Genomic DNA, 230,686 nt, shown 5'->3' with positions numbered 1-230,686 from the left:
ATATAAGAATGATTTCTAATGACGACATTGGTGCTATGAAACTTCACGCAATATTTCAAAGTGGAGAAAGATTAAAGGATTTCGTAGATATGTATTTTCTTCTTGAAGAAAAACCTCTACAGTCATATTTAAATAGCTACCAAGCGAAATACAACGGAAATTCAAATTTAGCAGCACACTCATTAGTTTATTTTGATGGGATTAGAAAAGAATACGATGTTTCAATGGTTCACGGAAAAGAGCACAAATGGAAAACAATGCAAGAAAGACTTAAGGAAGCTGTACTAAATCCTAATGTAAAATTTAGAAATTCAGCTGAAAAAAAAGTTGTTCTAAAAAACAAAGGAAAAGGATTTAGAAGGTGATTTTGTTGTAGTAACGAGATAAAATCGTTATATTTAAAGTATGGGATTAAAGAGAAAAGTCGTGCCAAAAATACATCCAAAATTCTTTTGGGATACCAATTTTAGGAAACTTGATTGGGAGAAAGCATATATCCCTATTATTTCTCGAATTATAGAAAGAGGAGGACAAAATGAGATTGATCAAATTATAGAATACTACGGTCGTGAAAAAGTTGTAAATACAATTAGAGGTGAAATTCATTTTCTCCCTAATTATGCAATCAGTAGAGCTGTAGAATTTTTTCCGGAAATGAAAAAAGAAGAGATGTACTGCTATCTAAACAGAAAAGATAAAACTTATCATTGGATTTAGTTAGATACTATTGATTTCGTACTAAAACTTTAACTCCTACAATATTGTGGAGAAATAAATTCTCAAAATAAAAATTGAAAAGCACTAGGTATTGGTCGGTTAAAATTAATTTCTTTTCCTGATAAAAAATGCAAGAAGTCCGCTTTTAGTGGACTTCTTGCATTTCTAATAATTGTATTAGAAATGGCAAACTACGAGTTAATTATAACTATCGAAAAACTCGTAGTGCGGATTCGCAATTTTGAAAAGTTATTCTTCCTAACAAATTTTCAAATCTTCTCTTAAATTCTACATGTAGCTATTAAAATTGTATGTATTTTAAATTGATTTTTAAGAAAATCTTTTATTATTGTACCTTGCTTGGTTTTTAGTAATTGCTTAGGTATGGCAGAAAACGAAGCTATCTACATACCAAAATTTTAGGTGTTCAACTGAAAGGCGAACTTCTAAAATTTTAAGATTTAGCTTTTATGTAGTTATTTAGATTTATAATGGTGGGCTATGTAAGAATATCACTTAAACTTTACATTTTAAAATTCTTATTGGTAATAGTTTTTTATTTCTCCAAATCAAGTCCAAGCTGTTTTCTGAACTCAAGAGTTAATTTATAATGTTCTTCGATTGGAACTTCTTTTCTGGATACTTTATTTATATCTTTACCTTGTTCAGACCATAAGTAAGGAAAAAAACTAAAAACTTTATCACCTTCAAGTTTTAATAGATCTAATTTCCAATTTGCCCATCTGTACCCTTCATAAAATTTATCAAGATTATTATTAAAACAAAAATTCAAAAAATCAGTGTATGAAAGATCAAGCGGTTCATATTCCAAATTATCAGGGCCTAAATAATAAACTTTTCCCAAATCGTTGCCAAGTCCGCCTCCATTAAGAATAAAAAAACCACCCATCGCATCATCAGCAATTAAAAGATAGGGGGTCGGATGCCCAAAATCCTTAAACCCTTTTCCTTTATTCCATTCCGGCAAGGACCTTCTCAACTTATCACTACCCGAACCAAGAATTCTAATCCATCCATTGTCAACTAAAAGTCCACCTGTCATGTATACAATTGCACCCATTGGAGAACGGGTTGTAACTTGAATTTTATATAGAGCATCCTTTGCTTTGCTTGTGTCGACTGGCAATATTTCCACTTTGTTTTTAGCAGAATCTATCCATCCTTTTACAAGTTGCCAACCGGGGTCTGTATTGTTTATTAATTCATCAATAGAACGCATTTTCGTTTGTCCATAAGTTGTTAATGAGAATAAGGAAAATATGATAATTGCCAAAATTTTTGTCATGTTGGACCGCTATTTGAGATTTATTCAGTTCTATTTTACTTTCTCGGTTATTACATCGAACTTTTCCATCAATAGTAGCTTATAAAGTTCATGGACTTCGTTCCAATCATTAGCTTGATATTGTGTTTGTTGTTTTTCAAAAATTACAAATAGTGATAAATCTTTATTTACTTCAATTACATTTTCATCATCGGTCATAACTGAAACCCAAAATGCTCCATGTTCGTCATCCATTAATTGAATGTCTGATATAGCTTGTACTATATCCTTTTCATCAATATTGTCTTTTTGATAGCCATCTGCATATTGAATGTAATTTTCTGTCATATTATCGTTTTTTGAGATTTTATTTTTATATCTGGGATGAAAACCATGTCTATTATAATTTCTATATTTTTCCTTCAGCACATAATTAGCCGGATGCAGCGAGAGTTTTGAAATATCAATATCCCATAGTGGATCACTTTCATTTACGACCATCAAATTTCTGTCTGATAAATCAAATTCTTCTACAAAACAACAATAGAGCAATTTACTCATTACAACCCGAACATATTTCCCTGCATTACTTAATGTACATGATAGAGAGTACGTTTTTTTACTATTAATAATCAATTTTTGAGATAATATTTTTTCCTGCAAAAACATAACCCTTCCTTTTGAAATCCATCTACTTAACCGTTTTACTCTACCTTTATTAGATATGACAAATCGAGATTCAAAACCGGAAATGGGAACCGGAACCCAGTACTCTCCAAGAATATCTTTAACTGACAAATTAAAACATGATGGTGGATTCTTTTTATCAATTTTGGGTTTACCCAGCTTCTCCCAAAGATACTTGTTAAATAAACCATTTGAGATATCTGAAGTTTTGACCATGTAAAAATCCTCTTTTTTCGGAGGATTATCTCGCAAAAACCATCGAAATGTTCCTGACGTTAAGTTGGTTTTATTTATAACGTCCATAATACTTTCGCAAGCAATACCCAATTTTTCTTCCACTTCATATATACTTTCAAAACTCGCAATAAATTCTCCTTCTACAGTATATTGACTGACAGGCTTCATGTAATCAACATGCAAGTTTCTTGATCGATCCTTGCGAAAGGTAGTAAGACGTTTCTCTTTGACTGAAATTTTATCTAAATTACTGCTATGCTTATTAAATACGTTATTATCTTTATACGAAATCACAAAAGAGCGATCCTCGACATCAAACTTTTCAACAAAATGATAATACACCAACCGAGCAACAGATCTTGTATACTTACGACCATCCAAAGATAATCCGCAGTGCACATTATAAACATCGGCTTTCAGATAATTATTATACTGTTTGGTAAAAAGCAACTTCCGGATCTTTTCGGTGACCCAATGTTCTTTTCCTAATGATACATGAGAAAGACGGCTCAGGCTTTTCACTCTTCCATAATTGGATATTTCATAATTCTCAAAACCTTCAATCGGCTTCCATTGTTCATCAGGAAGGTTTTCTAACGAATGGTTATAGAGAACATCTTTTACGTATTCATCCTCTAGTTCATGTGGCAGTTTCATAAAATAAAATTACAAAGTATCCCTTAATCTTTTACTTCATTGTTTTTTGAGATTTTGCTAATACATTCGTTGTAAAACTTGTAGATTTTCAATGTAAATAGTTTCTATTATTCCATTCGAACTATTATTAAATTTAAATGTTTCGTTTGCATTATCGTATTCTCCTTCATATACTCCAGAAAATCCTTCTCCTCTTTCATTTACTAAGTATATAAATTCGCCGCATTTTAGTTCTAGCTCTCTAAAAGTATATATGTTCATATTTTATTATTTAATTTAAATTTTCATACATCGTTTTTGGAGATTTATTTTATAATAAATTTAAAATTCGTCTAATGTAGAACGTTCTTCCGGAACTGCATCTCCAATTATTTCAATTTCTTCATTTTCTAAATTAACTTTATACTCAACCACTATATAATCTATATCATCTTCGTCAATGTCTTTACAGCCACTAAAAAAGTTTATGTTGTAGCTTATTTGGAGTTCATTAGAATTTCCAGTTAATTCAATTTGGTTGATAGATTCCGCTATCCACCCATCTTTTTGATATCTACAGAGAAATGTAACCAAATCATCTGAATCCTCTAGCTCTTTTATTAATTCTGAATATTTTGATTCATCATTCTCCCTCCAAAGGGAAATCACATCGCTTGATAGTTCAATATTTACTGTTTCGTTATTTTTTTGATTCATCGTTTTTTGAGATTTTTAGTTACATAATAATTTTGAAAAAATGTGGATGCTATAATACTTTCATAACTTAAAAAAATATATTCAGAACAAATAAGTAATAAAAAAAGCCTCAGATAGTATCTAAGGCTGTTTATTTTTTTTGAGTGCACCACGAATGCAAATGATTAATGGGACACTATTATAGCACAAATATACAACTATTTTTTAATTATATAACTATATCCCAACTTTTTTTCAATAATATCTTTTATAACAGGATTACCTTCAAACTTCTTAAATAATTCATCTAATTTATTTTCAAGTTCATTCTTTCGAGTATTCGAAATATTATTTAGTAGATAAAGTAATGCTTTTATTGCTGAATCTAGACTATGACTGTAATCATTGTTAAATGGTATATTTGGAATACCAGCTACACCTTCATCAATATGTAAATCATATATCACACCACTATGTGCACAACTATTGCGGACAAAAACTAAAGTATCTAAAAAATTTTGAAGCCTATCGGGTTTTTTCATTGAATATTGTAATGAGACTTTTTTCCTTACATCTTGATCGATAATATGCTCATATATTTTTACTATTGATCCAAATGTATAGTATTCGAAAGTTTTCCAACAGGGTGCATAACTATCTTCTGGATACTTTATGTGATGTTTACTAATTTGAATATTTTTTGTCTTAAAATTTTTGTTGTAGTGTGCTTTTATATCTTTCAAATATTCATTTGACATTATAGAAGGATCTGTGTACCAAATCGCATTATTATCATAATGCATAGAAACCCAATATATTAGATTAGTTCTGAAGTGTAATTCTAATCTATTTATATATTTGATTAGTAGGTATCTTAAATCTACATCTAAATAATATAGATCAATAACTGTAGAAAACTTAGTTCCTTTTACGAAGTTATGATTTTCATCAGCCTCAAAAGGATGCCAATAAAATCCTAATCGATAGTACCCGATATCTAATAAAATTTCCTTGATTTTTACTTCTCCTAAGTCTAAATCCATACCTCTTTCAAAAAGCTTTTTGATTTGGTCTTCTATACTGGTTGCTTTACCTGCCATTATATTAAAGCTAAATTATTATGTTTTTTTATATATGCTAGTTTTGTATGCATAAATACAAATTATTGCATAAATACTATGATTATAATATGGCTTTTTTATCGTTTTTTGAGATTATTATAAATAATTTTTACTGTAATTAGAATGAGATATTTGGTAATGATTGGTTTATCACTTCTCTAATTTTGTCAGCAGCAACACTGCTTGCGATACCTTTAATAGCATTAAATGCCGATTTTATAAGCTTAGGAGACTCGCCTTTCTCAAGTTGCAATTTTATTTTTGAAATTTCAAATGCGATATCATCCCTATCAACTTCTACATCTTTAGATAATTCTTCTACCTTTTCGGTAAGTTCTAAAATCTGTTTCTTAAAATCATCTGAAAAGCCAAAATGATTATTACTACCTCCTAGAATATTAGAATCTTTAATATTTGCAGTTGAGTTTTCGGTTATATATACTCCTGTATTTATAGTGTGGTTTACAATTTGAGATATTTCTTCTTTTTTTTCCATTATGTTAAAGTTTATTTCATTTTCGAATACTGTTTCATTTAATTCTAAAAACATATCTAAAAGCTTTGCATTAGCTTTGCTGATAATATTTAGAAAATACTCACGAGAGATAATTTTATTTATGTTACTAATTTCGCAATTCTGTAAAATTTTCTGCTGTATAAGTAGCTTCTCATATTGTGTTAAGCTCAGATGTATATTCCCTTTATTTTCAGTTAAAATCCGATCTATAGAAAACACAGTTTGCCTGACTGGAATATGTGCTATTTCTTTATAGTTTTCTATTCCGAGATTAATAATAGGAACTTCAAAATTCGAATATTGTAGAATTCTACCAAATCCTTGATGATGTAAGAAACTTGCAATAATACTTGACATTTTTACATTTCGATAATCTGGAATTTCGGATTCTTCAGCGTAACCATATATAAATTCATTATCAATCCAAATTTTAAATTCTTCATTTTTTAAAAGTTTTGAAATAACTTGAAGTTTTGGTACTATTGACGAAATCGGTTCATTATTTGCTAACTGATAAATTACACTTTCTATTAATTTTTTTATATTCATATTCTTTAGATTATCGTGTTTTTAGATTTTTATAAATATTCCCTTAATAAGGTTTTAGGCTAAGCAAAAATCTATTAATTTCTTTGGTATTGTTATCCTTCTATTCTTTTTGTTGCAATCCAGCCGTATACTCTACTTGATATTAAATTTGAAATTTCGATCATACCGATCACAGCTTCTATCTTAGATTGGTAAGAAACATTATTATCTATTTTGCCAATAAATGTTCTAAGTGTTCTTTCTTTTTCAGAAGATAAAGTTGTTGCATTCATTATATGTTTGTTACTGAAATGAACAAACCCTGATGTCTCATTATATACGTTTTCTATCCATGAAAATTCTGCTGTAGCTTTTTCCTTAAGATATGCATCGGTCATTTTTTTTCCATCTCTATCTCTAATATTTCTGACGGCAACTCCTTCCCAAACATCTTTGGCAAAATCATGTGGATTATCTACTAACCACGAAGCTGAAAGCCTTAAATAATTATCAAGATGTGGTCTGACCAAGTGCAGAGCACCAATAAAGTTTACAGATCTAAGTAAAGTATCAAAACCATAAATGAGAGAAAGGCTTCTATTTAAAATTCCTGCAATAAAGTAATCTAGTGGATATGTACCTTTACCACTTGTCATCATACATTCACTTAGTTTCTGAAATTTCTTTTCAAAATATTGAAGCTTTAACATATACTCCTGTAGGCAGTTTATAAGTATCTTTTCATCATCAGTATCTGGAATAGAAAGTGCCTTTTCATTTAAATATGCCCAATATGTTCTAGAAGATAATGTAATTACATGACAATCATTTCCTACAAACCATCCTACCTCCCCCGAATCTTCATGTACTATCAATGAACCAACTCTACAATTATTAATTAAGTCTTCAGTAGGTTCTTTAGCAAGTAAAACGGGTTCTTCGGCTTCAGGTCGAAGCCCATCATTTATACTGTTCCAATTAATCGACATTTTACAATTTACTTTTTAATATATTTAGTATTCAAAAATATATTCTTACTACGCAATCTATTGGCGTATCTTATTATTTTTTAATTGCCATTTTCTTAATTTCATTATCTGTATGATTGTCAAGAACTTTTGCATATCGGTAAAAGGTTGCCCTCGTTAGTCCAAGTGGTTTATAAATATCTTCAGGTGACTTTGTTGGATCTTTATAAACCAACCGCATAACTAATAATTTAGAAATTGTTTTATCTGTATATCCCTTTGGTCTCCCTCCGGTTCTTCCTCTTGCTCTTGCGGATTGCAAACCGGCATTAGTTCTTTCTCTTATTAATTCTCTTTCATATTCAGCCAAAGAAGCCATAATATTGAGAAAAAGCCTTCCACTCATAGTTGAAGTGTCTACACCGTCTGAAATGCCTTTTATAACAATTCCCTTACCACTTAAATCTAATACTAAATCAATAATATGTTTTAAGCTTCTACCCATTCTATCTAATCTCCAAACATAAACTTCATCGCCATTTCTTAAATGAGCTATCATACTTTCAAGTTCGGGGCGATTCTTTGTTGCACCTGAAATTTTCTCCTGATAAATTTTTTCGCAACCAGCTTTTTCTAAAGCTTCAATTTGTAAATCTAAATTTTGGTCTTTAGTTGAAACGCGTGCATATCCAATTTTCATATTTTGTTACATTAAACTCATACTTCGTAAATTTATGAAACTTTGATTGATGATACGAGATTTTGAGAAAATAAATTCAAAATTTAGATTAGAAAATTTACATCGTTTCAAATCTCAAAATACCACCGAATATAATGGCAAATCAGTTAGAATAATACTATAATTACGAATGTGTTTTTATGATGTAAGCTTTGATAGAACTATAAGGTCGTCAACTATTTGGTTCGACATTTGTTCGCTTTTGACTACAAACCATCCTTTTTAAGGATGGTTTTTGTTTTTATATATCTATAATTATATCTAGTCCTGATTTGAAATAGGAGATAATACCAGTTGTAAAGAATTAACATAATCGTTATCAAAATAAATGGCCCGTATTTCTTTATACAGAAAAGATTCTACTAACAACCAATTGGCCTTGGGACTCAGTAATCTTGCTTTGAATGAATGTTCTTTAACAAGATCAATTTTACCAATATAACATTTATCGGGATATTTAAGCTCAATTTGAATAAGCTCGACTTTAGATTTCATATCCGATAGTAATCTTATACTATCATCAATATTTAGTTCAATACTTTTTGCAGTAATCGCTCCTTTTAATCTCAATATATTTTCTTTAAAATTGTGATCATCCGATCTTTCAATGCTTTTAACATATCTCCGGCTGATCAGTACAAAACCATCCACCACATAATCTACAGGAATATATTTTATATAGCACCAATTATCTGATATATCAACCAATATACCATCAAATACCTTTTTATTTTTTAAGGTAATCAAAACAACCGTATTGATAAGTTCTTTTGTTTTCATCTCTTTTTTAACCTTTCTCATTAACGGTATTCAAATTTACAAACTCTATAAAGAATGGTCATTTATAAATATAATGATTAATACATTTGTGATAAAATATCTGTATTACCAATATTTCGATATACAAAAAAAGACAGCATTACTGCTGTCTTTTCCATTTTTCATTTTTATTTATTAAACCAGATCAAACCTATCCAGATTCATCACTTTCGTCCACGCTGTTACAAAGTCTTTTACAAATTTTCCTTGTGCATCGCTACTTCCATATACCTCAGCGATTGCTCTTAGCTCAGAATTGGATCCGAAAACAAGATCCGCACGGGTTGCTGTCCATTTTGGCTGGCCGGTTGAGCGATCAGTTCCCATATAAAGTTGTTTGTCATCTGACATTGCTTTCCATTGCGTTCCCATATCTAAAAGATTTACGAAGAAATCATTGGTAAGAACTCCCGGGCGGCTGGTAAATACACCATGTTTTGAACCGTCAAAGTTCGTATCCAAAGCACGCATTCCTCCTACTAATACTGTTAACTCAGGAGCTGTAAGACTCAACAATTGGGCTTTATCTATTAATAAAGATTCTGTAGACACTGTGAATCTTCTTTTCAGGTAATTACGGAATCCATCGGCAATAGGTTCAAGATATCCCATAGATTCTACATCCGTCTGTTCCTGAGAAGCATCCATTCTTCCCGGAGCAAAAGGAACTTTCACATCCTGTCCGGCATTTCTTGCGGCAGCTTCTACCGCGGCATTACCTGCCAAAACAATCAGGTCTGCTAAGGAGATTTTCTTACCTCCATTCTGAGAGTCATTGAATTCTTTTTGAATTCCTTCCAGTACGTTTAATACCTTATTCAATTGAGAAGGATTATTTACTTCCCAGCTTCTTTGAGGTTCCAGTCTGATTCTCGCTCCATTGGCACCACCACGCTTATCACTTCCTCTAAAAGTAGAAGCAGAAGCCCAGGCTGTAGATATTAGCTCAGCATTGCTTAATCCTGAATTTAAAACTTTTGATTTCAAAGTTTCCACATCATTTCCGTCAACCAATTCATGATTTACTTCCGGAATAGGATCCTGCCAAATTAATTCTTCCTGTGGAACATCAGATCCCAGATAACGGGCACGCGGTCCCATATCTCTATGGGTCAATTTAAACCATGCTCTTGCAAAAGCATCTGCAAAGGCATCAGGATTTTCGTAAAAATATCTTGAAATTTTTTCGTAAACAGGATCCAGCCTCAATGAAAGGTCTGTTGTAAGCATTGTTGGTTTATGCTTTTTGTCAGCATCAAATGCATCAGGAATAATATCTGCCCCATCTTTTGCTACCCATTGGTGAGCTCCGGCAGGGCTTTTTGTCAATTCCCATTCATTTTCAAAAAGGTTTTTAAAGAAGTAATTGCTCCATTGAGTCGGAGTTTCTGTCCAGGTCACTTCCAGACCACTGGAAATAGCATCTCTACCGCTTCCTGATTTATAACTGCTTGACCATCCTAATCCCTGTTGTTCAATTCCTGCTCCTTCAGGTTCTTTACCTACATGGTCTGCAGGACCTGCTCCGTGGGTTTTACCGAAAGTGTGTCCTCCTGCAATCAAAGCAACTGTTTCTTCATCGTTCATCGCCATACGGCCGAAAGTATCACGGATATCTTTAGCGGCAGCAATAGGATCTGGATTTCCGTCCGGACCTTCAGGGTTTACATAAATAAGTCCCATCTGTACAGCTGCCAATGGATTTTCTAGATTTCTTGAATGAATATCTCCGTCTGCATTATCATCGGTAGGAAGAACTGCTGACTGTCCTTCTGCTACTCCTTCCGAACCATGAGCATAACGTAAATCACCTCCCAGCCATGTTTTCTCAGATCCCCAATATATATCGGAATCCGGTTCCCAAACATCTGCACGGCCACCAGCAAATCCAAATGTTTTAAAGCCCATAGATTCAAGAGCAATATTTCCGGTAAGAATCAAAAGGTCTGCCCAGGAGATATTTCTTCCATATTTCTGCTTGATAGGCCATAGTAATCTTCTTGCTTTATCAAGACTTACGTTATCCGGCCAGCTGTTTAACGGTGCAAAACGCTGTTGCCCAGCTCCTGCTCCACCTCTACCATCTCCTACTCTATAGGTTCCGGCACTGTGCCAGGCCATACGGATAAATAAGGGTCCGTAATGACCGAAATCTGCCGGCCACCAGTCCTGGGAATCTGTCATCAATGCATGAAGGTCTTGTTTTACCGCTTCCAGATCCAGGCTTTCAAATGCTTTGGCATAGTCAAAATCCTTGTCCATAGGATCAGAAAGGGAAGAATGCTGGCGCAGAAGATCTACTCTAAGCTGATCCGGCCACCAATCAGAATTCTGGGTTCCGCCACCTGCTACACTCTTCTTCATTGTTCCATTATGAAACGGGCATTTGCTGATGTCATTCAAATCTTTTTCCATTTTCGTTTATTTTATATTGATTAATACAGTTTAAGTTCTCTGTTGTAAGAATATGACAAACCTACAACGTTTAAGTAATAAATACAATCTATTAATTTTTATTTCAACGATAGTTAAAAACTATAAACATGTATTTCCGACAGCATCAGAATTAAGACAAAATTGTGGTATTAAGGTAGTCATTTTTCAGATTAACTTAAATAAAAACAGAAGGATAGCGCTCAATTTAGAATTACTCAACGTAACAGGACTTCAAAAAAGGTGAAATTAGTAGTAAGATACAATTCGATAGTAAATGGAAAAATTTTAAACAATGGAACCATTTTCAAATTCAATTCTATGTAAAAAATAATTTAGTTAACTTTATCATTATCAAACATGAATACTATCTCTATGAAAAAAATAATCATTGTCGTGCTTGTTGCTTTTATCATCATTCAGTTTTTTCCAATTGATAAGACAAATCCTCCTCCTACTCCAGGCATGGATTTTCTAAAGATAAAAAACACTCCGGAGAAAATTGCCCATACCATCAAAACTTCATGTTACGACTGTCATTCCAATGAAACTGCATATCCTTGGTATACCAATATTTCCCCAGCTTCATGGTGGGTGAAAAATCATATAAATGAAGGCAGGAAACATCTTAATTTTTCTACCTTTGCAGTATATGAGCCTAAAAGACAGCTTCATAAACTTGAAGAATGTATAGAAATGGTGGAGAAAAAAGAAATGCCGCTTGAGTCTTATTATTTAGGACATCAGAATGCCAAATTATCAGATGAACAGCGAGCAGAACTTGTCCAATACTTCAAAAAGGTAAAAGAAGATACGGAGAGAGGGATCATGTTTAATAAATAATATCGTGGAAAACTGGGAAAATAAACATATTGTGTTTTTTGACGGAGATTGCGGAGTCTGTAATTTCTGGGTGCAGTGGATTTTGGAGCGGGATAAGAAGGATAAGTTTATGTTTGCTTCTCTTCAGTCTGAATTCGGACAGCAATTTTTATCCGAAAGAGGATTGGAAACAAATATCTTCAATACGATGTACCTATGGAAACCGGGACGATATTATCAGATCAAATCACGGGCTGTACTGGAAATCGCTAACTTATTGGGAGGAGTGTATAAACTTTCCTTTATTGGAAAAATCCTGCCTGCATTTTTAAGTGACAAGGTGTATGATGTCATTTCCCGAAACAGAATGAAACTGGCTAACCAGAAGTGTTATTTGCCGGATCAGCACCAGAAGAAAAAGTTTATTCAGGTGTAATCGTATCTTACAGAAAATTTCTTTCAGTTATTATAAAATATCATTCCGTAAGAATTTCTTGCAACACATTAAATTAATAGGTTGTGTAGATTCCTACGGAATGACAAGCTTAGTGGATAATAACAAGCTGGGATTGTTTATAAAAACTAATTTTCACCCTACTCATTACTCATTACCTATTATTCATTACTTATAAATTCAGCGACCACACAGAATAAGAATTTGGCGGACATTGGATTTTCACCCATTTATCTCCCTGAGTCGTCGGATACCAGCCTGAACTTCCGGTAAAGTCTTTGATCTGCTGGCTGCTCCAATTGGTTTCTACCCATCTTTCCTGCCAGCTTGATGATGTATTGATATAAACAACCAATCCTGGATTTCCATTGTACCCGTTTCGTCTTGCAATATATTCATCATTATCAGTGTAGAGAATAGAAGTTGTTCCGGTAGCTTTATTATTATGAATCCAGATCAGATTGTTCAGTCTTTCTTTGTTTAACCATTCTTCATAATCCCTGTAAAAAATGGTAGGATAGCCTTCGTGGGTCAAGATATAGGCATAGGCTGGCATTTTATTGTTAATGATATCCGTGTCGTGATTGGCTACAAAAGTGACTGCTTTGTATGGATTTCTTTTCCACATCATATCATCATTCAGAACGTTTAAATTCCCGTTATCAAAAGCCTCATCCATTTTATAATAAGCAGCAAAATCAAATACGGAACTGTTTGCATTATTTGCCCACCATTCCAGCGTATTTACGTTAGAATCCCATAATTCACCAACGGAGAATCCACCTACTTTAGAATTCCAGGTATTAACGACCCAAGGGCCAAAACCTTTAACATAATCGAACCTCCAGCCATCAAATTTCATTACATTTTTATAATATTTGGCGACAGAATCATCTCTTCCCCAAAGCCAGTCCTGAACATGAGGATTAGCATGAGAAAGATCTGGAAATCCACCAAAAGCCCCTTCATCATTATTTCCGTAGGCATTTTTATAAAAATCATTGTAGTTTCTCTGAAATTTTCCAGAAGCAACGCCTGAGAAATCAGTCCATGTATTGGTTCCGGTAAAAGGATTGGCTTCGGATTGTCCGCCGCTATTATGATTGATCACAATATCTGCGTATACCTGCATACTTTCAGCATGTGCTTTTGTAATCAGTGCTTCAAGCTCAGTTCGTGATCCAAAACGGGTTTCCACACTTCCATTCTGATTAAAATTTCCAAAATCATAATAATCTGTAGGATCATATCCCATAGAGTAAGCTCCGTTCTGCGCTTTTGAAGCGGGAGGCAGCCATACGGCACCAATTCCGGCATCAGACCAGGCTGTTAATTTATCTTTAACGGTATTCCACCAGTTGCCTCCTTCAGGAACATCCCAGTAAAAGCCTTGCATCAGAACTCCACCACCAGGACCCGCTATAAATTTACCCTGCATAGACGCGAATTCATTTCCTGTACTGAAAGGACGGCCATCATGATGAGTTACATTCACTGTTTTGTTGTGAACTTCTTCCTGCCTGGAAGGTTCCGTAATCAATTCATCTGTGTTCTGACAAGATCCGGCTAACGCTAAAGCCAATAGGGAAAGGAAAAAATATGTTTTTTTCATCGTAATAATTAATTATCAATCTATTAAACAAGGTACAATTTTATTGAAAACAAATTCAAATGAAAGGGAAATATTTTAATTTTCACTAATAAATCAAGAAGAAAGTAATTTAAAATTTTCATTAAAAAATCATAATTTTTTAAGATTCTGGAAGTCATTTTTCTTTTAATCCATATATTTGCATACTATGGAATACAATACCCAAAAAACTCAGCTTAATATGCCAGAATATGGCAGAATAATACAACAGTTGGTTGAGCGCTGCAAAGAACTTCCTACCAAAGAGGAAAGGAACGAAATGGCTATGGCAATCATCGATTTTATGGGTCAGAGAAACCCACAACTTCGCGACGAGGAAAATTATAAACATAAACTTTGGGACCATCTTTATATTCTTGCTAATCATGATCTGGATGTAGATTCTCCATATCCGTTCCCTACTCCAGAACAATTGGCAGAAAAACCTAAAAGAATGGAATATCCAAAACTTCAGGGTGACTTTAAGTTTTACGGAAAAAGTATTCTTCAATTGATAGAAAAAGCAATTGAACTGGAAGCGGGTGATGAAAAAGAAGCCCTTATCGAGGTAATTGCCAACAATATGAAGAAGTCTTATAATGTCTATAATAAAGAACATGTGACGGATGATGTTATCTTCCGCCACCTGAAAGAACTGTCTGAAAACAGGTTGGATCTTACGGGAATAGATTCTCTTGAAAAAAGTAAAATCTATTACACCAGCAATAACAACAACCGAAATAATAACAATAACAACAATAGAAACAGCAACAACAGCAATAATAAGAACAATAATAACAACAACCAGCCCAATAAAAGAAGGCATAATAACAATCATAAAAACAGAAAATAATGAGTGGAACATTTCAGATACGAGGAGGAAAAAGATTGCAGGGTGAAATAACTCCACAAGGAGCCAAGAATGAGGCTCTACAGATTTTATGTGCTGTTCTTCTGACTGACGAAGAAGTAAGAATCAAAAATATCCCGGATATTCATGATGTCAACAGGCTGATTGAAATTCTTGGGGATTTTGGAGTAAAAATTACTAAAAACGGACAGGGAGATTATACTTTCAAAGCTGATCAGGTAAATTTTGATTACGTAAAATCTAATGAGTTCAAAAAGGACGGAGCAAAATTACGTGGATCTATTATGCTGATGGGACCAATGCTGGCTCGTTATGGAGAAGCTTATATGCCAACTCCGGGAGGTGACAAAATCGGAAGAAGAAGACTGGATACTCACTTTCAGGGGCTTGTTGAACTGGGTGCTGAATTCCATTATGATGAAGAGGAATATTTCTATTCTTTAAAGGCTAAAGAATTAAGGGGAAAGTTCATCCTTTTGGAAGAGGCTTCTGTAACAGGAACGGCTAATATTGTAATGGCGGCTGCTTTAGCAAAAGGAAAAACAAGAATTTACAACGCTGCGTGTGAACCTTATCTTCAGCAATTATGTAAAATGCTGAACAGAATGGGAGCCAATATCTCAGGAATCGGGTCTAACCTTGTTACGATTGAAGGAGTAGATTATCTGAGAGGAACGGAGCATACTATGCTTCCGGATATGGTAGAAATCGGATCCTGGATTGGTCTTGCAGCCATGACAAAATCTGAAATTACCATTAAAAATGTAAACTGGAACCAGCTTGGTGTGATCCCGAATACCTTCAGAAAATTAGGAATTGAGCTTGAGCAAAGTGGTGATGACATCTATATTCCTGCTCAGGAACATTATAAAATCCAGAAATTTATTGACGGGTCTATCCTTACGATTTCGGATGCTCCATGGCCAGGATTTACACCGGATTTATTATCTATTATTTTGGTGGTAGCTACTCAGGCAAAAGGAAGTATTCTGGTTCATCAGAAAATGTTTGAATCCAGACTATTCTTCGTTGATAAATTAATTGACATGGGAGCTCAGATTATTTTATGTGATCCGCACAGAGCTACGGTAATCGGACTGAACCAGGAAGCTCCGTTAAGAGGAACAACGATGGTTTCCCCGGATATCAGAGCTGGAAATGCACTTCTTATTGCTGCACTTTCCGCAGAAGGAAAATCTATTATCCACAACATCGAGCAAATCGACAGAGGATACGAAAATATCGATGGAAGACTGAAAGCAATTGGTGCCGATATCGAAAGAATTTAAAATTATTTTATTTAATACGAAAGCGTTCAGAGTACTCTGAGCGCTTTTTTGTTTTACCACCCCGTCAAAAATTCTTTGAATTTTTGCCACCCCTCCAGAGAAAGGGAATTTTGTCCCGGCTAATGATTGTTCTTTAATCTACTTTTAGTGTAAAATAAAAAGTGCCCGATAAAAAACCGGACACTTTGAGTAATTAAAACTATATGAATCTCACTTAAAAATACTTTCTGCAGATATACTCCACCGTCGTATTCATAAGTTTATTTTTATTCAGATAGATCTCAAGCTGCTGAAAATCTTCTGAACTGACATTAATATATAACTGGACGGAACCAAAACTATATCCGTTCACATACTCCACATTAGCAGATAACACTCTATGACAGATGCCCAATTGATTGTAGATGGTATTCATTAAATGTTCAAATTTCATTTTGCCATTCAACTCTATTTCCAATAACAATTCTTTTTTAGGCAGGTTTATTTTATTTTGTAAAACCTGCAGGCCCGGATTAGGTGTAATCATCGCTAAACATTTTTTGGTTAAACTTCTCAGATCATATTGCTCTTTGCATGTAAATCTGTGACAAAAATATAAAAAAATATTAGTCCACCAAATTAGTAGACTAATATTTTTAAAACTTTAACATAAAAAAAAGAAGCCTCTTCAGCTTCTCTCTTATTTTAAAGTTTATTTATTCTTTCCAGTTTCTCAGAACCTGCCAGTCCATTGGGATTACAACCAGGCTCTCCTTCAGGAACTTTCAGATTTTTTTTGGTATAAAATTCTTCCCAGAATGCATTTGTTTTTCCTGTTTTGGGATCAATGAACGTCATGGGTTCCAATTTGAAAATATGTTCTTCCCGAAAAGCCCTTTCCACAAAATCTGAACAGTAATATGAGTTTTCGTCCAGGATATAATTGAAGTTGTAAGGTTTTCCAAGCATAGACTCTGCCTTTTTAACAGCTTCAGGAATAGTTTTCTGATATTCCGGTTTTAATCGGTAAACAATCACCTCCTGCCCTTCTTTTTTCTGATCTTTAATAAAATCGTTCAAATCCTGCTTTTGAGAACCCCCTTTAGGAGCAGCGTGCAGAACAAACATCCTGTTCCCTTCTTTTTCAAGAATCCCTATGTGATCAAATGAAGCTGTCTTTTGTTTTTGAGTAACATTATTGATCGCTCCGGAAAGCCCGGATTCTTTTGCGGTTACAAAAAGCAGATCTCCATTTTTGAGTTGCACATTACCGGTATAGGCAGGATTACACTGAACCAACAGCATCATGAAACAGGACAAAAGCCCTGCAACAATAATTTCTTTAATTTTTTTGCTAAAAAACATTTTAAATTCTGACATTCTATTCTACTTTCGGCACCAAAATTACAAAATAGAATTCATTACATTTGTGGGAATATTGATCTATTCTTCACACCAACCCAAACATTTCCAACATTCTTATGCCACATATTTTATTAGTTGAAGACGATGACAGGCTTTCAAAACTGATTGCAAAAGGATTTCAGGAAGCTGAATTTGAGGTTACCATGGCATATGACGGAACCACAGGTTTGAAACTGGCTTTGCAGACGAATTTCGATCTGGTAGTCACAGATATTGTCATGCCTAAAAAAAACGGTCTTGAATTTTGTAATGAGATCAAAGCATTAAAACCCAATCTTCCCGTGATTATGCTGACAGCATTGGGAACCACTGATGATAAACTGGAAGGATTTGATGCCGGAGCTGATGATTATCTTACCAAACCTTTTGAAATGCGGGAACTGGTAGCAAGAATCAAAGTACTTCTGAAGCGCTTTTCACAACAGAGACAGCAGAAAGTTTTCATTCTTAAATATGAAGGAATTGAAATAAATCTGGAACAGAAAACGGTGAGCAGAGACCATACCCCAATCAAACTGACTCCGAAAGAATTTAATCTTTTAAAATTCATGCTGGAAAACTCAGAAAGAGTGCTTTCACGAAGTGAAATTGCAGAGAAAGTATGGGAAACCCACTTTGATACGGGAACCAATTTCATTGATGTATACATTAATTATCTCCGAAAGAAAATTGATAAAGATTTTGAAGTCAAGCTAATTCACACCAAAGCCGGCATGGGATTTATTCTGAAAAAAGACTACGAATCCGGTCTTGTATAGAAATCATTGAGATGAACTAAAAATATCCGGATGAAAATAAGAACCCGACTTACGCTGCTTTTCACCTTAATTACTGCAATGCTTTTAAGTGTTTACAGCATCTCGATTTATTATTCATCCAAAGAAGCCAGAGAGAAATCTTATTACAGTGAACTTCAAAACGAAGCAATTGCCAAGGCTGATTTATTTTTCCGAAGCTCGCTGCCTGAGCAGGAAATGCACAAACTTTATAAAAACAATACCAGAACCCTCAATGAAGTTCAGGTAGCAATTTATGATAGTAGTAAGCAGCTTATTTATCATGACGATGCCAAGGTAGATTATGTAAAAGAGACTCCAAAAATGCTTTCTCAGATATTCCAGAAAAAGAGAATCAATTTCTTTTTAAACGATTTACAGGTTATTGGAATGGTGTATCATTATGAAGGAAAAACTTACGCTGTAACCGCTGCATCTTATGATAAATACGGGTATGACTATCTTACACACCTTCTTACCATCAGTATCATTTCGTTCTTTAGTATTTTAATATTGATTTATCTCGCTGGGATATTTCTTTCTAAAAAAGCATTGAGCCCGCTCAGTGAAATGGTCAATCAGATTAAAAAGATAACCGCCGGAAAACTACAGTTACGACTGAAAACAACGAAGGAAAAAGACGAACTTAATGAGTTAGCTCAAAACTTCAACGGAATGCTGGAAAGGCTTGAGAACTCATTTGATTCACAGAAACATTTTGTTTCCAATATTTCACATGAACTAAGGACACCGTTATCTGCAATTATTACCGAACTGGAACTGGCTTCAGAAAAGGATAAAACCAAAGAAGAATACCAGGAAACCATTCAATATGCATTGGAAGACGCACGCAATATGGTAAAACTTTCCAATAGCTTAATGGATCTTGCCAAAGCAAGCTACGATCCCAATGAAATCAGTTTTTCTGAAGTTCGCCTTGATGAAGTTCTTCTGGAATCTTATACCAAAACCATAAGAGAAAATTCAGGATACAAAGTTTCACTCAATATCGAAGATTCGGTAGAAGAGCCTCAGCTTATCATTCAGGGCAACGAATATCTTTTACAGGTTGCATTTAACAATCTTATTGATAATGCCAGTAAATATTCGCCAGAACATATTTGCTCAATAGATGTCAGAGTCCATTCCAAGATTCTTTTGATTAGTTTTACCAATACAGGAAATAGTATTAGGCAGGAAGATTTACAGCATATTTTTGAACCTTTTTACAGAAGCGAAACATCAAAACTGGAGAAAGGACATGGCATAGGCTTATTCCTCACCAAGAAAATTATTTCACTCCACAATGCAAAGATTACTGTGGCATCAGATAATAACGAGACTATTTTTACATTACTATTTGATATTAATTTAACACGGTAATAGTCCTTCATTCAAATTGATGTTATCCTTAACTTTTCTTAAAACCTTCATTAACTTAATGGTTTAAAAATTTCATTCCTCTACTCGTGAGAAAGAGATTTTTTATTGAAAACAGTAGTTCCTATACTCGCACCAATCACGCATGCAATAGAAATCCATTGCAGAAAAGATAATTCTTCTGAAAGAAAAACCAACCCCGAAAATGCTGCAAATGCTGGTTCCAGACTCATCAGAATACTGAAAGTCTTGGCAGAAAGTTCTTTCAATGCCATCATTTCCAACGAAAATGGCAAAGCACTTGAGAGAATAGCCACACCCAGCCCTTTTATAAAAATATTCGGGGTAAGATTGAAAACTGCTCCATCCCATATGGTAAAAGGAATAATCACAAGACTCGCGAAGATCATCCCGATAGTCACCTCATCTTTTCCATCCATTATTTTGGAAACTTTGCCACCCATTACAATATACACAGCCCAGAACATTCCCGCCAGAAAAGCAAGTCCAAGCCCTGTCAAATCAATATGATCACTCTGCCACGGAACAATCAGCAGGATTCCAACACAAGCCAGTAATGCCCAGATAACATCCAGCAATTTCCGGGACAACGCCAGTGCGAGAAATAAAGGTCCTGCAAATTCCACTGTGACTGCCAGTCCTAATGGAATTCTTTGAATCGCCATATAAAAAATAAGATTCACCGCAGCCAAACATATTCCGTATATCGCGCAGTACTTCCATTTTTGGCTGTCAAACTGTAAGAATTTCGGACGGTTAATCAACGTAAGCAGAACAGCTGAAAGTATAATCCGTAAGATTACAGTACCAATAGCCCCAATGGCAGGAAAAAGCTGTTTAGCAATCGAAGCTCCTCCCTGTACACATATGATTGCCAACAATGTAGCAGGTATCGCTATGTTTGATTTTTTCATTTCTACAATTTATAATTCAAAAGATTTTGGAAAGAAGTTTCCGGGATTAAATAAGCCGTTATTTTTATGATAAATCATAAAATTCATCATGTAAAATAGTCTGTCTCCAAAGGTATTGAAATTTTACTTTTTAATATGGATACAGTTTTCATTTATTAACAGACCCAATAAATGATGAGGTACGATTCTGAACAGGCATCACTTTTTTCTAATGATTTTCTAATAATATTCTAAAGCTTTTCTAACGGTAAAAGAAAGCGCTCATTTCTACTTTTGCACAGTAAAAAATAAAGCATATGGACTCAGATCCTTACAGTAATTATCAATCTTAAAAGCTTTAGTTGTACTCACTTTTCCCATACAGCTGAAAAGCTTCATAAAAAACAGGAAAAGTTATGAATACATTAGAATTTACACTCCGTCTCCTTACCGCATTTGCCCTGGGTGCCAGCATTGGTTTTGAAAGACAATGGCGCCAAAAAAGTGCAGGTCTCCGTACCAATACCCTTGTATGTCTTGGCTCTGCAGCATTTGTTCTTCTTTCCATCAGGATTGGAGGTGATGCTACAGGCAGAATAGCCTCTTATATTGTAAGCGGAATTGGCTTCTTGGGCGGAGGTGTCATTATGAAAGATGGTCTTACCGTGAGAGGACTCAATACAGCGGCTACTATTTGGTGTTCTGCCTCTGTAGGAGCTCTCAGTGCTATAGGACTTGCTTTTGAGGCTGCTATTACCAGCGGATTTATTATTCTCACTCATATCATTCTCCGTCCTTTAGGCGTAAAACTGGGTAACAATATCAACACCAGAAATCATTATACCGAATATCTTCTCAGCATCAAGTGCAAAAGTGAAGTGGAAAATCATATCCGTGTACAACTGATGCAGTCTTTAAGCGGGAATGATAAAGTATTACTGAAATCTCTCACCAGCGATGACAACAGCGTTCCGGAAAATGCCATCATTACAGCAGAAGTTCATGCTTCTACTTCACAGGACAGCTTTATGGAAAAAACAGCCAGCAGACTGACTATTGAAGACAAAGTCATCAAAGTAAGCTGGGAAATAATAGGTACCGAAAACGATTTATAACATGTAAAAACAACCCTTGAAGCGATGTTAAAAAAATCTTCCAACAAAAATCTCAATGCAGCCGCTCTTGTAAAATTGAAAGAAGCCGCTGCTGAGCATGAAAAAATGATTTATGCTCTACTGGAAACTTCAGAAGAAGGACTCAGCGAAAACACCGTAAAAGATCGTCTGAAAATTTATGGTAAGAATGAAATTGCCATCCAAAAAGCGCCATCATGGCTGAAACAGTTTGCCCATTCTTTTTTTAATCCGTTTAATTATATCCTGGCCTGTATTGCAGTCATTTCATTATTTATTGATGCTATTCTTGTGCCTGCAAGTGAAAAAGATTTTAGTACCGTCATTATTATTTCGGTCATGCTTCTGTTCAGTACAGTTTTAAGGTTTATTCAGGAATTCCGAAGCAATAAAGCGGCAGAAGCATTAAAGAAAATGGTAAAAACAAGCTGCCTTATCAAGAGAAAATTTAATGAAAGTGAAGAAATAGAAATTACTGAAGTTGTCCCTGGCGATCTTGTTATTTTATCTGCTGGTGATATGGTTCCAGCCGATTGCAGAATCCTTAAAAGTAAAGACCTTTTCATCAGCGAATCTATTCTCACCGGAGAAGCTCTTCCTGTTGAGAAAAATGCACTTCCCATCAAAGATACCAAAGACAGAAATCCTCTCAGCCTTCAAAACATTTGTTTTATGGGAACTAATGTGGTAAGTGGATCAGCAACAGTTGTCGTAGCCAACACAGGTATTTTCACCTATTTCGGAAGCATCAGCAGAAGTCTGACTTCTAAAAGACCTGAAACAGCATTTGATATAGGGGTAAATAAAGTGAGTTATTTATTGATCCGGTTTATGCTGATCATGACTCCGGTTATTTTCCTTATCAACGGACTGGTAAAAGGAGACTGGATGCAGGCATTATTGTTTGCCATTGCCGTAGCTGTAGGCCTTACTCCTGAGATGCTTCCCATGATTGTTACCGCTAATCTGGCCAAGGGAGCAGTGAACATGAGCAAAAAGAAAGTGATCGTTAAAAGACTGAATGCTATCCAGAATATAGGAGCTATGGATATTCTCTGTACCGATAAAACAGGAACGCTTACCCTTGATAAAATTGTATTGGAAACACACCTCAACGTTCGTGGTATTGAAGATGATGAAGTATTGAAATGGGGCTACCTCAACAGTTTTCACCAAACCGGTCTCAAGAATCTTTTGGATCAGGCCGTTTTGGATCATGCTGAAGTTCATAACCTCATGAAAGCTGATGAACTTTACCAGAAAGTAGACGAAATTCCTTTTGATTTTGAAAGAAGAAGAATGTCTGTGATCCTGAATACTTCCCAGGGAAAACATCTCATGATCTGCAAAGGTGCGGTGGAAGAAATGCTTCCTCTATGCCAATATGCTTTAGATCCGGGTGAAGACCATAGCCTGCATATAGAGAATGATAATATCGTTCCATTAAACGAGGCTATGAAACAGCAGATTATCAAAATGTCTGAAAAACTCAATGCCGAAGGACAGCGCGTCTTATTGATAGCCATCCGGGAATTTGAAGGTGACCACCCGCTGAATTATGCTGTTTCCGATGAAAATCAACTTACTCTTACAGGATTCATGGGATTTCTTGATCCGGCAAAACCATCTGCAGAACCCAGTATTAAAGCTTTGCACAAGCTGGGTGTAGAAGTAAAAGTAGTAACAGGAGACAACGATATTGTTGCTAAAAAAATATGTCATGATGTAGGAATTCCTATCACCACCATTATGCTTGGTGATGAACTGGACACTATGAGTGATGACGAACTCCGCGAGGATATGGATCTTTATTCTGTTTTCGCCAAAGTAAGTCCGCTACAGAAACAGCGCATTGTAAAAATATTAAGGTCTAAAGGCCACACCGTAGGGTTTATGGGTGATGGGATCAATGATGCTGCGGCAATCAAGGAAGCAGATGTCGGAATTTCGGTGGATACAGGAGCAGACATTGCCAAAGAAAGTGCTGATATCATTCTGCTGGAAAAAGATCTGATGGTATTGCGAAGCGGAGTGATCTATGGAAGAAGAACTTTCGGAAATATTGTCAAGTATATAAAAATGACGGCCAGCAGCAATTTTGGAAATATGTTCAGTATGATCGGAGCCAGTGCATTCCTTCCGTTTCTACCCATGCTTCCGTTGCAGATTTTAACCCAGAATTTACTGTATGATGTCTCACAGTCTTCCATTCCGTGGGATACAATGGATAAAGATTTTCTGGAAAAACCAAAAAAATGGGAAGCTGCAAGCATCAAAAAATTCATGCTGTATATAGGTCCTTTGAGTTCCATTTTCGATTATGTGACGTTTGCAGTAATGTTTTTCATTTTTAAAGCCAATACTCCGGAGCAGCAAGGATTATTTCAAACAGGCTGGTTTGTGGAAGGGTTATTATCTCAAACTTTGATTGTTCATATTATCAGAACGAAAAAGATTCCATTTATCCAAAGCTGGGCAGCTGCTCCCGTGGTTGCATTAACAAGTTTCATCATGCTGATCGGAATTCTGATCCCCTTCACTCCAATAGCAGTATATCTGAAAATGCAGCCTTTACCCCTAAGCTATTTCCCTTATTTAATAGGAATTCTTACCGGGTATTGTATCCTGACTCAGTTCGTCAAACAATGGTTTATCAAAAAATTCGGACAGTGGCTTTAAGGCAAAAAATCAGCACCGAAAGAGAAATAAAAATAATGGTTATAAATAACTTATATGAAAAAAACAGTCTTAACAATGGTCTTTTTGACATTGGTAACCTCTTGTAAAAACTCCAAAAGCGAAGCTCCTCAGGATCAGGATCTCCAGATAAAAGGTGATCAGGTCACTGTTCCGGAAAACAATCCCGTTTTCAAAAAAATTAAAACACAGGTTGTTACCGAACAGGAACACAGTGATGGTGTGGTGTCAGCGGGAACTATCCAGGCCATTCCCAATCATTATGCAGAAATTGCCAGCCCATTTTCCGGAAGAATTACCCAATCGTTTATTCAGCTTGGACAAAATATTTCTGCCGGAAGCCCTCTTTTTGAAATTCTTTCTTCAGATTATTTTTCGGTTCAAAAGGATTATACAGATGCCCTAAACGAGGTACAGCTTGCAGAAAAAAATTACAGACGCCAGCAGGATCTCGTAAAACATGGAGTAGGTATCCAGAAAGAACTGGACGAAGCGGAAACAGATTTTAAAAATAAAAAAACATCTCTTTCCAATGCTTCTTCTGCCTTGAAAGTATATAACAGCAAAGGAGGAGGAATTGGAAGCCCTTTAATCGTAAGGGCTCCCATCAATGGAGAAATCATTTCCAACAAAATTGTAAACGGGCAATATCTGAAAGGAGATTCCGACCCGGTCATGATTATCGCAGAATTATCCAAAGTCTGGATTTCCGGGGATGTAAAAGAAAAAGACATCCGCTTTGTGAATACCGGAGACCAGGTTTCCGTAAAAGTAAGTGCGTATCCTGACAGGAATATTACCGGGAAAGTATACCACATCAATGAAATTGTAGATGAAGACACCCGAAGTATAAAAGTCCTTATTGAATGTGATAATCCGGACCGAAAGCTAAAACCAGGCATGTATGCGACGGTAAACTTTGCCACTACTCCTGAAAAGACCGTGATGATTCCCGTTACCGCTCTAATGCAGCAGGACAGCTCCCAGTATGTGTGGATCAAAACAGGGAAGAACCAATTTACCAAACGTTCAGTAACCACGGGAGAAACTGACCAAAAAACAGTAAGAATTACATCAGGCTTAAAACCCGGAGAAACCATCATGACTGAAGGAGGAATTTATATGCTGGATGCGAAATAATGTACAATGATGCGAAATCAACAATTATGAAGAAATTACTAACAATCTCTATACAGAAGAGATGGCTGATGCTTGCCCTCTTCCTTTTATTAGGATTCTTTGGGTATTATTCCTGGACCAGATTATCCATAGAGGCTTATCCTGACATTGCCGATGTCACCTCACAGGTGGTAACACAGGTTCCAGGGCTGGCCGCTGAAGAAGTAGAACAGCAAATCACCATCCCTTTGGAAAGATCTCTGAACGGACTTCCGGGAATGCATGTGATGCGAAGCAAAAGTACCTTCGGACTCTCTATCATTACCATGGTTTTCGATGATGGGATAGACGATTACTGGGCAAGACAGCGTATTCAGGAAAGGCTGACGGATGTGGAGCTTCCTTATGGGGCAAAGCCAGGACTGGATCCCCTCACCTCTCCTATTGGCGAAGTCTACCGTTATATTATTGAAAGTAACAGCCACAGTTTGCGGGAATTGACGGATCTGCAGAATTTTGTAATCATTCCCCGGATCAAACAGGTTTCAGGAATTGCTGATGTCACTAATTTCGGAGGCATTACCACCCAGTTTCAGATCGAACTGGATCCTCATAAGCTTGAGCAGTACGGCCTTTCCTTATCGGAAGTTACCGAAACCATTTCCAAAAACAATATGAGTGCCGGAGGAAGCATGCTTCCCCGGGGAAACCTTGCATATGTAATCCGTGGAATTGGTCTTGTAAAAGATTTAAATGACCTTGGAAAAATTGTAGTGAAAACCCAAAATGGAGTTCCTGTTTTTTTAAATGATGTAGGAACATTGAAATACGGGAACCTGGAAAGAAAAGGAGTTCTTGGCTATACCGACAGAAACCGGAATTATTCTGAAAGCGTGGAAGGCATTGTACTTTTATTAAGAGGACAAAACCCTTCACAAGTACTGGACGGAGTTCATGAAGCTATTGAAGAGCTGAATAACGGGACTCTTCCTCCCGGTGTAAAAATTCATCCTTTTCTGGACAGAACAGACCTTGTAAAAACAACCCTTACTACCGTTTCCCATACACTTACTGAAGGAATTGTACTGGTTATTATTGTACTGATCATATTTCTCGGAAGCTGGCGGGGAGCATTATTAGTAGCGATTACCATTCCGCTTTCTTTATTATTTGCTTTTATACTAATGCATTTCACCAATATTCCGGCCAACCTTCTTTCACTTGGAGCGATTGATTTTGGGATTATTGTAGATGGAGCCATCGTCATGCTGGAAACCATTTTGAGGAAAAGAGAAGAAAATCCGGAAGAAGCACTTGAAGAAAAAACAATTACTCAGAGAGTGATTGAAGTAGCCAAGCCTATTTTCTTTTCAACCGTTATTATCATTATCGCCTATCTGCCATTGTTTGCGTTTGAAAGAGTAGAGAAAAAATTATTTACTCCCATGGCCTTTACTGTAGGATATGCCTTATTAGGCGCTCTCTCTGTAGCATTAGTCTTGATTCCGGGATTGGCTTATGTGATCTACCGCAAGCCACAAAAGATCTATCACAATAAATGGCTGGAAAAAATAAGTACAGTCTATGGAAAAAGAATCGAAAAAATACTGCAGACTCCCAAAAGAGTTATTTTACCCATCACAATTGTTTTAGTATCTGCCGGAATTCTGTCTTATACCGTAGGAAAAGATTTCCTTCCTGAACTGGATGAAGGTTCTATATGGCTGCAGGTACAGCTACCACCCGGAATTTCTTTAGCCAAATCAAAAGAAATGAGTGATACGCTGCGTGCCCGTACCCTGAAACATCCTGAAATTACTTATATGATGGTTCAGGCAGGGCGTAATGATGATGGTACAGATCCATGGACGGCTTCCCACTTTGAAGTTTCTGTTGGAATAAAACCTTACAGCGAATGGCCTTCAGGGAAAACAAAAGCAGACCTCATCAAAGAACTTGCTGCAGATTATAAAGATATGCCGGGATTCACTGTAGGCTTTTCACAGCCTATGATTGATGGGGTAATGGATAAAATCTCCGGCGCTCACAGTGAACTGGTGGTAAAAGTGTATGGCGAAGATTTTAAGGAAACCAGAAGAATTGCCGAAGACATACTGTCTACTTTAAACAAAATTCCAGGTTCGGCAGACCTTGCCATTGATCAGGAACCACCGCTACCGCAGCTGCAGATTATTGCTGACAGAGATAAGATTGCTCAATATGGTTTAAATGTAGCCGATGTAGCCGAACTTATTGAAGTGGCATTAGGAGGAAAAGCCATTTCCCAGATCTTTATTGGCAATAAAGTTTATGATATTTCCTGCCGTTATACTGAAGACAGCCGTGACACTCCCGACAAAATAGGAAACCTGATGCTGACTTCAGCTTCAGGAGCAAAAATTCCGCTGTCTCAGGTAGCAGAAGTAAAATTAAGTACCGGAGAAAGTACCATTACCAGAGAAATGAACAAACGCCATCTTACCGTAAAACTGAATCTGAGAGGTACCGATCTTTCGTCTTTCCTGAAAAAAGCACAGGATAAAATCGAAAAAGATATCAAATACGATCATGAGAAATACCAGATCAAATGGGGCGGACAGTTTGAAAATCAAAACAGAGCCTATTCCAGATTAGCATTTATTGTTCCGCTGGCATTGGCAATCATGTTCCTGTTATTGTATGGTGCGTTTGGTGATTTCAGACAGGCTTTGGTGCTGATGTCTATTGTTCCGCTGGCATTATTCGGAGGAATACTGGCCCTCAATATCCGTGCAATGTCACTGAATGTCTCTTCTGCAGTAGGATTCATCGCATTGTTCGGAGTTGCCATTCAGAATGGAGTGATTATGATTTCTCATATCAACGATCTGCGTAAGAAAGGATATGAGCTGAAACAGGCAGCCATCAAAGGTGCAAAAGACCGTTTCAGACCTGTATTGATGACCGCAACGGTGGCAGTTATCGGATTATTCCCGGCATCATTGGCTACAGGAATCGGTTCCGATGTACAGCGTCCATTGGCAACGGTAATTGTCTACGGGCTGATGTTCTCTACTATTTTAACCTTATTCGTACTGCCGGCTATTTATTTTATGACTGAACGCCACAGCGAAAAACAAAATTTAAAATCAGATGAAAATTAGAGTTCATGTTATTATATTATCCGTAGTGCTGCTCAGCATCACAGGGATGAAGGCACAGGAAAAAGAGCTTTTACTTTTTGAAGACTACCTGAGTCTTGTCGGAGATAAAAATTTGGGCTATGCTTCACAGAAATATAATGTAAGTATGTCTGAAGCGGCTATCCAGACCGCCAATATGTTTCCTGATCCTCAATTGGAAATGGAAACCACCAATAACGGAGTGCGTAAAGATATGGGGTACGTCTACGGAACATCAATTGGATGGACTCTTGAGCTTGGCGGCAAAAGAAAAGCCCGGGTTAATCTGGCCAGAAACCAATCTGAACTGAGCAAAATACAATTGCAGGATTTTTTCAGAAACCTCCGTGCAGATGCCAGTTTAGGATATATTGATGCTTTAAAATCCAAAGCTTTACATGAAGTACAACAGGATTCTTATCAAAATATGCAGCAACTGGCACAATCTGACAGTAACCGTTATCGCCTGGGGACTATATCATTGGTAACCTCAAAACAGACTAAACTGGAGGCTACGTCTCTGCTCAATGAAGTCTATCGGGCAGAAAGTGCAGAACAACAAGCCCTCACCGGTCTGTCGGTATTTCTTGGAGATAATAAAATAACAGGGAGAGATGTTGCCGGAGATTTTAATACCTTCAACCGAGATTTCAGCATTGACGATCTGATTCTTCAGGCTTTGAATGAAAGAGCAGATTTATTGGCTGCCAAACAAAATACGGAGGTTACAAAAAGTCAGATCAACCTTGAAAAAGCCAATCGTATCATAGATTTAGGTATCAGTGCCGGAGCAGAACGGCACACTGAAGCGACTAATGAAATTGCTCCTTCTCCCACTGTAAATGCTGTAAAAATGGGCATTAGCATTCCTTTAAAGTTTTCCAACAGAAGAAATGCAGGATTGAAAATAGCAGAAATGGCACATTCTCAGGCAGAAGTTGAATACAAACAAATCGAACAGGGAATAAGAGCGGAAGTGATGCAGGCTTATCAGCAATATGCAGCGACTCAGAAACAGCTCAGACAATTTCATAACGGAATGCTTTCAGAGGCTCAAAGTATCTTAGAAGGAATTACATACAGCTACAAAAGAGGGGAAAGTTCTATCCTGGAAGTACTGAATGCCCAAAGAACGTATAATAATGTGAGAAAAGATTATTATCAGGCTTTGGCAGATAATGCAGCTGCTTTAATTGAACTGGAAAGGAAAGCAGGAATCTGGGACATCCATTTTTAGAAGAAAAGAGGAAAGCTGGAGGAACGAAGTTGCTGATAAACTATGGATAGGTATATATCATTTCATTAAATTTTTAATTCTGAATATCTATTACCAAGCGGAAAATCAGTGATTACAAAAAACACAATATTATATAGGGCTTCTGACCTCCGGCTTCCAGCATAAAAAAGAGCGCTGAAATCAAATAGATTTCAGCGCTCTTTTTTATCTTTTATATTGAGATTCATAAATTCCGATCCAGTCATCAGGAGTCATTTTCTGACTCAGTTCGGTAATCAGTTCAAAAGGAATATCATCCATTTTTTTGAAACGGATACAGGATTTCCCCATATCGAGTTTCTTTTTGGAATGTTTTGGATATTCTCCTACAAACCAATCCAGAAGTTCCGGTTTTGAATACAGCCCCATATGATAGAGTGCAATAAAATTCTTCTGGGAAGCCAGATTGATGAAAGGCAGTGGTGTCCCGGGGGCACAGTGATATCCGGCAGGAAATGTAGCCAAAGGAACTACCCAACCTATCATCCCATAATTGGTAGCTTCTTCAAACCCTTTCGGAAGGTTGTCATTCACCGTATCAAAAAGTTTTTTAAAAGCTTCCTGTCTTTCTTCAGGAATCTTTGAGATATAATCTTCTATGGAAACTGACTGAATCTGCATATTGTAATTTTTTCTAAAATACGATTATTTTATAAAATTGTACACGCTGAACATCTGAACATCTTTGCTGTTCTTTTGAAGGAACATCATTTTGTTGACATTCGGAACGTACTGGATCATATTTCCATCTGTAAAACCGTAGTTCTGGAAGAAATTTCTTCCTTTATAATCAAGACTTACCTCCTGAGGTTTCAGATTAGTAAAATCAAAAACTTTCATAGAAAATCCTGTATTTCCAAATGCTCCTTTAGGATAGAACGCAGAAATATAAAGTTTCTCTCCGGCTTCAACAACGTTAATTCTTTTTCCTGTAGAAGTTCCTGCTGCAACAAATTGCTTTACTTCTCCTTCTTTATTAAATTTGATCAGCATTCCTGCATCTAATGAATATACAGGATCCGGGAAACGATTCATTGTTGTAGGCATCGGTCTTGTCACCGTTTCCTGTTGAACGGCCATTAAAACCTCATCTCCTTTCACAATGGTTTTGATGACTTTCACATCATTCATATCTTTGCTTCCTGCTAAATTGGTATTGCTGATAACCGCTTTTCCAGATTTCATATCATAGTACATTACCGTTCCGAAAGTGCTTGAACCAAGAGTAACTGTGGCATTTTTTCTTCCAAACGTTACCAGATAATCACTGTCATTTTTACTGAAAGCATATAACTTCTCAGGAATATACTTATCATCGAACGGAAGATCTTTATCCTCTGTATTGGAAACCAGTTCCAGCTTATAAGATTCTTTCCAGCCTGCAGCTTTACGCAATACAACGATTTTCGCTGAGTTAGTTAATGTCAGAGATTTTTCAACATAATCATTACTTAATGTAATTTCTTTGTTCCAAACCGGAGAAAGTGTTCTCAGGTCCATTACCAGAACATCATTCACATTATCCGTTTTTTTGTTGGCAAACCGGTCATTGAAGATGGCTGCATATTTCCCGTTTTCTGAGAAAAGCACATAAGTCGTTCCTGATCTATTGGTAGACTCAATACTATATTTTGCAATACTTTTTGTTGTAAAAGTACCTTCCTTTCTGCTGAAAACATGTTGAAAGACTTCTTTTCTGTTTTCTTTTCCGAAATACTCTTCCGTAAATGCTATAAATTTATCATCATCAATCTGCTGTGATCCAAGATAATTGTGAAGTACACCATTCGTTTTGTTGGCGTAATCTTTCACATAAGTATCCACAAGACTTCCGTTCTGATCCAGTTTTCTCATCAGTAATTTCTTGTGAGGGAAAACATTTCTCATCAATCCATCAATATTGATAGCGCTGAACATATAAGAATTGTAATCATCTGCCAAAACCAGTTTATCATCAGTTTCAAGATTGGCATCCACTGTGAATTTTGTTCCTTCGGTCACCTTCGTCTGTGCATAAGAGTACACGGAAGCTGTAATTAATGCCGAAGCAATAATCTGTTTAATCATATTGTTTTCTTTAGTTATTATAAATTTTTTCTTCTAATCTTTTCAGTTCAAGATTAGCATCGTAGGATAGTTTAATATCTACTAAATGTTCCTGTAATTCATTTAAATATTTCTCAGCATCCTGGTAGTTTCCTAAAGCAATATTCAATCTGATCAGGTTAAAATAAAGATACTCCCCGATCTTTTGGTTGTAAAGCGCTTTCTTATCGTTATAATTCACTTTTGTTAAAGCACTTTTCCATAGATCAATTCCTTTCTGCATATTTTCCATCGCTATTTTGTTCGGAGCATAATCTGACTTTGCCTGAAGTTTTTTCAAATTGGTAGTAACGTAGATATATGCTTTTTCCAAATCGTCATACTCTCCTTTGTTCTTTACAGTTGCCAAAGTCACTGTAGAATTGATGGTCTGATACCCGAAATTTTCATTGATAATATTTCTTGTGCGGTCAATAGTTCTTTGCAGAAATCTTTTTTCCTGAGCATTCAGATTGATTTCATTGGTCGGAACGCTTGCTATTTCTGCAAAATCAGAGAAATAGGTCTTATCCAGTTTTATAGTACCACCTTGCTTTGCTGTGATTTTTGTTGGCTGATTAGCAAAGGTTTTCCCTTGATTATCCTGAAAATTTGTTCTTTCCATTTCTATGACGATATCAAGATAATTTCCTCCTTTTGAAAAACCGATTACATCTATTTGAGAAGCCAGAATTTTGTTATCCACAATTAAGGCATCTCTAAGATCTGGCTGCTGATACACCGGAACCGGAGGAATATTAAGGATAGGTCTTGAAGGTAATCTCAGCGTAGGAGCGCCGTTGGTTGCAGCAATTTTTTCAACCGCTGATAGTTTGCTGTATTCTGCAGATTCAAGTTTATACTTTTCCTGAAGTTTTTTCACTTCAGCATCATAATCCTTCAATCTTTCTCCGTGTTCGTACTTGGCATTTTCAATGTTTGCCTGATAATTATCTACCTTTTTCTGATGATCTTCTTTTGACAATCTTACAACATCATCTTTTGTAATATTATAAGGAGATTTTACCGTAATCGTATAGTTTCTGCTGGAGAGGTCTGTAGGAAAAACAGGTTCTTTCAAAAGCTGAAAACTGATCGTTTCTTTATCAATTCGCTGGGCCTGTGAAAATTCGGAATAAAATAATGGTATTAAAAAAAGTAGTTTAAGTTTATTCATGGATGTTATAGTTTTCGGTGCAAATGTATAATAATTTCGTCAACATTTTTTAAGAATAATTTGTCCAGTTATTATGTAATGGATCATAAAAAAGGCAGTCACACGAATGCAACTGCCTACAGAAATTATTAACTCAAAAAATTTTATTTTTTAATGGCTTTTACTGTAGATTTTGAACCATCTTTAAAGTTCATTGTCACCAAGTATAAACCAGTATTTAATTCTCCTAACTGAAGTTCTGTAGTTGGATTATCAATAGTTTTCACTACTCTTCCTGCTACATCTGTAACCGTTACAGATTTAACATTTTTGATATCCGCAACATGCAGAACATCTTTGAAAGGATTAGGATATACATTCACTTCTTTTTTCTTCAGATTCGTTTCTGAAGTTGATAAAGAGGTAGCTACTTCAAAGGTAAAATCAATAAATTCTCCTCTTGAAATAGCAGTACAAGGATTTGAAGGTGCTGTACTGTTATAATCAGTTACCACTCTCATTCTATAACTTCCCAGAGGAGTTCCCGCAGGTACCGTAATAGTTCCGGAAGCATTGGTTATATAAGTATTAGTAACAAACATTCTTTCCGAAGCTTCAAAAGTTAAATTGTTATTCCAGTCTACCCAAACCGCTATTCCACATGTTGGACCTCCTGCAGTGAAAGACACTGAAGTGTCGGATCCTGGAGCATTTATGATCTTGTTATTGCTTGTTATTAAATTTTGATATCCACCTGCAACACTTGAACCGGCTGAATAAGCCATATTTATCAATCCTCCGGTAGAACTGAAGTCAGAAAGCCACGAGTTCTGAGAAGCAGATGAAGGCAGACAGTATCCTGTTCTGAATGCAATAACTTCACTCCAGATACTTTTATCACTGCCACTACATACAGATCTTACCCATGCATAGTAATTCGTGTCAGCAGATAGTGAACTTAATGGTGCTGAAGTTATGGTAGAAGTTACGGAATTGGTAGCATTCAATACAGTTGTAGCATCAGGTGCAGTATTGGTTGTACTGTAGTATACTTCGTATCCGTTTGCAGGAACTGAGGATGGTGCTGTCCAACCTATCGTTGCAGCATTCATTGTCACGTTTGATGAAGTAGTTGCTGTTGGCTCAAGACAAGAAGGAATATTCTGAACGGTAATATTATCAATATAAAGAGCACGAGCTGAACCTCCTAAACCATGTTTGAATGCTAATTGCAAATCAGAGCCCGCAGGAATATTAACAGTATATTGAGTGTGAGTAGTTGTCAAAGCAATAGGAGAACCTATTTGTGTAAAAGAAGCAGGATCAGTAGGATTTGATAAAGTACCTATTAATAATGTGTATCCATTTGATCCGGATCTTGCATAGAATCTCACTCGTTTAGTACCATCTGAAAGATTTACTGTTGGAGGTGAAACTAACATTTGGCTACCTGTAGTAGCACTTGAGTTATATAAATAATAAGCATTGGGTGCTGAATAGTTGTTGGATGTAGTTACATACCCATAGCCCGTAAATGATGCACTTTCTAAATATGCCCAACAGCTTGGTGCATTAGTGTTGGTACTGGACCCTGTGCTTGTAGTATCAAAGTTTTCTGTATATGGAACTGTAAAAGTAGAACAAGCTGTTTTAAATGTTCCTGCAAAAGACCATACACTTTGGCCTGTCGCCGTGTTACAATTGGATCTTACCCAATAATAATAAGTTGTATTGGGATTAAGACCTCCTATCGTTGTACTAGTACCTGTTACCCCCGGATACGTAGGTGTTACTGTACTTGCAGGTATTGTACTTGAAGTACTGTGGTATACATCATAACTGGCAGCACTGCCTGTCCATGAAACCAAAGCAGAGTTAGCAGTAATTCCTGAAACAGCCTGCAATACAGGAGGCATACAATCCGAATAGGCATCCGCTGAAAAAGCAAAGACATTAGGTAACCCTGAGCCACTTGCTTTAGTAACTGTTACACTTTGTATTAGCTTTGCCTGATTTGCTGCATCTATTGCCAGCTCAACCTGATATAATCTTGGGTTCGTTCCGCCCTCAGGAGAAGGAACATCATCACCAGCAGCAGGAGTTGCCCCCGGCTTTTTAATCCTTCCTATTCCCTGGATGGCAAAGTTGGATCCTCCATACCAGTCTGCAAGACTGATACTTGAAAACGTCTGTGAACTACCGTCTGTAAAGTTTACCACTGCATTTACCGTAGAAGTACCGCTTCCACTTACAGCAAGCATATACAGTTTGGTTGCTGCTTTTGGTGTTGTAAATGCCAAAGTTCCGTTATCACTGGTTGCAGCCAGTCTTAATGAATTGTTCGCATTCAAACTGGCTAACTGAAAGCTCAATCCCGGGGTGGTTCCCACTACAGAATTAATAACACCATCAACAGGAATACCGTACGTAATAGCAGTACTTGAAGATGTCAGCTGAAAATCTTTAGCTACAAAAGCATAAGAAACTCCGTCTACGTCATTATTTGTAGTAATTGTTGAAGAACCTACCCCATTAGCAATCACATCAGCTGTAAAGCCTGAAGCTACTGGCATAGTTTGATAATTTTGAGCCATGAGTACACTGGCAGAAAAGAGAGCGATAGCGGGTACCACTCTAGAAAATAAATTTATTACCATTTTAATCACATTTGAGGCGAAATTTATGAAAAATAACAATACAAAAATATTATTTTTAACAAAATGCTAATATTTATTTAAAATGTATAGAAAATCAATATTAAAAACTATTGAAATAGGCAGATTTTAAAGACAAAGTAAAACTTAATGAAACATCTTCTTATTGATTCTTAATTTTATTATTGAGAAATTAAATCCTATTTTTGTCATACAAATTTTTTGAACAATGCCGAATATTTCAAACAGAGCACTGCATATGCCGCCATCGCCGGTAAGAAAACTGGTTCCCTTTGCATTACAAGCAAAACAGAAAGGAATAAAAGTATATCATCTTAATATCGGGCAGCCTGATATTGAAACTCCGGAAACAGCTTTAAATGCTTTAAAAAACATCGATTTAAAAGTATTGGAATATGCGCTTTCTGAAGGGAATATAGAATACAGAAAGGCCCTTACAGAATATTATCATTCATTAGGTTTTTCAGATCTTACTCCTGATAATTTCATTGTTACCAATGGAGGTTCTGAAGCCCTGAACTTTGCCATCTCTACTTTATGTGATGAAGGTGACGAAGTGATTATTCCTGAGCCCTACTATGCCAACTACAATGGTTTTACCAGCACATTTGATGTGAATGTAGTAGCTGTATCTTCTACTATTGATAATGGTTTTGCTTTACCTCCCATTGAAGAATTCGAGAAAAAAATCACAGAAAAAACAAGAGCAATCATCATCTGTAACCCAGGAAACCCTACCGGATATCTGTATACCCGCGAGGAACTTCAGAAGCTTGCAGACATTGCTTTGAAATATGATATTGTAATCATTTCGGATGAAGTATACAGAGAATATGTATATGACGGAAAGCAGCAGATCTCAATGTTTGATTTCCCTGAATTAGCTGAAAACTGTATCATCATAGATTCAGAATCCAAGCGTTATTCTATGTGTGGGGTAAGAATCGGATGTCTGGTTACCCGTTCTAACAAAATCCGTAATGCTGCCATGCTTTTTGCACAGGCAAGATTGAGCCCGGTTCTTTTAGGACAGATTGCTGCAACAGCGGCACACCAGAATGATGGTGCTTATATCAGAGCGGTAAGAGAAGAATATACCCACAGAAGAAATGTATTGGTAGATCTTTTGAATGCTATTCCTGGTGTTATCTGCCCAAAACCTAGAGGAGCTTTCTACTGTGTTGCTGAACTTCCAGTAGATGATACTGAAAAATTTGCACAATGGCTGCTTGAAAAATATGCTCTTAACAACGAAACCATTATGGTAGCTCCTGCAGGAGGATTCTACAGTGATCCGGAATTAGGAAAGAAACAGGTAAGAATTGCCTACGTTCTGAAAGAAGAAGATTTAAAAAGAAGTGCTGAAATTCTGAAAGAAGCTTTAAAGAAGTATAGAGAAGAATTCAGTCTGTAAAATATATCCTATGCCGACAACAAAAAAATTACATCTGAAAATACTGTTTTCGATTCTTTTGCTGTCGGCATTTTTTTCCTGTGATTCCAAAAAAACGGAATCCTCTGCTTCCCATAAAAATCAATACGAGATCACCTATATCAGTGTATCTGATATTGGAGGCAGTCTTGGCAACTACAGGATCATAAAAGTCACAAAAGATTCCGTGTTTGCAGAAAAAGGAATGACGGCCAATCAAACCCATAAAAAATGGGCATCTGCCATCACTTCCAGCACCTGGAAACAGCTTATATCACCGGTCAGGATTGTAGACCTCGATTATATAAAAAGCTCTCCCAGCCAGCAATCGGTAGACGGTATAGACGAGACTTTCCAGATCTGGACTCCGAAAAAATCACACATCTATGTGAATGCTTATGTAGACACTTTACATTATAAGCAGCTACAACAACTTAAAGAACAACTAGACAAAATTCTTCCCAAAGAATACAAATAAAACATGCAGGAAAATTTTTCACTCAAACCTTATAACACATTCGGTGTTGAAGCCAAGGCCCGCTATTTTACTGAAGTCAATAGTATTGATGAATTAAAAGAGGCCCTTATTTTCTCGAAAGCTCAATCTCTTCAGCTTCTGTTTTTAGGAGGAGGAAGCAACATTCTTCTTACCAAAGATTTTGACGGTCTGGCTATCAGACTTAATTTAAAAGGAATTTCCGAAGAGAGCATCAATGAAAATGAAGTATTGGCAACAGCAAAAGCAGGTGAAAACTGGCATGAATTTGTAATGTACTGCCTGCAAAAAAATCTTGGAGGGCTGGAAAACCTCTCTTTAATTCCTGGAAATGTAGGCACCTCTCCAATGCAGAATATCGGGGCTTACGGAACGGAAATCAAGGATGTTTTTGTCAGCTGTCAGGTATTGGATTTAGAAAATCTTGAACTTTCAACTTTTAACCTTGAACAGTGCAGGTTCGGTTATAGAGATTCAATCTTCAAACAGGAAGGAAAGGGCAGATATGTTATTCTGGAAGTCACTTTTAAACTTACCCAGAAAGACCACCCTATCAAAACAGAATATGGTGCGATCAAATCTGAACTGGAAAATCTTGGCATTGAAAATCCTACTATTCAGGATATTTCCAAAGCGGTTATCAATATCAGACAAAGTAAACTGCCGGATCCTAAGCAAATTGGAAATGCCGGAAGCTTTTTCAAAAACCCGACTATTCCTTTAATTCAATTTGAAGATTTAAAGCAAAATTTTGAAAATATTCAGGGCTATCCTAATGGTGACAGGGTAAAAGTTCCTGCGGGATGGCTGATTGAGCAATGTGGATGGAAAGGAAAGCAGATTGGAAATGTAGCTTCACACAAATTACAGTCCTTAGTCATCATCAATGCTACTGGAAATGCTACTGGAAAAGAAATTTTTGATTTTTCTACTGAAATTATCAATTCTGTAAAAGAAAAGTTTGGGATAGAGCTTGAACGGGAAGTGAATATTATATAATCTAAAAAATATATTAGGGCTGATTCGATTGGAATACAGCCTTTTTTATACACTATTTCTAAAAATATTGGTAAACGCAAAGGCGCGAAGATTTTGACATACATTATGCTTTAAGACGCAAAGATTTTATCTGCTATAAAACTGAATACTGTATATCTTTATTTTACAGGATTTTATAATACTTCGTTTTATTAAAAATTTCAATTTTATTGCGCCTTAAAACAGCATGTTATTCAAAAAATTGCACCCTTGCGTTTTCCAACAATAACTCGTCACAAGTTATTCCCACATCCTAAAAAATCATTATTTTAGCTTAAAAATTACAATTCGTGATGAAAATAGCTATTCTTGGAGCCGGAAATATGGGACTTTCTTTTTCAAAATCATTTTTGAAATACGAACTGATCAAACCTGAACATCTGCATCTGATCATCAGAAGCGAATCCAAAATCTCCAAAATAGCGGAAGAATTCCCCAAATCTAAAATTTCCACCTTTGAAGAAGTGAAGGAACTCGATTCTGACTTGATTATCATTGCTGTAAAACCTCAGGATTTCCAATCGGTTGCCCAAAATATTCAATTTACTTTTAAGGAAAACCAGATGGTATTGTCCATTATGGCCGGAATCAATATTGAAAAAATTCAAAAATTACTGAACCATCCGCTTGTCGTAAGGGCAATGCCCAACTCTCCTACCCTTCTGGGAATGGGAATTACAGGATATACTGCTGCAGATGGTATTTCTTTCAGTCAATTAATAAGTATTGAAAGATTACTGAACAGCACCGGAAGATCAGTTTATCTGGAGGAAGAAGACCTTCTTGATGGTGTTACGGCACTTTCCGGAAGTGGTCCTGCTTATTTCTATTACATTATTGATGCGATGATTAAGGCCGGGATTGAAATGGGGATTGAAGAAAACCTTTCTAAGCTTTTTGTAAAGCAGACGATGCTGGGGGCTTATCACCTGATTAATAATTCAGAAAAAAATCTGGAAGAACTGATTCAAGATGTTGCTTCTAAGGGCGGAACTACGGAGGCTGCTTTAAAAACTTTTGAAGACAACAGTTTCAAAGAAATTCTGAAACAGGGAATTCTGAACGCTGAAAAACGCGCCAAGGAACTTAATAAGTAAATCTTTTTTCAATAATTCTGCAAAATACCCATCCCAGATACACCCCCAATGTATTCAGGATGATATCGTCTACCTCAAATATTCCCATTCTTGTAAAGTATTGTAGCGCTTCAACAATAACGATACACGAAACAAAACTAAAAATCAATGGCTTCAGTTTTTTCAGATCAGGCAAAACCCACCCCAAGAATCCAAAAGGAATAAACATAATAATATTTCCCAGGACAATCATCACAATATCTATTGTCTTATTCGGACCCTGAATAAATTTTATTGTAGAAAAAACAGGTTCTAATGTAAGGAGATTTTCTTCATACTGAAACCTGCCCATTCCTAAAAACATCAGGTAAAGCAGAAACAGAGTATACGGAACAATACTAATTTTATATATTTTCTTTAACATTGAACTGCTAATATATTCATTTCAAAAACATTAAATTTGTGTATTAAAATAATTTAATGAAATACGTTCTACTTACACTTATTTCAGCAATGCTGCTGTCGGTTTCATGGCCAACTTATGGAGTTCCGTTTTTTATATTTTTTGCCCTCGTTCCTCTTCTGATGATGGAACATGGAGTCTCAAAATTCTCAGATTATAAAAGGAAAAGCTGGGTAGTCTTCGGATTGTCTTATCTATGTTTTGTGATCTGGAATGTAGTCACTACAGGATGGCTGTATGGCTCAAAGAATCCTGACGGAAGTCATTCTCTGATGGCTGTAGTATTCCCGGTATTGGTCAATTCTCTTTTATATTCACTAGTATTCCAATGCTATCACTGGTACAAAAATGCTCAGGGAACGTATTGGGGATTGGGATTTCTGATTGCGATCTGGATGAGTTTTGAAAAATTCCATTTGGGATGGGAACTGACATGGCCATGGCTGAACCTTGGGAATGTATTTGCCGACTACCCAAAACTGATTCAATGGTATGACACTTTAGGAGCTACCGGAGGAAGTTTCTGGATCTTACTGATCAATGTTCTTATCTTCTATACCATAAGAACCTGGGAAGCCGGAAGAAAGAGAAAAGACCTGATTAAAAATTCGGCCATCGTTGGAGCTTTAATTGTTATTCCAATGATTATTTCAGTGATCAAATACAATAATTTTGATGAAAAGCCAGCTGGACAGGTGAGTGTTCTGATGCTGCAGCCGGATCTTGATCCTTATGCCGAAAAGTATTCAAAAGACAGCCTTACCATTGAGCAGGATTTACTGGCGCTGGCTGAAAAAAATTCTACGGGTAAAATTGATTATTATATCGCACCGGAAACGGCTCTTCCCGGCAGAGGATCTATTTCTGAAACAGCTTTTGAAAAAAGTTTACTTTTAAACAATATCAAAGGATTTTTATCCAATCATCCGGGATCTGTTTTTGCTACAGGAATCTCTTCGCACCGGTTTTTTTATAATCCTGCCGATTTACCTAAAGAAGCTTACCAGATCAACAGTGGTGTTTGGGTGAGCAGTTATAATACCGCGATTCAGTTGGTTCCTAATCAAAAAGTAGAGGCTTACCACAAAGGAAAGCTGGTACCGGGTGTTGAAATATTTCCGTATATGAATGTTTTAAAACCGCTTTTGGGAGATGCTATGATCAACCTTGGAGGTACAGTAGCCTCTTTGGGAACAGATAAAGAAAGAGTTGCTTTTTCAAACCCTTACAACAAAGGGAAACTGGCACCTATCATCTGCTATGAAAGTATTTACGGTGAGTTTGTAACAGACTATGTGAAAAAAGGAGCCAATTTCTTAGCTATTATGACCAACGACTCCTGGTGGGGCGTTACAGAAGGACACAAACAGCTTTTATCTTATGCTAAACTAAGAGCCATTGAAACCAGAAGAGAAATTGCCCGCGCTGCCAACAGTGGAATCTCCGCTCATATCAATGCTAAAGGTGAAGTAACTGCTGATACATTCTATGGAGACAAAACAGCCTTATTTGCAAAAGTGAACCTGTATGATACGATGACATTTTATGCAAGAGCAGGAGATCTTCTGTCAAGGTTTTCCATATTTGCACTGGGCTTTTTACTGTTTTATTATCTGATTGAGTGGTTTAAAAAGAAAACGAAGAAAGCATAATTTTTAAACACAAATTGCACAATTCTGCAACATTTTAAAATAAAAAAAGAGAAAAGCCAGCTGGACGTCTGGCTTTTCTCATTGATAGAAGATAGAATTGATTCAATTATTTAATCGTAAGCTTCCTTGTGGTTATTTCGGTTTTTATCTTCAGTTTTAATAAATATACTCCTTTAGGTAAATGGGAAACATCAATAGACTGATCTCCATTTACGCTGATATTCAGTTTTTTTCCATCCATTGAATACATTTCAGCTTCTGAAATTTTTTCTCCTTTGATATACACTTTATCTGACGTAGGATTCGGATAGATGACAAGCTGTTTATCAGATTTAATTTCCGCTGTTCCCAAGACACTTTGTACGGAAGCATCAGAATACACCTTTGAAGCATCAATAGATTTCACACTCCAATACACATTCTGAATGGCCGGATCAAGATCCAGAAACCATGATGGTGTCGTCACTACATATTTAGCAATATCATGAGCTCCTTGTGTAGATCCTACCGTAATTTCATAACGCAGTGCACTTACCGGGGTTTTGTCATCCGAAGCACCACTCCATGCAAAATTGAAACGGTTTCCATTTTTCGTCAGATTCAGTTGAGTTGGTGCTATAGGCTTTGCATTTGCGGCAGTAGAATTATTTTTAAAGACTTTAGTCAGTGAAGGCAGATCAGAAGCAGCCCAGTCAAATCCACCCAACAGGATATCCAGATGATGATCATTATTAAAATCAAACAGCTGTACCAGTCCCGGACCTCCAAGCTTAGTTATACCCGTTAATGTTCCTTCATTAAACTTATTATTAGAAACATCATAGATATATGTTTTCACAACAGCATTATAATTTTCATTCCCTGAAATGATAAAGTCATAATACCCATCATTATTAAGGTCACCAACGCTTAATGCAGCATCAGAAATATCATTTACAGCAATCACCTGAGGAGTCAATGTTCCCGTTCCGTCATTCATTAAAACAGCAAAATATCCATCATCATTTCCGTCTCTTCCAATTACTACAATATCCTGAAAACCATCCGCATTGAAATCTGCAAAATCTATTTTTCCAACAGCTACAGGAGCAAGATCCTGCGTAGGAGTCAAAACTCCAGCCTGATTCATATATACTTTAGAAACCGGATCACCATTGATATCTGACCCAATAATCACAAGATCCAGAAGCTTGTCGTTATTAAGGTCTACCACTTTAAAACTTCCGTTTTGAGTTCCGTCAACCCAGTTTTCTGTCAGATCAAAACCGGCACCTGTATTTTTATAATAATCCAATGTATTTCCGAATCCCCCTCCATGGCCATATTGAGTTCCATTGATCGCATAATCCGATTTTCCATCATGATTAAAATCAAAAACCTCTACAGATCCATAAATTTTTCCGGGAAGTTCAGCATCTTTTACAAAGCCTGTTCCTGTATTTTTGAAACGGTATTGTTTATAATTCACAACATCCATATAGCTGAGGCCTGTGGAAATAATATCCATCAGCCCGTCATTATTATAATCAATGAATTTAATATCTCCAAGATGGGTCACATCAGATCCCAATCCTGCATATGGTAATAATGTCGTTCCATTGTTCTGATATACTTCATTATAAGTACTGTCCACATTTCCATCACCATCAGAATCTATCGCTCCATTGAGCACGATATCCATTGTACCATTGTTGTCTATATCTGCAATATCTGCCGCAGAATAATAAAAATTATTCATGCTGGTCTGTATCTCCGTAAAGTTCTGAGCCATCAGACTGACAGGTAACATAGACAATAGAATATAAATCCTCTTCATACTTGTTTTTATTTAGATTAATTAAAAACAAAGATAGGATATTAAATTCTTAGCTTAAAAAAAAGCCTGTATGAATTATATCAGCACTGATTATCTGCTGTATCCCAAGGATTCTACTATTTGAAAAATTCATGATTATTAATCAGTCACTTATTTGCAAATATTTTCCAAAAGATTTGTCTATCTAAAAAATTCTTCGTTATTTTGCACTCTCAAATATTATACAAATAAGAACATCGAGATATGTCAAGAATTTGCCAAATAACAGGAAAGCGTGCAATGGTTGGTAACAACGTTTCTCACGCTAATAACAAAACGAAGCGTCGTTTTGAAATTAACTTATTAGAGAAGAAGTTTTACCTTCCAGAGCAAGATAAGCACGTAACACTGAAAGTATCAGCTCATGGATTGAGAGTGATTAACAAGATTGGAATCGAGGAAGCTATTGAAAGAGCTACTAGAAACGGATTGATTAAAAAGAATTAATAAATCATGGCAAAAAAAGGAAATAGAGTTCAAGTAATCCTTGAATGTACAGAGCACAAAGAAAGCGGTATGCCAGGAATGTCTAGATACATTTCTACAAAAAATAAAAAGAACACTACAGAGAGATTGGAATTGAAAAAATACAATCCTGTTCTTAAGAGATCTACCCTTCACAAAGAAATTAAGTAATTTATAAATAATAACTTACCATGGCAAAGAAAGTAGTAGCAACCCTACAAAGCGGTCAGTCTAAGAAAATGACAAAAGTGGTGAAAATGATTAAGTCTTCTAAATCTGGAGCTTACGTTTTCGAAGAAAAAGTAATGAATGCTGACGAAGTAGATGGTTATTTGAAAAAATAATCAGTACTTTGTTTACAATATAAAAAACTACTCATATTTTGGGTAGTTTTTTTGTTATCTTTGTTCACCAGATTATTAATCAGCAAAATATGAAAAAGATCCTGGTTCTGGTTTGCACCTTAGCTTTTCTATTTTCATTCAGTCAGAAAACAATGAATTCTATAGAATATAAAAATTCACCAAAAGTTTTCTCCATAAAAGGGCTATCACAGTCAGTAAGTATTGACTGCGGCAGTTCTAAAATGATTTTATTATCCGGGCAGGTACCTTTGGATTCCGAAGGTAATCTGGTGGGAAATTCTATAGAGGAACAGACCCAACAGGTTTTCAAAAATATTGAAAGTATCCTGAGAGAATATGGAGGAACAGGAAAAGATATTATCAAACTGGGAATCTTTACCACAGACATCAAAAAAACACCGGATTTCAGAAAAGTCAGGGATTTGTATGTCAATCTTCAGAATCCTCCTGTAAGCAGCCTTGTGGAAGTAAGCAGGCTTTTCAGAGATGATGTGCTTATAGAAGTAGAAGCCACAGCAGTGATTAAAAATAAATAAGAATAAACTAAAACTATGAGTTGGTTTAAAAATATTTTCAAAAAGGAAGAAAAAGAAACCTTAGACAAAGGGTTGGAAAAATCCAGCCAGGGATTCTTTGAAAAAATGACGAAAGCCGTAGTTGGCAAAAGCAAAGTAGATGATGAAGTACTGGATGATCTGGAAGAAATACTGATTGCATCTGATGTAGGCGCCTCTACCACCATCAAAATCATAGGAAGAATTGAAGAACGTGTTGCCAGAGACAAATATGTAAGTGTAAACGAACTGGATAAAATTCTTCGTGATGAAATTTCAGGACTACTGCTTGAAAATCCTCATGCCAGTACAGGAAATATTGACACCTCCAAAAAACCCTATGTCATTATGGTTGTAGGAGTGAATGGAGTCGGAAAAACAACCACTATAGGAAAACTGGCTCACCAGTTCAAATCAGAGGGTAAAAAAGTAGTTCTTGGAGCTGCTGACACCTTCAGAGCCGCTGCAGTAGATCAATTGGTGATCTGGAGCGAAAGAGTGGGTGTTCCTATCGTAAAACAGGAAATGGGATCTGACCCTGCCTCTGTAGCATTCGATACCGTACAAAGCGCTGTAGCACAAAATGCAGACGTTGTCATCATTGATACAGCAGGAAGACTTCACAACAAGATCAACCTGATGAACGAACTTTCCAAGATCAAAAGAGTCATGCAGAAAGTAATTCCTGACGCACCTCATGAGATCCTGCTGGTTCTGGACGGTTCTACCGGACAGAATGCTTTTGAACAAGCCAAACAGTTTACAGCCGCAACGGAAGTAAATGCATTAGCAGTTACAAAATTAGACGGAACAGCAAAAGGAGGTGTTGTCATTGGCATCTCTGATCAGTTTCAGATTCCGGTTAAATATATTGGTGTAGGCGAAAAAATGCAAGATTTGCAGCTTTTTAATGGTACGGAATTTGTAGATTCATTCTTCAAGAAAAGATGATTTATATCATGTTTTCCCTTATATTAGCAACAAATCAATTTTAAATATTAACAATTAAAAAAATTTGCAACTATGGGAATACTAACATGGATCTTATTCGGTCTTATTGCAGGTGCAATCGCTAAAATGATCATGCCCGGAACTCAGGGAGGAGGATGGCTAATCACTATCATACTGGGAATTTTGGGAGCATTTGTAGGAGGAGCTATAGGAGTCTACATTCTACACTGGGGAGATGTCTCTTCATTCTGGAATCCTAGAAGCTGGATTCTTTCAATCGGAGGAGCTTTAATTATCCTCTGGATTTATGGGATGGCTACCAAGAAAAGCTGATAATAACGCTGATAAAAAAAATAAAATCCCGGATCTGAAATTTCAGATCCGGGATTTTTGTATACAATATAAATTTAGTTAGTTGTTGATTCTGATCTGGTAAGGCATTTCCATCTTCACCTCAGACTGTAATTTTTTGTCTGTAATCTGCTGTAGAATCTCATAGTTGGATTTACCAATCTTATTCTTAATAATTCTGGCAGAAACATCCTCTTCATTCAGATCCTTGAAGATTTGCTCAAATGGTGACATTCTCTTAGGGAAAGCATCGATCTGGTAAGTCTTCAATCCTGCTTTCTGTGCAGCAAATTTCACAGCATCATTCAAAGTACCAAGCTCATCTACTAAACCGATCTCTTTGGCACGAACTCCGCTCCATACTCTACCGCCTCCTACATTATCAATCTGCTCAAAAGTTTTCTTCCTGTTCTGAGTCACAAAATGTACAAATCTCTTATAAGTACCTTCCACACTTCTCGTCATCATATTTACCCCATAAGGAGTAACTCCGTTTAATCCTGAATAATACATAGAATTAGCATTCGTAGAAACAATATCCGCACGAATTCCGTTTTTGTTTGCAATATCTTTATAATAAGGCATTACCCCAAATACTCCGATAGAACCGGTAAGTGTATTAGGCTCAGAATAAATTTTATCAGCTGCCATAGCAACATAATATCCTCCCGAAGCCGCATAATCACCAAAAGAAACCACCAACGGCTTTTTCTTTTTCAACTGCTGCAATTCAAATAGAATCTCATCAGAAGCATTAGCGCTTCCCCCCGGAGAATTGATTCTGAAAACTACTGCTTTCACCTTATCATCATCCTGAAGTTTTTTAATATACTTCACGTATTTCTCAGAATGAATATCATTATACTCATCTCCGTTGTTGATAGATCCTGAAGCATACAATATTGCAATCTTTTCACCGGATTTATCTTCATCAGCATAAGAACTGATATAACTTGTCAGAGAGATTTTGTTCAGCTTCTCTTCGTTATTTACATTCAGTTTTGTCTTAAGAAGATCTTCATATTCCGATTTCTGAATAAGTTTATCTGCAAGCTTATATTTCAAGCTCTGTTCAGGAATCATTCCATATAAACTGTCAGTAACCGTTCTGAACTGAGCCGTATCAATTTTTCTTGAAGCAGCCATTTTATTGGATGTATTTTTCCAAAGGTCATTCAGAAGAGTACTTAACTGTTCTTTATTTTCCGGAGAAATATCATTTCTTAAAAAAGGTTCAACCGCAGATTTAAATTTACCATGTCGAATAACTTCTATTCCAACACCATATTTATCTGCAAAATCTTTAAAGAAAGTAACTTCAGTAGAAAGACCTTTCAATTCAATACCTCCTGCAGGATGCAGATAATATTTATCCGCAACAGATCCTAAATAGTAAGCCGATTGTGAAACTCCGTTTCCGTAAGCATACACAAATTTTCCGCTCTTCTTAAAATCTTCAATCGCATTTCTAAGATCATCAATCTGAGTGAGACCTGCATTCAAATTATCAGCTTCAATACTGATTCCTTTAATATTATCATCGGTCTTAGCTTTATTAATAGCTTCCAATGCATCATATAAAAGGACACTTTTATTTTGGGCACCTATACCAAACAATCCCATCTCCTCTTCAGTAGGACTATCGATTATATTTGTCTTTAAATTAATCGTAAGAACCGAGTTCTTTTTCACCGCCACCGACTTATCATTTCCCATAGAACTGAACACGAGCATCATAATGAAAAAGATGAAAAATAAAGCGCAAAGTATGACAATTGCTACTATATTTGCCAAAACATTTTTGAAGAAACTTCTCATAAATCAATCAATTTTCCAATATGTCGCAGCATAAGGTCGTTTTGTTACTAGGAAGTAACTTAGGAGAGCAAAAAAAAAATGTAGAGCACGCATTAAATAAGATAAAAGATGCTGGAAATCAAATTTCACAAACCAGCGAATATTTAATGTCTGAACCCGTAGAGTTTGCCAGTTCCAATATTTTTTGTAATATTGCAGCAATAATATTCACTCCTCTTTCACCAATTCAACTGCTTGATTGTATTAAGAATATAGAAGTTGAGATGGGAAGAATTAATGATTCAAAAGTATCCGGAGGTTATACTGACAGGATAATAGACATTGATATCATTAAGTACAATGAATTAAATTTTAAATCAGAAAGATTAGAAATCCCTCATAAAAAACATCTTTTTGAAAGGGATTTTTCCAGAGTATTATTAAAAGATTTTATTTAAAACATAAAACATATTGTATGAAATTAGGTTTATTATTATTGGCTACAACATTGCCAATTGCAGCTTTCGCACAGAACAGCAGCACTACAGTAAACTCTTCCACAGAGTATCCTAATACATTCTCCTCAGGCTCCGCCAATGTACAAACTTTCGACAATAAAGCCAGACGTTTCAAAGACTGGTCTATTTCTGTCGGAGGAGGTCCGGCATTTATGGTTCACTCCGATTTAAAATCTATCCGCAAGGATAAGATCAATTGGGGGTACAATGCCTATGTAAGCGTAGACAAACAAATCACACATGCATTCGGTTTAAGCGTTATGTATATGAGAGGAGAAACAAAACAGACAGCACAGCTTCCCGGTGCTGCAGGTGTAAAATCAGGAATAGCTACTGCAACAACACAGTTTGACAACATCTCTTTATTAGGTGATATCAACTTCTCAAACTTATTCCGAAGAGTAGACAACCATTCCCCATACAGATGGGCATTCCATGGATATATGGGAATTGGAGTTCAGGGATTCAGAACATCATTACATGATAATGACGAATTCAGATGGAGCACTACTCCAAGAAGAGCCCCTTTATTCATTAAGCAAGACATTGATATCAACTCTATCTTCTATCAGGGAGGTGTAGGAATAAAATATAATGTTTCTAAGCTTATTGACGTTGAAGCAAGAACCATGTACATCATCAGTGGTGATGATGAATTCGATGGCGGCGGATGGGCTGATCCTAATGATTACGATCCTTCCACACCCGGTTCAAAATATAACATGCTAAACTCTAGAAGATCGGATAATGCCTGGACAGTAAGTTTAGGACTATCTTTCAAATTAGGAAAGCAGTTATCTCACCTTGCATGGCATGACCCACTTCAGGAAGCTTACTACAGAACCAGCGTTCTTGAAAATGCATCAACAGATCTTGTTGTTTGCGAAAAAGGAGATGCTGACAATGATGGAGTATGTGATGATTGGGATAGACAGCTTGACACTCCTGCTGGAGCAAGAGTAGATGGTGCTGGAGTTGCTTTAGACATGGATCTTGATGGAGTTATTGACCTTTATGATAAGTGTGTAACTGTTCCAGGGCCTGTTGAAAATAACGGATGTCCTATCAAATAATTAAAAAGTTTAAAAATTCTTTTTCAAAAGAAATCAAATAATAATACACGATGAAATTAAGTTTAGCAATTGTAGCATTTGCTTTGGCAATTCCTTCTGCCACTTATGCACAAGACTCAATGGCAGTTTCAAAAGGAGAATACCCTAATACGTTTTCTTCAGGATCTGCTAATGTTGCTCCATTTACCAATCAATCTAAAAGATTTAACGATTGGTCTATTTCAGTAGGAGCTGGAGTTCCGCTTCTTCAGTCGGCAGATTTAACCTCTATCAAAAATGGTAATGGTAAAAACCTATTCGGATATTCAGCCTATGTAAGTATTGATAAAGCAATTACACATGCTTTCGGAATCAATCTACAGTATGACAGAGGTGAAACAAGACAAGGATGGTTCAATACTAAAGATTCAGCACCAGATGCAACAGCAGTTGGAGCAAGAACTCAGTATGATGCTATCTCAATCTTAGGAGACATTAACTTTTCTAATTTATTAAGAAGAGTTGATAACCATTCTCCTTATAGATGGGCTCTTCATGGATATGCTGGTATTGGTACAATTGCGTACAGAACATACCAGAAAGACGGAAACAACAGACAGACATTGATGACAGAAATTAAACCTTTCCAATTAGGTTCTATGTTCTTTCAGGCTGGTACAGGTCTGAAGTTTAAAGTGAACAGAAGAATTGATATTGAAGGTAGATTAATGTATGTGGTAACCGGTGATGATGAATTTGATGGTGGTGGTGATGCTTACAGCGCTATCAACAAACGTTCTGAGCAGGTTTCTGACAACTTCTTCAATGCGACTTTAGGTCTTACATTCAAATTAGGAAAACATGAGTCTCATGTAATGTGGCATGACCCGCTTCAGGAAATCTATTACAAACTGGATGTACTGGCTAATAAAAACCAGGATATTGAAGTATGTAAAAAAGGAGATGCTGATAACGACGGGGTATGTGACGATTGGGACAGACAACTTGACACTCCTGCAGGAGCAAGAGTGGATGGTGCCGGAGTTGCTCTTGATGTTGATTTGGATGGTGTAATCGACCTTTACGACAAGTGTGTAACGGTTCCTGGACCTGTTGAAAACAACGGATGTCCTATCAAAAAAGACAACAAGGAAACTGCTGTAGAAGTAGAGAAAACCCTTAAAGATATTTACTTCAATTTTAATAAAGCGACTATCAGACCTGAATCTAATGAAAAATTGGATCTGGCTGCTTCAATTATTAAAGAAAACGGAGGTAACTATCTATTGACAGGACATACTGATATTAAAGGAAATGCAGCTTACAACTTAAGACTGTCAAAAGAAAGAGCAGCTGCTGTTGTAGGAGCTCTGGAAACCAGAGGTATCAATGAAAATGTACTGAAATCAAGAGGAGTAGGTTCTGCAGAAGCTACGATCCCTGCATCAGCTTCAGATGCTGAAAGAATGGCAGACAGAAAAGTTACAGTAAGATTTATAGAAACATCTGAATGGGATTCTATCAAAAAGAAAGACTATGAAGATGCACCTGTAAAGAAAGCAGTAAAAAAAGTACCTGCTAAGAAAAAGAAGAAATAATTTTCATAATACACCAAAACCGAAAAGAATTACTCTTTTCGGTTTATTTTTTTTCTACTACGAATTTTTTTACATACCTTTAACATTATTTTCAGGATAGCAGCATGAAACACATTAAAAATCAACTAGTTTGATTTGAAAAAAAATAACATAAGATCGCTTTTTGGCGTAAAAAATCATTTAAAATAACTTAACTTAAAAAAATAACACTATGAAATTAAGTTTAGCAATTGTAGCATTTGCTTTGGCAATTCCTTCTGCCACTTATGCACAAGACTCAACGGCAGTTTCAAAAGGAGAATATCCTAATACATTTTCTTCGGGATCTGCTAATGTTTCCCCATTCACCAATCAATCTAAAAGATTCAACGATTGGTCTATCTCTGCAGGGGTTGGAGTTCCACTTCTTCAGTCGGCAGATTTGACTTCAATCAAAAATGGTAATGGAAAGAACCTTTTTGGATATTCAGCCTATCTAAGTATAGACAAAGCTATTACTCATGCTTTCGGAATCAATCTACAATACGACAAAGGTGAAACCAGACAAGGATGGTTCAATACTAAAGATTCAGCACCTGATGCAACAGCAGTAGGAGCAAGAACTCAGTATGATGCTATCTCCATCTTAGGAGACATCAACTTCTCTAATTTATTAAGAAGAGTTGATAATCACTCACCTTACAGATGGGCTCTTCATGGATATGCAGGTATCGGTACTATCGCTTACAGAGCATACCAGAAGGACGGAAACAACAAACAGAGATTGATGACAGAAGTAAAACCTTTCCAATTAGGATCTATGTTCATGCAGGCTGGTACAGGTCTGAAGTTTAAAGTGAACAGAAGAATTGATATTGAAGGTAGACTAATGTATGTGGTAACCGGTGATGATGAATTTGATGGTGGCGGAGATGCTTATAGCGCTATCAATAAGCGTTCTGAGCAGGTTTCTGACAACTTCTTCAATGCGACTTTAGGTGTTTCCCTGAAATTAGGAAAACATGAGTCTCATGTAATGTGGCATGACCCACTTCAGGAAATTTATTACAAACTGGATGTACTGGCCAATAAAAACCAGGATATCGAAGTATGTAAAAAGGGAGATGCTGATAATGACGGAGTATGTGACGATTGGGACAGACAACTTGATACTCCTGCAGGAGCAAGAGTTGACGGTGCCGGAGTTGCTCTTGATACTGACCTTGATGGTGTAATTGACCTTTACGACAAATGTGTAACGGTTCCAGGACCTGTTGAAAATAACGGATGTCCTATAGCAACAACAGGACCTGTAGTAGAAACAGAAACTAAATTGGAAGGAATTGAATTTGATTTAAATTCTGACAGAATTTTACCATCAAACACTCCAATCTTAAATAATGCTGTAAACTATATTAATTCTTCAAATGGTTCTTATAGTGTAGTAGGAGCTACCGATACAAGAGGTACTGACGCTTACAACCAAAAACTATCTGAAAGAAGAGCAAACAACGTTAAGAACTATCTGATCAAAAACGGTGTTCAAACAGGTAAACTACAAGCAGTAGGAAAAGGTGAAAAAGACCTTAAATATCCTGAGTGCGAACCAGCAACAAAATGCCCTGAATGGAAAAACAGAGCCAACAGAAGAGTATACTTCGAAGCTAAATAATAAACTTATTTATATATTATATGAAAGTCACGCCTGGCGTGACTTTTTTATTGATACTTTCCTTATTTTTACAACATGATTTCTCCGCAGGATTTTCAAAAGCTCAAATATGATACTCTTAAGTATTTCTGGGGTTATACCGATTTCAGGGATGCTCAGGAAGAAATTATTAATGCTGTCATTAATGAAAAAGATACTCTAGTTTTGTTACCCACAGGAGCAGGGAAATCATTATGCTATCAACTGCCTGCTTTACTGAAAGAAGGAACATGCCTTGTCGTTTCTCCTTTGCTTGCACTGATGAAAGATCAGGTAAATCAGCTTAAATTCCGTGGTATAGAAGCAGAATACCTTTCATCTGAACTGGATGAATATGATGCTGAAACAATTTATAACCGCTGTAAGGAAGGCCTAACCAAACTACTCTATGTTTCTCCTGAAAGACTTACCAATAGTCAGTTTATTCAGAATATGCAGGAAATTCAGTTATCCTTTATTGCAGTTGATGAAGCCCACTGTATTTCAGAATGGGGTCAGGATTTCCGGCCAAGTTATCAGAATATTAAAGGATTCCGAAGTAATAATCCTGAGATCCCCTGCCTTGCCCTGACTGCCACTGCAACACCAAAAGTTTTGGAGGAAATCAAAAATAAACTGGAACTGAAGAACCCTTCTGTTTTCCAAAAAAGTTTCAAGAGAGAGAATATCAAAATATTTACAGATGAAGTATCTGATAAATTCCAACGTGTCTTTGATATTTTAAAATACAGTAACGATTCTGGGATTGTATATGTAAGAACCAGAAAAGAAGCTGAACTGCTGGCAGAATTTTTAAAGAAAAATCAATTGAAAAATGTAGATTATTTTCATGCAGGCTTAACAACCAAAGAAAAAAATGCCAGACAGAATCTTTGGAACAACAGTGACAATCATGTCCTTATTTCTACTAATGCCTTTGGAATGGGTATTGACAAAGACAATGTAAGATTTGTAATCCATTATTCTCCTGCCGCCTCTCTGGAAAACTATTATCAGGAAATTGGAAGGGCCGGAAGAGATGGAAAAGACAGTTTTGCCTTCATGCTTTGGAATAAGCAAGAACTTCTGAATTTTGATCAGATCTTAAAAAACCAAACTCCAAACAAAGCCGAATTTTTAAAGATCATCAGCTACCTCTACTCTATTTTTCAGGTAGCAGAATTTGAACTTCCTGAAAAAACATTTCAGCTGAATACCCTTGGCATACAGAATTTCACCAAACTGTCGAAAGCAAAAATCAACAACATACTTAATTTTCTGCATAACCAGGAAATCATCTACTACAATGAAAACAAGAGCCTTTCTTCGCTCGAACTTTTTATCAAAGCTGATGAGATTGATCAATTACCACAAAAAGACGCTTATTTCATGGAGCTTCTTTTCCGTACGGTATCCGGTATCACTACCCACAAAGTAATGTTCAGCGAACAGCAGGTAAGTAATAAAATCAATATCAGCGTCCCTTTGATTAAAGAACGTCTTAAGGAACTGCAGCAAAAAAATTACCTTGAATATATTGATGGTGCGCTTTCCAGTATTAAATTTCTGAAACCCCGTGATGAAAGAGCAGTAAATAGCGCTTACTGGAAGTTATTTGAACATATTCAGAGAAACAAAATCCAGAAATGGGAAGAAATGAAGTTTTACGTAGAAAATAACGAATACTGTAAAATGAAACTTATCTTAGCCTATTTTGGTGAAAAAAATTCAAAAAACTGTGGTCAGTGTTCTGTTTGCGAAAAAAATAAACAGTCTATGTTTGGTAAGAATATTTCTCAGCAAATCGTTAATTTATTAGCTAAAAAGCCGGCAACGATTGAGGAACTTTCCATACAACTGAGTTATCATTCTAAAGAAAATATCTTAGAAAACCTTATTTTCCTTTTGGATTCAGGGAAAGTGAGAATGCTAAACTTCAGAACGTATGAGCTTAATCATTAATAATGAGTAATAATAAGCATAGAATGATTTTTTAATTAAAAGATAAAATAGACTCATCTTATCTCTAAAACTCTCCCACCCTCAAACTCCAATATCTTCCGACTCTCAGATCAAAAACTTATCTTTGCGGTATGAAATCATTGAAAGTCGTTTTTTTAGGAACTCCTGAGTTTGCAAAAACTTCTTTGGAGGCAATCCATCAATCTCACCATCAGGTGGTAGGTGTTGTAACTGTAGCCGATAAAGCAAGTGGACGTGGACAGAAAATACACCAATCACCAGTAAAAGTATATGCGGAAGAAAACAATATTCCTGTTTTTCAGCCAGAAAAACTGCGAAACCCTGACTTTTTGGAAGAAGTTAGGAAACTGGATGCCGACGTTTTTATAGTGGTAGCTTTCAGAATGATGCCTAAAGTTCTTTTTGAGATGCCTAAAATGGGTACCTTCAATCTTCATGCCTCTTTACTACCGGATTACAGAGGAGCCGCTCCTATTAATTATGCAGTAATCAACGGTGAAGAAAAATCCGGAGCCACGACGTTCTTTATCAATGAAAAAATTGACGAAGGAAATATTCTTCTTCAGCAGGAAATGGAAATTTTACCTGACGAAAATGCTGGAAGCCTTCACGACAGACTGATGGAAATGGGTTCAGGACTCGTAGTTAAAACATTAGATGGCCTGGCTGAAAATGCTATTGAAGAAAAACCTCAGCCACAGGTAGAACATCCTAAAAATGCTTACAAAATCTTCAAGGAAGATACCAGAATCAAGTGGGATCAATCTTCAAAAACTATTCATCAGTTTATTCTGGGAATGTCTCCTTATCCCGCAGCTTTTACTACTTTAAAAATTGAAAACGAAGAAAAAGGATTAAAAATATTCGGAGGTAAATTTGGACTTTCTGATCACGGAAAACCGGCAGGAACTTTAGATATTTCAAAGAATGAATTTAAAATCTATACCCAGGACGGCGTATATTATCCACTGGAACTTCAGCTGGAAGGTAAAAAAAGAATGACTGTGAAAGATTTCTTAAATGGTTTCAGAAATTTTGATGGAATCACATTAAACTAAGAATTACATTCAGATCATTATCTTATACGCATAAAAGTATACCAATAAAAAAGGTTTAGGAAGTCCTAAACCTTTTTTTATATTGTAAACAGTAAAACTTACTGCTGACTATTCATTGATTATAACTGTACCAACTCAGTAACCTCTACATCATATCCTCCAACCTGAGGTCTGATATTAGGGTTTTGAGTAATTACTTTGAACTTATTAATTCCTAAATTCTTTAAGATCTGCGTTCCAATTCCATAATCTCTGTAATTGTATGCTAAAGTAGGATGCTGCTCCTGACCGTCCTGATAGTTTAGGAACTGCTGAAGTTTTCTTAATGTATTTTCAGAATTAGAAACATTATTGATAAAAATAATAGCTCCTTTTCCAGCTTCATTTACCATACCTGTTACTTTTTCCAGTAATGGCTTTTCACCATTGTTCAATCTTGTCAATACATCGAAATAAGAATCAGAAGACTGTACTCTCACCAAAACCGGCTCATCTACTGTCCATGCTCCTTTTGTCAATGCAAAGTGAATCTGGTCATTGGAAGTTTCTCTGAAAGCATAAAAATCAAACTCACCATAGTGCGTTTTTACTTTTTTCTCTTCAAGTCTTTCAACCAGGTTTCCTTTTTTAAGCTGATAATGAATCAGATCTTCAATAGAAACGATTTTCATATCGTGTTTCTGAGCGAATGCATGAAGTTCAGGCAGACGAGACATTGTTCCATCTTCATTCATGATCTCACAGATCACTCCACCTTCTTTCAAACCTGATAAATGGGTAAGATCAATGGCAGCTTCAGTATGTCCGGCTCTTTTCAATACTCCACCTTTTCTTGCACGAAGCGGGAAAATGTGGCCAGGTCTCATAAAATCTGTAGGTTTGGATTTTTCATCCATCAGTGCTAAAATTGTTTTTGCTCTGTCTCCTGCAGAAATTCCTGTAGATGTTCCGTTTCCTAAAAGGTCAACAGATACGGTGAAAGCAGTTTCTTTAGGATCACTGCTTCTGCTTACCATCACTTCAAGCCCAAGCTCATCACATCTTTTTTCAGGAAGCGGCATACAAATAAGCCCTCTTCCGTGAAGAGCCATAAAATTGATAATTTCCGGTGTTGTCAACTCTGCTGCACAAAGAAAATCACCTTCATTTTCTCTGTCTTCATCATCTACGACTATGATTATTTTACCATTTTTAAGGTCTTCAATAGCCTCTGGAATAGTATTTAATTTAATATCGGACATTTTTACTTTTTATTTTTGCAAAGATACTCATAAAAATAAGCATCTGCCAATTAATTATGAAGGGTTTATTACGCGTTGGATAAAGAGTTGGCCGCCTCTCTGAAAATTTCGTAAGATCTCAATCTTTTCTGATGGTCATAGATATGGGAGTTGATCATCAGTTCATCAACCTGAAATTTTTCCTGGAAATCTTTAAGCTTTTCCTGAACTTCAGCCGGATCTCCAATAAAAGTATACCTCAGTTTCTGTAGAACCATAGATTTTTCCATTGGTGACCAGATGTCGTCCATATCGTCAACAGGGGGAGCAAAAGGCTTTCTGTCATTTCTTACGATGTTGATGAAGGCCTGAAATAAAGTGGTAGAGATTTTATGAGCTTCCTCAGAAGTTTCTGCTGCCACACCGTTTACACAGGCAATGATATAAGGTTTATCCAGATATTTTGAAGGTTCAAAATGTTCTCTGTATATTTTAAAAGCCATTTCCATCTGCTCCGGAGCAAAATGTCCTGCAAATGCATAGGGTAAACCAAGTTCTGCAGCCAGCCATGCACTGTCTGTACTTGATCCCAGAATATAAATTGGAATATCCAGCCCTTCTCCGGGAATAGCACGAACCATAGCATCTGAATTTTCCTTAGAAAAATAACGCTGAAGCTCCAGAATCTGTCTTGGAAACTGTTCATTAATAATAGCAGGGTTTCTTCCTAAAGCCTGAGCCGTCAATCCGTCAGTTCCAGGTGCTCTTCCAACCCCAAGATCTATTCTTCCGGGAAAAAGAGATTCCAAAGTACCGAACTGTTCTGCAATGATCAGAGAACTGTGATTCGGAAGCATTATTCCACCGGAACCTACTCTGATTCTCTTGGTTCCGTTGGCAATAAAACCGATCAAAACTGAAGTGGCAGAACTGGCAATACTTTCCATATTGTGATGCTCGGCCAGCCAGAATCTTTTATAATTTAGATTTTCAGCATGATTCGCTAATGATAAGCTATCCTGAAAAGTATCGTGAATGCTTTTGCCTTGCTTTACCGGTGCAAGATCTAAAACAGAAATTTCAAAATTTTTCATATTGAGATGTTAATTTTTCTTTGGTCTCAAAAAACCATACAAATTTAAAATATAAAAACTGCATTAGTTACTTTTTGTAATTAATAAAACCGATCGGTTAATTCAGGGAAAAACTATTGGAATTCAAATTTTCTTTACCTGATTTTAGTTATATGATTTTTGAATAAACACTTTATTAAAATCTATACACTTTAACAATAATAATTCAATAAAAAGAGAAATATTCATTATATTCGTATACCAAATCATTAAAAAACTTTAATATGAACAAAAAATCCAATGGATTATTTTCTATGAAAATATTTCCAAAAAGAACTGTACTTATGAGCATTATTATGACTGCAGTTTTAGCATCGTGTAGTAAAAATAATGAAGAAATCACCTCGGAGGCCCAAACCAATGCTTTCAATGTTGAAAATATTAAAAAAGGACAATTGGGAGGTCAGGACATTACCTATGAAAGAAAAAACGGATTGAATTTTTTCCAGGGAGATATCGTCCTTTCTGACAAACAGCTGGCAGAAGGCAGTGAAGCCAATAAGGGAGGTGCAAGCTTTTCAAGATGGCCAAGCGGTAAAATTTACTACACTATTGCCAGCAACATGGGTTCTATCAACGTCAATAAAATCAATTCTGCAATCAGCGAGTATAACAACAAAACCAATACTCAATGGATTTATCGCAGCAATCAGAGCAATTATGTTGAATTTATTTTTGGAAGTTCATCAGGATCAGATGGCTGGGCTCATATCGGCTATCAAGGTGGGAAACAAACAGTTTCTCTGGACCAGTATATTTCTGTAGGATCGGTAATTCATGAAATGGGACATACAGTGGGACTTTATCATGAACATACCCGTAAAGACAGGGATCAATATGTAAAAATCCTGTGGAACAATATCCAAAGCGGACAGTCTTATAATTTCAATATCTATAATTCAGGAACGGACATTGGCCCTTTTAATATTAATTCTGTGATGATGTACTGGCCGACATCTTATTCTAAAAATGGACTGCCAACTATCACAAGAGCAGACAACTCAAATTTTACGTATAACAGAACAGGCTTTACAACCGGAGATATTAATACAATCAACACAATGTATCCTTAATTTTCAAGAACATATGTAAATAAAAAAAGAACTCTTATGAGTTCTTTTCTTTTTTATAATTATAATGATTGATCAGAATCCTGATCTCATTAAATTCAAAATGACTAGGCAGAGCATTCTTCCATTCACTCAATGTTTCGCGGGGATTTTTGTAGAATTCATCTTCAAAAGCTTTGATTTTATCTGAAGTAATCACTCTTGCAATATCCAGCAATCCCTGTTCTGCAAATTTGGCAAGATGGCCAATCACTGTTTCTTTTACCAAACCTCTTTCCAAAGCAATTTCTCCAATAGTTTTTCCTTGCTCAAACAACTGAAAGGTTAAAACCTGAGACGGAACTTTTGCGATTTTCAGATTGATTTCTTTATCATTCTTTTCATCTAAAAGTTTCGTTTCAAGAAGATAAATCTCTCTTAAGCTGTTCAGGTATTCTTCAATATCTTCCAGCCAGTTCTTGAATTCCTCGTTATATTGTTTTAAACCTTTTGCTCCTTTTATTTCTGCATAAAATTCTTTTAAAGGATCGAAAATTTTATTTCTGGTTTCTGTAAAGAAGAAATTAACGGCTCCTTTTGATTTACTTTCAATTTCGGACCAGTCTTCTTTTTGTTCAATAAAATTATTGACTTTCTGGAAAATGATGCGTTCCAGTTTTTCAAAGATTTTCCCCAGATTTACCGCTTCATGTTTTAACTGCAGATAAAGCTGCTTAGTCTTGGCATGATCAATATTCTTGGTTACAATCGAGAGGTTGTTCCACTCTTCCACTTCTTTTAAAAACCAGGTACAATCAAGGGTACGAAGTACTTTCCTGATGCTGTAGTCATATTTTTCCTGATTCAGAATAGCTTCCACATGGTCGTTGGCAATAGTATCGGTATGGAAATGCAAAATCCTGTTATCCTTGAAAATAACTTCAGGGGTAATTTTTGATTTTAAAACAATTCCTTCCAGTGTTCTGCAACGGGATAAAGCCACATATACCTGACCGGCCGTAAAACTTTTTCCGGCATCAATGATTACCTTATCAAACGTCAGTCCCTGACTTTTATGGATGGTCACAGCCCAGGCCAGTTTTATCGGAAATTGTTCAAAACTTCCCAATACTTCTTCCTGGATATTTTTATCGGTATCAAGGAAATATTTTTTCTGTTCCCAGGTTTCTCTTTTAACTGTAATTTCAGTTTCGCTTCCATCCAGAGCAACACGAATTTCATTTTCATCCAACCCGATGATCTCTCCTAACTTCCCATTGAAATATTTCTTTTCGCCGGAAATATCATTTCGGATAAACATGATCTGGGCTCCAATTTTCAATTCTAAAAACTGTTCGTTAGGAAACTGATTTTCTTTAAAATCACCTACAAGTTTAGCTTCATAAGTTTGAGGATCTACTTTTATCTCCGCCAGTTTCTCAAGGTTGATCTCATCAGCCATTCTGTTGTGAGAACATAGGTATACATAAGATTCTTTCCCCATATCAAAATCGGGATCATATCTTTCGTTGAGATGATTAAAATCTATATTGCCTACATCACCATCACGGATAGCATTCAGAATTGCCAGAAATTCCTGGTCTGTCTGCCTGTAAACTTTTGTCAGTTCTATAGTAACAATCGGGATTTCTTTAATAGCATGGCTGTCAAAAAAGAAAGGTGAATTGTAATACATTTTCAGAATATGCTCATCCCTTACCACAGGCGGAAGCTGAAACAAATCTCCAATAAAAAGCATCTGCACCCCACCAAATCTTTGATTATTTCTTCTGATGAATCTCAAAGAAAAATCCATCATATCAAGAACATCAGCTCTCAACATTGAAACCTCATCAATGATAATGATCTCAACCTCTCTCAGGAGTTTAAGTTTATCTTTACGGTATTTGAAATGGGGCATCAGATCGGCAATATTATTAGCCAAACTGGTATCTATTCTTTCTGTTGTAGGAAGAAAAGTTCTTAACGGCAGTCCAAACATGGAATGAATCGTAACTCCTCCCGCATTAATTGCAGCAATTCCCGTGGGTGCTACTACAATATGTTTTTTCTTTGTACGTCTTACAAAATCATTGAGAAACGTCGTTTTACCTGTTCCGGCTTTCCCGGTCAGAAAGACACTTCTGTTGGTATATTCTATTAAGTCAAAAAAATGATTGTTCATCGTCGTCAAAAATACGGAAATGAATTTGAATTTCTTACCTTGGCATAAGTTTTGAAAATTCTTAAAAAGAAAAAAGTTTATTGTGAAAAAATTATTCTTGTATTTCCCTGTGATAGTATTATGTACTGCATTAACTCTCGTTTCCTGTAATACATCAAAAAATACCAATGCCAATCTTCCTGTAGATATCGCAGACAGACCTGCTGACGAAGCCAGTCAGAAATATGAGCAGGCTCAGCTCGATAGATTAAAAGCCTCTATTGAATCTGAAGTATCAGGAGAAAAATGTACGGATGCCAGTGAGTGGGCATTTGCTCCTATGGGGGCAAAATCCTGTGGCGGACCTCAGCTGTATATCGCTTATCCAAAGAAAATAGAAACTGCTTTCTTACAGAGAGTAAATGATTATACAGATAAAGTAAAAACTTTTAATGAAAAGTATAATATTATGTCTGATTGTGTAATGATCACACCTCCTACATCTCTGAAATGTATTCAGGGAAAGATCAGACTGATTACGCCGGACAATAACTAACAATAAAGCAAAGGATCTATATCAAATCGAAAAAAGCTCTGTCTCAGGACGGAGCTTTTATATTTACAAGATCAATGGTGAATTGTGCTTCGCAAGTGAATAGTGAATTTTTTACTGCCAAAAATAATTGACAAGCTCAGCGGATTGACGATTCACTCTTCACTTGACAACCTAAAATTGATGATCTTTCACGTTTTCCTTATACCATGAAGAGTATTTAACATAGTTATTCGCAATTCTGTCCACTTCACCTTCCAATAACTGTGCATTGATATCTTTGATCTTTTTCGCAGGAACTCCGCCCCAGACTTCTCCGGATTTGATATGAGTGCCCTGAGTTACTACAGAACCTGCTCCTACAATAGAATTTTCTTCCACCAGGCAGTCATCCATTACAATAGCTCCCATCCCGATCAGTACATTATCTTTAATGGTACACCCATGAACAATTGCGTTATGTCCGATAGAAACATTATTTCCGATATTCAACGGATGTTTCTGATAGGTACAGTGCAGCATTGCATTATCCTGAACATTTACCTTGTCACCCATTTTTATATAGTGAACATCGCCTCTGATCACAGCATTATACCAAACGCTGCAGTCTCTTCCCATCGTAACATCACCAATAATAGTAGCCGTTTCCGCTAAAAAAGTGTTCTCTCCGATTTGTGGTGCTTTTCCTAAAAGTTCTTTTATAAGTGCCATAATATTAATTTGAAAATTTGAAAATATGCCAAATTGAAAATGATGATCTTTTGCCTTATAATCTATGGTATCTAACTTCTAAATTACAGTGATAGCAAAAATCTAACTCTCAATTTTCAGCTTCTAACTTCTAATGCGTATTTTTGTATCTCAAATTTAACGAAAAAATGCGTACCGTACTTATAGAACCTACCGAAAACCCGAAAGTAATGAAATTTGTTGCAGATTACAATCTCATTCCCGGGTCTTTAGAGTTGGACAGAAATTCAGATATTTCAGAAATTCCTATGGCACAGGAACTTTTCAATTATCCGTTTGTGGAAAGAGTTTTCATTACAGCTAATTTTGTAGCCGTAGCAAAACAGGATACCATAGAATGGGAACATGTAGCTGAAAGTCTGAAAAATGTAATTGAGGATGAATTATTGGCCAACCCAAGAATTTATCTTCAGAAGAAAAAAGAAATGTATCAGATCTATGCTGAAATGACTCCGAATCCTAATGTAATGAAATTTGTTTCGAACAAGTTACTGATGGACGGTTTTGTAGAAGTAAAATCGATGGAAGCAGCTGAGGAAGTTCCTTTGGCACAGGCAATCTTTAAAGAATTTGAATTTACAAAAGAAGTATTCATTTCTGATAATTTTGTAGCGGTTACCAGAGACAATTCTGTAGAATGGCACCAGGTGATGATGACTGTTCGTGCTCTTATTGCCGACTATCTTCAAAACGGAGGTGAGATCTCTAAAGTAGAACCTCAGAAACACGAAAATCCTGTTGAAAAGATCATCAACAGAGATTATACGGAAGATGAGCAGAAAATTTCTGACATTTTAAATGAATATGTGGCTCCTGCAGTAGAAAATGATGGTGGAAAGATTTCATTGATGGAATATGACCAGGAGAACAAAACTGCAAAAATGCTTCTACAGGGAGCTTGCTCAGGCTGCCCAAGCTCTACGGCTACTTTGAAAAACGGAATTGAAAGTATTTTAAAACAATTCGTTCCGGATTTAGTAGAAAAAGTAGAAGCTGTAAACGGATAATTCAGTTTGAAAATGCCTCCCGAAAAGAAAATTGTAGTCATTATTGGAAGTGCTTCAGAAAATTCCAGCAATCAGAAACTGATGGAACAGGTTCTGGAAAAGATGGGATATACAGATTTTCTGATGTATGATAATCTTTCTGTCCTTCCCCATTTTGATACTGCAATAACAGACGAGAATGTTCCGGATGAAGTCCTGAAGATCAGAGAGGATATTAAAAATTCAGCAGGTGTTATATTTTCCACTCCGGAATATATTTTCAGTATTCCGGGCAGATTAAAGAATCTGTTGGAATGGTGTGTTTCCACAACAGTTTTTTCAGAAAAGCCCGTTGCAGTGATCACCGCTTCAGCTAGTGGAGAAAAAGGCCATGAAGAGTTATTAATGATTTTAAAAACTCTTGGAGCAGCAACGGATGATAAACATCAGGCATTAATAAAGGGGATAAAAGGCAAATTTGAAAGCAATGGCTTACTTGAAAGTAATACCTTTGCCAGAGTATCAAAATTAGTAGCAGATTTTACAACGTCTGTTTCATAATTAAAAATTATAATATTGAATAATAAAGGAATTTTACTGGTCAACCTCGGATCACCGAGATCAACCTCTGTAAACGACGTAAAGGAATATCTTGATGAATTTTTGATGGATGAAAGAGTAATCGATTACCGTTGGATCTTTCGTGCGCTTCTTGTACAGGGAATTATCCTGAAAACAAGACCTGCAAAATCTGCCGAAGCTTATAAAACAGTTTGGACAGATGAAGGTTCTCCACTGATTGTCATCACGGAAAAAATTCAGAAAAAACTTCAAAAACTGGTTGATGTTCCTGTAGAAATAGGAATGAGATATGCAGAACCCAGTATTGAAACCGGTATCCAGAAACTGGTAGATCAGGGAGTCACTGAAATCGTTCTTTTTCCTTTATATCCTCAATATGCCATGAGTACAACGGAAACGGTCATTGAAAAGGCAGAAGAAGTAAGAAAAAAGAAGTTCCCAAAGGTAAAGATCAATTATATTCAGCCTTTCTACAATAGAGATATTTATATCAACTGCCTGGCAGAAAGTATTAAAGAAAAGCTTCCTGAAAATTTTGATGCCCTTCAGTTTTCTTACCACGGAGTTCCGGAAAGACATATTTATAAGACAGATCCTACCAAGACCTGTAATCTTAATGACTGCTGTTCAAGAGATGATAATCCGAGTCATCAATTCTGTTATCGTCATCAATGTTATAACACCACACAGCGTGTTATTGAGAAACTGAATTTACCTAAAGAAAAGACAATCGTTTCTTTCCAATCAAGATTAGGAAAAGATAAATGGATTGAACCTTATACTGATGAAACGCTGGAAACAATTGGTAAAAAAGGAATAAAAAATCTGGCCATTGTGTGCCCGGCATTCGTTTCTGACTGTCTTGAGACTTTGGAGGAAATTTCTGTAGAAGGAAAAGAGCAGTTTATGCATGGAGGTGGTGAAAATTTCCATTACATTCCCTGCCTGAATGATGAAGACCGCTGGATTGATGTAGTAAAAATACTTTGTGAAGAAAAACTGAATGATTTCTATTTGGTATAATTCGATTCACTCAAAATAGACAAAAGGCTACAAGAATTAACTTGTAGCCTTTTTGTTGAATATATTAAAAATTTTGGTGTCTATTTTTTAATAAGGTTTCCAGCTTTCTGCCCGTTTACTGTTACCACATATACTCCTGGAAGCATATTAGAAGGCAATTGGATATTCAGTTTATTTGAACCGTCTGTCATCTCAACTTTTTCAGAAATCTCTTTCTTCCCTGTCAGGCTTACCAGTTCTACAATTCCTTTTCCTGCTTTACCTTCAAAGTTTATAGTGAATCTGTCAGTGGCAGGATTCGGGCTGATGGTATAAGCTGAAATATTTGAAGTTGCTGCTACAAGTCCTGCCGCAGAAGTTCCTCCTCCTACACCTACTGCGTTCCATGCATTTTTAACCTGGGTTACTTCATTGCTGGTTGCGCCATACAAATCGGTAGCTGCCTGGATAGAATACGTTCTTGTGTTGGCATAATTGGATGATGAGGTCAGGTAGCTAGTTAATGTTCTGTAAGCAATAGCTCCTGCCTTATCCAGTCCGATTCCTGAAACATTATAAGCAAAACCGTTATCATTGGTACCTGAACCTCCTGTTACCAATAAATAGTACCAGAAATTAAGGACTCCTGAATTGGTATGAACTCCACAATAGTCATTGGTTGTCTGTCCCGGTACTGCACATCCTGTAGTCGTAGCATCTTTCCAGTAGGTACCTTTATAAGTATCCGGCTGACGATAGGCATTAGGGTTAGACATATCTCTGATGACATAATTGAAATCTTCTCCCAATGTCCAGCTTGCCTGTGTTGGTCTTGCCCAACGTTCTATTGAGTTTCCGAAAATATCAGAAAAACCTTCGTTCAATGCTCCCGGCTCTCTCTGATACACAAGATTAGCTGTTTTTGAAGTCATTCCGTGGGTAATTTCATGTCCACAGACATCAATAGCTGTTAATGGTTTTCCTCCGTTAGTTGTAGAACTTCCGTCACCATAGGTCATTCTGGAGCCATCCCAAAATGCATTAAAATAATTGGTAGAGTAATGAACATAAGATTTTATTGCAAAATTATTATTATCAATACTCTTTCTTCCAAATTTTGTATATAAGTAATCAACAGTCATTTCTGCTCCCCAATGGGCATCTGTAGCATATTGGTCTTTGTTGGTATTTACATTATTCCATACATTATCTGTATCTGTAAAATCTACTGCTGCTGAATAATTAGTCCCTTTTTTCAGGTTGTAAGTTTCTACAGCTGTACCTGCATTTCTTCCGGTCTCTCTTAATCTGTAACTTCCATTATAAGAATCAGCTACAATACTACGGCTTCCGCTATATCCTGTAGTTGCTGTTCCCGGAGTATTCACCTCGTGAATAATAGCATCCGTTCCCAAAACTTTTCCATTTTTTGCATCTACAAAAACATATTGTCTGCTTAATGGTTTTTCTGAGTAAATATCAAATTTATAAGCTAGTGTTAAATCATTCAGTTTTTCGTCTGTAGGATCTGAATAATATACCAATTCACCTTTAGGAGCAAAACTTGCTTTAGCATCATTGGATTCTTTTTTGATAAAATCTTCCTCTTCTTTATTCTGCCATTTATAGGATTCTGCCCCTACGAATGATAAAGCACTCTGCAGAGCGATATTTTCAGAAATATTGGTTTTCTTCTCAAGTCCTTTTGGAAGCTGAAGAACCCACTTTCCTGATTGTCCTACTATTTTGCCTCCTTTTGTTTGTACCGCCATCATTCCGTATTCTACAGGAATATCATTAACGGTCTGTTGGAATCTATGAGTTTCAAAACCCAGCGCATCTTTTTCCAGCCCCAGTTTAAGAGCTTGTCCTGGCGAAAGTCTCTGTGAAGTTTCATCAAATAAAACAGGACTTCCCTGAAAAGCAGGTGCATTTTTATCAAATCTCATAAAATCTGCATGTAATCCGCTTTTCCCCGGATTTAATTTTGATGGTGTGTTTTGTCCAAAAACAAAAGAGCAGGCGGCAACGCTTGCCACTAAGATAAATTTCGTTTTCATAATAATATTTGGTTGATTGTGGAAACGAATGTATAGATTTTTCACAATAAAACAATAAAAACAATGAATAAAATTCAATTGATTTTATAAATCAATAAATAAAACACAATAATGATTTTAAAAAAAAGAAAATTATTTAAATATAATTTTATTGCAATGAAGATTTTACATTAATATATTTAACAAAAATCAAAATTTTGTGAATTATTTTTTTTCACTATTCAGTGCATTATATTTTATAAATTAACAAAGATTAAAGCCAGGGGTAGACTTAATTCTTTTAATTTGGATAAAAAAATAGGACCATCTCAAAAGATAGTCCTATTGTATAAGAATATTTTAATATAATAATGATATCAAATCATTACCGTTTATTCGCTATTGGAGTCCTGAATTCACCATAACCCATCAGCCCGTCATAATTTCTTCCGAATGGTGCATAATAAAGAAATGCCTGATAAAGGTTTTCTGTCTGCCAGAAATTACCGTTTACCTCACCAAAATTCAATGCTCCATTTCCTTCTTTGGTTACCAAAACATAGTTATAAAAACCTTGTTTCAGGAATATTTTAGCCACATACTGCTTCGTAGCAGCATCATACTGCATCTGGTTTTCTTTGCTTGGTTTATAATTATTAAACCCTCCCAAAACATAAATTTCTTTCTCTACCGGATCTGATTCCAGATAGAAATGCACCCATGAATAGTCCGCTTCTCTTTCTGCATCTCTTTCTCTGCCTAAATCATTTCTTCTGTAATACCATGCTCCATTCACATCCGGCTGATATTGATAATTTAAAGGGAATGCCCATACCGGATGCAGATAGGTCTGGTTGACATCATCTTTTATTTCGGTTGTACGTACCATATCCGCCGCCATATTCATATTTTTATTATCGAAATAATAAAACTCGTTGTCTCCCGGAAATGTAAGATTCATCTGCTGAAAAAGCACCTGATTTCCTAAAACACTGCTTGGCTTCAGATTAGAAATCGTCGTATTCGGGTTGTTATTCTGCATCACATTCATAGTGATTGAATTGACATTGGAAGAAATATCTCCTCCTTTCGGAGAAACATTCACTTCTACCCTCTGGTTAAGATTGGGATTTCTTGCATCTGCAAATCTTGAAATATTTAACCCTACAGATGTTACATCTTCTACCAGGTAAAACCTTTTTTTGAAAAGAGGCTGATCTGCAGAATCTTTGTAAACAATCAGTTCATAATTCCCTGAAATTTTCAGCTGGATTTTATCATTTGGAAAAACAAGTTTATAGTGGGTATAAGCCTGTAATGTATTAAAAGAATACTGAAACTGATCCAGAAGCGCATTCATACTCCCGGTAGCAAATTCTGTAAAAAACAGATTATCCTCGTTCCAGTTTCTGTCATAATGTTTGAATGTATATCTATAGATCTGACTGCCGTTGGTAAGGTCATCAAAGCCCAGAACCAACTGTTCACCAATCTTGATTACCGGAGTTTCATCATTGGTCTGAGGATTGAACAGCTGAACACTTTGGATATTTTGTCCAAAAACCAGTCCGCTCAAAGTAAGTAAGAGTATTCGCAAAGTTTTCATTATGACGAAGATAACGAAAAATAGCCATTTTCTTAATAATATCGTATTTTTGAATAAAAAATATTCAGATATGCTTCAGATTCAAGGTTTCGTATTCAACTTTGCGAGCGAAAACACTTACATCATTTATAACGAGAATAAAAACGCTTGGTTAATTGATCCGGGAAATATGAAAGGGCAGGAAACTCAGGCTATTGAGAGTTTCATTTCGGAAAACGGACTGAAAATTCAGAAAATTCTTCTTACCCACGCACATATTGATCATGTATTGGGTCTTCAATGGGCTTTTGATACATTCAAAGTACCTGTAACGATGCATCAGGAAGATCAGGAAGTTTTGGATATGCTTCAGGCAAGCGGAATGAGATTCGGAATGCAGATAGATCCTGTAAAAGTAGAGGTGGAATATATAAAAGAAGGGGATGAATTGGATCTGGATGGTGAAAAATTTACAATTTATCATGTTCCGGGACATTCTCCGGGAAGTGTAGTCTATCATCACGAAAATCAGAAATTCATGATCTCAGGAGATGTTCTTTTTGAAGGCAGCATCGGAAGAACAGATTTATATAAAGGTAATTATGAACAGTTGATTGATGGCATTAAATCAAAACTTTTCATTTTAGATAATGATACTCAGGTTTTCTCAGGTCACGGAAATCCTACGTCAATTGGATTTGAAAAGCAGTATAATCCGTTTTTGAAGTAAACAATCTATTTAAATCTCACACAGATGCTTTATGATGAAATGGGAGATTAATTTTTAAATAAAAATATGAAACCACCGGAAAATTCCGGTGGTTTCATTATAATAAAGAAAGTAGAATTTAGAAATCCAAAGTGATTGATGCTCTGGCAGCAGCTCCCATAATAGGTCTGGCCATAATGATTCCATCTCCGTTTGGAGAACCCGCTCTTGGGTCACCTTCTGTGATACCGATTGTATTAAAGATATTTGTTCCATCCACAGCAAAACGTATTTTCCCTAATTGATAAGACATTCCCGCTCCAAATTCAGTAAAGGAAGGCAACGTCTGTACATTCTTCTCATCCTGGAAACGTTTTCCATAGTAATTCATGCTTACATATGTTCTCCATGCTTTTGTAATATTGACTGCCGGTGAAATATTGAAGAAAAATTTTGGCATTCTTCTTACCACATTTCCTTCAAGAACGCTTCCTGCCTCAAGGTTTTTATATTTTGGACTCTGAATGGTCCCGTTGAATGTTACTTCTAAAATATTATTGAATAAACGGGCAAAACCTTCCAGTTCAACTCCATAGTTTTCTGTATTCGCGAAGGTATTTTCAGATTTACCATCAGAGAAAACATCTGTAAATGAAAGGTTCTTCAAGGTAGAATAGAACGGAATGACCGCTATATCAAAGGTACGCGAGTAATATTTATATCCTACTTCCAGCTGATTGGTTGTTACTGATTTTAAAGGTTTATCAGGATTCGGATTGGAGAAATAATTGTAATATGCTTCTTCATTCGGCGATCTGAAACCATTGGAAAAACGGGCATATACTGCATTCTCTCTGTTGACCTTATAATTGGCAGCTAATGTGAAAGACACCTTATCTACATTATAATTCCAGTACGTGTATTTATTTCCTAAAACACTCATATTATCATCAGCAGTTGTAGTGTTGAAACCATGAGTTCCATCCGTTGTTAACCCGGAATTATTTAAATTGGATGAGGTAGTGTTCGCAAAATTCCCTTTATAATAATCATGGCTGTAGCGAAGACCTCCATTTACACTTAAGGCATCAGTGATATTATAATCCAGGTTTACATAAAGATCATTCAAACTTCCCTGAGTCTGAGTATCTCTCTGTAAGAACGTCATGTTGGTAACTCCGTTATACGTTTTTGAATATCCCGTATCTAAAGGGCTTAGAGAAGTATCTACCAGATTCAATAATTCCGGTCTGTCTGTAGCAGTAGTTAGAATATTACTCCAGTTCCAGTATTGGTGGGATTTCCAGTTGGATTTATAAAAACCTGCCGTAATATTTCCCTGATCAAATTTATAATTGAACTGTAAATCATTCACAAAGTTATTCATCTGTTTGTCAATCGCCCAGAATCCCAGTTTCTGTACATATTCAGGATTAACTACAGCTCCATTGCTCACCAATGAATACTGATAATTGTTTCCGCTGATTCCGCTGCTTTTAGCAAATTCTGCCATTGTCTGTGGACCTCCTGCCGGGAAAATCCCTGTATAGTTCATATTGATATTGGTGTATCTGGTCTTGTTTAAAACGCTGAAATTGTTTCCAAGATCATATTTAAACTCAGCTCCTAATACATCTACTTTCGGATGAATCCCGTCTTCTAGATTTCTGTTGAAAAAACCGCCTCCGGCCTGTGGAATATTCAGCTGGCTGATAGCTCTGTAACTGTATGTTCCATAATTAGGATCAAAATTCTGGAATCCTTTCAGCTTATTGCCGTTTTGTACCAAAGGAATAGGAAGGAAGAATGTATTTCTGTCATCCAGTTTTTTGTAATATACTTTTACATAACCTTTATCAAAAACATATTTCAGATTCATCCTGATTTGTCCGCCGTTATTGGCTTTGAAACCAGTTTTTCTGATCCCGTCATCTGTTCTGTAGAAACCTCCTACATTAAAGAATAATTTATCCTGAACCAAAGCTCCACCCACATTCACATCGGTACGCATCAATCCGTATGTACTTGTCTCCAATTTTGCGGTACCTCTGAAATCATTGGTTCCTTCTCTGGTAATAAAGTTGATCAAACCACCGGGAGAATTGGTTGCAAAAATAGACCCTGAACCTCCTCTCAAAGCTTCCATACGGTTTACCGAATTATCTACACGGAAAAAGTTATCTGCATTGGCAAACTGAAGAGCACCGTCTTCAAAAACCGGAAGACCATCTTCCTGTACCTGCACAAACTCGTAAGCTCCTGCGGAAGGAATCCCTCTTGCAAAAAGGTTATTTCCTACTTCCCCACCTGATGTTTCCACCGCAAATCCAGGAACTCGCTGTAATAAAGCAGCTGCACTGATTGGATTTTGCTTCTGAATTTCTTTGGAACTGAAGGTAGAAATCGCTGTACTGGATTCTATTTTTTTCTTTGGATTTGAATTTCCTGTGATGACAATCTGATCGATGGAAGAAACTTTTGCAGAATCCTGCGGAGTTTCCTGGGCATAAGCATTATTAAAATATAACGTAGCTGTTGCGGCGATTAAAAAGATTGATTTTTTTTTCATAGCCTTATTTTTATTGTTAGTTTCAGTTTTGTTGTAATTGTAAATACACTCCATTGGTCCAACCAAATCCATCCTGATTAGGGTATTCCCCGCCGCCTGCTATTGTTTCTGTGTCTAATGCATTGTATTTTTCCATTAGTTTTCCGGTATTCTTGTACACTCTTTCTACATTGGAACACCAATTATTTTTTATTTTCTCAGCCAGTTCATCAAAGCCATAATTTTTCATTGCTTTAAAGCCCAGCCATTGATAAGGAGCCCATGCATTGGGAAGATCCCACTGCTGCCCTGAGTTTTTAGTTGTAGTAACAAGCCCTCCCTGATAGAGAAACTTTTCAGCAATGGCTTTAGCAACTGCCTCCGCCTGTTCCTGATCTGCAATCCCAAGGAATAAAGGGTAAAGAGCAGCAATATGTTCAGACGGTGTTTTTGTGTTTTTTTTAGTGTGATAATCTTTATAATTGTTAGTATTTCCATCCCAGAAATATTTATTGATCATCTGTCTTCGGCTTGCTGCTCTTTCTGAAAAATAATTTTCTTTTTCACTCAAATTCTGAAGCGCTGAAGATTTTGCCAAAGTCATTTCCAAATGCCATAGAAGGCAGTTTAGATCTACTTGAGCAAGATTCAGTGTTTCTATCGTCTGTATATTTTCTCCGTCTGCAAACCATCTGCTGGAAAAATCCCAACCCGATTCACAGGCACTTCTTATATTTCTGTAAAATTCATCTCCCGAAGTTTTTTCATGATCTTCAATATCGATCAGATAACTCTCAGGACGTGGTGCATTTTCTGCATCGTAATAACGGTTTAGAATATCTCCTTCCGATGTTCTGACTACTCTTTTTATACTTGAATTATTTTCAAGTCCTTCTTCACCATTCATCCAGAAAGCATACTCCTTTTCTAGGGTATCATGATATTCTGTATAAATTCCTTCCTCATGTGTTGTTTCAAAAAGAAGGTCCAGCATTAATGAAAAATAAGGAGGCTGTGATCTGCTCAGGAAATGGGTTCTGCTCGCATTAGGAACAAATCCTACATTCTGGATCAGGTAAGAACAATTTTCAATAATATTTTTCATCATTTCTATTCTGCCCGAAGCTTTTAATCCTAGCATAATAAAATAGCTGTCCCAATAGAAAAACTCATTAAAGCGTCCTCCCGGAACGATATAAGGTTTCGGTAACTTTAAAAGGGTTCCCTTTTCTTCATAGGCTGTACGCGTCAGCTCATCCCATAATTTTTCAATATGTTCTGTGATGGGAAGATGGTCTTCTCTATGAATAGAAACTCTCACCCCTAAAAAGTCAAAATGGGTCATCACAAAATCTTTCAGATCAAAACCTTCTGTATTTTTTGATTTTTCATAATCTTCATTAATCTTTGCAACAGGAAACAGAGGAACTGCATCCGTCATCATTTTCTGATCTTCAAAAATTTCAGATCTCTGCACCTCATCAAACAGACTTTGAATTTCTTTTATGTAAAGCTGATTACTCATTGTTATTTTTTAGGATTAATTTTTAATTTATTCATGAAAACTGCTGAAATGATCAGTAATGAAAGCGGAATCAGAGAAAGGTAAAATGCCTGCTGACCGCTGAATTCCTGAAACACAAAACCGGTAATAATAGAACCAATAGTTCCTCCGATTGCTGAGAAAACGACAATCAAACCTGACATCGCGCTATGCAAATATTTTGGGATTGATGCCAGAATCACAGAATTAATACTTGGATAAATAGGTGCCAGCAAACCTCCCATCAAGGGAAATAAATACACCACCAAAGGTGCGTTCATCCAGCTTGTATTTGTATCAATGTGAATATTATGAGTAAGAGGTAAAACCAACAGTAAGCTGATGGCAAAACCTATCACACAAAAAGAAACCACATAAATCCAGTTGAATTTCTTAGAAAAGAATCCCGACAGAAATCTTCCCAAAGCAAAAGCTCCTGCCAAAACAGCTCCCGCCTGAATACTCATTGAGGTAGGCACTTTTAAAATTTCTTTATAAAAAGTAGGCGTCCATGTTTGAAAACTCTGTTCTACCAATACAAAAAGGAAAGCACATAATAAAAAGAACAATACTTTTTTGTAACTGAATAAACTGGCGCTGTTTCTTAAATCTCCCAATAGGTCTGTTTTCTCACTTTTCGCTTCCTGCTCATTCAGCTTTGAAAAGAATAAGAATAAAAAGGATAAAGTAGAAAGCCCTCCAAGAATCCAATACACATCCAGCCATCGGGTAGATTCCGGATTGTGATCATCAATGTATAAACTGAATAAAACATTTCCTGCCAATACTCCAATCATGAAAAATCCTTCCAGAAATCCCATGAAACTGGAATGTTCCTTGTCTGTTTCTGTCACCAATCCAATAGAAGTAAAAACCGATATCTTGATTAAAGCAAAGGAAACTCCTACGGTTGCAAATAATAATTTAAAAACCCAGAAGTCATTGGTAAACGGCATTACAAAACACATACAGCTTACCAGAAACAGTGCAATCAACATTGATTTTTTAATTCCTATTTTGGGAAGAAATGAAGCCAGAATGAATGAACAAATGGCAATGGGCAGATCTTTGAAACCTTCCAAAACACTGGCCGAAGATTTTGAAATCCCAAAATTCTGCTGCACCTGTAGAATGACTGTTCCTACAGAATTCAGAAGAATGGCGAAGACAAAATAATTTAAAAATAAAACGGCCTTGATGTTAATATTTTTCATTCAGGTTATTTCTTGTCGGCTAAGATAGAAGCATTTGTGTTAACGATAATTTAACACAGTAAATCAATATTTGAACTATATTAATATAATTAGTATTTTTAGTAATTAAATATGATTAATTAAATGAAAGTCACTTTTGAAAGGGTAATCCCTAATGACAAGAGCTCCTTCCGCACGATTCATAATAACTCCCCTATTTCAGAATTTAAATGGGAGTATCATTATCATCCGGAAATTGAACTGGTATGTGTCATTTCTGGAAGTGGAACCCGTCATGTAGGCTACCATAAAAGTAATTACACCAATGGAGATCTGGTATTAATTGGGTCCAATATCCCCCATTCCGGATTTGGATTGAATTCTATTGATCCGCATGAAGAAATTGTACTTCAGTTCAAGGAAGAAATTCTTCAATTTCCTCAGCAGGAAGTTGAAGCCAGATCTATTAAAAACCTACTGGAACTTTCAAAATACGGGATTCATTTTCATCATAAAGTAAAAAAAGTCATGCTTCCCAAACTGAAGCTTATGCTTGAATCGGAAGGTTACAGAAGATATTTGCTGCTGCTTGAGATTCTTTTCGAGCTTTCAAAATGTGAAGATTATGATCTTCTGAACAAAGAAATCATGCCTTACACCATTATTTCAAAAAATAAAACCCGCCTGGAAAATATCTTCACGTACGTAGAACATCATTATGATAAGGAAATTGAAATTGAACAAGTCGCCAAACTTGCCAATCTGACATTGCCGGCTTTCTGTAACTTCTTTAAAAAAGCAACCCAGATCACTTTTACAGAATTTGTCAATAGATACAGAATCAATAAGGCATGTCTGCTGATGGCACAAGATAAATCTATTTCAGAATGCAGCTATCATTGCGGGTTCAATAATGTGACATATTTTAACAGGATGTTTAAAAAATATACAGGAAAAACACCTTCAGAGTTTATCAAGAATTATTCTCACAATAAAGTCAATGTTGATTTGAAGGTTGAGAAAGAGACTAAAAGTAAGGTGAGTTTTTAATAGAAAAATTAAACTGAGACTCCTACGGAGTGACAAAAGGTGTGGATAAACTAAGCGCAGATGTTTCAATCAACAAAAAAGCCACTCTAAAAGAGCAGCTCTATATTATAATGAGTAAAAACCGGCAGCTAGATAATCAGTAACCGGCACAATTACTTATTTCCATTTAATATTACATCCCATGCTAGGTCTTTGAATTTCTTCCTGAGCTTCTCCAGCCAAAAGATTTTCAAAAGCAATGATCAAGTCTTCTCCGGTCACATCTTTATTATTTCCCGGTCTCGAATCATCCATCTGACCTCTGTATACAAGATCCAGTTTGTCATCAAAGAAATAAAAATCCGGTGTACAAGCCGCATCGTAAGCTTTAGCTACTGCCTGGCTTTCATCAAATAAATAAGGGAAATCAAAATTTCTTTCAATCTGAAATTCAATCATTTTTTCAGGAGAATCTGCCGGATATTTTTCAACATCATTAGCATTGATAGCGATGAATTCAATTCCTTGCTCGTTATAATCTTCATACAATTCGTTGATCTTGTCGATCACGTGAAGTACAAACGGGCAATGGTTGCACATAAAGATTACCAATGTTCCTTTTTCTCCTTTCAGGTCTTCCAAAGACTGAAGTTCATTCGTTTTTGACGGGTTAGGAAGTTCAAAAAACGGAGCTTTTGTTCCTAGTGCCAACATATTTGAGGGAGTATTCATATCCTTTTTTCTTTATGGGCAAAGATAGATATTTCTTTTATTATTAAAACGGGTTCTGAAAGAGACATTTTTATTTTTAACATCACAAGAAAGAGAGACGTTATGAAGCTTCCAAAATAGTCATAGTCAAATTCTATCAATCTCTTTATTTTAAAAAGTTTTTATCTAAAACCAGCTTGCTGAGCTTATTCTCACTTCTTTCATCCCCTTGATATAAAGTTTTTATACTCGTTTTTTACTGTTAAATGCAAAATATCTTTGGAAGTTATATTAAAAAGTTTGTAGTTTTGCTAACGCTGTTAGTAAAAGAAATATCAATATCATGGGTCTACATGAACGCCGTCAACGAGAAAAGGAATCCATCCGTGCAAATATTTTGCAGGCTGCATTTACTTTGGCTAAAACTGAAGGCTGGGCATCACTTTCTATGCGGAAGATAGCAGACGCTATTGAGTATAGTGCCCCGGTGGTATATGATTATTTTGAAAATAAAGAAGCCATTCTATTTGAAATTTCTTTAGATGGTTTTCACAATTTACATATAGAATTATTAAAAGCTCAGAAAAAACATAACACTCCGGAAGAGCAGCTTTCTGCTATTGTGGATGCCTACTGGAACTTCGCTTTTAAAAATAAGGAATATTACCAGCTTATGTTTGGTCTTGGGATGCAGTGCTGTGGAAAAGGGCAGATGAAAAAAGAATTTTCTTCATTTCAGGAACTGATCTATGAATGTACTTACGAGATTATTAAGAAAAATGGGTCTAATCCTGACAATGCCTGTCATATGTCTCATGCCCTATTTTCTGCCGTTCACGGAATGATCTCTATTATGATGATGCGTACTGCTGATATCCCTTCTACAATGAACAAGACAACATTGGACGAAACTGTTTCGGCTTTTATTAAGTCTTTGTAATTTTTTTTTGAATTAAAAATTAACACCGTTAGGAAACTTAACACTGAATTAACTTAGATTATTTTGTGATTCCTGATTAAAAACCAAACCATTTATGGAGCAATTCATATCATTCAGCTGTTAAAAGTAATCATTTTTTGTTTACGAATTAACACTGTTAGTAAAATTAACACACCTTACACCATCATTATATACTTAAATACATTAAAACAATTTTCAATTATGGAAACTATCGACCCAATTGCACATTAAAAATTCTGTAATTTTTTTTGAACTAATTATTAACACTGTTAGGAAAAAACACAGCATTTATTAAAACACATTACTTACCTCTAACACTTCATTAAAAAAATTAAACCACAATGAAAATACCTGGAAAAACAAGGTTTATTGTACTTATTGCAAGTATAATTCTTTTACAGAGCTGTACCAAAGCTGCAGAAGGAGCCAATGCCGCACCGCCAGCTCCAGAACTTCCGGTTTATACCGTTCTTACATCACCCGCTACTACATATCAGGAATTCCCTACTGCTTTAGAAGGGAAAAATAACGTAGAAATCAGATCTCAGGTAGACGGATATCTGGATAGAATCTATGTAGAAGAAGGTGCTTACGTAAGAGCCGGACAACCATTATTTAAAATAGATTCAAGAAGCTACGGCGAGCAAATGAATATGGCGCAGGCTAATCTGCAGGCTGCTAATGCCAATATACAGAAGGCAAAAGTGGAAGTAGATAGACTTCAGCCATTGGTAGCTGCCAAAGTAGTTTCTGATGTACAGCTTAAAACAGCAAAAGCCAATTATGAAGCCGCTGTTGCATCTGCTGCACAAGCAAAAGCTTCGGTAGGAAGCGCAAGAATCAATGTAGGATTTACAACCATTACAGCTCCTGTAAGCGGATATATCGGAAGAATCCCTTACAAAAAGGGAAGTCTGATTTCAAGAACAGATGTAAATCCATTGACATTGTTATCAGACATCAGTGAAATTTATGCTTATTTCTCTCTGAGTGAACTGGACTTTATTGCTTTTCAGAATAAATATCCCGGAGCTACTCTGGAAGAAAAGCTGAAAAATATGCCAATGGTAGAATTGGTAATTGCTGACAACAGTACTTATCCTGAAAAAGGAAAACTGAGCATCGTAGACGGACAGTTTGATAAAACTACCGGAGCCATCAGTGTACGTGCCGTTTTCCCTAATACAAACGGAGCTTTAAGAACCGGAAATACAGGAAGAGTACGTATGCCGCAACTGATCTCGAATGCCGTAGTGATTCCACAGGAGTCTACTTTCGAAATTCAGGATAAAACCTATGTATATGTAATGGGTAAAGATCAGAAGGTAACCGGAAGACCAATCAAAATATCAGGAAAAACGGATAGCTATTATTTTATTTCTGAAGGGCTTGCACCTGGAGAAAAAATAGTATACACAGGAATTGGAAGCTTAAAAGATGGTGCATCTATCAAGCCGAAAAATATTTCTTCTGACAGCTTATTAAAAGCGAAACCATTATAATCCTTTCCGAATACAGAAGACTTAAAAAAATAAACTTCTTATGTTAAAACAATTTATAGAAAGACCGGTCCTTTCAACGGTCATCTCCATAATACTCTTATTATTGGGAGCCCTGTCTCTCTTTAATTTACCAATAGCCCTCTTTCCGGATATCGCTCCACCGAGTGTACAGGTAACGGCATTCTATCCAGGAGCCAATGCGGAGGTTGTAGCACGTTCGGTAGCCACCCCGATTGAGGAAGCCGTGAACGGAGTTGAGAACATGACGTATATGACCTCAAATTCCAGTAATGACGGTACGATGACACTGAGTGTCTTCTTCAAACAGGGCGCTGACGCTGATAATGCAGCAGTAAACGTACAAAACCGTGTATCAAAAGCGATGAGCCAACTGCCTCAGGAGGTGGTACAGGCCGGGATTTCTACCCAGAAAGTACAGAACAGTATGATCATGTTCATGGGTTTGACCAGTGAAAATGAAAAACAATATGACGAATTATTCCTTCAAAACTACCTGAAAATTAATGTTATTCCTCAGATACAGCGTATTCCGGGGGTTGCACAGGCTCAGGTATTCGGAACAAGGGATTACTCCATGAGAATCTGGCTGAAACCGGACAGACTGGCAGCTAACAATCTTTCTCCTCAGGAAGTTCTGGGAGCTATTAAAGACCACAACCTTGAAGCAGCTCCGGGCCGTTTGGGACAGGGAAGTAAGGAAACTTACGAATATATCCTTAAATATAAAGGAAAACTGAATAAGAATGAAGACTACGAAAACATCGCTATCAAAGCGAACAGTGATGGTTCTTTCTTACGATTAAAAGATGTAGCAAGAGTAGAATTCGGTTCTTATACTTATACTGCAACAAACAGAGTTGACGGGAAACCGGTTGCCGGATTTGCCATCTTACAGACTGCAGGTTCTAATGCGAATGAAATCCTGACTGAAATTGAAAGTCAGGTGAAAGTAATGGAAACTACTCTTCCAAAAGGAGTAAAACCAATTATCATGTATAACTCTAAAGACTTCCTGGATGCATCTATTCATCAGGTTGTTGAAACGTTAATCATTGCCTTCATTCTGGTATTTATTGTAGTATATATTTTCCTTCAGGATTTCAGATCTACATTAATTCCGGCTATTGCAGTACCCGTTGCAATCATCGGAACATTCTTCTTCCTTCAGCTGTTTGGTTTCAGTATCAACATGCTTACGCTGTTTGCATTGGTTCTGGCCATCGGTATTGTGGTAGATGACGCCATTGTAGTGGTAGAAGCCGTCCATTCTAAAATGGAACAGACAGGAATGCCTGTAGAACAAGCTACCACGAATTCAATGAGTGAAATTTCAGGAGCTATTATTTCCATTACACTGGTAATGTGTGCCGTGTTTATTCCGGTTGGTTTCATGCAGGGACCTGCAGGAGTTTTCTACAGACAGTTTGCATTTACATTAGTCATTGCGATTTTAATTTCAGCAGTTAATGCATTGACATTAAGTCCTGCATTATGTGCGATGTTCTTAAATGATCCTCAGGGAGAGCATGGTGAGCACGGTCATAAAAAAGGATTTGGAGCTAGATTTTTCAACGCATTTAATGTGAGCTTCAACAATATGACCCGAAAGTATATTTACAGCCTTAAATTTTTAATTAAAAATAAATGGGTTGCTGTAGGAGGACTTGTCATTATTACAGCAGCAAGTGCATTCCTTATCAAGAAAGCTCCGTCAGGATTTATTCCTACAGAAGATCAGGGATTCGTATTGTATGCCGTGAATACTCCTCCGGGAAGTTCATTGGAAAGAACCCACAGAGCGACTGCTCAGATTGATAAAATTATCAATGGTGAAAAAGCAACCAATCACCTTTGGGTAGCAGATGGTATGAACTTTATCAGTAACGCCAATGCTTCTCCATATTCTGCAGGTTTCATTAAGCTTAAAGATTATGACAAACGCGGTGAAATGAAAGATCCTGACCAGATTGCAGCAACATTAACAGGAAAGGTAAGCCAGGTGAAAGATGCCAATGCATTCTTCTTCAACTTCCCTACTGTTCAGGGATTCGGTAACGTTTCCGGATTTGAATTTATGCTGCAGGACAAAACAAACGGTTCTTTTGAACAATTGGGAACAACTACCCAGCAGTTCATTGGGGAGCTGATGAAACGACCGGAAATTGCATTTGCCTTTACTACTTATGCTGCTGGAAACCCTCAGTATACGATTGATGTAGATACAGACAAAGCCAATCAGCTGGGTGTTTCCGTTACAGAATTGATGCAGACTATGCAGATTTATTTCGGAAGTAGCTTTGTATCAGATTTCAACAGGTTTGGAAAATACTACAGAGTAATGGCACAGGCAGATATTCCTTATCGTACCGATGTCAACTCTCTGGAAGGAATTTATGTAAAAAATAAATCAGGAGAAATGGTTCCTGCAAAAACACTGGTTACATTAAAAAGAACTTTCGGACCTGAAACGGTAACAAGAAATAACCTTTTCAACGCAGTAACTATCAATGGAACACCAAAACCGGGATACAGTACCGGAGATGCCATCAAAGCGGTAGAAGAAGTTGCTCAGCAATCACTACCAAGAGGATATGGATATGAGTGGACAGGGATTACCCGTGAAGAGATCAAAACAAGCGGACAAACATCATTCATTTTCTTCTTAAGTATCTTGTTTGTGTATTTCCTATTGGCAGCTCAGTATGAAAGTTATATCCTTCCATTTGCCGTTATTCTTACAATTCCAACGGGAATTTTCGGAGTATTTGCCTTCACAGGACTGGCAGGAATTGATAACAACATTTACGTTCAGGTAGGATTGATCATGCTGGTCGGGTTATTGGCGAAAAATGCCATCCTGATCGTAGAGTTTGCTGTACAAAGAAGAAAAGCTGGAAAAAGTTTGATAGAATCTGCGCTTCAGGCATCAAGATTACGTTTAAGACCAATCTTAATGACCTCTTTTGCCTTCATCGTGGGAATGCTTCCGCTGGTATGGACACAAGGAGCTTCTTCAAAAGGTAATCACTCTATTGGATACAGTACCGTAGGAGGAATGCTTACAGGAGTAATATTCGGGATCTTTATCATTCCGGTAATGTATGTGATCTTCCAGTATCTGCATGAAAAAATGCCAAGCAGAAAACAGAAAAGACTGAAGAAAAAACAAATGGAGGAAGAACTTTTAGCTTCAGCTCATTAATAAAAAATGAATGACAAAACTTAGAGAAAATTTTAAGACAAAGGATTAACTATTCTCCCGCTGTTCTTAATGGTTAAAAAATTCCAACAATTTTCTCCTACTAAAGACAATTTTTGCATCAATGAAACCTCTCTGAGTTTTGTATTCAATTAAAAGTTTAAAAACTATGAAAAGAGTAAAAAATATTATTCTAACTTTTGCGCTGGCTATAGGCTCTGTATCATGTGTGTCCAAACTGGCATACACGGAGCCTGAACTGCCATTGCCGGAAAAGTTTCAGTATACTGCAACTGCCGATACAGCCAGCATAGCGAATCTGGAGTGGAAGCAGTTCTTCAGCGATCCTATTTTACAGGGGCTGATTGAAAAAGGAATCAAAAATAACTATGACCTGCAGATTGCATTAAAGCAGGTTGCCTCTTCACAGGAAAAACTGAAACAGGCAAAATATATGCAATATCCGGATGTTGGTTTTGGAGTAAGCGGGCAAATTTCAAGGCCTTCCAAAAACAGCATGAATGGGCAAAGCTTAAATTTATTTTTAGGATCAAGCCATGTTGAGGATTACAATGCAGCCTTCAACCTTTCATGGGAAGCTGACATTTGGGGAAAAATTAAAAACCAGCAGGAAGTTTCAAGAATGCAGTATTTGCAGACTTATGAAGCTTCAAAAGCAGTTCAGACACAGGTAGTAGCTGCCATTGCTCAGGGATATTATAATCTTCTGATGCTTGACAGACAGCTGGGAATTGCAAAATCAAACCTGGAACTAAGCAGTAATACATTACTCATCACACAAAAAATGTGGGAAAGTGGTGATAACACCTCTTTAGGTGTACAGCAAGCCTCTGCTCAGAAACAAGCTACAGAACTTCTGATTACTCAATTGGAACAGAATATTGCCATTCAGGAAAATGCTTTAAGCATTCTTGTAGGGGAAATCCCTAATAAAGTAAACAGAACGATTGAAATGTCAGACACTTCCCTACCTCAGACTATCACTGCAGGACTTCCTGCAGCCATGGTAAGCAGAAGACCGGACGTTCGTCAGCAGGAACTTGTTTTGCTGGAGTCAAATGCTATCGTAGGAATTGCTCAGGCCAATATGTACCCGGCATTGAAGATTACAGCTAATGGAGGGGTAAATTCATTCAAGTTTGATAACTGGTTTCAGATTCCGGCTTCATTATTCGGGTCTGTTCTGGGAGGACTTACCCAGCCTATTTTCCAGAAAAGACAGTTGAAAACGGATCTTGCAGTAGCCAAAATTCAAAGAGAGAAAAATGTTCTGGCATTCCGTCAGTCGGTATTAAATGCTGTAGGTGAGGTTTCAGATGCTTTGGTATCTAATGAAAACCTAAAAGCTCAGGAACAAAAAGCTACCGAGCAGGCAACTACCTTGAAAGACGGAATTAAAAGTGCACAGCTTCTTTACAAAGGAGGTTCAGCCAATTACCTGGAAGTGATTACAGCACAGGGAAATTCCCTACAGGCAGAGTTGAATCTGGCTTCCATTAAAAGACAGAGATTAAGCAGCATTGTAGATCTATACAGAGCGCTGGGCGGCGGTTGGAAGTAGTAAATTAAATTATATTTGTTTTAAGATGCGGTTCTTTTCAGAGCCGCATTTTTTTGTATTGTTTCTATTTATTACAATATGAATTTAAACTTAGATTCCTACGGAATGACATAGTGTATGGGTAAACTAAGCGCCCAGTTTGTCATTCCGTAGGAATCTCTATTTTCAAAGCTTCTAAAGTCGTTTAATAATGTAAAAGTATTTACTTTTCAAACTCCTCCGCAATCCATTTCAACAAATCTTCATACTCTTTTTCAGAATATCCCAACTGCAAATAATGAATATCATCGGCTTTTCTATACCAGGTCAACTGACGTTTTGCATATCTCCGGCTGTTCTTTTTAATTTCTGAAATGGCAAAGTCAAGATCCCAGTCACCATCAAAATATTTGAATAACTCTGCATAGCCTACCGTATTCAAAGCAGTGAGTTCTTTGAATTTCTCAAGACCCTTCACTTCATCCAGCAGTCCTTTTTCCATCATGATATCCACTCTCCTGTTGATTCTGTCATACAGTTCTTCTCTGGGAGCTTCTATTCCGATTCGAATTAAATTAAAATCTCTTGAATCCTGGGACACAGCAATCAATTCAGAATATTTTGTATCAGTTTGCCAGATCACATCTATAGCACGCAAAAGCCTGCGGTGGTTGTGAATATCCACTACACTGAAATATTCGGGGTCGAGTTCCTTTAAAGTTTCCTGAAGTTTTTCTATTCCTTCCTGTTCCAGAATAATCTGAAGTTTTTCCTGGTTTTCAGTATTGGCTTCAGGCAGATCATGCAAACCTTCTATCACTGCTTTTTCATACATCATACTTCCGCCCACAAGAATAACGGTGTCATACGTTGCAAAAAGCTCATTGAGTTTTTGAAGGGCATCTTCTTCATACTGCCCGATAGAATAGTATTCTTCAACTGAAAGATTTCCGATAAAATGATGAGGTGCCCCCGCAAGTTCCTCTTCTGAAGGTGCCGCTGTACCTATTTTCATTTCTTTAAAAAACTGACGGGAATCACAGGAAATAATCTCCGTATTGAAATGCTGCGCCAAATCAATTGCCAATCTCGTCTTACCGATTCCGGTGGGGCCTACTACAGAAATCAAATTTTTCTTTTTCACAGCGCTAATTTACGAAAATGAGTTTATTTGAATTTTTATTTTTAAACATAAAATCTACAAAAAAGCTGCTGTTTATTTTGAACCATTAAGATTTTATGAAGAAGTTCAGAATATTAAGATGAGCTTCGCTTTTTAGTAGAACGCTTCTGAAAATCTATGAGATTTTTTCTTAATTAAACTTAACAGCTTAAATGTTCTTAATGGTTCAAAATAAATTTAAAACTTGAATAATTATATACTGTACGTTGAAGTTTCATGGTATTATAGTATAGACTTAAATGTTTATCTTTGTAGAACAATAAAAAACTATGATTTTATCAATGACCGGATTCGGTAGAGCCGAAGATGTTTTTGAAGGAAAAAAAATTACAATAGATATTAAATCACTGAACAGCAAGAGCTTTGATTTGAATATTAAAATTCCTTTACGTTATAAAGAAAAAGAATTTGAAATCAGAAAAATTCTTAACGATAGAATTATCCGTGGAAAAGTAGACTGCTACGTTAATATTGAGAACCTTGAAGAGTCCAATGATGTAAAAATTAATAAAAATTTAATTGAATCTTACATCAATGAGCTTAAAAACATAGCTTCTGACGGTCCTAATTTCGAATACCTTAAAATGGCAGTAAGACTTCCTGATGCTATCTCATCAAGACCTGATGAACTTACGGCAGGTGAATGGGAAGCGCTGGCTAAAATTGTCAATAATGCTATTAACAGATTTGAGGAATTCAGAAAAACTGAAGGCAGCATTTTACACGAAGAATTAAACAGAAATATTCAGAATATTGACAAATATCTTGGAGAAGTAATTCCTTTTGAGGAAGAAAGAATTGTCAGCGTGAAAGAACGTTACCAGAAATCTTTGAAAGAATTTGAAAACGTAGATGAAACGCGTTTCTACCAGGAAATGGCCTATTTCACTGAAAAGCTTGATATCTCTGAAGAAAAGGTAAGACTTACCCAGCACTTAAAATATTATAAAGAAGTAATGGACAATGAATCTTTCAACGGAAAAAAACTGGGCTTTATTTCTCAGGAAATCGGAAGAGAGATCAATACATTAGGTTCTAAAGCCAATCATGCAGAAATCCAGAAACTGGTTGTAATGATGAAAGATGATCTGGAAAAAATTAAAGAACAAACGTTAAACGTATTGTAATGATAGGTACGGGTTACGAGATGCGTGATGATCATTCCTAACAATGAACTCTGTAACTCGAAACCTGAAACCTGAAATCAAAAAAAATGGATAAAGTAATTATATTTTCAGCACCATCAGGGAGCGGAAAAACTACATTGGTAAAGCATTCACTGGAAACATTTCCTGAGCTGGAATTTTCAATCTCATGTACCACAAGACAGCCAAGAGGAAGTGAAATTCATCAGGTAGATTATCATTTTCTGACACCGGATGAATTCAGACAGAAAATTTCTGAAGATGCTTTTGTAGAATATGAAGAAGTATATACTGATAAATATTACGGTACTTTAAAATCTGAAGTAGAAAAAATCTGGAATCAGGGAAAAGTTGTTATTTTTGATGTAGATGTAAAAGGAGGTATTTCGTTAAAAAAATATTTCGGTGAAAAAGCCCTGTCTATTTTTATAGAACCGCCTTCCATTGAAGAATTGGAACGAAGATTGATCTCCAGAAATACAGATGATGCAGAAACCATACAAACCCGTGTAGCAAAGGCAGAAGAAGAAATGACCTACGCCGGCGAGTTTGACAAGATTGTTATTAATGAAGATCTTGATGCAGCTAAAAAAGAAATAGAAAGTTTAATAAAAAGTTTTATCAGTAATTAATGGCTGGAAGATAGAAGACGGAAGATGGAAGTAATCAAAATACTCTCAAAATCTAACTTTTAATTTCTCACCTCTAACTTCTGATCATAAAAAATTGAGGTTGATATGAGTACCGAAACATTAGAAAAAGCTAAATCTGCAATTCCTGTCAGAGGATTTCTGGATATAAAAGATATAGCCATTCCTCAGGGAGAAGAATTGGTAAAAGCCATTCTTAAACTTAAAGAGGAAAAAAATGCTGTTATTCTTGCCCATTACTACCAGCCTGGAGAAATTCAGGATATCGCTGATTTCCTTGGAGATTCTTTACAGCTGGCAAGACAGGCAAAAGATACCAATGCTGACATGATTGTATTCTGCGGCGTACATTTCATGGCAGAAGCGGCTAAAATTCTGAACCCAACTAAAAAAGTAGTTCTTCCTGATACTATGGCCGGATGCTCTCTGGCAGACGGTTGTTCCGGAGAAGGTTTAAGAAAAATGCGTGAACAGCACCCGAATGCTTTAATTGCCACTTACATCAACTGTAATGCAGAAACTAAAGCAGAAAGTGATATCATCGTAACAAGTTCAAATGCTGAAACCGTAATTGAAGCACTTCCAAAAGACAGACCTATTATTTTCGCACCAGACAAAAACCTGGGAAGATATTTATCTAAGAAAACAGGACGTGATATGATCCTTTGGGACGGAAGCTGTATCGTACACGAAGCTTTTTCAATGGAAAGAATTGCCCAGCAGCTGGCAGATAATCCGGATGCAAAACTGATTGCACACCCTGAAAGTGAAGAAACCGTTTTGAAACTGGCTCACTTTATCGGTTCCACTTCTGCCCTGTTGAATTATGTAGAACAAGACGACTGTCAGAAATTTATCATTGCAACAGAAGAAGGAATTCTTCACGAAATGAGAAAACGCGCTCCTCACAAGGAACTGATTCCTGCATTGGTTTTTGATGAAAGCTGTAACTGTTCGGAATGTTTCTATATGAAACGTAATACAATGGAGAAATTGTACTTATGTATGAAATATGAACTTCCTGAAATCCTTATCGACGAAGAATTAAGATTAAGAGCATTGAAACCTATTGAGGCTATGCTTGATCTTTCAAAAAGCATAAAATAATTGAAAAGCACTGTTTTTACACAGTGCTTTTTTATTTTAATCCGCAGTAATTGCAACAAAACAATCTATACTCACAACAACACACATTCTGCAATGTTCTGAGAGATTCCAATAGGCCTCACATGAAGGATCACTGGAAGAGCCTGGTCCAAAAACCAGATGAGTAGGGCAACCATCACATCTTGATACACCAGCGCCTTTCATCTGTTCCAAATCTCTTCTGTTTAGTTTTTTTAAATTTTTCATAAAGTCTGATTATCTTTTAAGAAACTCCTCCGTCCACACATTCCATACTTACCAACACACACATCTTGCAGTAGTCAGGAAGTCCCTGATAAGCAGAACATGGATACTGATATTCAGGTCCATCTCCGAATGTAGCGTGTTGTGGGCATCCTGCACATCTTGAAGGACCTGCGGCTCCATTTAATTGTTCAAGCTCTTTTCTGTTTAATTTCTTTAAATTTTTCATAGTAGTTTTAATTATGATTTTTATGTTTTTACAACAAATTGATGATTTTTAAATAATATTATCCTATTCCTCCAGAACGATACAACTGCCTGGTATTGATGGATCATAAGGGAAAAGGTAAAGACAAACCTTACGTCCTCTAAAATCTGTACATACCGCACAACCTTTTGGTCCGCAGTCAAGATCAACAGCACAGGTATCTCCTCCACCTCCAATAATCGCTCTTAAATTTTCTCTGTTTAATTTTTTTGAATTTTTCATGGTCGTTTTAATTTTCAAATTAAATTTTGATTTTCTAATGGAACAATATAATTAGGAATCACCTACAACATGGGTGCATAGCAGGTTCCTCCCGGCTTCAGCCAACAGCCCCATTTTCCACCTCCACGAAAACAGACGAACTGCTCCCCTCCACATGCTTCAATTTGGATATCCGTAAAGCCTCCGTTAATACTTTTCTTTTCTTCTCTTGATAATTTCTTGATTGTTTTCATAGTATAATAATTTTAGTATTCAGTAATAAAAAAACAACAGACTTTTGTCATTCAAAATTAATAAGGACCGAAGCATTCAAAACTCACCAGTACCCTTCCTTTACAACATTCCGGTAAAGCATCATAATCAGCACATGATCTAGGTTCACCTGGTCCATACGGTCCGGCAGGACAGTTTGCATTACAAGGGCCTATTCCACCGTTGACTGATTTTAAATCGTCTCGTTTGATTTTCTTTAGATTTTTCATGTTTATTTAGTTATTGGTTTAGATTATAAATGTAACATTTTTAATCAATTACAACAAATATATCTCCAAAAAAGGAAATATATTTTATTATGTTAAAAACTTGGCTGTTTCAAAATAAGTTGTACATTTGTTCTGTTACAATGAATTTATTAAGAAACATATCTGATATTTCTGCCCTGAAATCACCTATTTCAGGCATATCTTCTGTTTCTACATTCACAACTACAACAACTACCCCATAACGGGGTAAATTTTCACATATTATTTCCGGTACCTGTACTCTTTTTTCTAAAGAGTAGTCAATTCGTTATATCCAACTTCAAAAAAATAATTGATGAAAGTTTTAAAATTCGGCGGAACATCAGTCGCCCATTCACAGAATATCCTTCTGGTGGAAAAAATCATAAAAGATGAATCTTTAAAAAACAAAATAGTTGTAATTGTATCAGCACTTCATGGCGTAACAGACCAACTGATCAGAGCAGCAGAATACGCTTCCGTTCAAGATGAGAAATATATTCAGATGGTTCAGAATCTTGAAGAAAAACATATCAGCCTGGTCAAAGACCTTTTCCCTATCACAGAACAAAGTTCATGGCTGAGTTTTGTTAAAAAACATTTTAATGATATCGAAGATCTCTACAACGGAATTGCCGTGCTTGGGGAGCTTACCAACAGAATCAAAGATAAAATTGCTTCTTACGGAGAATTTTTGTCATCAAAAATTGTAGCAGCAAGACTTCAGCATGAAGGACTAGACTGTTTATGGATGAATTCTGCGGACCTCATCAGAACAGACAGCAATTTCACCAATGCGAAAGTAGATTTTAAATGCACTGAAAGTAATATTGTTGATTTTCTGAATGAAAATAAGAATCGTATCATCGTAGGTCCTGGGTTTGTAGCGCATGACGAAAAAAATAATGCAACAACATTAGGAAGAGGCGGTTCTGATTACACAGCTTCTATTATAGCAGCTTCCATTTATGCAGAAGAACTTCAGATCTGGACAGATGTAAGCGGAATGATGACTGCCGATCCCCGTTTGGCTTCCAATGCAAAACCTATTTCAGAAATATCTTATCATGAAGCAATGGAGCTGTCTCATTTCGGGGCAAAAGTACTTTATCCGCCTTCCATTCAGCCTGTCATGGAAAAAAACATTAATCTGATCATTAAGAATACTTTCGATCCAGATGCACCAGGAACTTTGATTTCTCACCAAGTGAAATCTTCAGGAAGTGAAAAGCAGATTGCAGTAGGAATTTCAAATATGAACAGTATTGCTCTTCTTACATTGGAAGGCAGCGGCATGGTAGGAATTCCGGGTATTTCAGCGAAATTGTTCCAGTGCCTAAGTCATGAAAAGATCAATGTAATTCTTATTACACAAGGGTCTTCCGAACATTCTATCACGATTGCAATTGAAGAAAAAGAAGCTTTACGTGCCGAAGATGCCATCAATTCATCTTTTGCGGATGATATCAATCTGAAAAGAGTATATGCTGTAAAAATTGAAACAGGGCTTTCCATTGTGGCTTTGGTTGGAGAAAGTATGAAAAGCAGAAGCGGTGTAAGCGCCAAAATGTTCGGATGTCTGGGAAATAACGGGATCAATATAAGAGCAATTGCTCAGGGCTCTTCAGAAAGAAATATCAGTATCGTTATTTCAGAAAAAGACAGTAAAAAAGCAGTGAATGTACTTCACGAGGAATTTTTTGAATCTGAAATTAAGCAAATCCACCTTTATATCTGTGGAACAGGAAACGTAGGGTCAAAGCTTATTCAGCAGATCTATGACCAGAATGCTTATCTAAAAGAAAACTTTTTAATCAATCTCAGAATTGCGGGAATTTCCAACAGCCGTCATATGATATTTTCAGACAAAGGAATATCACAGGAAGACTATTTTATATGGAATCAGAAAGGTGAAAAAGCTTCTCCACAGGAATTTGCCGAAAATATTATCTGCCGGAACTTAAGAAACTCTGTTTTCGTGGATGTAACAGCAAGTTCTGATATACCTGAAATTTATGAAAGTTTATTAAAAAGAAGCGTGAATATTGTGGCTTGTAATAAAATTGCAGCCTCTTCAGATTTTAAAAAGTATAAAACATTAAAAAATACAGCAAGAAACCACAACTGCAATTTTTATTTTGAAACTAATGTAGGAGCAGGACTTCCGGTAATAGGAACCATCAACGATTTGATCAAAAGCGGAGACAAAATCCAGTCTATTCAGGCAGTACTGAGTGGGACATTGAATTTCGTCTTTAATGAATATGATGGCAGCAGAACATTTTCTGAAGTCGTAGCCCAGGCCCAGCAGGAAGGTTATACAGAACCGGATCCAAGACTTGACCTGTCGGGAACTGATGTGGCTAGAAAAATTTTAATCCTTGCCAGAGAAGCCGGATATCCGCTTCAGTTTGATGAAATTGAAAACATTGGTTTTCTTCCTGAAGAATGTATGCAGGGAAGCGTTGGAGACTTTTATGAAAAGCTTACAGCATATGAAGACCACTTTAAAAACTTATTGAAGAATGCTAAAAATGAAGGTAAAATATTAAAATATGTCGCAGAATTTGAAGATGGAAAAGCCAAGGTAGGGTTACAGCACATTGCTCCGGCCAGTGATCTGTTTCATCTTTATGGTAAAGACAATATTGTCATTTTTAAAACTCTCAGATATTCCGAACAGCCCTTAGTCGTAAAAGGTGCCGGAGCCGGAGCTGATGTAACAGCAAGCGGAGTTTTTGCAGATATTATTCGTTCCATTTAAAATACAGTTATGAAAAAAGTAAAATTAAAAGTTCCCGCTACTGTTGCCAATCTGGTTTGCGGATTTGATATTCTCGGAATGGCAGTTCATGATCCATATGATGAAATGGAATTCAGGTTATTGGAAACTCCTGAAATTATTATAAAACATACTGATCCTTTTGGACTTTCTGAGGAACCTTCAAGAAATGTTGCAGGGGTTGTCCTGTTAAAAATCCAGGAATATTTTAATCTCAAAAACGGCTTTGAAGTGATTATCCATAAACATATAAAACCTGGTAGCGGGCTCGGCTCCAGTGCGGCAAGTGCCGCCGGAGCCGCCTTTGGAGCCAATATAGTATTAGGAAACAAACTATCTAAAGAGGAAATGGTCTATTTTGCCATGTTTGGAGAAGAACTCGCTTCAGGAGTACGTCATGCAGATAATATTGCACCGTGTATCTATGGTGGAATTACTCTGGTAAAATCTACCAATCCCATTGATATTATTCCGCTGAACAGTCCTGATTTATTTGTAACCGCAGTACATCCACAGGTGGAAGTCAAAACTTCAGATGCAAGACAGATTTTGAAAAAAAATATTACGTTGAAAAGCGCAGTAGAACAATGGGGAAATATAGCAGGTCTTGTAGCAGGAATTCAGAAAAATGACATTTCATTGATTGGTCGAAGTCTTAACGATGTCATTATAGAACCTATCCGTAGCATTCTGATTCCAAAATTTGACGAAATTAAAACCAAAAGCTTGCAATTGGGAGCTTTGGGTGGAGGAATTTCCGGATCAGGGCCTTCTATTTTCATGCTCTCTGAACAAAAAGAAACGGCAGAAAAAATAGCTCAAATGATGAAATCAGTCTACGATAAAATTGATGTAGAAAGCATTGTATATGTATCAAAAATAAATCCGACAGGTATTCAAATCGTTGAAGAAGCTTAACACAAAAAAAACAAAAATGAAATATTATAACTTAAAATATCCTCTGGAAAAAATTGATTTCAGAGAAGCAACAATAAAGGGTCAGGGAAAAGAAAAAGGATTATTCTTCCCTGAAAATATTCCTCAGTTTGACGCTGAATGGATTCAAAATATTCATCAGTATTCTAATGAAGAAATTGCTTACCAATGTATGAAAGATTTTGTGGGAGATGACATTCCCTCAGAAATCCTAAAAGAAATTGTGGCAGAAGCAGTCAGTTTTGAAATTCCTCTGGTAAAGATCAGTGAGCAGATCTCTATTCTGGAATTGTTTCATGGCCCTACCCTTGCCTTTAAAGATATTGGAGCGAGATTTATTAGCCGTTGTCTGTCTTATTTTCTAAAAAATCAGCAAAAGAAAGTTACTGTTCTTGTAGCGACTTCCGGAGATACGGGAGGTGCTGTGGCTCATGGATTTTACAAAATTCCACAAATCAATGTAGTCATTCTGTACCCTAAAAATAGGGTAAGTGTGGTTCAGGAGAAACAGTTGACGGCACTAGGAGAAAACATCTCAGCTTTGGAAGTAAATGGCAGTTTCGATGACTGTCAGAATCTCGTAAAACAGGCTTTTTCTGATGAAGAAATCAACAGTCAGTTATTTTTGACGTCTGCCAATTCTATTAACCTTGCCAGATGGCTTCCCCAGCAGATTTATTATTTAATAGCTTTAAAACAATGGATTCAGCATCATAAAGAAGAACCGGTAATCTGTGTTCCGAGTGGAAATTTCGGAAATATCTGTGCCGGAATTCTGGCTCATTTCAGAGGGCTCCCTGCCAGTCATTTTATTGCAGCCTGTAATGCTAATCAGGTAATTCCTGATTATTTTAAAACTCAGAACTATCAGCCACAAAAAGCGGTTGCCACATTATCCAATGCTATGGATGTGGGAAATCCAAGTAATTTTGTAAGGATTTTAGAACTTTTCGGCCATCAGTTTGAAGCGTTGAAAAATAAAATATCTGCGTATTCCATTGATGATGACAAAACAATGAATACCATCACAGAAGTCTATGAAAAATACGGATATATTCTGGAGCCTCACAGTGCCGTCGCATTTGCTGCAATGGAACAATATCTGCATGAAAATCCAGAGCAGAAAGGCTTTATCCTTGGTACTGCCCATCCCGTAAAATTCCCTCATGCTGTGGAAAAAGCAATCCATACTCAGATTGAAATTCCGGAATCATTGAACGAGCTGATGAAAAAGGAGAAAAAAACTGTAGAAATAAATTCAGATTTTGAAGAATTAAGACGATTTTTGCTTCATAAAATATGAGGCAATGAGCAAAATATATCTTGAAGATGTACGAATATATGCATACCATGGTGTACTCCCTGAGGAAAACATTATCGGGACGTATTATATTCTGAATGTAGAACTTCATACTGATCTGTGGAAAGCAGCAGAATCCGATGATTTGCATGACACCATAAGCTATGCAGACATTAATGATATTCTCCACAAGGAAATGAAAATAAAATCTAAATTACTGGAACATGTAGCTGGAAGAATAATCTCAACAATCCACGACAACTTTCCACAGATTGATTATATTAAGTTAAAAATCACCAAAACAGCTCCGCCTATGCAGGGAGAAATGACAGGTGCCAGCATTGAGCTGGAAAAGAGTTTTAAACCGGAAATTTAAAATTGTTACTTTCGTTCATTAAAAAAACATACACATTGAAATTCGTTAAAATATTATTTTTAGTAGCAGGTATCAGCGCTTTTGGTCAGACCGGTGTTGATAATCAGCTGGCAGCTTATAACTTTCCAAAGATAAAGTCCAGTATTACAATGCCAGTGACTATTCCTCTTTCGGAACTGAGCAATATGATCAATGCTTCTGTGAAAGAACTCGTTTATCAGGATGACTCTTATACAGACAATAACAATGATCAGTTTAAAGTAAAAGTTTGGAAAACCAGACCTATTCGTCTTGTTGGTGGAACGAGCCAGAATTTACTGATTGAAGTTCCGTTAAAAATATGGGCAGAAAAAGGAATTGGTACTTTGGGAGTATACACCTATCAGAATACCACTTTTGAAACGGTAATGTCATTCAATACAACGGTTACTTTTAAAAATAACTGGACTATTACCACCAATACCCAGCCCAATGGCTTCAGATGGGTAAGCAAACCCGTCCTTGATTATGGAAGAATCCAGATTCCTATTACCTCCATTGTTGAAAAAAGCTTAAAAGAACAGCAGGAAAAATTCTGTAAGACGATAGATCAACAAATGGCTACTCAACTGAATTTTCAGCAATATGCCTTAATGGCATGGAATACTTTTCTGCAGCCTTTCAATATCTCAGAAGAATATAATACATGGCTGAAGGTAAGCCCGGTGGGAGTCAATATTACTCCTTTGAAATTTTATGGAAACCAGATCAATGCTACGCTCGGTGTTGATATTTATTCCGAAACTTTCACAGGAAGTAAACCTGCAGCTTCTTTACCAGTAACCAGTGTTGCCAATTTCAACTCCACTCCTACTGTTGCTGATAAATTTATTTTACAGACTACGGCCAATATTCCTTTTACAGAGGCAAGCAATATGGCAAGAAAAACATTTCTGAATAAGGAGTTTGACATCCGTGACTCTAAAGTAAAAGTTACTGATATCAGAGTATACGGTGTTGACAACAGAGTGGTTATTGAAGCTCAAACCGATGGCTATATAAAAGGTATAGCTATTATTTCCGGGATCCCGGTGTATGATGATACAAAAAGAAAAATTGTTTTATCAGAGACCAAATTTAAACTGAAAACGACCAATATTCTTCAGAAAACAGCTTCTCTCCTATTTCAGGGGAAAATTGTAAAAATGATTGAAGAAGAGTATGGTATTCCAACCCAGGAAATGGAAGATGCCTCCAGAAAAAGTATTGAAGACGCCTTTAATAAAGAATATTATAAAGGTTTAAAGATGAACGGAAAAGTTTTCAATCTGAAACCCAGTAAAATTCTCCTCAACAATACAGGAATTACGGCTGTTATTGATACCAATGCTTCACTAAAACTGCTTGTCAACGGGTTCTAAAATTTTAAACTAAAAAACTAAACTAAAAACTAATAACCAACCATGAAAAAATATTTAGTCGTTGTAGACAGAAACAGAGCCCAAAAAGGGATAAGACTTGCTAATTTTATTATTGACAGAGCGATTATCACCGTTATCTTTATTACTTTTGGAGCTATTGCAGCCCTGATATACAATCTTACCAATAATGATTTCCTTCTCAAAATTGTGTATAAAATGTCAGAAATAAATAGATTTCTCGATATCATGATCACTTCCTTAGTCTACTTTCTGTATATTTTTCTTATAGAATACTTTACAAAAGGCAGGTCCGTTGGCAAGTATATTACCGGAAGTAAAGTCATTTGTATCGATGGTACCGAACCTACTTTCAATGATTACCTGATCCGCAATATTTCCAGAATTGTTCCTTTTGATAGCCTTTCTTTTTTGGGAGAAAATGGCTGGCATGACAAATGGAGTGAAACCAGAGTAATTAACATCAAAAATTATCAAGCTGAAATTCAAGCAAAAAGCGAAATAGACGCTCTTGGAAAGAAAGAAATTGCTTAAAAACTTTTGTTCATAAATAAATTTTACTATATTTGCACACCTCAAAAATGGTAAAAATGGTACTTTGGCCGAGCGGCTAGGCAGTGGTCTGCAACACCATCTACAGCGGTTCGAATCCGCTAGGTACCTCAAAAAAATCCTCTAATTTATTTAGAGGATTTTTTGTTTTATCTCACAAAAAATACTCCATTTATTTTTCCTTAAAGACATACATAAGTATATTTTTATATTTGTGAAAAATTTCCTCCATTTATTACCTGGAAAATTCAACCATGTTTTTATCCATATCATCTACACATATAATAATTTCAGTAATTGTATTGCTACTAATGGCTTTCTGCAGTATTTATGGCTTTTATCAATTAATAAAGCATGCAGTTAAAAAAGGGATTAGAGAATCCAAAGAGCAATAGCCTCAACCTATTTTTAAATAAGGCTTTAAAATAATTGTATATTAGTAAGACTAAAATCAATACTGATGATACAATTTACTCCTGAAGAAAAGAACCTGATATTGGCAGCAATACAGTACGAAAAAGAAATACAAGACAGAGCTGATGATGATGAAATAGAATATGTAGAAGAAATAGAAGATGAATTTCAAAAAGAGAATATTTTTATTTCAAGGAGAAATATAGATTCCATTATAATATACCTGGAACACTTACTTAACAAAGCAGACCAGTACAACACCATTGAAGTTCAGGCTTTAGAAAGCAAATTAGATAATTTATCAAACTTACCATAATAATTTCCCTGCTCTTCGGCGGGGATTTTTATTTTAAATCCATAAACAATTATCATCATTATTCTTTCATTGGATATTCTTAAACAATCATTCTATGTTAATCTATATAAAACAAGCTCATCTATTTCAAAGAAGAGCTTGATAAATAATGCAAAAAGATGATGGATATTAAATTATCTTATTCAAAAATAGATGATTAATCAATTTACATTTTATGAGCAGCGTCATATTAGGACAAAAAAAATCCCCGGAAATTCCGAGGATAAAAACTAATAACCATGAAAACTCAAATTAAACATGAGTTACATATCTATATCGAAAAATCGTGCCAAGAATGCCAATTTTGAGAAAAAAAACCAATTTGCACTGACAGCATCGATTTTACAATTTCAGCATTTTAAACCTATCTTATTGAAGCTTTAAAAACCACTTCATAATTATTTATAATTAATTAAAATAAATATAACACGTCGGCAAAAATGTTAAAAATAAAATAATTTACAATTTCATAAAATAAAATTCACATTCGGGAAATAAAAATTTTCATCTACTCCATCAGCCATCAAAAAAAAACCAAACCAACACCAAATTGGCATAATTTATTCTTCATATAAATTAATCCAATAAATTTTAATCATCATGGCACAAAGAATTTTTAGTAAAGAAGATTTCACGAAAAATAATGAAAGAGAATACCAGTTGGAGTATAATATAAGTGAAATAGGTGAAGGTTCTGACCTTATTGTAGAAAGACGAACCGAAAAAGGAGATTATGAAATCATTCAGCCTCCTTTGCGAAAATCAAACGATAAAGTATTTATTATCTGGGACACTCCCTTTGACGGCAGAATACTCTTTGATCTTTAAACATTTTTGAGAGCCATTTTATGAAAAAAAGCCCCCATAAAAATGGAGGCCTCAAAAAACACAAATGATGAAAAAAAATTTTATATCAGAGATAAAAATTATTTTATCTATTAATTCTTAACCAAAGATATACCAGTCTTTTTTTTTATTTTATGAGTAGAATCATAAAATTATTATTTCTTTTAAATAGAGAGCTATCCAGCCAGCAGACAATATTTCTCAAAAAAAGACAATAGACAGCATCGATATAATTTTTACCCTTTTTGCTGCTCTCAAATATTTTATAGCTTGTTCACTGATAAACAGAGTTTAAGACATAATTCACAACTGTACATTTTAAAATATAATAAAAAATATCAAATATGCTATGATTGAGGTTATGTTTTTCACATATCTTATGTTGTAATTTTACCTCATTAATTCAAAACAACGTGATAACTTTTTCTATACTTATAGCCAACTATAATAATGGAAAGTATTTCAAGGAATGCTACGATTCATTAATTCATCAAACCTATCAAAACTTGGAGGTAATTATTATTGACGATGCCTCTACAGATGATTCTGTTGAGATTATACAGTCGCTGATTAAAGATGATTCCCGCTTCAAACTCTATCATAATGCAACCAATAAAGGTTGTGGCTTTACAAAAGCTGCCTGTATGAAATATGCTCAGGGAGATTTGTGTGCCTATCTGGACCCGGATGATGCTCTTTATCCGGAAGCATTGGAAAAAACAGCTCAGGAATTTGTTGGCAGAGATGATCTGGCAGCCGTTTATTCCCAAATGATGCTTTGTGATGAAAACCTTATTCCTGAAAGAGTATATGCCGGCACTAAGCAGATTTACAATAACCGTCATTTCTTCAACTGCCCTATTCAGTTTGCTCATTTCTTTGCATTTAAAAAAGAAATTTACTTAAGAACAACAGGAATTAATCCAAATTTGAAAAATGCAGTAGATCAGGATTTATATTTAAAAATATTGGAACAGGGAGAAGCTAAATTTATCAAAGAGCCATTATATTTATACAGACTGCACTCTGATGGCATCTCCCAGAGTAAAGCAAAACAAAGCGCAAAAGAATCGTTTGCAAGAGTAATACATGATACGATGAAAAGACGGGGAATCAAAACAATCAACAACCAGACTGTTCCTGAAGTTTTCACCAGTTCGCAGGAAATTTATAACCTCCTTAGGTATCAAACCAAAAAAGTGCACCGCTTGATCAGTAAAATAAAAGTCACTTTAGATAATATATAAAACAAAAGACTCCTCAGTTTGAGGAGTCTTTTTGATAAAATATGGAATGAAAATGTTCTTTCTCAAAGATACTATCTCCCGTCCAGTTATTATATGAGTAGAATCATAAAGCTTTGATTAACTTAAAAATAGAAACGGCCTCCTGACGGAGGCCTAAAAAACACAAATGATGAAAAAAATCTATTTAGAAAACTCTAAACAGAATATCGTAGAATCATTCAACATGCCCATAATCATTATATTTCCTCAGGAGAAAAATATATACAATATCAGAACAAAGAATGCATACTTTCTATAAGAATCAAACCACATCTCGAAGATTGAATCAATAATAATTTAAACAGTTATAGCAATTCATTAGTTTTTAATCAATATAAAATTTATATAAACAAAATAAAAATTACTATTAATGAATTAATGATTGAAAAAATCCACTTTTCTGGAAAGTGTAAATGTAGTTAAATATTTTTTTGTTCACAAGGTCTACTCTTCCCAAATGATGGGAATATACACTGTAATATATCCATCCGAATCAACCTGAGCATCAGAAACTGTAGCAACTACCGTTCCATAACCTACCCAGCCGCCCTGTCCCTGCATTGCAGAAAATGCATAAGTTCCTGCAGGAAGACCATTATAATATTGTGGCACCGATTGAAATCCGCCACCATAATAAGTATCATACACTTCTCCGGTAACCATGTTTTCGGCAAGAAAACTTCCTACATCATAGCTTCCTGAAAGAATTTTTGTTCCGCTTTTTGAAAGAAGACCATAACGGATCTTATAAGTCTGAGCCTTGGGTGCAGTATCAGATATTTCTGAACAGGTTTTATTGTTCTCTATTATTTCCGTGGAGGAAAAGGATGTTGCAACAGCCAGCAGTCCAATACATGCTGATACCGTAAAAATTGATTTTTTCATATTAAAAGTAATTGGGTACTCAAAAGTAATCAACTTATATGAATTCAGTAAAAACTATGAATGAACTAAAATTTACAAATATTCCAAAGTCTTAAGAATAGTTCGAAATATCAGGTATACATTTTACTTAAAAAATCAAATTTTCTTTTCCTGAAGAATTATTTAACATAAAAACAAATTTCAATAGCAAACGCATAGAATCCCCATCAACAATACAAAATTGACCGATAATTAAAATTAATTCACTTTTCTTTCATTAATTTTAACACTCATTAACTAAAATTTGGCTTCATAATTGAAAATACATTTAAAATCAAAGTCATTTTGGCTTTACCTTATTAAAATTTGAATTATGAGAAAGATAGTATTAGCAGGTTTTTTATCCGTCCTCTTAATGACGGCCTGCAAGAAAGATGACAGCGTTGCTGAAAAGTCACTGGAAGTACAGAAGCTTGAATTTCAGGCCAAACAACTTGAAATAGAAAAACAAAAGCTGGCTATTGAAAAGGAAAAAATGGTCTATGAAGCCCAGAAAAAAGCAGACAGTATATCTGAAAACAAAAAAGCAAGAGCTGCTGCTGAAAATAATTCAAGACCTCAGGTAATCAGAGAAACACGAACAGTATATAGAGACAGAAACTCAAATTCAGGTTCATCAGGAAGCAGCAATGGAAATTATGCTGATAACGGAAGTGGTACTTCACAAGGAACAACTAAGAAAAAAGGATGGAGTAAAGCTGCCAAGGGAACCGTGATTGGTACTGTGGGTGGAGCTGCAGCCGGAGCCCTTATCGCTAAGAAAAACAGAGGACTTGGAGCTGTAATTGGTGGTGTTGTAGGAGGTGCAACAGGTTATACCATTGGTAGATCACAAGATAGAAAAGATGGAAGGGTACAACCCCGTTAATAAATATTTTCACAATAAATATAAAGATTGCTTATTTTTAAGCAATCTTTTTTTATGCTATTGATCCTGTTTTCTTCAATTTTCATCATTCCAGTCTTAATGGGCTGGGGAAAAATCATGGAAAATATATCTGGAATTTTATTTCAAGGAATCTCAGGAAAAATCTTATCCGGAATCCTGGGAATAAGTCTGGTATGGACATTCATTTCTTTTTTCTTTCCTTTAAATATTTATGTAGAAGCAGCTTCAATACTATCAGGACTGTTCTTTTTCTTTAAAAATAAACTCTATCAGGAATTCTATCAGTTTTCAAAAAAAGATTTTGGGTTAATTAGTGTTGCTGCTCTGATTATCATGCTCGCAGGTTCTTATTATCCTTATATATTAGATCATTTCGGATATTACATTCCAACTCTTCAGTGGCTTACAGAATATGGACTGGTAAAAGGAATTTCAAACGTAGATCTCACGCTGGGACAAATGTCTGTCTGGCATATTTTTCAGGCCGGATTTTCCAATTTTTCTGACCCTTTTCTAAGAATCAATGCTGTATTACTCATTATTTACAGCATTTATATCATCGAAAGAAAAGACTGGATACATCTTTGTTTTCTACCTATCTTATTACTGTTCTCACAATCTCCAAGTCCAGATCTTCCTGTCATTATTTTTTCACTGATTATCTTAAATGAACTCATAGACGGAAATAAAAATATAAATCTTCTTTTTGCCTTTTCAATTTTTGTTTTTACAATAAAACCTACCATGATATGGCTGCCTGTATTGGTATTTCTAAGTTCTGTTTTTATTTTCAAAAACAATTTCAAGCCATTATTTTTAGGAATTCTAATTCTCGTTTTATTCTTTATTAAAAATATATGGACATTCGGTTTTCCCGTTTTTCCTGTAGCAATAGGTGATTTGGGTGTATTCTGGAAACCTAATCCTGAGGTTTTAAAAACCTCGTCACAATTTGCAATCATGAAGACCTATGATATGCAGTATACCTATGAAGAAATTCAAAAATTTTCTACAGCAGATTATATTAAAAACTGGTTATCTCTCGATGGAATCAAGTCAAAAATCAATATTCTTTTCGTTCTGAGTTTAGCAATTTTCACTGCATTTACCTGGATCAAAAAAAGAAAACTCATCACTCTGATCTGCATTTCATTATTGATAAAAAGTATATTGACCCTTGCATTTTCTGCTCAATATAGATTTTTCATAGATGTTTTCTTCGTAGTATTTTTTGTTCTGTTTCGTGAATATTTTAATCAAAAAAAATCCATTATTGTTTTTTCAGTTCTCAGTTTATTTTTCATTTCAATGCTATCCTTTCCGGCATTGATACAAAAATATATTCCAAGTTTCAGAGTGGGAAGTTTTATGACAGGATTTGAAAAAGAACAGCTTTACAGACCCTCAACCTACGAATATCGTCAGTTTAATACATTTAAAATCGGGAATTTTAAATTTAATGTTTCTCGCAATTACCCTTACAGTTTTGACACTCCTCTTCCTGCGGTTACTCCATTCTATATTTTTGATGATGTAAAAGCAGGTATTTTCCCACAGCTTTCAGACAAAAATGACCTCAAAAAAGGATTTATCTGGAAAAAAATGACTCCAGAAGAAAAAAAAGAAGCCCAAAGGGTTATCAATATTATCAAAAACACTGATAAATAGAACAAATCCAGAAACTTTATTATCTGAAGAAAAAAAGGTAATTTTGTACTATGTTCAATACATTAGGTAATCTTCTTAGTCTTACAACATTTGGAGAAAGTCACGGAGTGGCTTACGGCGGTATCATCAATAATTTTCCGGCAGGTTTAACGGTAGATCTCGATAAGGTTCAATACGAACTGAACCGAAGAAAACCTGGCCAGTCAGCAATTGTTACTCAAAGAAAAGAAAGTGACACTGTAAAATTTCTTTCAGGAATCTTTGACGGAAAAACAACCGGTACCCCAATTGGTTTTATCATTGAAAACGAAAATCAGAAATCGAAAGATTATGACCATATCGCAGGAGCATATCGTCCGAGTCATGCTGATTTCACCTATGACCAGAAATTTGGTTTCAGGGATCATCGTGGTGGCGGGAAATCTTCTGCTAGAGAAACAATGAACTGGGTAGTAGCCGGAGCACTTGCCAAGCAGCTTTTATCAGACATTGAAATCAATGCTTACGTTTCTTCCGTGGGTGATATTTTTTGTGAAAAACCTTATCAGGCTTTAGATTTTTCTCAAACGGAAAGCAATGATGTTCGTTGTCCTGATGCTGAAACGGCTGAAAAGATGATTTCAAGAATCAAAGAGATCAAAAAAGAAGGCAATACCATTGGTGGAACGATCACTTGTGTGATTAAAAATGTCCCAGTGGGAATTGGCGAACCTATATTTTCAAAACTTCAGGCTGAACTGGCAAAAGCAATGCTGAACATCAATGCCTGCAAAGGTTTTGAATATGGAAGCGGTTTCTGCGGAGCTAAAATGACAGGAAAAGAGCACAATGATGCTTTCAATACAGATTTCACTACAAAGTCTAACCTTTCAGGAGGTATCCAGGGGGGAATTTCCAACGGAATGGATATCTATTTCCGTGTAGCCTTCAAGCCCGTGGCAACCATTCTGAGACCTCAGGACAGTATTGATAAAGAAGGAAATCCTGTGATCGTAGAAGGAAAAGGCCGTCACGACCCTTGTGTGGTTCCAAGAGCTGTTCCTGTAGTGGAAAGCCTGGCTGCATTTGTATTGGCAGACCTGTTTCTGATCAACAAAACAAGAAATATCAATAATTTTTAACATAAAATATTTTTGGTAATGAAAAATTACTGGGATAAAGGAATTTCTTTTGACGAATATCTTCAGATTGCAAAAGAAAGATTAGCAAATCCTGCCAACCAGCAGGAAGCTGAATATAAACAATATTATGAGCTGGGTCTTCAGAGAATGGACCGAACGGTAAAAAAATACATTCCGGATGAAGATCAGCTGAAAGAACTCGCTGCAAAGAACTTTGACGGAAAGATTTTAATTATTTCTGAGGCTTGGTGTGGTGATGCAAGTGCGACAGTTCCTGCATTATTCAGGTTTTTTGAAGGTCATAATGAAGTAAGAGTTTTTCTTAGAGACAGCGATAAAAGCTTAATCAACCAGTTTCTGACCAATGGTACGGAATCTATTCCTAAAGTACTTATTCTTGACAAAGACCTGAATGTAAAAAATTCATGGGGACCTCGTCCAAAATACGGGTATGAACTGTTGATGAAATATAAAGCTGATCCTGAAGCGTATCCAAAAGATATGTTCTATAATGATCTGCAGATATATTATGCCAAGAACAGAGGAAAAGATGCTGTTCAGGAAATTTTAGATCTTCTATAAAAAAGAGATATGAAAAAAAATGTCATTTATATTGTACTAATTGTTATTATCGGTGGTATTGCCTTCATACCGGGAATAAGGAATTTTCTAAAAGATACATTCCTCCCTGTTGCAACGATTGAAAATGCGGTACACATCAGTGAAGAAGATTACAATATAGAACTTAAAGGAATCAATGCACCGAGTACGAATCTTAAAAACTTTAAGGATAAAGGGATTTTCCTGAATTTCTGGGGAACCTGGTGTCCGCCATGCAGAAAAGAATGGCCCTCTATTCAGAAGCTGTACAATACCCGAAAAGATCATGTAGATTTTGTATTGATCGCTATGAATGACAAAGAAGAAGATGTAAGAAAATTTTTAAAGGAAAATAATTATACAGTTCCTGTTTATATTGCTCAAAGCCCTATTTCTGAGAAAATTCTTCCTAAAGTTTTTCCTACGACTTTCCTTTTGGATAAGCACGGAAGAATCCTTATCAAAGAAGATGCTACAAAAGATTGGGACACAGAGACTGTGCATCAGTTCATTGACAATATTATCAAATAAATTTTTAACTAAATTTTATAATTTGTTGGTACAGGATTTGTGAAATTTATAATGTTGAAAAATTTATTAAATCCAAACACAAAAATGAAATATTCAAAATTAAATCTTGCAAAAGAAGCTATCAATCACAAGGGCTTTGTAAAAAAGATCCCTGATATTTTCAGAATGGTCAAAATGTGGAAAAGAGGAACCTATCCGATGAGATCTATAGACATTATTCTTCCTTTACTGGGAATTTTATATGTCATCTCTCCTATTGACCTGCTTCCTGAATTTGCCATACCGGTACTTGGAGTCATGGATGATCTGGCAGTATTGTCGCTCACTATTCCTAAACTCATTAAAGAGGTTGACAAGTTTTTATTATGGGAAGCCGAACAAAAATACAGAGGCGCTCAAGTCATTGATGCTGAAATCGTAAAATAATAGTTTATTATATTTTTCACACCATCCTGGTAGATCCGGGGTGGTTTTTTATTTACAAATAGCTGATAAATTTTTAAGCCTTATTTCAATTCCTTAAATTTGCAATATCTAATAAAAAATAATGGAAAGTAAAAAAGAATTCTTCTTAGAGTGCTACAAACTAGGCATCATCAAATTTGGTAGGTTTACCCTAAAAAGTGGTATTGAAAGTCCTTTTTATGTAGACTTAAGACCTTTGGCTTCAGATCCTAAAATTTTAAAAAATCTTGCTAATTATTTATTGGAAATGCTTCCATTAGATAATTTTGATTTAATCTGTGGAGTTCCTTATGCTGCTCTTCCTATGGCGACTGCAATGTCTCTGGAAAGCTACATTCCATTAATTATTAAAAGAAAAGAGGCTAAAAGCTATGGTACGAAAAAACTGATTGAAGGAATTTATCAGAAAGGACAAAACTGTCTTTTGGTAGAGGATGTTATCACATCAGGAAAATCTTTGTTAGAAACCATTCCTGAAATAGAACAGGAAGACCTTAAAGTTTCTGATATTGTTGTGGTATTGGACAGAGAACAGGGTGGAAAACAACTTTTGGAAAGCAAAGGATACAGAGTACACACGCTTTTCAATATTTCGGAAGTATGCGACATTCTTCAGGAAACCGGTGAACTGTCTGATGAAGAAGTAAAAAGAATTCAGGACTTCCTTCTAGGGAACCATATTCAGTTTGAAGAAGAAACCAGATCTTCTTACGAGCAGAAACTTCAGACTACACAACATTCGGTATCAAAAAAATTACTGGAAACAGCTTTAGCAAAAAAATCAAACCTTATTGCTTCTGCAGATGTTACCACTACTCAGGAGTTATTGGAACTTGCTGAAAAAGTAGGACCACACATCATTGCTTTAAAAACGCATATTGATATTATTTCTGATTTCGATTATGAAAAAACAATCACTCCTTTAAAAGCGATCGCTGTAAAACACCAGTTCTTACTGATGGAAGACAGAAAGTTTGCCGACATTGGAAATACTCAGGAACTTCAGTTCACAAGCGGTGTTTTCAAAATTACCAATTGGGCAGATTTCGTAACGTCTCAGGTTATCGGAGGTTTTGAATCATTAGACTGTTTCCACAATGTAGGAGTGGTAGCTATTGTAGGAATGTCTTCTAAAGGAGCTCTTACTACTGCAAGCTATCGTGAAGAAGCTTTAAAAGTAGCTTTATCTCATCCTAATGTAATTGGTGGAGTATCTCAGAACAAAATTCCTGAAGACCTTTTATTATTCACTCCGGGAGTTAATCTTGCAGATTCAGGAGATGGTAAGGGACAGCAGTACAATACACCAGAACATGTTTTCAAAACGCTGCATACAGATTTTATCATTGTAGGAAGAGGAATTTACAAATCTGATAACCCTGAAGCATCTGCGATCACTTATAAAACAGAGGGATGGAATGCGTATATTAATTCTTTGGAAAAAAAAGCAATTCAGGGTTAAAATCCTATAAAGTATATCCAAAATAAGTTATATTTGACCTTTATCACGAATATTTGAAAAAGATCAGCATTTGTCTTATTTTGTTCTGGGGAGTCGCACAGGTTTCTGCACAGAAAGACAGTATATATATTGAAGCTAAACTGTCTCCTGACAAAAAGAACCTTGAGATCAGTCAGGAAATTGTTTATTACAATCATTCCGAAAAAGATCTGCAGACTGTAAAACTCCTGAATTGGGTTTCCGCTTACAACAGACGCGGAACTTCTTTAGTCTACAGAAAACTGGAAGACAGAAATACTGATTTGCATTTTGCGAAAAGCGATCAATTGGGAAAACTTCTTGAACTGAATGTTAAAAATTCTGACAATGAAGTTATTCCTGTCAATACAATCTCAGATGAAAATCTTTTTATTCCTCTGAAAAATGTATTAAAACCTGGCGAAAGCGTCACTTTACAGTTGCAATACCGGATGCAGCTTCCCGATAAAACTTTTACGGGATACGGAACATCCGCTCAGAATACGGTATTAAAATATTTCTTTATTGTTCCGGATCATTTTGATCCGGACAATATTTCCCAAAGAAACTATCATGATATTGAAGAACCGGTAAGTTTCAATACTTTCTGGACTGTCAATTTTGATATCCCTGCCAATAGCTTTGTGGAGGGTAATCTCCCACAGGTTCAAATGAACTCATTCAAAGGATATCTGGATTCAGATCCTGAGTTTTTGATTTCTCCTACAGCCTATCCTTCAATAAGAACCAATGTTGACGGGGCTGAAACTGAAATTAAATTTGGTTATAATCTGAAACCGGAAGAAAAACAAAATCTGGAATTTTACCTTCCTTTACAATTAAAGTTTCTGAAAGAGAGAATCGGTTTTCTTCCGAAAAGTATTTTTATTTCAGATAAATTCAGAGCTAAGGAAGACTTTTTCGGGAATAATGATATTACGTTCTGGAAATTCAAATTTCAGTTATTTACCAATGCTGAAAAGACAGATCTGGATTATTTTGGAATTATTGCCAAGAAAATCCTTGATGAAAATATTATTGCTGATAAAGAAAAAGACCATTGGTTCAAGAACGGTTTAAAATCCTACATGGAAATCCAGTATCTGAAAAAATTCTATGCTGACACAAAGCTTTTAGGAACACTTCCTGAGACCAGAATATTTGGAATGAAGCCTTTAAAATTTTTCCATGCATCCAAAGTAAAACTTCTGGACCGTTACGGACTTTCCTATCAGTATATCATGCTGCAAAATCTTGATCAGAAGGTTGATGAGCACTTCCCTGTCTTGAGTAACTTCAATGACATGGCTGTCAGCAGTTTTGAAACAGGAAGTCTCTTTAATTATTCAGCAGATAAAATGGGATATGACAATTTCAATGATATTGTAAAAGATTATATTTCTAACAATACAGGAAAAAAAATTACTCCTGAAGATTTTCTGACTTCCCTTTCTGCAAAAAATAAATCAACAGCCTATCTTTCAAACTTTTTGAAACAAAAAAACAGGGTTGACTTTAAATTAAAAAATATTAGAAAAAACACCGATTCGCTAGAGATAAAGATTACAAAAAACACCGATATCTCTATTCCTGTAAAGCTTGAAACAGAGACCAAAGAAGGAGAAAAAAAGGCGTACTGGATAGATACTGAAGAAAATGAACGCATTACCAGTCTGTCGCTTCCTGCTTCTGATAACATCTATAAAGTCACATTAAATAGCGGCTATACCTTCCCTGAATCGAATTACAGAGATAACTTTCTGTATGCAAAAGGAATATTTTCCAATGCAAAAAAAATCAAACTTAAATTAATAAAAGATATTCCAAATCCGGAATACAACGAAATTTATCTCAGCCCAAGAGTACGTTTCAACAATACGTATGATAAGTTTCTTTTGGGAATTAACTTAAAAAATCAATCTTTATTTGATCAGAAATTCCTGTATTCAGTTACGCCAACCTACAGTACTGGAACAGGAAAACTAACAGGTTCAGGAGCTGTTTCCTACTCTATTCTGCCTGCCGAAAGTATTATCAGAAGCTTAACCTTTGGAGTGTCGGGTTCTTATTTTCATTACGATTATGGATTAGCCTACAGAAAGAGTTCGTTAGCTACCTCTATCAATTTCAGAAAAAATCCAAGAAGTACCGTGAGCAGAAGCATCGGAGTTTCCTATAATTATTTTGAAAGAGATCTGAGTCCTGTAATGATTGCCAATAATGACTACAGCAAATACAATGTCTGGACAGTCGGGTATGGCTATAGTGACAGCCAGATGATCCATGAAAAAAGTTTTAGTCTGAGTACTCAGGGAATGGAGGATTTTAATAAAATAACAGCTGAAGGGTTCTACAGATGGGAATTTGCCCCTAAACAAAAGCTGAGCTTACGTTTATTTGCCGGATATTTCTTAAGAAACAACACAAGAAACAACCTTTTTGACTATGGAATTTCGAGGGTTTCTAATTACTCCTTCTCTTATAATCTTTTGGGAGAAAGTGCCAGCAGCGGTCTTCTTTCACAACAGTTTATATTAGCTGATGGTGGTTTTAAATCATTCCTGCCGGGAACGGTAAACCAATGGATCACTTCTGCCAATGTAGATTCAAGTGTATGGAAAATATTCCATGTGTATGCTGATGCCGGAGTTTATAAAAATAAGGACCTTCCTGCCAAATTCATATGGGATACCGGAGTAAAAGTAAGAATCATCCCGGATTTCCTGGAAGTTTATTTCCCGATACAGTCTTCGTTAGGATTTGAACCTTCATTTAAAGATTATGGAAAACGTATCCGATACACATTGATCCTTAATCTTGGTTCTATTATCAATGCCGCAAGAAGAGGATGGTATTAAGTTACTAAAGTAAAAAAACGATTGTGGATATCTTTTCAACAAATGATATCTTATATTAAAATAAAAGAACAGCCTGTATTTACAAGCTGTTCTTTTTATTAAAACTAATCTTTTATAATTTTCTGCGAAATCGGAATGTTGTTAATCGTTCCTGTCACAATATAAGTTCCTTTTGGAAGCTCAGCAATATCAAGACTTGAAGCCAGTTTAGTAGGAGATTTTTTCACAATCTGCCTGAATGTATCATAGATTTTTACATCTTTCACTTCAGTTCCGAAGACAATTTTACTGTCCTTGATAAATGGATTCTGTACAAAACCGGATTTCACACTACCCTCCAGGGAAAAATCAGTCATATTATCATTACTGTCAGCTGATGTTCTTTTTATAGCCGTAGTAGTGGTTGGAGAAGGAGCTGGCCCATCTCCTTTAAACTGATCGGCATTTGAACCATATCCTACAAAGTCCAGAACGTTAGATGCAGAAGGTCCGGTAACCTGTACTATGTTTCCAGCTAAAGCGATCTTTCCCGATACACTGGAAATTCTCAATCCGGAAGATTTGTTGGGCGTTCCATCAAAATTGGTAATTGCAGTTGCAATAAAATTCGGTGTCGGTAGATTTTCAACACCTCCATCAATGGCTGACTCCTGAATCAAATAAGTTTCTTCTGGTCCTAAAGTAAAGTCCGGCAGTGTATGGTATTCGGTAAATGCCCCTATTGCCGGAGCATATTGTATACTCGCTCCAGTCAAAGAAACCAATCCGGTTCCGATATTTTTGAGCACAATATAATTATTTTTCAATACGGCATCTGAGTTTGCATTACCGCCATAAATCTCATTGATCACAATCTGAGCATTCGAAAAGGCAGTTAATGATACAAGCCCCACAAGAGTAAAGATTTTTTTCATCGTAATAATTTTTAGAAATGGATTTGTAATAAAAATATCAAAAACAATACCACCAAATTAAGAAATAAACAGCATACAAAAATCTAAAGATCAGTAAATAATCATATAAAAAACAGCCGCTTCAATGATGAAGCGGCTGTTTGTATTTTTATCTCAAGAGATTAGTCTTTAAGAACTTTTTGAGAAACCGGCTGGTTGTTTACTGTACCTGTTACGATATAGTTTCCTTTTGCTAATTCAGCAACGCTTACAGTTCCGTTTTGTTTTACAGAACCTTCTTTTACAAGCTGTCCGAACATGTTGAAAACTTTCACGTCTTTTACATCAGATCCGAAAACGATCTCGTTGTTTTTAATGAAAGAGTTCTTTACGAAACTTCCTGATTTTATGTTTTTTGCATCGATAACAGCTAAAGAAGCAGTGGATGAAGTAACAATTAAAGAAATATCATCTATTCTCCAGTTAGCAGTACCAGCAGAAGGAGTACCTGTACCAGGACTATCACTTCCATAGATTCTTAATGTAACCGGAGCTGATTCTGCACCTACCAGATTAGCACCTGCAAATGTGATACTATTCAATGCCCATATACTATTGTTAATAACATTTGCACTACCTATGGCAGTAGTATAATTATCAATACTAGAGTATACTGTAATTTTTCCTGGTCCAGTAGATGTTCCTCTAGATCCAAAATTTAAAGAATTCAAAGTGACTTTATTACCAGCGACAGGAGTAACTGTTACACTAAAATAAGTACTTGTAGCAGCAGAAAGAGCTTCTTTATAAGCAGCAGCCCCAAAATTACTAGACCCACTGGCTCCCGTATAACCGCTAGATGCAGATGAAGTAGCAATTAAAGAAGTAGTACCATTATTATTTCCCTGAGTTGTTGCGAATGCTACACTTGAAATATTAGCATTTGTACCAGAAATAGGATTTACAGAAGTACAATCCCATGTGTAAGTTGTTTGTGCAAAGGCGAATGCGCTCACTACTACCGTAGCGAAAAGAGAATAAAGTTTTTTCATGATTTAATTTTTTTTCTTGTTAATAAATTTCTTTACATCACAAAACTACATCTAATTTTTTATTTGGGACAATAAACAAGTTAAGTTTTTGTTAATTATAGTTAACCCCTCAATGTTAACATTTTTTAATTATTTTTACGAATTATTTTTAAAAGGTGCGGAATTTTATCATTCTATTCGTTTTATTCTTCTTAGGCATATTTTCTGGAAATGCTCAGGTATTTTCGTGGAAAAATCCCAATGTTCCGGAAGACAGCATCAAGAGAGATAGTATTCTGGCTGCCAGGCTGGAACAGGACATTTTTGCAAAAGATACTCTGGATTTTATAAGAACGCACAATAAGATCATTATTGATGAGGCTGTACTGGCAAAAAATGACAAAAAAAGATTTTTAGGGGAGCTTAATTCGAAAGGTTCTATTATCCGTGGGATTACTTTTGGAAATAATCAGGGGCAGTCTGTACAAAGCTCCATGGACCTTCAGATCTCAGGACGATTATCAAAAGATGTTACGATTTTAGCCAGTATTTCAGATCATAACCTTCCCATTCAGGCTGATGGCTATACTCAGACTTTAGAAGAGTTTGATAAAATCTATATGCAGCTTAATATTAAGGAAAAATCTATCCTTAGGGCCGGACACCTTGATCTTGTAGAGTCTAAAAATTATTTTGCGAAATACCAGAGAAGGAGTATGGGACTTCAGTTCCAGACAGAATTTGGGAAAGAAAACAAAACATTGATCGATATTTCTGCCGGTGTTGCACGAAGTGAATTCCACAGAATCCGTTTTCAAGGGGTTGAAGGAAACCAGGGACCTTACCGTCTGACGGGTAAGAACGGCGAACAGTTTATTACACTGATCTCCGGTTCTGAACAGGTTTTCATTGATGGTATCTTAATGAAAAGAGGAGAAAATCAGGATTATATCATCAATTACAATACAGGTGAAGTTACCTTTACCAGTTTCCGTCCTATTTTCCAGCAGAACTTTATTACAATTTCTTATAACTACGCCAACAGAAATTATTCAAGATATTTATTTACCGGAAAACTTGAGCATCAAAGAGAAAAATTCAAAGTGGGGCTTAACTGGTTCATGGAAAATGATAACAAAAATGCTCCTCTTTCTTTAAATCTATCTAAGGAAGATGAACAAATCCTTGCTGAAGCTGGAAATGATCCCAATCTGATGTATGCTCCATCTGGTGTCATTACCGAATATGATGTCAATAAAATTTTATACAAATTAAACTCTGCCGGAAATTTCTATGAATTTTCCACTGATCCTAACCTAACGCTTTATCAGGTTTCTTTTACTTATTTTGGAGCTAATCTGGGAGATTATAAAATAGCACAGACCACCAATAACGGACGTGTTTTTGAATATGTAGGTCCTAATGCTGGAGATTACAGAGCAGTAAGAAAACTTCCTTCTCCGCAGAAATCACAGGTATATTCCCTGAATTCTGAATACTTATTAAATGAAGGAAAAATAGGAGCTGATATCTCCTTGAGTAATTATGATGTTAATTTATTTTCATCAAAGGATTCTGATCAGAATATGGGCTATGCGTGGCGTATCTTCGGAAATAAAAGCTTTACAAAGAATACATGGAAGGGAACTCCAAGTTTTGAATATCAGTATATAGACAGACAGTTTCATATTCTTGACCGTATCAATGATGTGGAATTCTCCAGAGATTTTAACCTTACCCAGGAATTTAACAAAAAGACTCAAAACAGGTTTATTTTCAGCTTCCTGAACAAATGGAACAACAAGTCTACTTTAAATTACCGTGTCAATTATTTAAATGAACAGGACTCTTACAAAGGGCTTAAAAACGATCTGGACTTCGGATGGATCACAGGAAAACTCTTTACCAAAGGGAATTTATCTTACCTGAATACCAACGCCACTCTTCAGGATACTAAATTTATCCGTGGAGGAATTTCAACTGAATTTACCGGTAAAAAAGGTAGCTGGGCCATTGGTGGAAGCATGGAACACAATGAGAAGAAATACAATGACACTAAACTTATGGATGTCACGAGCTTCAGCTGGAAAGAAATCTTTTTGCAAAAGAAAATTGGTGACAGTACAAGAACAAAGCTATTGGCGAAAGTATATATGAGAGATAATGACTCTGTGCGTGACAACAGGCTTCAGAATATGAACAATATTTTGGGTTTCATGGCAGAAAGTCAGATCATCAAAACGGAAAAAACTACGCTAAATGCTTTAATCCACTACCGAAAATTTTTCTACTCAGGTGCGGAAGGTGATGTTACCCGAAATAATGACTTCGTAGTTGGAAATATCTTATACAACCAACAGCTTTTCAGAAACGGAATGCGCCTTCAGGCTTTCTACGAACTTGGAAACGGACAGGAAGCCCAGAGAGAATTTCAGTATATTAAAGTAACGGATGGACAAGGGGTATATAAATGGACCGATTATAACGGAGACGGCATTCAGCAGCTGGACGAATTTGAAATTGCTGAATATTCTGATCTTGCTCAATACATCCGTGTGTACACCAACTCTGTAAGATATATTCCTTCCAATAAAAATAAATTACAGCTGGCATTATTTGTCAATCCGGCAATCATTTTCAATTCAGAAAACGGATTTTTAAAGCGTTGGAATTTCAATATTTCATTGAATTCCCAAAACTCATTCTATAAAAAAGATAAAGTTCTTGTTCTGAATCCTTTTGAAAAGAATAGTGATCAGATTCTTAAAAATCAAAATATACTCGCTTCTGTACAATTCAATCCGACCGAAAAATCAGGATGGAACGGAAACTACAGATTCATCACAAACGATAATCTCATCAATGCCAATTTCAGCAATGAAGAGCGTGAGCAAACGTCTCACTTCCTGAATGTAGGATATTGGTTCAATAAAGAATTCAGGGTCGATTGGGAAAACTCCGTTCACGATATCCAAAACTCTTCACAATTATTTAAAACAAGGGATTACCGTCTTAATAATTTTGAAACAAAGCCCAAGGCCACTTATAAATTCACAGATGCCATACAGGCTGAATTGTCTTCTGCCTTCCGCCAAAAACAAAGACTGGATGGTGAAGAGCTTCTTAAAGCTTTTGATGTTACGGGAACCATCCAATGGGAGCGTAGAAAAACGTCTATCCGTGGAAACTTCTCCTTCATCAGTAACAATTTTACCGGAAACAATTTCAGTATTGTAGGAAACCAGATGCTGGATGGTTTGAAGCCAGGGAAAAACCAGGTATGGAGTGTATTTATCCAACAGGCCATCAACTCATTTATCCAGCTGAATCTTAATTACGAAGGAAGAAACTCAGGTGACCGAACCATTCATATCGGAAGTATGCAGGTAAAGGCAAGTTTCTAAGTTGAACATTTTCTTTTTACAATAAATAAAAAATCCCCAATATCACTATTGGGGATTTATATTGGTTATTAGTTAATTCTTATTTTTTAATAACTTTAAGTGATTGTGAACCTCTTTCGGTATTCACTTTTAAGATGTAAACTCCTGCAGGAGCACGTCTCATATCTACAGAACCTTTTTCTGCGTTGATTGTTTCACTAAGAATTCTCTGTCCTGAAACATTATATACTTCAACATCTTTGATTCTACCGTCATTATTGATATAAAGGTAATCTACAACCGGATTCGGATAGAAATTCACTGTATTCTTTTTCGCTGCTTCATTTACAGCCAATACTGCTGCTGTAAATTCAAAACTTCCTAGATCCGGTGTTACAGCATTTCTTGTATTACCATCAGCATCCAATGTTACTTCAACAACTGAAGTTCCTTTATTATCAAGTGCAGCATTTCCGGTAGCAGACACATGGAAGTCTGTTGCTGATACAAATACCGGCAGAACATTCAACGAGTTTACATTACCTCCAAATCCAGACTGGATATCAGTAAGGGTAGCTTTGGCAGCTCCCCCGATATACCCAAGATTAGTTCCGGAAGAATAAAAATTATTATAATTAATGGTAGAGAAAACCGTACTGGCCGCTCCAGCATAAATAGCATATCTATCTCCTGCCTGAGTCTGGGTATTTACAAAAAGATTATTTCTTACATCAATACCTCCTGCACCCGTTACTCCACTAGTAATGTTTAAAGCAGATGGTCTTCCTGCAACAGTCTGGCTCACATCCATCACAACAGTATTATAATATACTTTATATCCTCCGCCTGCGGTAATGATCATACCGTTTCCGTTGTCATTCACTCCTCCTGTTGTTGCATATCCATAGCCTGCTACACCACTTACGATATTGTTCGCTATTAAGGTATTGGAGGTAAGATTTGTGGTCGCCAGATAAATCCCCTGTGCTCCGTATCCGGACACATTGGTATTTTTGATTCCTGTGATTTTATTATTAGTGATAGTCATTCCATTGGTCAATGTGCCTCCCGCATAAATTCCAGCAAACAAAGTTCCCGTTCCACTGGAGTTAAAGTTGGAAATCGTATTTCCTTTTACAATAATATTAGCGGCGGCAGATGCCCCTGTATTACCGGAAGTAACCGTAATCCCGGCAGCACCCCCAGCACCAGTTCCTGTGTAACCAAGATTGGTAATGGTATTTGAAATAATCGAAGAATTAACCGTTGCTGTTGCAAACCAGACTCCTCTTTTAATTTCTGCATTGGTAGTTTCAAAATTACCCAGCGTATTGTTACTTACAGTTACTCCATCTGCCCCTTGTACATAAACTCCTCCAAGACGGTTGGCATCTGCCCCTGAAGCACTTATATCGTTACCGGTAACCAATGTATTTCCTCCGTTTCCTGCTCCTATAGCTGCAAATAAATAAATTCCCATGTAGGCTTTCTTCACAGCATTATTCTGAATGGTAACATTATTAAAGAAACCTCCGGTAGGAGTTGTAGCTCCGTCATACATTACCAAAGCTGAAGAATTATTGATACCATTTATAATATTCAGGTTTTTAACCATAATATTGGTATTGGCCGCTGCCGCAGAAGCAGCAATAAATGTAAGTACCTGCGGTGCTGTAACAGAAGTATTGGTAAGAGTAAGATCTCTGGTAGTTCCTGAAGCAGCATTACTTCCATCTAAAGTAATATTACTGCCCTGTATTCTCACTAAAGGTGCACTGGCAACATCACCTGAAATAGTAGCCGTAACTCCTACTGCAGGCTTAATTGCAACGGAAGTATAGCTCGTTGCACCGCCACTGGCGTTCAGGCTGGCAGTTGCCGTTTCTGTTGTATTGGCTGTGATACTGATTGCAATTGCTCCCTGATGTGTTCCCGCATTAATAGCGTCAAATGCTCCCTTTAACGTAGTATAGGTTCCTGTAGCTGTACCTGCCGTAGCAGACACATTCACTTGTGAATAAAAATTTGATGCAGCAAATCCTGCGATCAAGCAAAATAGAATTTTTCTCATATTATTAATTTTTGTTAGTATTAAATATAAAAAATATTTTCTAATATAATATCAAAAACATTGAAAACCAAACATATAAATTCAATAAAAATTAAACAAAACATCATAAAATCCCTTAAATAAACAAAGATACGTGAAACACCAAATGTATTCTAAATAGTAAAATATTGTTTTTTCAGAATTTCGTAAATTTGCACCATGATAAAAATAGGCAACATAGAACTGCCGGAATTTCCACTTTTGCTGGCTCCGATGGAAGACGTAAGTGATCCTCCGTTCAGACGTTTGTGTAAAATGCATGGTGCAGACTTGATGTATTCGGAATTTATTTCTTCTGAAGGGTTGATTCGTGACGCTATCAAAAGCCGTAAAAAGCTTGATATCTTCGATTATGAAAGACCAGTGGGCATACAGATCTTTGGTGGAGACGAAGAAGCTATGGCCATGTCTGCAAGAATTGTTGAAACAGTAAATCCGGATTTGGTAGATATCAATTTTGGGTGTCCTGTAAAAAAAGTTGTCTGCAAGGGAGCAGGAGCAGGTGTTTTGAAAGACATTGACCTGATGGTTCGTCTTACAAAGGCTGTTGTAACTTCCACTCACCTGCCTGTAACGGTAAAAACCCGTTTAGGATGGGACAGCACCTGCATTAATATTGATGAAGTAGCAGAACGCCTGCAGGAAACAGGTATCAAGGCTCTTACTATACACGCCAGAACCCGTGCCCAAATGTACAAAGGTGAGGCAGACTGGGAACATATTTCCAGAATCAAACAAAACCCCAATATTGAAATTCCAATTTTTGGAAACGGAGATATTGATTCTGCTGAAAAAGCACTAGAATATAAACAAAAGTATGCATGCGACGGTATCATGATCGGGCGTGCTGCTATTGGCTATCCATGGATATTCAATGAAATCAAACATTTCTTTACAACAGGAGAGCATTTACCCGCCCCTACAATATCCGACAGGTTATTGGCCGTTCGCCAGCATGCGGAATGGAGTGTTGAATGGAAAGGAGAAAGATTAGGTTTGGTCGAAATGAGACAGCATTACAGCAATTATTTCAGAGGAATTCCTCACTTCAAGGACTTCAGAAAAAAATTCCTGGAAGTTTTCACATTGGAAGAAATGAATAGCTTAATCCAAGAAACCCAACAGTTCTACGAAGAATATCAGGCACAGATATAAAAGTAAAAACCATCAGCAAAACTGATGGTTTTTTATTATTTTGAACCTTAGATTAATATCCTTCTGATGGAGATTCATTTTTAATCAGACCTAAAGCTGAAGAGGTTCCTATTCTTTTCACACCCATATTGATCATTTTCTCAGCATCTTCAGGCGTTCTTACACCACCTGCTGCTTTTACGGGAAGCCTTCCTGCGTTTTTGAGCATAATTGCTATTCCTTCAAAGGTTGCTCCATTAGGTTTTCCTTCAGAAGTTTTATAGAATCCTGTTGAAGATTTAACAAAAATTCTTGACCAGTCATTTTCAGAGAAATTCTCTTCGGCCCATATAGAAATATTTTTGGTAAGATCTGCAATTTGTTCATCAGTTAAAGCGGCGATCTCAATAATCCATTTCGCTATTTTTTGATGTTCAAGAGATAATTTTGTACATTTTACAAATTCCTCTTTTACCAGTTCTGTATTTCCTTGTAGATAAGCTGTATAATTAATAACAAAATCCAATTCATCAGCACCGTCTTCAATCGCTTTTGAGGCTTCTGCAAGCTTCTCATCAACAGAATATGTACCTTCGTGAAAGCCTATTACAGTTCCTACTGCAACATTTGAATTTCTTTCCTGAATATATTTCTTGATCTCAGCTACATAATCCGGGCGAATCATTACGGCAAAAATGCCATTCTCAATAGCTTCCTGAGCAAGTTCTTTATCTTTTTGAAGTGTTTCTTCGTGAGAAATACCTGATTGCTCCGGTGTTTTCAGGTAAGTTGAATCCAAATATTTGGCTATGTTCATATCGTTATACTTTCAATTGTCTGTAAATACCTTGTTCTAAAGATATAAAGGTTTCTGTTCTTGTTACTCCTTTCAGCTTCTGAAGCTTGTTAAGGATTTGCATTAAATGATCATTATCTTTACAAAGAACTTTCAGGAATATGGTATAATTTCCTGTTGTGTAATGGGCTTCCACTACTTCGTTAATATCATGCAAAGATTTTACCACTTCTGGATAATGGCTTGGCTGATCCAGAAATACTCCAATGTAGGAAATCACTTTATATCCTATTTTTTTAGGATTAAGAAATGATATTGAATTTTCAATAACTCCTGCATGTTCGAGTTTTTTGATTCTTTGATGCACTGCTGTTGTGGAAATTCCAACATTTTTGGAAATGTGGGCTAAAGAAGTTTTAGCATTATCCATCAACATGTAGATAATTTCTTTGTCAATAGAATCTAAATGATAGCTTGTGTTGCTCGAATTTTTCATTTTCTACTTTTTTATTATTTATGTTTTTTACTGTAAATCTTTAAATTTTACAAAAACCGGAAAATGGTCGCTATATCCTCCTAAATACCGTGTACCGGCATAAGTTCGGAAAGGTCGTCCTTCAAAATTTCTGGTTCTGCTGCGGATTTTTTCAGAATTGAATATATGGGCATCCTGAAAAGCCAGCGTCTTATTATCAAGCAAAGATCTTGACATAATGATCTGATCATACAGCAATCCAGATTTATAATGAAAAGTAGAATAATTTCTTGTAGAAAACAATTGTTGAAAAGGGTTCATTAAAACCTTCTCATGCTCATTGTTATAGAGAATCTGTACTAAATTTTCATCATCCGGGTTTTCGTTAAAATCACCGCACAATATGACATGCTCTTTATCAGCATCTACAATTTTCATAATCCGTTCCCGGACTTCATTCAATATAAAGGCTCTTTTAGGTTTATTAATATCTTTTTCTCGCTTAGAGGGAAGATGGGCGATAAAGACATTAATAATTTCCCCTTTATATTTAATTTTTGAAAAAAGTACGTCTCTGGTTGTGTCGTAATTTCCTGTGTTTTTATTTACTATTTCAAAAAAGAAAGTAATGGTTTCCGAATCTATTACCTCTACTTTATTTTTGTCATACAACATGGCTACATCCACTTTTCTTTCGTCCATAGAATTGTAATGTACAATTCCATATTGCGAATAAAAGGGTTCCAACTCCACAAGATCTTCCAATACTTTCCTTCCGGAAACTTCAGACAATCCTATTACAAATGGCATTACGCCATTCTCCTCCTTCATCAACTGAAATACATGGGAGATTTTGAAAAGCTTATTATTATATCTTTTTTCATCCCAATTCCTTAAGCCTGACCGTGTAGGATCTAATTTGTGGACAGGTTTCGGATCGGGTAAAAATAAATTTTCAACATTATAAAAAGAGAACAGTTCCATCTACACTAATTTCTTTACTTTAATTTATTATGTTCTTTTTCCTTAAGATGTAAATTTATTATTTTTTTTCAAAATTCCTTGATTCACCTTAAGAAAAGCGAATCAATTTCCAATAAAAAACAATTCAAATATAACAAAAAATATCAATGAAATCAGCTATAATAAATTAATTTTTCAATTATCCGGGAGTTTTAACACATTAATCAAAATTGAGACAATACGTAAAAACCAGAATAATAGAAATAAATTCTCACTTTAAAAATAGAAATATTAATATTTTTCGTATTTATTTAATTTACAACAAATATTATTCCATTTATCTTCATAACAAATGGAATTAAAAACGAGTAAGAATTATATAAATTCCAACAATATTTGATTACAATAAATCGGGACGTTTTTCTTTGGTGATCCTCACAGCTTCATCATGACGCCATTCTTCGATTTTTCCGGAATTTCCACTCAGTAAAATTTTGGGAACATCCAACCCTTTATAACTTTCAGGTCTGGTATAAATTGGCGGGGAAAGAAGATCATCCTGAAAACTGTCTGTCAAAGCGCTCTGCTCATCATTTAAAACTCCTGGAAGTAATCTGATAATTGAATCTGCAAGAACGCAGGCCGCCAGCTCTCCTCCTGTAAGAACATAGTCTCCTATTGAAATTTCTTTTGTAATATGAAGATCTCTCACTCTTTGGTCAATTCCTTTATAGTGGCCGCAAAGAAAGATCAGGTTTTCTTTTATAGAAAGTGAATTGGCGATTTTCTGATTTAAAGTCACTCCATCTGGTGTCAGATAGATTACTTCATCATAATTTCTCTGAGACTTAAGCTCTGAGATACACTTATCCAGCGGCTCAATCATCATAACCATTCCTGCACCGCCTCCGTAAGGCTCATCATCAATCTGTCTGTGCTTATTGATAGCCCAGTCTCTCAGTTGATGAAAATGTACTTCTGCCAGTCCTTTATCCATCGCTCTTTTCAAAATAGAAGTTTTGAACGGACTTTCCATCAATTCCGGAAGTACGCTTATTATGTCAATTCTCATTGTAATGTTCCGTTTTTCTTAGTCGGTATAATAATTAATCTTAAAGAAGAATCTTTGTTGATATAGCTCCACATCCAGTTGAAGAATATGGCCAGCTTATTTCGAACGCTCAAAATTAGCATTAAATGGAGAAACATCCAGAAATACCACGCCAGAAATCCCTGGAATTTTATAAACGGGAGATCAACAACGGCTCTGTGCTTCCCAATGGTTGCTAATGAACCCTTATCATCATATTCATACTCTACCCACTCGTTCTGACTTTTCTTTAATAAATTTTTACCTAAATTTTTTGCCTGATTAATGGCTACATTTGCTACCTGCGGGTGTCCCTGTGGATATTTTGGTGTTTCCATATAGGCAATATCCCCGATGGCATAAATATTATCGTATCCTTTTATTGTATTATATCGATCTACAATATATCTGTTTCGTACTAATTTTTCTTCCGGAAAACCTCCTACCACATTTCCGGTAACTCCGGCTGCCCATATTACATTATTGGAAGGTATTTCTTTTCCGCTTTTAAGGTGTACTTTATCTCCATCATAATCTGTCACCACTTCTCCACTCATAAAAGTCACACCAAGGTCTTTGAGGTATTTTTCAGATTTCTCCTGCGCTTCACTGCTCATTACAGCCAATGGCTTTTCTGTGGAACTTACCAGAATAATCTTCAGATGATCAAAGTTCATGTAAGGATAATCTCTTGGAAGGATGTCTTTTTTCATTTCGGCAAAAGCTCCTGCCAGTTCTACTCCGGTAGGTCCGCTTCCAACAATAACGATATTCCAGTTTCCGTCATCACTTCGGCTTTTTTCAATAATCAGTTTTTCAAAGGTCATCAATATATGATTTCTGATACTGATGGCTTCCTGGGTATTTTTCATTCCGAAAGCCTTTCCTTCCAAATCTTTGTTCCCGAAAAAATTAGTTTTACAGCCCGTTGCAATGATGAGTTTATCATACGTAAATTCTGCTTCATCGGTAATGACTTTATTGGTGGAAGGGTCTATTTCTTTCACCTCAGTCATACGGAACTGTGTGTTTCTGGACTGCTGAAAAATTTTTCTGAAAGGGAAAGAAATATTGGAAGGTTCTATCCTTCCTGAGGCTACCTGATAAAAAAGCGGCTGAAACATATGGTGGTTCATCCGATCCAGAACAATGACCTTTTTGTTCTTGTTATTCAATGTTTTTGCAAGCTGCAGCCCCGCAAATCCTCCTCCTATAATGATGATTTTTTCGCGTGTTTCCATAATACACAAATTTACTGATTTTATTTTAGCATTTAGTAGTGAAAAAAGTTAGTTTTGCAAAACTTTATGACACCAAAAAAGTACACCAAAAAAACTGCCAAACAAGTCCATAAAACAAGACGGAAGAACTATTTTTTCCGCAGAAAGGTAATATTGGCTATTTTAATTGTAGCTCTTATTGGAACCGGCTTTTATTTAAAGCAATCTATCAGCTATTATTACGCCCTGTACTTTAACAAATTTACTCACAGGAAACTCCACAACAACGAAAAAGAAACGGCAAGAATTCAAAGAATTTTAACGAGCAACCTTGATAAGACCTATGGCTTTGATGTTTCTCATTATCAGAACAGAGAAGACATCAAGTGGGACAGCCTCAGCATTGGAAATAAAACCATTCCGCTGGAGTTTGTCGTTATGCGTGCTACCATGGGAAACAGAAGTGCCGACAAGCATTTTGAGGAGTTCTGGGAAATGGCTAAAAAACATGATCTTATCCGTGGTGCATACCATTTTTACAGAGCAGATGAAGATCCTGTTATCCAAGCCAATAATTTTTTAGCGAATGTAAAACTTGAAAGTGGAGACCTTCCTCCGATTCTTGATATTGAAAAAATCCCAAAGCGTAAAACGAACAAAAAACTGATTGAAGATCTGAAAGTATGGTGCAAAATTGTGGAAGAGGCTTATGGCGAAAAACCCATTATTTATACCTATTATCATTATTATAAAGATTTTCTGAAAGGTGAGTTTGAAGATTATCCTTTATGGCTGGCCAATTACAATGACGTTCCTTCTCCCTCCCCCGATGACCATTGGGATTTCTGGCAGTTTACGGAAAACGGAATTGTTCATGGCATCAATACCAAAGTGGATCTTGATATTTATAACGGTAATTCCTGGTCATTAAAAAGACTGACCCTGGATTAATCATAAAAACAGAAGCGGGAAAATATTTTCCCGCTTCTGTTTTTTAATTGCTTTTCCCTAAAAAATTCAGAATATCTGTATTAAGCTGATCCGCATTTTCAAAAGGAATCATATGGGTAGCATTGCTATAAATTTTGAGTTCCGCATTAGGAATTTCTTTGGCAATAAGCTCCGTGTGATCAGGCTTGATAACATCTTTATCTCCGGCGATCACCAATACTTTACTTCTAATTTTATTTAAATCTGCTCTGGTGATACGAGGCTGTGTCAGCATGATCTTCAGAAGTCTTTGTTCATTCAACTTTTTAGGATCCTTAAGTTCTTTCATGACCAGCATTTTATTTTCAAAATGATCGGTAAGCCTGTCGTCTACTCCATCAGGAAAAGCATTTGCTCCGATGGTTATCAGTTTATTAAGTCTTTCCGGATATTTCAGTGCGAATTCCAAACCTGTATTTCCACCATCACTCCAGCCTGCAATATTTACTTTATCGAGATTTAGCTTATCTGCAAGTACTTTTACATCCTCCGCAAACATTTTATAGGTAAAATCCTTTTTTGAAGAATCTATACTTTTTCCCTGTCCTCGGGTATCTATGGCAATCACTTTATATTGTTTTGACAAAATGGGGATCTGCTGATAGAAGTCTTTTATACTTCCTGAATTGCCATGAAGCAGAATCAATGGTTCCCCTTCACCATACGTTTCATAATAGAGGTCTGTATCCTGAAGTTTGAGATATCTACCCGCAGTTGCATTTTGTCCATACACGGCATGCTCAGATTCCTGAATATATTTTGAGACATCAGGCATCATTGCTTCAACGCTGTCGTCTGCAAACCCACCTTCGTTTTCGGGATTATTATCTCCGTTTTTATCCATTTTCACATCAATATTAATTGCTGGCGCAGCAAGAGTCATTTTCTGCCAATCACCATAAAATTCTCTTATAAATCCAGTTCTGAATAAAGCGGCACTTATTTTAATTCTGCCATCAAAATCTTTTAAAAACTGTATTCCGATAAAGAATTTTCCCTGAACCCAAATATTACGGTCATTCACATCTAATGTATAAGTGCCGTCTTTGATCATATTTTCAGTAAGTTCTACAGTAATCTCTTCTTCAAGAATATTTTTATCCGGAAATCCGTTTTTTTCACTGTAAATACTATATCTCATTAAAACCGGCTGGGTAGAAACATAGCTGGCTATATTCAGATTGATATTTTTAAGCTTGGATCTTTTCTTAGCATTGAATTCTAAGGCTGTTTCTCCAAGAAAACTTTTTTTGTCAAATTCCGGATTAACAGAATAAATAACACTTTTTGTTTTTGTATTTACTCCCCAGTTTTTATCTACAAGTTTCTTAGGTTTAATTGCAATTTCTTTAATATTTCTAGTTTTTTCTTTTAGAAATATTTTCTGCAGATCATGCTTTTTAAAATCCTGCACAGCCTCCGCGTATACTTCATAACCCGGCACCTCAATGATTATTTTCTTTTTTGGAGCTAAAGTGGATAGATCAATTGAAAAATTTCCCTTTTCATCAGAAACTACCCCAATATTTTCTTTATCAACTCCAATTTTCACATAAGGAATTGGTTGATTTTCATTTTTAGAAATAATGGTCCCGGAAACAACCTGAGCATAGAAGGCAGAAGCTGCCAAAAGAAAGAAGAAAGTATTATATTTTTTCATGTTAAAAGTTTGGTGCAAACTTATTTCTTTTCAACAGCCTGTTCTCATAACAGCTTATTAAATTTAATCTATCTTTAGTTAAAATTCATTTAAAGCTTTCCGCTATTTTTATAATTATTCTAAAAAATCATAAAATTCACCCTTTAAAGAATATTCATAACTTCTTCCCATGTATGAACTCTTTGATAGGTATCATTTTCTATCAGTTCATTATGAGGCTGTGTGAAAATCAATCTGTCTCCTGTAAAATGATCCAGATTTTTAGGATAATCATCAATCATAACGTCTCCTGAAACTACTTTTTTGCTTCCGCAAAGAACAATCTGCTCCCAGGTGATGAATGGAAAATGTTCTGCCAGCCAATCGTATTTTTCTCTTAAGCTGTTGGGAAATTCCATACCGGCAGATACAATATACAGATCGTATTTATTATTCAGATATTCCATTGCCTCCCGGCTTCCCTTCATTACAGGTAAGGTTCTGAAAAACCCTACTTCATTAACGTGCTTTTTTCCGTTCGGAAATGATTCTATTTCAGGTTTACCTGTCAAATCACTGATTTCAATTTCTCTCCCCGTATCTCTTTTTTCAAATTGTACCAGCTGATGATATACATCTGCCATTACCCCATCCATGTCGACAATTACTTTTTTCATTACTTCAATCAGATTTTTGTATTAATATTTTTACTGTGTTAATTAAGTTATAGGCTATCAAATTTACTGAATAGTTTTTTCAGACAATGGACACAGTCTATTAAAAAATTATAAATATTCATTTTATAAAAGAGGTTCAGGAAAATTTTAGGCTACATTTTCGTACTTTTGCGGTTCAATTCAAAATCAATATCAAACCATTACATTCCAATGAATTACGTTTCTGTAGAAAATCTTACTAAATCTTATGGCATCAAAGTTTTGTTCCAAAATATCTCTTTCCATGTCAATGAAGGTGACAAAATAGCCATCGTTGCCAAAAACGGAAGCGGAAAATCCACTCTTCTTAAAATATTAATGGGGAAAGAAATTGCAGACAGTGGCAATGTGATGATAAATAAGGATATTCAGGTAGTTTTATTTGACCAGGAAATTGATTTTGATTCTGATCTCACTATTGACGAATTTATGATGACACTTGATTCTGCGCCCATTCAGGCCTTAAAAAATTATCATAAGTCATTACTTTCTACAGATTATGATTTCATTGAAAAAGCTCTGGCTGAAATGGAAATTCATAAAGCCTGGGATCTGGAGAATGATATGAAGCAAATTCTCTCTCAGTTGAAAATCACAGATCTGGAAGCCAAAATGGGAACACTTTCCGGAGGGCAGATCAAACGTGTGGCTTTAGCAAAATTGTTAACTGAAACAAGAGCCGAGCACCGTCATACTCTCTTGATCATGGATGAGCCAACCAACCACCTTGATGTAGAAATGGTAGAATGGCTTGAAAGCTATCTAAGCAAAGCCAAAATAACATTAATTCTGGTCACTCACGACAGGTATTTCCTTGACAGCGTTTGTGATATTATCTGGGAAATGGAAGATAAAAATCTGTATTTCCACAATGGTTCGTATGCGACTTATCTTGAGAACAAAATGATTCGTGAGGACAATATGAATTCCACCATCGACAAGGCTAATAATCTTTACAGAAAAGAACTGGAATGGATGCGAAGACAGCCTAAGGCCAGAACTACAAAATCAAAGTCCAGACAAGATGACTTTTACGAAACTGAAAAAATAGCTAAAACCGATACCCGAAAAGAGTCTCTGGAACTCGATTTTGAAATGAAAAGACTCGGAAATAAAATTTTAGAACTTCGGGATATTTCTAAAAGTTATGACGAAAAATTATTAATAAAAGATTTCAGTTATCAGTTTCAAAGAGGTGAGAAAGTAGGAATTGTAGGAAAAAATGGTGCCGGAAAATCTACATTACTGAATATCATCCAAGGTCTTGAGCCAAAGGATTCCGGAGAAATTGAAACCGGAGAAACGATCAAATTCGGATATTTTTCACAAAAAGGCCTGAAATATAAAGAAGATGAAAGAGTAATTGACTTTATCAAAGAAATTTCCGAAAACTTCCCTTTAGCTAACGGAAAAACGATCTCTGCATCGCAATTTTTAAGGCTGTTCTTATTTGATGATCAAACGCAGTACTCCCCTATTTCCAAACTTTCGGGAGGTGAAAAAAGAAGGCTCCACCTGATGTATATTTTGTATCAGAATCCAAACTTTCTGATATTTGATGAACCTACCAATGATTTGGATCTTCCCACTTTAACTGTTCTGGAAAATTTCCTGCTAAACTTTCAAGGTAGTTTGATTATTGTTTCCCACGACAGATATTTCATGGACAGAATCGTAGGTCATGTTCTTGCATTTGAAGGAGATGGAAAAATAAGAAATTTTGTTGGAACTTTCTCAGAATACAGAGAAGCTAAAAGCCGTGAGGATGCATTAGAAAAAAATACAGTATCAAAGCCAGAACCTGTAAAAGAAATCGTGGCAGTAAAAGAGGTTTCTGAACCTGTTTCTAAAAAAAGAAAAATGTCTTTTAAGGAACAACGTGAACTGGAAACCATAGAAAAAGAAATGCCAGAACTTGAACAAAAGCGTGCTAAAATAATGGATCAGCTTAATAATGAAACGGAATATGAAAAAGTTGCAAAACTATCTACCGAGCTGGAAGCTATTTCTGAAAAGCTGGAAGAGTATGAAATGAAGTGGCTTGAATTTCAGGAAATCCTTTAATAGTGATGAATTAAAAATTATGAATTATGAGTTGGTGTAAAGTTGACAACCGCTATTACTCTCCAACTCATAATTCATAACTCATCATTTATAATTTAATTACTCTTTCTTCTTTTGCACTTTCCAGGGAAGCATCAATAATTTTCATATTCTGAATAACTTCTCTTCCCGGAGACGGCAAAGCGTATCCAAACACAATGTGCTCATAGATCTGCTGGTAATAATCCATATAATTTCCGGCATCACTGGAAGTGAAAATTCTTTCCGTTTCTGAGTGATCATTCAGGAAATTTAAAATTCCATCGGCTTCTTTCAATGGCTGAGTCCATTCTTTACCATATTCAGGAATAGCACCTGCTACCAATTCATTTTCCTGATTATCTGTTCGTTCCTGTAAAAAAGTTCCTCTGTCACCATGAATAGTATAGGCGTAGTGACCTTCTTTACTGAAAACCGAAGTTTTTAGTCTTACTCTCAGGTCATTTTTATAAAATAACAGGATCTCAAAATAATCATTCGCAAATTCTTTTCCTTTCATAGAAAATACATCTGCAAAAAGTTTTTCAGGATATCCAAAATACTGTACAGCCTGGTCTACAAGATGTGCTCCTAGATCATGAAGTGTTCCTGAACCTAGCTGATCCGGACTTTCTTTATGCTGTTTTCCACTGGGAGTTGTCCGGAATCTGTCAAAACGGATTTCGGCCTCTTTAATATTTCCTATTTCCTGGTCATTTAAAATCTTCTGAACCTGTAAAAAGTCCCGGTCGAATCTTCTATTTTGATAGACACTTAAGAACAATCCTTTTTCTTCAGCCAATTGCACCAGCTCTTCAGCTTCGGAAACATTTACGGTAAAAGGTTTTTCTACGATAATGTTTTTTCCGGCCTCCAATGCTTTTTTGGCATATTCATAATGAGTCTGAACCGGAGTGTTGATGATAACCAACTCTACGTCTGCATGCTGAAGCATTTCTTCTACGGAACGGTAAATGGTTGCTTCAGGATATTTCTCTTTAGATTCTTCCTTGCTTCTTTCTACGATAGCAGAAATAAAAAATCCAGGATGCTCCTTTAAAAAGGGCGCATGGAACACTTTTCCGCTCATTCCAAAGGCACAAAGCCCTGCTTTTACCAATTGCATATTATAATTTTTAACAAATATATTCATAAAAAATTCTCTATCGCCTCGTATAAAGAAGCTATAGAAATAATCCATGCCATTATGAACAGAATATGATTTAAATCATAAAATTATTTTTATCTATTCTAAACAAATACTTACATTTGCGCCTTATTTAAAACTGTTCTACATAAAAATAAAATGAAAAGACAACTACTTTCTTTAGGTCTTCTATTTATCGCTGTTTCAGCAAGTTCACAGATGAAAAATGCTGAAGCAGACACCATCAGAACTCAGACCATTGAAGATATTAATCTTCACAAAACAGGAAATCCTAACCAAGCAAGACCATTATCGACAAAATCAAGCCTGACGGTAATGGAAAATCCACAACCTATTGCTATTGTTACTCACGAAATCATTGAGCAGCAGCAGGCAAAACAGTTAAGTGATGTTCTTCAGAATGTAAACGGTCTGTATATTACTTCATCCAGAGGTAACTCTCAGGACAGCTTTGGTGGACGTGGTTTCATTTTAGGAAATGATAATATTTTTAAGAATGGCTCAAGAATAAACAGTGGTGTTTTCCCTGAAGTAAGTGGTCTGGAAAGAGTAGAAGTTTTAAAGGGAGCAAATGCCATGCTTTTTGGTAATACAGCAGCTGGTGGTGTTATCAATATGATTACAAAAAAACCTAAATTCAATTTTGGTGGAAGCGTAGGACTAAACGGCGGAAGCTGGAATTCCTATAAGCCAACAGTTGATATTTATGGACCTTTATCCAAAAATGTTGCATTCAGAATAAATGGTGCCTATGAGCATGCTGAAAGTTTCAGAGATGTTGTAGAATCAGAGAAATACTATTTCAATCCTTCATTTTTATTTAATTTAAGTGATAAATCTCAATTAATTGTTGAGGCAGATTATCTTAAAAATAATTTCACTCCGGATTTCGGAATTGGATCTATTACTGAAAAAGACCAAAGCTACAGATTGAATGATGCTGTTTCCAGAAACACGTTCTTCGGAACTGACTGGCAATATCAAAATGTACAGCAAGCTTCTACGAACGTAACCTTTAATCATCAATTTAACGAAAGATGGTCTTTGAACGCTACTGCTTCTTACCAAAACTACACTAAAGATTATTTTTCTTCTGAAAGAGTACAATGGATATATGACACTAAAGATATCACTGTAGATCCTAACAGATTATCTTGGAAAAGACCTTTTGGTAGAACTTACAACGAACAAAATTATACTTCTGCACAGGTAAACATTAATGGTGAATTCAATACAGGAAGAATCAACCATAAAGTTTTAATTGGTTCAGATGCTGATTACAGCCAGGCAGATGCTTATGCATATAATATTACAGCTCCAAAAAATCTTCTGTATTTAGATGATCCTTCAACATGGGGAAGTATTGATATGCCAAATTCTACTCTTAATACAAGAAACAGAATCAATACAAGAAGAATTGGGATCTATGCGCAGGATTTTATCAGCTTAACAAAACAACTAAAAGTAATTGCAGGGTTAAGATGGTCTTATATAGAAAATATGCCTACGCTGACAACCCGATTTACATCAAATGATAAAATTGAAGTAGCCAATTCTTCAACGTCTGACAATGCATTCTCTCCAAAAGTAGGTTTGGTCTATGCTCCAAATGAAAATCTTTCGGTGTTTGCAACGTATACTAATTCGTTTGCTTCAAATGCTGGATATACTTCAGATCAATTTGGTACAGTAAATACCAATCAATCTGCTTCGGATGTTCAAAATCAGTTAAATACTTTATCAAAACAAAGCATAAAACCATCAACAGTAGATCAATACGAAATTGGTATTAAAAAGAATTTCTGGAACAATGCTTTAGCGGTTAACTTAACAGCTTACCAGATTATGTACAATAATTATTACCAGACATATTGGTTCGCTTCTGCTCCAAACGGGGCACCAGTAAATGCAACAGATACCAATCTTAAAGAATTTGCAGGAAATATGAGAAGCCGTGGTGTAGAATTAGACATTACAGGAAATCCTACAGAAAACCTATCTATAATTGGAGGTTTCTCTTATAACAATTCCGTTTACCTGGACACTCCTGAAAAAGGATATGTTGAAAACCAAAGACTGGTAAGAACACCTGCTACAACAGCGAATGCTTCCGTTTTCTATAAATTTACAAACTATGTAAATGGTTTAAAAATTGGAGCTGGAATTTATTACATCGGAGACAGAATCGCTGGATGGAATGATTCAAAATCTACAAACACAAGCAGAAACAATGTGAGCAGAATGTTTGATCTAAAAGATTATACAACTGTTTCTGTATCTGTAGGCTACGAGTGGAAAAAATTCTCAATCCAGGGGAAAGTGGGGAACTTATTTGATGTCGTAAACTATAACGTTCACGAAAATTACTCAGTGAATCCTATCACTCCAAGAAACTACTATTTCACACTGACATACAAACTTTAGAATTCTTTTTATAATAATTCTTTCATTAAAAGTGGAAATTGCATTTTTGCAGTTTCCACTTTTGAAATTTAAAAACAAAACAATAAGATATGGATAAGATTAAAGACACAAGAAGTTTCATGAGAATTACACACCGTTATCTGGGATATTTTCTTGCCGGAATTATGGCTGTTTATTCATTAAGTGGAATCCTTCTCGTGTACAGAGACACTGATTTTCTGAAAAGCGAAAAGAAGTATGAAAAAAACATCGCTGCCAATCTTTCAGAGAAAGAACTGAAGAAAGAGCTGAAGATGAAAGGCCTTGAAGTGGAAAAAACAGAGGGAAGTGTTCTTTATTTTAAACAGGGAACTTACGACAGCGCAACCGGAAAAGCAAAATACACTAAGAAAGAATTGCCTTTCGTGCTAGACAAAATGGTTTCTCTTCACAAATCGCAGTCTAAGGATGCTATATCTCCTCTAAGCGTATTCTTCGGAGTTTCTCTTTTCTTTTTTGTGATTTCAAGTTTCTGGATGTTTAATCCTAAGACAAAGGCTTTCAAACGCGGAATTAAATTTACCATTGCAGGGCTGATTATATCTATTATTCTTTTATTTGTTTAATAATCAACACTGAACAAAAGAAAAAAAGCACTTAGCTATATTACTTTTTTTTATTATTTCCTTTTTAAAACCCGCCTTTTATTTTCTTTATCATTATGAAATCCTCAGCGAATATGTTAAAAAACTAAATTATATCTCTCTGATAATGTTAACGTTTATTTAGAAAAATTACCTAAAATTAAGAGTATGGCACATTTATTGTTTTTTCTTTAACTCGTGAATAATAAACATTTAATTATTAAAATAATAAATTATGAAAAAACTTATTTTAACAGGGATATTAGCCGTAGCAGGTTTAACAGCAACCGCAAACGCTCAGATTCAGAAAGGTAATTGGATGGTAGGGGGTAACCTTGCAGGGGCAAATTTTGGTTTAAATGAAGGAGCAGGATACGACTTTGCAATTCAGCCAAAAGGAGCTTATTTCATTGAAGATAATATCGCAGTTGGGGGATATGTAGATTTAGGTTTTAAAGGAGCTAAAGATGCACCGACAACTTTCACATATAATGTTGGAGCATTAGGGCGTTATTATCTTAACCCGGGAGAGCAAGGAGTAAATAACTTACTACACCACGGAAGATGGTTCTTCGAAGGAAACGTAGGTGTTGGAGGGATGTCAATCTCTAAAGGAGGTTCTTCTTCTAACGGTCTTAACTTTGGATTCGGACCTGGTTACTCTTACTTCATCACTCCAAACATTGGATTGGAAGGTTTAGTGAAATATGATGCAAATGCAGGATTCGGAAGCGGTGGATATACTAACAAAATTACTTTTGGTTTAGGATTCCAGATTTATCTTCCAACGTCTAAAGCAAAACAAATCATCAACGACGTTAAGTAATTACTGAAATACTTATAAAAAAATGAAATCGCCCCGGAATTTTATTCCGGGGCGATTTTCGTACAAATTAAAACTAAACTATAAAAAATCAAATAAAATCATGTATTGGGTTGCGGTGTATAACGTAAATAAGGTTTTATTTCCGTCACTCCTTTTGGGAATATCTTCCGCGCTTCTTCTGTAGAAATCGTTGGCGGAATAATGACATCTTCTCCATGCTTCCAGTTAACAGGAGTCGCCACGCGATAATTATCTACCAGCTGTAAAGAATCCAGCACTCTAAGGATTTCGTCAAAATTTCTTCCTGTAGAGGCCGGATAGGTAATAATCAGTCTTACTTTTTTGGAAGGATCAATAATCAAAAGAGAACGTACAGTAGCCGTCACCGAAGCATTAGGATGAATAAAATCATACAGCTCCGAAACCTTTCTGTCTTTATCAGCAATAATAGGAAACCTTACATTGGTATTCTGAGTCTCATTAATATCTTTTACCCAGTTTTGATGATCCTCTACTCCATCTACACTTAAAGCAATCACTTTTGTTCCTCTGGCATCAAATTCAGACTGCAATTTTGCAGTGTATCCCAGCTCCGTAGTGCATACCGGCGTATAATCTGCAGGATGCGAGAACAGAATTCCCCAGGAATCTCCAAGATAATTATAGAAATTGATATCACCTACAGATGATTCTGCCTGAAAGTTGGGTGCTGTATCTCCTAGTTTTATTGACATAATACGCTGCTTTTATAGTCTACAAATTTAGTGGACTTTTTGGAACTGGCAAATTTTTTGCTGAAAATTTATATCTTTAATTAAAATTTTATTCATGGAGAAGACCGGACTCAGGTATGTAGATCTTGTTTATAAAGTATTGGAAAGTTGGTATGTGACATTTGCCGAGCTTACCCCAAAATTAATTGTCGGAATTTTAGTATTTACATTTTTCCTGATCACCAGTAAATATTTAAGCCAGGCAGCTGTAAAACTGTTCCACAAATTTTTTCCCAAAAGCAGAAAAGAAAGTTCATTAGTCACTTTAATCAGTATATTCAGATTTCTGATCATGCTGATGGGAACTTTTATTGCGCTGGAAATAATGGGTTTCAGCGGTTTTCTCTGGAAGTTTATAGGAAGTCTGGGAGTAGCCGGGGTAATTGCCGGAGTTGCACTGAAAGACCTTGTATCCAGTATTTTTTCAGGAATGCTGATTGGTATTGATAAAGCATACAAAGTAGGCGATTATATTACCATTGGAGCTCATTCAGGAACCGTACAGGAAATCGGTTTTTTAACGACCAAAATCCTTACTGATGACGGAAAGAAGGCTTATATTCCTAATCAGGTAGTTTTCAACGCTCCGTTTTATAATATCACAGCTTCTCCACAGCGTAGGATTATTTTAAATTTTGAAATTCCGGCTGATGAAGATATCAGTAAAGCACAGAAAGGAATTCTGGATGTGATTAAAAACCTCGAAAATGTGGATAAGTTAGACACCATAGAGGTGATCTTTACAGATCTGAAACAAGGTGCATTTAATCTTCAGGTGAAGTTCTGGATAAAAGTAGGTGCTAACCTGGCACAGATAAAAAGCAAGGCTTATTTAGGCATTAAAGAACGTTTTGATGTGGATAAGGTTCAGCTGGTAACGCCTACAAGCATCAGTATTACGAGTGGAGATACTATTTTACCTGAAAGTCATCAGGATAAGTAAGGAATATTCAAATAGAAATAGAGGCCATTTTAACTTTTGAAGTGGTCTTCTTTTTTGTAATTTAAGCAAAGTTGGATATCGCAAAGGCGCAATTTTACTTCATTCTCTTTTAAAAAGACGCAAGGATTTTATCTTTGATAAAATTTAATGCTGTTAACAATTCATTCTATCCTAAAAATTTTACAACCAGCATGTATCAACAAAAAAACCGTTCCAAAGATGGAACGGTTTTCTATTTATTTGAAAATTTTAGAATTAAGCTAAAACTTCTTTTACTTTGTTTGCAGCTTCTTCTAAAGTAATTGCAGAGTGTACCGGAAGACCAGACTCGTCAATTAATTTTTTAGCTTCTACAGCGTTAGTTCCTTGTAATCTTACGATCAATGGAACCGGAAGACTACCCATTGCTTTGTAAGCATCTACAACCCCTTGAGCAACTCTGTCACATCTTACGATACCTCCGAAGATGTTGATCAAAATAGCTTTTACGTTTGGATCTCTTAAGATGATTCCGAAAGCAGTCTGTACTCTCTGAGCATCAGCAGTACCTCCTACGTCAAGGAAGTTAGCAGGGTTACCACCTGATAATTTGATGATATCCATAGTTGCCATTGCAAGACCAGCTCCGTTTACCATACAAGCAACGTTACCATCTAGTTTTACGAAGTTAAGACCAGCTTCACCAGCTTCAACATCGATAGGATCTTCTTCTCTTGTATCTCTAAGAGCTTCAAGATCTTTGTGACGGAACAATGAGTTACCATCTAAAGTTACTTTAGCATCTACAGCGATAATTTTGTTATCAGAAGTTTTTAAAACAGGGTTGATTTCGAAAAGAGAAGCATCAATTCCTATATAAGCATTATATAAAGAAGTGATGAATTTTGTAAATTCTTTGAAAGCATTTCCTTCAAGACCTAGGTTGAAAGCAATTTTTCTAGCCTGGAAACCTTGAAGACCCAAAGTAGGATCAATCAATTCATTGTGAATCAAATGAGGAGTTACTTCTGCAACGTGCTCAATATCCATACCACCTTCAGTAGAATATACGATTGTATTTTTACCTTCAGCTCTATCTAAAAGAATAGAAACATAAAATTCTTTAGTTTCAGTTTCTCCTGGATAATAAACATCTTCTGCAACCAAAACAGAGTGTACTTTTTTACCTTCAGCAGAAGTTTGAGGAGTTACCAACTGCATTCCGATGATATTCTGAGCGTTTTCTTTAAGTTTATCCATGTTTGGAGAAAACTTAACACCTCCACCTTTACCACGACCACCTGCGTGAATCTGCGCTTTTACAACCCAAGCCTGAGCTCCAGTTTCGGCAGTCAATTTTTCAGCAGCTGCTACAGCTTCTTCTACGTTGTTTGCAACGAAACCACGTTGGATAGCTACTCCATACTTTGATAAAATCTCTTTTGATTGATACTCGTGAAGATTCATATTATTTTTATTATTTTATTTTACTATTTAAAGGTTGACAAATTTACTAAAAAGACACGGAAGTTCAAGTTTATTGGCTTAAAATTTAGAGTCTGATTGACTTGATTTTTAACATACCATTCAAATTCCCTCTATTCTTCCACTAATTTCTCAGATTGTGATTCAATGAATGGAATTCTTGGAGCCAGAAAATATCCTGTAAGACTCGCAAATAATATCGGCACGAAATACGTAAACCCGGTAAGTGTTCCCAAGATAATAGTAGTACTCATTGGTGTTCTTGTCACACATGCATTGATCGCCGCCATACAGCTTACAATGGCCAATGTAGTATCTACACTCGGAAATAAATTATGGATAATTAATCCCAATGTTGTTCCCACGAAAAACAGGGGAATGATAAACCCTCCTCTCCATCCTGAAGTCACTGTAATGGCAATAGCCAGTATTTTAAAAACCAGAATCAGGATTAAGAAATTCAGTCCGAAATTACCGCCAATCAGCTGATTGATCTCGTTATGTCCAAAATATCTTGTAATAGGAAAATTATAGGCAATTATTCCTAAAATAATTCCTCCTACGAATGTTTTAATATATATCGGAAAGTGTTTGTATTCAAAAACTTTCTTGAAAAATTTAACTACAAAAATGAAGATCCACCCAAAAAATGTTCCTACAATTCCGAACAGCGCAGCATATAGAAAATCATATACTCCTGTATAATGATAGGCTTTCAGATCCCAGGTTGCCCCAATTCCTAAATGGATAATCAAAGCAAACATCAGATAGCTGAAACAGCTTGCTACCAATGCAGGAATAATGGCTTTATAATATTCTACAGCATGTTTATGATGCAGGATTTCAAGGGAAAAAAGACTTCCTCCAAGCGGTGCGCCAAATAATGCTGTAAAACCTGAAGCCATCCCGGCAATACTCAAAGAGCGCAGTTCTTCACCCTTCAGCCTGAAAATTTTCCCAAGCCAGGTTCCCGTAGAACCGGTTACCTGTACCAAAGGTGCCTCCGGTCCCAAACTTCCTCCTGAAGCTACACAAAACAGGGATGAAAGAATCATCGAAGGGTTGTTCTTCGGTTCCAGTTTTCCTTTATTGAACCTGATATTATTAACGATCAAATGAATTTCTCCCGGATCACCTATGAAATGAATCACCAGCCCAGCCAATAATCCACAGATTGCCATCGTAGGAATTACCTGCCAGCCTTGAAATTCGGCTAGAAATTCTGTGAAATGTTCCAATACAATCCAATATCCTCCGGCAATAATACCACCTACAAGACCGGTAACTGCCCACATAAAAAAGGTCCTACTAAACACAAACGGATTAAATCTGATGGGTTGATCCAAAAGATTAAATGTTTTGATAATTCGCCTTCTTCTATTGATTTTCATTTTAATTTATTTTTAAATAGTAAAAGAATATCATCATTTGTCTTTACTGATTATTACAGCTTTTGTAATACGTATTTTATTTAAATCTTAATATAATGGGCTGTCTAAAGGTTTGTACAATCGGTTTTTTGTTATAAATCAAAGGTTTCTCCAAACCTCCAACTGCATATAGGAACAGTGCGCTGATTATACCGAATTCTGTATCAGATGACTCACTATATTTTACTTTTTTAAATTTCCCATCCACATCAATTGTAAAATTCAATTTACACTGATAGATTTCTTCGTTAAGATCTTCTATTAAATAAACAGGGAAATCAACCGTCAACTGTTTCTTCAACTCGACAAGCTGTTGGTAATTTTCAACTTCAGCAATATCCACAGAATTATTTTTCGCTTCCTTCGAAGGCGTGGCCTCTGTTTGAGGTATATTATTTTCTATTTGTATTCCGGTTGTTGCTTTGAATGAAATATCAGGATCTGTCTTTCCGATGATCACATCTTTGTCATAGATGCTTTGATAAAGGTTTTTAAGATTCTTTAATTTTTCACTGTAGAAGCCTCTATACTTCTGACCATATAAAGCAGCATCTTTTTTATAATCATATCTCTTTACACTATCAGAAAAAAGATTTTGTATATTTTTCACTTTTGTTAAAATACCTCTATCCATTAATTTTTTCTTCTCCTGCGCGTTGATTTTCTCAACACTGAGAGACGAAATAATGACAGCAATAAAAAATAATAAAAAACGATGGGGCATGGTATAATTTTTCAGAAAACAATCTATACAAAATAATGCAGATCTGCTTTTTTGCATGAATTGCAATGATTAAATTCTGTTTTTAGCAAAATAAAAAATAAGCATTCCCCAGCTTAAGATCATCATCAAACCTCCAAGCGGAGTGATAGGTCCTAAGAATTTAAGATTCATGCCTAAATAATCCTGCATACTCAGAAAATAGATACTCACAGAGAACAACAATGTTCCTGCAATCATTAAAATGGAAGTCCATTTTTCTGCAGAAGTTTCAAATTTTAAGATATATCCAATGATCAGCAGGAAAAATGCTGCATACATCTGGTATCTTACTCCTGTTTCAAAACTTTCCAGTCTTTCCACAGCTAATATTTTCTTTAAAGCATGTGCTCCGAATGCACCCAGGATCACAGACACCATTCCGTAAACCGCTCCAAAAACTAAAGTAATTGTTTTCATTTTATAACTCTTCTAATTCTAGGGTTAAATATTTTTTTGTTTTATCATCCTGCCATGTCCCGGAGATTTTACTCCCATTCATATCTGCTTCTACAAAAGCTCTGGGAATCCATTTACTGGCAGCTTCATCATAATGATCATTTTCTGTAATAGAAATATGGTTTCCCTTCATTTTTCCATCCCATGCTATCAGTTTTTTATTTTTATCATACCAATAAAATGCATTAAAGGAACTTGTGTCTTTTCCACTTTCTCCTTTATATAATCGGGTAATAAAAACAGTAATAGGATATTTCCCATCTATTTTTCCTTTGTACAGTTTATTCTGAAAACTGGTTTTCTCTGTTCTTTCAGACCCGGAAATCAAATTTTTCGCATAAGAACTCCAATATTTCTCCAGCTCTTTATAGGAAAATTCTATTTCATGGCTTCCAAGATCATCCAGCGCTCTCATGGCATGATTGGAACATCTTCCTGCAACAAAGGTCAGCTTATCTTTTCCGAAGAAAAATCGGATATCTTCTAAGGTATGTTCTGTAAAACAGTCCTCATACATTGCAATTTGGTCTTTAGTTTCCTCAGAAGGATCTTTCTCAGCTTTCAGTTGGGTAAGAAAATCAGTGATTCTTTTCTTTACTTTTTTCTGAATGATACTTTCCACAGTTTTTATTGATCCTGATTGGAATAAATCTTCAGCATTGATATAATTTCCTGTTCTCAGGTCAAAATTCTTCCAGATTGAAAAACCTTCAGGATAAGCACCTGAAGCTTCACCATCCATTGCAATACTCAGAATATTCTTAGGCGTTTCAATCTTATCCCAACTATAAAAATACAGATAGTTGGAATAGGAATTGGTTGCTGTAGAAGCCAGTTTAAAAGAGTTTCCGTCAGATCCTGGAACATATTCCAGCTGATCTACCTGCAGAAATGTATTGATTTTATTTTCTACCCGGGGATTTTCAGAATAAGAAACAACCGGGAAAACAGTATCTTCAGTTTTTGGCTGCAGATTACTTATTTTCACTTTTTGTTGTTGTGAAAAACTTAAACCGGAAATCAGTAAGAAAAATACAATACTCTTTTTCACTATTTTGATTTTAGGTACATTAAAATAAACTTGGCCACCAATGTAGATATTCCCAGTATGATAAACATATTGGCAAATCTCTTGGAGCTTCTGAAACCTTCATGGTTTGTTTTCTTCAAAAAGAATCCAAAAAGAAGGAATACAATGGGCAAAATGATCTGTAACATTAGTTTTCTCTCATTCTGTTAAATTCATTGATCACCTCGTGGTGGCTCACTGTCTTATCTTTGAAGTAGGTTACAAAGTGTTGTTTTTCTTCTTCGGTAGCTCCCAATTGGTTCAGAATATTCAACAAATGCATTTTCATATGTCCTTTCTGAATTCCTGTAGTTACCAGAGAACGCAATGCACCAAAATTTTGTGCAAGACCTGAAACTGCCAGAATACTCATCAATTCCTGCGCAGAAGGCTTTCCAAGAAGTGCTAATGAGAATTTTACCAAAGGGTGAAGATTCGTAAGGCCTCCTACAACTCCTACAGAAATAGGAAGATCAATCCAGAATCTGAATACTCCATTATCTGTTGTACAATGAGTCAGAGATCTGTATTGTCCATCTCTTGCAGCATAAGCATGTGCGCAGGCTTCCGTAGCTCTGAAGTCATTTCCGGTAGCAATCACAACTGCATCTACCCCATTCATCACTCCTTTATTATGAGTAGTAGCACGGTAAGGCTCAATTTCAGCAATAGTAACGGCCTGTTTAAATTTATAAGCAAATTCTTCAGGAGAAATTCCACTGTCGTCTTTTAAATCTTCCATTTTACAGGAAACCTCAGCTCTTACGATACAATCAGGTGTAAAGTTGGAAAGGATATTCATGACGATCTGTAATGAATTCTTTTCTTCCTGAGTAAAATCTTCGCTGGTAGCCACTTCCTGTCTCAAGGTTTTCCCGAACTGCTCAAGACATGAATTGATAAAGTTGGCTCCCATGGAATCTACTGTATCAAAGCTTGCTTTCAGCTGGAAATAATTCGGCATTTCTGCGGTCTTATCAATCAGACTGATATTTAAAATACCACCACCACGTTTTCTCATGTTGGATGTAATATCTTCTGTCGCTTCAAAGAGTTTTTTCTTTAAATTGAAATTAAAGAAATGTAATAATTTATGAGATTCTACATTAAAAATAAAGTGGGTATGCCCCAATTTCTCAGTATTGATAATGGTTGTTTTGAAACCTCCTTTATCGATCCAGAATTTGGCAGCTTTAGAAGCAGCGGCAACTACTGAACTTTCTTCAACAGCCATTGGAAGTGCCACAAGTTTCCCATCAATCAAAAAGTTTGGAGCAATTCCGTAAGGCATATAAAAATTGGAGATGGTATTTTCAGAAAACTCTTCATGAAGCTTCTGAAGATCTGCATCATCATTCCAATATTGTTTTAATATATTTTGATATTCCTGATTTCCTTCAAGATATTCGTTTACGAGCCATTCGATTTTTCCCTGCTTTGGAAGCTTAGAAAAACCTTCGATTGGTTTATGATTCATAATATAAACTTTAATGAGCTGTAAATATAATGATTTTGAGACTCTTTTTTGTGGATAACTTCTATGAAAAAAGATTGACATTTATCAATTTTGGAACTAAATTTGAACAAAATTTAAATACATTTTAGATACAAAATATATCAAACATTTGAAAATATGAATTTTGACCGTCTTAAAGAAAAACTGGAAATCCTTGCCGATGCAGCGAAATATGATGTTTCGTGTTCGTCCAGCGGCGGCTCAAGAAAGAATAAAAAAGGAGCTTTAGGAGACAGTTCTGCAAGTGGTATTTGTCATACCTATACAGAAGATGGGAGATGTGTTTCTCTGCTTAAAATTCTATTGACAAATCATTGTATTTATGACTGTGCCTATTGTGTTTCCAGAAGTTCAAATGATATTAAAAGAGCCGGCTTTACGGTAGAAGAAGTGGTAGATCTTACCATCAATTTTTACCGCAGGAATTATATTGAAGGATTATTTCTGAGTTCCGGAATTTTCAAAAATGCAGACACAACAATGGAACGTCTGGTGAGAGTGGCCAAAAAGCTGCGCCTCGAAGAAAATTTCAACGGTTATATTCATCTGAAATCTATCCCGGGAGCAAGTGACGATCTGATGCAGGAAGCAGCTTTGTATGCAGACCGTTTATCTGTAAACATTGAAATTCCCACAGAAAGCGGATTAAAATTATTGGCTCCTGAAAAGAACAGACAGGATATGATCAGCCCAATGCGCTATATTCAAAAAGGAATTATCCAGTATCAGGATGAAAAGAAAATTCTGAAGAAAGTTCCAAAATTTGCTCCGGCGGGACAGTCTACACAGATGATTGTGGGTGCAACTAATGAAAATGATCTGCAGATCATTAAAGTTGCTGATCATTTTTATAAAAATTTTAATCTGAAAAGAGTCTATTATTCAGGATATGTTCCTGTTCTGGAAGATCAGAGATTACCTTCTTTAACAACTGAGGTTCCTATGCTTCGTGAAAACCGGTTGTATCAGTCGGATTGGCTGATGAGATTTTATGGTTTCAGGGCAGAAGAGATTCTGGATCCGAATGTTCCTTTTCTTGATCTGGAAATGGATCCGAAATTAAGCTGGGCATTGCGAAATCTGGATCAGTTTCCGGTGAATCTTCAGACTGCTGAGTATCGAACAATTTTAAGAATTCCTGGAATCGGAGTAAAAACAGCTCAAAAAATTATCAGTGCAAGACGTTTCCAGATTTTAACGATGGATCATTTAAAAAAACTGGGAGCAGCCGTCAACCGGGCAAAATATTTCATCGATTTCAATGCGGGGAATGCCTATCTGAAATATTTAACGGATAAAAATTTCAGAAAGCTGTTGATAGGTGGAAGTTCTTCAAAGTTTCACAATCAGTTTTCTCAACAACTAACTTTGTTTTAACACAAATTACACGAATATTTTCACAAATGATCACTAATTTATTGCTTTGATAAAACAGCACATTTGTCATTCTGACGCAGGAAAAATCTCAGAAACCAATCAGATTATTCCTTCGTCAGAATGACAGGCAGCACAACTAAATTTTCAAACTTATTATGACTACCCTACTCTACGATGGAAGTTTTGACGGTCTTTTTACTGCAGTATTTGAAGTTTTTGAATACCGTTATAAAGACGTAGATATAACAAGTAGAGAAAGGTTCCATCAGGAAAATATTTTTGCAGAGATCCATGAAGTTATTACGCAAACAGAAAAGTCTGAAAGAGTACTTAATAGATTGGAACAGAATATTGGAAAACAGGGAGTGTATAAGCTTTTAAAAGTTTTTTTATCCGAAGATCCTGGCCTAGAAAACCTCATCTTATCTGCTGTCCGTCAATCTATCAAACATCTGGGAGAAAATATTCTTGAAAACTTTGCAGACAATAATATCCTTCAAATTTCAAAAATCTGCAAATCAGTAGACAGGGAAAGGCATCGAATGACAGCTTTTGTCCGCTTTGAAAAAATGCAGGATGGTATTTTTTTCGCCAAAATAGATCCTGATTTCAATGTTCTTCCTCTGATCAGAAAACATTTTAATGACCGGTATCAGGACCAGAAATGGATGATCTATGATCTGCGGAGAAATTACGGTATTCTTTACGATCTGGAAAACTGTGAATTTTTCTACCCTGATGAAAAACTGGATTTTAGTCAGTATCAACAGAAGTTCCATGATGAAGAAAACAATTATCAAACCCTTTGGCAGCGTTATTTCACCAAAACGAATATTGTTGAAAGAAAAAACCTGAAACTGCATATTCAGCACGTTCCGAAAAGATACTGGAAATATCTGACTGAAAAATGGTAACACATCCTGAATAACGCAGATTTTTACAGCTAATTTCATCTTGAATTCTTGTAATATGAGCTTAAATTAAAGGCGATAATTCCATATTGTGGATAACTTTTTATTTTACCAAAAAATCATGCTCTTTCAACCCCTATTTTCTCTACATCACTTTAACCCATTCATTTCATGGTATATATAATTCACATTAATTGAAAACTCATATTGTGGATAACTTTTTCCTGTTAACATATGGTTAACATTGCAAATATCTCAATGTTCTTTTTCATGTAAAAATTAAGTAAATAAAGGTGCTTACAAGAAAAAAAGGAATATAAAAAGACCTTGTAAACCCATGTAAATCTGTGACCTATGTAACCAAAAATCAAATCAACATTTTTATTTTGTGGATAACTCTTACTTTTTGATGGTCCGCAAGGCTTTCTTTACGATATATCGCGTTTCTTTTGTTGGACTTTCCCGAAGCCATTCATCGCAGATTTCTATTACAAATTCAGGTTGAGATTTACTGGCATCATTCAGCCAATTGCCAACACTGTCCTGCACATATCGGGATGAATCTGATCGTAAAGGTTCTAAAATTTCCAGTCCCAGTCCCGGATTTTGTTTTAAAGCATCAATATGTTCACACCAAACCCCTCTCGGTCTTGTAGATTCGCTGGCAAAACGTCTCACATTTTCATTATCATACCGGGTCCATTCTGATAAAATAGATAAACTCTCGTCAAGATTTTTTGAAATATCCGGACGGACTGTCATCCAGCAGATCTCCCTCACTCCAAAATGGGAATCAGAAGCGAATACCTGAATTTTATCCAGTTTTTCTTTAAGATTTAATTCATTATTTCCTCCTATAGTATATGCAGCCCAGCAACGAATAAGATCTGATGTATGGGTTGAGAGTTTCCATAAAAATTCATCATCATTATTTTTAGCAGCCAGATGAAGCAAACCAATTCCGATGGTTTTATTAATGGTATTAACAGTTTGCTTTTTCAGCTGGTCTACATTCTCTAAAACAGGTTTCAAATATTCTATACGATTATTCTGTTGAAGCAAATTTTCCAGCAACAGTCTTTGATCTACTGCCAGCCATTCTGTAAGATTAGCAGTTTCAATTTCACCTCTGTTCAACTGCTCTAAAATATCCTGTGGAATATCTTTGATGGAACGGGCCCCTTTTCGTTTTTCTGTCATGCTGTTTTTAATGATTATCTTTACAAAAGTCTGAAACTAAGCAGACATAAGCAATACCGCATATTTTTCACCCATAGGGATAAAAAAGTCAATTTTATGGAAACAAAGGAAAGAGCTGAAGAAAATAAAATTTGCCCGTTGGAGGTCGCAGTCAATACCATTAGTGGAAAATGGAAAATTCCTATCGTTTGGCAGATCAATGAAGGAAAAAAACGTCCCAGTGAATTTCTGCGTGGTATTGCTAAAGTAGACCGAAGGGTTCTGAATCAACAGCTGACTGAAATGGTGGAAGATGGTATTCTAACAAAACAGTCTTTCAATGAACTTCCTCCAAGGGTAGAATATTCTTTAACAGAACTAGGTGAACAGCTGGTAAAAATTCTTTGGCAGCTGAATGATTGGGGCAAATTACTGATTCCGGAAAGGGAAAAAGCGTAAAGCAGAAGTTAAATATTGCAGATTTTCAGAACCTTATTTGTTGGTACGTGAAAAAAAATGATATTTGTGTTCACTAAAAACGCATGAAAAAAATTATCACGGGAATCATAACTGTTCTTATTCTCACAGGCTGTACGAAAGAAAAATTATCAGATCGTTTATTGGCTGAGCCCGATCATAACGAAAATTTAGCAACAAAAAGTTCTGCAAAGATTCATAAAGATAAAAATACGATCAGAGAAAGATTCTCTCCTCCTGAAGGATATGAGTGGATTGAAGAAAAACCAGATTCTTTTGGATATTTTATTGAAAATTTCAAGCTGAAACCTTACGACAGTCAGATTCTGAAATATGATGGTACTCCTATTTCTACACAGCATCTTCATGAAGCTGTTTTTGATATTGATACAGGAAATAAAGACTTACAGCAATGTGCTGATGCAGCAATCCGTATGAGAGCTGAGTATCTTTATAAGGCGAAAAAGTTTGACGAAATCAAGTTTCATTTTACCAGTGGTGATCTTCTCAGTTGGAATGACTATAAAAACGGAACGAGAGCTTTTGTCAGTGGAAATTCGGTCAACTTCAGAAAAACTGTGCCTTTTGATGATTCTTATCAGAGTTTCAGAAACTATCTGGATCTGATCTTTAATTACGCAGGAACTATTTCATTAAATAAAGAAACAAAACCAGTAACGAAAAATGCTGATCTGAAAACCGGAGATATTCTGATCACACCGGGAAGTCCGGGACATATTGTTTTTATTTCCGGTGTCTGTGGGAATAAAGAAGGGAAAAGATTGTTTTTATTGAGTGAGGGATTCACACCAGCACAGTCTATTCATGTACTCTCTAATCCTTTTAATCCCTATTTTACACCATGGTATGACCTGGATATTGATGCTCAGGAAACTAAAACCGCACGATATTTTTTTAAACCTACAAACTTCAGAAGCTTTTAATAATTTATATTCAAAACTATTGGAAAGTTACTACGATAATCTGAACTTGTTTTTGTAAATTTGTGTTCGAAATTTTTTTCTTGATGAAAGAGAGTGCTGTAAAAAAAATTGCAGTTCTTACTTCAGGAGGTGACTCTCCGGGTATGAATGCGGCGTTAAGAGCGGTAGTAAGAACCGCCAATTACTATAATATCGAATGCTACGGAGTGAGAGAAGGCTACAACGGTCTTATCAACAATGATTTCCTAAAAATGGGAGCCCGTTCCGTAAAAAATATAATCAACCAGGGTGGAACAATTCTAAAGTCTGCCAGATCCGCTGAATTCAGAACAAAAGAAGGCCGTCAGAAAGCTTATGACAATTGCATAAAGCTTGGAATAGACGGATTGGTTTGTATTGGTGGAGATGGAACTTTCACCGGTGCGAAAATCTTTAATGAAGAATTCGGAATCAGAGTAATCGGTATCCCGGGAACGATCGACAACGATATTTTCGGAACTGATAACACCATCGGATATGACACTGCATTGAATACTGCAATGGATGCCATTGATAAAATCCGTGACACGGCAACTTCTCACAACAGAGTTTTCTTTGTAGAGGTAATGGGTCGTGATGCTGGCTTTATTGCATTAAACAGTGGATTGGCAACAGGAGCTTTGGATATTTTAATTCCTGAGAAAAAAGACAGTATTGATGAGCTTTTCGCGAAATTCAGAGATGCTGAAAAAACAGGAAAGGCATCAAGCATTGTGGTGGTTGCAGAAGGTGAAAAACTAGCCAATGTGTATGAACTTGCCGAAAAAACAAAGCAGACATTCCCTGATTATGACATTCGTGTAGCCATTTTGGGACACATGCAGAGAGGAGGTTCTCCAAGCTGTGCAGACAGGGTTTTGGCAAGCAGATTAGGCTATGGTGCTGTAACAGGATTAATGGAAGGACAATCCAATGTAATGGCCGGAATGCGTTCCAATGATCTGACGTATACGCCAATTGAAGAAGCCATTAAAAAACATAATGAAATCAATGAAGATCTTTTACTGATTTCAAAAATTTTAGCAATCTAATTATTTTTATAATCTAATAAAAACAAACTATTATGTCAACAATTAAAGTAGGTATCAACGGTTTTGGTAGAATTGGACGTCTTGTTTTCAGAGCAATGACTGAAAGAGACAACATTGAAGTTGTAGGAATCAATGACCTTATTAATGCAGAATACATGGCTTACATGTTAAAATATGACTCTGTACATGGTATTTTCCCAGGTGAAGTTTCTGTAGAAGGAAATGATCTTGTAGTAAACGGGAAAAGAATCAGAGTAACTGCTGAAAGAGATCCTAACAACCTAAAGTGGAATGAAATTGGTGCTGACTATATCGTAGAATCTACAGGTCTTTTCTTATCTAAAGATACTGCTCAGGCTCACATCAATGCTGGTGCTAAGAAAGTAATCCTTTCTGCTCCTTCTAAAGATGATACTCCAATGTTCGTAATGGGTGTAAACCACAAGGAACTTACTGACGATATCAAAATTTTATCAAACGCTTCTTGTACTACAAACTGTTTAGCTCCTTTAGCTAAAGTGATCCACGATAACTTCGGAATCGTAGAAGGTTTAATGACAACTGTACACGCTACAACAGCTACTCAGAAAACTGTTGACGGTCCTTCAGTAAAAGACTGGAGAGGTGGTAGAGCTGCTCTAAACAATATTATTCCTTCTTCTACAGGTGCTGCTAAAGCAGTAGGAAAAGTAATTCCTTCTTTGAACGGAAAACTAACAGGTATGTCTTTCAGAGTACCAACTGTTGACGTTTCTGTAGTAGATTTAACAGTGAGAATTGACAAAGCTGCTTCTTATGAAGAAATCTGTTCAGTAATCAAAGCTGCTTCTGAAGGAGAATTGAAAGGTATCCTTGGATATACTGAAGATGCAGTAGTATCTCAGGACTTCGTAGGAGATAAGAGAACTTCTATCTTCGATAAAGATGCTGGTATCATGCTTTCTCCAAACTTCGTGAAACTTGTTTCTTGGTATGACAACGAAATGGGTTACTCTAACAAGTTAGTTGATATGCTTGTACACGCTGCTTCTTTGTAATAAGTAATGAGCGATAAGCAATAAGTAATAAAAAACCTTCCTGATGGGAAGGTTTTTTTGTTAATTCAAAATTTATATATATAACCCAACGAAATCGCAAAGGCTGATGAAAGCTTTGATACTGTTACACTCTCAGGTTTACTAGTATAAACTGTATTTGTATCATACACTTCGCTTTTACGATCAACAAATCCTCCAATATATAAACCGTTTATTGTCAGCATATTTTTGTACCCGATTGCAATTCCACCACCAACTGCAATACGAGGCTTCACAGTGTTTGTAAGAGATAATGCAGGCCCAGTAACTAAATTGAAAGCTAACCAATCATTTTTTTTACTACTATAAAATGGTCTCCAAAGAAAATGTATAAATGCAGCTAAACCTAGTTCTCCATTCTTATTTTTTTCATTGATAATTTTATACTCCGTTTTTTCATTATCAAGTGCTGTAGCAGAAACACTATACGCCTCATTCTTGAACCAAGCATAATAAAAAGACATTCCCCCGCCAACAAAAAAATCTTTTTTATTGGGAAATTGAACTTCTGTAGAATAGGAAGGACCTATTTCCATTTTTTTAGGAATAATACTTATAGAAAGTTTATTTATATCTCCATTGTATTGAAAAGGTAAAGAAGTATATGAACGTTCAGTATTATTTTCTAAATCAATAATTGAATTAAGATATTTAACAATTTTGACAGAATTTATTTTAGCAAATGCAGAGTCTATTACTTCCTTATTTATTTTATTTATATTATCAATTAATTGTTTATTATTTTTTTTGATATCTTCATCTTTATCAAATAAGGAAACAAAATTTTCATCCTTTTTATTTTCTATAAGAAAATTATTATAATCTGTTTCTATTTTTTGAATATTTTTTTGAATATTTAATATTATTACTTTTTCTTCTTTAGTCTTACTTAAAATTTTCTTTACAGGTTGTGGCTGAAAAGTCTCCAACATTGATTCTTTTACAGAAAGTTTATCATAAATCGACTCTTTATAAACAAGAGATGCTAATTCTAATTGAGCAATAATAGAATCATTAATAATATTAATATGAGTCTTTAGCTCTTTTGTCTGCTGTGTTAACAGATTATTACTTAATTCTATTTGATTCATTATTTTTTTTCGATTATCTAAAATCTTTTGCTCTTTTTTAAATAATAAATCATATTTATTCAATGCTGATTCAATTGAATCTTTTTTAAATACCAATTTTTCTAAGAATGGATAAGATGTTTTCTCATTTAATAAAATTTTATTGTCTATATCATTTAATTTTAAATTTGTATTAATAATTTTTCCAGCCAATGATTGATTTATTGTGCTTGATGTTATGCTATTTAGACTACCCAAAACCTCATTAATTGCACCTAATCCAATTACATCAAATGTTGGAAATTCAACAGAGGAGCTTACAATTGAATCTTTTTTGTTAATCAAAACATTATATAAATTCATATTGATATTATCTATTTGTAATTGATATAACTCTCCTTTTTTTAGTTTTTCAAGATGTTCCATTCCTTCGAATTTTTTAGTTTTAAAATCAAATTTCAAAACTTGTCCAAAAACAGAAATCGTTTGGCATGCAAAAAGAATTATAATAAAATATTTTGCAATTAAAGGACGATAGAAAAAGTTAGCTAATAGTAAAATTTTTGTTTTCATGGTTATTTATTTTTCAGATTAAAGTTTTTTTTTGAAATGGTCATTAGTTTTATTTAAAGCTACAATACTTACCTACCACACGAAATACCACAAAAGGGTGATTTTATTTAACATAATTTTGTTATTTTTAAGAAAACATTAACCAATGAAGAAAAAACACCTGACTCATGCAAAAAAACCACATCCCCTCACCAAGGTCTGGAATGACTATCCTGAAATTTTACAAAATGATAACAGAGTCCTACCCGTTCCCAACATTGAAAATATAATAGGAGAAGTTTTTGCTCCCGGAAAATTCTATTATTATGTCATCAACTTTGCAGACAGCACCATTATTTGTAATCACGATGAAGATATTTTAGCAATACATGGTCTCAATAAATATCCTGTACATCTGAAAGAAATTATAGACCTCATCCATCCCGATGACATTGAGTTTGTCATGGAAGCAGAAAGAATGTCAATAGAAAAAATAAAAGAAATTAATGGCTTTGATTATCAGCAGGAACTGAAAACCAGCTACTGTTTCAGAATGAGAACTTCAAAAGGTAATTATGAACTCTTCCATCATCAGGCCTTACACACCTATAAAGATGATAACGGCAGACTTTTACAGGCTGTTAATATCCACACGAATATTGAACACATCACGCATCAAAATTCTTATGTTATATTAGTGTCCGGAATCAATGGTCGGGAAGACTTTCATCAGATGCAATGGATGAAGCATTGTAAACCTCATGAATCTACTCCTGTCATTTTCACCAAAAGAGAAGTCGAGATCATCAACAGTATTGCAAAAGGCTATTCCACAGGAGAAATATCCGATCTGCTTAATATTTCAGAAGAAACCGTACGTACCCACAGAAAAAATATTTTAAGAAAATCCGATTGCAGAAACAGCTCCGAACTCATCAAAAAAACATTTGAATGGGGCTACCTATAAAATCTTCATCCTAGCCTGACAAATCTCACCAAAGAATTTCAGCATAAAACTTGTACTTTTATAGGTAAAGGAATGAACATGATACAACCACGATTTAAAGATGCTCCCCATTTCAGAGATTTCTGGGAGAGTGGAAACGGAAAACTGCTTATTGAATTTTCCGGAGCAGAAGTGAGTTTTGAAAAATTTGAAAAATTCGCTCCTTTTTTTCATCATGTGGATGAGATTGGTGATGAGGTGGTAAAAGATGTTTATTTTACTAAAAAATTTCATGAGGCATCCAGGGAAATTGAGCAGTACATCAGAAATGGAGTTTCGGAAACAGATTCAGTTCCTGAAAGTGTAAAAAAGCTTTTCTCTCAAACTCAAAAAGTTCCTGAGTGGCTTGATTATAATTTACTCAAAAGCGGTGCTGAACTCTGCATGAGAAGCAACCTAGACTCCCTGATCTCGTTGAGGGATTACTGTCTGATCGGTGGTTATGATTACGCCTACCTCAACAAGCCGCTTATCGTTACAGAAGCTTTAAAAAAGGGTGCGGTGAAACGTCTTTCGGAAACATTGGATTTCTGGGTGAATGCTACCCGATACAATGCACTGGAAGTTCACGCAAAAGGATATGAATTTGCTATCAAAACCCGTCTGATCCATTCTTACGCGAGACTTTCCATCAAAAAACATTATAAAGGCTGGGATACCGAAAACTGGGGTGAACCGATCAATTCATGGGATATGATGGCAACGTACATCGGTTTTAGTCTTGTCTTTCTTCACAGTCTTCAAAAACTGGAAAATAGTTTTTCCATTGAGGAAGAACAGGGAATTTTTCACCTGTGGAAATATGTAGGTTACCTTCTGGGAATTCCAGAACAGCTTCTCCCCGACAATAAAAAACAAGCTACGGAATATTTTTATTTATGGACTTCTGTTCAACCTCCTTCCGATAAAGATTCTGTTCTTCTTGCCCATTCTCTGCTGAATGAGTCTCTGGAAAATCCAATTTTAAAATTTGAATTCCAAAGGAAAAATTTAAAATATCTGCATGTCTGCTGTACCTGGTTTCTGCTGGATGATGAAGTTTGCAAAAGACTGCAGATCCCGGAAGTTCCCAACAAAAACCTGTTTCCAAAATCAAAAATACTTTTCAACAAAATATATGACAAACTCGTAAGCCGTGAAGCGAGAATAAAAAGAGGAAATAAGGACCAGATGAAAGTATTGAAAGACTATCTGAATATCACTAAAAATTCAAATTTTCATTAGGATAAGTTAGGAAACCAGAAGATGGAGACTGGAAGTAATTATTGTATGATTAATTTCTATCAGTAAAGCTTAAAAATAGTAATAAAATTAATTTTAAGACCTTTTACGAGCTTCAATAACTTTCTTTTTTCAGTTTCAAGCCCCCTTTCTAGTTAAGAGTTTTTATTTTTTTTCCACACTGATACCACATTATACATCTGCTTCGTTATGAATGAGATCAGTATGAAAATTTTATCATTTTTTAACTCTAAAAACAGTTTTCAGAGATAAATAATATTAGCTTTTGATATTTAAATTATGTATTTTTGAGAAATTATTTTAATAGCGATGAGTAACATAGATGATAAGAAAAAAGCACTCGCTTTAGTGCTTGAAAAATTAGATAAAACATACGGAAAAGGGACGGTAATGACTTTGGGAGATGATACCGTAGACACTACAATAGAAGTAATTCCTTCCGGTTCTTTAGGAGTAGATATTGCCTTAGGAGTAGGCGGATATCCAAAAGGAAGAATCATTGAAATATATGGTCCTGAATCTTCAGGTAAAACAACATTGACCCTTCACGCTATTGCTGAAGCTCAAAAAGCAGGTGGTATTGCTGCATTTATTGATGCCGAGCACGCTTTCGACAGAACTTATGCTGCAAAATTAGGAATAGATTTGGAGAACCTTATCATTTCTCAGCCAGACAACGGGGAACAGGCATTAGAAATTGCTGATAACCTTATCCGTTCAGGAGCTATTGATATCGTTGTGATTGACTCTGTTGCTGCTCTTACACCAAAAGCAGAAATTGAAGGGGAAATGGGAGATTCTAAAATGGGTCTTCATGCAAGATTGATGTCTCAGGCATTAAGAAAGCTTACAGCTACTATTTCCAGAACGAAATGTACAGTAATTTTCATCAACCAGTTGAGAGAAAAAATCGGGGTAATGTTCGGGAATCCTGAGACTACTACCGGAGGTAACGCTCTTAAATTCTACGCTTCTGTAAGAATTGATATCAGAAAAGCCAGCGCACCTATCAAACAAGGTGATGAAGCTATCGGTAGCCGTGTGAAAGTGAAGATTGTGAAAAACAAAGTAGCACCTCCTTTCAAACAGGCAGAATTCGATATCATGTATGGTGAAGGAGTTTCTAAAGTAGGAGAAATTCTTGATACAGCAGTAGACATGGGAATTGTAAAGAAAAGCGGTTCTTGGTTCAGCTACGAAGAGACTAAACTTGGTCAGGGACGTGATGCTGTAAAAGATGTTTTAAAAGACAATCCTGATCTTTCTGAGGAATTGGAAAACAAGATCAAGGAAGAAATGAAAAACAAATAATTTTTCAGAAAAATATAGAAAAGGCAGTCTTAGGATTGCCTTTTTTTGTTTTTTTACAGGGAGATATTTTTTAACGTAAAGGTTTCATCTGTATGCTGTAATATTTTTAAATCATTTATTCTTTGCGTTTAAATAAATGAAGGATCAGAAAATAAAAAAGAGGTCATTCCGTGGAACAACCTCTTTAGTTTTTATATTCTTTAAAACTATTCAGCCATTTTACCTTGCAGCTGAAGTGCTCCGGTAACTTTCATTCCTTTTGTTGGAGTTTCAAATCTCATGTTCTCCTTATTAACAAAAGCATCAATAGTGAAGAAATCTTCATTCTCTTCGTTTGTGATCAGTTTCAGTTTCAGGATATATCCTTTAACGCTTCTGTCTTCAAGCAATTCCGTTTCCTTACAATCTACAATCTGAGCAATGAAATCAAAACATGCATAGTTAGGAAGATCCTGGCTTGGCGCATAGGTTGTAAAGTCTTCACTCATTTTAGTACCATCCGGTAAATCTGTGTTGGTATGAACATCAAGAATTAGAACAATTCCACTAAGATTTACTTTCAGATGAGGCTGTGTTAAATATTTGTTTCTGTTTTCCGCATAATCTGTCGCAAAAAACCAAACTCCGAAAGTATCTCTGGCAGGACCAGCTACAATCGCTTGTAAGTTCAACGCATTTTCCCATTCTCTGATTGATCTTGTTTCAAAATCTAAAACATAATCAGTTTTCACCTCCGGAATGATGGTACTCAATTCATCTGTAACAATAGTTTTAAACCTTACATCTTCAAATTCTGTTTTGCTTTTTTCTTCACCAGACGGCTCTGCAACCGTAGACTGCATTAAAACAGTGGTAAGGTATTGACCGTAATCTTTAGTCTGGAAATTTTCATGACCAAAAATCCCGCTCCATGTATTCACAAGATTATGAACATTCGATTTTCTTATGATGATTCCTGCTTCATTGGTAGTTTCAGGAGCTGCAATTCCTTCTGTATTCGGGAAATAATCTTTACCATCCACCAACTGGTGATTCATGATCTCATTATTTTCTTCGTGAGAAAACTCTGCAAAACCTTTATAGGTCACATTCTGGTTTTCGAAAACATAAGGAAGTCCCGTTTTTGCCTTACCAGCTCCTTCAAAATGGTAAGAAAGTGAAATTGCTTTAAACTCTTCTTCTTTGGTTGCCGGATTATGATTATCGTTATTATCAAACTGAGAATGATACAAAATCATATAAGACTTGATCTTACCTTCCTGAAGTTCGTTTTCAAGCTTTTCTTCCATTTGCGCAATCGCCTGTTGTGGAGCAAGTGCATAAGCATCTTCTGTCACCATATAAGCAAAACCTTCTACCTCACCATTTTCTTTTTCAAAAGCAGAAATAGGAGTATATTCACCTCTTAGCTGAAGTGCTATAGAATACACTATATAATCGTTATAAATTCTGATTTTTTCGTACTCACCATTTACCTTTGGCGCTTCCATTTGTGGTGAAGAGATTTCCGGTATTGTTTCCACAACCTCTTCTACGACTTCCTCCACTATCATTTCCTCAGGTATTTCCATTTCCTGAACCAAAGTACTTACATTTTCCTGACTGTTATTTTTCTTCTTAAAAAAATCAAAGATTCCCATACTGTTATTTATAATTGGCGGTAAATATAATAAAAAGCGATCAACAGATCCATCATAAAAAAATGCCATTGTGTCAGTTTATCCTTCGTCGTATTTTTTAAAGGATATTTTAAACAGAATCGGCGGAGCCTTTGGCTCCGCCGATTCTGTTAATTAGGCTTATCATCTGTTAACTCAAAGCCCCAATCTTTTCCTTTTTGGGTGGCTGGAATACCTTTCGTCATCCAGACCGGAGCTTTAGCACCCTTGAGATAATAATCAAAAAACTGCTGTTCACGGATTTGGATATCTTTTCTGTTCTGGCGCTTTACCAGATTGTGATCATCACCATTATAATTCAGAAGCCACACTGGTTTTCCGAGACGGCGTAATGCGGTAAACATTTCAATTCCCTGATACCAAGGCACTGCTCCATCTTTATCATTACTCATAATCACTACAGGAGTTTTTACTTTATCAATGGTAAAAAGCGGTGAATTTTTAATATAAAGATCCGGCGCTTCCCATAGATTTTTTCCTAATCTGCTTTGTGATTTTTCATACTGGAATTGTCTGTTCATCCCAGAAGTCCATCGGATTCCTCCATATGCGGAAGTCATGTTGACAACAGGAGCACCACTCCACGCAGCTGCATACATATTGGTATGAGCAATAAGGTAGGCTACCTGATAACCACCCCAGCTTTGTCCCTGAATTCCGATTTTAGCACCATCTACCCATGAATTTTGCTTTAACTTTTCAACTCCGGAATTAATATATTCCATCGCAGATTCTCCGGGAAAACCATCTGTATACGAAATATCAGGAGTGAAAACCAGATATCCGTTGCTCACAAAATAAGAAATATTTAATCTTGAAGGTGTTGGAGCTGGTGCTACATAACGGTTCAGATTATCCGAAAGCTTTTCATAGAAATAGACGATCATTGGATATTTTTTATTAGGATCGAAATTTTCCGGTTTGTATAAAACTCCTGTAGAAGTATGCCCTTTAGGTGTTGTCCAGTTTACCAATTCATCTGTACCCCAATTATAATGGCTTTGCTGCGGATTGGTATCACTCAGTTTTTGTTGTTTTGAGAAATCTGATATGGCAAAAATATTTGGAGAATCTGTGAATGATTCCTTTACCACAATATATTCTTCTGCATTTTTCGCTTTTTGAAGACTTCTGTATCCCCACACATTTTCCATTTGGATTTTTACCGGATCAGAATTCGACTGAATAGATGTTTTAAAAATACCATTCGCTTTGGATGTATTATCAAACGCTGATAAATAAATGGCAGATTTTCGGTTTAAACTTTTAATATCTTTATCTAAATCATAGGTATCAAACGTTATTCTATTTTTACGGCCAAATCCATTAGTGATATTTCTTGGCTTTTTTGATCCGTTCAGGAAAAATTCCCAAAGATCGAAACGGTCTTTGATAATAACAGACTCATCATTATCTGTCCAGGATGCAATTCCATAAGAACTTGGAAAATCAGGCATATCAAACTCTTCATCCACAAAAGAGACCGGCAATCCGTTACTCAATGAAACTGTTTGCTTTGTTTTAATATTATAGCTTTGCCAATTTCCTTTTTCTCTGTCAAAAATCACAACGAACTTCCCAAGTGGAGAAACAGCAACCGAGCCATTAAGGTTTTTAATAATTTCTGTTCTTTCTCCTGTTTTATTATCAATCAGGAAATATGTTTTCTTTGTTGCCCCTTCCCACTGTGAAGAAACACGGTTATTCATACTTGTAATACCAAGCGCAAATTCAGCATTTCCTTCGTTGACTAATCGTAAAGTATCCAGATCTTCACCGTCAATATTTCTAAAAAAATCCGGTTTTTCCGTCTGCATTACGGCAGCATAAGATTTTTTCAGGTCATTTTTCAATTCTTTTAGCTGTACTGTTTGCAGATAATCATCTTTATAATTCCAAACATCTACAACCGCATGGTCATTCGCTATCATCGCTGTGTCTTTTGCAATAGGTTTCGGTGCAACACCAAAATACAGCTGCTTTCCGTTTTTGCTGAATAAGGGTAAACGGTTTTCAGAAATTACCCAGTTCTTTTTCATCTGTGCATTTTCATTGGTGACAGTTTCCTTTTTATTTCCTTTAAAATTAAAGTAATACAACTGATACAATTTCACCAAATCATTTTGTGCAGAAGAAGTTCCCACATATGCCAGCTGATTTCCTTCTTCATCAAAAGACAATTGTGAAAAATCGCCTTCCATTTCTGAAATCTTAGTTACAGTTCCTTTCTGCAGATCTATAACCTGTACGGTTTGAAGTGCATATTTCTTTGGCTTTGATTTATCTGTATTTTTTTTGTCCGCAGATTTTTCATCTGTTGAATCCTTTCCTTCTTTTTTATCTTTCTTTTCGTCCGGTTTTTTAGTGACAAAAACAAGCTGCTTTCCATTTTTACTGAACTCATAACGGACTACATTATCATACTCCGTAGTTTTTCCATCCAAAAGATTTCGTACAACCAGCTGCAAAGGCTTTACATTTTTATCTTCATCTTTATTTTCGTCTCCATCTTCTTTATCAGAAGCATCATCTGAAGATTTATCTTTTGTATTTTCCAGGAGATAAGCAACATAAGAGCCTGTTTTTTCAGGAATTTTAAATGATTTCACATTTGGAATTTTCTCTGTTTTGTTATTTAAAAAATCAACAATTGCAAGACTGTCTTTTGTTAATTTATTTTTTTTAAGCTTTTTATCTTTTACCGCTTTTATATCTTTATACTGTGGACGGATTTGAAAAACAGCAAACCTGGAATCATTCGTAAAATCTACTTTTGTTCCTCTTGCAAATTTTTTTGATGTTTTATTTTTAACGGAATATAAAGAAAGGTTAGGATTTCCTTCCTGAGCATCCACAGAATAGGCAATCCATTTTCCATCATTGGAGATTTTTCTTGCCCCAATATTTTGCCAACTGTCATAGACAGAATGGTCTAAAGGTTTTTTCTGTCCATACACCCAGCAGGTCATGATGAGCAGAATAAAAACTGTACATTTCAACTTCATCTTTAAAAAATTTTTAATAATTAAAAATAAGATATTTCTTTGACAAATTCATAGCATAAGACTGTTTCACATTGAAAAAATGCCATTCTGTCACTTTCTTCTACATGGTATTTTTTTTGAGAAGTATGTTGAACAATTAAAATATAAAATATGATGACTAAAGGGAATATTAATGTATCTGTGGAAAATATTTTTCCGCTTATTAAAAAATTTCTTTACAGTGACCACGAAATATTCTTAAGAGAATTAATCTCCAATGCCACTGATGCTACTTTAAAATTAAAACATTTAACAAGCATCGGAGAAGCAAAAGTGGAATACGGAAACCCAAAACTCGAAGTTAAAATTGATAAAGACCAGAAAACTTTACGTATTATAGACCAGGGTATTGGGATGACAAGTGAAGAGGTTGAAAAATACATCAACCAGGTTGCTTTTTCAGGCGCTGAAGAGTTTTTGGAGAAATATAAAGATTCTGCGAAAGATTCAGGGATTATCGGACATTTTGGTCTTGGATTCTACTCTGCATTTATGGTAGCTGAAAAGGTAGAAATTCTTACAAAGTCTTACAAAGATGAGCCGGCAGTACGTTGGATCTGCGACGGAAGCCCGGAGTTTACGCTTGAAGAAACTACTGAAAAAACGGATAGAGGAACGGAGATCATCCTTCATATTGCTGAAGATTCTGTAGAATTTTTGGAAGAAGGAAAAATCCGTGAGCTGTTATTAAAGTATAACAAATTCATGCCTGTCCCAATCAAATTCGGAACAAAAACACATACACTTCCATTACCGGAAGATGCTCCTGAAGATGCTGTAGCTGAAACGGAAGAGGTAGACAATATCATCAATAATCCGGTTCCAGCATGGACGATTGCTCCAAGCGAACTGACTAACGAAGACTATATGAAGTTCTACCACGAACTATATCCAATGCAGTTTGAGGAACCTTTATTCAATATTCACCTTAATGTTGATTATCCATTCAACCTTACCGGAGTTCTTTTCTTCCCGAAACTGAGCAATAATTTGAATATTGACAAGGATAAAATTCAATTATATCAAAACCAGGTATTCGTAACGGATGAAGTAAAAGGAATCGTTCCAGACTTCCTGATGCTTCTGAGAGGAGTCATTGATTCTCCGGATATCCCATTGAACGTTTCCCGTTCTTATCTTCAGGCAGACGGTGCGGTAAAGAAGATCTCATCTTACATCACGAAAAAAGTTGCCGACAAAATGGCTTCTTTGATCAATGAAAACCGTGAAGATTATGAGCAAAAATGGAATGACATTAAGATCGTAATTGAGTACGGAATCATTACAGAAGAGAAATTTGCTGAAAAAGCAGACAAATTCACACTGTATCCTACAACAGACGGAAAATATTTCCTTTGGGATGAATTGATTGAAAAAATCAAACCGATACAAACGGATAAAGACAACAAACTGGTTGTACTATATGCTACCAATGCTGATGAACAGCACAGCTACATCCAATCTGCAAAGGATAAAGGATATGAAGTTCTGTTACTAGATTCTCCTATCACTCCACACGTTATCCAGAAGTTGGAAACGTCAAAAGAAAATATTTCTTTTGCAAGAGTAGATGCGGATCACGTGAACAACCTGATTAAAAAAGATGAGCCAACAATCTCAAAACTGAATGACACTGACAAAGAATCTTTAAAAAAGAACGTGGAAGAAGCTATCCAGGATACTAAGTTCACCGTTCAGCTTGAAGATCTGGACAGCAATGATGCTCCGTTTACCATTACCCAGCCAGAATTTATGAGAAGAATGAAGGAAATGCAGACTACAGGCGGTGGCGGTATGTTCGGAATGGGAGGTTTCCCGGAGATGTACAATCTTGTGGTGAACTCCAACAGTGAGCTTTCTAATCAGATTTTAAAGACTGAAAATACGGAAGAGAAAGAAAGTTTGATCAAATATGCTTTGGATCTTGCCAAGCTTTCACAAAACTTACTGAAAGGAAAAGACCTGACAGATTTTATACAGAGAAGCTATAAGCAACTTGAAAAATAATATACACGAGACTGTTTCATTTTGAAGCAGTCTTTTTTTTGTTTGAGAACAATATTGGAAAACATAAAGGGGCAATTTTTTGATATTATTCATTTTAAGGTGCAAAGATTTTTTCTGTAATAAAATTTTATATTCCTATAAGAATTGATCCTTGCTGAAAATCGTTGATTTTCTTGCGCCCCAAAATCTTCATAACGCATGAAACTCTTTGCACCTTTGCGTTTTTCCAACAAAACAAACTAAAAATCATTAACAGTTACTCCAAATAAGATTCATATTATAAAGCCTTTCTGTATTTTCTATTCGTTTTCACGGCTTTCCTCTATATTTTTTCTGTTTCCTATTGTATAGATTATGCTTTTTCGCCATTTTTGTATAAAATGTCGGTCATGCAAAAAGAAAAATTACGCGTCATCAGAAAGCAAAAAGGCTATACTCAGCAGCAGGTAGCTGACTTTATCGCAACAGATGTATCTAATTACAGCAGAAAAGAAAGCGGTGATGTAAAGATTGTAAGAGATGAGTGGGACAAACTTGCCCGTTTTCTGGATGTACCAATTGAGGACATTTATGAAGAAGAGGAAGCTACAGTAGTAATTAATAATAACCATCCTGTATTTAATGACAGATCTTCTTCTGCAGGAGTTATTAATAGTCTGAATAACTATGATAATATTCCGGGAGCTATTATTGAAAATCTACAAAACTATATTACTTTATTAAAAGAAGAAAATACAAGACTTAAAGAGGAATTAAAAGGTCTCCCAAGCGGAAAAAAATAATAAGGTTTAAAACTTTAAAAATATTGATGTCACTCATATTAAGTTATGGAGTGACATTTTTTTATCCTATTATTTTTGACGCAAAGTACTTAATGATTCGAATGTTTTTATTTCAGGAGGCGAAGAGTTGCGACTCTATCGCTGATGAAGCTTTGGGGTTATACGTTCGCTTAAAAAAATCAATGAAATTTATTCCCTTCTTTGCTCCCTTAAAAATAGTACAGCATACAAATGAAACCTTTGCGTTAAAAAGAATTCAAATACCTTTAATCTATAATTCAGCCAACGGATCCCAGAACAGTTTTTTGAAATTTTTTATCCTAAGATTTTCCACGGTGATTCCTTCGGCTTCCAGCTTAGGTTGAAATTCAGGAACAGATAATACTCCTGAACTGGAAATAACACGGTGGGCCGGAACATTTTTCGGGCATCCTCCCATCGCTTTTCCTACATGACGAGAGTGATTGGGATAGCCAACTGCTTTTGCAATGGCACCATAAGTAGATACTCTCCCTTTAGGAATAAGTCTTGCCACTTCGTATACCTGTTGTTTGAAAATTTCGTCCATATTCCTTTATTATTTTTAGCTGGCGATCTTTTTTGCATCATTTTTGAACTCTCTTAGACTCAATGATGTTTCATTAAAAGATAAAGATATGAAAAAATCATTTTTCAGGCTGTTGAATGCAGTCAATAAAAAGATTCTCCCGAAGCTGAGTAAAAAGGATCCTAATCATTTGACGAAGGTTGAGAAAGGTATTCTGGCGTATCGCTATTTTGTGCTGGTGAATTCTTTGGACTAATATTTTCCTACAGATAAAACAGATTTTCATAGATGTCTCTGGAGAGTTTTGAAACCGCAAAGGCGCTAGTCTTTCTGACATGATTCATGCTTTAAGGCGCAAGGATTTTATCTTCGATAAAATGGTATATCATTATTTATTTGAACCGTTAAGGCCATTTAAGTTTTTAAAAGTATTAAGAGAATAGCTAAAGCTATTTTTTTAGCTGTGTGCTTTATTTTCATCAAAGATGAAACTTCATTTTCTTATTCTCTCCATTTTTCTTAATGGTTTAAATAGTTTGAGTTTTTAAAACAAATCTATTTCTAAATGCTAAAATGAAAAAGCGCTCCAAATAAATTGAAACGCTGTATGGTAATCTCTGATGAGAATTTTGTTCTTAGTTTTCTAAGATGTAAGAGAACATTAATGGTGCACAGATTGTTGCATCACTTTCAACGATAAACTTCGGTGTAGTGATATCGAGTTTACCCCAAGTGATTTTCTCATTTGGAACTGCTCCTGAATAAGAACCATAAGAGGTTGTAGAATCAGAAATCTGGCAGAAATAAGACCAGAAAGGAATGTCATGCATTTCCATATCCTGATACAACATTGGCACTACACAGATAGGGAAATCTCCTGCGATACCTCCACCAATCTGGAAGAACCCAACTCCTTTTCCTGCTGAGTTTTTAGTATACCAGTCAGCAAGGTAAGTCATATATTCGATTCCTGATTTCATTGTAGTCGCTGTAAGCTCTCCTTTGATACAGTAAGAAGCGAAGATGTTACCCATTGTAGAATCTTCCCATCCCGGAACTACAATTGGCAGGTTTGCTTCTGCTGCAGCAATCATCCAAGAGTTTTCTCTAGGAATTTCATAATACTGCTCCAATACTCCAGAAAGGATCATTTTGTACATGAATTCGTGAGGGAAATATCTTTCTCCTTTAGCTTCTGCATCTTTCCAGATCTCCACAATATGTTTTTGTAATCTTCTGAATGCTTCTTCTTCAGGAATACATGTATCTGTAACTCTATTTAAACCTCTTTCTAAAAGATCCCACTCATCCTGAGCTGTCAGATCTCTATAATGAGGAACTCTTTCATAGTGAGAGTGAGCCACAAGGTTCATTAAATCTTCTTCAAGGTTAGCCCCTGTACAAGAGATAAAATCTACTTTCCCCTGGCGGATCATTTCTGCAAGAATTTTACCCAATTCAGCAGTAGACATTGCTCCAGCTAAAGTGATCATCATTTTCCCGCCATCTTTAAGATGTGCAACATATCCTTTAGAAGCATCCACCAATGCAGCTGCGTTGAAGTGCAGGTAATACTTTTCTATGAATTCAGTTATCGGTTTGCTCATTTTTTAAATTTTTGCAAAGATAAAACTTAAAAACGGAATGCAGTCAAAGCACTTCAAGAAAGTACCATAGAGAGATCTTTTTTTATCATTTGTTAAATTACATTTGTTGGAAACACAAAGGCGCAAAGAGTTTCATGCGTTATGAATATTTTAAGGCGCAAGAATATCTAAGATTTTCAGCAAGGGAAACATTAAATTTTCGTGCAAATCATACAGATTGTGCATATATTTTATGTAAATATGCAAAATCAGCGTGAGATTAAATAAAATATACAGTACACAATTTTATCAAAGATAAAATCTTTACATCTTACAGGATTTAAAACAATTTGCGTCTTTACGTTTTCCAAAATTAAGTCTATAAAAAAGCGCAACTCATACGAGCCACGCTTTCATTGTAATTCAACCTAATAGCATTCAACAGGAATTTACCCTTCCCAGGTTTCTACTTTCAGGATTTCAATTTTTCTTTCGCCATCTCTGAACGGCCAGCTGATAATATCCCCCACTTTATATCCTACTACTGCAAGAGCAATATCCGAAAGTATGGAATGTTTATTCTTTTTAAGTTTTGCTTTAGTAGATGGCACAAAAATATATTCATGCTCAAAATCCAAGGTATGGTCTTTTAAAGTTACTTTTCTTTCAACTGTTACAATATCAGCAGGCAGATCTCTTCTCAATACCTGTTTCGCTTTTCTAAGTTCTTCAGTTAATCTTTTTTCTTCTCCGATGCTCACTTTTTTTCTTCTGAGTGTATCTTTTATAGCATCATAAATCCCGGTAGTTACAATAATATGATTGGACATTTTCTTCAATTTTTTTAATTAAAATGCAGTTATCCCAAAAAATCCAATGTAGAATCCAGGCATACAACAGCCTTCTTCTATAGAAAACCGCAAAAAAGCAATAAATAAAATCCGGAAAAATCCCCTGTCTTGGATCCTGACAGGGCTTAATTGATAAAGTCCTTAGAACTTTTCAGAAAAGAATCTGTATGTAGATAAAGTAATGACAGCAACAATCCTGATTGTCTGCGTTCTGCTGATAAAGAGATTGTTGCTGCCATTATTATAAAATTCTTTGTAATCCTTACAAAGATAGTAATTTAAAAACGGAATGTAGCTGCTGCGCTTAAGGAAACTCTTGTCAGACCTTCTTTCTGGTCATCACCAAGATCAACGGTTTGTCCATTAACTTTTATTTTGCTCAATGTTCCTGCCGTAATTCCCAACTTAGGACCTATCATAAAGTTTTTCGAAACTGCATATTGATAGGCTGCCCCCAGTTCCAGACCAAGGTTGGAACCTGTTCCTTTTACAGCTTCTGTTTTTGTAGTGTAGGTAATCACTCCAAGAGATACATCAGCAACAATTTTATGGTTTGTAGGTTTGGTATAATTGGAAAACATAACGGACGGTCCAAAGAATGTAATATTATCTTTAGTACTTATAGAAGCTGTAACAACCTGTCCATTCATATTGTATCCGCTCAATACAGCACTGCTGGAAGCGTTATAATTGGAAAATTTAGCACCAATCCCAATATTTTTCACATTATAATAAGCAGCAATTTCAAAATGAACTCCGTTTTTCAACCCTTTAACGTAATTTTTTTCTGCCATGGAAAGTCCAGGTGCTGTTTTAGCTACTCTCCACGCATATCCTACAGCCGGTATGATGGTTATTTTTTCCTGTGCAAAAGAAAGTAAAGAACTCGAAATAGTTCCCAATAGAATTAGTTTTTTTATCATGGTTTTAAAGTTTCCGGCAAAATTAAAATTTTCTCCGGGAGAAACAAGCTAAAATTTAAAGCGTCTGTTCTCTTTTTTATCAGAAAGTTTTTTCTTGCCATCAAGTCTTTTTTGTTTCTGAGCTCTTGAAGGTTTTGTTGCCGTTCTTTTCTTTGGAACTATGAGGGCTTTATTTACAATTTCAATTATTTTTTCAATGGCTTTATTTTTATTCATCAGCTGAGTTCTGCTTTCAGAAACTGTAAGGAATAAAAGGCCATCTGCATTGATCCTGTTTTTCACTTTATCCTGAATCAATATTTTTTCATCATCACTGAAAAATTCTGAGGAATCTACTTTCCAAAGTACAGTAACAGCGGTTTCCACTTTGTTGACATTCTGCCCTCCTGCCCCGCTGCTTCGGGACGTTTTGAAACTGAGTTCTTTTGAAAAGTCTTTCATGTTTTTGACTAAATATTTATATTTTTATGCAATTCCATTCTGTTTACTTTTCCGTTGGGTGTCCGCGGAATTTCACTGATGAAAATAATTTCTTTGGGTTTGTGAAAACTCTTCTCAAAAGGGATTTCTGAGATTTTCTTTATGACCTCATCAGATTGATTTCCTTCTATAATCAGTATCAATTTCTGCCCCAAACTTTCATCCGGAAAACCGATAAATACGGCTTCATTTGGAATTTCTTTTTTCACCAATGTTTCAAGAGTTTCTGGAAAAATTTTCGCTCCTCCTGAATTGATCACATTATCAATTCTTCCCAGGAATTTAAACCTTTTTTCGTTTCTAATATCAACTAAATCATTAGTTTGCAATTCTTCAGCATTCACATTAGGGGCAAAAATTTTCAGACACCCCCGATCATCCAAAGAGATGGACACATTTTCAAAAACCGTAAAATAATCTTCCTGTTCCGGCATCAGTTGTTTTAAACCAATATGAGAAAGCGTTTCTGACATTCCATAGGTTTCAAAGATATGGTTTGAAGCACTGAGGTTCATCTGTAGGATTTTATTTTTCAGACTTTCTGAAACTGCTGCACCACCAATAATCAGGTTTTTAATCAGATGAATTTTTTCCAGTGAGTTTTCTACCTGAAGCGGTGTCATGGCACAAAAATCTATTTTTTCTTCTAAATCCTCAACAGGTTTCAAAGAAGGTTCTGCAATTCTTAACTTCAACTCTCTTTCTATAGAACGGACTATCATCATTTTTCCTGAAATATATTCTACAGGAAGGCAGAGTAACGCAGTATCTCCTTTTTTTAATCCCAAAAAGTTACAGGTCATCACTGCAGAGTTGATCATTTTCTTTTTTTCGATCTCAAAGATTTTTGGTACTCCTGTAGAGCCTGAAGTCTGTACATTCACTCCCACTTTTTCTGAAAACCACTCTTCAAGAAAAATTTTCACTTTTTTTTCAAATTCCGTATGGAACGATAATTTATTAATATTGAGATTATTGAAGTCTATCAGCATATTTTCCGTAAATAAAATCCACAGTAAATTTAAAAAAAAAATCAAAAATCCTTGTATATAAATAAAAAAGATGTAAATTTGCACCACCAAAATAAAACAGACCTATAGTGTAACGGTAACACTCCGGTTTTTGGTACCGTCATTCGGGGTTCGAATCCCTGTGGGTCTACAAACCATCCTTTTTAAGGATGGTTTTTGTTTTATATTTAATATCATATTTTTCATTAAAATTTCATCTTTCCCGGATTTAATTTACTGACAAAACAGTTTTATCCTACTTTTAATTGGTGTAGAATAAAAAAACAAATACTATTTTTTGATGTAGACAGTAGAAAATTGAAAGAAGATATTTGTAAATAAGAAAAAAATACATAAATTTGCATCACCAAAATAAAGCAGACCTATAGTGTAACGGTAGCACTCCGGTTTTTGGTACCGTCAGTCGGGGTTCGAATCCCTGTGGGTCTACAAACCATCCTTTTTAAGGATGGTTTTTTTATTCCTGCTTTTATTTCTGATTAAATCTTTATAAAAAACTATAACCTATGAAAAAACATTATTTCTTTTTATTTTCAATTATCAGCATTTTTTTGAACGCCCAAAGTTTTAGTTTTGATTCTACATTCGGAAATGGTGGTTATTGCATGTATGATGATTTTTATGAAACATCGGATGCCGTCATGCTTCCAGATGGTCAATTCATTACTGCCACATCTACAGGTTCTATCACAATAAGAAAGGTAAACCAAAGTGGAATTCTTGATACAGCTTTTGGCACAAAGAATTATGATATGGGCAGCAATTCATCAGATAAGAGTGAATCTATAAAAAAATTGTTTTAAATAACAATAAGATATTAATCTATGGAAGGGTAAATGCCACTCCTACCCACAGCTTATATGATTGGTTTCTAACCAGAATTAATCTGGACGGATCTTTGGACACCAGTTTTGGTACTAATGGATTTACCACTCAATCTGTGAGTCAAAATGGTACAGCAGATGATATTGCGGTAGATCAGAATGGCAACAGCTACCTTCTTGTTTCCAACATGGGTTCTTATATGGTAAAAGTAAACCAGAATGGAATGATTGATAATAATTTCGGTACCAATGGAAAGTTATCACTTAGTACATTTTATCCCAAAAAGTTTTATATCCAGAATGACGGAAAGCTGGTAATGGCAGGTACTAAAACTAATACCCTAACCTATACTGAGGATTCTTATATCGAAAGAAGACTGCCCGATGGTACTTATGATACTACATTTGGTAATAATGGATCTGTTTTTATTCCTAATACGGATGGTTCTGTAGCCAGAAATTTTGAATATGATTATACTAATAATTCGATCTTAGTGCTACATAGTAAAAATACGACCTTTGGAGGTACTTTCTTTTTGTCTAAAATTCAAATTTCAGACGGCTCTTCTGTTACTGGGTTTTCCAATAACGGAAGAACACCAGATTACAGCTTTAACACTGCACAGCAACTGACATTGGGACAAATTACCGTATTACCAAATTCAAAAATAGTAGTAATGGGGGCTTTAATGAATATGTATAATGGTACTCCAAACCTTATTCAGCAACTATTTGTAACAAGATTAAATGCTAATGGCAGTGTGGATTACACTACTTCAAGTACTGGTTTTCAGTATTTCATGGCTGCTCCTCCTGCTGCATCAATAAGAGCTGATTATGTTAAAAAGTTATTTAACCTTAATGATGGCTCACTTGTTCTTGCATATTCCGGTGGTAGTGTAACGTATGGCTCTAAGTCTTTTTTGACTAAGTTTAACAGTGGTTTCTTAGGACTGAATGATATCTCTGATAAAGATCAGAATACTACTTTTACCCTTTACCCTAACCCGGCGGGTGATAACATTACGATACAAAATAAGAAATACAGCAGCGAAAGTTTTGGGTACAATATTTTTGATATGTCCGGGAAAAAAATTCAAAATGGTTCTTCAAAATTCAATGAACAAATAAATGTTCAGAGACTGGAAAAAGGAAATTATATGATTCTGTTTGACACTAAAAAAGGAGATAGACAGTCTTTGAAATTATTGAAGAAATAAAAGTAGATATTGATCCTTTATAAATAGAAACCATTCTTTCAAGGATGGTTTCTATTTATTTACTGATACACATTTAAATTGAGATTAAAATTTTATTTTTTGAAATTATTAGAGTAAGTATTATACTTACCTATAAGGCTTCCCTTTACAATACCAATCATGTCTGATAATGGTATCTTTTTTATGAACAACAAGTTCTAGATTTCCTGCTCTCTTAATTATTGTATCTCCCGCTTCCACTTCATTATAATCGTCAATCCAGTTATTGTGTACCATAATATTTGACTTCTCATAGGTTATGGGATGATAACCTGTAATTTTGATCCAGGAATTATCTATACTAGCTTCTCCGACAATCATATTATATTCATCAGGATAGAAAGCTTTTTTTACATCATTACAATCAGGTTCTCCACATGAAGTCACCAAGATTAAAAAGCTAAAAAAAACAAATATTTTCATACTTTAATCAAATATTAGGGTAAACATTTAACTTATTTATAAGCTTTTCCTTTACAATACCAATCATGCCTGATAATGGTATCTTTTTTATGAATAGCAAGCATTAACTCTCCCCTTTTCTTAACTATTGTATCTCCTTCCTTAACTTCATCGAAGTCTACCATCCAATTATTATGCACCATAATACTAGATTTTTTTTCAGTTACTGGAACAGAACCTCTAATTTTTATCCATACTTCATTTATATTTGATTCTTCCACGATTATATTATATTCATCAGGATAGAATCCTTGTTTCACAGTATTACAATCAATTTCTCCACAAGAAAATAAACCTAATAAAAAAACACAAAAAACAAATATTTTCATAATTTAATCTAATTGAGATCTATGCCCAATTTTTTTTTCAAACCAATTTCTATTGGACCTCGTTATCTGATTTCTATTTTACTTTGAGCACAAGAAAATATAATAAAAATTAACCATTAAAGGTATCAAAATATTTTTCATCAATACAAAATGCCTAGTTATTTTTCCAGCAATGTATTTCATTTTCCCTAAAAATAATAAAGACCTTTTTACAAGGTCTTTATATTTAGAAGTAATTTACTTATTATTTTTTCAGATCATCAATCTCCTCCTGTATAGATTTGATTCTGTCTCTTAATTCCTGACTTACTTTTCCTGGGATTTTTTTAATTTTCCTTAAATCCAGAGCGAGCATAATGGAAGCAATTCCCATGAAAATGAAAGAAACACCTGTAAGGGTAACTAATGAAATTCCTGTAAACACCGGATTAAATATCAGCAATAGAGAAAAGATAATTCCTCCGACGCTGGCAAGGGCTACATTTCCCCAACTCATTATTCTCATACTTCTCAGATCAAATGCGAATCCTAATAATTGAAAGGAACGGAACAGTAAAGTAAATCCTATGACAAACGGAAGCACAGTCATTGAAATCTGAGGATTTGCGATGAGATATACTCCTATTGCGGTAGTTAATAATCCGCTTACCAAAAACCACCCCCAGCCCTGCAAGGATTTACTGTTTTGTAAGGAAAAAAATATTTCCGTAATTCCTGAAAACAGAAATGAGACACTGAAAAAAATAGAAAGTGTAACATATGTTGCAAGCGGCACACTGAATACATAAAAACCACAGATCAGAAATATAATTCCGAAGATTAATGGGATGTACCAATGTTTTACGGTGTTGGTAAGAGTTTGAAATAAATTAGCCATAGGTGTTTTTTTTGGTCCTGCCTACTTTTTTGTAACGGTTTTCGGCTTATCCGCAGGTATTTCAACAGATTAAAATTTCACCTAAATTTGAAATATAACCTCTTACTAATATACAAAAAATAACCCAGGAACGTGTCCGATTAGGTGAATTGTTTCCACAAAAAAGCATCAAATGAAGCCAATTTGTTTCATTGAATTCATCTGATGCAGAAGTATCACTTCATTATTTGAATTTATTTTGCCAGATTTCCTGCTGGCTGCTGCTGCGTAACACAATGCACCATTCCTCCGTTTTCGTATAGATTTCTTACGTCTATTCCTATTATTTTTCTATCCGGATACTGTTCCTGAATAATTTTATTGGCAATTTTATCATTAGGATCTCCATAATTAGGAACGAGTACTACTGTATTAGCAACATAATAATTGACATAAGACCCTTTTTCATCCAACTGTTTTCCATACGCTGTTGTTACTTTATTCTTGGTTGCAGGCACGTATACTTTTTTGTATTCTTTTCCATTTACACTGGTTGCTGTATAAAGTGTATTGACATCTTTTTCAGAAAGGCCCAGGTCAAGAAGATCATCATCTTTCATGGTAATCATGGTATTATGATTAGCAAATTTCATAAAACCGTCAATATGCATATCCGTAACGTCCAATCCGGTTACCCCATCAAGCCAAATTACTTTGGATACTCCATAGTACGTTTCAAACATTTCTTCGGCTTCTTCCTGAGTAATGTCTTTGTTTCTGGTAGCCCCTTTTTTCTGGCTGATTACTGAACTTTTACAAGCCATCAGCACACCATTTCCATCAGTTTCTACAGAACCCCCTTCGTTGATCATTTCTTCATTCAGATCGATTACTTTTATTCCAAGATCATTACCCAGCTTTTGTGGGATTGCATCACAGTTTTCAAAATCAAATTTCTCACCCCATCCGTTAAACCCCCAATCTTCAATGAGAACATTCCCTTTGTTGTCTTTTACGAAAATAGGCCCGTTATCTCTGATCCATACATCATCTGTAGGATAGATTCTGAAATCAACATTCTTCATGGGAACTTTATTTTCTTCCAGAAGGTTGATAATTCTATTTTTTTCCTCAGCATTATAAGCAATAATGTGAACTTTCTCCCCCGGCTGAAGGGCTTTTGTCATATCTACCCATGTCTGCTCTACCCTTTTGCGGTACGTCATTCCATGCTGATAGTGATGCGGCCATTGCAGCCAAGTTCCTTCATGCCGCGAAGATTCTTCGGGAAAATGATAATCTGTCTGTGCCATACTTACTATAAAACTCAATACTAAAGTGAGTGTGAATAACTTTTTCATATCATTAAAATTTCTTTCCAATAAATACACCGAAATTGACATCGGTTTCAAAACCACTCCCTGTCTGGGATATATTACTTCCTATTCCCAACTGCATCTTTCTCTTATTTTCTATTCCTATACGGATCACCTGGCTGCTTGCCTGATGTTCTTTAAAACTAAAATCAGATTCTACGATCAACATACTGTAAAGGTTAAGCTTCTCATTAATTTTCGGAGTATATTCCAGTAAAGTATAGAGCCCAAGCCCAAATTCTTTTGCATCCGTAGAATAGGTAAATGCAGGAAATATATTGATTCCAAAAACGTCATTTTCTTTACCATATGCCAATCCTACAGAGGGCATGATATCTTTATCTGAAATATGAACTCCGGCAGAAACTCCCAGATTCTTTACAATTCCATAATTAATATTCTGATAGAGCTCAGGGCTTACTTTTGCTGATGTATAGTTGTAGCTAATAGTTCCTGAAGCAAAATAATTCCATTTGCCATTGAAATCTTTATTATAAATCCCCAGAAGCTCAGTCTCTTTATTTCCGCCATACGCCTGAACAGAAATTTGTGACTTCGCACAAAAAGGAAGTAATAAGATGAGAAGAAATATATTTTTCATTCTATTTGTTTTTTGAGATTTTACATTGCAAATTCATCACAGTGATGATTTACAGGTGCAAAATTACGTCTCTCAAAAAAACAAATCTTGTCCTAAATTGACATTCTTTCCAAGCAGCTTAAAATATCCAGCAAGCCAAAACGATAGAAAAAAAAGATATATTTTCAAGATATACCCTACTACCAATTTACAGAAATAAAAACAAAAAAGGTGAAAATCATTTAATTTTCACCTTTTCAAAACATATTTAAATCTGTTTTATATTTTTATTTTGGTTTGTACAACTTGTACATAACGAACAAAAAGCCAATCCATACCGGAATCAGAATCACCTGAATTTCCATTCCTGTAATACTCATCAATCCTAATATCAGAACCAAGAAGGCAATACAGATATAATTGGATATTGGATAAAATATGGAGGGGAATTTTGAATGAATTCCTGATGCATTTATAGATTTTTTAAACTTCAAGTGGGTATAGCATATCATCAGCCAGTTGATGATCAAAGTAGATACTACTAAAGCCATTAAGTATTCAAAAGCTTTTTCCGGCACTAGTTTGTTAATGATAATACATATCCCAGCAAAGCACGATGAAATAAGAATAGCGTTGATAGGAACAGAATTTTTATTCAGTTTCTTCAGGAATTTTGGGGCATTCCCCTGCTGAGACAATCCGAAAAGCATTCTGCTGTTGCTGTAAACGCTGCTGTTATATACTGATAAAGCTGCCGTTAAAACAATCAGGTTCAGAACATTCGCAATCAATGTATTGAACTGAACTACTTTACCAAAAACACTGAATTCAAGGCCGTTCAAATTTTGGAACACCATTACAAACGGGCTGGATCCTTCTGTAATATCTCTCCAAGGACTTAATGAGAATAAGATTACCAAAGCTCCTACATAGAAAATAAGGATTCTATAGATCACCTGGTTGGTAGCCTGTGGAATGGTTTTCTCCGGATTTTTAGCTTCTGCTGCAGTAATTCCGATAAGTTCCAACCCTCCGAAAGAGAACATGATCATGGCCATTGCTGAAAACAATCCTGAATATCCGCTTTCTGTTTTATTAAATAAGCCTTTCGGGAAGAATCCGCCATCATTCCATAAATTGGAAATGGTTGCTTTTTCTCCTCCTGTACCACTTATCAAAAGATATACCCCGAAGATAATCATAGCAATAATAGCGACTACTTTGATGATAGAAAACCAGAACTCTGTTTCTCCGTACACCTTTACGGAAGCAAGATTAAGCGCATTAATTACAATAAAAAAGAATAAACTGGAAACCCAAAGCGGTATATCCGGCCACCAAAAGTGAATATAATGTCCAATTGCCGTGAGTTCCGCCATACTTACCAGGATATAGAGAATCCAATAGTTCCATCCGGAAGCAAATCCCGGGAAATTTCCCCAATATTTGTAGGCAAAGTGACTAAAACTTCCTGATACGGGTTCCTGAACAACCATTTCACCAAGCTGACGCATAATAAAAAAGGCAATAATTCCTGCTAAAGCATAGCCTAAAATTACTGATGGTCCTGCCAGTACTGCAGCCGGCCCAATTCCCAGAAACAACCCGGTTCCTATGGCACCTCCAAGGGCTATTAATTGTATGTGTCGATTTGTTAATCCTCTAACTAAAGTATCCTTTTCTCCTGTTTTATTTTCGTTGCTCATTGAATGAATTATTCGGTCGCTAAATATATAAAAACTTTTCAGAGAAATTCACATTCCATGGGGTAAATTCGGGTTCCCATAACAGAAGAGACCTCTTTTCTTTTTATAGTATTGATAAAGCTTACGAGTTGCTGTCAATTTTTCAGCACAAAAAAAGATCTCCCTCAACAGCTGAAGGAGATTATTATTTTATGATGACTTATATTAATGTAAAGCGCAAAAATTAAAGCTTACAAAAACTCCTTCGGAATCGAAATATTATTCTTTTTCATATACTCCAAAAGATCCTGGTATTTGTCTTCATAGGCATCTATTCCACATTTATGCGAAATGCTGCAGATATCGGATGGTTTGATGTCTAAGATCGTTGATATTTTAGTCAGTATCTCCAGATTGATCTTTACCTTGGAATTCTCAATATCGGAATAAGCCTTCTGGGAAATTCCCATTTCAAAAGCCATATATTCCTGCGTAAGATCTTTATTCCTACGGATTTTCCTGATATTTTGTCCACATACTTTCATCGTTTTTGTTTTAGTAGTTTTCGGTATATTTTAGAAGATTATCTAATAGCCTCTAACAAAGTTAATAAATACCTTTGGCAAAACATTATACACGTTACATGATATTTATTTTCAACATAGAAAAGAGTCAAAAATAAGCCTTTTTTCAGAGAAAATATCACTTCGGTAAACACTATTGGAATTTATGGAGACGCAAAAATTTAATTATGACAATAATATTGTCAGAGCATTCCTCTATGCAACTATTGCATTTGGACTTGTAGGATTTCTGCTGGGGCTTACAGCTGCATTGATGCTTTTTTATCCTGAATTACCTGAATTTTTATTCGGTACGGATGATACAACTATTAAAAGCTTAGCTTCAGGCAATATTCAGGGACTGATCAATACTCAGGGAGCAATGGGTTTCGGAAGAATCAGAATGCTTCATACCAGTGCTGTAATTTTTGCTTTCGTTTGTAATTCCTTTTTCTGTGGTGCTTACTACAGTATGCAAAGACTTCTTAAAACAAGAATGTATAGTGATACGCTTTCATGGATCCATTTCTGGTCATGGCAGTTAATGATTGTTAGTGTGGTTATTACATTCCTTATGGGAATCAATACTTCTAAAGAATATGCTGAACATGAATGGCCTATTGACATTTTAATTGCATTTTCATGGATCGTTTTCGGAATCAATATGTTCGGAACTATTGCCAAGAGAAGAGTGAGACATTTATATGTAGCCATTTGGTTCTATCTTGCAACCTGGATAGCTGTAGCAATGCTTCATATCTTCAATAATCTGGAAGTTCCTTTATCTTTCACAAGCTGGAAATCTTATTCTGTATATGCAGGTGTAAAAGATGCATTAGTACAATGGTGGTACGGACACAATGCGGTAGCATTTGTATTAACTACCCCTGTATTAGGTCTGATGTATTACTTTATGCCAAAAGCAGCACAGCGACCTGTATTCTCATACAAACTATCCATCATTCACTTCTGGTCGCTGATCTTTGTATACCTTTGGGCCGGGCCTCACCACCTGCAATATACAGCTTTACCTGCCTGGGCTCAGGCCGTAGGAACGGGATTCTCTATCATGCTTATTGCACCGTCATGGGGAGGAATGCTGAATGGTCTTTTAACCTTAAGAGGAGCATGGGATAAAGTAAGAGAAAATCCAATTCTGAAATTCTTTGTAGTTGCTATTACCTGTTATGGTATGGCCACTTTTGAAGGACCTTTATTGGCAACAAAATCATTAAATAAAATTGGTCACTATACCGACTGGGTTATTGGTCACGTACACTTAGGAGCTCTTGGATGGAATGGTTTCATGGCATTCGGAGTGGTATATTATCTGGTTCCGATCATGTGGAGAACACCTCTTTGGTCTAAAAAACTGGCCAACTGGCACTTCTGGCTGGGAACATTAGGAATTATCTTCTATGCCGTTCCTATGTATATTTCAGGATTCACACAGGGATTGATGTGGAAACAATTCAACCCGGACGGAACCTTATTATGGAAAAACTGGCTGGATACCGTTACGGCAATCATTCCTTACTTTAAAATGAGATTCTTAGGAGGTATTCTTTATCTGTCCGGAGCAATTTTAATGGTCATCAACGTTATCAAAACTGTTAAAGCCGGTTCATTCCAGAAAGAAGTTCCTGCGGAAGCTCCTGCATTAGCCAACATCGGTACTTCAAGAAAAGAAGGCGAAGGGGTACACCTGTGGTTGGAAAGAACGCCTACTCTCCTTTCTATATTAGCTTTTATCACAATAGCAATTGGTGGATTGGTGGAGATTGTTCCTACACTCTCACTGAAGCAAAGTGTTCCGACGATCACGGCAGTAAAACCTTATACACCGCTGGAACTGGAAGGAAGAGATCTTTATATCCGCGAAGGCTGTAATTCATGCCACTCTCAGATGATCAGACCTTTCCGTGATGAAGTGGTAAGATTTGAAGGAAAAAACGGACAGTATTCTAAAGCTGGAGAATTTATTTACGACAGACCCTTCTTATGGGGATCTAAAAGAACAGGACCGGATCTTCACAGAGAAGGAGGAAGAAACCCGGATTCATGGCACTTCAAACATATGTACAACCCAAGAATTACGTCTGCCGGTTCTATCATGCCTCGTTTTCCATGGCTGATTACCAATAAACTGGACCGCGATCAGATGGTGGATAAGATGAAACTGATGAAAAACGTTTTCGATGTTCCTTATACAAAAGCTCAGATAGATTCTGCCAACCAATGGGCAGACAACCAGTCAAAAGCAATTGTACAGAGAATCTACTCTGAAGCAACAGATGTGAAAGATCAAATGGTAAAAGAGAAAACAGCAAAAGGATCTGCGTATATACCACTTGAACAGAGAGAAATTGTAGCGATGATCGCTTACCTGCAAAGATTAGGCACCGACATTAAAACAACACAGGTACAAACAGCAAGTGTAGAGTAACATTTAAAATTGAATTGCAATGAAAACGAGAACCCCAATTTCAATATATATCGCAGCAACGATAGGTTTAACGATCATGGCCTTTGAAATGTTCGCCAGTGATTCAGGATATTTTTCTTCTCCTTTTTTCTGGGCGCTGATATTAATCGCCATTATCCTCCTGCTGATCATGAATTCGATTGGAGATCTGGTGGAAAATGAAAATTTCAACAGATTATCAGAAGAAGAGAAAAAACAATATCTGGCAGACAAAAAGGTTCCTTATTATCAGAAATTATGGAACTCTGCCTTCAAAAAACAATCCGTTACAGAAGAAAAGGATATCCTTATCGACCACGGTTTTGACGGAATTACAGAGCTTGACAACTCACTTCCGAAATGGTGGATTGGCCTGTTCTGGTTCGGATGTATCTTCTGTGTAGTCTATCTGGTAGCCTTTTTTTTCACAGATTACGCCCATCCTGAGGTAGAATATACCAAAGAAGTAAAAACCATGTTGGCCTCTATTGAAGAATATGAAAAAACTGCTCCTCAGATCAACCTGGAATCCGCAAAATACAGTGCTGATAATATCGCAGAAGGTCAGGAACTTTTCAAAACGAATTGTGTTACCTGCCATGGAGACGGAGGAAAAGGAGGAATAGGCCCGAACCTTACTGATACACACTGGATCAACATTAAAGAAAAAAGTTTATTTAAAAATGTATTCTGGATGCTTGAAAACGGTTCTCCAAACAATCCTACCATGAGACCTTTCATCAAGGAAGGAACCATCACAGGAAGAGATGCTGAAAAGATTGCTGCTTACATTTACCATATCAACCAGGAAACCGCTCCTATTACAGCTGCACAAGGCGGTGCCGCTCCGCAGGGAGAGGAAGTGAAATGGGAAAACGGAAACAACTAAAAAATTATTATCTATCATATAAACCATGCCAAGCCCCCTTTTCTACACTAACATTTGAATTTCATTTTTGCTAACTAACCTTTTCAACATTAAAAATGATATAAAGGGGGCTTTTTTACAATAAATATCCATGCCTTGGTTCGTCTTACTCAACTATTCACTTGACAACTACAAACTAAAAATTCCATAATAAGACAGCCAAGGCAGGATTTTTGCATTTGCAAAGGATACCACAACAAAGACTAAGTAAAATAGTATTATTATCTTTGTTAGAAACCACCTCGCATTTGAAACTGAAAATCAACACCACAAAAATTTTAAGGCGTATTGCAATAACCTTTATTTCAATATTGGTTTTTCTTACCCTGTTGATATTAAGCTTAAGACTTCCTGCCGTTCAAAACTTCATTAAAGACAAGCTTATTGTTTACCTTGAGAAAAAAATTAAAACCAAGGTAAGTCTTGAAAAAGTATACATTGGATTTCCCAACAGCCTGGTGATGGAAAATCTTTATCTTAAAGGGCAAGATGTAGATACGCTCCTGGCAGTCAGGAAACTGGATGTAGGTTTACATATGATGAAACTCCTCAATTCTACAGCAGACATTACTTCAGTCAGCATGGAAGGAGCCCGCGCTAATGTTGTACGGAAACCGGATGGCAAATTCAATTTCGATTATATCATTGATGCTTTTGCAACCAGCGACAAAGAAGAAAGTTCTTCCAAACCATTCATTATTTCTCTTGATAAAATCAATTTAAAAGATATTGGCGTTACTTTCAATGACCAACAATCAAAGAATGATATTAAACTCTATTTTAAGTCTTTCGATACGAGAGTAAAAACTTTTGATCTTAACAAAAACAATTACGCTGTTAATGATATTAATCTTGACGGATTAAAATTAAAGTTAAAACAGGGACTTGTAGAGGAAGTTGCCCAAAAAGTTGAGAAAAAAGTAGATTCTCTCAATGAAAAGAAGCCGATGAATATTGGATTGAGAGGCATTAAGCTTACTCATTTCGACATTGACTACGGTGATGAAAATACCAAAACATTTGCAAAAGTTATCTTCAAAGAGCTGAGTACAAAGGTCAATAAGCTTGATCTTGAAAACAATGCCTACAACGTTTCAAATGTATTTCTTTCCGGAGCGGATATTAATGCCAATCTTTATCTTCCCGCTCAGAATGCCAATCCAAAAAAGACAAAAGAACCTGAAGTTTCCAAAGTTTCTGATCAGGATAAGGCCATGAAATTGCTGTTAGGAAAACTTGTTTTGAACGATGTAAAAGTTAATTATAACAATACAGCTATCGCTCCGACAAAACAGGGAATGGACTTCAACCACCTTAATTTTTCAAAAATGAATGTTGAGGTGAGAAGCTTCAAAATGGAGAATAATACTTTTGCCGGAACTGTGAACACAGCAGAAATTAAAGAAGGCAGAGGTCTGGATATCCAGAAATTCAATACTGATTTTGTCTACGCAGAAAAAGAAGCTTACCTGAAAGACCTTTATCTTCAAACGCCGAAAACGATATTGCGTGATGAGGTTATTTTAAACTATAACTCCATAGATCAGCTCAGTTCAAACTTAGGTGCTGTAAAAATCTCAGCCAACATCAAAGATTCAAAAATAGGATTCTCTGATATTCTGAACCTGGTTCCAACTTTAAGAAATACAGTTCCATTTAATAAATATCCTAACGCTATTCTCAATGTAAACGCTAATGTAAAAGGAAGCGTGAATGATCTTTTAATTCAGGATCTGAAAGTTTCAGGACTGGATGAGCTAAGGGTAATGGCATCAGGAAAAATCAAAAATGCAATGAACCCGGATCAGCTATATTATGATCTGCGAATCGGGGAATTTTCTTCCAGTGCCAAAACGATATTCAATCTTGTACCGAAAAATACTATTCCTTCCAATATTTCACTTCCCTCCCATTTCAGTGTCAAAGGAGCTGCAAAAGGAACAACCAAAGTGGTAGACGCAGATCTGAACCTCTACTCCACACTAGGAAATGCCGCCGTCATCGCACAAGTAGATATGCGCAGGAAAAATCATGAATTGTATGATGTAAAAGCAAATCTTCAGGGAATACAGGTTGGAAAAATCATTCAGAATAAAGATATTGGCCCTGTCACAGCACAGATTGCCGCGAAAGGTGAAAGTTTTGATTTTAAAAATGCCAATGCAGATTTAAAAGGACATGTTGCTTCCGCAGTCTACAAAGGATACCGTTATCAAAACATGAATCTTACCGGAAAGATCAACAAAGGTGCTTATCATGTGATTTTAGATTCAAAAGACCCAAATGCCAGTTTACAGCTGACCGCTTCCGGAGTGTATGATGAAAAAAATCCTACGGTAAAAGTGAATGGAGAAGTCATCAAACTGGATGTCAACAAACTTGGTTTCTATGAAAAACCGATGATCATTGCCGGAAAAATTGATGGTGATTTCACAAGTCTTGATCCGAATAATCTGAACGGATATTTAAACCTTAAAGATTTTGCATTTTCAGATACAAAAGAAGTGTATCCTGTACAGGAAGTCAATCTGAAAGCTTCTTCTACTCAGGATTCTACCCAAATTGTTTTCAACTCTCAGGTAGCAGATGTAGAACTGAAAGGTAAATATAAACTGACTCAGATTTTTGGAGCGTTAACACAAACGGTCAATCAGTATTATCAGTTTCAGAAGCCGGATAAAAAACAGAAAATAGATCCGGGGCAGCATTTTACTTTTACAGCTAAAATAAAAAATGATGACCTGATCAGAAAATTTGTTCCGGATCTGAAAGATTTTGAAACCATCAATCTGACAGGAAACTATGATGCCGATTCTCAAAAAATTGAGATCGACGGACAGGTTCCCCGATTACTTTATGGTGAAAACACCATTGAAAAAGGAACTTTAAAAGTTACGAATGAAAATCAGGCATTACAGTACAGTCTGAATGTTGCAGCATTAAAAAGCTCAAGTTTTTCTTTAAACAAAATCAATATTGACGGTGATGTTGCTGACAATACGATCCGTTACAATGTCACTACAAAAGATGAGAAAGATGCTACCCAATTCCTGATTGCAGGAAATGCAAAATCACTGAATGACATTACCGAAATATCTTTAAACCCGAACGGATTAAAACTTAATTACACAGATTGGAACATTGCAGAAAACAATAAAATCCAGATCAGCAATAAAGGAATTCTTGCTGATAATTTCATCCTATCCAATGGAAACAGTGAAATTGCTGTTCAATCTGAAAGCAATAGCCCAAACAGTCCTTTGAACATTTCGTTGAAAGATTTCAAGATTGAAACCATTACGGAACTTATCAAAAAAGATACGGTTCTGGCAAGAGGAACCATCAACGGAACCGCACAGCTTCGTGATGTTACTAAAAATATGACCTTCACTTCGGACCTGAATATTTCCGACTTAATTGTCTATGGAAGCCCTGTCGGAAACCTTGCCGTAAAAGTGAACAATGCTTCACCGAATGTTTTAAATGCAGATATTGCACTTTCCGGAAATAACAATGATGTGAAAATTCTGGGAGATTATAACACTTCTTCCAGTACTTTTGATCTGAATATGGCAATCAACCAGCTTCAGATGAAGAGTATTCAAGGCTTTTCTATGAATGCCATTACCAATACGGAAGGTTATCTTTCAGGAAATTTAAAGATCACCGGAACTACTGATAAACCCAATATTTTAGGAAAAGTAAAATTCAATGATGCCGGACTGGAAATTGCCAAAATAGGAAGTGATTTCAGAGATCTGAGTGATGAAATAGACTTTACAAGCCAGGGAATAGAGTTTGATAAATTTAAAATCAAAGATAAAGACGGAAATGCTCTTGTTGTGGACGGGCAGGTTCTGACGCAGACGTACAGAGATTTTGCCTTTAACCTGAATGTGAATGCGAAAAACTTCAAAGTTGTCAATTCGGAAAAGTCAAATGATGCGATGATGTACGGTGTTCTTGCCATTGATGCCGGACTTCATATCCGCGGTAACCTGGATCTTCCCAAGGTAGACGGAAAACTGAATATAGCAGACAATACTGATTTTACTTTTGTTCTCCCTCAATCTACACCATCTTTACAGGAAAGAGATGGTATAGTAGAGTTTGTGGATCAGGATCAGGTAGTTTTAAACAAAACAATCAAAGCAGATTCTCTTAATGCACAGAGCCGTATCAAAGGGATGGACGTAAGTGTTAATATTGAAGTAAGCAAGGAAGCAAAAATTTCATTGATTATTGACAAAGCCAACGGTGATTTTGTACAACTTCAGGGTGAGGCTGAATTAACAGGAGGAATAGACCCGTCAGGAAAAACCACATTGGTGGGGGTATATGAAGTAGAAAAAGGCAGCTATGATCTTTCTGTAAGCTTCCTGAAGCGTAAGTTTGATATCCAGAAAGGAAGTACGATAACCTGGACCGGTGAACCTACCACGGCTATCATGGATATCACAGCTGTTTATAAAACAGAAGCAGCACCTATTGATCTTGTGGAGCAGCAGGTAGGAACCGAAAACGGCGGCGCATCACTGATCAATCAGTTTAAACAAAGAATTCCATTCAATGCATTATTGAAAATGAAAGGTGAGCTGTTGAAACCTCAGCTTACTTTTGACATTACTACGGAAGAAAAAAATAATTCGGTCTCTACCAATGTAAAAGACGTTGTTGATCAAAAACTTGCCCAACTCAGAACTCAGGAATCTGAACTGAACAAACAGGTTTTTGCATTACTGCTTCTGAACCGCTTTATCGGAGAAAATCCGTTTGAAAGCGGAGCGGGAATGTCTGCGGAGACCATGGCAAGACAGAGCGTGAGTAAAATTCTTTCTCAGCAGTTAAATAATCTTGCTGCAGGTCTCATCAAAGGGGTAGATCTTAATTTTGGACTCGATTCTTCGGAAGATTATTCCAGCGGGCAAAAAAATACCAGAACCGACCTGAATGTGGATATCAGCAAAAAACTATTGAATGACCGACTGAAAGTAACAGTAGGAAGTAATTTCGGATTGGAAGGTCAGGCTCGTGAGAACGAAAATATGACCAATATCGCAGGTAATGTCTCCGTAGATTACAGTCTTTCTAAAGATGGAAGGTACATGTTACGCGCTTACCGTAAAGATGAATATCAGGTGGCTCTTCAGGGGCAGATCATAGAAACCGGAGTAGGATTTATTATTACTTTGGATTATGACAAATTCCGGGAGATTTTCCAGAAATCTAAAGAGAAAAAGCCGAAAAAAAATCAAAATAACCAAGTGGTAGAATTTAAATAATGAGTAATAAGTTCCAAATATATTGTAAGTATCTGTTGGTTTCCGGAATGGCATCAACTGTGATTTCATGCAGCAATACAAGGTTTTTGAAAGAAGGCCAGATGCTTTACACGGGAGCCAAAGTAAAGATTGAAAACGATACGATTTCAAAGAGCGAAAAAAAAGACCTTCAAACTGCACTGGAAGCGAACCTCACTCCAAAACCCAATTCTACATTTTTGGGAATGCGTCCCAAGCTGTATTTTTATAATATCGCCAAAGAGCCGAAAAAGGATAAAGGTTTTAATTACTGGCTTAAATATAAAATGGGTGAAAAACCTGTGTTATTAGGCGATGTAGACCGTGAGTTCAATAAGGATATTATTGAAAACTATTCTGAAAACAAAGGGTATTTCAATGCTAAGGCTTCATATGATACCGTTTCGAAGAATAAAAAAGCGCAGGTCATTTATACGGTAAGACCGGGTTCCAGGTATATGATTGATGGAGTAAAATTCCAGAAGGATTCTACGCTGGTCAATCAGGAAATCCAAGGTTTAGCAAATAAAACGTTTCTTAAAAATGGCAGACCATTTGATCTGGATGTCATCAAGGCGGAAAGAGACAGAATTGATAATGGTTTAAAGGAAAGAGGTTTTTACTATTTCCATCCTGACAACATCATTGTACAGGCAGACAGTACGGTAAGCAAAAATCATAAGGTTGAACTTAACGTAAAACTCAAAGATAACACTCCGGATTTAGCGACTCAGCAATTCGGGATAGATAAAGTTATTGTATTTCCCAATTACAACATTCAGGATGTAAAGGATGGCAAATACAGTATTCCAATGAATAAAGATTCTCTTTCAAAATATAGTTTTGATGATATTTACGTCATTGACCCACAGCATAAATTCAAACCGAAAATTTTTGACAGAGCTTTATATTTTAAAAAGGGAGACCTTTATAACCGCTCCAATCATAATCTCACCCTGAACCGATTGATCAGCCTGGGTGTTTTCAAATTTGTAAAAAATGAGTTTGTTGTTTCTGATTCACTGAGTCATAAATTTGATGCTTATTATTTATTAACTCCAAGACAAATTCAGTCGCTTCGTCTGGAAGCCTTGGGAAGAACAAATTCTGCCAACTACGCAGGTAGCGAGCTAAACCTCAACTGGACGCATAGAAATTTCTTCAGGGGTGCAGAACAATTTAAAGCAGCCATCTATGGAGCTTTTGATTTCCAGATGGGAGGCGCTCAAAATGCGAATAATATTTTCCGTGCGGGAACGAATGTGCAGCTTTCCATTCCGAGAATTGTTGCTCCTTTCCGTTTTCATTCTTCCAGTGAATTTGTTCCGAGAACGAATATCACATTGGGATATGAATTCCAAAACAGAACACAATATTATACGCTTAATAATTTCACAGGATCATTTGGATATCTGTGGAAAGAAAATGCAAGGAAAGAACATGATCTGAAGGTCATTGATATTACGTTGGTATCTCCAGCAAATGTTACAGAAGAATATCGTGCTAAATCTGCCACCAATCCTGCTATGCAACGGATTGTTGATAAACAGCTTATTTTTGGTCCTACCTATTCTTTCACGTACACCAATACCATGCTGCCGAGAACCAATACGGTTTATTATAAAGGTACCCTTGATCTGGCAGGAAATATTACAGGGTTGGCCACAGGGGCAGATGTAAAGAAAGATAAGGAAAAGAAAATATTTGGAATTCCTTTCAGCCAATATGTAAAGATTGAAAATGATTTCAGATTCTATCATAAGTTCACTGAAAAGTCTTCATTGGCAACGAGATTTATCGGAGGAATTGCCTATCCATATGGAAATTCAGAGTTTATTCCTTTTTCCAAGCAGTTTTTCTCAGGAGGTAGCAACAGTATCAGAGCATTCCGTGCGAGAACATTGGGACCGGGGAGCTTTGATCCGAGAACCCTTGATGAAGGTACTTATTTTGATCAGTCCGGGGATGTCAAACTGGAGTTAAATGCTGAGTACAGAGCCAATCTTTATAAGTTTTTAAACGCAGCTGTTTTTGTGGATGCCGGAAATATCTGGCTGCTTCATGATGATGATAAGAGGCCGGGAGCTAAATTTTCAAAAGACTTTTTAAACGAAATTGCGGTGGGTGCCGGAGTAGGTCTGAGACTGGATTTTTCTATCCTGATTCTAAGACTTGATCTTGCGATGCCACTGAGAGTTCCTTACTATCAAAAAGGGGACAGATGGGCCTTCGATAAAATTAATTTCGGAGATTCTAACTGGAGAAAAGATAATCTTGTTTTAAATATTGCTATCGGATATCCTTTTTAATATGATTAAAAGTGCTAAATTTTTCTGGGAGGTTCTGAAAGATACATTTACAGAATGGAACAATTCTACTGCATCAAAAGATTCAGCAAGTCTGGCCTATTATGCCATCTTTTCAATTCCGGGATTATTGATCATTATTATATGGGTACTCGGAAATTTCTTTGGCGAAGAAGCCATCCGTGGACAAATAAGCACGCAGATCAGTGGTATTATGGGCCCTGATGTTGCTAAAAGTATTGAAGGTATGCTGGCAGGTGCTCTGATTGACAAAAAGAATATTTTCATGAAAGCCGTAGGAGTTGGATCTTTGGTTTTCGGTTCTACAACACTCTTTTTTCAGCTTCAGCATTCATTAAATTCACTTTGGGAAGTAGAAGCTGCTCCCAAAAAAGCATTAATTAAATTTCTCCTGGACAGAGCCAATTCTTTGGGAATGATTCTTATTATGGGATTTCTTTTGATGATCACTATGGTTTTATCTTCTCTGATCAGTCTGTTCAATAAAATAATCACTCAGTATTTTGGTTTTGAAACCTATATGCTGGTAGAGTTTGTGAATTTTGCGGTAGGTTTTGGAATTGTCATGTTCTTATTTGCTTTGATGTTTAAAGTACTGCCTGATGTTCTGATCAGCTGGAAACCGGTATGGAAAGGAGCATTTCTGACAACTGTTTTATTTACCCTCGGAAAGTTTTTATTAAGTCTTTATTTCAACCAGATAAAACCTACTTCAGCCTTTGGAGCTGCGGGAACGGTCATCCTGATTATGATGTGGATCAACTATTCCTGTATGCTGATATTTTTTGGCGCCGTATTTACCAAAGTTTATACTTATAAAAAAGGATATAAAGCTATTCTTTCCAAGCATGCAAGATGGACTCCAGCCAAATTGTATGCAGATAGTCTGAAGCAGATGAGCAGTGGGGAAAGTAATAAATTGTAAGATTCTGGTTTTGTGATGTCTTTGTTTATGTATTATTCTAAACTAATTAATACGTCAAAAACTTTTACATACAAAAAAGCCTCCTGAAAATTCAGGAGGCTTTCTATTTTTACATTCTGTTTACGGTTCCTATTCCCAGTAGTTCCAACGATTTTTTGATCGTCTTCGCTGTGATATCTGAAATATTCAAACGGAATTGTTTTACATTTTCATCTTCATGATTCAGAATTGGGTTATTCTGATAGAAAGAGTTGTATGCCTTAACAAGATCATAAACATAGTTTGCTACTAAAGCCGGACTTAAGGTTTCCGCAGATTTCGCCACTACAGTTTTAAAGTTTGTCAACTGCATAATCAATTCTTTTTCAGATTGATTTAATTCAATATCAGCTGTTTCCGGTTGTAAAGTACCTGCTTTAGACAATAATGATTGAATACGAGCGTAAGTATATTGAATAAACGGCCCTGTATTTCCATTAAAATCAATACTTTCTGCAGGATTGAAAAGCATTTTTTTCTTAGGATCTACTTTAAGCATAAAGTATTTCAATGCACCCAACCCTACTGTTTCATAAGATATTTCTTTATCTTCTTCAGAAAGTGTCTCTAATTTCCCTAATTCCTGAGCCTTAGATTTTGCTGTTTCATACATTTCCTGCATCAGGTCATCTGCATCTACCACGGTTCCTTCACGGGATTTCATTTTACCTTCAGGCAATTCTACCATTCCATAAGAAAGGTGGAACAACTGATCAGCCCATTCATATCCTAACTTCTTAAGAATTTTAAATAAAACCTGGAAGTGATAATCTTGTTCGTTTCCTACTGTATAGATCAGCTTTTGAATATTGTTTTGCTTAAAACGCTCAACTGCTGTTCCAAGATCCTGTGTCATATAAACTGATGTACCGTCAGAACGTAATAATAATTTCTGATCAAGACCTTCATCAGTAAGATCACACCAAACAGAACCATCTTCTTTCTGGTACAGAACTCCTTTATCCAACCCTGCCTGAATAAGATCTTTTCCTAAAATATAAGTATTGCTTTCGTACTGAACCTGATCAAAGTCAACACCAAGCCTTTTATACGTTTCATTGAATCCTTTGTAAACCCATGAATTCATTTCTTCCCAAAGCGCTCTTACCGTTGCATCTCCATTTTCCCAATCCAAGAGCATTTTCTGTGCTTCTTTCATCACCGGAGCATCCTTTTTAGCCTGTTCCTCTCCTACTCCCTGTTCTACAAGATCTGCAATTCCTTTTTTATAGTTTTTGTCAAATTCTACATAGTAGTTTCCTACAAATTTGTCTCCTTTGGTATTTGTTGTTTCAGGAGTTTCTCCATTCCCGAATTTCTCCCACGCCAGCATAGATTTACAGATATGAATGCCTCTGTCGTTAATGATCTGAGTTTTGATCACATCATATCCAGCTTCTTTTAAAATCTGAGCAACCGAGAATCCTAATAAATTATTTCTGATGTGCCCTAAGTGTAATGGCTTATTCGTATTCGGTGAAGAATATTCTACCATTACTGTAGAATTTTTCTTTTCTATTGTAGAGAAATTTTTGCTTACAGATCTGAAGTTATCTACAAACAATTGGTTTTTAACCTTAACATTAAGGAACCCTTTTACAACATTAAAGCTTTCGAAAATTTCCGTCTGCTCTGTCAAAGCTTCACCTAATTCAACCCCGATACTTTCAGGATTTTTTTTCAACTGTTTTACCAACGGGAAAGTGACAATGGTAAAATCACCCTCAAATTCCGTTTTATTTTCCTGAACTTCCAGCTTGATGTCTTTTAACTGATATACGTTTAAAATGACTTCTGAAAGTTTTTCTTCTATAATATCTTTAATATTCATGTTTCTAATTCTCTTTTAATGCCTATAGCTGAAACATTTTCACAGTATGTTTCTGCCTGAAATTTAAGCTACAAATATACGGAAATAAAAAAACCGCCCGAAGGCGGTTTTATAGGTAAATGAGAATATTTATTCTTTTCTGAAAACTAAGACACCTTCGTCATTTCCAGGTGTGTTATCCAAGTTTTTACTGTTGTCATTAATTTTGAGTTCAGTATTGGAATAGGAATCTATTTCCTTTTTCAGTGTTTTAGTAACACCTGCTTCTGTGTAGGTAAGAGTTAATGTCTGATACATTTTATCAAAAGTCCATTTTCCTCCAAAAGAATCAAACAAATTACAATTTCCCGAAGAAGAAGATACATCATACCTTTCATAAGATCCAGAGAAATCCGGATTTATAAATATGATTCCTTTCTTTTCACAATCAGTCAGCATGATATCTTTACCTTTGAATTCATACTTATATGGTTTCCAACTTCCATTAATACTTACATCTTCATTTACAACTGCACGATCATCATCATTGGAACATGATGCAATACTCATTAAAAGAAGAGTTCCTATAAAAAATCTCATATAAAAGTTTTTATATTCTTCAAGCCTGTTCATGGCTTGAAGAATTATTATTTAAATTAAAATTTATCCCAAAATAATTTTGTTGATACTTTATCACCTCCAATTTTTGAAGCTGCAGCATTCACATTTTTAGCATTTAGAAGATATTCCTGATCAGAATATTTCATTCTTACCGGCACTGATTCTACTACAGAACCTCCTGGGTTTACAAACACAGGGAAGTCTAATCTTCTTGCAAAATTCCATGCCTGGAATCCTTTATTGAACATTGCAATCCATGCTTGCTCTCCTACAGATTTTTTCCAGTTGGCCGCATTATATGGATTAGCTGCGATAAATGCATTTGCAGTTGGTGCGTCAATACCATATTCAGTCATTGAAGCTGTAATAGCATCTTTATATAAATTAGCAGCAGTACCTCCAACACTAAAGCCTCTCGCAGCGGCTTCAGTTCTTAAGAATTGAATTTCAGAATAATCCAATAAGAAGCCTTGTGCATTTTCTCCTGAAATAGCGTTCGTAAAGTGAGAGTAATCCTTGAAAATATTCTGATCTCCATAAACTCCACCAACATAAGCACCAGCAACCTTTGTAAACCATGTTGCTCTTCTTGGATCTGAAGTGGTATTCATAAAATCAACAAGAACATCAGAAGGAATAAAGTCATTTCTACCAGATTGAATTACATCCTGATAAACAGGGTTTGACAATAATCCTGATGGGAAAGTCTGCAATCCGAAATTATCTGCTTTTTCAGTTAATAATCCAGCGGTATAAGCAGCTTCTGCATAAGTTTTAGCCAAAGCCGGATCAGAATCTGCCAAAGTTACTGCCATTCTGAACTTCAATGAATTACCCATTTTTTTCCATTTGTTCATATCTCCTTTGTAGATCAAATCATTGGTATATCCATTACCAGAAGTATTAATCATGGCAAGCGCAGCATCAATTCTCTTAATAAGATCCAGATATACTGTTTTGGCATCATCATAAGGAATCTCAGCACTTCCAGGGTTCTCCGCCGTAGCTTTTAATGCTCCAAAATAAGGAATATCACCATAGGTATCCACTAAATTAGCCCATGCATAAACATTTACCAATTCAATCATGGCAATATTATTGTTTTTGGTAACAGCATCTACTCCTTCGGTTTCAAGAAATCGTCTTGCATCTCTCAATGCAGACAACACTCCAGGAGAATTGATTGTTGCAGAAGCTGATGCCATTATGCGGTTATAGTGATTTCTCGGGATTGGCCTTGTCACCATATCATAATTGGTCTCATCAGTATAGGTGGTTTCTGACCATTGCTGTGTGAAAAATCTCGTAATATTACGGTTTACATTGGCAGATAGTAACTGATCAAGAAGTGCATGTTCAGCACTGGCAAAAAGGACTCCTGAAGGAACCTCAGTCGGGTGTTTGGTATCTTCATTTAGTGAAGTGATATCTCTTTCACACGATGTAAAAGTTAACGCTAATGAAGCTAAACCTATAATTAAAAATAATTTTTTCATTTTCTAGAATTTTAAAGTTATATCTATTCCAATATCACGAGTAGTAGGTAACACTCCAATAGAATTACCTTTAGCCGCTAAACCGTTCCCTGTTCCTGCTTCTGGATCTGCGTAAGGTAGATTTTTGTGGATAATCCAAAGGTTTCTCCCTACAAGTGAAATTTTCGCGTCACGAATAGAAGTGTTGGCAAGAACTGATTTTGGAAGGTTGTATCCTATACTTGCTTCTCTCAACTTCACGTAAGATGCATCATAAATGAATCTTTTATTCGGCATTCTTCTATATCCGTCTACGTTACCAAAAGATCCAGGATTGATTGTAGGAGTCGTATTAACATTTCCATTTGGATTAACTCCTGGATGTACCAGCCCACTTTCTCTATAATCTGCAGTTTCTGCATATAGACCTGTTGCCAATCCGTAATACATATCGGTAGAGAATACATCTCCTCCTTTTTTCACATCAATCAGGAAACTTACTGAGAAATCTTTATAACGGAAACTGTTTCTAACACCACCTACCCAATCTGGTGTGATATTTCCTATAACTTGATTATTATTTCTTAAATAACGACCTGTAGCTGGATCAATTACTTTATCTCCATTCTCATTATATACATAATCTGATCCTACCAAAGCTCCAAAAGATTCTCCTACACGTGCGTTAAGAGATACTCCGCCCTGATAACTAGCCATCAGGTAATTCTGTGAATCACCATTTAATGCAATAACTTTATTTTCGTTTTTAGACCAATTCACATTAACATCCCAGGTAAAGTTATTAGTTTTAAATGGTGTACCATTTAACTGTACTTCGATACCTTTATTATCAATTTGGCCCGCATTAACAAGGAATGTTCTATATCCTGTCGCAGAAGAAACTGGTAAATTGATAATCTGATCAAACGTTCTGGTTTTATAAATAGCGATATCAAAACCTAATCTATTTTTAAAGAACTGTGCTTCCATACCAAATTCCGTTTCCTTAGACCTCTGAGGTTTTAAGTTTGGATTTGCAAGAAAATACGGTTGATCAAATAACCCCTCACCTCTCGCTTTGAAAGTATTTACCAATCGGAAGTTATTAGTAGAAGAACCCACCTCAGCATAGTTTGCTCTCAATTTCCAGAAGCTTAGCCAAGGTTGTTTTACAAATTCTGATAGGATAACCGCACCAGTAACGGAAGGGTATCCATAGCTATTATTTCCTTTTGGTAAGTTGGAAGATTGGTCTACACGATAAGTACCATCAACGAATAAGAAGTTTTTATATCCGAAAGATGCTGTAGCATATAAACTGGAAGTAACCCATTTTGCATAATTTTCATCAGGCGGAAGGATTGTTCTTATTGAGTTTGATATAGCAAACAGCCCAGGTTTAGATAAACCTCCTTCTGTACTCATAAAAATATTGTCAACAAGGTTTCGTCTAACGTTCCCTCCTGCGATACCACTAACGCTTAAGTCAGAAGTAATATCAAACTTGTAATTAGCAAATAAATCAAAGTTGATCTCAGTATTTTTCACATTGGTTCTTGCATATCCTGAACTTACATTAAGCTGTGAAGCACCAAATGCCTGAGGAAGAGATCCATTCATCAATCTTTCTTCTACAACCATTTGTAAATCATCATAAGACAATTTTCCTGTTACCCCAAAGTTCTTAGAAACATCATATTTCAACTGAGCATAACTGAATATTCTGGTTCTGTCATCAGACTGATAATTCTGATATCTTTGGAAATAGGGATTATTCCAATATTGAGGAGTTCCATCAGCTGATGTAGATCTGTTCCAGGAAAAATTACTGTTTCCGTTGTTAGCATAAGCATCTCTTAATGCCAATACATCTACATTAGTCTGCCACCACTGTCTGAAACCGGTCACAACGTTATCAGAATATCCTGTTTCGTTACGACCTTTGGTATCTTGTAAAGTTAAAGTAGTGAAAACTGAAGCATGTAGCTTATCTGTAAAATCATGATTAAATTTAGCCGAAATCGTATTTTTCCTTAGCTCTGAATTAGGCATCAGACCATTGGAAAGCATATTGGAATATGATAAGGAAAGGTTTGAAGTTTTATTTCCTTTTTCAATCGTGATTGTATTAACATAAGTAACTGGTGTTTCAAAGAATTTAATGGGTCCGTTTTTCGCAGCAACCCAAGGTGTAGCTTTTCCATAGTTTGGAGAAGAAGGATCAAATGAATCCCATTGATAAACCAATTGATTAGGATTAAATGCCGGCCCATAAGAGGCGTCATCTACAAAGTTAGCATAATTGTAACCTCCAGGTCCTGGATCTTCGTTCCATGCTTGTCCGCCATAACCTGCTCCATATTTTTTCTGATAGGTAGGGAAAGTTGATTTATCAATAAATCCGGCTGTAATTCCTGAGCTTAAAGTAACTCCCCAGCTTCCATCATTATTTCCTCTTCCACTTTTAGTTACAATCAGGATTACCCCATCACTTCCTCTTTCACCATACAACGCAGATGCAGCGGCACCTTTTAATACGTTTACGGATTCAATATCTTCCTGATTGACATCTGAAAGAAAGTTACCATAATCGAATGTAGACCCGGTTACAGTGTTATTATTAACTGGCGAACCATCAATTACAATAAGTGGAGAGCCTCCTGACAAAGATTTATACCCTCTGATCAAAAGGTTTGCTGATCCGCCAAAGTTGTTATTTGTATTTACCTGTAGCCCGGCCACCTTTCCTGAAAGAAGAGATGCTACGTTACCAGTATTGGTGGTCCCACCAGTTAACTCTGCAGCTTTTACTTCTTCAGAAGCATAACCAAGAGATTTTTTCTCTCTTTTAATCCCGAGTGCGGTTACAACCACCCCCTCAATTTCTTTTGTTTTAATAGTATCATTCTTTTGCTGGGCATTAGCGACAGCTATAGAAGAAGACAGTACTAAAACAAGAAGACTTGCTGTTAGTTTCTTCATATCAAATTAATTTTTGTGACTTTACAAATTTGTAAAACTTTCTTAATACCACAAAGCAAAATGTAAAAAAATTACAATTTGTTTAATATTTTCAAACAAAAACAATGAATTAAGTATTAAAATAAGTTAAAAACAAAACATTTAACAAAAACAAATTACTTTTTTATTATATTTTTTTAAGAAATAATAACAATCGTTTAAATTGATATTATCTATATTTTATTTATCACAAAAACAGTAAAACAAATTGAATATCAACAAATTGAATATTAAAAAAGAATAAAAACTAAAGGTAGATAGGGGAAACATTATGCTTAACATATTTTAATATTCAAAAATACTTCTCTCTATTAAACAAAAAAAACCGCCCGAAGGCGGTAAAATATATTAAAATTGTATTGTAAGAATTAATTCTGATTCCAGAAAGGAGTCGTTTGGTTCTTAGTAAAACATTGAGCATTTGAAATCTGAGGAACGTTTGCTGAGTTGGCTACGTATTCAGATGACGGATACATCAATCTGTATGGCTTATTCGGTTTTGCCGAAGTTGTTGCCATTGGAGTAACTGGGTATCCCGTTCTATTATAATCAATGAAAGATTCCGTAGGGTTGATTCCTGCAGTTCCTAACCATTTTTGAGTCATGATAGCCTCAATTTTATTTTCATTACTTCCAGTCCATCCTAAACCTACTTTACTTTGGATATCAGCAATATATGTAGCAGACATACCAGCTGTTGCATATAAGTAATCAAAAGATGCTTTGATTCCATTTTCGAACTTACCCTGACCATTAGAGAAAATAGATGGATATCTAACAGCTGCTTCAGCCTGAAGAAAATCACTCTCTGAACGAGTCATTAAAACTCCTGCTTTTGCAGATCCTACAGATGTCAACTGGGCAGTAGTACTAGGACTACCCTGACCAAAAATCCATCCATTTCCAAATCTAGAAACTGTCGTAAGATCAGTTGGAGCACCAGGTTGACCTGGTGTAGCACCTTGTCTAACACCTTTAACAACTGAAAGCCCATTATAAGTAACCAATGAGAACATTCTACTTCTTCTTCCATCTATGATACCGTTAAATTTCTGATATACATTATCAGCCATATTGTAAGGGTTACCATTAAGACAAGTTGCAATATGCTCAGAAGCTGTAAACAATGTATTGTTTTGTAACTGAGAGTTTGAACTGTTTCTTACATAATATCCATAAAACGGATTCTGCTGATCGTCATTAGCAGCACTATATCCAGGGTTTACTAAAACATCACTTTCTACAAAACCAGCTCCTGCTAAAGTCTGAAGTTGCTGATCTCTAAAGGTAGCCATAGCTCCAGTCACTTTAGACATTCTCATCAACATTCTTAATTTAACAGTATTTGCCAAACTCTTCCAGTTACTCATCGATCCCTGGAAAACAATATCTGTAGCACCTAGCTCAAGTGCAGCTGCATTACCATTATCAATAAGAGTGATTGCATCATTCAAACCAAGAATTAATGATCTGTAGATTTCCTCATCATTATCATATTTTGGAGTAGCATTTGCTTGTCCCATAAATGCTTGAGAATAAGGAGCATCACCATACAAGTCTACAATAGTCTGCATGTAGAATGCCTTCATCACCTTCGCAGCAGCTACATAATTATCATACTTATGAGTAGAGTTATCATATTTTTCAATAGCTACAAAATTACTTACGTTTCTATATAGCCCATCCCAAATTTGTGGATAAAAAGAACTGTCTACATTTAATGTATAATCATTACCAAATGGAGCTCCGAAAGAATAAGAGTTACCAGCATAAGAATTCATCATAAGCCCTCCAAATCTATTCATCCATGTAGCCTGGGTTCTGTAAGTCTGAGCAACAGCACCAGGAAATAGTAAAGTTGGTGTAATAGCTTCCGCGTGGATATTATTTGGATTTTCATTAATATCCAGATAATGATCACATGAAGTCAACGTCATTGAGGCAACGATTAAACCAAGTATTGTATATTTAAATTTTTTCATTTTTAAGTAATAATTAATTAAAGTTTAGAAAGATGCTTTAAGGTTTACCCCAAAGCTTCTAGTTGATGGATACTGCGTCGTATTAGCAAAACCAGCTGCATTTCCTGTATTACTTGCTGTTTCCGGATCTGCATAGTTTCTGTTATTATCTGCATACTTAAAGAACGGGTTTCTTGAGTAAACACCAACTGTCAATGAATTCAAGAAAGTTGAGCTTAAGACTGATTTTGGTATATCATAACTTAATGCAATTTCTCTAATCTTTAATGCTGTTGCATCCACTACTAAGTTTTCACCAACACCTCTGTAAGCACTACTTGAGAAGTAGTTGGTAACGTTAGTATAAGTTCCTGCTCCACCAACTGGAGTGTTGTTAGGAGTATACACCGGATTTGCAGTTGTACCCGTATTCTGTACTGAATTAGGAACAATATATCCTTGTGTTCTGTCAAACTCAGCTGATTCTTCTAAACCTCCTGTAAAGGCAAGTAGGTTTTTCGTAAAGGATACAAATTGACCACCTTTTCTAAAATCTCCCATTGCGGATAAAGTAAATCCTTTATACTTAATGTTTGTGGAAAATCCAAGAATATAATCAGGGGTAGCTCTTCCTAGAACTTGAAGATTACTTGTTGTCAAAGGATTCCCCTTAGAGTCAACAATAATTCTTCCCTGATCATCTCTTTGGAAGGCACTTCCTTTAATAACCGGGAAGTCAGATCCTTTTACAGCAAAGATACCTACAGCTGCTTGAGTACTGCTCAATAAAGAAACTTCATCAGCTCCATCAGCCAATTCTAAAACTTTAGATCTATATGTAGAGTAGGACACCTTCATATCCCAAGTAAAATCACTTGTCTTGATTGGTGTAATTCCTAAATCAAGTTCAAGTCCTCTTAGTCTCATTTTACCAACATTGTCAAGAATACTTGTTAATCCAGATGCACTTGATGCAGTTCTTGCAGTAATCAAGTCATCTGTTGTAGATTGATAAACAGATGCATCTAATCTAATTCTATCTTTCAGGAATCCTAGAGACAATCCAAAATCCAAGGTATTAACAAATTCAGGTTTAATGTCTACTGATGTAGGAGTTTGATTATTAATATATGAACTTAATCCATTGAATGGGAAACCTGTTGGAAATACTCCGATTTCATCTGTTCTATAAGGATCTACAGCGGTTGTATTACCTACTCTTGTATATGAACCAGTAATTTTTGCATAATTAAGAATATCTCCTTTTAAATTAGCAAATGCTTTAGTTGGTATAAAAGATAAACCTACTGAATAATAAGGATAAACAGGGTTTGTTCTTTTTCCTGTACTAAAAGGTCTTGTTGATAACACTGAAGATTGCTCAATTCTAAATGTAGAGTTTAAGAATAAATAATCATTATAGCTTAAATCCATGTTAGCAAATCCAGCAATAATTCTACTGTTTGTCTGATAGTTATCTAAATTAGCGCTTGAATAAGGATCTGGATTAAGAACATTCTTAATGTGGTACCAACCTGGGATATCCAGATTATTTCCACCTACAGATGTTACATTATAAGTTCTGTCCTGAATGTTATTACCAATGTTAAGCTTTAAGTTGATTTTATCTGTTAAATCATAATTAAAGTTAATCATTAAGTCACCATAATAATTTCTTTCTTTTGATGTACTCTCATAGAACCAAGAAGTAATATCACCATTTCCTAAATCACCAAAAGTAATTCCATCAATAGAAGTTCCAGGAAGATTATATGTTTTACTGAAAATTGCACCATCATTATGTCTGGTATACGTCATCCCTCTTGTTGTAACGTTTCCATTATACGTAATGTTGATGTTCTTATTCAGCTCATAATCTAAACCAAGGATAGCACTAAAATAATCACTACGTCTGTCATATCTTTCATGATCAATAGTCCAATATGGATTTACTGCATATCCAGTATAATATCCTTCAATTCCGCTATTTCTATAAAGCTTAATATTGTTATTAGTTGGAGTCTGAAGAATATCATCATATAAAGATGAATTAGTATTGGAAACAATTCTGTTGATATAGTTGATGTTACCATCAATTTTCAATTTTCCAATTTTCTTACCAGCTTTAAAGATAAAACTGTTTTGTCTCAATTTATCTCCCTCAACAACGAAATTATTTTCTGTTCTGTTAGCAGAGAAAGAAACATATGAATCAGATCCACCAGCTGTTGCTGTAATTCCCGTTTGAGTTAATATTCCTGTTGAAAAGAACTTTTTCATATGATCTTTCACCGGAGAATATTTTTCATAAATAAATGATCCATCAGCCTGTGGAAGACCCGAAGGCATCATAGTTCCTCCGATAACCGGATTGTCATATGCAGCTCCCCAAGACATGTTTTCCCATGGCACATAGTTTGTACCACCATAACTTACATCACTCCATCCTTCATCCTGAACTCCTTTACCATACTTCTGCTGAACTTTTGGCAGCATAAAAGCATTCGAAATATCAATAGATGAGTTGAATGTCATCTGAAGTTTCTCAGATTTCGTACCTCTTTTTGTAGTTACAATAATTACTCCATTTACCCCTTGCTGACCATAAAGGGCTGCTCCTTGTAAACCTTTAATTACGTTAATGTTTTCAATTGCTTCTGGTGGTATCTGCTGTAAGATGTCAGCAGATGAAATAACATTATCAATTACAATTAATGCTTGATTGTTACCCGTGATAGATTTAGCACCTCTTAAGACAACTCTATAGCTAGGATCCACACCATTATTTGTCAAATTGATTTGCAAACCTGAAACCTTCCCCGTCAGCGCCTGTACAGCGGTTGGTGCGGACGCTTGATTCAGTTCTTTTGTCGTTACAACTTGCTGTGTATTTGTTACCGCATCAGCCTTTCTTTTGATACCTAAGGCTCCGGTAACAACTATCTCCTCTATATTTTTGGTTTTTAGAGTATCCTTCGTGTTTTGTGCCGATACCATCATAAATGATGATGATAGTACCACCGCAAATACACTCGCAGTTAATTTCTTCATATCAAATTCAATTATTTTTTACAGGCTACAAATTTGTAAAACTTTCTTAAAAATACAAAACAATTTCTTAAAAAAATATAAATTTTTAAATTATTACTAACAAAAACAAAAAATAAAATATTAATATTTGTTAAAAAATATCTTTTTAACAAATATTTTAAATAAAACCAATAAATAATTTCACAATATTTCAATATTATTTATTTAATATTTTTTTACAAAAAAAACAAGTAAAAAACCAACAAAACAATTAAAAAAAAATAATATAATTAATAAAATAAAATAAAAAACAAAAAAACCTTAAAAAAAACTATGTAATCTAAATTATTTTTTCTTCACAAAACGGAGAAAAAAGCAGAAATATCAAATACAATAATAATATCATTAATTAAAACTATCATAAAAAAGTAATTTCACAATCCGTTTAATTATGAAAAAATCATGAATCATATAATTAATACATTGCTTTTTCATAATTTTACATTTCTTTTTTAATAAAATATGGAGCTAATAAAAAACTGGTCGAATCTTTACATCGAAGCCGGATGTGATGAAGTGGGAAGAGGATGTTTAAGTGGTCCGGTAGTGGCAGCTGCGGTAATTTTAGATGATAATTTCAAACAAAATCTGGTGAATGATTCAAAAAAATTAACGTTTAAAACCCGGATGGAACTGGATAGCTACATCAAGGATAATGTAAAAGACTATGCCATATCAGAGCTTCCTCCCTCATTTATTGATGAACACAATATTCTTAACGCAAGCATTCACGCCATGCATCGTGCACTGGATAAGCTGACAATAATTCCGGAACTTATTTTGGTGGATGGCAACAAATTCCACCCCTATAATTACATTCCTCACCAATGCATTATTAAAGGAGATTCTAAGGTTTTATCTATTGCTGCAGCGTCAATTCTGGCCAAAAACTACAGGGATAAATTAATGATTCAGCTTCATGAAGAACATCCGGAGTATGGATGGGACACCAATTTTGGATATGCAACAAAAAAACACCAGGAAGCCCTGATAAAGCACGGTCCGACACCTCATCACAGACAATCTTTCAGACTTAAATATGATTGAAAACACCTGATTATCAATTATTAAATTCTTATATACTGGTCGGAAATTTAAAATCATTCTAAATAAAAACCCAAATAAAAAAAAGAGAAGCAATAGATAATTGCTTCTCTTTTTTTTATTTATAATTAAGAATTATTTCTTCTTATTTTTTTGCTGTCCTTGAACTTGTTGCTGTTCCTGAGCCTTCTCCATCATTTCTCTCATTCTCTTCTGGAACTTACCTTCTGCTTTCGGTTTTTCTTTATTAGACTGAATCTGGGCGTGAATTTTCTTTTCATCCAGAATCACATATTTAATAACAAGGATAATTAAGATGTTAATCGCATTCGATACAAAATAATACCAAGAAAGACCTGACGCTGAAGTATTAAGGAAGAATAAGAATGTAATCGGGAAGATATACATTAACACCTTCATATTTGGCATTCCTTCCTGCTGAGGCTGCTGCATATTCCCAGAAGTCATTACTGTATATATTAAGATAACAATTGTACAAGCTAATGCAAAAATACTCAAGTGATCTCCTAGGAAAGGAACTTTAAATGGAAGTTTGATCAAATCATCATAAGCGGTCAAATCCTTTGCAAACCAGAATCCCTGTCCTCTAAGATCAATAAAGTTCGGGAAGAAACGGAATAAGGCATAGAAAATAGGAATCTGAACCAATGCCGGTAAACAACCTGCCATCTGATTTACTCCCGCTTTTCTATAGATCTCCATTGTAGCCTGCTGCTTCTTCATTGGATCTGCATCCTTGAATTTAGCATTTGCTTCATCAATTTCCGGACGGATTACCTTCATCATCGCACTCAATTTATGCTGCTTATACATAATTGGTGATAAAATCAACTTAACAATGATTGTCATTACAAAAATTACCCAACCTGCTGATAATCCCCAGCCAGCGATAACACTATACAACCACATAAAGAAGTAACGGTTCATCCAACCAATAAAAGACCATCCTAATGGTAAGATCTCATCAAAGTTTTTATCATAAGATTTCAACAATGGCAGATCCAATGGCATAAAGTACCAGGTAAAATCCTGATTCAACTCGCTTCCGGTCATCTGAACGAAACCTTCATAATTTAGTTTCTTCAAATATTCTCCTTCTTCAACAGACTCCTGGTTACCTTTACTATGTGTGAAACCATTTTTAGCTTCAATCACTGAAGAAAAGAACTGCTGCTTTACTCCAATCCAGTTAAGTGTTTCTTTTTCCTCATCCATTGTCGTTCTTCCATCATAATCATAATCTTTATAATTATTGAAAGCATAAGAGAATTCTGAGTGAGACTGCTCCTGAGCTCTACCTTTTTCCAGGTTTCTTACATTGTAATCCCAGATAAAATCTGCTTTATTGTCAGATGTGATAGTGGCTAAACCTTGAGTTCTTACTTTAAAATCAAGAGCGTACTGATCTTTTAGTTCTGCTTTAGGATTGTTATTTAAAGTATAAATAAACTGGATAACAGCACCATTATAGTTAGCCGTCATCGTTGCCGAATTCCCATTAATAACAGGTGAAAAAACTAAATCTTTAGTATTGATTACTTTTCCTGTTTTATCTTTAAATTGGAAGCCGTAGTTAGAATTATTTTTATTGATCAGGTAAAGAGGTAGATCCGCTTTATCTGTTTTATGATCGTATGCTTTATATTTGGAAAGCTGAACTTTAGAAACCTGTCCTCCTAAGCTTGAGAATTCAATATTTAATTCTTTGTTTGACAAACTGGCGGTCTGAATTGCGCCCGGAGTTACATTTGGATTGATATTGTTTGCCTGAGTTTGTTTTACGGCATTTTTCACCTGTTCCGTTTTCTGCTCCTGAGCTTTCAACTCCGCTTCTTTCGTTTGTTTGTTCTGGAAATAGAACATAAAACCGAAGAGAACAAGGCATAAAACCGCGAAACTAATCATTTGCTTCTTATCGATTCCGTTGTTTTGTTGCATTTTATTTTTGTTATAATTAAAATTCCTATTCTTGGCTTACTACAGAACTATAAGAAAACTAATAAATCTGCAGCAAATTTGAGCTGACAAAAATACTGTTTTTTTATCAAAACTCTATACTATAATACATTACTATATAATAAACTCAAGCTGAGAATAATCAGCCTGAGTTTATGTGTAGACGTTTATGATAAAATATTACCTTATTTCTTTTCGCAAGCCTTAATGAAAGCTCTGAATAAAGGATGCGGTGTTGCTACCGTACTCTTATATTCTGGGTGATACTGAACTCCCACATAGAACGGGTGATCAGGAAGTTCAAGTGCTTCTACCAAGCCTGTTTCAGGATTGGTACCTGTAGCAAGGAAACCATTTTTCTCAAATTCCTGAAGATAATCACTGTTGAATTCATAACGGTGACGGTGTCTTTCAGAAATATTTTTACTTCCATAGGTATCATATAGCTTAGAACCGTTTTTCAGAGAACATTTCCAAGCTCCAAGACGCATTGTTCCTCCTTTATCGATTACATTTTTCTGTTCTTCCATTAATGAGATCACAGGATCAGGAGTTGCTGTATCAAATTCTACTGAATTCGCTTTTGTATATCCTAACACATTTCTTGCAAATTCAATCGTCATGATCTGCATTCCTAAACAGATTCCCAACATTGGAATTTTGTTTTCTCTTGCATATTTTGCTGTAAGAACTTTTCCTTCAATTCCTCTGTCACCGAAACCGGGAGCAACAAGGATACCATTAACCCCTTTCAGAGTTTCTTTGATATTTTCCTCTGTAATATCTCCACTATATACCCATCTTACTTTTACTTCAGTTTCAAGGTCAGCTCCTGCATGTTTGAATGCTTCAGCAATAGAAATATAAGAATCCTGAAGAGAAATATATTTTCCTACCAATGCAATCTCAACTGTTTTCTTCGGGTTCTGGAATTTCTTAAGGAAGTTCTTCCAGTCTTTAAGATCAGCTGTTTTATCACTTTTCAGATCCAGTTCTTTCAATACTACATCATCAAAGTTTTGTTTCTGAAGATACATTGGAACTTCATAGATTGTTTCCAAATCTTTACATTCAATAACGTTTTCTAAAGCAACGTTACAGAATTGAGCCAGTTTAGCTCTTTGATCTTTAGGAATTTTATGTTCGGTTCTGCACACTAAAACATCTGCCATAATTCCGCTTTCCATTAGCTGGCGAACGGAGTGCTGGGATGGTTTTGTTTTTAACTCTCCACTTGAAGCCAGATAAGGCAGTAAAGTAAGGTGAATCACCATAGAATTGTTATCTCCCAATTCCCATTTCAACTGACGAACAGTTTCAATGTATGGTAAAGATTCAATATCTCCTACAGTTCCTCCGATCTCCGTAATGATGATATCGTAGTTCTGTTTTGAAAGGATTTTAATTCTACGTTTGATTTCGTTAGTAATATGAGGAATTACCTGAACTGTCTTTCCAAGGAAATCTCCTTTTCTTTCTTTTTCAATTACAGTCTGGTAAATTTTTCCTGTAGTAACGTTGTTATTTTGGGATGTAGGAGCATCAAGATAACGCTCGTAGTGGCCTAAATCCAGATCCGTCTCTGCACCATCTTCGGTTACATAACACTCTCCGTGCTCATAAGGATTCAAAGTTCCTGGGTCGATATTGATATAAGGATCTAATTTTTGGATCGTTACATTAAAGCCGCGTGATTTTAGTAGAAGTCCCAGAGAAGCAGAAACGATTCCCTTTCCCAAAGATGAAGTTACACCTCCTGTCACAAAGATGTACTTTGTATTCTTTTTACTCATTAGATTAGGTTTGTGCAAAGTTATGGGAAAAAGAGATACAAAGCAATTATTTAAGTTTTTAAAATACAAAAACACGGCTCAAACAATTATAAAACCTGATTAAAAATTTTATCTATATTTGATAAAGGCAAATGAAACAAAGCTACAACCACCATGATTTCCGTATATAAACTAAAACCAAAATTTCAGCAGCTCCTCACTCCTGTTTTATTATTTTTACATAAGAATAAAATCACAGCCAACCAGATTACCATCAGCTCTGTTCTGCTGTCTGCTATTATTGGGATACTGTTCTGGAATGCGGATATTTCAAAATGGTTTTTTCTAAGCCTTCCCATTGGACTCCTTGTAAGAATGGCTTTAAATGCTTTGGACGGAATGATGGCAAGGAAATTCAATCAGACAAGTAAACTTGGAGAGATTTTAAATGAGGTAGGAGATATTGTTTCTGATGTGATTATATTTTTTCCTCTTCTTAAGTTCCAGCCGGAAAGCCTATATCTTATTGTTGTTTTTATAGTTCTTAGCATCATTAATGAATTTGCTGGATTAATGGGGAAAATCGTTGAAAAAGATCGCCGTTATGATGGCCCTATGGGAAAAAGTGACCGCGCACTTATCTTAGGGCTTTATGGTTTACTGATATTTTTCGGAGTAAGTATTACTAATATTTCTCAGTATATTTTTGGAATTATCATTGCCCTGCTCCTGATCAGTACGTATACACGACTTAAGAAATCTTTGAATGAAGCCTGAAGAAAATAAATTTGCAGATGTTCCTTTAAGGGTAAAAACATGGATCTATATCATTATTGTTTTTGCACTGGGAATATCACATCCTTTTGCCATGGCTCTTTTTGTTTCATGGATAGGATTACAATCCTTCTTTGAATTTTCCAGAATGTATAAGCTTCCTGCAAACCCTGTTATTTCATCTATATTGTTAGGAATTGCACAATTTTATCTGTTGTTTTATTTTAATATTGAGCATTATCTTTTGTATGGCAGTCTTTTGGGAATATCTGTTCTACTTTACTTTTTAGTATTAAAATCTTCTGCAAAACAGTTATATGGATTATCAATAGCCTTACTGGTATGTCTTCTTTCCTTCCCTCATTTATTATGGATAAGAAATAGTAACAACGGCATCAGCGCCATCATATTCATTGTGGTAGTAACAGAGCTGAATGACGTATTTCAATATTTGATGGGGAAAGTCTTTGGGAAAAACAAAATAACCCCTCAAATCAGTCCCAACAAAACATTGGAAGGTCTTATCGGCGGGGTTTTCCTCACTATTATTTTGAGTAATATTTTAGGTTATTTTTTGCTTAAAACCAATATTTTAACCAACAGCATTTTAGGACTTATTCTAGGCATTTCAGGATTTTTTGGAGATATTTTCATGTCTTATTTAAAACGAAAAACGGGAGTAAAAGACACAGGCCATCTTCTTCCCGGACATGGAGGGCTTCTGGACAGAATGGACAGTCTTATTTTCAATGCTCCATTATTCTTTTGGGCACTTCTCTTACTGATCAAAAATTAAAGCGATGAATGAAAAATATAAAAGAGCCGTTATTTTTTCAGGAGGCGGAACCAGGCTGATGATCTACCTCGGGATTTTTGCAGCTCTGGAAGAGATGGATCTCAAACCGGATATTCTCATTGCTTCCTGTGGCGGATCATTTGCGGCGACAATCATTAATGCTTTTCCTGATCATCACTCCCGAAAAGAATACCTGAAGTCAGAAGAATATTTTCAATTTGTTGCCGGTACGGTATTAACAAAACATAAAAAGCTTTCAGAAATAGGATTTTTCTCATTGAAGAAAATCTTCGATAAAAGAAATGCACCTTTCATTGAAGATGTTTTCAACCGTTATCTTGTAGAATTGTCTCAGAATTTATCCGAATATTTTCCATCTATCAAAGATGTTCAGTTTTCAAAAGAAATCCCAACTGTAATTATTGGCTCTGAGCTTCTTTTTACCCCAAACGGAACAGAACAATCCAGAAACGGAAAAAAATTATATCAAAAAACAATCTTCACTGACACGGAAACCGCAAAGAGAATCAAACCTGAACAAATCATCAGCAATTCTGAAAATTATAGAAACAGTGCTGTTGAAGAATCCCCCAACATCATCACAGATTTTTCTATGCTTGAGAGCACCCGTGCTTCTGTTTCTGATATGTTTTATGTGCATCCGGCATTTCATCATGGAAAATATTTTGCAGGCGGAGCGATAGATCTTGTTCCCGCTGAGCTGGCCCAACATCTGGCTCAGGAAACGATCACCGAAAAAAAACAATCCTATAATCCGGTAGAAGAATCTCTTGTTCGTTCTGTTCTTGGATTTAGTGGAAATAAAAGACTTGCAGAAACAGAAAAACTCCTATCAGGTCTGCAGATTGATACTACCCAAATAAAACAGGAATTAAAAGGTCATTATCTGAAAAAAGGCATCAACTGGAGAAAATTTGAAATCGATTTTTCTTTTCCAAAAAGTTATCCACAATTTGTAAAAGATATGGAAATACAATGGCAGTACGGGTTTAATCAAACCATAAAGAGTATAAAAAGCAGATCATAAATATTTCAATTGAAAACGGAATGTTTTTAAGTCTTGGCTAAAGCTATTGGTATGATGACCTATTGTGATCACGGGCTAAAGCCCGTGTATATTGAATAGTTAAGATAAATTCTGCTGATTTTTAAGCTTAAAAACAAAGCTGATCTTAATGTTTCAAAAAAATAAAAGTTTAATCAGCTTCATTAAAAACATTATTCCAATTTTTCACTTTTAAAATTTATTTTTACATAAAATTGAAAACCACAAAACACGCATGAACGTTTTTATTGCAGGCGGAACTTCAGGCATAGGCTATGCACTGGCCAGGCATTATCTTTCCAAAGGATATTGTGTGGGAATCTGCGGAAGAGATTTAGCCAAAATACCGGAAAATAATTCTAAAGATTTAAAAGCTTTTCAGGCAGATGTCTGTGATATGAATGCAGTGTTATCCACATTACAGTCTTTTCTTTTGGATAAAAATGAACTTGATATTTTCATTAACTGTGCCGGAAGCTATGCGGAAGATGTTGCCGGAAGAATTTCCTATGAAGAAGCCGAAGAAATGCTTCAAACCAATATTCTGGGAACAGTAAACTGTTTCGAAGCAGCGAGAAAAGTAATGAAAAGTCAAAAAAAAGGAAATATTGCTGTAATTGCTTCTGTTTCAGGAATACTGGAATACGAAAACTCCAGTCTTTATACGAAAACAAAACGTTCCGTGTTACAGATTGCTGATGCGTACCGCCGGGCATTGAAGCCTTTTGGAATTTCAGTCACTGCAATTGCACCGGGATATATTGATACTGAAAAACTAAGGCAGCTTAACCAGAATGATTTAAGCAAAAAACCATTTCTCACTGATGTAGAAACAGCAGTCTCCATCATCTCCGAAGCAATAGAAAAACAAAAAAAACTCGTTATTTTTCCTGCAAAAATGAAGTGGATGATGAAATCGTTATCCCTGCTTCCTTCTTCATTATTAAACATCATTATGTTCAGAAAAGCTAAATGGATGAAAAACGACTGACAGTGCAACGGAAAGCATATGCCCTGATTCTTTGCGCCATTGTATTTATGATGGTATACAATTTTGCAGCATGGTATCTTTCAACATTAGATGAAATCCTGTCTTTTGTTTTTGGATTTGAAAAATATATTCCCTTCATTCCATGGAGCATTATTCCTTATATGACGAGCGGTATCTTTTTCTGCGCCGTGTTTTTCTTCTGTCAAAATAAAGAACAGCTTAAGATTTTAACACAGCGAGTACTTTTTGTAACCATTGCAGCAGGACTTTGCTTTCTATTATTTCCCTTAAAATTTTCATTGCCTAAACCTCAAGTCAGCAGTTCTTTACTGGGGTATTCTTTTCAATTCTTAAAAACATTTGATTCTCCTTTTAATCAGTCTCCTTCATTGCATATTGCTTATGCTTTTATTTTCTGGTCTGTTTTCAGGAATTTAAAAAGAGGAAGAACATTATTACTATGTTGGCTCATTTTGTTGGGAATTTCTACATTGACGACGTATCAGCATCATTGTATTGACATCCTCACCGGAAGCATTCTTGCACACTTTAGCTTTATTATCTTTCCTTATAGAAAAAATGATTTTCTGTACAGAAATTTTCAGGTAGCTAACATGTATTTTTTATTGGGATGGATCATCATTTTAACAGCACTACTAATGAATCAATTCTCTGGAAATATAGGATTGTTTTTATTGTGGCCGGGCACAATGACTATTCTGATTGGCTATCATTATCAGAAAAACAATATTTACTTTTTGAAAGATAAAGAAGGCAATATTCCATGGATTAAAAAAGCCTTTTACTCTCCCTATTTACTGCTATATCAGATATTCTGGAAGTTTTTCCGAAAAAATAAAATGCCTGTAGAAATCCTGCCGGATTTGTATATTTCATCAAGACCCGATCGGGAAACACTGAACAATTTCGGGATTACCCAAAAGACATTAGTCTATGATCTATCAGCCGAAATGGAAGAACTTTCTACCATAAAAGATACAGCAGTCTATCACTCTGTTCCATTTCTGGACATTGGAACACTTGATATAGACGAAACCCAAAAGCTAGTTACGGAAATCACAGAAAACTATGCACAACGTTCTCCGGATGGAAAGATTCTGATTCATTGCACCATGGGATTCACCAGAAGTTCAGTGATCGGAATTTTAGTAATGAAAAATATTTTATCTTTACCTTTAACAGAAGCAATAACCTTAATGAAAACCCATAATAAGCATGCAGTCATTCATACTTACCTGGAGGATTTTCTGAAAAAATTTTAACCTATGAACAGCGGACATTTTAAAAGTTTTGACCACAGTGAAATTTTTTATCGTGAGTGGAATTACCAGCCTCATCAGAAAAGCATCATCATGATTCACCGTGGACATGAGCATTCTGAAAGGCTGAATGATATTGCACAATCTCCTCAGTTTTCGAAGTACAGCATCTTTGCATTTGATCTTCGGGGACATGGCCATACAAAAACCCAAACCTCATCCGTGTTTATGGATTATGTAAGAGATCTTGATGCGTTTTCTAAATTTATCCATGCTCAATACAATGTAAAAATTTCAGATATTTTCGTTGTCGCCAACAGTATAGGCGGTGTTGTAGCATCTGCCTGGGCACATGATTTTGCACCTTCTATCGCTGGAATGGCACTTTTAGCTCCTGCTTTTAAAATCAATCTTATTGTTCCTCTGGCTAATGAAATGATTACTTTAGGAACGAAACTGAAGAAAGGTCTGATCATTAAAAGTTATGTAAAATCCAAAATGCTGACTCATGATCCTGAACAGCAAAAAGCATATGACACAGATCCACTGATCTCAAGATCTATTGATGCGGAACTTCTTATTGATCTTGCAAAAGCAGGAAAACGTCTGGTAGAAGATGCTGAAGCTGTAGATACTCCAACCTTAATTCTGGCTGCTGAAAAAGATCATGTGGTTTTCAATAAAGAACAGAAAATATTCCATGAAAAGCTGGATACAAATTTAAAACAATATGAAGTTCTTCCTGATTTTTTCCATGGTATTTTATTCGATACCGGAAAGGAAAAAGTATATGATAAAATTGTAGAGTTTGCTGAAAAATGTTTCAGCAGAAATGTAAAACAATCATCTCTTTCTCCTGATCAGTTTTCTGTGAAAGAATATAAAGACCTGCAAAATAATATCGGGAATAACCTGAATTTTAAAATGCAGAAATTATCTCTGGGAACAATCGGAAAAATAAGCAATGGGATGGCTATTGGTCTGAAATACGGCTTTGATTCCGGAGCTTCATTGGATTATGTGTATCAGAATCAACCGAAAGGAAAGTTTGGTTTAGGGAAAATGATGGATAAAAATTACCTCAACGCAATAGGCTGGAAAGGAATCCGTATCAGAAAACAGCATTTGCTCCAGCTTTTAGAACATAATATACAAGCTCTGAAACAACAGGGAAGAGCGATTAAAATACTGGATATTGCTGGCGGAACAGGAAATTATTTATTCGATATCAAAGAAAAGTATCCCGAGGCTGAAATTGTGATCAATGAATTTGTAAAATCCAATATTGAAATCGGGGAAAAGGTTATTAAGGAAAAGATGTATCAGAATATCCGTTTTACGAATTTTGACTGTTTTGATCCGCAGACCTACCAAAAACTAAATTTTGAACCTAATATAACCATTGTATCTGGAATTCTTGAGCTTTTCGGGGATAATGAAATGGCCAGTAAAGCCATTCAGGGAGTGAATTCTGTTTCAGAAAAGAATGCCCACATCGTTTATACCGGACAGCCATGGCATCCACAACTGAAAATGATTGCTTATGTTCTGAACAATCATCAGAATAAAGACTGGATTATGAGAAGACGCTCACAGAAAGAGCTGGACAGAATGATGGCTTTTAATACTATTCAGAAAGAAAATATGTTGATTGATGACTTTGGAATTTTCACAGTTTCTTCAGGAAAAGTGAATGTTTCAAACTAAACACCTAATCTCTCACGAATTTTAATCAGCTTTAAACTTTGATATTGATTATTTTCAACCACAAAAGTCACAAAAGACTTAAACACTTAAGTTTTTTACAACCAAGCTTTAGGAATAAGTACACTAAGTTTTGTGAAAATCTTTGATTTTCATCTTATGTGGACTTTTCTGCAGAATTATTTTAAACTTACATTGGAATAACGTGTTTTAAAATAAAAGCTTTTGTGACTTTTGTTGTTTTATAGAGTTTAAACAACTTTCATAAAAAAAAGGTTTTCCATTGAGTGGAAAACCTTTTTTTTATGTTTTAAAATATTACTGCTTAACCAATTCAAAATAAGCAGTTACCTCAACATCTTTCGCAATCCCTGCTCCTGTAGGATCATATTTGATTCCGTAGTCCAAACGGTTGACTGTAAACTTCGTCTGAATTCCCATCACTTCCTTTCCGTCTTTATTTTTCGTAATTCCACCAAATGTAACTGGAGCACTGATGTCTTTTTCCACTCCTTTCATTGTCAGTTTCCCTTTTACGATATAATTGTTGTTTTTATCTTTTGTAACGGAAGAACTTTTAAATTCGATAGTTGGATATTTGGCAACATCAAAAAATTCTTCGCTTATAAGATGTCTGTCTCTCATATCCACTCCGGTATTAATGCTGGAAACACTTACAGAAAAGTTTAAATCGGCATTATCCAGGTTAGCACCACTGCTAGCCATTCTACCGTCAAATTTATCGAACCTTCCCTGTACAAAGCTAATTCCCATATGCTTAATATTGAAGTTAACAGAAGAATGCATATGATCTACTCCCCAGGTACCTTGTGCAAATGCCACAACACTTAAAAGCGCAAATACGAAAGATAAAAATACTTTTTTCATTGTAATTATATTTTACATTACTATTTAATTGAACAAAGCTAAGATATGAAAGATATTTCTACCGTGGATGGATTAGTTTTTAATATTAAATCCATTTAGATTCTGAAAGAAAAATGCTTTTTTATAACTTCGCAGTATGGCAAAACTGAAAACAGCATATTTCTGTCAAAACTGCGGAACTCAATATCCACAATGGCTTGGACAATGTAAAAACTGTGGAGAATGGAACACTCTGGTGGAAGAAGTGGTTGAAAAACCGTCTCATAAAACTCCTCCTTTCTCGAAAACCAAACAAAATGTAATCAATATCGTTGAAGTGGTAACGAGCGAAGAGCCGAGAATAAAAACTCCTTCGGATGAATTGAACCGTGTTTTAGGAGGTGGAATTGTTTTAGGTTCCGTTACTTTGATTGGTGGTGAGCCGGGAATTGGAAAGTCTACCCTTCTGCTTCAGCTTGCTTTGAAAATGAAGAAAAAAATCTTCTATGTTTCGGGGGAAGAAAGTGCTTCTCAAATTAAAATGAGAGCAGACAGACTTACGGATATTCAAAATCCAAACTGCTTCCTTTTCACTGAAACATCATTGGAAAAAATCCTTCACGAGGCCAAAAAACTGGAGCCGGATTTCATGATCATTGATTCTATTCAGACTCTGCAGTCTCAATTGATAGAAAGTTCTCCGGGAACGGTTTCCCAAATCCGGGAATGTTCCAATGAGATCATCAAATATGCCAAAGAAAATAATACTCCGGTATTTCTTGTAGGACACATCACCAAAGATGGTCAGATTGCCGGACCAAAGGTGCTGGAGCACATGGTGGATGTTGTTTTGAACTTTGATGGAGACCGAAATCATCTTTTCAGATTGCTGAGAGCCAATAAAAACCGTTTTGGATCTACTTCCGAGATTGGGATTTATGAAATGGTTTCCCAAGGATTGAAAGAAATTAAAAATCCTTCTGAAATCCTGATTACCAAGAAATTCGAAGAACTTTCCGGGAATTCCGTTGCAGTAACCCTGGAAGGAAACCGACCTATGCTTCTGGAAATTCAGGCATTGGTAAGTACTGCCGTTTATGGTACACCTCAAAGAAGTTCTACCGGTTTTGATTCCAAAAGACTGAATATGCTTTTGGCCGTACTGGAAAAAAGAGCAGGCTTCCAATTGGGAGCTAAAGACGTTTTCCTGAATATTACCGGAGGGATAAAAACAGATGATCCGGCATTGGATCTGGCGGTGATAGCTTCTGTTCTTTCATCCAATGAAGATATTGCCATCTCGGAGCATTACTGTTTTGCCGGAGAAATCGGGTTAAGTGGTGAAATACGCCCTGTAGCACAGGTAGAACAAAGAATTACTGAAGCTGAAAAGCTGGGTTATGAAAAAATATTTGTCTCCAATCTTAATAAAATTCCGAAAAGAAAATTTGGGATAAAGATCGAGGAAGTGAGTAAGATTGAGGATTTCCATGAGAGGCTTTTTTAATGTAAATGGTCAATTTTGCTTCGCAAGTCAATCGTCAATTGGGACATAGATAAAAAATTCACGAGCGAAGCGGATTCACTATTCACTATTCACTATTCATCATTATCAAACATTCACTTTTAATTCATACCTTTAAGTTATGAATTATCTGGCTCATTCTTTTCTTTCTTTTACCGACGGGCAGATCGTGGGTCAATTTCTCGAAGATTTTATCCGCAACAGGGATCGTTTTTCTTTCCCGAAAAATATTCAGGACGGCATTACCCTGCACAGAGCTATTGATACGTATACAGATTCCCATCCCGCCATTCATGAAGCAAAAAAAGTATTTTCTCCTTTGGTAAGGCTGTATGCCGGAGCATTTGTAGATGTTTCTATGGATCACTTTGTGGCCAGGGATCTTTCCCTGCACTCTTTGGCGGAATGGAAAGCTCATTCTCTTAAGGTTTACAGCGTTTTGAATGCCAACGAACAATGGCTGCCAGAAAATTTCAAAAAAATGCTGGTCAAAATGGAACACGACGACTGGCTTTATAATTACCGTGAAGACTGGGGAATTAAATTCAGTATTCAGAATGTGCTCAATAAAGCGAAATACCTGGATAAAGATATTCCTGTTTTTGAAGCTTTTTTAAAGAATAAAGATCACCTTCAGCAATGTTATGATGATTTTTTTCCTGACCTTCTTGCCCATGCAAAAGGGATTAACACATTACTCGAACTGGAAAATTAATATATATTAGAACTGTTTATAGAGATATCGGTTAGGATAAGTAAGTTTTTCGCTGCTCCTTTGTCCGTTGACAATAATGTGGACAATATTAATCTGATCATCAAAAAGGTTATACAGAAAACTTACAGCAGTTTCCACTTTTTTAGGAGTGGCTATAGGTTCAGACTCCAGGAAAACGTTGACCGATTCGTGGTCTTCTTCATAGCCTATATAGTTTACTTTCAAAAATTTGCCGTCCGCTTTTAATTTGAAATATTCTGAACAGTATTTTTGCAGGGCATCATTCAATTTTGCTTTATATTTTTCATCATTAAAATGAAAAGATCCTCCATATTTTTTCCCTAATCCATTTTCCATATCGTCAAGGAAGAATCTTCCTGTCACTTCAAAGGTTCTGGATTTTGAATTATAATTCATTTCCACAGAGCCCACATGGTAAGGATGAAAAGCTTCATCGCTCACAAAACTCTGACATACCATGGTTACGAATAAAAAAAATCCAAAAAAAAGCTTACCCGACATGAATTCTATTTTTACAGCAAATATAAAAAAAGCAGCAGTTATAAAACTGCTGCTTCTGATTATAATTGATTGATGAAGATTTATTGTTTAATCACTTTCTTCGTGATTTTTGTACTATCTTCAAGTACAAGGGTAAACAGATAAGTTCCTCTTACCAATTCTGAAACATCAATTTTACTGGAATTGGCATTCACATTTACGGTTTTAATCAGTTTTCCTGACGCATCATAAATGGTTACTGCTGCTTTAGAATGTCTTCCTAGGACTACATTCACAAAATCTTTCGCAGGATTCGGAGTGATATTCACTCCTGAATTCATTTTAACATCCGCTGTTCCTAATGTAGTTCCTGTTTTCACAAAATATCCGCCAAAACCTGTTGTCTGGAAACTCGCTTCCCAGTATTGGTAGGTATCATTCCAGATAATATCAGCGATATCAGGGGTAATAACTGTAGCAGCTCCTCCAAAAGAAGCTACTGTACCTGTAGTACTTGTTCCTGTATATTTTTCAATAAGAAGATTCGCTTTATTAGCAACATCAGCAGGTGAAGTAGGAAGTTTGACACCATTGGTTAGATTATAAGCATCAAAATCACTCTGTTTAAAGTATAAAGTTACTTTCCCGGTTGCTGTGGCTGCATTCGTGTCCGGATTTATTTCATATCTTCTTGCAACATAGTTGGGCTGTGCATTATCTACCCATACCTTTGATGTTGTATTTCCTGTTACAGTACTCGCAGTTTCTTTTTCAACTCTTGAAATCAACTGGCAGGCATTGGTAAAATAGTTATATCCATTTGCTACTGTGCTTGCTTTCGTTTGATTGGATGTTGCAAGATTCTTCACTTCGGCAACATTTTCATAGACCACAGCTCTCATTTTAAGATCGAATGTTCTAGAAGTCCATGTTGTACCATCTGTAGACGTCTTGGATCTGTTGTTGACCACTGCATTCTCAGCTTTTACAGCAATTCTTCCTCCTAAACCATTGACCACAATATAAAATTCTTTTCCGGTTACCATCTGTACATTCAGATCGGAAAGACTCACGTAATTCCAGGTAAATCTCTGCATATTATTAAGCCATGAAGTAATGGTCTTAGTGGCTATAATATCTCCGGGATTTCCATTCGCATCCACTTTTCTGATTTGAATATCTACCGGAATATCTGAAGGAAGTGAAGTTCCTGTTAATAATGAGAATCCACCCAGCTTTCCTGTAAGGGTTGGTGTATATCTGACAGCAAGAGCTATATTATCAAAATAATAATTAGATTCTGTATTGGCAATGATATAAGGTTCATCATACCCTACCGTCTCAAAATTAGATTTTACGCATCCTAATTCATCGGTAACCGCCTTGTAAATATCCAGTTTACCATATCCCCATCTCATGTTGGGCACAGTTCCGGTTGCTCCATCCATTCTTGCATTAGAAGTAAGACGTGCTTTTACCTGAGCTGCAGTCAATGCCGGATTGGCCTGCAGTAATAACCCTACAGCTCCTGCTACACCCGGCGAAGACATACTTGTTCCCTGGTTTTTCACATAATAATTGGTTCCTGCAATAATATCTGTAGCACCTGGAGCAGAATCACCTGATCTGGATGAAATCACATTCTGCCCTGAACCTGCAATATCTGGTTTTTGAAAACCATCTGTTCTTGGTCCCTGTCCGCTGAATGAAGATATAGATTCCTGTGGAGTCAATGTAAAATAGCCGCTTGTTCCGCTATACCAACTTGCTCTTCCCATATAGGAAGCAACAGTAATCGCATTAGAAGCATTCCCCGGAGACCCTACAATATATTCATTATCACCATTTTGCAAGGTAGTCCCCACTCCCTGGCTATACAGCCAGCCGTGTGTGGTGATCTGCTGTGCTCCGTCATTGGTGATTTCTAATGTATAATTCCCCTGAACATTGGTAGTTCCCGAAGTTCTGGTTACAACTAATTGTACATATCTTTTGTTGTTGTCATTTCCCCAATAATTATACATCGTTGCTGTAAGGCCACCTCCCAATATAGTGTGAGCCGTAGTCGTACTTATATTCTGCGTATACTGCTGTCCATCAGGAGTAGTCAGTTTTGCTGTCACAGCAGTATTATCATTGGCATACATTATGAATGAAAATACTGAAGTAGCGGAGGTATTGCTTGCTACTGTAAAATTATATGTCTGTGCTGCACCAGCTGCAATATCCACTTTTCTGTGAAGGTTAGCTCCGTAATCATTTCCGGCAGAAATAACCACAACTCTACCCGGTCCTGACGCCGTAAAATTATTAACAGCCACTTCATGGCTGGATGTTCCGTCATGAGCCGTTCCCTGACCGCCAATACTCATATTGACAACGATAGGTTTATTAAGTGCTGTAGCTACATTTTTAAAATAGGTTAACGCATTAATCGTATTTGTTGTTGGAAAAGAACCATTTCCTCCTTTTACGAATACAATATCTGCATCGGATGAAAATCCTTTATGCCTTTTATCGGTAAAAGCTGCACCATTTCCGGCAGCTGTACCTGAAACGTGAGTTCCATGTCCGTTTGTATCATTTTCACGAACAAATCCTACGGGTGTACCATCCAATTCATCTTCAATCTGCGCTCTCGTATATTCTACACCTGTTGAAAATCCTGTAGGAGTAGTTTCTCCACCTTGTGCAGTTAAGGTCTGATCCCAGATAGAAACAATTCTGCTCTTTGTCTGGTCATTAGCTTTTCTGAAGTCCGGGTGTTTCCAGTCTATTCCACTGTCATAAATTCCTACCAAAACACCGGTACCGTTATAAGCCGTATTATTGAAAACTCCATCCTGCAAAAGACTTGCTCCGGACTGAGCTCTGCTCACATCATTATGAAGCTCATCAAATGCTGGTCCCATTACAGATGTTACATACGGAAGCTGCACAAGTCTTTCAATATCTTCAATGGTAACCAAAGCTGTGGAAAAAGCTGGCAGCTGACTCTGAATAATGAAGCCGTCTGCTTTCAGTTTTTCCGGTTCTTTGGTATAAATAATACATGAATACATTGTTTGTGCTCCCTTGGAAGTCACTACCAGATGCTGATCAAGTTTCATATCCGGGCGTTCCAATTCTTTCACTACTCTTCCGTTGGCTATACTTTCTTTATTTTTCAATAAAACATCAAATCGAGAGTCCAGTTTCTGTACCTGCCCGTAAAAAGCATAGGAATATAATCCTAAAAAGGCTGCTGTTGCATTTCTCAGAAGCTTCGCTCCTCCGTGTGAAATGTTTACTTTTGTAAAAAATAATTTTTTAATATCCATATTTCATTTTTAAGCAATACAATTATACAATATTTATTCAAAATATAAATAATACAAATAATTAACAAATAACAAGCGTAAAAATTAAATCAAATAATAAAATTAACAACATTTTAACAAAATATTTAAAATATAAAATTTTTCAACCAAAATGCAGGATTTTCTTTTTTATTTAAACCTTGGATGGGAACATATTATTTCTTTGGATGCTTTAGATCATCAGTTGTTTGTTCTGGCATTGATCGCTGTTTATTCTTACAGTGACTGGAAAAAAATTCTGATCCTTGTCACCGCGTTTACGATCGGGCATTCCATTACACTAGCTTTAAGTATTCTGGATGTCTTCAGAGTTTCGTCTGACTGGGTTGAATTTTTAATTCCCTTGACGATTGTACTGACATCATTGGATAATATCATCATGAAAAATCAGAAGCAGACCTTGATGCGGGCCAACTACTATCTTGCCCTGATCTTCGGTCTTGTACATGGAATGGGATTCGCCAATACTGCAAGAGTAATGATTGCAAAAAGTCAAAGTATTGCCTTACCTCTACTTGGATTCAATATTGGTTTGGAACTTGGACAAATTGTAATTGTTGCTGCGATTTTAATCATTCTATTTATTTCACTCAATCTTTTCAAAGTGAATAAAAAAGACTGGATACTCTTTGTTTCTTCTGGGGTATTTGCCCTATCCTTGAAAATGACTTTGGAAAGAATTCCTTTCTAAAAGTTAAATATTTTCATTATTTCAAGAGCTTATCACTATCTTTGATCATTAATAAATCATTTCGGTTATGAAACTAAAAGTTGTTATACTTTCACTTTCTGTATTTGCATATACAGGTTTCACCGCACAGAATATTCAGAATAACCCGGGCAGCAATCATGGCAACAAGTTTGAGCAGCTGGGAACTATTCTACCAACACCCAATATTTACAGAACGGCTTCAGGAGCTCCGGGACACGGATACTGGCAAAACAGAGCCGACTATAACATTACGGCGTATCTGGATGAGGATAAAAGAAATCTGAAAGGCTCGGAAACGGTGACTTACTACAACAATTCTCCTGATGATCTGGATTATATCTGGCTGCAGCTTGATGAAAATGAACATTCAAGCATCAGAAATGCCGGGTATGACGCTTCATCTGTTCTTCGCCCTTCAACGACTGATCAGCAGCTTAAGGCCACTGAGCTTCCTGTAAAAGATAATGGTTACGGTGTGAGTCTTGAGAAAGTAACAGATGCTTCAGGCAATACCTTAAAGTATACCGTCAACAAAACCATGATGCGTATAGATCTTCCTAAAGCATTGAAAAAGGGTGAAAAATTCGTTTTCAAAGTGGACTGGAACTATAATATCTCCAACAGAATGAAGATGGGAGGCCGTGGCGGTTATGAAAATTTCCCGGAAGACGGCAATGATCTCTATACTATGGCACAATGGTATCCAAGAATGTGCGTATACAGTGATTTCCAGGGATGGCAGAACCATCAGTTTACCGGAAGAGGTGAATTTGCTTTGGTTTTTGGAGACTTTAAAGTTTCAATGAACGTTCCTGCCGATCATATTGTAGGCGGAACCGGAGAGTGTAAAAACTATGATCAGGTGTTGACCTCTGACCAGTTATCAAGATACAAAAAAGCTGAAACCGCTGCTGAACCTATCGAAATTGTAACCTTGGATGAGGCTAAAAAAGCAGAGAAAAATCATTCAAAACAAAGAAAAACTTGGGTTTTTGAAGCGAAGGATGTTCGTGATTTTGCATGGACTTCTTCCCGCAAATTTGTCTGGGATGGAATGCGTGTAACGATTCCTGAAAACAATAATAAAGTAATGGCAATGAGTTTCTATCCAAAAGAATCTTATGGCCTTTACAGAAAGTTTTCCACAAAAGCGGTTGCCCATACCATTAAAACCTATTCAGAATTTACCATTCCTTATCCATATCCTGTAGCACAATCTGTAGAAGCTGCCAACGGAATGGAATATCCTATGATCTGTTTTAATTTCGGAAGAACTGAAAAAGACGGAACCTATTCTGAGGGAACTAAAAACGGAATGCTTGGAGTAATCATCCACGAAGTGGGGCACAATTTCTTCCCAATGATCATCAATTCTGATGAAAGACAATGGGCATGGATGGATGAAGGTTTGAATACATTTACAGAATATCTTACAGAAGAAAAATGGGATAATAAATTCCCTTCCAAAAGAGGACCAGCATGGACGATCGTAGATTATATGAAACTGCCGAAAGATCAGCTGGAACCTATCATGAGCAACTCTGAAAATATTGTTCAGTATGGTCCGAACGCGTATTCAAAACCTGCAACGGGATTGAATATTCTTCGTGAAACAATCATGGGAAGAGAACTTTTCGACAAAGCTTTTAAAACCTATGCTAAAAGATGGGCTTTCAAGCATCCTGAACCTGCAGATTTGTTCCGTACTATGGAAGATGCCAGCGGTGAAGACCTTGACTGGTTCTGGAGAGGCTGGTTCTACGGTACAGATCCTGTAGATATTGCGATTGATAAAGTAACGGTAGCCGTTCCAAACCTGGATACCGATCCTAAAGCTGCTGCTGAAGTGAAATATCAGGTTGAAAAACCTTTAGTAAACAGTTTTGAAGATCTTTCAAAAATCAGAAACAGAGAAGATAAGAATATTAAATTCTATGTAGAGACTGATAAAGCTGCTCAGGATTTCTATTATAAATATGACAGAGGTCAGGAAAAGGTGGATAATAACAAGGAATACACCATCAAAACAGAAGCTGGTCTTCCTTTAGATGCCAAGGATAAAGAGAAATTCAAAAATATTACAGGATATCAGATTGATTTTGTAAACAAAGGCGGATTAGTAATGCCGATCATCCTTGAATTCACATTTGAAGACGGATCAAAGTTGTATGATAAATCTGCAGCACAGATCTGGAGACTGAATGAGCAAAAGGTTTCCAAGACTTATTATTTTGAAAAGAAAGTAAAATCTATTCAGCTAGACCCAATGAGAGAAACTGCTGATATTGATACTACCAATAATATCTGGAGCAGTGCCGGATCAGGGACTGAAACTTCAAAATTCCAACTCTTTAAACAAAAACAGGAAGGAGGTTCTGTAAGAGGAGGCTCTACCGGAAAGGTGAATCCAATGCAGGCCGCAGGAAAGAGTTAAAAACCAAAAAGTTGTAAGTTGTAACTTTTAACAAATACAGCACTACTTATTATTAAAAAGATCATGAGAACTATTCTTTTCCTTTTAATACTAAGTAGTGCTAATTTTTTTGCCCAAAATCTGCTTAGTCCGGAAAACTCCGGGATCAATTCAAAACTAATAAAGGATGAAACTACTGAAGCGGTATGGTATGCTGAAAAAGCAGACACAAAAATAGAAATCGGAACCATCATTACAGAAATCAAAAGATTGAACAAAACTGATCTTCTCATCAAAACAATGGTAAAAATGAAACAGACACCTGATGCAAAATGGACTGATTCTACCCTTGTGAAGACATCAAATTTTGCACCTATTTATCATTCTTCTTACAACATAAACAGAGATATGGCACTCAAATCCGGGAAAGACAAGGTGACCGGATATTATCTGGATAAAAAATCTCAGAAAAAAGACATCATTGAAATTCCTGCAGCCCATTATTTTGACAGCAGCAGTTATGCAATGCTTATAAGATATCTTCCTTTAAAAGAAAATTACACTGCCGAAATTTCGATTTTTGATTATAATCCTAAATCTGAGAAAAAAGGAATGATGAAAGCTTACATTCTGGATACCCAAAAAACAGAATACAAAGGAAAACCAGTCTGGATCGTAAAAACAAATGATGACATCAGCGGTAAAACTTCTACCACCACCTACTATATTGATACCACTACAAGAAAGATCATAAAACAGGATATGGATATGGCAGGGAGAAAAATGTCTTTGGAAATGATTCAATAAATTACTGAAGATCCTTATTTTTGTCTACAAAAAAATATAACAACCTGACTTAAAAAGTTTTATATTTGAATTATCATAAAACACCAAATGTCAAAAACCTGATTGACTTTAAATGCTCAGGATTAAAAAAAAACAAAATATTACTTATGAAAAATGCCAAATTACTAAGCAGAGATGCTCAGAAAACGATCAATGGCGGAATTGCTGCCAGACTGGTATGCTGCGAACGCGATGATAACGGAAAATGTACTTTATGGATCGGACCGGGACAGAATTGCCCATAGTTCAATCTGATAACAATTTAAAATAAAGCCGGACATTTCCGGCTTTCTCTTTTTATATTCTCAACCACATTCAAAATCACTAATAACTGATAATCAAAATTTTATTTTAAAAAAATAGTAATAAATATATCACATCATAAGGAAAAATAGTATCTTTGATCCACTTCTTTTACACCAAATGTCAAAATCCTGATTGACTTTAAATGCTCAGGATGTACAAATCAAAATATTACTAACTATGAAAAACGCTAAATTATTAAGCAGAGATGCTCAGAAATCAATCAATGGCGGAGCAGCAGGACGTTTTTGCTGTGAGTACAATTACAAAGGACAATGTATCCTTTGGATCGGACCTGGACAATATTGCCCATAGTTCTGTCATCAGATAACAATTTTAAATAAAGCCGGAAATTTCCGGCTTTATTTTTTAGCCTAAATGGACTTTTAAATTCTTTTTATAGGTTCTTCCCAATGGAAGTTCATCCCCATTTTTCAGGAAAACATAGTTGGAATTGTAAGAATTGATATGATCCGATAATACAATATAAGACTTATGGATTCTAATAAATCCGAAATGCTGAAATTTCTCTTCAAAATTTGACATCCTTTCCAGAATCATATACTTTTTCAATGGTGTCATCAATACAATATATTCCCCAAATCCCTGTATCCAAAGAATATCTTTTAGAAAAACCTTGTTCATCACATAATTGGATTTGAACATAATAAAATCTTCCTGCTGTTTACTGCCAGCCGAACTTTTAAACTGAACAAAATCCCTTGCTTTATTGACTGCTTTTTTAAAGGTATCAAAATCCACAGGTTTTATAAGATAATGAACCACATCCAGCTCAAATGCTTTCACCGCATATTTTGTTTCCAGAGTAAGAAAAATACACAACGGCGGATCGGAGAGCTGCTGCAAAAGTTCTACTCCATTCATGCCAGGCATATTGATATCGAAAACAACCAGATCTACTTTGTTTGCTTTCAAAAACGCCAATGCTTCTTCCGGTTTCTGAAATGAAGCCAGCAGTTCAACACCTTCAAGCTGATTGCAATATTGTTTTACAAGTTGCAATGCAGGATACTCATCATCTACATTAACGATAGTCAGGTTAGCCATTGATAGTAATTGTTAAAGCAATTTTATATTGATCATTTTCTTTCGGTCCGGAATAAAATTCATACCGATCAGGATAAAATTTGTCCAATATATGAATAATTGCTTCATTACCCAATCCGTGATAATTAGATTCAGCTGCATGAATTCTATCTTTGCCTACAGAATTTATAATTTCAAAATACAGCTCAAAGCGTTCAATATTACAGAATAATTTTATAAAACCATGAGCATCCTCTCCTATTGCTGAGTGTTTTAAAGCATTTTCAAATAAAGTAAGAAGTATAGCAGACGGAATTTCAGCAATGTCAAATTCTTCCTGCTCTTCAATATCCATAACAATATCAAGCTGGTTATTATATTTAAGCTGATATAAAGCCGCAAGTGCTTTCAGGGAAGAAAATTCTTGGGAAACTGTCACTTTTTCTTTACCGCTATCATAAATAATATACTTCAGAAGTTTACTCAACTGTAAAATAGAATCCGACGTCTTTTCCGAATGGGTAAAACTGTTCGCATAGATATTATTAAGGGTATTCAGCAAAAAATGAGGATTCAGTTTAGACTTCAGCAAATCAAGATAAAGCTGGTCTTTCTCTTCTCCAAGACTGATCACATCCTGTTCTATTAAAAATTTGTCTTTGGTAATTCCCAGAAACGATCCCACCAGAATGATGATCCCCTGCGAGATGTACACATTATACAAAAAACCTACATGGTATTCTTTTTCACTGAAATCCATCTGAAAAACCGCAGGCTCCCACAAAATTCTGAAAAGACTGGACACCAAAAAGCAGATCAAAGCATAGAGGATAAACTCAGGATACTTATTGGATAAATAAAACCGGGGAACAAGATAATAGTACACCAGATAATAAATTCCCACATTGAAAATTGTATTCAAAATAATGCTTATCACCAGTTGAGTGGAATCCAGGAAGTAGTTTTCGGTGAAATAAGTCATCAAAATGAAGATAAAAAGGAAAAAAATGTGCTGAAACCTCAACAAAAATTTCCAACGGTACTTCATAAGGCTTTCCAGAATCTTACCACTAAATAAAATTCTGATAATCAGTAACATAATAACAAAATTAATGATTAAAAACATAGTCCATACCTTATTTTGAAACGCATCAAATATAATATCTTTTTGTCTCAAAATGCAGTTCGTTGAGAAAAACTGTCATTGATTGAAAAAATCCAGGCCCGCTCTTTTGAATAAATATATTTGAGAAACCGCAATATTAATCAAATATTACATGAAACTTAATATACAATTAACGCTTATTTTATCATTTTGTTTGATAAATGGCCTTTTACACAGTCAGAGCAAAGACAATTATAATATGTGGTTTCAGTACCTGCTGTCAGCAAAGCTTACTGATAAAAGCACTTTAACTGCCCTTACTCAATACCGTTCCTTCGATCTGGCTTATGATACAAGACTTTTTCTTGTGAATGCTTATGTAGACTATGAAGTGGTAGAAAACATAAGACCTGCTGCAGGAGCTATGTTTTTGATCCTTGAATCTTATAATGCTGACGATTCTAAAAAAATAAGATATGAAAAAAGACCTTTTCAACAGGTTACCGCTGATTATTACATCGGAAGAACATCAATTTCCAACCGCCTTAGAGTAGAAGAACGTTTTATCAGCAATCCTGATGAATTTGAGGTAAGAATCCGTTATCTGATCTCTGTCCGGATTCCTTTCAATAAAAAAGGCGAAAAGGAAAAACTCTATGGCATTCTAAAAAATGAAATAAGAATGAATGTTGATAAGCTAGAACCTTTCGACAGCAATCGTATTACGGCAGGCCTCGGAATAAAATTAGGAAAAAATTCTGCGTTGGAGCTTGCCTTTATCAATCAGCTGGAAACCAAAAAAACGAGTAATTACGGATTTGTTGGTTTCAGAAACAATTTTGACTGGAGAAAAAAGAAACAATAACCTCATTAATATTTACAATATACTATGCTTACATTTCTTGGTTTTTTAATGATTTTCATCTTCATGATTCTCATCATGAACAAAAAGATGACTCCGCTTACTGCTTTAGTGCTTGTACCTGTATTGATCGCTGTAGTAGCAGGATTCGGGCCTGACCTGGGGAAAATGATGAAAGATGGAGTAAAAGAAATAGCGCTTACGGGGGTTATGCTGATTTTTGCCATTCTGTACTTCAGTCTGATGATTGATACAGGACTTTTTGAACCTCTTGTGAATGCCATATTAAAGGCTGTAGGAGATAATCCAGTAAAAACAACCATCGGAACCGCCCTTCTCACCACTTTAGTTTCTTTAGACGGAGATGGCTCTTCCACTTATATTATTGTGGTGGCAGCATTACTACCTCTTTATAAAAAACAGGGGATGAATCCTTTAGTTCTTACCTGTATTATCATGCTGGCCGGAGGTATTATGAATATTTTGCCATGGGGCGGACCTACTGCAAGAGTAATGAGTTCGCTTAAACTGGGACATACAGAAATATTCGTTCCTATGATTCCGGTAATGCTGATAGGGTTGGTATGGGTATTTTTCGTTGCCTATATTTTAGGAGTCAGAGAGAAAAAAAGAATAAGTAAGCATGGAAAATATACCAAATACAGCGGACAGGATATTGCTGGGGAAAATGATCCTGCATTAAGACGTCCGAAGCTTATCATTATCAATCTGATCCTGACTATTGTCCTGCTTTGCGTGATGATTCTTGATATTATTCCTTTGGGAATTGCCTTTATGATTGCCTTTTGTATCGCTTCCCTGATTAATTATCCTAAACTGAAAGACCAGCAGAAAATCATTTCAAAACATGCAGGAAATGCTTTATCTGTAGCAGGAATGATCTTCGGTGCAGGAATTTTTACAGGAATATTAAATGGTACAGGAATTATGAGTGCTATGGGAAACAGTATTATCAGCATCGTCCCTAAAACCTGGGGCGGCTATCTGAATGTAATCACCGCTATATTCAGTGTCCCACTTACTTTTTTCCTGACCAATGATGCGTATTACTTCGGAATATTACCAGTGATTACAGCAACAGGCAGCCAGCTGAATATTCCTCCGGATATTCTGGGACGTGCCAGTCTTGTGGGTCAGGCTTCCCATTTATTAAGTCCATTGGTTCCGTCCACTTATCTGCTGGTTTCACTGGCAGGTGTTGAATTCTCCGATCACTTAAAATTTACCTTAAAATGGGCCATAGGATCATCAATCGTAATGTTGCTGAGTGCATTGGTTCTTGGTATTATATAAGGTTATATCTTTGAATTTTGTAATCTTATCATATAAAAAAGTGGATGATGAAACCTTTTAAACAAAAAACATTTACAGACTCCTATTTAAGAAACCTTACTTTGTATGTATTCACGGCTATTATCTGTGGAGCATTAACGGGTTATTATTTTCCGGAAGTCAGTAAACATCTGGAAACGGTAAGCAGTTACTTTTTTATGCTTCTGGAGATTTTGATTATCCCGGTTATTTTCATTGCCGTAACGTATGGAGTAAGCTATATTTTCAGCACTAAAAATGCATTTAAAATTGTAAGCCAGATGGTGATCTATTTCTTAATCATCACTTCCATCAGTATTTTATTGGGAATCGGCTCCGGGCTTCTTTTAAAACCGGGGGCCAATACGGGAATTATAATTTCTTCTCATAAAGCACTACCTGAAAGGTTCTTAGCAAAAACCACCAACCCTTTACATATCAGCAATTATATACTTTTTCTTTTAATATCTATATCGGCAGGAGTCCTGATTGGTCTTTCAAAGAGAAAGAATAACATTCTTAAAGTTATAGACTCAGGAAGAAACCTGTTTTTTAAACTCATTAAGTATGTTTATATATTTCTTCCGATAGTCATTTTCTGTAATATCGCGTATGGAATTTCAGTATATGGTATTAATACTTTATTGCCGTTAAGTAAAATTGTTGCCACGGTATACCTTACGAGCGTATTTTTCATTTTCGGAATATTAGGGGTTATTACAGCTTACTTTAAAATTAACCTATGGGATTTTTTGATCAGCATCAAAGAAGAAATTATTCTGGTGGTAGCCACTTCTTCTTCCAAGATGGCATTCCCCATGATTTTTGATAAAATGGAATCACAGGGCTATGACCGAAAAATTCTGCGTCTTATTATTCCTCTCGGATATAGCTTTAATCTGGCAGGGGCTTGTATTTACCTTTCTATTTCATGTATTTTCCTGATCCAGTTTTATAATATTCCTCTTACGTTAAAAGATTATTTCTGGCTTTTTATAACCATTTCAATTGCTTCAAAAACCGCTTCGGGAGTTCCCGGCTCAGGCTTTCTTGCCCTGATGTTTACCTTAAGCCGTTTCGGAAAAATTCCCACCACAGATCTTGCCCTGTTATACAGTGTAGACCGCTTTATGAATGAAGCCAGATCTGTTACCAATTTCATAGGCATTTCAGTTTCTGCTGCCATTATTTCAAAACTTAACCAAAATAGTATTTCTTTAAAAAATGATATTTCCTGATTTCACCCACCTTTTCAATGACATTTTACAAAACCCTGCAAAATCTATAGCCATTATTGGCAATCTTATCCTTATAGAAAGTCTCCTTTCCGTAGACAATGCTGCAGTATTAGCAACCATCGTAATGGATCTTCCAGAGCATCAAAGAAAAAGAGCTCTGAAATACGGCATCCTTGGTGCTTATGTATTTCGCGGACTGGCCCTTATTTTTGCATCCGTACTGATTTCCGTATGGTGGCTGAAACCATTGGGAGGATTATACCTGCTCTATATTTCTATTGACTGGTTTATCAAAAAAATAAAAAACACAAATGATGAAGAAAATCCAGAGGAAAGCCCTAACAAAGAATCCAGCTGGCTGTATAAAAATTCAATTGGACTGCTGGGACAATTCTGGGCTACGGTTGCCATTGTAGAAGTAATGGATCTTGCTTTTTCTATCGATAATGTCTTTGCTGCCGTAGCATTTTCAGACAATCTGCTTTTGATTACGCTTGGTGTTTTTATAGGAATTTTAGCGATGAGATTTATTGCACAGTGGTTTGTCCGTCTCATGCAGGTATTTCCTTTTCTGGAAACAGCTGCTTTTATTGTGATTGCTATTTTAGGAGTTAAACTAAGTTTGTCATTATACGAACACTTCTACCCTGCTACCGCCTTTGCTCAGTTTTTAGCCAGCCATACAATGGAAATTCTGGTTTCCGCCATTACTGTTCTCTTGTTTGTAGTACCAGTAGTTACCAGTTATCTCTTCGGATTTCCCGAACGCAAAAAATAATTTTTCTGCCAAATTTTCACATTCGGAAACAAAAGTCTGCCATTTCATCCATCAGGATCTCATGGCATACATTTAGAGAATTATTACGCAGAAATAATTAATAAATAAACATATTATGTCAGTAAACTTTAAACCATTAGCAGACAGAGTTCTAGTAGAACCTATCGCTGCAGAAACTAAAACAGCTTCAGGTATTATCATCCCGGATACTGCAAAGGAAAAGCCGCAAGAAGGTACTGTAGTGGCAGTAGGTCCTGGTAAAAAAGATGAGCCTACAACTGTTCAGGTAGGTGACAAAGTTCTTTATGGAAAATATTCAGGTGCAGAATTGAAGCTTGAAGGAAAAGATTATTTAATCGTAAGAGAAGCTGATTTATTAGGAATTATTGGGTAAGTTTCTCGCTATGGGCTTCTGGCAAATAGCTTTTTTCTACATGGAAATTAACTTATGAGAGATTTTAAAAAATTTGAAGTATGGCAAATAAGTCACCAATTGACTTTAAAGATTTATACTTCAACCAAAAGTTTTCCGAAAGAAGAAATTTTTGGACTTACCTCTCAAATCAGAAGATCATTTGCATCTATTGGATATAATATTTCAGAAGGAAGTGGTAGAAATTCAGATAAAGAATTTGCCAACTTCATCAATATTGCTCTGGGATCATCCAATGAAGCTGAAAACCAATTAATTCTTGCCAAAGACTTAGGATACATTCATGAAAATGATTATCAAAATCTTTTGGAAGAGTTAACAACACTAAAAAAGAAGCTTGTAACCCTGTGGAACAGGCTCAAGGGAAATTAAAAAAATAAAATTAAACTAACGGATTGCCAGAGCTAAAAGCAAAAAGCAATTCGCCAAAAGCTAAACAATATGGCAAAAGAAATAAAATTCGATATTGAATCAAGAGACGCTCTAAAGAGAGGAGTTGATGCATTGGCTAATGCAGTAAAAGTAACTTTAGGTCCTAAAGGAAGAAACGTAGTAATCGAAAAATCTTTCGGTGCACCTCACGTTACTAAGGACGGTGTTTCTGTTGCAAAAGAAATCGAACTTGAAGACAGAGTAGAAAATATGGGAGCGCAAATGGTAAAAGAAGTGGCTTCCAAAACTAATGATATCGCAGGAGACGGTACTACTACCGCTACTGTATTGGCACAGGCTATCGTAAGAGAAGGTCTTAAGAATGTAGCTGCTGGTGCTAACCCAATGGATCTTAAAAGAGGAATCGACAAAGCAGTAACTGCTGTTGTTGAAAACCTTAAAACTCAGTCTCAGACTGTTGGAGATTCTACAGAAATGGTAAAGCAGGTTGCTTCTGTTTCTGCTAACAATGACGAAACTATCGGTACTTTAATTGCTGAAGCTTTCGGAAAAGTTGGAAAAGAAGGAGTAATCACTGTAGAAGAAGCTAAAGGTATTGATACAACAGTAGATGTTGTAGAAGGTATGCAATTTGACAGAGGATACCAGTCACCTTACTTCGTGACTAACCCTGAGAAAATGTTAGCTGAACTAGAAAACCCATATATCCTTTTGGTAGAGAAGAAAATCTCTTCAATGAAAGAATTACTTCCGGTTCTTGAGCCAATTGCACAAGGTGGTAAGTCTCTATTGATTATCTCTGAAGAAGTTGAAGGTGAAGCTTTAGCTACTTTGGTAGTAAACAAACTAAGAGGTTCTCTTAAAATTGCTGCTGTAAAAGCTCCAGGATTCGGAGACAGAAGAAAAGCAATGTTAGAAGATATCGCTATCCTTACAGGTGGACAGGTGATCTCTGAAGAGCAAGGTTTCACTATGGAAAACATCTCTTTGGATATGCTTGGAACTGCTGAGAAAGTAACAATCGACAAAGACAACACAACTGTTGTAAACGGTGGTGGTGACGAAGCAAAAATCAAAGG

193 protein-coding genes and 3 tRNA genes (2 of these 196 running past the window's edge) are annotated in these 230,686 nt (G+C 35.8%); 112 read left to right on the top strand and 84 right to left on the bottom strand.

All coding sequences use genetic code 11. From position 1 onward, the window contains the following. On the top strand, window positions 1-365 hold the 3' portion of the coding sequence (locus GFU89_RS08105; protein WP_318846651.1) for a nucleotidyl transferase AbiEii/AbiGii toxin family protein. It extends 319 nt beyond the left edge of the window; 365 of the gene's 684 nt are visible here — the last part of the coding sequence; its start codon lies off the left edge, out of view; its stop codon occupies window positions 363-365. Between the two features lie 40 nt (window positions 366-405). Further along, entirely contained in the window at window positions 406-717 is a 312-nt protein-coding gene (locus tag GFU89_RS08100; RefSeq protein ID WP_318846650.1) for a DUF6922 domain-containing protein, read from the top strand. Between the two features lie 556 nt (window positions 718-1,273). Here the strand turns inward: GFU89_RS08100 and GFU89_RS08095 are convergent. From GFU89_RS08095 to katG, 9 genes are all read right to left on the bottom strand, one after another. Beyond that, window positions 1,274-2,023, bottom strand: a complete 750-nt coding sequence (locus GFU89_RS08095) for a DUF2625 domain-containing protein (protein ID WP_318846649.1) — start codon at window positions 2,021-2,023, stop codon at window positions 1,274-1,276. Between the two features lie 30 nt (window positions 2,024-2,053). After that, the gene (locus GFU89_RS08090; RefSeq protein ID WP_318846648.1) at window positions 2,054-3,583 is read right to left on the bottom strand and encodes an NUMOD4 domain-containing protein; all 1,530 of its coding nucleotides are present in this window, start codon (window positions 3,581-3,583) and stop codon (window positions 2,054-2,056) included. A 321-nt stretch (window positions 3,584-3,904) separates the two neighbouring features. After that, window positions 3,905-4,279 (bottom strand): hypothetical protein, encoded by a 375-nt coding sequence (locus GFU89_RS08085; protein ID WP_318846647.1) that lies wholly within the window; start codon window positions 4,277-4,279, stop codon window positions 3,905-3,907. Window positions 4,280-4,476: 197 nt separating this feature from the next. Then, on the bottom strand, window positions 4,477-5,358 hold the full coding sequence (locus GFU89_RS08080; protein WP_318846646.1) for an Abi family protein: 882 nt from the start codon (window positions 5,356-5,358) through the stop codon (window positions 4,477-4,479). 139 nt (window positions 5,359-5,497) lie between these two features. Continuing rightward, the gene (locus GFU89_RS08075) at window positions 5,498-6,445 is read right to left on the bottom strand and encodes a hypothetical protein (protein ID WP_318846645.1); all 948 of its coding nucleotides are present in this window, start codon (window positions 6,443-6,445) and stop codon (window positions 5,498-5,500) included. Between the two features lie 92 nt (window positions 6,446-6,537). Beyond that, a complete protein-coding gene (locus tag GFU89_RS08070) occupies window positions 6,538-7,413 on the bottom strand; it encodes a hypothetical protein (protein ID WP_318846644.1) in 876 nt (291 codons plus the stop codon). 73 nt (window positions 7,414-7,486) lie between these two features. Beyond that, a complete protein-coding gene (locus tag GFU89_RS08065; RefSeq protein ID WP_318846643.1) occupies window positions 7,487-8,092 on the bottom strand; it encodes a recombinase family protein in 606 nt (201 codons plus the stop codon). 300 nt (window positions 8,093-8,392) lie between these two features. Continuing rightward, entirely contained in the window at window positions 8,393-8,911 is a 519-nt protein-coding gene (locus GFU89_RS08060; protein WP_318846642.1) for a hypothetical protein, read from the bottom strand. A gap of 174 nt (window positions 8,912-9,085) precedes the next feature. Beyond that, window positions 9,086-11,365 (bottom strand): catalase/peroxidase HPI, encoded by a 2,280-nt coding sequence (gene katG / locus GFU89_RS08055; protein ID WP_318846641.1) that lies wholly within the window; start codon window positions 11,363-11,365, stop codon window positions 9,086-9,088. A 393-nt stretch (window positions 11,366-11,758) separates the two neighbouring features. On the opposite strand from katG, the gene GFU89_RS08050 reads away from it, so the two are divergent. Both GFU89_RS08050 and GFU89_RS08045 read left to right on the top strand, forming a co-directional pair. Next, complete coding sequence (locus GFU89_RS08050; protein ID WP_318846640.1) at window positions 11,759-12,226, top strand: heme-binding domain-containing protein; 468 nt, start codon at window positions 11,759-11,761, stop codon at window positions 12,224-12,226. Between the two features lie 4 nt (window positions 12,227-12,230). After that, complete coding sequence (locus GFU89_RS08045) at window positions 12,231-12,641, top strand: thiol-disulfide oxidoreductase DCC family protein (protein ID WP_318846639.1); 411 nt, start codon at window positions 12,231-12,233, stop codon at window positions 12,639-12,641. Window positions 12,642-12,831: 190 nt separating this feature from the next. On the opposite strand, the gene GFU89_RS08040 is transcribed toward GFU89_RS08045, so the two are convergent. Then, complete coding sequence (locus GFU89_RS08040; protein ID WP_318846638.1) at window positions 12,832-14,271, bottom strand: alpha-amylase; 1,440 nt, start codon at window positions 14,269-14,271, stop codon at window positions 12,832-12,834. A gap of 187 nt (window positions 14,272-14,458) precedes the next feature. On the opposite strand from GFU89_RS08040, the gene GFU89_RS08035 reads away from it, so the two are divergent. Together GFU89_RS08035 and murA are read left to right on the top strand one after the other, a co-directional pair. After that, window positions 14,459-15,142, top strand: a complete 684-nt coding sequence (locus tag GFU89_RS08035) for a DUF4290 domain-containing protein (RefSeq protein WP_318846637.1) — start codon at window positions 14,459-14,461, stop codon at window positions 15,140-15,142. Continuing rightward, window positions 15,142-16,449, top strand: a complete 1,308-nt coding sequence (gene murA / locus GFU89_RS08030) for a UDP-N-acetylglucosamine 1-carboxyvinyltransferase (protein ID WP_318846636.1) — start codon at window positions 15,142-15,144, stop codon at window positions 16,447-16,449. Before GFU89_RS08035 ends, murA begins: the two co-directional genes overlap by 1 nt. 214 nt (window positions 16,450-16,663) lie before the next feature. Here the strand turns inward: murA and GFU89_RS08025 are convergent, their stop codons facing one another. Further along, window positions 16,664-16,975, bottom strand: a complete 312-nt coding sequence (locus tag GFU89_RS08025) for an NIL domain-containing protein (RefSeq protein ID WP_047378941.1) — start codon at window positions 16,973-16,975, stop codon at window positions 16,664-16,666. A 158-nt stretch (window positions 16,976-17,133) separates the two neighbouring features. Then, on the bottom strand, window positions 17,134-17,808 hold the full coding sequence (locus tag GFU89_RS08020; protein WP_318846635.1) for a YiiX/YebB-like N1pC/P60 family cysteine hydrolase: 675 nt from the start codon (window positions 17,806-17,808) through the stop codon (window positions 17,134-17,136). 101 nt (window positions 17,809-17,909) lie between these two features. Between GFU89_RS08020 and GFU89_RS08015 the strand changes: the two genes are divergently transcribed. Both GFU89_RS08015 and GFU89_RS08010 read left to right on the top strand, forming a co-directional pair. Continuing rightward, entirely contained in the window at window positions 17,910-18,611 is a 702-nt protein-coding gene (locus GFU89_RS08015; protein ID WP_318846634.1) for a response regulator transcription factor, read from the top strand. A gap of 30 nt (window positions 18,612-18,641) precedes the next feature. Further along, window positions 18,642-20,012 (top strand): ATP-binding protein, encoded by a 1,371-nt coding sequence (locus GFU89_RS08010; RefSeq protein ID WP_318846633.1) that lies wholly within the window; start codon window positions 18,642-18,644, stop codon window positions 20,010-20,012. 80 nt (window positions 20,013-20,092) lie between these two features. Here GFU89_RS08010 and GFU89_RS08005 read toward each other — a convergent pair whose 3' ends face one another. Beyond that, a complete protein-coding gene (locus tag GFU89_RS08005) occupies window positions 20,093-20,944 on the bottom strand; it encodes a DMT family transporter (RefSeq protein ID WP_318846632.1) in 852 nt (283 codons plus the stop codon). A 395-nt stretch (window positions 20,945-21,339) separates the two neighbouring features. Between GFU89_RS08005 and GFU89_RS08000 the strand changes: the two genes are divergently transcribed. Genes GFU89_RS08000 through GFU89_RS07980 form a run of 5 tightly spaced genes read left to right on the top strand, consistent with a single transcriptional unit; the run spans window position 21,340 to window position 30,270 of the window. Beyond that, the gene (locus GFU89_RS08000) at window positions 21,340-22,038 is read left to right on the top strand and encodes an MgtC/SapB family protein (RefSeq protein WP_318846631.1); all 699 of its coding nucleotides are present in this window, start codon (window positions 21,340-21,342) and stop codon (window positions 22,036-22,038) included. Window positions 22,039-22,062: 24 nt separating this feature from the next. After that, entirely contained in the window at window positions 22,063-24,735 is a 2,673-nt protein-coding gene (gene mgtA, locus GFU89_RS07995; protein ID WP_318846630.1) for a magnesium-translocating P-type ATPase, read from the top strand. A gap of 54 nt (window positions 24,736-24,789) precedes the next feature. After that, window positions 24,790-25,893: an efflux RND transporter periplasmic adaptor subunit gene (locus GFU89_RS07990; RefSeq protein ID WP_318846629.1), complete on the top strand. Its 1,104-nt coding sequence runs from the start codon at window positions 24,790-24,792 to the stop codon at window positions 25,891-25,893. 26 nt (window positions 25,894-25,919) lie between these two features. Beyond that, entirely contained in the window at window positions 25,920-29,015 is a 3,096-nt protein-coding gene (locus GFU89_RS07985) for a CusA/CzcA family heavy metal efflux RND transporter (protein ID WP_318846628.1), read from the top strand. Further along, a complete protein-coding gene (locus GFU89_RS07980) occupies window positions 29,005-30,270 on the top strand; it encodes a TolC family protein (protein WP_318846627.1) in 1,266 nt (421 codons plus the stop codon). Before GFU89_RS07985 ends, GFU89_RS07980 begins: the two co-directional genes overlap by 11 nt. Before the next feature lie 204 nt (window positions 30,271-30,474). On the opposite strand, the gene GFU89_RS07975 is transcribed toward GFU89_RS07980, so the two are convergent. The 4 genes from GFU89_RS07975 to GFU89_RS07960 form a co-directional block, all read right to left on the bottom strand. Next, complete coding sequence (locus tag GFU89_RS07975) at window positions 30,475-30,930, bottom strand: DUF1801 domain-containing protein (RefSeq protein WP_318846626.1); 456 nt, start codon at window positions 30,928-30,930, stop codon at window positions 30,475-30,477. 24 nt (window positions 30,931-30,954) lie between these two features. Beyond that, window positions 30,955-32,376: a hypothetical protein gene (locus tag GFU89_RS07970; protein ID WP_318846625.1), complete on the bottom strand. Its 1,422-nt coding sequence runs from the start codon at window positions 32,374-32,376 to the stop codon at window positions 30,955-30,957. Window positions 32,377-32,386: 10 nt separating this feature from the next. Continuing rightward, window positions 32,387-33,571: a hypothetical protein gene (locus GFU89_RS07965; RefSeq protein ID WP_318846624.1), complete on the bottom strand. Its 1,185-nt coding sequence runs from the start codon at window positions 33,569-33,571 to the stop codon at window positions 32,387-32,389. A 143-nt stretch (window positions 33,572-33,714) separates the two neighbouring features. Continuing rightward, window positions 33,715-36,123: a GEVED domain-containing protein gene (locus GFU89_RS07960; protein ID WP_318846623.1), complete on the bottom strand. Its 2,409-nt coding sequence runs from the start codon at window positions 36,121-36,123 to the stop codon at window positions 33,715-33,717. A 310-nt stretch (window positions 36,124-36,433) separates the two neighbouring features. Between GFU89_RS07960 and GFU89_RS07955 the strand changes: the two genes are divergently transcribed. The 4 genes from GFU89_RS07955 to proC all read left to right on the top strand — a co-directional run bounded on the left by GFU89_RS07955 (window position 36,434) and on the right by proC (window position 40,288). Further along, a complete protein-coding gene (locus tag GFU89_RS07955) occupies window positions 36,434-37,639 on the top strand; it encodes a pyridoxal phosphate-dependent aminotransferase (protein WP_318846622.1) in 1,206 nt (401 codons plus the stop codon). 10 nt (window positions 37,640-37,649) lie between these two features. Then, entirely contained in the window at window positions 37,650-38,135 is a 486-nt protein-coding gene (locus GFU89_RS07950; protein ID WP_318846621.1) for a hypothetical protein, read from the top strand. 3 nt (window positions 38,136-38,138) lie between these two features. Continuing rightward, window positions 38,139-39,152, top strand: a complete 1,014-nt coding sequence (gene murB / locus GFU89_RS07945) for a UDP-N-acetylmuramate dehydrogenase (RefSeq protein ID WP_318846620.1) — start codon at window positions 38,139-38,141, stop codon at window positions 39,150-39,152. A 332-nt stretch (window positions 39,153-39,484) separates the two neighbouring features. After that, on the top strand, window positions 39,485-40,288 hold the full coding sequence (proC, locus tag GFU89_RS07940; protein ID WP_318846619.1) for a pyrroline-5-carboxylate reductase: 804 nt from the start codon (window positions 39,485-39,487) through the stop codon (window positions 40,286-40,288). Here the strand turns inward: proC and GFU89_RS07935 are convergent. After that, window positions 40,278-40,691, bottom strand: a complete 414-nt coding sequence (locus tag GFU89_RS07935) for a VanZ family protein (protein ID WP_318846618.1) — start codon at window positions 40,689-40,691, stop codon at window positions 40,278-40,280. The genes proC and GFU89_RS07935 overlap by 11 nt on opposite strands. Before the next feature lie 56 nt (window positions 40,692-40,747). On the opposite strand from GFU89_RS07935, the gene lnt reads away from it, so the two are divergent. Then, complete coding sequence (lnt, locus tag GFU89_RS07930; protein WP_318846617.1) at window positions 40,748-42,382, top strand: apolipoprotein N-acyltransferase; 1,635 nt, start codon at window positions 40,748-40,750, stop codon at window positions 42,380-42,382. 106 nt (window positions 42,383-42,488) lie between these two features. Here lnt and GFU89_RS07925 read toward each other — a convergent pair whose 3' ends face one another. Next, complete coding sequence (locus GFU89_RS07925; protein ID WP_318846616.1) at window positions 42,489-44,198, bottom strand: T9SS type A sorting domain-containing protein; 1,710 nt, start codon at window positions 44,196-44,198, stop codon at window positions 42,489-42,491. 243 nt (window positions 44,199-44,441) lie between these two features. Here GFU89_RS07925 and rpmB point away from each other — a divergent pair, with 243 nt between their 5' ends. The 6 genes from rpmB (at window position 44,442) to GFU89_RS07895 (ending at window position 46,905) form a co-directional block, all read left to right on the top strand. Next, window positions 44,442-44,684, top strand: a complete 243-nt coding sequence (gene rpmB / locus GFU89_RS07920; protein WP_002976757.1) for a 50S ribosomal protein L28 — start codon at window positions 44,442-44,444, stop codon at window positions 44,682-44,684. A gap of 6 nt (window positions 44,685-44,690) precedes the next feature. Beyond that, window positions 44,691-44,873 (top strand): 50S ribosomal protein L33, encoded by a 183-nt coding sequence (gene rpmG, locus GFU89_RS07915; RefSeq protein ID WP_027373683.1) that lies wholly within the window; start codon window positions 44,691-44,693, stop codon window positions 44,871-44,873. A 20-nt stretch (window positions 44,874-44,893) separates the two neighbouring features. Continuing rightward, window positions 44,894-45,046: a DUF4295 domain-containing protein gene (locus tag GFU89_RS07910; protein ID WP_073175385.1), complete on the top strand. Its 153-nt coding sequence runs from the start codon at window positions 44,894-44,896 to the stop codon at window positions 45,044-45,046. A gap of 89 nt (window positions 45,047-45,135) precedes the next feature. Next, the gene (locus tag GFU89_RS07905; RefSeq protein WP_318846615.1) at window positions 45,136-45,603 is read left to right on the top strand and encodes a RidA family protein; all 468 of its coding nucleotides are present in this window, start codon (window positions 45,136-45,138) and stop codon (window positions 45,601-45,603) included. Window positions 45,604-45,618: 15 nt separating this feature from the next. Then, complete coding sequence (ftsY, locus tag GFU89_RS07900) at window positions 45,619-46,572, top strand: signal recognition particle-docking protein FtsY (RefSeq protein ID WP_047386493.1); 954 nt, start codon at window positions 45,619-45,621, stop codon at window positions 46,570-46,572. Window positions 46,573-46,644: 72 nt separating this feature from the next. Next, window positions 46,645-46,905, top strand: coding sequence for a GlsB/YeaQ/YmgE family stress response membrane protein (locus GFU89_RS07895; protein ID WP_318846614.1), 261 nt, complete (start codon window positions 46,645-46,647; stop codon window positions 46,903-46,905). 78 nt (window positions 46,906-46,983) lie between these two features. On the opposite strand, the gene sppA is transcribed toward GFU89_RS07895, so the two are convergent. Further along, complete coding sequence (gene sppA, locus GFU89_RS07890; RefSeq protein ID WP_318846613.1) at window positions 46,984-48,741, bottom strand: signal peptide peptidase SppA; 1,758 nt, start codon at window positions 48,739-48,741, stop codon at window positions 46,984-46,986. Window positions 48,742-48,761: 20 nt separating this feature from the next. Between sppA and folK the strand changes: the two genes are divergently transcribed. The 6 genes from folK (at window position 48,762) to fmt (ending at window position 56,598) form a co-directional block, all read left to right on the top strand. After that, window positions 48,762-49,178 (top strand): 2-amino-4-hydroxy-6-hydroxymethyldihydropteridine diphosphokinase, encoded by a 417-nt coding sequence (folK, locus tag GFU89_RS07885; protein WP_318846612.1) that lies wholly within the window; start codon window positions 48,762-48,764, stop codon window positions 49,176-49,178. 17 nt (window positions 49,179-49,195) lie between these two features. Beyond that, window positions 49,196-50,311 carry an OmpA family protein gene (locus GFU89_RS07880; protein WP_318846611.1) on the top strand — a complete coding sequence of 372 codons (1,116 nt, stop codon included), beginning with the start codon at window positions 49,196-49,198 and terminating at the stop codon, window positions 50,309-50,311. A gap of 50 nt (window positions 50,312-50,361) precedes the next feature. Continuing rightward, window positions 50,362-51,888 (top strand): OmpA family protein, encoded by a 1,527-nt coding sequence (locus GFU89_RS07875; protein ID WP_318846610.1) that lies wholly within the window; start codon window positions 50,362-50,364, stop codon window positions 51,886-51,888. 211 nt (window positions 51,889-52,099) lie between these two features. Beyond that, on the top strand, window positions 52,100-53,539 hold the full coding sequence (locus GFU89_RS07870; protein WP_318846609.1) for an OmpA family protein: 1,440 nt from the start codon (window positions 52,100-52,102) through the stop codon (window positions 53,537-53,539). A 75-nt stretch (window positions 53,540-53,614) separates the two neighbouring features. Then, a complete protein-coding gene (locus tag GFU89_RS07865) occupies window positions 53,615-55,519 on the top strand; it encodes an ATP-dependent DNA helicase RecQ (RefSeq protein ID WP_318846608.1) in 1,905 nt (634 codons plus the stop codon). A gap of 131 nt (window positions 55,520-55,650) precedes the next feature. After that, complete coding sequence (gene fmt, locus GFU89_RS07860) at window positions 55,651-56,598, top strand: methionyl-tRNA formyltransferase (RefSeq protein WP_318846607.1); 948 nt, start codon at window positions 55,651-55,653, stop codon at window positions 56,596-56,598. Window positions 56,599-56,717: 119 nt separating this feature from the next. Here the strand turns inward: fmt and ribB are convergent, their stop codons facing one another. Next, window positions 56,718-57,839: a 3,4-dihydroxy-2-butanone-4-phosphate synthase gene (gene ribB / locus GFU89_RS07855; protein ID WP_318846606.1), complete on the bottom strand. Its 1,122-nt coding sequence runs from the start codon at window positions 57,837-57,839 to the stop codon at window positions 56,718-56,720. A gap of 68 nt (window positions 57,840-57,907) precedes the next feature. Further along, window positions 57,908-58,912 (bottom strand): LLM class flavin-dependent oxidoreductase, encoded by a 1,005-nt coding sequence (locus tag GFU89_RS07850; protein ID WP_318846605.1) that lies wholly within the window; start codon window positions 58,910-58,912, stop codon window positions 57,908-57,910. Window positions 58,913-59,175: 263 nt separating this feature from the next. Between GFU89_RS07850 and GFU89_RS07845 the strand changes: the two genes are divergently transcribed. Continuing rightward, the gene (locus GFU89_RS07845) at window positions 59,176-60,024 is read left to right on the top strand and encodes a M12 family metallopeptidase (RefSeq protein WP_318846604.1); all 849 of its coding nucleotides are present in this window, start codon (window positions 59,176-59,178) and stop codon (window positions 60,022-60,024) included. Between the two features lie 34 nt (window positions 60,025-60,058). Here the strand turns inward: GFU89_RS07845 and GFU89_RS07840 are convergent, their stop codons facing one another. Further along, entirely contained in the window at window positions 60,059-62,185 is a 2,127-nt protein-coding gene (locus tag GFU89_RS07840; RefSeq protein WP_318846603.1) for a helix-turn-helix domain-containing protein, read from the bottom strand. Between the two features lie 82 nt (window positions 62,186-62,267). Between GFU89_RS07840 and GFU89_RS07835 the strand changes: the two genes are divergently transcribed. Next, window positions 62,268-62,720 (top strand): hypothetical protein, encoded by a 453-nt coding sequence (locus tag GFU89_RS07835; protein ID WP_318846602.1) that lies wholly within the window; start codon window positions 62,268-62,270, stop codon window positions 62,718-62,720. Window positions 62,721-62,891: 171 nt separating this feature from the next. Here the strand turns inward: GFU89_RS07835 and GFU89_RS07830 are convergent, their stop codons facing one another. Further along, on the bottom strand, window positions 62,892-63,428 hold the full coding sequence (locus GFU89_RS07830) for a gamma carbonic anhydrase family protein (protein WP_309436084.1): 537 nt from the start codon (window positions 63,426-63,428) through the stop codon (window positions 62,892-62,894). A 167-nt stretch (window positions 63,429-63,595) separates the two neighbouring features. Between GFU89_RS07830 and GFU89_RS07825 the strand changes: the two genes are divergently transcribed. From GFU89_RS07825 to hemH, 3 genes are read left to right on the top strand one after another with little or no spacing between them, the layout of a single operon-like run. Continuing rightward, on the top strand, window positions 63,596-64,474 hold the full coding sequence (locus tag GFU89_RS07825) for a NifU family protein (protein WP_318846601.1): 879 nt from the start codon (window positions 63,596-63,598) through the stop codon (window positions 64,472-64,474). Between the two features lie 12 nt (window positions 64,475-64,486). Then, a complete protein-coding gene (locus GFU89_RS07820) occupies window positions 64,487-65,014 on the top strand; it encodes an NAD(P)H-dependent oxidoreductase (RefSeq protein WP_318846600.1) in 528 nt (175 codons plus the stop codon). A gap of 15 nt (window positions 65,015-65,029) precedes the next feature. Beyond that, a complete protein-coding gene (hemH, locus tag GFU89_RS07815; protein ID WP_318846599.1) occupies window positions 65,030-66,058 on the top strand; it encodes a ferrochelatase in 1,029 nt (342 codons plus the stop codon). 80 nt (window positions 66,059-66,138) lie between these two features. Here the strand turns inward: hemH and GFU89_RS07810 are convergent, their stop codons facing one another. Together GFU89_RS07810 and GFU89_RS07805 are read right to left on the bottom strand one after the other, a co-directional pair. Further along, window positions 66,139-68,097 carry a M4 family metallopeptidase gene (locus GFU89_RS07810; RefSeq protein ID WP_318846598.1) on the bottom strand — a complete coding sequence of 653 codons (1,959 nt, stop codon included), beginning with the start codon at window positions 68,095-68,097 and terminating at the stop codon, window positions 66,139-66,141. A 364-nt stretch (window positions 68,098-68,461) separates the two neighbouring features. Further along, the gene (locus GFU89_RS07805) at window positions 68,462-69,682 is read right to left on the bottom strand and encodes a DUF5103 domain-containing protein (protein ID WP_318846597.1); all 1,221 of its coding nucleotides are present in this window, start codon (window positions 69,680-69,682) and stop codon (window positions 68,462-68,464) included. Window positions 69,683-69,752: 70 nt separating this feature from the next. Between GFU89_RS07805 and GFU89_RS07800 the strand changes: the two genes are divergently transcribed. Next, window positions 69,753-70,391: an MBL fold metallo-hydrolase gene (locus GFU89_RS07800; protein ID WP_318847158.1), complete on the top strand. Its 639-nt coding sequence runs from the start codon at window positions 69,753-69,755 to the stop codon at window positions 70,389-70,391. 118 nt (window positions 70,392-70,509) lie between these two features. Here GFU89_RS07800 and GFU89_RS07795 read toward each other — a convergent pair whose 3' ends face one another. From GFU89_RS07795 to GFU89_RS07785, 3 genes are read right to left on the bottom strand one after another with little or no spacing between them, the layout of a single operon-like run. Further along, entirely contained in the window at window positions 70,510-72,939 is a 2,430-nt protein-coding gene (locus tag GFU89_RS07795) for a TonB-dependent receptor (protein ID WP_318846596.1), read from the bottom strand. Between the two features lie 22 nt (window positions 72,940-72,961). Next, window positions 72,962-74,443, bottom strand: a complete 1,482-nt coding sequence (locus GFU89_RS07790) for a trehalase family glycosidase (RefSeq protein ID WP_318846595.1) — start codon at window positions 74,441-74,443, stop codon at window positions 72,962-72,964. A 2-nt stretch (window positions 74,444-74,445) separates the two neighbouring features. Then, a complete protein-coding gene (locus GFU89_RS07785; RefSeq protein ID WP_318846594.1) occupies window positions 74,446-75,675 on the bottom strand; it encodes an MFS transporter in 1,230 nt (409 codons plus the stop codon). 123 nt (window positions 75,676-75,798) lie between these two features. Here GFU89_RS07785 and GFU89_RS07780 point away from each other — a divergent pair, with 123 nt between their 5' ends. Further along, window positions 75,799-76,704 carry an AraC family transcriptional regulator gene (locus tag GFU89_RS07780; RefSeq protein ID WP_318846593.1) on the top strand — a complete coding sequence of 302 codons (906 nt, stop codon included), beginning with the start codon at window positions 75,799-75,801 and terminating at the stop codon, window positions 76,702-76,704. A 156-nt stretch (window positions 76,705-76,860) separates the two neighbouring features. Here GFU89_RS07780 and GFU89_RS07775 read toward each other — a convergent pair whose 3' ends face one another. Next, a complete protein-coding gene (locus GFU89_RS07775) occupies window positions 76,861-77,415 on the bottom strand; it encodes a thioredoxin family protein (RefSeq protein WP_318846592.1) in 555 nt (184 codons plus the stop codon). A gap of 322 nt (window positions 77,416-77,737) precedes the next feature. Between GFU89_RS07775 and GFU89_RS07770 the strand changes: the two genes are divergently transcribed. The 4 genes from GFU89_RS07770 (at window position 77,738) to GFU89_RS07755 (ending at window position 84,659) form a co-directional block, all read left to right on the top strand. Then, window positions 77,738-78,334 carry a TetR/AcrR family transcriptional regulator gene (locus GFU89_RS07770; RefSeq protein WP_318846591.1) on the top strand — a complete coding sequence of 199 codons (597 nt, stop codon included), beginning with the start codon at window positions 77,738-77,740 and terminating at the stop codon, window positions 78,332-78,334. Between the two features lie 362 nt (window positions 78,335-78,696). Next, window positions 78,697-79,857, top strand: coding sequence for an efflux RND transporter periplasmic adaptor subunit (locus tag GFU89_RS07765; RefSeq protein WP_318846590.1), 1,161 nt, complete (start codon window positions 78,697-78,699; stop codon window positions 79,855-79,857). Between the two features lie 40 nt (window positions 79,858-79,897). After that, window positions 79,898-83,080, top strand: a complete 3,183-nt coding sequence (locus GFU89_RS07760; protein WP_318846589.1) for an efflux RND transporter permease subunit — start codon at window positions 79,898-79,900, stop codon at window positions 83,078-83,080. A 166-nt stretch (window positions 83,081-83,246) separates the two neighbouring features. Next, the gene (locus GFU89_RS07755; RefSeq protein ID WP_318846588.1) at window positions 83,247-84,659 is read left to right on the top strand and encodes an efflux transporter outer membrane subunit; all 1,413 of its coding nucleotides are present in this window, start codon (window positions 83,247-83,249) and stop codon (window positions 84,657-84,659) included. 202 nt (window positions 84,660-84,861) lie between these two features. Here GFU89_RS07755 and miaA read toward each other — a convergent pair whose 3' ends face one another. Then, window positions 84,862-85,782, bottom strand: coding sequence for a tRNA (adenosine(37)-N6)-dimethylallyltransferase MiaA (gene miaA, locus GFU89_RS07750; RefSeq protein ID WP_318846587.1), 921 nt, complete (start codon window positions 85,780-85,782; stop codon window positions 84,862-84,864). 308 nt (window positions 85,783-86,090) lie between these two features. Here miaA and GFU89_RS07745 point away from each other — a divergent pair, with 308 nt between their 5' ends. The 3 genes from GFU89_RS07745 to nadA all read left to right on the top strand — a co-directional run bounded on the left by GFU89_RS07745 (window position 86,091) and on the right by nadA (window position 88,723). After that, complete coding sequence (locus GFU89_RS07745; RefSeq protein ID WP_318846586.1) at window positions 86,091-86,948, top strand: YicC family protein; 858 nt, start codon at window positions 86,091-86,093, stop codon at window positions 86,946-86,948. Between the two features lie 86 nt (window positions 86,949-87,034). Then, window positions 87,035-87,598, top strand: a complete 564-nt coding sequence (gmk, locus tag GFU89_RS07740; RefSeq protein WP_318846585.1) for a guanylate kinase — start codon at window positions 87,035-87,037, stop codon at window positions 87,596-87,598. A 105-nt stretch (window positions 87,599-87,703) separates the two neighbouring features. Continuing rightward, window positions 87,704-88,723: a quinolinate synthase NadA gene (gene nadA / locus GFU89_RS07735; protein WP_318846584.1), complete on the top strand. Its 1,020-nt coding sequence runs from the start codon at window positions 87,704-87,706 to the stop codon at window positions 88,721-88,723. Window positions 88,724-88,985: 262 nt separating this feature from the next. Here the strand turns inward: nadA and GFU89_RS07730 are convergent, their stop codons facing one another. The 4 genes from GFU89_RS07730 to GFU89_RS07715 form a co-directional block, all read right to left on the bottom strand. Next, window positions 88,986-89,195, bottom strand: a complete 210-nt coding sequence (locus GFU89_RS07730; protein ID WP_047379010.1) for a bacteriocin-like protein — start codon at window positions 89,193-89,195, stop codon at window positions 88,986-88,988. 63 nt (window positions 89,196-89,258) lie between these two features. Next, entirely contained in the window at window positions 89,259-89,456 is a 198-nt protein-coding gene (locus tag GFU89_RS07725; protein WP_318846583.1) for a bacteriocin-like protein, read from the bottom strand. A 62-nt stretch (window positions 89,457-89,518) separates the two neighbouring features. Beyond that, window positions 89,519-89,689 (bottom strand): bacteriocin-like protein, encoded by a 171-nt coding sequence (locus GFU89_RS07720; protein WP_318846582.1) that lies wholly within the window; start codon window positions 89,687-89,689, stop codon window positions 89,519-89,521. A 57-nt stretch (window positions 89,690-89,746) separates the two neighbouring features. Next, on the bottom strand, window positions 89,747-89,938 hold the full coding sequence (locus GFU89_RS07715; protein ID WP_318846581.1) for a bacteriocin-like protein: 192 nt from the start codon (window positions 89,936-89,938) through the stop codon (window positions 89,747-89,749). Between the two features lie 334 nt (window positions 89,939-90,272). Between GFU89_RS07715 and thrA the strand changes: the two genes are divergently transcribed. The 10 genes from thrA to GFU89_RS07665 all read left to right on the top strand — a co-directional run bounded on the left by thrA (window position 90,273) and on the right by GFU89_RS07665 (window position 100,182). Continuing rightward, entirely contained in the window at window positions 90,273-92,720 is a 2,448-nt protein-coding gene (gene thrA / locus GFU89_RS07710; protein ID WP_318846580.1) for a bifunctional aspartate kinase/homoserine dehydrogenase I, read from the top strand. A 9-nt stretch (window positions 92,721-92,729) separates the two neighbouring features. Further along, window positions 92,730-93,656: a homoserine kinase gene (locus GFU89_RS07705; RefSeq protein WP_318846579.1), complete on the top strand. Its 927-nt coding sequence runs from the start codon at window positions 92,730-92,732 to the stop codon at window positions 93,654-93,656. 16 nt (window positions 93,657-93,672) lie between these two features. Beyond that, window positions 93,673-94,977 carry a threonine synthase gene (gene thrC / locus GFU89_RS07700; RefSeq protein WP_318846578.1) on the top strand — a complete coding sequence of 435 codons (1,305 nt, stop codon included), beginning with the start codon at window positions 93,673-93,675 and terminating at the stop codon, window positions 94,975-94,977. A gap of 4 nt (window positions 94,978-94,981) precedes the next feature. Continuing rightward, a complete protein-coding gene (folB, locus tag GFU89_RS07695; RefSeq protein WP_318846577.1) occupies window positions 94,982-95,350 on the top strand; it encodes a dihydroneopterin aldolase in 369 nt (122 codons plus the stop codon). 35 nt (window positions 95,351-95,385) lie between these two features. Then, entirely contained in the window at window positions 95,386-96,750 is a 1,365-nt protein-coding gene (locus GFU89_RS07690; RefSeq protein WP_318846576.1) for a DUF4403 family protein, read from the top strand. Window positions 96,751-96,792: 42 nt separating this feature from the next. After that, window positions 96,793-97,302 (top strand): RDD family protein, encoded by a 510-nt coding sequence (locus GFU89_RS07685; protein ID WP_318846575.1) that lies wholly within the window; start codon window positions 96,793-96,795, stop codon window positions 97,300-97,302. Window positions 97,303-97,360: 58 nt separating this feature from the next. Further along, window positions 97,361-97,431, top strand: a tRNA-Cys gene (locus GFU89_RS07680). Window positions 97,432-97,780: 349 nt separating this feature from the next. Then, window positions 97,781-98,050 (top strand): hypothetical protein, encoded by a 270-nt coding sequence (locus GFU89_RS07675; RefSeq protein ID WP_318846574.1) that lies wholly within the window; start codon window positions 97,781-97,783, stop codon window positions 98,048-98,050. A 639-nt stretch (window positions 98,051-98,689) separates the two neighbouring features. Further along, a complete protein-coding gene (locus GFU89_RS07670; protein ID WP_318846573.1) occupies window positions 98,690-98,917 on the top strand; it encodes a glutathione synthase in 228 nt (75 codons plus the stop codon). A gap of 431 nt (window positions 98,918-99,348) precedes the next feature. After that, on the top strand, window positions 99,349-100,182 hold the full coding sequence (locus GFU89_RS07665) for a glycosyltransferase family 2 protein (protein ID WP_318846572.1): 834 nt from the start codon (window positions 99,349-99,351) through the stop codon (window positions 100,180-100,182). A 483-nt stretch (window positions 100,183-100,665) separates the two neighbouring features. Here GFU89_RS07665 and GFU89_RS07660 read toward each other — a convergent pair whose 3' ends face one another. After that, a complete protein-coding gene (locus GFU89_RS07660) occupies window positions 100,666-101,106 on the bottom strand; it encodes a hypothetical protein (protein ID WP_318846571.1) in 441 nt (146 codons plus the stop codon). Window positions 101,107-101,458: 352 nt separating this feature from the next. Between GFU89_RS07660 and GFU89_RS07655 the strand changes: the two genes are divergently transcribed. From GFU89_RS07655 to GFU89_RS07620, 8 genes are all read left to right on the top strand, one after another. Next, a complete protein-coding gene (locus tag GFU89_RS07655) occupies window positions 101,459-102,013 on the top strand; it encodes a YMGG-like glycine zipper-containing protein (RefSeq protein ID WP_318846570.1) in 555 nt (184 codons plus the stop codon). A gap of 117 nt (window positions 102,014-102,130) precedes the next feature. Further along, window positions 102,131-103,702 carry an LIC_10190 family membrane protein gene (locus GFU89_RS07650; RefSeq protein WP_318846569.1) on the top strand — a complete coding sequence of 524 codons (1,572 nt, stop codon included), beginning with the start codon at window positions 102,131-102,133 and terminating at the stop codon, window positions 103,700-103,702. A gap of 50 nt (window positions 103,703-103,752) precedes the next feature. Next, complete coding sequence (aroC, locus tag GFU89_RS07645) at window positions 103,753-104,823, top strand: chorismate synthase (protein WP_103232664.1); 1,071 nt, start codon at window positions 103,753-103,755, stop codon at window positions 104,821-104,823. Between the two features lie 18 nt (window positions 104,824-104,841). Continuing rightward, a complete protein-coding gene (locus tag GFU89_RS07640; protein WP_318846568.1) occupies window positions 104,842-105,405 on the top strand; it encodes a thioredoxin family protein in 564 nt (187 codons plus the stop codon). Window positions 105,406-105,414: 9 nt separating this feature from the next. Then, window positions 105,415-105,954, top strand: a complete 540-nt coding sequence (locus GFU89_RS07635) for a TlpA disulfide reductase family protein (RefSeq protein ID WP_318846567.1) — start codon at window positions 105,415-105,417, stop codon at window positions 105,952-105,954. A gap of 84 nt (window positions 105,955-106,038) precedes the next feature. After that, complete coding sequence (locus tag GFU89_RS07630; protein ID WP_318846566.1) at window positions 106,039-106,380, top strand: YkvA family protein; 342 nt, start codon at window positions 106,039-106,041, stop codon at window positions 106,378-106,380. Between the two features lie 121 nt (window positions 106,381-106,501). Then, a complete protein-coding gene (gene pyrF / locus GFU89_RS07625; protein ID WP_318846565.1) occupies window positions 106,502-107,881 on the top strand; it encodes an orotidine-5'-phosphate decarboxylase in 1,380 nt (459 codons plus the stop codon). A 53-nt stretch (window positions 107,882-107,934) separates the two neighbouring features. Next, the gene (locus tag GFU89_RS07620) at window positions 107,935-110,757 is read left to right on the top strand and encodes an aminopeptidase (protein WP_318846564.1); all 2,823 of its coding nucleotides are present in this window, start codon (window positions 107,935-107,937) and stop codon (window positions 110,755-110,757) included. Between the two features lie 104 nt (window positions 110,758-110,861). Here GFU89_RS07620 and GFU89_RS07615 read toward each other — a convergent pair whose 3' ends face one another. Both GFU89_RS07615 and GFU89_RS07610 read right to left on the bottom strand, forming a co-directional pair. After that, window positions 110,862-111,671 carry a T9SS type A sorting domain-containing protein gene (locus GFU89_RS07615; protein WP_318846563.1) on the bottom strand — a complete coding sequence of 270 codons (810 nt, stop codon included), beginning with the start codon at window positions 111,669-111,671 and terminating at the stop codon, window positions 110,862-110,864. Between the two features lie 161 nt (window positions 111,672-111,832). Beyond that, a complete protein-coding gene (locus GFU89_RS07610; protein WP_318846562.1) occupies window positions 111,833-112,702 on the bottom strand; it encodes a T9SS type A sorting domain-containing protein in 870 nt (289 codons plus the stop codon). Window positions 112,703-112,857: 155 nt separating this feature from the next. On the opposite strand from GFU89_RS07610, the gene GFU89_RS07605 reads away from it, so the two are divergent. Continuing rightward, window positions 112,858-116,085, top strand: a complete 3,228-nt coding sequence (locus GFU89_RS07605) for a hypothetical protein (protein WP_318846561.1) — start codon at window positions 112,858-112,860, stop codon at window positions 116,083-116,085. A gap of 79 nt (window positions 116,086-116,164) precedes the next feature. Here the strand turns inward: GFU89_RS07605 and GFU89_RS07600 are convergent, their stop codons facing one another. Further along, window positions 116,165-118,135 (bottom strand): T9SS type A sorting domain-containing protein, encoded by a 1,971-nt coding sequence (locus GFU89_RS07600; RefSeq protein WP_318846560.1) that lies wholly within the window; start codon window positions 118,133-118,135, stop codon window positions 116,165-116,167. A gap of 198 nt (window positions 118,136-118,333) precedes the next feature. On the opposite strand from GFU89_RS07600, the gene dusB reads away from it, so the two are divergent. Beyond that, entirely contained in the window at window positions 118,334-119,329 is a 996-nt protein-coding gene (gene dusB / locus GFU89_RS07595; protein WP_318846559.1) for a tRNA dihydrouridine synthase DusB, read from the top strand. A gap of 52 nt (window positions 119,330-119,381) precedes the next feature. On the opposite strand, the gene deoC is transcribed toward dusB, so the two are convergent. From deoC to GFU89_RS07570, 5 genes are all read right to left on the bottom strand, one after another. After that, entirely contained in the window at window positions 119,382-120,125 is a 744-nt protein-coding gene (gene deoC, locus GFU89_RS07590; RefSeq protein ID WP_318846558.1) for a deoxyribose-phosphate aldolase, read from the bottom strand. 4 nt (window positions 120,126-120,129) lie between these two features. Then, entirely contained in the window at window positions 120,130-120,600 is a 471-nt protein-coding gene (locus GFU89_RS07585) for an Lrp/AsnC ligand binding domain-containing protein (RefSeq protein ID WP_047379047.1), read from the bottom strand. Between the two features lie 27 nt (window positions 120,601-120,627). Continuing rightward, window positions 120,628-121,563 (bottom strand): endonuclease/exonuclease/phosphatase family protein, encoded by a 936-nt coding sequence (locus GFU89_RS07580; RefSeq protein WP_318846557.1) that lies wholly within the window; start codon window positions 121,561-121,563, stop codon window positions 120,628-120,630. Window positions 121,564-121,942: 379 nt separating this feature from the next. Continuing rightward, complete coding sequence (trmD, locus tag GFU89_RS07575; RefSeq protein ID WP_103235448.1) at window positions 121,943-122,614, bottom strand: tRNA (guanosine(37)-N1)-methyltransferase TrmD; 672 nt, start codon at window positions 122,612-122,614, stop codon at window positions 121,943-121,945. Next, complete coding sequence (locus GFU89_RS07570; RefSeq protein ID WP_318846556.1) at window positions 122,611-123,873, bottom strand: NAD(P)/FAD-dependent oxidoreductase; 1,263 nt, start codon at window positions 123,871-123,873, stop codon at window positions 122,611-122,613. Before GFU89_RS07570 ends, trmD begins: the two co-directional genes overlap by 4 nt. A 66-nt stretch (window positions 123,874-123,939) precedes the next feature. Here GFU89_RS07570 and GFU89_RS07565 point away from each other — a divergent pair, with 66 nt between their 5' ends. After that, complete coding sequence (locus GFU89_RS07565) at window positions 123,940-124,803, top strand: GH25 family lysozyme (RefSeq protein ID WP_318846555.1); 864 nt, start codon at window positions 123,940-123,942, stop codon at window positions 124,801-124,803. A gap of 43 nt (window positions 124,804-124,846) precedes the next feature. Here GFU89_RS07565 and GFU89_RS07560 read toward each other — a convergent pair whose 3' ends face one another. Next, window positions 124,847-126,502 (bottom strand): alpha/beta fold hydrolase, encoded by a 1,656-nt coding sequence (locus GFU89_RS07560; protein ID WP_318846554.1) that lies wholly within the window; start codon window positions 126,500-126,502, stop codon window positions 124,847-124,849. Between the two features lie 143 nt (window positions 126,503-126,645). Beyond that, window positions 126,646-127,158, bottom strand: a complete 513-nt coding sequence (locus GFU89_RS07555; protein WP_318846553.1) for a 5' nucleotidase, NT5C type — start codon at window positions 127,156-127,158, stop codon at window positions 126,646-126,648. A 210-nt stretch (window positions 127,159-127,368) separates the two neighbouring features. Between GFU89_RS07555 and GFU89_RS07550 the strand changes: the two genes are divergently transcribed. Next, window positions 127,369-129,261, top strand: coding sequence for an ABC-F family ATP-binding cassette domain-containing protein (locus GFU89_RS07550; protein ID WP_318846552.1), 1,893 nt, complete (start codon window positions 127,369-127,371; stop codon window positions 129,259-129,261). Between the two features lie 88 nt (window positions 129,262-129,349). Here GFU89_RS07550 and GFU89_RS07545 read toward each other — a convergent pair whose 3' ends face one another. Beyond that, the gene (locus GFU89_RS07545; RefSeq protein WP_318846551.1) at window positions 129,350-130,405 is read right to left on the bottom strand and encodes a Gfo/Idh/MocA family oxidoreductase; all 1,056 of its coding nucleotides are present in this window, start codon (window positions 130,403-130,405) and stop codon (window positions 129,350-129,352) included. Between the two features lie 180 nt (window positions 130,406-130,585). On the opposite strand from GFU89_RS07545, the gene GFU89_RS07540 reads away from it, so the two are divergent. The 3 genes from GFU89_RS07540 to GFU89_RS07530 all read left to right on the top strand — a co-directional run bounded on the left by GFU89_RS07540 (window position 130,586) and on the right by GFU89_RS07530 (window position 134,320). Then, window positions 130,586-132,871, top strand: a complete 2,286-nt coding sequence (locus GFU89_RS07540) for a TonB-dependent receptor (protein ID WP_318846550.1) — start codon at window positions 130,586-130,588, stop codon at window positions 132,869-132,871. Window positions 132,872-132,960: 89 nt separating this feature from the next. Beyond that, window positions 132,961-133,476 carry a hypothetical protein gene (locus GFU89_RS07535; protein WP_223599855.1) on the top strand — a complete coding sequence of 172 codons (516 nt, stop codon included), beginning with the start codon at window positions 132,961-132,963 and terminating at the stop codon, window positions 133,474-133,476. Window positions 133,477-133,729: 253 nt separating this feature from the next. After that, the gene (locus tag GFU89_RS07530) at window positions 133,730-134,320 is read left to right on the top strand and encodes an outer membrane beta-barrel protein (RefSeq protein WP_047379061.1); all 591 of its coding nucleotides are present in this window, start codon (window positions 133,730-133,732) and stop codon (window positions 134,318-134,320) included. A 98-nt stretch (window positions 134,321-134,418) separates the two neighbouring features. Here the strand turns inward: GFU89_RS07530 and GFU89_RS07525 are convergent, their stop codons facing one another. Then, on the bottom strand, window positions 134,419-135,054 hold the full coding sequence (locus tag GFU89_RS07525; protein WP_318846549.1) for a peroxiredoxin: 636 nt from the start codon (window positions 135,052-135,054) through the stop codon (window positions 134,419-134,421). 94 nt (window positions 135,055-135,148) lie between these two features. On the opposite strand from GFU89_RS07525, the gene GFU89_RS07520 reads away from it, so the two are divergent. Continuing rightward, window positions 135,149-136,036: a mechanosensitive ion channel family protein gene (locus GFU89_RS07520; protein ID WP_318846548.1), complete on the top strand. Its 888-nt coding sequence runs from the start codon at window positions 135,149-135,151 to the stop codon at window positions 136,034-136,036. Window positions 136,037-136,291: 255 nt separating this feature from the next. On the opposite strand, the gene sucC is transcribed toward GFU89_RS07520, so the two are convergent. From sucC to GFU89_RS07490, 6 genes are all read right to left on the bottom strand, one after another. Further along, window positions 136,292-137,482 carry an ADP-forming succinate--CoA ligase subunit beta gene (gene sucC / locus GFU89_RS07515; RefSeq protein WP_318846547.1) on the bottom strand — a complete coding sequence of 397 codons (1,191 nt, stop codon included), beginning with the start codon at window positions 137,480-137,482 and terminating at the stop codon, window positions 136,292-136,294. 131 nt (window positions 137,483-137,613) lie between these two features. Next, window positions 137,614-138,891: a chloride channel protein gene (locus GFU89_RS07510; RefSeq protein WP_318846546.1), complete on the bottom strand. Its 1,278-nt coding sequence runs from the start codon at window positions 138,889-138,891 to the stop codon at window positions 137,614-137,616. Window positions 138,892-138,967: 76 nt separating this feature from the next. After that, complete coding sequence (locus GFU89_RS07505) at window positions 138,968-139,654, bottom strand: hypothetical protein (protein WP_318846545.1); 687 nt, start codon at window positions 139,652-139,654, stop codon at window positions 138,968-138,970. Window positions 139,655-139,723: 69 nt separating this feature from the next. Beyond that, entirely contained in the window at window positions 139,724-140,110 is a 387-nt protein-coding gene (locus GFU89_RS07500; protein ID WP_047096689.1) for a DUF423 domain-containing protein, read from the bottom strand. A 1-nt stretch (window position 140,111) separates the two neighbouring features. After that, complete coding sequence (locus tag GFU89_RS07495) at window positions 140,112-141,200, bottom strand: hypothetical protein (RefSeq protein ID WP_318846544.1); 1,089 nt, start codon at window positions 141,198-141,200, stop codon at window positions 140,112-140,114. 166 nt (window positions 141,201-141,366) lie between these two features. Next, entirely contained in the window at window positions 141,367-142,695 is a 1,329-nt protein-coding gene (locus tag GFU89_RS07490) for a hydroxymethylglutaryl-CoA reductase, degradative (protein ID WP_318846543.1), read from the bottom strand. Window positions 142,696-142,851: 156 nt separating this feature from the next. On the opposite strand from GFU89_RS07490, the gene GFU89_RS07485 reads away from it, so the two are divergent. Next, window positions 142,852-144,111 (top strand): putative DNA modification/repair radical SAM protein, encoded by a 1,260-nt coding sequence (locus GFU89_RS07485; protein ID WP_318846542.1) that lies wholly within the window; start codon window positions 142,852-142,854, stop codon window positions 144,109-144,111. A 155-nt stretch (window positions 144,112-144,266) separates the two neighbouring features. After that, complete coding sequence (locus GFU89_RS07480) at window positions 144,267-145,025, top strand: TIGR03915 family putative DNA repair protein (RefSeq protein ID WP_318846541.1); 759 nt, start codon at window positions 144,267-144,269, stop codon at window positions 145,023-145,025. A 396-nt stretch (window positions 145,026-145,421) separates the two neighbouring features. Here the strand turns inward: GFU89_RS07480 and GFU89_RS07475 are convergent, their stop codons facing one another. Then, window positions 145,422-146,222, bottom strand: coding sequence for a DNA alkylation repair protein (locus GFU89_RS07475; RefSeq protein ID WP_318846540.1), 801 nt, complete (start codon window positions 146,220-146,222; stop codon window positions 145,422-145,424). A gap of 96 nt (window positions 146,223-146,318) precedes the next feature. On the opposite strand from GFU89_RS07475, the gene GFU89_RS07470 reads away from it, so the two are divergent. From GFU89_RS07470 to gap, 4 genes are all read left to right on the top strand, one after another. Further along, window positions 146,319-146,660 (top strand): helix-turn-helix domain-containing protein, encoded by a 342-nt coding sequence (locus GFU89_RS07470; protein WP_318846539.1) that lies wholly within the window; start codon window positions 146,319-146,321, stop codon window positions 146,658-146,660. Window positions 146,661-146,743: 83 nt separating this feature from the next. Continuing rightward, window positions 146,744-147,622 carry a DUF4846 domain-containing protein gene (locus GFU89_RS07465; protein WP_318846538.1) on the top strand — a complete coding sequence of 293 codons (879 nt, stop codon included), beginning with the start codon at window positions 146,744-146,746 and terminating at the stop codon, window positions 147,620-147,622. An 83-nt stretch (window positions 147,623-147,705) separates the two neighbouring features. Next, on the top strand, window positions 147,706-148,692 hold the full coding sequence (gene pfkA / locus GFU89_RS07460; RefSeq protein WP_318846537.1) for a 6-phosphofructokinase: 987 nt from the start codon (window positions 147,706-147,708) through the stop codon (window positions 148,690-148,692). Between the two features lie 32 nt (window positions 148,693-148,724). Then, entirely contained in the window at window positions 148,725-149,729 is a 1,005-nt protein-coding gene (gene gap, locus GFU89_RS07455; protein WP_047379077.1) for a type I glyceraldehyde-3-phosphate dehydrogenase, read from the top strand. Between the two features lie 65 nt (window positions 149,730-149,794). Here the strand turns inward: gap and GFU89_RS07450 are convergent, their stop codons facing one another. Beyond that, window positions 149,795-151,411 carry a hypothetical protein gene (locus GFU89_RS07450; RefSeq protein ID WP_318846536.1) on the bottom strand — a complete coding sequence of 539 codons (1,617 nt, stop codon included), beginning with the start codon at window positions 151,409-151,411 and terminating at the stop codon, window positions 149,795-149,797. Window positions 151,412-151,556: 145 nt separating this feature from the next. Between GFU89_RS07450 and GFU89_RS07445 the strand changes: the two genes are divergently transcribed. The 3 genes from GFU89_RS07445 (at window position 151,557) to recA (ending at window position 154,949) form a co-directional block, all read left to right on the top strand. Further along, window positions 151,557-152,357 carry a helix-turn-helix transcriptional regulator gene (locus GFU89_RS07445; protein WP_318846535.1) on the top strand — a complete coding sequence of 267 codons (801 nt, stop codon included), beginning with the start codon at window positions 151,557-151,559 and terminating at the stop codon, window positions 152,355-152,357. Between the two features lie 78 nt (window positions 152,358-152,435). Continuing rightward, window positions 152,436-153,620, top strand: coding sequence for an oxygenase MpaB family protein (locus tag GFU89_RS07440; protein WP_318846534.1), 1,185 nt, complete (start codon window positions 152,436-152,438; stop codon window positions 153,618-153,620). A 327-nt stretch (window positions 153,621-153,947) separates the two neighbouring features. Next, window positions 153,948-154,949, top strand: coding sequence for a recombinase RecA (recA, locus tag GFU89_RS07435; protein WP_318846533.1), 1,002 nt, complete (start codon window positions 153,948-153,950; stop codon window positions 154,947-154,949). A 206-nt stretch (window positions 154,950-155,155) separates the two neighbouring features. Here the strand turns inward: recA and GFU89_RS07430 are convergent, their stop codons facing one another. Next, window positions 155,156-156,589, bottom strand: coding sequence for a hypothetical protein (locus GFU89_RS07430; protein WP_318846532.1), 1,434 nt, complete (start codon window positions 156,587-156,589; stop codon window positions 155,156-155,158). Between the two features lie 149 nt (window positions 156,590-156,738). Continuing rightward, window positions 156,739-159,633, bottom strand: coding sequence for an alpha/beta hydrolase family protein (locus GFU89_RS07425; RefSeq protein WP_318846531.1), 2,895 nt, complete (start codon window positions 159,631-159,633; stop codon window positions 156,739-156,741). Window positions 159,634-159,786: 153 nt separating this feature from the next. Between GFU89_RS07425 and htpG the strand changes: the two genes are divergently transcribed. Together htpG and GFU89_RS07415 are read left to right on the top strand one after the other, a co-directional pair. Then, window positions 159,787-161,679 carry a molecular chaperone HtpG gene (gene htpG / locus GFU89_RS07420; RefSeq protein WP_318847157.1) on the top strand — a complete coding sequence of 631 codons (1,893 nt, stop codon included), beginning with the start codon at window positions 159,787-159,789 and terminating at the stop codon, window positions 161,677-161,679. Between the two features lie 389 nt (window positions 161,680-162,068). Next, a complete protein-coding gene (locus tag GFU89_RS07415) occupies window positions 162,069-162,461 on the top strand; it encodes a helix-turn-helix transcriptional regulator (RefSeq protein ID WP_318846530.1) in 393 nt (130 codons plus the stop codon). A gap of 271 nt (window positions 162,462-162,732) precedes the next feature. On the opposite strand, the gene GFU89_RS07410 is transcribed toward GFU89_RS07415, so the two are convergent. Beyond that, window positions 162,733-163,029 carry a methylated-DNA--[protein]-cysteine S-methyltransferase gene (locus tag GFU89_RS07410; protein ID WP_318846529.1) on the bottom strand — a complete coding sequence of 99 codons (297 nt, stop codon included), beginning with the start codon at window positions 163,027-163,029 and terminating at the stop codon, window positions 162,733-162,735. Window positions 163,030-163,117: 88 nt separating this feature from the next. Between GFU89_RS07410 and GFU89_RS07405 the strand changes: the two genes are divergently transcribed. Then, the gene (locus GFU89_RS07405) at window positions 163,118-163,264 is read left to right on the top strand and encodes a hypothetical protein (RefSeq protein ID WP_184874058.1); all 147 of its coding nucleotides are present in this window, start codon (window positions 163,118-163,120) and stop codon (window positions 163,262-163,264) included. A gap of 379 nt (window positions 163,265-163,643) precedes the next feature. Here GFU89_RS07405 and GFU89_RS07400 read toward each other — a convergent pair whose 3' ends face one another. The 5 genes from GFU89_RS07400 to GFU89_RS07380 form a co-directional block, all read right to left on the bottom strand. Then, the gene (locus GFU89_RS07400) at window positions 163,644-164,615 is read right to left on the bottom strand and encodes a deoxyhypusine synthase family protein (RefSeq protein WP_236853006.1); all 972 of its coding nucleotides are present in this window, start codon (window positions 164,613-164,615) and stop codon (window positions 163,644-163,646) included. A gap of 428 nt (window positions 164,616-165,043) precedes the next feature. Then, on the bottom strand, window positions 165,044-165,424 hold the full coding sequence (locus GFU89_RS07395; RefSeq protein ID WP_318846528.1) for a GreA/GreB family elongation factor: 381 nt from the start codon (window positions 165,422-165,424) through the stop codon (window positions 165,044-165,046). 299 nt (window positions 165,425-165,723) lie between these two features. Further along, window positions 165,724-166,368: a hypothetical protein gene (locus tag GFU89_RS07390; protein ID WP_318846527.1), complete on the bottom strand. Its 645-nt coding sequence runs from the start codon at window positions 166,366-166,368 to the stop codon at window positions 165,724-165,726. Window positions 166,369-166,416: 48 nt separating this feature from the next. Next, window positions 166,417-166,809 carry an alternative ribosome rescue aminoacyl-tRNA hydrolase ArfB gene (arfB, locus tag GFU89_RS07385; protein WP_318846526.1) on the bottom strand — a complete coding sequence of 131 codons (393 nt, stop codon included), beginning with the start codon at window positions 166,807-166,809 and terminating at the stop codon, window positions 166,417-166,419. Window positions 166,810-166,817: 8 nt separating this feature from the next. Next, window positions 166,818-167,840, bottom strand: a complete 1,023-nt coding sequence (locus tag GFU89_RS07380) for an AMP-binding protein (protein ID WP_318846525.1) — start codon at window positions 167,838-167,840, stop codon at window positions 166,818-166,820. Window positions 167,841-167,938: 98 nt separating this feature from the next. Here GFU89_RS07380 and GFU89_RS07375 point away from each other — a divergent pair. From GFU89_RS07375 to GFU89_RS07360, 4 genes are all read left to right on the top strand, one after another. After that, window positions 167,939-168,009: transfer RNA gene (locus tag GFU89_RS07375), tRNA-Gln, on the top strand. A 228-nt stretch (window positions 168,010-168,237) separates the two neighbouring features. Then, window positions 168,238-168,308: transfer RNA gene (locus tag GFU89_RS07370), tRNA-Gln, on the top strand. 77 nt (window positions 168,309-168,385) lie between these two features. Next, entirely contained in the window at window positions 168,386-168,682 is a 297-nt protein-coding gene (locus GFU89_RS07365) for a hypothetical protein (RefSeq protein WP_318846524.1), read from the top strand. Then, window positions 168,661-169,923: a T9SS type A sorting domain-containing protein gene (locus GFU89_RS07360; RefSeq protein WP_318847156.1), complete on the top strand. Its 1,263-nt coding sequence runs from the start codon at window positions 168,661-168,663 to the stop codon at window positions 169,921-169,923. Before GFU89_RS07365 ends, GFU89_RS07360 begins: the two co-directional genes overlap by 22 nt. Before the next feature lie 126 nt (window positions 169,924-170,049). Here GFU89_RS07360 and GFU89_RS07355 read toward each other — a convergent pair whose 3' ends face one another. The 7 genes from GFU89_RS07355 to GFU89_RS07325 all read right to left on the bottom strand — a co-directional run bounded on the left by GFU89_RS07355 (window position 170,050) and on the right by GFU89_RS07325 (window position 175,795). After that, on the bottom strand, window positions 170,050-170,385 hold the full coding sequence (locus GFU89_RS07355; RefSeq protein ID WP_318846523.1) for a hypothetical protein: 336 nt from the start codon (window positions 170,383-170,385) through the stop codon (window positions 170,050-170,052). Between the two features lie 32 nt (window positions 170,386-170,417). Continuing rightward, window positions 170,418-170,753, bottom strand: a complete 336-nt coding sequence (locus tag GFU89_RS07350) for a hypothetical protein (RefSeq protein WP_318846522.1) — start codon at window positions 170,751-170,753, stop codon at window positions 170,418-170,420. Between the two features lie 244 nt (window positions 170,754-170,997). Then, window positions 170,998-171,630 (bottom strand): HdeD family acid-resistance protein, encoded by a 633-nt coding sequence (locus GFU89_RS07345; RefSeq protein ID WP_047420013.1) that lies wholly within the window; start codon window positions 171,628-171,630, stop codon window positions 170,998-171,000. A 233-nt stretch (window positions 171,631-171,863) separates the two neighbouring features. Further along, entirely contained in the window at window positions 171,864-172,970 is a 1,107-nt protein-coding gene (locus GFU89_RS07340; RefSeq protein WP_318846521.1) for an agmatine deiminase family protein, read from the bottom strand. A 4-nt stretch (window positions 172,971-172,974) separates the two neighbouring features. Next, a complete protein-coding gene (locus GFU89_RS07335) occupies window positions 172,975-173,586 on the bottom strand; it encodes a hypothetical protein (RefSeq protein WP_318846520.1) in 612 nt (203 codons plus the stop codon). Window positions 173,587-173,852: 266 nt separating this feature from the next. Further along, a complete protein-coding gene (locus tag GFU89_RS07330; protein ID WP_318846519.1) occupies window positions 173,853-175,271 on the bottom strand; it encodes an amino acid permease in 1,419 nt (472 codons plus the stop codon). Between the two features lie 230 nt (window positions 175,272-175,501). Continuing rightward, window positions 175,502-175,795, bottom strand: a complete 294-nt coding sequence (locus tag GFU89_RS07325) for a helix-turn-helix transcriptional regulator (RefSeq protein WP_318846518.1) — start codon at window positions 175,793-175,795, stop codon at window positions 175,502-175,504. Window positions 175,796-175,979: 184 nt separating this feature from the next. Between GFU89_RS07325 and ccoN the strand changes: the two genes are divergently transcribed. The 5 genes from ccoN (at window position 175,980) to GFU89_RS07300 (ending at window position 187,757) form a co-directional block, all read left to right on the top strand. Beyond that, window positions 175,980-178,259 (top strand): cytochrome-c oxidase, cbb3-type subunit I, encoded by a 2,280-nt coding sequence (gene ccoN, locus GFU89_RS07320; RefSeq protein WP_318846517.1) that lies wholly within the window; start codon window positions 175,980-175,982, stop codon window positions 178,257-178,259. A 19-nt stretch (window positions 178,260-178,278) separates the two neighbouring features. Continuing rightward, a complete protein-coding gene (locus tag GFU89_RS07315; protein WP_318846516.1) occupies window positions 178,279-179,166 on the top strand; it encodes a cbb3-type cytochrome c oxidase N-terminal domain-containing protein in 888 nt (295 codons plus the stop codon). A gap of 287 nt (window positions 179,167-179,453) precedes the next feature. Beyond that, window positions 179,454-184,487, top strand: coding sequence for a translocation/assembly module TamB domain-containing protein (locus GFU89_RS07310; protein WP_318846515.1), 5,034 nt, complete (start codon window positions 179,454-179,456; stop codon window positions 184,485-184,487). Further along, window positions 184,487-186,814 (top strand): BamA/TamA family outer membrane protein, encoded by a 2,328-nt coding sequence (locus GFU89_RS07305; protein ID WP_318846514.1) that lies wholly within the window; start codon window positions 184,487-184,489, stop codon window positions 186,812-186,814. Before GFU89_RS07310 ends, GFU89_RS07305 begins: the two co-directional genes overlap by 1 nt. 1 nt (window position 186,815) lies before the next feature. Then, entirely contained in the window at window positions 186,816-187,757 is a 942-nt protein-coding gene (locus GFU89_RS07300) for a YihY/virulence factor BrkB family protein (RefSeq protein WP_318846513.1), read from the top strand. Between the two features lie 109 nt (window positions 187,758-187,866). Here the strand turns inward: GFU89_RS07300 and argS are convergent, their stop codons facing one another. The 6 genes from argS to GFU89_RS07270 all read right to left on the bottom strand — a co-directional run bounded on the left by argS (window position 187,867) and on the right by GFU89_RS07270 (window position 199,735). Continuing rightward, window positions 187,867-189,627: an arginine--tRNA ligase gene (gene argS, locus GFU89_RS07295; RefSeq protein ID WP_318846512.1), complete on the bottom strand. Its 1,761-nt coding sequence runs from the start codon at window positions 189,625-189,627 to the stop codon at window positions 187,867-187,869. Between the two features lie 129 nt (window positions 189,628-189,756). Further along, window positions 189,757-190,206, bottom strand: coding sequence for a lipocalin family protein (locus GFU89_RS07290; protein WP_318846511.1), 450 nt, complete (start codon window positions 190,204-190,206; stop codon window positions 189,757-189,759). 56 nt (window positions 190,207-190,262) lie between these two features. Beyond that, complete coding sequence (locus tag GFU89_RS07285; protein ID WP_318846510.1) at window positions 190,263-191,723, bottom strand: SusD/RagB family nutrient-binding outer membrane lipoprotein; 1,461 nt, start codon at window positions 191,721-191,723, stop codon at window positions 190,263-190,265. A 3-nt stretch (window positions 191,724-191,726) separates the two neighbouring features. Then, entirely contained in the window at window positions 191,727-194,684 is a 2,958-nt protein-coding gene (locus GFU89_RS07280; protein ID WP_318846509.1) for a SusC/RagA family TonB-linked outer membrane protein, read from the bottom strand. A 407-nt stretch (window positions 194,685-195,091) separates the two neighbouring features. Further along, on the bottom strand, window positions 195,092-196,705 hold the full coding sequence (locus GFU89_RS07275) for a SusD/RagB family nutrient-binding outer membrane lipoprotein (protein ID WP_318846508.1): 1,614 nt from the start codon (window positions 196,703-196,705) through the stop codon (window positions 195,092-195,094). A gap of 24 nt (window positions 196,706-196,729) precedes the next feature. After that, window positions 196,730-199,735 (bottom strand): SusC/RagA family TonB-linked outer membrane protein, encoded by a 3,006-nt coding sequence (locus GFU89_RS07270; protein WP_318846507.1) that lies wholly within the window; start codon window positions 199,733-199,735, stop codon window positions 196,730-196,732. Between the two features lie 501 nt (window positions 199,736-200,236). On the opposite strand from GFU89_RS07270, the gene GFU89_RS07265 reads away from it, so the two are divergent. Beyond that, on the top strand, window positions 200,237-200,821 hold the full coding sequence (locus GFU89_RS07265; protein WP_318846506.1) for a ribonuclease HII: 585 nt from the start codon (window positions 200,237-200,239) through the stop codon (window positions 200,819-200,821). 132 nt (window positions 200,822-200,953) lie between these two features. On the opposite strand, the gene yidC is transcribed toward GFU89_RS07265, so the two are convergent. Continuing rightward, entirely contained in the window at window positions 200,954-202,777 is a 1,824-nt protein-coding gene (yidC, locus tag GFU89_RS07260) for a membrane protein insertase YidC (RefSeq protein WP_318846505.1), read from the bottom strand. A gap of 203 nt (window positions 202,778-202,980) precedes the next feature. Then, the gene (locus GFU89_RS07255) at window positions 202,981-204,588 is read right to left on the bottom strand and encodes a CTP synthase (RefSeq protein ID WP_318846504.1); all 1,608 of its coding nucleotides are present in this window, start codon (window positions 204,586-204,588) and stop codon (window positions 202,981-202,983) included. A gap of 153 nt (window positions 204,589-204,741) precedes the next feature. On the opposite strand from GFU89_RS07255, the gene GFU89_RS07250 reads away from it, so the two are divergent. The 6 genes from GFU89_RS07250 to GFU89_RS07225 all read left to right on the top strand — a co-directional run bounded on the left by GFU89_RS07250 (window position 204,742) and on the right by GFU89_RS07225 (window position 211,181). Then, a complete protein-coding gene (locus GFU89_RS07250; RefSeq protein ID WP_318846503.1) occupies window positions 204,742-205,344 on the top strand; it encodes a CDP-alcohol phosphatidyltransferase family protein in 603 nt (200 codons plus the stop codon). Then, window positions 205,334-206,137: a phosphatidate cytidylyltransferase gene (locus GFU89_RS07245; RefSeq protein WP_318846502.1), complete on the top strand. Its 804-nt coding sequence runs from the start codon at window positions 205,334-205,336 to the stop codon at window positions 206,135-206,137. The genes GFU89_RS07250 and GFU89_RS07245 overlap by 11 nt, the downstream gene beginning before the upstream one ends. A gap of 4 nt (window positions 206,138-206,141) precedes the next feature. Next, the gene (locus GFU89_RS07240) at window positions 206,142-207,185 is read left to right on the top strand and encodes a patatin-like phospholipase family protein (RefSeq protein ID WP_318846501.1); all 1,044 of its coding nucleotides are present in this window, start codon (window positions 206,142-206,144) and stop codon (window positions 207,183-207,185) included. A 253-nt stretch (window positions 207,186-207,438) separates the two neighbouring features. Further along, window positions 207,439-208,194: an SDR family oxidoreductase gene (locus tag GFU89_RS07235; RefSeq protein WP_318846500.1), complete on the top strand. Its 756-nt coding sequence runs from the start codon at window positions 207,439-207,441 to the stop codon at window positions 208,192-208,194. Window positions 208,195-208,196: 2 nt separating this feature from the next. Next, window positions 208,197-209,477 (top strand): phosphatase PAP2 family protein, encoded by a 1,281-nt coding sequence (locus GFU89_RS07230; protein ID WP_318846499.1) that lies wholly within the window; start codon window positions 208,197-208,199, stop codon window positions 209,475-209,477. Between the two features lie 3 nt (window positions 209,478-209,480). Then, a complete protein-coding gene (locus tag GFU89_RS07225) occupies window positions 209,481-211,181 on the top strand; it encodes a bifunctional alpha/beta hydrolase/class I SAM-dependent methyltransferase (RefSeq protein WP_318846498.1) in 1,701 nt (566 codons plus the stop codon). A 315-nt stretch (window positions 211,182-211,496) separates the two neighbouring features. Here GFU89_RS07225 and GFU89_RS07220 read toward each other — a convergent pair whose 3' ends face one another. After that, window positions 211,497-212,066: a YceI family protein gene (locus GFU89_RS07220; protein WP_318846497.1), complete on the bottom strand. Its 570-nt coding sequence runs from the start codon at window positions 212,064-212,066 to the stop codon at window positions 211,497-211,499. Window positions 212,067-212,202: 136 nt separating this feature from the next. On the opposite strand from GFU89_RS07220, the gene radA reads away from it, so the two are divergent. Both radA and GFU89_RS07210 read left to right on the top strand, forming a co-directional pair. Then, the gene (radA, locus tag GFU89_RS07215; RefSeq protein WP_318846496.1) at window positions 212,203-213,552 is read left to right on the top strand and encodes a DNA repair protein RadA; all 1,350 of its coding nucleotides are present in this window, start codon (window positions 212,203-212,205) and stop codon (window positions 213,550-213,552) included. A 139-nt stretch (window positions 213,553-213,691) separates the two neighbouring features. Continuing rightward, the gene (locus GFU89_RS07210; protein WP_318846495.1) at window positions 213,692-214,285 is read left to right on the top strand and encodes an ACP phosphodiesterase; all 594 of its coding nucleotides are present in this window, start codon (window positions 213,692-213,694) and stop codon (window positions 214,283-214,285) included. 6 nt (window positions 214,286-214,291) lie between these two features. On the opposite strand, the gene GFU89_RS07205 is transcribed toward GFU89_RS07210, so the two are convergent. Further along, window positions 214,292-214,807: a DUF6702 family protein gene (locus tag GFU89_RS07205; protein WP_318846494.1), complete on the bottom strand. Its 516-nt coding sequence runs from the start codon at window positions 214,805-214,807 to the stop codon at window positions 214,292-214,294. An 80-nt stretch (window positions 214,808-214,887) separates the two neighbouring features. Next, entirely contained in the window at window positions 214,888-218,106 is a 3,219-nt protein-coding gene (locus GFU89_RS07200; RefSeq protein ID WP_318846493.1) for a S8/S53 family peptidase, read from the bottom strand. 151 nt (window positions 218,107-218,257) lie between these two features. Between GFU89_RS07200 and GFU89_RS07195 the strand changes: the two genes are divergently transcribed. The 5 genes from GFU89_RS07195 (at window position 218,258) to GFU89_RS07175 (ending at window position 222,734) form a co-directional block, all read left to right on the top strand. Continuing rightward, complete coding sequence (locus GFU89_RS07195; protein WP_318846492.1) at window positions 218,258-218,836, top strand: HupE/UreJ family protein; 579 nt, start codon at window positions 218,258-218,260, stop codon at window positions 218,834-218,836. A 67-nt stretch (window positions 218,837-218,903) separates the two neighbouring features. Continuing rightward, a complete protein-coding gene (locus GFU89_RS07190) occupies window positions 218,904-221,291 on the top strand; it encodes a M1 family metallopeptidase (protein WP_318846491.1) in 2,388 nt (795 codons plus the stop codon). 63 nt (window positions 221,292-221,354) lie between these two features. After that, window positions 221,355-222,077, top strand: a complete 723-nt coding sequence (locus GFU89_RS07185) for a hypothetical protein (protein WP_318846490.1) — start codon at window positions 221,355-221,357, stop codon at window positions 222,075-222,077. A gap of 146 nt (window positions 222,078-222,223) precedes the next feature. Then, complete coding sequence (locus GFU89_RS07180) at window positions 222,224-222,361, top strand: hypothetical protein (RefSeq protein ID WP_165790518.1); 138 nt, start codon at window positions 222,224-222,226, stop codon at window positions 222,359-222,361. A gap of 238 nt (window positions 222,362-222,599) precedes the next feature. Continuing rightward, complete coding sequence (locus GFU89_RS07175) at window positions 222,600-222,734, top strand: hypothetical protein (protein ID WP_262484685.1); 135 nt, start codon at window positions 222,600-222,602, stop codon at window positions 222,732-222,734. A gap of 54 nt (window positions 222,735-222,788) precedes the next feature. Here GFU89_RS07175 and GFU89_RS07170 read toward each other — a convergent pair whose 3' ends face one another. Continuing rightward, a complete protein-coding gene (locus GFU89_RS07170; RefSeq protein WP_318846489.1) occupies window positions 222,789-223,487 on the bottom strand; it encodes a LytTR family DNA-binding domain-containing protein in 699 nt (232 codons plus the stop codon). After that, window positions 223,480-224,448 (bottom strand): histidine kinase, encoded by a 969-nt coding sequence (locus GFU89_RS07165; protein WP_318846488.1) that lies wholly within the window; start codon window positions 224,446-224,448, stop codon window positions 223,480-223,482. The genes GFU89_RS07170 and GFU89_RS07165 overlap by 8 nt, the downstream gene beginning before the upstream one ends. Window positions 224,449-224,830: 382 nt before the next feature. On the opposite strand from GFU89_RS07165, the gene GFU89_RS07160 reads away from it, so the two are divergent. The 7 genes from GFU89_RS07160 to groL all read left to right on the top strand — a co-directional run. Beyond that, window positions 224,831-225,436: a DUF2490 domain-containing protein gene (locus tag GFU89_RS07160; RefSeq protein ID WP_318846487.1), complete on the top strand. Its 606-nt coding sequence runs from the start codon at window positions 224,831-224,833 to the stop codon at window positions 225,434-225,436. 24 nt (window positions 225,437-225,460) lie between these two features. Then, a complete protein-coding gene (locus GFU89_RS07155; RefSeq protein ID WP_318846486.1) occupies window positions 225,461-226,747 on the top strand; it encodes a citrate:proton symporter in 1,287 nt (428 codons plus the stop codon). A gap of 44 nt (window positions 226,748-226,791) precedes the next feature. Further along, on the top strand, window positions 226,792-228,003 hold the full coding sequence (locus GFU89_RS07150; protein WP_318846485.1) for a cation:dicarboxylate symporter family transporter: 1,212 nt from the start codon (window positions 226,792-226,794) through the stop codon (window positions 228,001-228,003). Further along, window positions 227,990-228,781 carry a TerC family protein gene (locus GFU89_RS07145; protein ID WP_318846484.1) on the top strand — a complete coding sequence of 264 codons (792 nt, stop codon included), beginning with the start codon at window positions 227,990-227,992 and terminating at the stop codon, window positions 228,779-228,781. Before GFU89_RS07150 ends, GFU89_RS07145 begins: the two co-directional genes overlap by 14 nt. 115 nt (window positions 228,782-228,896) lie before the next feature. After that, window positions 228,897-229,175 carry a co-chaperone GroES gene (gene groES / locus GFU89_RS07140; RefSeq protein ID WP_034696138.1) on the top strand — a complete coding sequence of 93 codons (279 nt, stop codon included), beginning with the start codon at window positions 228,897-228,899 and terminating at the stop codon, window positions 229,173-229,175. Window positions 229,176-229,229: 54 nt separating this feature from the next. After that, a complete protein-coding gene (locus tag GFU89_RS07135) occupies window positions 229,230-229,586 on the top strand; it encodes a four helix bundle protein (protein ID WP_318846483.1) in 357 nt (118 codons plus the stop codon). A 69-nt stretch (window positions 229,587-229,655) separates the two neighbouring features. After that, a protein-coding gene (gene groL / locus GFU89_RS07130) for a chaperonin GroEL (protein WP_318846482.1) crosses the window boundary here: on the top strand, window positions 229,656-230,686 show its 5' portion. 595 nt of this gene lie beyond the right edge of the window; only the first 1,031 of its 1,626 coding nucleotides appear in the window; the start codon lies at window positions 229,656-229,658; its stop codon lies off the right edge, out of view.

The sequence above is a fragment of the Chryseobacterium sp. JV558 genome (assembly GCF_033712365.1).
Lineage (GTDB): Bacteria > Bacteroidota > Bacteroidia > Flavobacteriales > Weeksellaceae > Chryseobacterium.
Note: the sequence above shows the minus strand (reverse complement) of the source record. Positions and strands in the feature narration are given on the sequence as shown.

Bases quoted from the DNA above. Each gene is read 5' to 3' on its own strand.
- GFU89_RS07765 (WP_318846590.1), top strand. From the start codon at position 78,697: ATGAAAATACCTGGAAAAACAAGGTTTATTGTACTTATTGCAAGTATA.
- aroC (WP_103232664.1), top strand. From the start codon at position 103,753: ATGTTCAATACATTAGGTAATCTTCTTAGTCTTACAACATTTGGAGAA.
- GFU89_RS07225 (WP_318846498.1), top strand. From the start codon at position 209,481: ATGAACAGCGGACATTTTAAAAGTTTTGACCACAGTGAAATTTTTTAT.
- GFU89_RS08040 (WP_318846638.1), bottom strand. From the start codon at position 14,271: ATGAAAAAAACATATTTTTTCCTTTCCCTATTGGCTTTAGCGTTAGCC.
- GFU89_RS07935 (WP_318846618.1), bottom strand. From the start codon at position 40,691: ATGTTAAAGAAAATATATAAAATTAGTATTGTTCCGTATACTCTGTTT.
- deoC (WP_318846558.1), bottom strand. From the start codon at position 120,125: ATGAACATAGCCAAATATTTGGATTCAACTTACCTGAAAACACCGGAG.
- GFU89_RS07255 (WP_318846504.1), bottom strand. From the start codon at position 204,588: ATGAGTAAAAAGAATACAAAGTACATCTTTGTGACAGGAGGTGTAACT.
- GFU89_RS07190 (WP_318846491.1), top strand. From the start codon at position 218,904: ATGAAACTAAAAGTTGTTATACTTTCACTTTCTGTATTTGCATATACA.
- GFU89_RS07755 (WP_318846588.1), top strand. From the start codon at position 83,247: ATGAAAAGAGTAAAAAATATTATTCTAACTTTTGCGCTGGCTATAGGC.
- GFU89_RS07440 (WP_318846534.1), top strand. From the start codon at position 152,436: ATGATACAACCACGATTTAAAGATGCTCCCCATTTCAGAGATTTCTGG.
- GFU89_RS07870 (WP_318846609.1), top strand. From the start codon at position 52,100: ATGAAATTAAGTTTAGCAATTGTAGCATTTGCTTTGGCAATTCCTTCT.
- GFU89_RS07235 (WP_318846500.1), top strand. From the start codon at position 207,439: ATGAACGTTTTTATTGCAGGCGGAACTTCAGGCATAGGCTATGCACTG.
- GFU89_RS07550 (WP_318846552.1), top strand. From the start codon at position 127,369: ATGAATTACGTTTCTGTAGAAAATCTTACTAAATCTTATGGCATCAAA.
- GFU89_RS07630 (WP_318846566.1), top strand. From the start codon at position 106,039: ATGAAATATTCAAAATTAAATCTTGCAAAAGAAGCTATCAATCACAAG.
- thrA (WP_318846580.1), top strand. From the start codon at position 90,273: ATGAAAGTTTTAAAATTCGGCGGAACATCAGTCGCCCATTCACAGAAT.
- GFU89_RS07220 (WP_318846497.1), bottom strand. From the start codon at position 212,066: ATGAAAAAAGTATTTTTATCTTTCGTATTTGCGCTTTTAAGTGTTGTG.
- groES (WP_034696138.1), top strand. From the start codon at position 228,897: ATGTCAGTAAACTTTAAACCATTAGCAGACAGAGTTCTAGTAGAACCT.
- GFU89_RS07475 (WP_318846540.1), bottom strand. From the start codon at position 146,222: ATGACAGAAAAACGAAAAGGGGCCCGTTCCATCAAAGATATTCCACAG.
- GFU89_RS07800 (WP_318847158.1), top strand. From the start codon at position 69,753: ATGCTTCAGATTCAAGGTTTCGTATTCAACTTTGCGAGCGAAAACACT.
- GFU89_RS08065 (WP_318846643.1), bottom strand. From the start codon at position 8,092: ATGAAAATTGGATATGCACGCGTTTCAACTAAAGACCAAAATTTAGAT.
- radA (WP_318846496.1), top strand. From the start codon at position 212,203: ATGGCAAAACTGAAAACAGCATATTTCTGTCAAAACTGCGGAACTCAA.
- GFU89_RS07335 (WP_318846520.1), bottom strand. From the start codon at position 173,586: ATGAAAAATATATTTCTTCTCATCTTATTACTTCCTTTTTGTGCGAAG.
- GFU89_RS08000 (WP_318846631.1), top strand. From the start codon at position 21,340: ATGAATACATTAGAATTTACACTCCGTCTCCTTACCGCATTTGCCCTG.
- GFU89_RS07200 (WP_318846493.1), bottom strand. From the start codon at position 218,106: ATGGATATTAAAAAATTATTTTTTACAAAAGTAAACATTTCACACGGA.
- GFU89_RS07845 (WP_318846604.1), top strand. From the start codon at position 59,176: ATGAACAAAAAATCCAATGGATTATTTTCTATGAAAATATTTCCAAAA.
- GFU89_RS07600 (WP_318846560.1), bottom strand. From the start codon at position 118,135: ATGAGAAAAATTCTATTTTGCTTGATCGCAGGATTTGCTGCATCAAAT.
- GFU89_RS07865 (WP_318846608.1), top strand. From the start codon at position 53,615: ATGATTTCTCCGCAGGATTTTCAAAAGCTCAAATATGATACTCTTAAG.
- GFU89_RS07585 (WP_047379047.1), bottom strand. From the start codon at position 120,600: ATGAAAAATTCGAGCAACACAAGCTATCATTTAGATTCTATTGACAAA.
- GFU89_RS07135 (WP_318846483.1), top strand. From the start codon at position 229,230: ATGAGAGATTTTAAAAAATTTGAAGTATGGCAAATAAGTCACCAATTG.
- pyrF (WP_318846565.1), top strand. From the start codon at position 106,502: ATGGAAAGTAAAAAAGAATTCTTCTTAGAGTGCTACAAACTAGGCATC.
- GFU89_RS07470 (WP_318846539.1), top strand. From the start codon at position 146,319: ATGGAAACAAAGGAAAGAGCTGAAGAAAATAAAATTTGCCCGTTGGAG.
- GFU89_RS08035 (WP_318846637.1), top strand. From the start codon at position 14,459: ATGGAATACAATACCCAAAAAACTCAGCTTAATATGCCAGAATATGGC.
- GFU89_RS07155 (WP_318846486.1), top strand. From the start codon at position 225,461: ATGCTTACATTTCTTGGTTTTTTAATGATTTTCATCTTCATGATTCTC.
- GFU89_RS08025 (WP_047378941.1), bottom strand. From the start codon at position 16,975: ATGATTACACCTAATCCGGGCCTGCAGGTTTTACAAAATAAAATAAAC.
- GFU89_RS07875 (WP_318846610.1), top strand. From the start codon at position 50,362: ATGAAATTAAGTTTAGCAATTGTAGCATTTGCTTTGGCAATTCCTTCT.
- GFU89_RS08010 (WP_318846633.1), top strand. From the start codon at position 18,642: ATGAAAATAAGAACCCGACTTACGCTGCTTTTCACCTTAATTACTGCA.
- GFU89_RS07395 (WP_318846528.1), bottom strand. From the start codon at position 165,424: ATGTCCAATCATATTATTGTAACTACCGGGATTTATGATGCTATAAAA.
- GFU89_RS07180 (WP_165790518.1), top strand. From the start codon at position 222,224: ATGAAAAATGCCAAATTACTAAGCAGAGATGCTCAGAAAACGATCAAT.
- GFU89_RS07525 (WP_318846549.1), bottom strand. From the start codon at position 135,054: ATGTCAATAAAACTAGGAGATACAGCACCCAACTTTCAGGCAGAATCA.
- GFU89_RS07500 (WP_047096689.1), bottom strand. From the start codon at position 140,110: ATGAAAACAATTACTTTAGTTTTTGGAGCGGTTTACGGAATGGTGTCT.
- GFU89_RS07175 (WP_262484685.1), top strand. From the start codon at position 222,600: ATGAAAAACGCTAAATTATTAAGCAGAGATGCTCAGAAATCAATCAAT.
- mgtA (WP_318846630.1), top strand. From the start codon at position 22,063: ATGTTAAAAAAATCTTCCAACAAAAATCTCAATGCAGCCGCTCTTGTA.
- GFU89_RS07430 (WP_318846532.1), bottom strand. From the start codon at position 156,589: ATGGGAATCTTTGATTTTTTTAAGAAGAAAAATAACAGTCAGGAAAAT.
- GFU89_RS07555 (WP_318846553.1), bottom strand. From the start codon at position 127,158: ATGAAAAAAGTAATTGTCGACATGGATGGGGTAATGGCAGATGTATAT.
- GFU89_RS07650 (WP_318846569.1), top strand. From the start codon at position 102,131: ATGGAAAATATATCTGGAATTTTATTTCAAGGAATCTCAGGAAAAATC.
- GFU89_RS07205 (WP_318846494.1), bottom strand. From the start codon at position 214,807: ATGTCGGGTAAGCTTTTTTTTGGATTTTTTTTATTCGTAACCATGGTA.
- GFU89_RS07610 (WP_318846562.1), bottom strand. From the start codon at position 112,702: ATGAAAAAACTTTATTCTCTTTTCGCTACGGTAGTAGTGAGCGCATTC.
- GFU89_RS07505 (WP_318846545.1), bottom strand. From the start codon at position 139,654: ATGCCCCATCGTTTTTTATTATTTTTTATTGCTGTCATTATTTCGTCT.
- GFU89_RS07675 (WP_318846574.1), top strand. From the start codon at position 97,781: ATGATACAATTTACTCCTGAAGAAAAGAACCTGATATTGGCAGCAATA.
- GFU89_RS08005 (WP_318846632.1), bottom strand. From the start codon at position 20,944: ATGAAAAAATCAAACATAGCGATACCTGCTACATTGTTGGCAATCATA.
- pfkA (WP_318846537.1), top strand. From the start codon at position 147,706: ATGAAAGAGAGTGCTGTAAAAAAAATTGCAGTTCTTACTTCAGGAGGT.
- trmD (WP_103235448.1), bottom strand. From the start codon at position 122,614: ATGAGAATTGACATAATAAGCGTACTTCCGGAATTGATGGAAAGTCCG.
- GFU89_RS07850 (WP_318846605.1), bottom strand. From the start codon at position 58,912: ATGAAAAATTTTGAAATTTCTGTTTTAGATCTTGCACCGGTAAAGCAA.
- folB (WP_318846577.1), top strand. From the start codon at position 94,982: ATGAGCAAAATATATCTTGAAGATGTACGAATATATGCATACCATGGT.
- GFU89_RS07705 (WP_318846579.1), top strand. From the start codon at position 92,730: ATGAAAAAAGTAAAATTAAAAGTTCCCGCTACTGTTGCCAATCTGGTT.
- fmt (WP_318846607.1), top strand. From the start codon at position 55,651: ATGAAATCATTGAAAGTCGTTTTTTTAGGAACTCCTGAGTTTGCAAAA.
- GFU89_RS07160 (WP_318846487.1), top strand. From the start codon at position 224,831: ATGTGGTTTCAGTACCTGCTGTCAGCAAAGCTTACTGATAAAAGCACT.
- GFU89_RS07145 (WP_318846484.1), top strand. From the start codon at position 227,990: ATGATATTTCCTGATTTCACCCACCTTTTCAATGACATTTTACAAAAC.
- GFU89_RS07570 (WP_318846556.1), bottom strand. From the start codon at position 123,873: ATGGAAACACGCGAAAAAATCATCATTATAGGAGGAGGATTTGCGGGG.
- GFU89_RS07195 (WP_318846492.1), top strand. From the start codon at position 218,258: ATGCAGGATTTTCTTTTTTATTTAAACCTTGGATGGGAACATATTATT.
- GFU89_RS07270 (WP_318846507.1), bottom strand. From the start codon at position 199,735: ATGAAGAAATTAACTGCGAGTGTATTTGCGGTGGTACTATCATCATCA.
- GFU89_RS07830 (WP_309436084.1), bottom strand. From the start codon at position 63,428: ATGGCACTTATAAAAGAACTTTTAGGAAAAGCACCACAAATCGGAGAG.
- GFU89_RS07990 (WP_318846629.1), top strand. From the start codon at position 24,790: ATGAAAAAAACAGTCTTAACAATGGTCTTTTTGACATTGGTAACCTCT.
- GFU89_RS07425 (WP_318846531.1), bottom strand. From the start codon at position 159,633: ATGAAGTTGAAATGTACAGTTTTTATTCTGCTCATCATGACCTGCTGG.
- GFU89_RS07345 (WP_047420013.1), bottom strand. From the start codon at position 171,630: ATGGCTAATTTATTTCAAACTCTTACCAACACCGTAAAACATTGGTAC.
- GFU89_RS07790 (WP_318846595.1), bottom strand. From the start codon at position 74,443: ATGAGTAATCAGCTTTACATAAAAGAAATTCAAAGTCTGTTTGATGAG.
- GFU89_RS07380 (WP_318846525.1), bottom strand. From the start codon at position 167,840: ATGCTGATAGACTTCAATAATCTCAATATTAATAAATTATCGTTCCAT.
- GFU89_RS07785 (WP_318846594.1), bottom strand. From the start codon at position 75,675: ATGAAAAATATTAACATCAAGGCCGTTTTATTTTTAAATTATTTTGTC.
- GFU89_RS07410 (WP_318846529.1), bottom strand. From the start codon at position 163,029: ATGGACGAAATTTTCAAACAACAGGTATACGAAGTGGCAAGACTTATT.
- GFU89_RS07960 (WP_318846623.1), bottom strand. From the start codon at position 36,123: ATGCCAGTAGCTTCAGGCTTTACAGCTGATGTGATTGCTAATGGGGTA.
- GFU89_RS07965 (WP_318846624.1), bottom strand. From the start codon at position 33,571: ATGAATAAACTTAAACTACTTTTTTTAATACCATTATTTTATTCCGAA.
- GFU89_RS07350 (WP_318846522.1), bottom strand. From the start codon at position 170,753: ATGAAAATATTTGTTTTTTGTGTTTTTTTATTAGGTTTATTTTCTTGT.
- rpmB (WP_002976757.1), top strand. From the start codon at position 44,442: ATGTCAAGAATTTGCCAAATAACAGGAAAGCGTGCAATGGTTGGTAAC.
- GFU89_RS07330 (WP_318846519.1), bottom strand. From the start codon at position 175,271: ATGAGCAACGAAAATAAAACAGGAGAAAAGGATACTTTAGTTAGAGGA.
- GFU89_RS08100 (WP_318846650.1), top strand. From the start codon at position 406: ATGGGATTAAAGAGAAAAGTCGTGCCAAAAATACATCCAAAATTCTTT.
- rpmG (WP_027373683.1), top strand. From the start codon at position 44,691: ATGGCAAAAAAAGGAAATAGAGTTCAAGTAATCCTTGAATGTACAGAG.
- GFU89_RS08080 (WP_318846646.1), bottom strand. From the start codon at position 5,358: ATGGCAGGTAAAGCAACCAGTATAGAAGACCAAATCAAAAAGCTTTTT.
- GFU89_RS07825 (WP_318846601.1), top strand. From the start codon at position 63,596: ATGCGTACCGTACTTATAGAACCTACCGAAAACCCGAAAGTAATGAAA.
- GFU89_RS07485 (WP_318846542.1), top strand. From the start codon at position 142,852: ATGAATTTTGACCGTCTTAAAGAAAAACTGGAAATCCTTGCCGATGCA.
- GFU89_RS07635 (WP_318846567.1), top strand. From the start codon at position 105,415: ATGAAAAAAAATGTCATTTATATTGTACTAATTGTTATTATCGGTGGT.
- GFU89_RS07980 (WP_318846627.1), top strand. From the start codon at position 29,005: ATGAAAATTAGAGTTCATGTTATTATATTATCCGTAGTGCTGCTCAGC.
- GFU89_RS07955 (WP_318846622.1), top strand. From the start codon at position 36,434: ATGCCGAATATTTCAAACAGAGCACTGCATATGCCGCCATCGCCGGTA.
- GFU89_RS08015 (WP_318846634.1), top strand. From the start codon at position 17,910: ATGCCACATATTTTATTAGTTGAAGACGATGACAGGCTTTCAAAACTG.
- murA (WP_318846636.1), top strand. From the start codon at position 15,142: ATGAGTGGAACATTTCAGATACGAGGAGGAAAAAGATTGCAGGGTGAA.
- folK (WP_318846612.1), top strand. From the start codon at position 48,762: ATGTCGCAGCATAAGGTCGTTTTGTTACTAGGAAGTAACTTAGGAGAG.
- GFU89_RS07910 (WP_073175385.1), top strand. From the start codon at position 44,894: ATGGCAAAGAAAGTAGTAGCAACCCTACAAAGCGGTCAGTCTAAGAAA.
- GFU89_RS07275 (WP_318846508.1), bottom strand. From the start codon at position 196,705: ATGAAAAAATTTAAATATACAATACTTGGTTTAATCGTTGCCTCAATG.
- GFU89_RS07405 (WP_184874058.1), top strand. From the start codon at position 163,118: ATGAAAAAATCATTTTTCAGGCTGTTGAATGCAGTCAATAAAAAGATT.
- GFU89_RS07415 (WP_318846530.1), top strand. From the start codon at position 162,069: ATGCAAAAAGAAAAATTACGCGTCATCAGAAAGCAAAAAGGCTATACT.
- GFU89_RS07615 (WP_318846563.1), bottom strand. From the start codon at position 111,671: ATGAAAAAAATCTTTACTCTTGTGGGGCTTGTATCATTAACTGCCTTT.
- GFU89_RS07560 (WP_318846554.1), bottom strand. From the start codon at position 126,502: ATGAAAAAATATAATACTTTCTTCTTTCTTTTGGCAGCTTCTGCCTTC.
- GFU89_RS07640 (WP_318846568.1), top strand. From the start codon at position 104,842: ATGAAAAATTACTGGGATAAAGGAATTTCTTTTGACGAATATCTTCAG.
- GFU89_RS08060 (WP_318846642.1), bottom strand. From the start codon at position 8,911: ATGAAAACAAAAGAACTTATCAATACGGTTGTTTTGATTACCTTAAAA.
- GFU89_RS08075 (WP_318846645.1), bottom strand. From the start codon at position 6,445: ATGAATATAAAAAAATTAATAGAAAGTGTAATTTATCAGTTAGCAAAT.
- nadA (WP_318846584.1), top strand. From the start codon at position 87,704: ATGAGTACCGAAACATTAGAAAAAGCTAAATCTGCAATTCCTGTCAGA.
- arfB (WP_318846526.1), bottom strand. From the start codon at position 166,809: ATGAAAGACTTTTCAAAAGAACTCAGTTTCAAAACGTCCCGAAGCAGC.
- GFU89_RS07210 (WP_318846495.1), top strand. From the start codon at position 213,692: ATGAATTATCTGGCTCATTCTTTTCTTTCTTTTACCGACGGGCAGATC.
- GFU89_RS07670 (WP_318846573.1), top strand. From the start codon at position 98,690: ATGGCACAAAGAATTTTTAGTAAAGAAGATTTCACGAAAAATAATGAA.
- GFU89_RS07150 (WP_318846485.1), top strand. From the start codon at position 226,792: ATGATGAAACCTTTTAAACAAAAAACATTTACAGACTCCTATTTAAGA.
- GFU89_RS07660 (WP_318846571.1), bottom strand. From the start codon at position 101,106: ATGAAAAAATCAATTTTTACGGTATCAGCATGTATTGGACTGCTGGCT.
- GFU89_RS07355 (WP_318846523.1), bottom strand. From the start codon at position 170,385: ATGAAAATATTTGTTTTTTTTAGCTTTTTAATCTTGGTGACTTCATGT.
- GFU89_RS07970 (WP_318846625.1), bottom strand. From the start codon at position 32,376: ATGATTAAACAGATTATTGCTTCGGCATTAATTACAGCTTCCGTGTAC.
- GFU89_RS07760 (WP_318846589.1), top strand. From the start codon at position 79,898: ATGTTAAAACAATTTATAGAAAGACCGGTCCTTTCAACGGTCATCTCC.
- GFU89_RS07480 (WP_318846541.1), top strand. From the start codon at position 144,267: ATGACTACCCTACTCTACGATGGAAGTTTTGACGGTCTTTTTACTGCA.
- GFU89_RS07305 (WP_318846514.1), top strand. From the start codon at position 184,487: ATGAGTAATAAGTTCCAAATATATTGTAAGTATCTGTTGGTTTCCGGA.
- GFU89_RS07530 (WP_047379061.1), top strand. From the start codon at position 133,730: ATGAAAAAACTTATTTTAACAGGGATATTAGCCGTAGCAGGTTTAACA.
- GFU89_RS07580 (WP_318846557.1), bottom strand. From the start codon at position 121,563: ATGGAACTGTTCTCTTTTTATAATGTTGAAAATTTATTTTTACCCGAT.
- GFU89_RS07565 (WP_318846555.1), top strand. From the start codon at position 123,940: ATGACACCAAAAAAGTACACCAAAAAAACTGCCAAACAAGTCCATAAA.
- GFU89_RS07280 (WP_318846509.1), bottom strand. From the start codon at position 194,684: ATGAAGAAACTAACAGCAAGTCTTCTTGTTTTAGTACTGTCTTCTTCT.
- GFU89_RS07880 (WP_318846611.1), top strand. From the start codon at position 49,196: ATGAAATTAGGTTTATTATTATTGGCTACAACATTGCCAATTGCAGCT.
- GFU89_RS07840 (WP_318846603.1), bottom strand. From the start codon at position 62,185: ATGAACAATCATTTTTTTGACTTAATAGAATATACCAACAGAAGTGTC.
- GFU89_RS07715 (WP_318846581.1), bottom strand. From the start codon at position 89,938: ATGAAAAATCTAAAGAAAATCAAACGAGACGATTTAAAATCAGTCAAC.
- gap (WP_047379077.1), top strand. From the start codon at position 148,725: ATGTCAACAATTAAAGTAGGTATCAACGGTTTTGGTAGAATTGGACGT.
- htpG (WP_318847157.1), top strand. From the start codon at position 159,787: ATGACTAAAGGGAATATTAATGTATCTGTGGAAAATATTTTTCCGCTT.
- GFU89_RS07810 (WP_318846598.1), bottom strand. From the start codon at position 68,097: ATGAAAACGAAATTTATCTTAGTGGCAAGCGTTGCCGCCTGCTCTTTT.
- GFU89_RS07725 (WP_318846583.1), bottom strand. From the start codon at position 89,456: ATGAAAAATTCAAAAAAATTAAACAGAGAAAATTTAAGAGCGATTATT.
- thrC (WP_318846578.1), top strand. From the start codon at position 93,673: ATGAAATATTATAACTTAAAATATCCTCTGGAAAAAATTGATTTCAGA.
- GFU89_RS07780 (WP_318846593.1), top strand. From the start codon at position 75,799: ATGAAAGTCACTTTTGAAAGGGTAATCCCTAATGACAAGAGCTCCTTC.
- GFU89_RS07170 (WP_318846489.1), bottom strand. From the start codon at position 223,487: ATGGCTAACCTGACTATCGTTAATGTAGATGATGAGTATCCTGCATTG.
- GFU89_RS07820 (WP_318846600.1), top strand. From the start codon at position 64,487: ATGCCTCCCGAAAAGAAAATTGTAGTCATTATTGGAAGTGCTTCAGAA.
- GFU89_RS07745 (WP_318846586.1), top strand. From the start codon at position 86,091: ATGATTTTATCAATGACCGGATTCGGTAGAGCCGAAGATGTTTTTGAA.
- GFU89_RS07685 (WP_318846575.1), top strand. From the start codon at position 96,793: ATGAAAAAATATTTAGTCGTTGTAGACAGAAACAGAGCCCAAAAAGGG.
- GFU89_RS07795 (WP_318846596.1), bottom strand. From the start codon at position 72,939: ATGAAAAAAAAATCAATCTTTTTAATCGCCGCAACAGCTACGTTATAT.
- GFU89_RS07290 (WP_318846511.1), bottom strand. From the start codon at position 190,206: ATGAGATTTTTTATAGGAACTCTTCTTTTAATGAGTATTGCATCATGT.
- dusB (WP_318846559.1), top strand. From the start codon at position 118,334: ATGATAAAAATAGGCAACATAGAACTGCCGGAATTTCCACTTTTGCTG.
- GFU89_RS07925 (WP_318846616.1), bottom strand. From the start codon at position 44,198: ATGAAGAGGATTTATATTCTATTGTCTATGTTACCTGTCAGTCTGATG.
- GFU89_RS07245 (WP_318846502.1), top strand. From the start codon at position 205,334: ATGAAGCCTGAAGAAAATAAATTTGCAGATGTTCCTTTAAGGGTAAAA.
- GFU89_RS07250 (WP_318846503.1), top strand. From the start codon at position 204,742: ATGATTTCCGTATATAAACTAAAACCAAAATTTCAGCAGCTCCTCACT.
- katG (WP_318846641.1), bottom strand. From the start codon at position 11,365: ATGGAAAAAGATTTGAATGACATCAGCAAATGCCCGTTTCATAATGGA.
- GFU89_RS07520 (WP_318846548.1), top strand. From the start codon at position 135,149: ATGGAGAAGACCGGACTCAGGTATGTAGATCTTGTTTATAAAGTATTG.
- yidC (WP_318846505.1), bottom strand. From the start codon at position 202,777: ATGCAACAAAACAACGGAATCGATAAGAAGCAAATGATTAGTTTCGCG.
- GFU89_RS07805 (WP_318846597.1), bottom strand. From the start codon at position 69,682: ATGAAAACTTTGCGAATACTCTTACTTACTTTGAGCGGACTGGTTTTT.
- GFU89_RS07300 (WP_318846513.1), top strand. From the start codon at position 186,816: ATGATTAAAAGTGCTAAATTTTTCTGGGAGGTTCTGAAAGATACATTT.
- GFU89_RS07510 (WP_318846546.1), bottom strand. From the start codon at position 138,891: ATGAAAATCAATAGAAGAAGGCGAATTATCAAAACATTTAATCTTTTG.
- GFU89_RS07905 (WP_318846615.1), top strand. From the start codon at position 45,136: ATGAAAAAGATCCTGGTTCTGGTTTGCACCTTAGCTTTTCTATTTTCA.
- GFU89_RS07265 (WP_318846506.1), top strand. From the start codon at position 200,237: ATGGAGCTAATAAAAAACTGGTCGAATCTTTACATCGAAGCCGGATGT.
- GFU89_RS07340 (WP_318846521.1), bottom strand. From the start codon at position 172,970: ATGAAAAAGTTATTCACACTCACTTTAGTATTGAGTTTTATAGTAAGT.
- argS (WP_318846512.1), bottom strand. From the start codon at position 189,627: ATGAATATTAAAGATATTATAGAAGAAAAACTTTCAGAAGTCATTTTA.
- GFU89_RS07390 (WP_318846527.1), bottom strand. From the start codon at position 166,368: ATGATAAAAAAACTAATTCTATTGGGAACTATTTCGAGTTCTTTACTT.
- lnt (WP_318846617.1), top strand. From the start codon at position 40,748: ATGAAATACGTTCTACTTACACTTATTTCAGCAATGCTGCTGTCGGTT.
- GFU89_RS07325 (WP_318846518.1), bottom strand. From the start codon at position 175,795: ATGAAAGTATGTGGACAAAATATCAGGAAAATCCGTAGGAATAAAGAT.
- GFU89_RS07450 (WP_318846536.1), bottom strand. From the start codon at position 151,411: ATGAAAACAAAAATTTTACTATTAGCTAACTTTTTCTATCGTCCTTTA.
- GFU89_RS08020 (WP_318846635.1), bottom strand. From the start codon at position 17,808: ATGTCAGAATTTAAAATGTTTTTTAGCAAAAAAATTAAAGAAATTATT.
- GFU89_RS07315 (WP_318846516.1), top strand. From the start codon at position 178,279: ATGAAAACGAGAACCCCAATTTCAATATATATCGCAGCAACGATAGGT.
- ccoN (WP_318846517.1), top strand. From the start codon at position 175,980: ATGGAGACGCAAAAATTTAATTATGACAATAATATTGTCAGAGCATTC.
- GFU89_RS07730 (WP_047379010.1), bottom strand. From the start codon at position 89,195: ATGAAAAATTTAAAGAAATTAAACAGAAAAGAGCTTGAACAATTAAAT.
- ribB (WP_318846606.1), bottom strand. From the start codon at position 57,839: ATGTCCGATATTAAATTAAATACTATTCCAGAGGCTATTGAAGACCTT.
- murB (WP_318846620.1), top strand. From the start codon at position 38,139: ATGCAGGAAAATTTTTCACTCAAACCTTATAACACATTCGGTGTTGAA.
- GFU89_RS07240 (WP_318846501.1), top strand. From the start codon at position 206,142: ATGAATGAAAAATATAAAAGAGCCGTTATTTTTTCAGGAGGCGGAACC.
- GFU89_RS07975 (WP_318846626.1), bottom strand. From the start codon at position 30,930: ATGCAGATTCAGTCAGTTTCCATAGAAGATTATATCTCAAAGATTCCT.
- GFU89_RS07950 (WP_318846621.1), top strand. From the start codon at position 37,650: ATGCCGACAACAAAAAAATTACATCTGAAAATACTGTTTTCGATTCTT.
- ftsY (WP_047386493.1), top strand. From the start codon at position 45,619: ATGAGTTGGTTTAAAAATATTTTCAAAAAGGAAGAAAAAGAAACCTTA.
- GFU89_RS08070 (WP_318846644.1), bottom strand. From the start codon at position 7,413: ATGTCGATTAATTGGAACAGTATAAATGATGGGCTTCGACCTGAAGCC.
- GFU89_RS07445 (WP_318846535.1), top strand. From the start codon at position 151,557: ATGAAGAAAAAACACCTGACTCATGCAAAAAAACCACATCCCCTCACC.
- GFU89_RS07655 (WP_318846570.1), top strand. From the start codon at position 101,459: ATGAGAAAGATAGTATTAGCAGGTTTTTTATCCGTCCTCTTAATGACG.
- GFU89_RS07165 (WP_318846488.1), bottom strand. From the start codon at position 224,448: ATGACTTATTTCACCGAAAACTACTTCCTGGATTCCACTCAACTGGTG.
- sppA (WP_318846613.1), bottom strand. From the start codon at position 48,741: ATGAGAAGTTTCTTCAAAAATGTTTTGGCAAATATAGTAGCAATTGTC.
- GFU89_RS07770 (WP_318846591.1), top strand. From the start codon at position 77,738: ATGGGTCTACATGAACGCCGTCAACGAGAAAAGGAATCCATCCGTGCA.
- GFU89_RS07985 (WP_318846628.1), top strand. From the start codon at position 25,920: ATGAAGAAATTACTAACAATCTCTATACAGAAGAGATGGCTGATGCTT.
- GFU89_RS07365 (WP_318846524.1), top strand. From the start codon at position 168,386: ATGAAAAAACATTATTTCTTTTTATTTTCAATTATCAGCATTTTTTTG.
- GFU89_RS07895 (WP_318846614.1), top strand. From the start codon at position 46,645: ATGGGAATACTAACATGGATCTTATTCGGTCTTATTGCAGGTGCAATC.
- GFU89_RS07285 (WP_318846510.1), bottom strand. From the start codon at position 191,723: ATGAAAAAATTATTTTTAATTATAGGTTTAGCTTCATTAGCGTTAACT.
- GFU89_RS07540 (WP_318846550.1), top strand. From the start codon at position 130,586: ATGAAAAGACAACTACTTTCTTTAGGTCTTCTATTTATCGCTGTTTCA.
- GFU89_RS08050 (WP_318846640.1), top strand. From the start codon at position 11,759: ATGAAAAAAATAATCATTGTCGTGCTTGTTGCTTTTATCATCATTCAG.
- GFU89_RS08090 (WP_318846648.1), bottom strand. From the start codon at position 3,583: ATGAAACTGCCACATGAACTAGAGGATGAATACGTAAAAGATGTTCTC.
- GFU89_RS08085 (WP_318846647.1), bottom strand. From the start codon at position 4,279: ATGAATCAAAAAAATAACGAAACAGTAAATATTGAACTATCAAGCGAT.
- GFU89_RS07775 (WP_318846592.1), bottom strand. From the start codon at position 77,415: ATGAATACTCCCTCAAATATGTTGGCACTAGGAACAAAAGCTCCGTTT.
- proC (WP_318846619.1), top strand. From the start codon at position 39,485: ATGAAAATAGCTATTCTTGGAGCCGGAAATATGGGACTTTCTTTTTCA.
- GFU89_RS08095 (WP_318846649.1), bottom strand. From the start codon at position 2,023: ATGACAAAAATTTTGGCAATTATCATATTTTCCTTATTCTCATTAACA.
- GFU89_RS07185 (WP_318846490.1), top strand. From the start codon at position 221,355: ATGAGAACTATTCTTTTCCTTTTAATACTAAGTAGTGCTAATTTTTTT.
- GFU89_RS07465 (WP_318846538.1), top strand. From the start codon at position 146,744: ATGAAAAAAATTATCACGGGAATCATAACTGTTCTTATTCTCACAGGC.
- gmk (WP_318846585.1), top strand. From the start codon at position 87,035: ATGGATAAAGTAATTATATTTTCAGCACCATCAGGGAGCGGAAAAACT.
- sucC (WP_318846547.1), bottom strand. From the start codon at position 137,482: ATGAATCTTCACGAGTATCAATCAAAAGAGATTTTATCAAAGTATGGA.
- GFU89_RS07545 (WP_318846551.1), bottom strand. From the start codon at position 130,405: ATGCAATTGGTAAAAGCAGGGCTTTGTGCCTTTGGAATGAGCGGAAAA.
- GFU89_RS07720 (WP_318846582.1), bottom strand. From the start codon at position 89,689: ATGAAAACAATCAAGAAATTATCAAGAGAAGAAAAGAAAAGTATTAAC.
- GFU89_RS07535 (WP_223599855.1), top strand. From the start codon at position 132,961: ATGGATAAGATTAAAGACACAAGAAGTTTCATGAGAATTACACACCGT.
- GFU89_RS07490 (WP_318846543.1), bottom strand. From the start codon at position 142,695: ATGAATCATAAACCAATCGAAGGTTTTTCTAAGCTTCCAAAGCAGGGA.
- recA (WP_318846533.1), top strand. From the start codon at position 153,948: ATGAGTAACATAGATGATAAGAAAAAAGCACTCGCTTTAGTGCTTGAA.
- GFU89_RS07400 (WP_236853006.1), bottom strand. From the start codon at position 164,615: ATGAGCAAACCGATAACTGAATTCATAGAAAAGTATTACCTGCACTTC.